The following is a 223,892-nucleotide window of genomic DNA, read 5'->3' on the forward strand; positions in this document are numbered from 1 at the left end:
TTCTGGATGCTGTTCGCAGCGTCAAAGGTCTTCGCATCGTCCTTCTCGACGTATACCGCAAGAATCCCTTTGTGCTGAATATGAAGCCAAACGGAGCCAGCCGTTCCATCGGACGAGGGCTTGCGGGGATCGAACCAACGCCGAATTTGCTCGTCAGCTATTCGGCGGAGGCGGGCGCCACTGCAAATGGCGTCGATTCCGATCACAGCCCCTATACCGAGGGCCTGCTGAAGTTCCTGGAGATGCCCAGGCTTGAGGTGAATTTTCTTTTCAGACGCGTCTCTGCCTATGTCCGAAATAAAACCGATGGCCAGCAGACACCGTTCGAATATTCCAGCTTGCCCGAGGAACCTGTCTATCTCAGCCCATCCTCCGCCACCAATTTGCCGGCTACCAAAGCTCAAATAGTTCTCTATGAGGAGAGAGTTGGAATGCCGGAGCCGACGGCATTGGCTGGCTCGGTGACTTGGTCAATCGATATGCGGACTGACGCCAAGGGCCACTCCGATCCAGTCGTGCGGGGCCACATGGAAATTCCGCAGCGTAACCTGACGGCTGTACTGACGCTGGAACGAAACACGGATCTATCGATCGCTGCGAGCCATCTCTTCGAACTATCGTTTCAGATCGCGGCAGGATTTGAAGGAGGCGGAATTAATAGTTGGACGAGCATGTCGATGAAGACCACGGAAGGCACTCGCGGCGACATGTTGATAGCCGTGGCCGGCAAGGTCACTGACACTCTCTATATGCTGGCGCTCAATGGTTTGCCTGATGCTCGCGCCAAAAACATCGAATTGCTTGGTAAACGCCGATGGATTGATTTGCCGATCTTTTATCAGAACGGCACACGAGCGCTGCTGACGCTTGAAAAGGGCGAGGATGGTGAGCGTGTGTTCAATCAGGCAATTCAGGCTTGGGCGTCAGATGATCTGGCCCGGACTGATGGCGGCAATGCTCAATAGAAAGATCGCGGCATCAATTGCCTCTCCTCCGCACCTACTTCAGCTACATTGGCGGGGCAAGAACGGTAATACTCCAGTGATGCGCCTCGGCCGCGCAAAGGGTGTGATCCGCTTCGAGAACATCCTCTATTCGAGGGACCGCCCCCGGGTATGTCGCAAATGTCACAGTCTAACCGGAGCCGCTTGATGGTCCCGGTTTTCGTGCTGCCTGAAAAACTTTATGAGAAGGCGATGTCGGCGGCGGGGCGGATTTCTACTGTCGCCTTGCCTGCGTCGAAACCGTCAACGTTTCATTGTGATGGGCGATGATCTCGGAGAAGGTGAGGGTTGCCGTATCGCCGGTCATGTGGCCATCGGCGACCAGCGTCACGTCATATCCGAGCGAGACGGCCCGCCTGACTGTCGTATCGACGCAGAATTGCGACATGCAGCCGCCGACGATGAGGTGGGTGATTGCGCGTTCGTCTAGGCGTTCGGCAAGATCGGTTTCGAAGAAGGAGTCGGCGCTTTTCTTGCGGACGACGATCTCGCCTTGTCCCGGCGCGATCTCCTCGCGCAGCGCCCAGCCTGGCGTGCCGACAGCCAATCGATGGCCGTCGCCGCCGTCATGCTGAACGAGCACGATCGGCACGCCCGCCGCCTGGCTTTTTCCTATAGCGCTGCCAACCGTGCGACGGTCTCGTCGAGCGCGGCATCGATACGAGGCTGCCGCTCCGGCGAGGCTTTTCCTGAGAGAATAGCATTCTGCACGTCGATGATCAGAAAGGCCTTGGTCATTTCGGGAGCGGTTTCCGTGGCTGGGTGGCGGGCTTCGGTAGTTGCTTTCACATGTCCGCAGAGAGGTCTGGTCACGCCCGCATTATAGAACGAAAGCCGCCTGACATGTGTTCAGGCGGCTTTCCAATCGAAGGTATCCGTCAGTCGGTCAGCCTCAGCCGAGCCGGCCTGCGGCGTGGGCGAGCATGGTGTAGACCTTGCCCGTATCCGAGGTGAGGTAGGACTGCGTCACCGTCCGGTTCGGGTCGGTGCGGGCGACGTCGGCGAGCAGCTTTTCAAAATCACCGATATAGCGGTCGACGGCGGTGCGGAACTCCGGTTCGCGGTCGTATTTGCGCTTGATCTCGTCGAAGGTCTGCTGGCCCTTCAGCGTGTAGAGGCGGCGGGTGAAGACGTCGCGCTCGCCGCGCTGGTAACGGCGCCAGAGATCGACCGAGGCGTCGTGATCGATGGCGCGGGCGATATCGACCGAGAGCGAGTTCAGCGATTCGACGACGTGGCGCGGATTGCGGCTGTCATTGCTGCGCGCCGCCGGTGCGGCAGTTTCCGCCGGGCGGGCGGGAACACGGGCGGCCGCGGCCTCGTCGGCGGCGTCCTCACGCGATGCGCCACGCAGCAGATCGCTAATCCAGCCGCCGCTTTCCGGACGAGCCGGCTCTTGGCGACCTGTTTCCGGGCGACCTGTTTCCTGGCGCCCTGTTTCCTGTCGATTGGGGGCAGGCTGCGGCGCGGCGCGCTGGGGGGCGGCAGCCGGCGCAGACGGTGCGATCGTTCCGCGCAGACCTGTCGCTTCGATCGGCGGCGGCGCTGCCGGCTGCGGCTGCTGGGCTGCGACCGGCTGGGCGGGACGCGGGGCCGGCTGCACCTGGACGAGCGTGCGGGCGACGGGCTCGGAGATCTCGAGCTGCTGGCTGGAGCGGCCGACGAGCTGGGAGATATCCTGCAGCGCCTTGATCTGCTCGGCGACGGCCCGGCGCATGGCCGAGGCGCTTTCCTTGGCTTCCTCGGGAAGGTCGAAGGCGCCGCGCTTCAGTTCGGCGCGGGTGGCGTCGAGCTCGCTGCGGATGTCGGCGGCGGAACGGCGGATATCCTCGGTGGCGCCGGAGAAGCGGCCGACGGCATCATCGATTGCCTCGCGCAGCGCTTCCCGCATGTGCTGGGCGGCCCCGTCGGAGGCGCGGCCGGCTTCGCCGAGCATGCGCTCGACTTCCGACAGCGAGGCGGTGAGCCCGCCGCGAATGCGATTGGAGAGATCGCCGGAACGGCGCTCGACATTGGCAAAGGTGCCGTCGATCGTCGTATTGGCCTCGTCGCCGGCGCGGGTGATCGCCTCGCGCATCGTCTCTGCCGCTTCCTGGGCGCGCTTCTCGGTTTCGGTGAGAATGCGGCCGATATCGGCGAAGGAGGACTGCACGCCCTGGCGCAAATTGCCGGTAACCTGGCTGGAGCGTTGCTCTGCCCGCTCGAACACGGTCTCGATCATGCTGCCGAGGCCTTGCATGGTCTTTTCGATCTCGGCCGAGCGCGAGACGAGGCCGACCGAGAGCGTCTGCAGCGCGCTCTCGCGTTCTTCGAGCGTCGAGGCGAGATTGGACTGGGCGGCGCCGAGAAGCTGCGAAGCCTGGGTCAAAACCTTGGAGTGTTCGTCGAAGCGGCCGATGATGCCGCCGACCTGTGCCAGCGTCTGGCCCGAAATGTCGGAGAGGCGGTCGACCTTGCCTTCGAGAAGCCTGGTCGAGGCGGAGACCATTTCAGCGGCCTTGGTGGCGGAGTCGGCAAAACGCGCGGTGGTATCGCCGAGACGGCCGTCGACGCTGGTCAGCTGCTCGGCGGCGCGGTTCATCATCATCGCCATCGCCGCACTGCTTTCCGACATGCGCTCGACGAGGCCGTTGACGTTGCCGACCAGGCTGTTTTCGATGGCGCTGACGGCATTGGCGACATTCTCGGTACGGGCGGCAACGGCGCTGGCGAGCGCTTCGTTTTCGGCGCGCAAACGGTCGGCGCTGAGGTTGGCCGCGGCGGTAATGCGAGCGGCGGCCTGCTCGCCGGCATCGGTGTAGCGGTCGATGATCGGGCGGGCCGTTTCGTCGAGGATGCGCGTCAATTCGACCGAACGGCCTGATAGCATCGAGTTGAGGTCGCGGGTACGCTCCTCAAGCGTCGAGCGGATCGAGTTGCCGCGCGCTTCGAGCGCCCGGTCGATCTCGGAGAACGTCGTATCGATCTCGCGGGCTCGTTCCTCGAGATTGGAGCGGATGGCGCTGCTGCGGGCTTCGAGCGCCCGGTCGACATCCGCCATGGTGGTGGAAATCTCGCTGCCGGCGCCCGACAGCGTCGAGCGGATGGCATTGCCGCGTGTCTCCAGAGACTGGCCGGCATCCGACAGCACCTTGGAGATGGCATTGACTTGCGTGCCGACGATGGTCTCGGCCTCGGCGACCTTGTTGACGATGGCGTTGCCGGCTTCCGAGAATGTCTGGGCGACGGCAGCGGCCTGGCTTGCCAGCCGGTTCTGCGCTTCGGCGACGCGGGTGACGATCTGCGACGAGCGCTCATCCATGGTGCGGGTGAATTCGTCGCTTTTCGTATTGAGATCCTCGGCGAATTGCTGGCCGGTCTTGCCAAGCAGTTCGGTGGTTCTCGTCGCTTCGCCTTCCATTCCCTGGGCTGCGTCGGCAACCGCGCTGCGCAGCGTCGAGGCGAGACCGGCGGCCTTGCCTTCGATGGTGCGGTTGACAGCCTCGAGACCGACGGTCAACGCACGGTCCATGGTGGAGAGGCGTTCCTCGATGCGTTCATTGCCGCGGTCAAGAGTTTCGCCGAGGCTCGCGGTGCGGCCGTCGATGGCGCCGGTCAGGCTGGTGGTGCGGCTGTCCAGCGTCTCGGCCAGATTGGCGGTGCGGCTGTCGATCGCCTGGGTGAGGTTTGCAGCACTGCCTTCGAGCGTCGCCGAGATGCGCTGCGTGGCGTCGTCGCTGAGCGCGCCGATACGGGAGACGCCGTCGGCAAGCACGCCGGACAGCTGGCCGCTGGCCGCTTCGACCTTTTCGGCAACGCCGCCGACGCCGTCGCGGATGCGGGTCTCGATCGCCGCAAGACTGGATTCCACGCGGGATCCGGTTTCTTCAAAACGGCCCGTCAGGCTTTCGACCGACCGATCGAGATGGGCGGAGAAATTCTGAGTGGAACTCGAAATCGCGTTTGCCGCCTCCTGGAAGCGGCCGGCGATCTGGCCGGCGCCGGCATGCATGCGATCTTCCAATGTCTGGGCGCCGGCATCGATCGCCTCGCGGATCGCAGCTTCACGGTGCTCCAGCGACAATTCGAGCATGCCAACACTCGTCGCGACCGAGGTGCCGATGCTGGTCGCCTGTTCGGCCAGCGTATCGCTGATCAGCGCATGGGCCTGGTTCAGCGATAGGTCGATGGCGTTGGCGCGGTCTTCGAGCGTCGTACGGATGCGCTCATGGGCAGAGGCGAGCCCGCCCTCGATACGAGCCGCGGCCTCGTCGGCGAGGCCCCCGAGCCGTGTATGTGCATCGGTCAGACGACCTTCGATGCGGCCGGTCAAGCCGCCGACGAGATCCTCGAAGCGGTTGCCGCCGGCATCGAGAACGCCCGAGAGGGCGGCGCTATGCTCGGAAAGCGCATTTTCGAGCCGCTGCTGATTGTCGGTGTAGGCGGTGCGGATCGCATCGGTCTTGTCTGAGAAGGCGCCGGCGACTCGTGCCTCGGCACCGGAGACGGCCTCCATGATGGCGTTGCTGCGGGCTTCGAGCACACTGTCGAAGCGGCTCTGGTTATCATCGAGCGAAATGGCGAGCGCCATGGTCTTTTCGTCGAGCGTATCGGTGAGCCGATCGTGGGTTGCCGTCACGGCGCCGATGATCGCGGCGGTGCGGTGGCCCAAGGCTTCCTCGAGGCGGGCCTGGCCTTCGCTCAGCGAGGCGGCGAGGGTGGCGGCCTTCTGGTCGAGTACACCGTTCAGGCCGTCATGCGTGCCGGAGACCGCATTGGTGATCGCATCGGCGCCTGTTGTCAGCGTCTCCTCGAGACGGCTCTGGCTCTCGTTCAGCGAGATGGCAAGCGCCATCGCCCGATCGTCGAGCGTCTCGGACAGGCGGTCGTGGGTGGCGGAGACTGCATTCAGGAAGGATTCCGAGCGGCTCTCCAGCGTATCCTGCAGGCGGCTCTGGCCCTCGTTCAGGGAGGCGGCGATCGCCGTCGCCTTTTCGTCGAGCGTTTCCGAAAGACGGTCGTGCGTGCCGGACACGGCCTTGAGGAAGGCTTCGGAGCGTGCTTCCAGCGTCTCTTCGATCCGCGACTGGCTCTCATTGAGCGAGATGGCGAGTGTCATCGCCTTCTCGTCCAGCGTCTCGGACAGACGGTCATGCGTGCCGGAGACCGCATTCAGCAGGGCCGCCGAGCGGGTTTCCAGGGTGTCTTCGATCCGCGTCTGGGTTTCGTTGAGCGAAATGGCGAGGGCCATCGCCTTTTCGTCCAGCGTCTCGGAGAGGCGATCATGGGTGCCGGAGACGGCGTTCAGCAGCGCTGCGGAGCGGGTTTCGAGCGTATTCTCGATACGGGTCTGGCCTTCGCTCAGCGAGGTGGCAAAAGCTGCCGCCTTGCCGTCCAGAGTCTCCGAGAGACGATCATGGGTGCCGGAGACGGCGTTCAGCAGGGCGGCGGAACGGGTTTCGAGCGTCTCCTCGATACGGGCATGGCTCTCGTTCAAGGACATGGCGAGCGCCATCGCCTTTTCGTCGAGCGTCTCGGCAAGACGGTCGCGCGTGCCGGATACAGTGTTCAGCAGTGCCTCGGCGCGCGTTCCAAGTGCATCCTCGATGCGGGCATGGCGCTCGTCGAGCGAGGTCGTAAGGGCCGCCGCCTTGCTGTCCAGCGTTTCCGACAGGCGATCATGCGTGCCAGACACAGCGTTGAGGAAGGCCTCGGAGCGCGTCTCGAGCGTATCTTCGATGCGGGCCTGGTTTTCGCTGAGCGAAATGGCGAGCGCCATCGCCTTCTCGTCGAGCGTCTCGGAGAGACGATCATGGGTGCCGGAGACGGCGTTCAACAGAGCTTCGGAGCGGGTCTCGAGCGTGTCCTCGATGCGGGCCTGGCTCTCGTTCAGAGAGATGGCCAGCGCCATCGCCTTTTCGTCGAGCGTCTCGGCAAGACGGTCATGGGTACCCGAGACGGCATTGATGATGGCGTCGGAGCGGGTCGTCAGCGCTTCCTCGAAGCGGCCGTGATGAGTGGTCAGCGCCTGGAGCAATGCGCCGCCGCGCTCTGCCATGACGCTGTCGATACGGCCATGGGCCGTGCCGAGCGCCTCGCTGATTTCGGTCGCACGGGCGGTAAGCACGCCGCTCAGTTCCTCGGCGCGACCGCCGAAGGCAGCGGTCACCTGCTCGGTGCCAGCGGCAACGGCAGTCGTCAGATCGGTGGTGGTGGTGCGCAGCGTGTCGCGGAATTCGGCCGAGCGTGTCTGAAGGTTGTTCTGCAGCTCGGAGGCGCCAGTCGCAAGCGTCAGCGCAATTTCCGAAGTGGCGCTCTGCAGCGCCGAGGTCAGTTCGCCGGTGCGGCTGGTGAGTGCCGCGGTGATTTCGTCCGCCCGATTGCCGAGCGTGCTTTCCAACACTTCGTGGCCGGTGGCGAGCGCGGTGGCGAGCGCCAGCGACTGGTCTGATATCGACGAACCGAGCCGGTCGATGCCGGAATTCAGAATGCCGTCGATCGAATCCGAGCCGCCGGTCAGCGTTTCGTTGATACGGGCGAGGCTCTCCATCAGCTTGGTGTCGAGCGAGCCGGTGCGTTTGTCGAAGGCGCTGGTGAATTCGGAGACGCGTTCGTCGAAGGCGGTCGACAGCTGGGCGACGGTCGTCTGCAGCCGCTCCTCGAAGAAGCCGGAGCGCACGTCGAGATCCATGACGGCGTCGTCGGCGGTGGTCTGCAGGCTCTGGCGGAAGCTTGCGCCCTTTTCGTCGAGCGCGCTGTTCAGCTTCGACAGCACGTCGTCGAGCGTGCCGCCGATCGTGCGTTCGCCTGACGTCAGGCTCTCATTGATCTCGCGGGTGCGGGCGATCAGGATCTCGTTGAGCTGGTGCGTACGCTCATTCAGCGCCGCATTCAGCTTTTCGGTGCTGCTGTCCATGGTCGAGGCGCGCGTCTCGAACTGGCTGAGCAGCCTTTCGCCATGGTCGTTGAGATTGACGGAGAGGGCTTCGAGGCGGTTGTCGAATTCGGTGGCCAGCGCAAAACCCGATGCGTTCAGGGTCTGCAGCAGGGTATCGGTCTTGGCTGCGAGCAGGCTGCCCATCGACTGCAGGGCGCTGTCCGATTTTTCCAGGATCGTCGCGGCGCGTGTATCGATCAGCGAGGCGAAGGCTTCGCCCGATGTGGCAAGCCGCACCGCGATCTCTTCGGTCGCAAGCGACAGCTCTTCCTTCAACTGGTCGTGGACGCTGCCGATCGAGGTGCGGATACGGTCGGCATGGTTGACGATCGCCTCGCGCTCGGAGCCGAGTTCGTGGACGAGACCGCGAACGCGCAACTCGTTGTCGGCATAAGAACGTTCAAGCGCATTGACTTCGGAATGGACGAGCGTTTCCAGCTCCGAGGCACGCGCGATGGTGCGCTCGATGCCTTCATTCATGGCCGAGACCTCACGGCGCACGGCCTGGCCGACGGTCATGATACGCTCGGAGGCGATGGTTTCCGGCTCTGCCAGGCGCAATGCCACCTCTGCCATGGAGCGGGCGGCGTTGCGCATGTCCTGGGCGCGGGAGATCATGATGGCGAAGGCATAGAACATCATCACAGGAATGATGATGCCGACGAGGCCGGCAATGACGCCGGGCAGGGCGACGAGATCGGCGAGCGAACGGATCTGCCAGATCTGCGGAGCATAAAGCAGCGACATCAGGCCGAGGCCGGCCATGACCCAAAGCACGGAAAACAGGGTGGCGGTGCGCACCGCCGAGCGGCTGGAGGCGCCGTCAAAGGATTTCAGGATCGAGGCGGGCGTATTGCGGCTGGCATCGTTGGCGGGCGCGAACGCCGGACCCCTGGAAGCCTGCTCGCCGGCGGCACCGCGGCGGCTGCGGCGCTGCGCTTCTTCCTGGGCCTGCTGGTTACGCGCATTTACTGGATCAGACACATTAGCCTCCGGGGCCTGGGGCGCGTCGCCGCGGCGAGACGGTACGTTATCCTTGCTGAAGTCGATCTGGAGCGCCTCGTCCAATGCCTTGAACGCCTTGTCCTCAATCGACTCGTTATATTTGTTGTTCGCCATTCGGTTATGCCTCGTTACTGTCAGCCAGTCCGACAGCGCTTCCTGGGCTTCCGCCTCACCCGGGAACAACTTTGCCGTTCCAGCCTTCCATCCCAACGAAGGACGGATAAGCATGTCATTTCAGAGTAGATAGCCGCTTTTTCAAACGGAAGGTATCAAAACACTACCATTATCCACTCGCTCGGCAAAGGCGCGTACCATAAACCCGCTCCACCAGTATCGTAGTGACACATCTGGGCTCTTCACACAATTAATGAAGGCTTGAGATTCACGGCACGTTAACCTGTTGTTAACACCTTTGAATCCCAGGCGCGGCTTAAAAGCCAATAGTTTAGGGATATTTAACGGATGTTAACCATATGGCGAGATTTCCGCCCTGACTGTGCCGGAATTTAACGTGATGGCCACCCTCCTGTCGCAGAACTGTTGCAACTGCGGACGACAGAGACGGGAGAATTGGCAATGGCAGCCCAGATGGCAGCATTGAACATCGTATTCGAGGCGCCGGATAATGCAAAGGGACCGTGTCCCTCGAAGGTCCGGCCGATCGATCTGGTCCATCTCGCAAAGCAGACGATGGGCGACAAGACGCTGGAACTCGAAGTCCTTCAGATGTTCGCGCGCCAGGCCCGTGCATGCCTGCAGGATATTGCCAGCGGCGAAACCATCCGTATCGGCGCAGCCGCGCATCGGCTGAAGGGCGCGGCAAGCTCGGTCGGCGCGTTCCGCGTGTCGCAGACAGCGGAAGCCGTCGAGGAAAACGGTGGTGATGCCGGCGCGACGGCAGCGCTCGGTGCCGCCGTCATCGACGCCGAGAATTTCATCCTGAAGCTCTGCCGCGGCTGATCTCCAAGTTTTATTCGGTAGATGTCGTTGTGCCAAAACCGCTGCGTACTTTTGGGCGACGTGCATAAGATACCGTTCGATCGAGGCCCGTTGTTCCATTGCGGAACCGCGGGTCTTTTTGCGACGTCTCTTATGACGCTTTGAAGACGGCGGGCGAAGGGCCGATCTGCGAGGCTGTCGCGGATTTCCCAATGTTGACTGATGCGTCGAATTGTCGGAAGAAAATCCGCCCACCCACCTGAAGACCGGAAATAGTCCTGATGCCAAAACTTACCATCGTCGCCTTCGACGGCACGCGCTTCGACCTCGACGTCGACCAAGGCTCCACCGTGATGGAGAATGCCGTGCGCAATTCGGTGCCCGGCATTGAGGCCGAATGCGGCGGCGCCTGCGCCTGCGCGACCTGTCATGTCTATGTCGACGAGGAGTGGACGGAGAAGGTCGGCCAGCCGGAAGCGATGGAAGAGGACATGCTCGACTTCGCCTTCGATGTGCGCCCGACCTCGCGACTGTCCTGTCAGATCCGGATGAAGGCTGTCTATGACGGGCTCGTGGTGCACGTGCCGGAACGCCAAGCCTGAAGCACGCTGCGCTTCAAACGTCGCCGAAAAATTCGATACCAAAAAAAGACGCCTCGCGCGCTAGAGCGAGCGAGGCGAGGCGGGCGCATTACCTACGGATGAGGGAGGAACATCCGCGGCTTCGGAACGCGCCAGGAGAACCCAGCGATGAAAGTGCAGATGCCGTACCTGAACTTTCGAATGTGTTCATATTAACGCGTTCCGGTTGAGTCTGCCAGGATGAAAAATGACCAGTGAATCGCTGGGGAGGGTGCAAGTTTCGCACAAGTTTCGTTATGCAGCTAAGGGTTTCCGCTCGCAATCAGACTGAAAAAGCCTTATTTTGCGCCGGCTCGACCATTGATTCGATTGTTCAGCAACCTCAGCATGCGCTTCTGGAAATTGACCGCCTCGACCCGGTCGAATCGCGCCTGCTGCCGGTCGTGCTCCTCTATACCGCGAGCTGATTCGCCGGAGACGAGTTCCTGCATGGCTTCGCAGCTGCGCTGCTGCGGCAGCGCCCGGATGGCGCGCTCCATGGCGCGGGCCTGGTCGCGGGCGATCTCGGCATGGCGCTCCTCGTGGCGCTTGATATCGCTCGACAGCGCGTCCCAGATCATCGACAGCTCCTTGCTGGCGCCCTTGCGGCTGCTCCAGCGCGGCAGGATGATCTGGGTGTGGACCGTGACCTTGACGTTGCCGACGCGGCAGCGCCCGTTATTCTGAATATAGGTTGCCTCGCCGCCGAAGCGGATCTTGGTAGCGCCGGGATGGCGTGCCGAGGAACCGCTCGCCGTCGGGCCGCGCCGGCTGAGTTCACGGTCGAGTTCATCCGCGGTTTTGCCGCTGATGCTGAAATAGGAATAGCTTTTCGATGCGATCACTTCTGCTGCCACCGGGCTGCAGACGGAAAGAGCAATGGAAAAGGCAATAGGAACGACCATATAACGCACTGCAAGCGGCATTCTGAACGCAACCCGTGTTGAAATCGACAGGAGCTTGGGGCATAGCCACCGCAAGCGCAATATCGGATGGCGCTTTTTTCGTCATCAATGGGATAAGTCTGGTGACAGGGCTCGAAGGCAGTATATGGCGTGTCGGCCATGGCCGGGAGATCGAACTCGGCCGTCGTTCGGTGATCATGGCGATCATCAACGTGACGCCGGACTCCTTCTCCGACGGCGGACGCTTTGAAACCGTCGATGCGGCGGTCGAACAGGCGTTGCGGGCGGTGAGCGAGGGTGCCGGCATTATCGATATCGGCGGCGAATCGACCCGGCCGAACGCAGCAACCGTCAGCCCTTCCGAGGAGCAGGCGCGCGTGCTGCCGGTCATCGAGGCACTGCGCGGGCGCACCCAGGCGCTGATCTCGATCGACACTTATCGCGCCGAGACGGCGCGGCTTGCGATCAGCGCTGGCGCCCACATCGTCAACGACGTCTTCGGGCTGCAGAAGGAGCCCGATATCGCCGATATTGCTGCGGTGACCGGAGCCGGGCTCTGCATCATGCATACCGGCCGCGACAGGGTAAAACTTGTCGATGTGATTGCCGACCAGGTGCATTTCCTCGAACGATCGCTTGATATCGCCGCTGCATCAGGCGTCAACCGTGACCGCATCGTGCTCGATCCGGGTTTCGGTTTCGCCAAGGAGACGGCGGAGGAGAACCTGGAGCTGATGGCGCGGTTTTCCGAACTTTCCCGTTTCGGCCTGCCGCTGCTCGCCGGCACGTCGCGCAAGCGCTTCCTCGGCACGGTGACGGGGCGGGAGGCCGAGGGGCGGGATGTGGCGACGGCTGCGACCAACGCGCTGCTCAGGCTTCAAGGAGCTGCGGTTTTCCGCGTGCACAATGTCGCAATCAACAGGGACGCGCTCGATATCGCCGATGCTATGCTCAATGCGCGCCAGGAATTCGAGAGGAAGCGGCCGACATGACTACCTACACGATCACGCTGCAGAACTGCGCCTTCTTTGCGCGCCACGGCGTGCATGACGAGGAGGAATTCCTCGGGCAGCGCTTCTTCGTCGATGCCGAGCTCGATGTCGTCGCCGGCGAGGCGCTGGAAAGCGATTCGATCAACGACACCGTCAATTACGGCATCGCCTTCACCGTGATCGAGCAGATCGTCACCGGCAAGCGGCGCTACCTGATCGAGTCCCTGGCGCTTGATATCGCCAAGGGGCTCTGCGAGACATTCCCGCAGATCCGGCGGGCGAAGATCACGGTGCGCAAACCGAACGCGCCGGTGCCCGGCGTGCTCGATTTCGTTCAGGTGAGCGTTGAACACTTTGCCTGAGGCCGCACTGCAATCCGCCACACTCGGCCTCGGCGGCAATATCGGCGACCCCGTGAAGGCGATGGCTGCGGCACTGCAGAAGCTGGACGGACGGGACGACTGCCGAGTTAGCGCGGTTTCGCGGCTCTATCGCACACCGCCCTGGGGCAAGACCGACCAATCGTTCTTCTTCAATGCCTGCGCTGCCGTCGAGACTAGGCTGGAGCCCGAGGCTTTGCTCGATGTCTGTCTGTCGATCGAACGGGAGATGAAACGCGAGCGCATCGAGCGCTGGGGTCCGCGCACGCTCGATATCGACGTGCTGACCTATGGCGACGTGATCCAGGACGCACCGCGGCTGGAACTGCCGCATCCGCGCATGACCGATCGCGGTTTCGTGCTGATGCCGCTTGCCGATATCGTGCCGGGTCTTCTGGTCAGGGGCAGGGCGGTCAGCGACTGGCTGTCGAATGCCGAGGTGACCGGCATCGAGATCGCCGACGACAGCCACGACTGGTGGCTGATCGCCTGAAGCACGGAACCTAAAACGGAAAACGGCGGGAAACCCGCCGCTTCAGGAAAATCCGCTTTGCGACTTGTCTACTGGATGGAACCGACGGCCATCTCGTCGACCTGGCGGGTTAGCGTCAGGCCGATCACCGGGATCATCTGGCTTTCGACCTTGACCGAAACGGTGACGTTCATCGTCTTGTCGTCGCGCACGCGGGCGATCATCGCACCATTCAGCTTGGCACGGTTGATGCCGACGACGACGGTATCCTCGCTGACGGCGCCGGAGACGACGTCAAGGCCCTTGCCGGCGGCGCCGTCGAGGAACTTGCCCTTGTAGCTCGAGCCCGACTGCGAGATCACGGCGGTCATCGGCTGCTTGAAGACGCCGACGCGGCAGGTGCCGTCGAGCTTGATGCCGGCGCTGCTGTCGCCGGTGGGCTCACCGATCAGGTTGCAGGTGAATTTCGTGCCCTTGTATTTGCCGGCGACGATTTCGCCGGGCCCCTTCCAGGAGCCGGCGACGGAATCGAAGAAGGCCTTGTCACGGGTTGCAGCGGTGGCTGCCGGTGCGACATCTGCGACGGGAGACAATGCCGCGGCGGCCAAGCCGCATACGATGAGAAACTTGCGCGAATACATGGATTTTCCTTGGCAAACACCACTCACGAACTGGCTGCAAGTTTTGCCGAAGAATGGTTAATCCTTCCTTTCGATTGTGCCGAAATGCAAGGCAACACAGAGCTTTCGCGCGGCATCGATTTTAGAAAATCGTAACTAAAGCATTGAATCTGCTGTAATTCCTTCGGCATTACGCAAGGGGAGGCGAAAACTGCGGATTCGCTGCTTCGTTCAAGGATTGTTGCCGCGCGGCGACATGGAGGGGGTGAGATCGCCGATGAAATCACCGATTCCCGGCCGCTTCAGGGCGTGGAAGGCAAGCGGGCGGCAGAGATCCATCGCCGCGATTCCAATGCGGGCGGTCATCAGGCCGTTGATGACACCTTCGCCCAGACGGGCCGAGAGTTTCGAGGCCAGCCCGTGGCCGAGTACCTGCTGGACCAGGCTGTCGCCAACAGCGATCGAGCCCGTGACGGCCAGATGCGCCAGCACGTCCCGCAACAGACGGAACATGCCGAGCGTGCCGGGGCGGCCGCCGTAAAGCTCGGCCATGGCACGGATGAGGCGCACTGCCTCATAGAGCACATAGAGCAGGTCGACGACGGCGCGTGGGCTGACGGCGGTGACGATCGAGACGCGCTTCGAGGCGTTGACGATGAGCGCCCGGGCCTTGCGGTCGAGCGGAGCGAGCAGTTCCCGTTCGGCGAGCGCGATCAGATGCGGGGGATCAATGACCTCGCCTTCGGTCGCCTTCAGCGTCGCGCGACCCTTCGATGTCTCAGGATTTGCCGACAGCAGCGTGGTCAGCTGGGCGACGACGGCGCGCGCCTTGCCCGGCCGAGTCTCGAGTATCGCCGCCTCGGCTTCGGCCTTGATCTTCTGGACGGCGGCAAGGCGCATCATGCCGACGGTTTCGCGGATGAAGAGGGCGAGCACGGCGAGAATGCCGACCGCCAGCACGGCAAGGGCCGCATAGCCCAGCCAGTCGGCGCGGGTGAAAAGATCGCGGATCAGGCTATCGGTCCAGAGGCCAATGGCCAGAGATAGCAGGATGCCGAAGGCGCCGGCGGCGATCTTGCCGAAGGAGGTCCGCCGCTTGCGCGGCGCTGCAACGGGGACCGCGCTCAGATCCTTGTCGGGATTGAAAGGATCGTCCTCATCAGGCGTCACGACGATATGCTCGGAGAAGCTTTCCGGCTTGCGCCGCTCACCTCCTTGCCGGCCGTTCTCTCGCCGCTCGGTGGCTTCGTCCTCATAAATGAAGGCGGCGGGCGCGCGGCGCGGCGGATCGGACGGGGGCTTGCTCACGCGAGACGGTCTCCGAACAGGAACTGCATGGCGCGGTCGAGGCGGATATGCGGTACTGACAGCTTGATGCCGCCGCCGGTTTCTTCGAGATGCGGCGGGCGGAACCTGACGACATTGACATCGGGCAGCTGCAGGCCGGTCTCGCCCGAGGCGATGCGGTCGAACAGGCTTTCCGGATCCTCCGGCAGGTCGCCGGGGAAAACCGCGGTCTTTCTCTCACCGTCGAAACGCTCGCCGGCGATGGTTTCGCCCTCCATCGGCGTGCCGACGATGACCGGCAATTCATGGCCGTCACGTTTGACCGTCGCTTCACGGGTGGCGCGCACGGACGCAAGCGCCATGACGTCGATGCCGGCGCCGGCCATGCCGATGCGGTCGATGGCGCGATCCACCAGGCGCCGGGTCAGAGCATCGAGCCGGTCGTGGCTTTCATGGTGAAGATGATCGGCCTTGGTGGCGGCGACCAGCACGCGGTCGATGCGGCGCCCGAGCAGGGAGGAGAGCAGCGAATTGGTGCCGGGGCGGAAACAGGCGAGCACGTCGGTCAGCGCGCGTTCCAGATCCTGCACGGCTTCAGGGCCGCGGTTCATCGCCTGCAGCGCATCGACCAGGACGATCTGGCGGTCGAGCCGGGCGAAATGCTCGCGGAAGAAAGGTTTGACGACGACCGATTTGTAGGCCTCGTAGCGCCGCTCCATCATCGTCCAGAGCGAGCCGCGGCCAGGACGCCCGTCCGGCGGCAGAGCCAGCGGCGCGAAGGTCAATGCCGGCGAGCCGTCGAGATCGCCGGGCAGGAGCAGGCGGCCAGGCGGCAGGGTGGAAAGCGAGCGTTCGTCGGCTTTGCAGGCTTTGAGATAGTCGGCAAAGGCGGTGGCGAGGTCGCGGGCGACCATCTCGTCGGCGCCGGCATGGATATCGGCGGCGCGCGTCAGCGCCAGCCATTGGCGCGACAGCTCGGAGCGGACGCCGGTTTCGGCAAGCGCGATCGTTTCCTCGCTGAACGTGCGATAATCCTTGCCGAGCAGCGGCAGGTCGAGCAGCCATTCGCCGGGATAATCGACGATATCGATCGACAAGCGGCCAGGCGAAAACAACCGGTTCCAGCCGCTGGCGCTCTGATAATCCAGCGTGATGCGCAGTTCTGATATGGCGCGGGTCGAATCCGGCCAGATACGGTCCTTCACCAGAGCGCGGATATGGTCCTCGTACTGGAAGCGCGGCACGGCATCATCCGGCTGCGGCTCCAGCCGCACCGCCGAGACGCGGCCGGATTGCACAGGCTCGAACAGCGGCAGGCGGCCGCCATGCAGCAGATTGTGAACCAGCGAGGAGATGAAGACCGTCTTGCCGGAGCGGGAGAGGCCGGTGACACCGAGCCGCACGGTCGGATTGACGAGGCCGCTCGCCCGGTCGGCGAGATTGTCGAAGGCGATGCGGGCGTCATCGGCAAAGGATGTCAGTCGTGGCGGCAAGGCGCAATTCCGGTTGGTGACTGACGGCAATATAGGAAGGGCGCGCCGCCCGCAAAAGAAGCGACGTTAGAGCATTTCCGTTTTTCTTCGAATCACGGAAATGCTCTATTTCCTTGTTTTCACGCAATTCCCGGCAAAAGCGCTTTGCCTGGCAAACCGCGGCACACTTTTGCTGGAATTGCTTTAGTCTTCAGACGACCACGAAATCGGTGAGGCGCCAGACGGCGGCGGAAGCGTCGTAATCGACAACGGCAAGGCCTGCCGTCGGGAAGCCGCCGGGAAGGGCGCTTACCATCGCCTCATGACCGATCAGCGCCTCCAGCGCCTGCTCCATGGTCGGATTGTGGCCGACCAGCATGACGGCCGCCTCATCCTGCGCATCGATGATCTCAAGATAGGTATCGACCGTGGCGTTGTAGAGTGCGTCGACATAACGAACCTCGAGCGTGAGGCCTATCGCCCGGTAGATCGCATCGGCGGTATCGCGGCAGCGCAGTGCAGTTGAACTGATCAGAAGATCGGGACGGTAGCCCTTGTCGGCGGCCTTATCGGCGATGATTTCGGCATCGCCAAAGCCCTTTTCGTTGAGCGGCCGGTCGAAATCGCGCTGTCCGGGTTCGGCCCAGGCGGCCTCGGCGTGGCGCAGGAGATAGATGCGGTTGGGCGGAGGCAGCGGTACGGTCATGGGCAAATCCAGGATCGGGCGGGTCTTTTCAGTAGCGGTTGCGATTGGTCGCCGTCAATCGCCAGCCAGGCCGCAACTGCCTAAAACGTGGCTGACAACACGGCGTTTTGAAGGCGAAGCAAAAAACGGCGGCCGGAATAACCATGACAAAATAGATCGTTAGCCGAAAATTGTAACAGATTTAAAAATCTGTTTACCTGTCGTATTTGGCTTGAATCGCGACTAGCGCTTGGGATATACACCCGGCCAGATGAGATGTTCTTCAGGAGAATCGCGTTGAGTGAGAAGATCGATCTTAGCAATTACGTTCCCTCGGAAGAGGAAGAGTTCATGAACGTAAACCAGCGCGCCTATTTCAGGGCCAAGCTGGTTGCATGGAGAAATGATATCCTTAGAGAAGCGCGTGAGACACTCGACCATCTGGCCGAGGAAAGCGCAAACCATCCCGACCTCGCCGACCGGGCGTCGTCGGAAACAGATCGGGCGATCGAACTTCGCGCCCGTGATCGGCAGAGAAAGCTGATTTCGAAGATCGACGCGGCAATGCAGCGCATCGACGACGGCACCTACGGCTATTGCGAGGAAACCGGCGAACCGATCGGCCTCAAGCGTCTCGACGCCCGCCCGATCGCGACATTGTCGATCGAAGCGCAGGAGCGTCACGAACGCCGCGAAAAGGTCTATCGCGACGAATGAGAGTTTTCATGCAGGCATGAGAGCAGAACAGGCGCCGCGATCCGATCGCGGCGCCTTTTACAATTACGGTGAGCTTCCGGTCGCCACAGACCTCCACCATTGCTCCCGGCCGGTCTCGGCGGCGAGGTCGACTGCAACCCTGGTGCCGTTCTTGATCCGCCGCCGCAAAATGTCGGCTCGATTCGAATCCGTCCGCAGCATGCCACCATCGTGAAGAGCCTGTAGCCGAGTGCGTGAAACTTGCAACTCGGACGCCAGCAGGCGGTCGAGGCGCGTGCTTGATGGAAAGGGGACCATCAGTTCGATTTCCAGTCTCGTCCAATTGGCAATGTCCTGCTGCATCTCTTTTGCGATTTCAAATTCGGCAAACTCGTCGACACGCTGCGACTTGCGCCTGAGAGCCTCGAGGTTGAACGCTTCTGCCCGGATCCAATCCGGATCGTTGGACTGCAACGCCTCGAGGACTGCCGGATCGACGTCGCGAACATTCCGACGCTCGAAGATCGGACGGTTCCACGTCTTTTCGCAGGTCGAGCATTTGTAGATAAGCCAGGCATCGAGCTTGCGGCCATTGGCGTTGAGCCGGATCTTGTCGCTGCATTGGAAAGCTCTGGGGCCCCCGCAGCCGCTGCATACAATCCAGGGCTGGGGCGCTGTTTTCGGCAGAATGGTCCATCGGACCCGAAGGGTATTGCACATATCGTGTTGGTCTTCCGTTCGGAAGTCCACCAGGATGGTGCGTGAGAAAGCCCTTGCGGGCGCGGTGTGGCGATGTTCTGGGCGGCGGAAGAGCTGAGACAGCGGAGCTGCACATGGCACATGTCAACAATGCCAAACCGGTCTCTCGCCACCACCCGATGAACATGTTCATACGCCGTCAGCGTGTCGCTGTCCGGCAGTACGGGTGAAACTGGAGTGAGACCGGTATTTACTTAGGCAAAGTATGACCTCGATGCGCCAACGCTCTTCAACCGGAGCGATAACAAATTATCAGCACAAGATGGAGTCCCTTGGCGCATCGGGAACTGAAAGTCGCCGCATTGCGGCTTTTATGCAACTTGGTGATGAAGGAAGGCCGGACGTGCGTTCCGCTCACTTGTCGCGCCCGGTCACTTGTCGCGTCCAGTCACTTGTCGCGGTTGACGCTCATCTCGCCGAAGATGCGGGCGACTTCCTTTTGCAGATCGGTATCGGCGCCGGTGATCGGGGCCATTTCCGGATCGCGGCGCGGCAGGTTTCCGGGTTGCGGCGCTCCGGGCCGGGGCGCCTGGTTTGCCGGCGCCGGCACGATGCGTTCGGCCGTCAGATTGTTCGACATTTCCTGTTCCAGCACCCGCTGGAAATCAAGACGGCTCGCTGCTGCCGACTGCGCAGCCGAATCGTCTTCGGCGCTACCTGGTGCGGCGCGTGCGGCCGCCGGCATGTCCTTGACAGGCGGGGCGGAGACCTCGGTTCGATGCGCTGCTGCGGCAGCACGCGCTGGCGGGCGGCATCGAGGATCTCGGCGGCACTTGAGGCATCGTGGAACGGTGCGGACTGCGCGGCCGGGGGAGCGGCGGGACGCTCCAGCGGACGCGGCTGGGGCGGGACGGCACGCAGAGGATTGTCGCGTTCGGCCGACAGCGGAGCTGTCACCGGCTCTGCTGGAAGAGGGCTCGTGACCACTGGCGGTGCAACGGCCGGCGGGGCCGGCGGTTGGGCCGACGGTTCTGGGCGCGGGCGCGGCTCTGGCGAAACCGGCGCAGAGAAAGTGGGCTCGGCGACCGGCTCGACACGGGCTGCGACCGGCGGGCGCGGTGGCGAGACCGGCGGTGTTTCCGGCCGCGCGACGGATATCGGACGCTGCTCGACAGGCTGCGGGCGGTTGGCGCTGTCCGGCTGCTCGGCCGCCGCGGGCAGGATGCGGCTTTCGATGACGATATCGCTCGGGCCGCCGATCATGATCAAGTGCTCGACATCGTCGCGGCGCACCAGCACCAGCCGGCGACGGGCATCGACGGCTGCGGCATCCAGCACTTGCAGGCGAGGCTGGCGGTTGCGGCCGCCGCGCACGAAGGGCGAGGGCGCCCGGCTGCGGATCACCCAGAGCACGAGGATGAGCAGGAGAAGCGCCAGGCCGACGCCACCGGCCGCAAGCAGGAAATGGCTGCCATAAGCTCCGACAACATCATCCAACATAGTCACTCACTCCATTTCGCATTCGGCACATATTGACGACTTTTCCGTTCCTTAGGCAAGGGCCGCCGGTGCTGTCCAGTCACGGGAGAACGCGATTTCGTGTTCCGCTGCTTGGCAGCCGGCGACCTTGCGCACGGGTGGCAGCGTTGGCTTCTGGGGCAGATGGCGCTGTTGCCTGTGAATTCAAGCAGTCTTGCCGGCTAGCGGTGTTTTTGCCGACGCGGCAAATTGCTAAGAAGGAAAGAGTGCCTGATTCCTGCTTCGTGTTCGTGCTACGAAGCGGGAGGGCTTATGTGAGGAATACATGACGAAATCGCGTCAGGCCGACGACTATAACGCACCGCTTGTGGATCGTGGGGGGCGTTCTGGCACGGTCTTGCGCATTCTTCTGCTGGCGCTCGTGCTGATCGCGGCGGCCGGCGCCTTCGTCTTCTTCAAAAAGTCGCTCGACAATGAGGTGGTGCTTGGCGGTCTCGGCGTGCTCGCCATGGTCGGCATCTTCTTCCTGGTGTCTTCGGTCATCGGCTTCATCGAGGTGATGCCGCAGCACCAGTCCGACAGCCTGGCGCGCGCCTTCCTCAACAGTCATCCCGACGGTACGCTGATCACCGACGAAAAAGGCCGGATCATCTATGCCAATGCCGCTTATGGCGCGCTGACCGGCGCGCGCAAAGCGACCGAGGTGCAGACGCTGGAAACGCTGCTGTCGCGCCATCGCGAATCCAACGAGGCGCTCTACAGGCTGGTTAACGGCCTGCGCGAAGGCAAGGAAGGCCGGGAGGAATTTCGCCTGCTGCGCGCCGTCGGGCCTGGCAGCAACAGCTCCGGCGCGCATTGGTACCGGCTGAAGGCGCGGCTGCTGCAGCCGGAGGAAAACGGCGGCAAGCCGCTGCAGATCTGGCAGATCACCGACATCACCACGGAGCGCGACGACCAGGAGCGCTTCTTCAAGGAATTGCAGAACGCGATCGACTATCTCGACCATGCGCCGGCCGGCTTCTTTTCCGCCGGCAGGAAGGGCGAGATCTTCTACCTGAATGCGACGCTTGCCGAATGGCTGGGCCTCGACCTCACCAAGTTTGTGCCGGGCTCGATGACGATCGGCGACGTCGTGGCGGGCGAGGGACTGGCGCTGATCCAGTCGGTGCAGGCCGAACCGGGCCTGAAGAAGACCGTGACGCTCGATCTCGACCTGCGCAAGAGCAACGGCCAGAGCCTGCCGGTGCAGATCATCCACAGCGTTACGTCGATGCGCGACGGCGCACCCGGCGAAAGCCGGACGATCGTGCTGGCGCGTGAAAAGAGCGATGCCGGCGGCCAGTCCGCTTCGGCCGCCGCCATGCGCTTCACCCGCTTCTTCAACAATACGCCGATGGCGATCGCCTCGGTCGACGGCAACGGGCGCATCCTGCGGACCAACGCGCCGTTCCTGAAGATGTTCTCCGGCGTCGTCTCGCGCGACGACCTCGAAAAGGCGCCGCATCTCGAAACCATCGTGCAGGAGAGCGACCGGCCACAGCTGGCCGCGGCGCTGGCGGCGGCCAAAGACCGCCAGGGCGACATCGCGCCCCTCGACACCCGCACACCGACCGACGAGGCGCGCTATTTCCGCTTCTATGTCAATGCCGTCATCGACCAGAGCGACGAGGCGCCAGAGGAGGCGGCGATCGTCTATGCCGTCGAGGTGACAGAGCAGAAGGCGCTGGAAGCGCAGATGGCGCAGACGCAGAAGATGAATGCCGTGGGAACGCTCGCCGGCGGCATCGCGCATGATTTCAACAACGTGCTGACGGCGATCCTGCTTTCCTCCGACCATCTGCTGCTGCAGGCGCGGCCGGCCGATGCCAGCTTCGCCGACCTGATAGAGATCAAGCGCAACGCCAACCGCGCCGCCGTGCTGGTGCGCCAGCTGCTCGCCTTCTCGCGCAAGCAGACGATGCGGCCCTCGGTGCTGAACCTCACCGATGTCGTCGGCGACCTGCGCATGCTGGTCGATCGGCTGCTTTCCGGCACCAATGTCAAGCTCGACGTGCAATATGGCCGCGACCTCTGGCCTGTGAAAACAGACCTTTCGCAGTTCGAGCAGGTGCTGATCAATCTCTGCGTCAATGCGCGCGACGCGATGCCCGAGGGTGGCACGCTGACATTGCGCACCCGCAATCTGACCGCTGCCGAGGTCTCTGCCTTCAATTACTCCTACATGCCGGCCGAGGACATGGTGCTGGTCGAAGTCGCCGATAACGGCACCGGTATCGCACCGGAGATCATGGACAAGATCTTCGAGCCGTTCTTCACTACCAAGGATGTCGGCAAGGGCACCGGTCTTGGCCTCGCCATGGTCTACGGCATCGTCAAACAGTCGGGCGGCTACATCCAGCCGGAATCCGAAGTCGGCAAGGGCACGACCTTCCGCGTCTTCCTGCCGCGCCACATTCCGGAGCCGGCGGTGGCCGCCGAAGCAGGTTCGATCGACGGCGCCATCGCCGGGGCCGAAGTGGTGCCGCTGCCGGTATCGCCGCAGCAGCCGGAGGACCTGACGGGATCGGCCGTCATCCTTCTCGTCGAGGACGAGGAGGCGGTGCGCCGCGGCGGCAAGCGCATGCTGGAAACGCGCGGCTACACCGTGCACGAGGCGGGCTCGGGCGTCGAGGCGCTGGCCATCTTGGAAGAACTCGACGGCAAGGTCGATATCGTCGTTTCCGACGTCGTGATGCCCGAAATGGACGGGCCGACGCTGTTGCGCGAGCTGCGCAAGACCTATCCCGACATGAAGTTCATCTTCGTCTCGGGTTATGCCGAAGATGCCTTTGCCCGCAACCTGCCGCCGGAGGCGAAGTTCGGCTTCCTGCCGAAGCCTTTCTCGCTGAAGCAGCTTGCTGTTGTGGTGAAGGAGACGTTGGACGGGTGAGGAGGTTTGACGGAGAGGTCGTGCCGTGTTGGCCCCCCTCTGCCCTGCCGGGCATCTCCCCCACAGGTGGGGAGATCACAAGGGGCGAACGCTTCCCATCACATCAACGCTTCACCGAGTTGAAAGGGACATTTGTTCAGAAAGCCGGTGGCTCCAGCCAATCTCCCCACCTGTGGGGGAGATGGCCGGCAGGCCAGAGGGGGCTTGCTCGGCATAACCGGCAGCCCGTAGCTCTCATTCACCCAGCGCCACCGCAATCTCAGCAGCAAGCCGCGCGTTGTTTTCGACGAGCGCGATGTTGGTCTTCAGGCTCTGGCCGTCCGTCAGGTCGAAGATGGTCGACAGAAGATAGGGTGTGACCGCCTTGCCGGTGACTTCGTCGCGTTCGGCGCTGTCGAGCGCCCGCTCGATATAGATTTCCATCTCTTCGCGCGCGATCTCGTCGGCCTCGGGCACGGGGTTGGCGACGAGCATGCCGCCGTCGATGCCGAGTTGTTCGCGCACCGTCTGGAAGTTGGCGATGGCGGCCGGGCTGTTCAGCGACAGCGGGCTGTGGATGCCCGAGGAGCGCGACCAGAAGGCGGGGAAATCCTCGCTCTCATAGGTGACGACAGGCACGCCGCGAGTTTCCAGCACTTCCAGCGTCTTCGGAATGTCGAGGATCGCCTTGGCGCCGGCGCAGACGACGATGACGCCGGTGCGAGCGAGTTCCTCGAGATCGGCTGATATATCGAAGCTTTCTTCGGCACCGCGATGCACGCCGCCGATGCCGCCTGTGGCAAAGACACGGATGCCGGCGCGCGCCGCCGCGATCATCGTGGCCGCGACCGTGGTGGCGCCGGTGCGGCGCTCGGCGATGGCGAAGGCGAGATCGGCGCGCGACACCTTCATCACTTCGGTCGCCTTGGCGAGTTGCTCCAGTTCCGCGGCTTCAAGACCAATATGCAGCGTGCCGTGAATGACGGCGATCGTTGCCGGCACTGCACCCTGTTCGCGGATGATCGCCTCGACGCTGCGGGCCATCTCGATATTGCCGGGATAGGGCATGCCGTGGGTGATAATGGTCGATTCCAGCGCCACCAGCGGTGCGCCGCGCTGCTTGGCGCTGGCGACTTCCTTCGAATAGGCGATCGGCAGAAGAGGGGAGATGGGCTTGGTCATGGTCTTGTCCTGTGATCGACAGAGCATGATGCCGAAGTGACGACATCATGCTCAACTATTTAATCAGCCGCTTCAATGCAGAATTCTGACCTGGGGAACAAGGGCAAGCGCCTCATTCAGCAGATCGGGCGTCAGATTTTCGTTGACGGCGTGCCGCGACTGCACGGTCAGTATGGCGGCCGCAGTGCCGTGGCGGACGGCCTCTTCGAGCGAAAGGCCTGATATCAATGCGGCGAGTGTGCCGGCCGCAAGAGAATCGCCGGCACCCGTAACATCGGCGACGGTGTCGGCGATCGGTGGCTGCAGCGTCATGGCGCGGCCCTCGCAAAGCGCGACGAGCTCGCGCCGGCCGCGGGTGACGACGGCATTCCTGATGCCAATTTCATTCAGCAACGGCGGCCAGCCCGCAGCCTCTTCCGGCCGCTCGCCGGTAAGAGCGGCAGCTTCAGCCTCATTCAGGAACAGGTAGTCGATATCCCCGATGCAGGGTTTCAGCCTGACGACCTTGGCCGGCGAGATGGCGATTGCCGCAACAGGCTTGGCGAGGGAATGCGCCTTTGCGACGATCGCCGCGATCGTCTCTTCCGGCAGGTTGGCATCGAAGAGGATGAAATCGTGGGCGGCGAAGGCCTCCCGCACCCAGCGGATGGACAGACGCCGCGGCACGAAGAAGCGGTAGAGATCCATGTCGGCAAGGGCGATCACCAGATTGCCGTCCTTCTCGATGATCGCCGTGTAGCTCGGCGTCTTGCGATCGAGGAAGACGAAGGGCCGGTCGTCGATGCCGGCGAAATCGGCAGCTTCTCCGACCGTCTCGCCCATCGGATCGCCGCCACGCGGCGAGATCATCGTCACCTGAAAACCGAGCCTTGCCAGGTTGCGCGCCGCATTGAAGCCACCGCCGCCCGGCTCCTCGAACCATGTGCCGGGATTGCTGGCGCCAGGCGCCGTCTCGCCCGAGATGCGGCCACGCCGGTCGATATGCGCACCGCCGAGAACAAGAATCTTTTTCTTCATCCGATCCGCTCTCCCGATGCCCGAAGGACGAATCGATACGGTGCGCCCTGACGCGGCGGAGTCGGCACTTTTGGCCTAAGCCGTTGCTTTTCATTGATAAAACAAATGCAGAACACGTGTCGTTTTACCTTTTTCTTTCAACTGTTTGATCGCCTATTGCGAGAATGGAACAAATAGGGTACAAACTCGACATTGCTTGAGCGGCTTCAATAACCTAAAGGTGGATCGGATGTCTCAGAATTCATTGCGGCTGGTAGAGGACAAATCGGTGGACAAAAGCAAGGCGCTTGAAGCGGCACTCTCACAGATAGAGCGGTCGTTCGGCAAGGGCTCGATCATGAAACTCGGCTCCAACGAGAATGTTGTCGAGATCGAGACGATCTCGACCGGCTCGCTTGGTCTCGATATTGCACTCGGCGTTGGTGGCCTGCCGAGGGGCCGCATCATCGAGATCTACGGGCCGGAAAGCTCCGGTAAGACCACGCTTGCATTGCAGACGATTGCCGAAGCGCAGAAGAAGGGCGGCATCTGCGCCTTCGTCGATGCCGAACATGCGCTCGATCCCGTCTATGCCCGCAAGCTTGGCGTCGACCTGCAGAACCTTCTGATCTCGCAGCCCGATACCGGCGAGCAGGCGCTTGAAATCACCGATACGCTGGTGCGCTCCGGCGCCGTCGACGTTCTCGTCGTCGACTCGGTCGCTGCCCTGACGCCGCGTGCCGAAATCGAAGGCGAGATGGGCGATAGCCTTCCCGGTCTTCAGGCGCGCCTGATGAGCCAGGCGCTGCGCAAGCTCACCGCTTCGATCTCGAAGTCGAACACCATGGTTATCTTCATCAACCAGATCCGCATGAAGATCGGCGTTATGTTCGGTTCGCCGGAAACGACGACGGGCGGCAATGCGCTGAAGTTCTATGCTTCCGTGCGCCTAGACATCCGCCGCATCGGCGCGGTCAAGGAGCGCGAAGAGGTGATCGGCAACCAGACCCGCGTCAAGGTCGTCAAGAACAAGATGGCGCCGCCCTTCAAGCAGGTCGAGTTCGACATCATGTATGGCGAGGGTGTTTCCAAGACCGGCGAACTGGTCGATCTCGGCGTCAAGGCCGGCATCGTCGAAAAGTCGGGCGCCTGGTTCTCCTATAACAGCCAGCGCCTCGGCCAGGGCCGTGAAAACGCCAAGACCTTCCTGCGCGACAATCCGGATCTCGCCCGCGAGATCGAACTGTCGCTGCGCCAGAATGCCGGCCTGATCGCCGACCGCTTCCTGCAGAACGGCGGACCGGACCCCGATGACGGCGATGGCGATGCCACTGCGGAAATGTAATTTTCGCGCCTAAACTCATCGGACAGTTCCAACCGGCCGCATTCCTGATGAGAATGCGGCCGGTTTTGTTTGTCTGCTGGACAGCGGCGGGGGTGAACGTTAAAAGCCGATGAATTTAAATTACCTGCCTCCGGCAGCATTGAAGGGCATAGCATGAGCGGTGTGAACGATATCCGGTCGACCTTCCTCGACTATTTCAAGAAGAACGGCCATGAGATCGTTCCGTCGAGCCCGCTCGTGCCGCGCAACGACCCGACGCTGATGTTCACCAATGCCGGCATGGTGCAGTTCAAGAACGTCTTCACCGGCCTCGAAAAGCGTCCCTATTCGACGGCGACGTCTTCGCAGAAATGCGTGCGAGCCGGCGGCAAGCACAACGACCTCGACAATGTCGGTTATACTGCACGCCACCTGACCTTCTTCGAGATGCTCGGCAACTTCTCCTTCGGCGACTATTTCAAGGAGAATGCGATCGAGCTTGCCTGGAAGCTCGTCACCGAAGGCTTCGACCTTCCGAAGAACCGCCTGCTGGTGACCGTCTATTCCGAGGACGAAGAAGCTGCGACGCTGTGGAAGAAGATCGCCGGCTTTTCCGACGACAAGATCATCCGCATCCCGACCTCAGACAATTTCTGGCAGATGGGCGATACCGGCCCCTGCGGCCCGTGCTCGGAAATCTTCATCGACCAGGGTGAGAATGTCTGGGGCGGCCCTCCGGGCTCGCCGGAGGAAGATGGCGACCGGTTCCTGGAATTCTGGAACCTCGTCTTCATGCAGTTCGAGCAGACTGCACCCGGCGAGCGCTCGCCGCTGCCGCGTCCGTCGATCGATACCGGCATGGGCCTGGAGCGCATGGCCGCCGTTCTGCAGGGCGTTCAGAGCGTATTCGACACCGATCTCTTCCGCACGCTGATCGGCACCATCGAGGACACGATGGGCGTCAAGGCGGAAGGCAGCGCCAGCCACCGCGTCATCGCCGACCATCTGCGCTCCTCGGCCTTCCTGATCGCTGACGGCGTGCTTCCGTCGAATGAGGGCCGCGGTTATGTGCTGCGCCGCATCATGCGCCGCGCCATGCGCCATGCACAGCTGCTCGGCGCCAAGGAACCGCTGGTCTACAAGTTGCTGCCGACGCTGGTGCAGCAGATGGGCCGCGCCTATCCGGAACTGGTGCGCGCCGAGGCGCTGATCTCGGAAACGCTGAAGCTGGAGGAAAACCGCTTCCGCAAGACGTTGGAACGAGGCCTGTCGCTTCTGTCGGACGCGACGACGGATCTTTCCAAGGGCGATATGCTGGATGGTGAGACCGCCTTCAAGCTCTACGACACCTACGGCTTCCCGCTCGATCTGACGCAGGATGCACTGCGTGCCCGTGAGATCGGTGTCGACATCTCCGGCTTCACCGATGCGATGCAGCGCCAGAAGGCCGAAGCCCGCTCGCACTGGGCGGGTTCCGGCGAGAAGGCAACGGAAACCGTCTGGTTCGAGCTTCGGGAAAAACACGGCGCCACCGAATTCCTCGGATACGATACCGAGACGGCCGAGGGTGTCGTGCAGGCAATCGTCAAGGACGGCGCTGTCGCTGCCGAGGCGTCGGCCGGCGACAAGGTGCAGATCGTCGTCAGCCAGACGCCGTTCTACGGCGAATCCGGCGGCCAGATGGGCGATACCGGCGTGATCTCGTCCGACCACGGCAAGATCGAGATTTCAGATACGCAGAAGAGGGGCGAAGGTCTGTTCGTGCATCAGGGTACCGTCGTCGACGGCGTGTTCAAGGATGGCGATGCGGTCGTGCTGACCGTCGATCATGCCCGCCGGTCGCGCCTGCGCGCCAACCATTCTGCGACCCACCTGCTGCATGAGGCGCTGCGCGAAGTGCTCGGCACCCATGTCGCCCAGAAAGGTTCGCTGGTGGCGCCCGAGCGCCTGCGTTTCGACGTTTCGCATCCGAAGCCGATGTCGGCCGAGGAGCTGAAGGTTGTCGAGGATATGGCGAACGAGATCGTGCTGCAGAATTCGCCGGTTACCACCAGGCTGATGAGCGTCGACGATGCGATCGCCGAAGGCGCGATGGCGCTGTTCGGCGAGAAATACGGCGATGAAGTCCGCGTCGTGGCGATGGGCGAGGGCGTGCGCGGTGCCAAGGCCGGCAAGCCTTATTCGATCGAACTCTGCGGCGGCACGCATGTCGGAGCCACTGGCCAGATCGGCCTGATCCGCGTTCTCGGTGAAAGCGCCGTCGGCGCAGGGGTTCGCCGTATCGAGGCCGTCACCGGTGAATCGGCGCGCGAATATCTCGCCGAACAGGACGAACGCGTAAAGACGCTTGCCGCCTCGCTGAAGGTGCAGCCGGCCGAAGTGCTGTCGCGTGTCGAAGCGCTGATGGACGAGCGCCGCAAGCTCGAAAAGGAACTGGCTGACGCCAAGCGCAAACTCGCCATGGGTGGCGGGCAGGGCAGCTCGGTCGATGCCGTGCGCGAAGTCGCCGGCGTCAAGTTCCTCGGCAAGGCGATTTCGGGCGTCGATCCCAAGGATTTGAAGGGGCTTGCCGATGACGGTAAGACCAGCATCGGGTCGGGCGTCGTTGCCCTCGTCGGCGTGTCCGACGACGGCAAGGCAAGTGCTGTGGTGGCGGTGACACCGGATCTCGTGCAGCGCTATAGCGCCGTCGATCTCGTCCGCATCGCATCTGCCGCCCTTGGCGGCAAGGGCGGCGGCGGCCGCCCCGATATGGCGCAGGCTGGCGGCCCCGACGGATCGAAGGCCGATGAAGCGATCGAGGCGGTTGCCGTAGCACTTGCCGGCTGAACTGCCGCCTGACAACAGTTTGAAATTCAAACCGGCTGCGAGATCATGGATTTCGCAGCCGGTTTTGTTTTCAGCGGCCGTGGTCCCTCGATGTTCAGTTTCGCGGCTGCAACGCCAGGCGGCAGGCGAGCCCGGTGAAGACCGTTGCCAGGATATATTGCGGCAACTTCGGGAAACGGCTCGCCGATTGGAGTTTCGAACGGATCGTGCTTCCGAGGAAGATCACGGCGCCATTCACGGCGAGTCCAATGCCGTTCAGGACGCTTGCTAGTATCAGCATCTGCATCGTCAGCGATCCGGCTGATGCATTCACGAATTGCGGAAAGAGCGCCATGACGAAGAGCGCCATCTTCGGATTGAGCAGATTGGTGGCGAGGCCCGCAAAGAAGATACGCCGGCCCGACAGCCGCTTGAGCGTCGATGCCGGCTGAAAAGCGGCGCCTTCCGAGCGGACCGTCTTGTAGGCGAGATAGAGAAGATAGCAACAGCCGGCCCAGCGTACTGTTTCATAGGCGGCAGGCACGGTCATGAAGAGCTGTGACAGCCCAAAGGCTGCGGCAAGGGCGTGGCAATAGGTCCCGAGCGCGATGCCGGCATAGGTCAGGAAACCGGCAGCGCGTCCCTGGCTGATGCTGCGGGAGGCGATCAGCAGCATGTCGGGGCCGGGCGTGGCCGTCAGCACCAGCGCTGCGGCGGCAAAGAGCATTAATGTTGAAAAATCCGGCATCTATCATTCCTTTTGGGTTCGAGCCGGAATTCCGGTCTACGCAGGATTCGCCGAAGGTTCAAGTCCGCAGGATTTGTCAAATCGGGTTATGGTTCTCTCAAGCCGATCGATTTGCACGAGGTTCCGACATGAATGGCGACACGGCATGGGCACTTTATGAAAACCGTCTGAGACGGGTTTCGGCCTATATTCACGACCACCTCGACGAGGACCTGGATATGGAGCGCCTTGCCGAGATCGCCTGCATGTCGAGCTATCACTGGCACAGGATCTACCGGGCGATTTACGGCGAGACGCTGGCGGCCACTGTTAAGCGGCTCAGGCTGCATCACGCGGCGGGCGAGATCGTCCGCACGGAACTTGCCGTCAGTGAAATTGCGAAGCGATCAGGCTATCCCAATCTCCAATCCTTCAATCGTATTTTCAAGTCGGTCTACGGCATGCCGCCGGCCCGCTACCGGAAAGAGGGAAGCCACACAGCCTATGAGCCCTCACCTAACGGAAAGACCAAAGTCATGTTAGACGTTACCATACGTGAGATCGCGCCGATCGAGCTGATCGGTGTTGCCCATACCGGTTCCTACATGCAGATCGACAAGGCCTTCGAGACGCTGTTCGGCACGCTTTACGCCCGCGGCCTCGCCAAGCCCGACATGCGGATGATTGGCGTCTATCTCGACGATCCCGACATTGTGCCGGAGGAGAAGCTGCGCTCGATCGCCTGCGTCACCGGCGCTTCCGACGTGCCGGCCAATGCGCCGTTCGAGCGGCGCACGATCGACGGCGGCGATTATGCCGTGCTGCGCCACAAGGGTCCCTATGCCAATATGCCGAAGTCCTATCAATGGCTCTTTGCCGAATGGCTGCCGAAATCCGGCCGGCAGTTGAAGGACAGGGTTATGTTCGAGGAATATCTCAACAATCCACGCGAGGTGCCGCCGACCGAGCTTCTGACGGATATTCACATGCCGCTCGTCTGACGCCGTCGATCGGGGGGCGCGTCGGATCCGCCGCGCCTTCGAGACTTAGGCGGCCTGCATGGTCTTGACGGCTTCGTCATCAAGGGCGTTGGCCCGTTTGTAGGCCTCACGCTCGCTGATGCGGCCGACATAATCGACGAAGGCCTGGCGTCTTTCGATGCCGCCAAATCCGAGGCCCCAGCCGACATGGGAGCCGACATAGACGTCGGCGGCGGTGAAGCGCTCGCCGGCGATGTAGGTCGAAGCGGAGACGGCTTTCTCGAGTGTGTTCATGACGTCGCCGAAACCGCCGCAACCGGCCATGCGCAGGCGCTCCTTCGGAATTTCGAAGCCGAGGGTCTTCATCGTCACCGCCGACTCGAGAGGACCGGCGGCAAAAAACATCCAGCGATAATAGCGGGCGCGCTCTTCCGGTCTCGGCGCCAGCGCCTTGTCAGGAAAGGTCTCGGCGAGATAGGCGCAGATCGCCGCGCATTCGGTGACGACGGTGTCGCCGTGGCGGATCGCCGGCACCTTGCCCATCGGGTTGACCGAGAGATATTCGGGCGCCTTCATCGTCTCGCCGAAGGTCAGGTATTCGGTGCGGTAGGGCTGGCCGATCTCCTCCAGCATCCAGCGCGCGATGCGGCCGCGCGACATCGGGTTCGTATAGAATACCAGTTCCTCGGTCATGAAATCCTCCTCGTGTTGCCGTTATTTGGTCCCACGGAATCAATAGCGCAGCGATGGCCGCCTGCAAGTCCCGACCGTTAGAGCGCCTTGCGATATTGGATGAAGCCGGAGCGCTCGGCGATCCTGTCGTAGAGCCGCCGCGCCGTTGCATTCGTTTCGTGCGTCATCCAATAGAGCCTGCCTGCGCCGTTGGCGCGGGCGAGGTCGGCGACTGCCTCGATCAAAGCGGCACCGGTACCCAGCCCGCGCTGGCTGTTTTCGACATAGAGATCCTGCAGATAGCAGGTCCATTGCGGCAGCCAGCAGGAGCGGTGAAAGACGGCATGGACGATGCCGACGAGACGGCCATCTTCGTCAAAGGCGCCGAGCGCGTGCATCGGTTCGTCAGGATCATGGAAGCGAGCCCAGGTGAGAGCCGTGGTTTCGGGCGGGATGACCACTTCGTAGAAGCGCTGATAGGCCTCCCATAGGCGTTCCCAAACGGCGCGGTCCGAGGGTTCAAGCGGTCGCAGGATGGCCGTCATCGGTTCATTCTCCCAAAATGAAAACGGCGGGGAAATCCCCGCCGTTTCGATGTTATCTTGGAAAGGCCGGCTTACGCCATGGCCTTCTGCAGGTTCTCGTCGATCTTGTCGAGGAAAGCTGTGGTGGAGAGCCACGGCTGATCGGGTCCGATCAACAGCGCCAGGTCCTTGGTCATGAAACCGGATTCGACGGTGTCGACGCAGACCTTTTCGAGCGTTGCGGCGAAGCGGGCAAGCTCGGCATTGTCGTCGAGCTTGGCGCGATGCGCCAGGCCGCGCGTCCAGGCGAAGATCGAGGCGATCGAGTTCGTCGAGGTTTCCTGACCCTTCTGATGTTGGCGGTAGTGGCGGGTGACCGTGCCGTGGGCGGCTTCGGCTTCGACTGTCTTGCCGTCGGGCGTGAGCAGAACCGAGGTCATCAGGCCGAGAGAGCCGAAGCCCTGGGCAACGGTATCGGACTGGACGTCGCCGTCATAGTTCTTGCAGGCCCAGACATAGCCGCCCGACCACTTCAGCGCCGAGGCGACCATGTCGTCAATCAGGCGGTGTTCGTAGGTGATGCCGACTTCCTTGAACTGATCCTTGAATTCGGTCTGGTACACCTCTTCGAAGATGTCCTTGAAGCGACCGTCATAGGCCTTGAGGATGGTGTTCTTGGTCGATAGGTAAACCGGCCACTTACGCATCAGGCCGTACATCATCGATGCGCGGGCGAATTCGCGGATCGACTCGTCGAGATTGTACATGGCCATGGCAACGCCCGAGCCGGGGGCATCGAAGACGTCCTTCTCGATAACCGTGCCGTCTTCGCCGACGAACTTGATCGTCAGCTTGCCCTTGCCGGGGAAGCGGAAGTCGGTAGCACGGTACTGGTCGCCGAAGGCATGACGGCCGACAACGATCGGCTTGGTCCAGCCGGGAACGAGGCGCGGCACGTTCTGGCAAATGATCGGCTCGCGGAAGATGACACCGCCGAGAATGTTGCGGATCGTGCCGTTCGGGCTCTTCCACATCTGCTTGAGATTGAATTCCTTGACGCGATCTTCGTCCGGCGTGATCGTCGCGCACTTGATGCCGACGCCGTACTTCTTGATGGCGTTGGCGGCGTCGACGGTGACCTTGTCGTTGGTGGCGTCGCGGTTTTCGACGGAGAGGTCGAAATAGTCGATGTCGAGGTCAAGATACGGATGGATCAGCTTGTCCTTGATGAGCTGCCAGATGATGCGCGTCATTTCATCGCCGTCGAGATCGGCGACGGGATTGGCGACCTTGATCTTGTTCATGTATCTGCCTCGTTCGAGCTTCAATGGGGACCGGCGTCCCGGGTGGGTGATGTGATGAGGAGCGCTATAGCATTGTGATCAGGGAACGCAAAGCTGCAAGGGGCTCGACAATGCGTTTTTGCCGCCATTGCCAAGTGCTGGAATTTAGCTAGTGTCCGCCTCGATCTGCCGCTCCGGACATTCGACCATGAAGATAATCGCCGTTGTTATCGCAAGCCTTATCGCCTTTTCGGGCACCAGCCATGCCGGCGACACCATCGCTCCCGTGAAGGAGATCATGGATGCGACCAGGAGCAATTGGGCCGACAATAACAGCGATTGGACCGACATTTTCGATGCGAGCCGGCTCGACCATCTCTACAGCCGGGATTTCGTCGCGAGATACCAGGCGGCGGCGCAGTTTCCCGCCGTCGACGACGACGGCATTTCGCCTTTCGACTACGATGTCATCGTCAACGGCCAGGATGCCTGCCCGCTGGAGGATCTGACGATGGCGGCAGCGCCTGTGGTCGACGGCGTGGCCGAGGTGACGGTGCGCTTCCGAAAATCCGCCTGCTCGGACGCGCCTGACGCCAAGGATTATACGACTGTTCGTTTCCTAGTGGTCGAAGAGGGCGGCAAAACCGTTATCGACGATATCGTTACCGAGAATATCGAAACGCAGGCGCGCTATTCCCTGAAGGCGACGATGGCGCTGATTGCCAAGGGCCAATAGGCGCGCGACATTCAAGAGCATCGGGATTCGATCTCGGGCGGTTTGATTTCCGCTCTTGCGGCGGTATCTGTCGATCTGGGCAGCATGAGGGGCTCTTGCACTTGTTTTCCGGTTTTCAGTTCCGCGACTGGCTGCTTGCCAACGATCCGGCGCTTTCGCGCCTGCGCATGGCTTCACGGGTGACGCTGACGATCGTCCTTTCCTTCGCCATCCTGTTCGCCATCCAGATGTTGATCGTGCCGCTGCCGACGGCGGCCTTCGGTCTCGGCATCGTGCTGTCGATCGAGGGCGGGGTGGCGGTGCGCGACAAGGGCAATTCGCGCCAGCTGGTGACGCGGCTTTTCGGCTGTGTCGCGAGCCTTGCCGTCGTCGCCATTGCGGCGGGGCTCGAGGATCGCCGTTTTCTCTCCGATCTCGTCTTCCTGGTGGTGATCGCGCTCGCATCGGTCGGGCGGGTGTTCGGGCCGCGCGGCTTTGCGATCGGCATGTTCGCCTTCACCTCCTATTTCATGGGGTCTTATTTCCGGCCTTCCCTTGCCGAGCTGCCGGCGGTGGCGATCGGCCCCGTCGTGGCGGTGCTGGTCGGCCATGCGGTGAGAGCCGTGCTCCTGCCGGACAACTGGCGGCGCGACCTGCTGCGCTCGCTCGAAAGCGTGCGCGGCCGGATCAACCAGATCCTCTTCAAGCTCGCCACCCTTGCCGGCAGCGGTCATATCGGCGAGGCCGACCGGCAGGAGCTGCGCCAGCTGGAAGACCGGCTGAAGGAAGTGGTGCTGATGGCCGAGACTTTCATTCCACGCCCGCCGGCCGGCGTCTTCGACGGTGCTTCCGATCCCGCCGCGGAATTGGCGATTCGGCTCTTCGATGCGCATCTCGCTGCCGAAAGCGCGATCGTGGTGAGCTTCCAGAGCCTGCCGCCCTTTGCGCTCGTCCATGCCGTGATCGAGGCCGACAAGGCGGAGCTCGCCACCTATGAGGGGATGGCCGAAGCCATCAAGGACGAGCCGCAAGGCGAAACCGTGCGGGCGCTGCTCTGGCTCGGCGAGGCGCGGCAGCAATTGACGCAGGCGATCGGCGAGGGGCAGGCTTCCGGCTTTGCCGGCATCGATGCCGTCAAGGACACGGCGCAGCCTGAGAGGATCGACTTTTCATTCGCCAATCCGCTGCTGCGCTCGGCGCTGCAGATCACGCTCGCCTCGGCGCTCGCCATGGGCTTCGGCCTGCTCTTGTCGCGCGAGCGCTGGTTCTGGGCGGTGCTTGCCGCCTTCCTTGTCTTCACCAACACCAATTCGCGCGGTGACACGGCGATGAAGGCGTTGTCGCGCTCGCTCGGCACGGTGTTCGGGATCGCCATCGGCCTCGTGCTGGCGACGCTGATTTCGGGTGAGCCTGTCATCGCCATTCCGGTCGCCGGCATCTGCATCTTCCTCGCCTTCTATTTCCTGCAGGTCTCCTATGCGACGATGACCTTCTTCATCTCGATCGTGCTCTGCCTGGTCTACGGCATGACCGGGGTGCTGACGCTTGATCTCCTGCAACTGCGCATCGGGGAGACCTTGATCGGCGCGGTGGCCGGAACGGCGGTTGCCTTCCTGGTCTTTCCGGCACGCACGCGCGGCGCGCTGGATGCGGCACTCGCCCGCTGGTTTCAGGCGCTGGACGAGTTGTTGAGCGCGATCGGCAAAGGCAAGAGCGGTTTTGTGCTGATTGCGCTGTCGCAAAAGATCGATGCCTGCTACCGCGACGTGACGGTGGCGGCGCGGCCGCTCGGCTCGTCCTGGTCGGTGGTGACGCGGCCCGGCCAGATCCGCCAGACGCTGGCGATCTTCCTCTCCTGCACCTACTGGGCGCGCATCCTGGCGAAGAGCTACGCAGCATCGGCCGAGGCCGACGAGCTGAAGAGGCTGATCGCGTCGGATCTGGCGCTGATGAAGGATGCGGCTCCGCGCGGCTCGACCTGTTTCTTCATCGAGCGCAAGGCGTCGCGGACGACAGGGCGGCACCTGCCGCTGTCGCGCGAGGGCGCCAGACTCGGGCTCGAAATGATCGGTTCGGCACTGGAAAGGCTCTATCCGCAGGCTGATGTCTTGCCGTTTGCGCCGGGCGAGGTTATTGCGCGCTCGAAACAGGGATAGAACGATGGCAGGCACGAACAGCGAGCGTCAACTTCTGGCCGAAGGGCCGGCCATCATTCTGGTCGAGCCGCAGATGGGCGAGAATATCGGCATGGTGGCGCGCGCCATGGCGAATTTCGGCCTTGCTGAATTGCGCCTCGTCAATCCGCGCGACGGCTGGCCGAACGAGAAAGCCCTGGCGACTGCCTCCAAGGCTGACCACGTGATCGAGGCGACCAAGGTCTACGACACGTTGGAACAGGCGGTCGCCGATCTTAATTTCGTCTATGCGACGACGGCGCGCGAGCGCGATGGCTATAAGCCGGTGCGCTCGCCGGTCATTGCCGCCGAAACGCTGCGGGCGAGGTTTCGCGCCGGCGAGGGCACCGGCATCCTCTTCGGGCGCGAGCGCTGGGGGCTGACCAACGAGGAGGTGGCGCTTGCCGACGAGATCGTCACCTTTCCCGTCAATCCGGCCTTTGCTTCGCTGAACATCGCCCAGGCAGTGCTGCTGATGTCATATGAGTGGATGAAATCCGGCATGGAGGATCTCGGCGCCGTGCCCTTCCAGGCGATGGGGCAAACGCCTTCGACCAAGGAACAGCTGTTCGGTCTGTTCGACCAGCTGGAAGACGCGCTCGATGCGCGCGGTTATTTCCATCCTGCCGGGAAAAAGCCGAAAATGGTCGACAATCTGCGCGCTGTTCTATCCCGCCGGGCTTTCACGGAGCAGGAAATCAGCGTGTTGCGCGGCGTCATCTCCTCCCTCGACCGTTTCTCACGCAAGAGCCCGCGCGGCGGCCGGTTCCCGACCGCGACCAAGGAAACACCGCCAGATGACAGCGCCGACGCATGAGCTGAAACCCGTCCTCGTCTTCGATTCCGGCATCGGCGGGCTGACCGTCTTGCGCGAGGCGCGCGTGCTGATGCCGGAACGCGGCTTCATCTATGTGGCCGACGATGCCGGCTTTCCCTATGGCGGCTGGGAGGAGCAGGCGCTGAAAGAGCGGGTGATCGGTCTCTTCGGCCGGCTGCTCGAGGAGCACGATCCCGAAGTCTGCATCATTGCCTGCAACACCGCCTTCACGCTGGTTGGCGCCGATCTGCGCGCCGCTTTTCCCCAGATGACCTTCGTCGGCACTGTGCCGGCGATCAAACCGGCGGCGGAGCGTACGCGCTCCGGCCTCGTCTCGGTGCTCGCGACGCCGGGCACAGTCAAGCGCGCCTATACGCGCGATCTCATCCAGTCCTTCGCGCAGCAATGCCATGTCCGCCTCGTCGGCTCGGAGAACCTTGCGCGCATGGCGGAGGCCTATATTCGCGGAGACGCCGTCTCCGACGACGCCGTGCTTGCCGAAATTGATCAATGCTTCGTCGAGAAGGACAGTCAGAGGACCGATATCGTCGTGCTCGCCTGCACGCATTATCCCTTCATGGCCAATCTATTCCGCAGACTGGCGCCTTGGCCGGTGGACTGGCTGGATCCGGCAGAAGCCATTGCCCGGCGGGCGCGCACACTCGTTCCGCAGATCGCCGATGCCGTTCATCCCGATAATTTCGACTTTGCCGTCTTTACATCCGGCAATCCCGATTTTGCGACGCGCCGACTGATGCAGGGTTTCGGTCTCAGCACGTGATAAGGCACTGCGCGCTTTATTTCACCGATGTCATCGCGCAACATCTCTGTGGGGAATCGCGGGCGGGTGTTTGCCGCTCAAGACATAAAGGGATGCGCCGTGCCGCTGCAAAGACTTGTCATGCTGATCTTCTTTCTGCAGCCGATTGCCTTTGGCGCCTGGTTGCCGCGCATTCCTGATATCCAGGCGAAGCTTGAACTCGGCACCGCCGATCTCGCCGTCGCACTTCTGGGATTGCCGATCGGCACGCTAATCACCCTGCCGTTTGCCGGCCGCCTCGTCTCGCGCATTGGCGGGCGCATGGCGATCATCTATGGTTTCATCTTCTTTCTTGCCGTGGTTTCGCTTCCAGCCTTCGCTCCCAGCGCCATGCTTCTATTCTTCGCCTTGATTGTCGTTGGGGTCGCGCTTTCGACGGTGGAACTCGGCATGAATGTCGAGGCCGATGTGACGGAGAAGGCGACGGGGCTGATCATCATGAGCCGCTGCCACGGCTTCTGGAGCTTCGGCATCATGGTCGGCAGCCTGATCGGCGTTGGTGCCATAGCCATCGGGCTTTCGCCGCACTGGTCGATCCTGATCACGGCGATCATCATCCTGCCGGCTGCGCTGATTGCCAGCCTGCGCCTGCCGAAATTGCCGGAAAGTCACCATGCGGAGAATTCGCAGGCAATAACCGGCTTCAAGCTGCCCAGTCTTGCTCTGCTCGGGATCTGCGCCTTCGTCTTCGGCGTGACGATGACTGAAGGTGCGATCGCCGATTGGTCGGCGGTCTACCTCCGCGATGTCATGAATGCAGAAGGTGCGCAAACCGGCCTCGGTTATTCGGTTTTCGCTTTCATGGTTGCGGCGGGGCGCTTCAGCGGTGATTACATGAAAAGCCGTTTCGGCGCGGTTGCCATTGCCCGTGGCTGCGGCATCGCCTCGCTTGCCGGCATGCTCGTCGTTCTCCTTGCACCGGCGACGCCGCTTGCGCTACTCGGCTTTGCCGCAGTCGGTGTCGGCGTCTCGGTCGGGTTTCCGCTTGCGGTGACGGCCGTCGCTTCGCTGACTGACCGCCCGCCCGCTTCAAGTGTTGCGACGCTCTCCTTCGCAGCCCTGACCGGTTTTCTCATCGGGCCGCCGATCATCGGCTTTCTGGGCGAACTCCTGGGCTTGCGCGCGGGGCTTGCGGTCTTGCTGGTACCGCTTTTCGTCAGCCTGCTCTGCACACGTTTGCTAATTCCGACGCAGAAGGACATGGCGGGGGACCTCGTCGAGCGCGAGGCGGTGTGAAGCCTTATTGCCCAGGGCTGGCTTTCCTGTGGGTTCTTAAAGGTTTGACGACAACGGTGCCTGCGAATCTGCTAGAGCATGATGCCGAAAAGTGTGCGTGGTTTTCGGACGACATCATGCTCTATTTCTTTGATGTAGATCAGGAAACAGATTTTAGGCCGACCGGGCCTAAAATCATCCTGATCTAGAGACGGGCCGGGAATTTGTAAGGGGAATTGGACGTGCAGGTTGGCATCGATATGGGACTGGCGTCCGGCGCTCCGGCGACGCTCGATATCGAGGAGCTGCTGGCGACACGTCTGCTCGTTCAGGGCAATTCCGGCTCCGGCAAATCGCATCTTCTCCGCCGCCTGCTCGAGCAATCGGCGCAATGGGTGCAGCAGGTCATCATCGATCCCGAGGGTGATTTCGTCACCCTCAGCGACAGGTTCGGCCACGTCGTCGTCGACGGTGAACGCACAGAGGCGGAGTTGGCGGGCATTGCCAACCGCATCCGCCAGCATCGCGTTTCCTGCGTGCTGACGCTCGAAGGCCTCGATCTCGAAGACCAGATGCGCGCCGCCGCCGCCTTTCTCAACGGCATGTTCGATGCCGATCGCGAATACTGGTATCCGGTTCTCGTCGTGGTCGACGAGGCGCAGATGTTTGCCCCGTCGGTCGGTGGCGATGTCTCGGAAGATGCGCGCAAGATGTCGCTCGGCGCGATGACCAACCTGATGTGCCGCGGCCGCAAGCGCGGTCTTGCCGGCGTGATCGCAACGCAGCGGCTTGCCAAGCTTGCAAAGAACGTGGCGGCCGAGGCCTCGAACTTCCTGATGGGCCGCACCTTTCTCGATATCGACATGGCGCGTGCTGCCGACCTGCTCGGCATGGACCGGCGCCAGGCCGAGATGTTCCGCGATCTGAAGCGCGGCAATTTCGTTGCTCTCGGACCGGCGCTGTCGCGTCGGCCGCTGCCGATCCAGATCGGCGCGGTGGAGACCTCGGCGCGCTCTTCCAGCCCGAAGCTGATGCCGCTGCCGGATGCGCCGCAAGATGTCGAAGACCTGATCTTCACGCCCGATCCGGAGGAATTCCAGCGCCCGCTGGTGCGCCGCGCCCCGCCGGCGCCGCGGCCGACGACCGATATTCTGGCCGAACTCTCGCGCTCGACGCCGGCGGCATCGGCCGTACCTGCCGAGACGAGGGCGAGCCAGATGGAAGTCTCCGCCGAGGAGCGGGAGGAGCGCCTTGCCGGCGTGCTTGCCGAAATCCTCGACGATCCCACCTCCGCCTTCCGTACCGATTCGGTGCTCTACCAGGATTTTCTCGTCCGGCTGCGCATGCGCCGGGTGCCGGGACCGCCGATCGCGCTGCCGGATTTCCGCCGGCGCGTGGCGATCTCGCGCTCCGGCGTCGATGCGGCAACGGCCGCGACCGATGCCTGGGCGACGGCGCTGTCGCTGTCTTCAGGTGTCACCGACGACCTGCAGGGCGTCTTCCTGATGCTCGCCAAGGCCGCCGTCTGCGGCGAGCCGTGTCCGTCGGACGCCCGCATCGCCCGCGCCTACGGCACCCATTCCGCCCGCCGCGCCCGCCGCCTGCTTGGCTATTTCGAGGAGCAGGGTATTATCGTCGTGCACGCCGATTTTTCTGGCAAGCGTATCGTCGCTTTCCCTGATATGGACTGCCAGACGGCGCCGGGCGACGCCAACGCACCCGACACGGGCGACCAACCGCTGGCGGCGGAATAGTGGCGCTTTCGGGGTTTGTCGCTGTTGACATTTTCATGACGGGCCTCTAAAGACCGCCGCAAGCACCGGGCAGCAATGCCCGGTGTTTCATTTGACATGTCCCGTGGATCGTTCCTGTTCGCTAACCGGAACATCCTGTCAGGTCTTGGAAGAGACCAGAGGAGGGCGTGTTTCCTTCGTGCGGTTTGGAAACAAACCGTCATAAACCTTTGAAAGGAAATGCGATGAGCAAGCGCGAATCGTCCAAATACAAAATTGACCGCCGTATGGGCGAAAACATCTGGGGCCGTCCGAAGTCCCCGGTGAACCGCCGCGAATACGGCCCGGGCCAGCACGGCCAGCGCCGCAAGGGCAAGCTTTCGGACTTCGGTGTGCAGCTGCGCGCCAAGCAGAAGCTCAAGGGCTACTACGGTGACCTGCGCGAAAAGCAGTTCCGCGCGATCTTCGCCGAAGCCGATCGCCGCAAGGGCGACACGTCTGAAAACCTGATCGGCCTCTTGGAATCGCGCCTCGACGCAATCGTCTATCGCGCCAAGTTCGTTCCGACGGTCTTTGCTGCCCGCCAGTTCGTCAACCATGGCCACGTCTCGGTCAACGGTGTGCGCGTCAACATCGGTTCCTATCGTTGCAAGGCCGGCGACGTCATCGAAGTTCGCGAAAAGTCGAAGCAGCTGGTGATCGTTCTGGAAGCCGTCAGCCTCGCAGAGCGTGACGTTCCCGACTATATCGAAGTCGATCATAACAAGATGGTCGCAACCTTCGGCCGCGTCCCGACGCTCAGCGACGTTCCGTTCCCGGTCGTCATGGAACCGCATCTGGTCGTCGAATTCTATTCGCGTTAATGCATTCGTCTCGCAGTCGAAACCGATTGCGAGACAACAGCATGCGTCGATATACGGAAAGCCGCTCTTTCGAGCGGCTTTTTTGCGATCTGGAGAGAAGCGATGGCAGATTTGCAGGCGACCCTCGATAGCATCTACGCCGATATCCAGCCGCGGATCGGTGAGGGCAAGGTCGCGGACTATATTCCGGAGCTCGCCAAGGTCGATCCGCAGCAGTTCGGCATGGCGATCGTCACCGTCGACGGCAAAGTCTATCGCGTCGGCAATGCCGATACCGCCTTCTCGATCCAGAGCATATCGAAAGTCTTCATGCTGACGCTGGCGCTCGGCAAGGTCGGCGAGGGGCTGTGGAAGCGGGTCGGGCGCGAACCCTCCGGATCGGCTTTCAACTCGATTGTCCAGCTAGAGCACGAGAGCGGCATTCCCCGCAACCCCTTCATCAATGCCGGCGCGATCGCCGTCAGCGACGTCGTCATGGCCGGCCATGCGCCGCGCGAGGCAATCGGCGAGCTGCTGCGTTTCGTGCGTTATCTCGCCGATGACGAGTCGATCACCATCGACGACAAGGTGGCGCGCTCGGAAACGCAGACGGGATACCGCAATTTCGCGCTTGCCAATTTCATGCGCGCCTATCGCAATCTGGATCATCCCGTCGACCATGTGCTCGGCGTCTATTTCCATCAATGCGCGCTGTCGATGACTTGCGAACAGCTCGCTCGCGCCGGGCTGTTCCTGGCGGCGCGCGGCAGCAATCCGACGACCGGCCATTCGGTGGTCTCGCCGAAGCGGGCGCGGCGCATCAATGCGCTGATGCTGACGTGCGGCCATTACGATGGCTCAGGCGACTTCGCCTATCATGTCGGCCTGCCCGGCAAGAGCGGCGTCGGCGGCGGCATCTTCGCGGTGGCGCCGGGCATCGCCTCGATCGCGGTGTGGTCGCCGGGGTTGAACAAGGTCGGCAATTCGCAGCTCGGCGCTGCGGCATTGGAGATGCTTGCGGCGCGCACCGGCTGGTCGGTTTTCGGCGATTGACGCTGTGTTGCCAGGCGGGTTTCTGCTAGAGCAAATGTGGAATTTCTGTAGGACAAAGCAATGAATATCGCAGCCAGTATCGCCGACGAGTTGGAGAGTAGCGAGGCCGACACCGGCGGCCATGCGCTGTTTGCCGATGCACCGCGTTCCGTCTCCTTCAACAAGCTGCGCAAGCGGCTGCTGCGGCAGGTGCGGCAGGCCTTCGACGATTTCGACATGCTGAAGGGCCAGAAGCGCTGGCTGGTCGGCCTTTCCGGCGGCAAGGACTCTTATGGGCTGTTGGCGCTGCTGCTGGATCTCAAATGGCGCGGCCTGCTGCCGGTCGAACTCATCGCCTGCAATCTCGACCAGGGACAGCCGAATTTTCCGAAGCACGTGCTGCCGGACTATCTCACCAAGATCGGCGTCCGCCACCGGATCGAGTATCGCGATACCTATTCGATCGTGAAGGAGAAGGTGCCTGAAGGCGCTACCTATTGTTCGCTCTGTTCGCGGCTGCGCCGCGGCAATCTCTACCGCGTCGCGCGGGAAGAGGGTTGCGATGCGCTGGTGCTCGGCCACCACCGCGAGGACATTCTCGAAACCTTTTTCATGAATTTCTTTCATGGCGGCCGGCTCGCCTCGATGCCGGCGAAGCTTCTGAATGACGAGGGCGACCTGATGGTGCTCCGGCCGCTTGCCTATGCCGCTGAGGACGACCTCGCAAAATTCGCCGCCGCCATGCAGTTTCCGATCATCCCCTGCGATCTCTGCGGCTCGCAGGATGGGCTGCAGCGCAATGCGATGAAGGACATGCTCGCCGATATCGAGCGGCGGATGCCGGGACGCAAGGATACGATGCTGCGGGCGCTTTCGCATGTGAACCCGTCGCATCTGCTCGACCCGAAACTCTTCGACTTTTCCACCCTTGGTGTCACCGATCCTTCATGAAAAGCCGGCTACTGCATAATTCCTTAAATCGGAATCGATTTAAGGAATTATGCAGCAATTTAAGGTGTTCCAGCGTCCTTTGCGCGTCTAAAAGACGCGCGGCGCTGTGGGCAGGCTGGCTATTGCATCAAGGCAGGATTTCGCATGACTATTTCAGACCAGGATATTCTCTTTCTCGGCGATTGCGTCCGAGAGGCGGCGCGCGCCGAGATCATGCCGCGTTTCCGCAATCTCGGCGCTGCCGATGTTTCGGAAAAGACTTCGGCAATCGATCTGGTGACGCAGGCGGACGTACTTGCCGAACACCGGATCACCGCGGCGCTGCGAGCGCGCTTTCCCGCAGCACTCGTCGTCGGCGAGGAGGCCTATGACGCCGACCGGTCTGTCGTACCGGCCCTTGCCGATGCCGAGCTCGCCTTCGTCATCGACCCTGTCGACGGGACGTTCAATTTTGCCGCCGGGCTGCCCGTCTTCGGGACGATGCTAGCGGTGACCGTCAGGGGCGAAACGGTCGCCGGCATCATTCATGATCCCGTTCTCGGCGACACGGTGACCGCGATCAAAGGGGCGGGCACCTTCCTGACGCGCCAGGACGGGCAATCGACAAAGCTGAAGGTGGCGGAGCCTGCTAGCCTGAACCAGATGGTCGGCGGCATGTCGTGGGGGCATATGGATGAACCGGATCGCTCGCGTATGTGCGCCAACATGGCAAAGATCCGGATGACCTTCGCCTTCAACTGCTCGGCCTACGAATATTGGATGGTTGCCTCCGGCAAGCTGCATTTCATCGGCCATACGAAACTGATGCCCTGGGATCACCTGGCCGGTGTACTCGCGCATCAGGAGGCCGGCGGCCATACGGCGAAATTCGACGGAACGCCCTATCGCCCCGGAGAGACTGTGGGCGGTATCATCTCCGCGCCCGACAAGGAGAGCTGGCAGCTCATCCGGCGCGAGATCGTCGGCATCTGATTCAAGATTCTCCTGAGAGACCTAAGCGTGAGGATTTGACATGACTTCGACTGTCGACGTGACCGTTCTTGCCGATCTGCTGCGCCGCGCAGCGAAGGCGGAAATCCTGCCGCGCTTTCGCCGGCTTGGTCATGACGACGTGCGCGCCAAGAGTGAGGCGACCGATCTCGTCACCGAGGCCGATGAGCAGGCGGAACGGATGATCAAGGCGGAAGCTGCGCAACTCTGGCCGAGCGCACTGTTCCTTGGCGAAGAATCGGTCGCGGGCGATCCTGATTTTCTCGGCAGCCTCGAACATGCCGATCTCGCGATCGTCGTCGATCCGGTCGACGGCACCTTCAATTTCGCCTCCGGCATCCCGGCCTTCGGCGTCATGGCATCCGTCATCTCCGGCGGCGAAACGATTGCCGGCATCATCTACGATCCAATGGGCGACGATTGGGTGATGGCCGAAAAGGGCGGTGGCGCCTGGCTGCGGCGGCCGGATGGTGGCGCCGAGCGGCTCTCGGTCGCAGCGCCCGTGGGCCTGGAGCATATGGTCGGCATGGCCTCGACCGGCTACCTGCCGAAGGAAAAGCGCGCCGAAGTGCTCGCCAATCTCGCCAAGGTGCGCTTCCTCACCAATTACCGCTGCGCCGCCCACGAATACCGCACCTTTGCCGGCGGCCATGTGCATTACCTCATGTACAACAAGCTGATGCCCTGGGATCACCTTGCCGGCACGCTGATCTCGCAGGAGGCCGGCGCCTACGCGGCTCGCTTCGACGGCTCGCCCTACCTGCCGCATCATCTCGATGGCGGGCTGCTGATTACCCCCGACAAGGCCTCGTGGGACGTGCTGCGGCGTGAGGTTTTCACGGTCTGAACAACTGCTCGACCTGCCGCATATTACTGGTAGAGCTTTTCCATGAGAAAGTTTTCCAGGCCTTGCCCACGCTTCTCGACGATTTGCTTCGTGATGACGCGGAACCCTTTGCGCTCAAAAAACGGTCGGGTCGTTCGGCTGGCTTCGGTATAGATTCGGCTAAACCCCAGTTTCAGGGCTTCGTCTTCGACTCTGCTCAATAGCCGGCTTGCTATTCCAAGCCCCTGAAACTCGGGGTGCACAAACATCATGTCCAGGCACCCGCCGCCGGTCAGATCGGAAAACCCGACAGGCCGTCCGTCAATTTCTGCGATCCAGGCAGGTCTGCTTATCCTTCGCTCTGCCCATAGACCGCGATCTTCCACCTTTGCCCAAGCCTGGATCTCAGCGGGTGAGTAGTCTTTCGACGCGACCTCTCGAATGGCGCGCAGAAAAATTTCAATCGTCATGTCCACATCGCCTGGAGCGTAGTGCCTGATCAGAATTCGGTCGTCCATTAGGATGCCTTTCGCGCACTGCCGCACCAATCCGATGAGGAGCCTTCGATCGAACGGCTGCAGCGCTCACGCTATAGCATCTCAAGAATATGTCCCCACGCGAGTTGTCCCAATTCGGCGTCGGCTTCGTCACTTCCACCATGCGCGTGCAGCGATGATCGGGAAGTGGTTTCGCTCGGGAGCAGAATGCGATGGCCCGCCTCTTTTCCCAACACAAGCGGGGTCTGTAAGCCCGAAGCTGCGCGCCGCCGAACAATTGATTCGGCAAATTTGTCTGACGGCCAAAGCGCGTCATCGCATCCTGCTACGAGCAGAATTTCGGCATTCGTCTTCTCCAAAGGGATAGCCGCTGCGTCGATCTCAGACTCGTGCATATCGAGACATCTTTCGAACAGATCCCTATAGGCGACCAGCCCGTCTCTGTATTCCCGCACCCATTCTGGGTCTGACGAAACAAAAGGAAGCGGTGTACCTCGCAATGTCCACGACGAGCGCTCGGGCCAGCTGATGCCATCAAGCCCCGGACCAATATTTCCCCAAACGACTGAAGAGGGGCTTATTGCCACGACCGCGCTGATGCGCGGATCGTATACCGCTGTGAGCAGCGCAGCTTCGGCGCCTTTCGATGTCCCCACCAGGACGATGCGTTTACAACCGAGTTCGATCAAGTAATCAGTGGCAGCGAAAAAGGTTTCCAGCGGCACTTCGCAAATGCCTGGTACCTGACCGTCGCCGCTGAACCAGCGAAGAGCGATTGCAGTTGTGCCTTGGCTCGCAAACAACCTGGCGCGGGCCACATCGACCCGGCCACTGGAGCCGCCGAGTACAACAACGCCAGTGCCGGTATCTGGTTTGACTTGAAATATCTCACCCTGCAATGGCGGAGGGAGACGTTGATATTCTGCATCCAAAACCAGGCTCCTTCTTCCAGGGGGCATCAAGATTTAGGAACGTGCCGAGTTTGCAATCTAATGCAATGCCGCCGGGGACCAACCGCTCCGGCAGATTTCCCATTTCAGAAGTGGGCAGCACCCGGATCGAGTTGCGGGCTGTCGCCGGGATGGGTGAACAGCTTGCCGTTTTCCGCCCAGAGGGTGGCTGCGATCGTCACCGCGCCGAAAAGCGCGAATCCGCCGAAGAGCGGCTGCACCGTGCCGTTGAACATCTGGCCGACCAGGCCGCCAAGTATAGCGCCGGCCGTCGTCGAGACGAAGCCGGTGATGGCGGTCGCCGTGCCGGCGAGATTGCCCATCGGCTCGAGGCTGATGGCGGTGAAATTGGTGGCGATCAGGGCAAACATCATCAGCACGATGGTGAAGATGCCGTAGGCGATGGCGAAATCCGGCTTGCCGGCCAGCGAATAGAAAAAGCCGACAGCCGAGAGGGCCGTGAAGATCAGAAGGGCAGCGTGCGAGATGCGGCGCATGCCGAATTTGCGGACGAAGAAGCCGTTGGCGAAATTGGCGACCGCGATGCCGCCAGCGGTGGCCGCAAAGGCGATCGGCAGCCAGTCGCCAAGGCCATAGACCTCGCCGAAGACCTGCTGCACCGAGATCACATAGGCACTGATGACGCCGGTGAACATGGTGAGGCCGATCATGTAGCCGCAGGTGATGCGGTTGGTGAGCACGGTCTTGAAACCATCCACGACAGAGCCGACCGACAGCGGCAGCCGTTCTTCCGGCGGCAGTGATTCCTTCAATCGGAGGAAAGCCCAGCCGAACAGGACGGTAGCGATGATGCCCAGCAGGATGAAGATCCAGTGCCAGTTGGCATAGAGGATGATGAGCTGGCCGACGGAGGGGGCAACGATCGGCACGATCATGAAGACGATCATCACATAGGACATCACACGGGCCATTTCGCGGCCACCGAAGCAGTCGCGTACCATGGCCATGGTGGTGATGCGCACCGCAGCACCGCCCACACCCTGAACGAAACGCATGACGAGCAGCATTTCGAAGCTGCCGGTCGCTGCGGCGGCAAACATTCCGACAATATAGCAGGCCAGGCCGCCGAGCAGGATGTTGCGGCGGCCGAACGTATCCGAAAGGCTGCCGAAGAAGATCTGCGAGACGCCGAAGCCTAAGAAGAACACGCCGATGATCAGCTGCGCGTCGTTGGTATTGGTGACGCCGAGGGAATGGCCGATATTGGGCAATGCCGGCAGCATGCTGTCGATCGCCATGGCGACGCTGGCGGTCATGATGGCGATGGTAACGACGAATTCGCCAAAGCCCATGCCGATGCGGCGGGAGCCCTGGTTTTCCTGGTGCGGTTTATGCGGCGGCGTCATGTGGTGAAATCCCGGATGCGAATGAGGCCAGCCGTTCAGACGGCTGGGTTCTGCGATTGGAAGAGGCGGCCCTTCTCGGCGATCAGCACGAAGACGAGCCCGATGATCGACACGACGAAGTAACCGGCGACCATCGGCAGCGCGGTGCCGTTGAAGGCCTGGCCGATGCCGGCGCCGATAATGGCGCCGCCGACCGTGCTCATGAATCCGAGGACGGAGGAGGCGGTGCCGGCGACGTGGCCGAGCGGCTCCATCGCGAGTGAATTGAAGTTCGAGCCGATCCAGCCGAATTGGAACATGGAAAGGCCGAAGAAGGAGATGAACAGAGCGAAGGGCATCGGCTCGGTGCTGGCCATCTGGACGATCAGCCAGATGGTGTTGATGGCGATGAAGCCGATGAGCGAGCCATGCGACAGGCGGCGCATACCGAGCTTGCCGACGAAGCGCGAATTGAAGAAGGACGACAGCGACATGAAGATCGCCACGCCGGCAAAGGCGAAGGGGAAATAGACGCCGAGGTCGTAAATGCCGACATAGACCTGCTGGGCCGAATTGATGAAGCCGAACAGCGCGCCGAAGATGAAGGTGCTGGCAATGGTGTAGCAGAGCGCGACGCGATTGGTCAGCACCAGCTTGAAGGCGCCGAAGATCGAGCGGGCGGTGAAGGGCCTGACATTGGCGGGATGCAGGGTTTCCGGCAGGCGTAGATAGGCCCAGACGGCAATCGCCGTCGCCATGGTGGCGATGAAGAGGAAGATCAAGTGCCAGTTACCGAAGAACATGACGATCTGGCCGGTGCCGGGCGCAATCACCGGCACGATCATGAAGACCATCATGATCAACGACATGACTTCGGCCATCTGCCGTCCGCCATAGATATCGCGGACGATGGAGATGGTGATGACGCGGGTGGCCGCCGAGCCGATGCCCTGGACGAAGCGCAGCACCAGCAGGCCGGCGAAGGAGGGAACGAAGACGATGCCGATGGCCGAAACGATATAAACGACGAGGCCGAACAACAGCGGCGTGCGGCGGCCGAAGCGATCGGAAAGCGGTCCGTAGAAAAGCTGGGCGCAGCCGAAGCCGAGCAGATAGGAGGAGACGACGAACTGGCGGTGGTTCTCGCTTTCGACGCCGAGGCTCGCGCCGATCTGCTGCAAGGCCGGGAGCATGATATCGATCGCCAGCGAGTTGATGGCCATCAGGAAGGCTGCGAGCGCGATGAATTCTCGCTTGCCCATGGGCAGGCGGCCCGCGGACACGGCTTGTGAAGAATCTGTCACAATGAAATTCCCATAAACAGGTCAAGGCGCTGCTGGCCGCAGCGCCTCGAACTCAAGAAACAGATTTGGAAACCGGGCGGACGTCCGGTGACCGGTCAGGAGGCGGCGCGCACCGCGATGCCATTTTCCTGGAGATGCTGCTGCAGTTCACCAGCCTGGAACATTTCCCGGACGATGTCACAGCCGCCGACGAACTCGCCCTTTACGTAGAGCTGCGGGATTGTCGGCCAGTTGGAATATTCCTTGATGCCCTGGCGGATTTCCGAATCGGCGAGCACGTTGACGCTCTTGTAGTCGACACCAATGTAATCAAGAATTTGCACGACCTGGCCGGAGAAACCGCACTGCGGAAACTGCGGCGTGCCCTTCATGAAGAGGACGACGTCGTTAGTCTTGATTTCGTTGTCGATGAATTCGTGAATGCCGCTCATGGGGACCTAATCCTTTCAACAGGCGGGTTAAAGGCCCACCGTTTCAATCGTTGCCTTTAGATAGCATGCGACAGCAAGAATTCCAGCCGCCCGAACCAAAAAAAGACCAGTTCGGGCAGGCCGCTGCCGGGTTGTTGCCGTCGCGTTACGGTCGACGGGCGAGATAGGTCTGAATCTGTTCGATTTCGACATCGGTGAAATGGCTGAAGTCCCATTGGGAAACCTCTGTCATCACGCCGAGATCGCGGCCGCCGACACCCTTGCCGGTGCGCAGCAGCGTCTTAAAATCGGCAGCCGAATAGGATTGTGCCAGTGGCTTAAGCGCCGGCGCCAGGAAGGCTTCCGACTGTTTTGCCGTATCGAGATTGTGGCAATGGCCGCAACCCGTCTTGAAGGCATATTCGCCGATATCGGCCGGGCGAGTGGCGGCAGGGGTGATGACAGCCGGCACCAGATCAGCTTCGAAAGGGATCTTGTCGAGCGCCAGGCCGATGCGTCCGAGCGGCCCCCATTGCGTCGTTCCGGCCACCGCATCGGGAAGCTGCTTCAAACTGCGCATCCAGGCAATGATCGCTGCCATATCATCATCGGTGATATTGGCGAAGTTGCTAGCCGGCATGATGAAGGCGCCGGTACCGTCCTTCTTGACGCCATGGCGGATGAGGCGAACGAGTTCCGCGTCGCTGTACATCGGCACGAAGCGGGTCATGTTCGGCGCGACGATCCGGCCGACGCCCGGCTCGTCGATGAGCACGTTGCCGGCATCGTGATGACAGCCGCCGCACATCAGCGTGCGGGCGCGGCGTTCGGCTTCCTCGGCAGGCAGCGTCGTTTTGACGGAGAAATCGGCGGCCGCAACGTCGTACGTCCTGGAAAGGCGTATCTCCGACAGGGCGTAGACGCCGGCGACGGCGATGAGACAGATCGCGACGACCGCCGCGAGAATGATTTTCACAATGCGTATCATCCGTTATGCCCTCAAGAGCGCCGCAGAATTCGTCCGAAAACCGCTCGCATTTTCATCGTGCCTTAGCTGCGACGCTGACGGCTGCGGCCCGCGGCGGTGCGGCGCTTGCTCACCTGTTTGCGGGCGGGCTTGGGCTTGGCCGCGGTCGCCTTGCGGGCAGCCGTCGTCGGCGCGGCGGGGCGTGTCTTACGCCTTTTGCGCTTCGTCGTGGCGCGGCCGGTGGTTTTCTTCAGGATCTCCTTCAGCACGGTGTCGACGACGCCTGATATCAATTCTTTGACTAGGTCGACCACAAAACCCCTCCGTTCGTGATGGAAACGACATGGCTGCTATTGAATTCCGGAAGAGTTCGGTTAGCAAGACGGCTTCGAGACCATAGCTGCTTTTTACCCATATCAGTGGCGCAGCAGCCGGATCGCAGCAACATGCCGGGCATTCGCCCGGCCGGAAGAGTGGAATGGAATTGATCGAGAAGCGGGTCGTCCTGCATTTCCCGGGCTTCGAGCCGCTTGACGGCGTTGCCCACAGGGCACGCTACGAGCGTTCGGCCAGGCAGAGTGCCGCCGTCTGGGGCTATGCGGTCGAGACGGGGCCAGTGGACGAGGGGAGCAATCCGGTCAGTTTCGAGGTCAGGACGGCTGAGAGGGTAGCGGCGCCCGAGGCAGGGACCGGTTCCCCCGGCTGGCAGACGAAGAGCCGGATCCATATGGTCGATCACGATAGGCTGGTGCGCCGGCTGCGCAGTGGCAACACGCTGAGCCAGATCATTGCAGGCTTCCGAAGCTGCGCCGAGATCATGCTGGAAGGCGGGATGCGGGGATATTTCCGCCATGCCTGGCGCTTCGGCCTGTTCTTCCTCTTCCCGTTCCTGCTGACGGCACTGGCGATCGCGCTGACGGTGCAGATCGCCATTCTGCCCTATGCTCTTAGCTTTTCGCCGTGGCACATGCTCTGGAGCGGACCGCTGGCGCTCTGTTTCTTCATCTTCGCCTTCCTGCCGTTTTCCGAACGCTTCCATACGCTGCATCTCTTTGCCGATTGGGAAATGGCCGTCGCCCTCGGCCGCATGGACCGGACAGATTTCAACGACTGGCTGGAAGCCCAAGCCATTGCCGTGCGCAAGGCGCTTGAGGAAGAGGCGGACGAATATGTGATCTCCTCGCACAGCATGGGATCGAGCGTCGCCGCCCATGTCATCGGCATATTGCTGGAAAGGGAGCCGCAGATATTCAGAGGAAAGCGCGTGGTGTTTGCCACACTCGGCAGCGCCATCCTGCAATGCGCGCTCATGTCATCGGCAACGCTGCTTCGCGCCCGCGTCGGGCTGATCGCCCGCTGTCCCGAGATTTCCTGGCTCGACGTACAGTGCCTGACGGATTCGATCAATTTCTACAAGGTGCCGGTCGTTGACGTATCCGGCCATGCGGATGCGCCTCAGGCAAAGATGATCCTGATCCGCGTCAAGCAGATGCTGACGCGCGAGCACTATCGCAAGATCCGTAAGGACCAGTTGCGCGTTCACCGGCAATATGTGCTTGGGCCTGATCTGCAGGCGCCCTTCGATTTCACGCTGCTGACATCCGGGCCGATGCCGGCCTCGGTCTTTGCCGATCCCGACGAAAAGAGAATGCCCGGCTGAGGGCCGGGCATCGTCATCCGGATTGCGTCGGGCTCTATTCCGGCGCGGAGGTCTGCAGGGCCAAAGCGTGCAGCACGCCGCCCATATTGCCCTTCAGCGCCTCGTAGACCATCTGGTGCTGCTGCACACGGCTCTTGCCGCGGAAGACTTCTGCGACGACTTCGGCGGCGTAGTGATCGCCGTCGCCTGCCAGATCGCGGATCGTCACCTTGGCACCGGGAATCCCAGCCTTGATCATGTCTTCGATATCGCCGGGTTTCATGGCCATGATCGTTACTCCTTGCGCATCATTCCGCAGCAAGTTCGCCGCGGCCTTCCATGAAATCAGGGAACCATGATTCATGGGCATCGCGCAATTGCTGAATCGGCAGCGAGATGAGATCGCCGACGACGAGCGCCGTTCCTTCGACCGTGCCGAGACGGCGGAAGGGAACGCCGCCACCTTCTGCATTGACGCAGACGAAATCGGCGACATCGGCAGGCAACGTCAACACGTAGCGCGCCTGATCCTCGCCGAAGAGCAGCGCATGCGGTTCACCCTTGCCTTCGCTCAGATCGATCGTCAGGCCTTTGCCCGAGGCCATCGCCATTTCGGCGAGCGCCACCGCTAGACCACCCGAGGAAATGTCGTGGCAGGCGGTCGCCTGGCCGTTGCGGATCACGGAGCGAACGAAATCGCCATTGCGTCTTTCGGCGAACAGATCCACCTCCGGCGCCGGACCTTCGCGGCTGGAAAGCACATCGCGGAGATAGACGGACTGGCCGAGATGGTTGCCGTCGACGCCGATCATGATCACCTTATCGCCGTCGTTGGCGCTGCCAATGCGGGCCATCTTGCGCCAATCCGGCAGCAGGCCGACGCCTGCGATCGTCGGGGTCGGCAGGATGGCGACGCCGTTGGTCTCGTTGTAGAGCGAGACGTTGCCGGAGACGATCGGGAAATCCAGCGCGCGGCAGGCTTCGCCGATGCCCTTCACCGCCTGAACGAACTGGCCCATGATCTCGGGCTTTTCGGGATTGCCGAAGTTCAGATTGTCGGTGGCGGCGAGCGGTTCGGCGCCTGTCGCGGTGATGTTGCGCCAGCATTCGGCGACCGCCTGCTTGCCGCCTTCGAAGGGGTCTGCCTCGACATAACGCGGAGTGACGTCGGAGGAGAAGGCGAGCGCCTTGGAGGCATGGCCGTCGACACGCACGACGCCGGCATCGCCGCCCGGAAGCTGCAGCGAATTGCCCTGGATCAGCGTGTCGTATTGCTCATAGACCCAACGGCGGCTCGATTGGTTGGCGGAGCCGACGAGTTGCAACAGCGCCTGGCGGTAATCCTGAGGAGCGGCAACGAGATTGGCGGGCAGGGGAGCGTGTTTGCCGGATTCGCGCCAGGGGCGATCATATTCCGGCGCCTGGTCGCCGAGATCCTTGATCGGCAGGTTGGCGACTTCCTCACCTTGGTGCATGACGCGGAAGCGCAGATCGTCGGTCGTCCAGCCGACGATGGCAAAGTCGAGGCCCCACTTGACGAAGATCGCCTTGGCTTCCTCTTCCTTCTCCGGCTGCAGCACCATGAGCATGCGCTCCTGGCTTTCCGACAGCATCATCTCATAGGCCGTCATTCTCTCTTCGCGGACCGGCACCTTGTCGAGCTCAAGCAGGATGCCGAGATCGCCCTTGGCGCCCATTTCGACGGCTGAGCAGGTGAGGCCGGCCGCACCCATATCCTGGATGGCGATGACGGCGCCGGTCTTCATCAGCTCGAGGCAGGCTTCCAGCAGGCATTTTTCAGTGAAGGGGTCGCCGACCTGAACGGTCGGGCGCTTCTCCTCGATCGACTCGTCGAATTCTGCCGATGCCATCGTCGCGCCGCCGACGCCGTCGCGGCCGGTCTTGGCGCCGAGATAGACGACCGGAAGGCCGACGCCCTTGGCTTCGGACAGGAAGATGGCGTTGGACTTCGCAATACCGGCGGCAAAGGCGTTGACCAGGATGTTGCCGTTGTAGCGAGCGTCGAACTCAACCTCACCGCCGACCGTCGGCACGCCGAAGGAATTGCCATAGCCGCCGACGCCGGAAACGACGCCGGAGACGAGATGGCGGGTCTTCGGATGATCCGGCTCGCCGAAGCGCAGCGCGTTCATCGCGGCGATCGGGCGCGCGCCCATGGTGAAGACGTCGCGCAGGATGCCGCCGACGCCGGTCGCAGCACCTTGATAAGGCTCGATATAGGAGGGGTGGTTGTGGCTCTCCATCTTGAAGACGACGCAATCGCCGTCATCGATATCGACCACGCCGGCATTTTCGCCCGGGCCCTGGATGACGCGCGGCCCCTTGGTCGGCAGCGTGCGCAGCCACTTCTTCGAGGATTTGTAGGAGCAGTGCTCGTTCCACATGGCAGAGAAGATGCCGAGCTCGGTAAACGTCGGTTCGCGGCCGATCAGATCCAGAATACGCTGGTACTCGTCGGGCTTCAGGCCATGGCTCGCGATGAGTTCCGGCGTGATCGGGATGGTGTTTGGAATGGTCATGAGCTCTCGGAAGTCCCTGCCGTTGCGCGTTTTCCGCTCTTTAACCTATGTAGGGACGGCGCGCGACAGGAAAATGCCCGCCGTCAACAGAGGGCGGGCGACTTCTTCGGCCCGTTACGGGCGGCCGCTTCTCAGAGTCTGTTTGACAACTTGCTTTTGATTCTCGATCGATAGCAATGGGCAAGGCTCCGGCCTCAGCTTTTGTGTGCCGCTGATGTTTCCTATAGGAAACTTTTCTTCTTGGTTGATGGTATCGAGATACAATGCCGGACATACAACAACAGGCAGACGAAAAGGTATTTTCCGGGCGCGCGCTTGTGGCTGGCTTCGCTACGGGGGCGATCGTATTCAGCGACACGGCCCTCAGCTTCTGGGGCGGCGTCGACTCCCGGACCGGAGAAGTCATCGACCGCCACCATCCCCTGTCGACACACGTCCTGACAGGAAAGATTCTCGCCATCCCCGGCGGACGCGGCTCGTGTACGGGCAGCAGCGTGCTCATGGAGCTGATCATGAACGGGCACGCTCCCGCCGGCATCGTGGTCTCGCGCCAGGAGGAAATACTGTCGCTCGGAGTGATCGTCGCTGACGAAGTGTTCGGCCGATCGATCCCCGTTGTCCAGCTCTCCGAAGACGACTTCGCCGAGCTGCACTCTATCCCTGAAGTCACCCTCATCGGCGACAAGGTCATCGCGAGCCGGATCGAAACCGCCCCCGGTTTCGATGCCGCCGATCGCACCTATGGAAATTCGATAGCGCTGACATCGAGGGATCGGTCCGCTTTGAACGGGGAAATGGGCAAGGCCGTGCAGGTGGCAATGAGGGCCACGACGCGCATGGCTGAAATTCAGGGAGCGACGGAACTTATCGATATCTCCCAGGTCCATATCGACGGCTGCATCTACACCGGGCCGACCAGCCTGGAATTCGCGAAACGCATGCGGGACTGGGAGGGTAGGGTTGTCGTTCCAACGACCCTGAACTCGATATCGGTGGACCAGATGCGTTGGCGGAAGCAGGGCGTGTCTCCCGGCGTCGCCGGACCCGCATCCGAATTGGGTGAGGCTTACGCCTCCATGGGAGCACGAAAGACGTTCACCTGCGCGCCCTATCAGCTGTCGTCCGCACCCAGGCAGGGTGAGCAGGTGGCTTGGGCGGAGTCGAACGCCGTCGTATTCGCGAACAGCGTTTTGGGTGCTTGCACAGCCAAGTATCCTGACTACCTGGATCTGTGCATCGCCCTCACCGGGCGCGCGCCGCTGACCGGGCCGCATATCGCCGACAACAGGCGCGCCAGCCTCGTAGTCAATGTGTCGGGCTTCGTGTCGCGGGATGACATGGTCTACCCCATTCTCGGCTACCACATCGGCAAGCTTGTCGGAGATGAAATTCCGGCCGTGATCGGTCTCGAGACGTGGAAGCCGAATCTGGACGACCTAAAGGCGTTCGGGGCGGGTTTTGCGACGACGTCAGGCTCTCCAATGTTCCATATCGTCGGTGTCACGCCGGAGGCCGACAGCCTTGGGAGCATTGTCGGAAGCAAGATCAAGGCGAGCTATGAAATCTGTCCCAAGGACGTCGTTGCGGACTGGAGGAAACTCAACGGCGGGTCGGTGGATGCCATCGAGTTCGTCGCACTGGGCAATCCCCATTTCTCTTTCGACGAATGCGAGCGGCTGGCCGCGCTCTGCGAAGGCCTGGCGAAACATCCTGACGTCAAGGTTCTGGTTACCTGCAACCGTGCGACGTTCGAAAGGGCTTCCGCTGCGAATCTCGTCGGCAAATTGTCGGACTTCGGCGTAGAATTCGTAACCGATGCGTGCTGGTGCACACTTGCGGAGCCTGTCATCCCAAAATCGGTCGATACAATTATCACCAATTCCGCGAAGTTCGCTCACTACGGTCCCGGATTGACGGGTAAGGCGCTTCGGTTTGGCAGTCTGGTGGACTGCGTCGCGGCGGCTTGTCAGGGCGAGTTGAAGCCTGTTCGTCCCACATGGGACTGAACGGTTTCCGCCTGCCGATGGTCGATCAGACGGCCGCAATGAGCAGTTCAATCATCCGTCGGCCAACCCCCTGAAATTGTCCAACGGACTCAGAACTTGTAGCCGACCTGCAAGCCGGCGCGCGTCATGCCGTCGTTCGGCCCGTCGCAGAGATTGGCATGCGAGGAATGGGCGATCTGGGCCATGACATTCCAGTGGGCGTTGAAACGATAGCCGGTGCCCAGATATTCGTGGAAGAGGACGCGACAGCCGAGTTCCGGGCCGTCATCATCGCCCTCGAGATCGCCGGTATGGATGACGCCGCCGAAGCCGGCTTCGGCAAAAAGCTTCTCGTTGAAATCGACCGTCCAGGTGAAACCGGTGAAGAATTGGCTGGCCTCGCCTGACGTGCCGATCGAGGTGCCGAGATGCACGCGAGGGTGCAGCAGCTGTTGCTGCCAGCCGACCGCCGTGTCGTAGCCGAAGGGATCGAAGAGAGCGGTAATCTCCGGAAAGACACCGTCTTCCCTGGAATGGCCCGACTGCACCGAGGTCGAGACGCCGAACCGCAATTCATCGAATATCTGCTCGCCGGCATTTGCCGAGCCTGCCAGCAAGAGACCGGCTGCCCCTGCCACTGATGCTATACTCAAAAAACGCAACCCGATCCTTCCGAAGTCGACCCTCATTTGCTGTCCTTTGATTCTCATCAGGCGGGAACAACAAAGAGGTAACACGGAGGTTGAGTCGCTGAAGCGCTCCGAATAGGCTCCGGCGTTTTTTCCGATTTATGACGTGTATTTGCAATATCTCATATTTCGCCGTCATAGGCGGAGCCGCCATTTTCCAACAGCCGGCGCAGGATCATCAGCCCCGAGGTCAGTTCCTGCCCCGTCTTCGGCGAAGACAAACCGATGCGAACGCGGTGATAGGCTTTCTCGCCGCGGGCCGCCTTGAACTCGTCCTCATCGTCGACGAGCACACCGTCGCGGTAGGCGGCGTTCTTGAAGGTGCCTGACATCCAGGGCTCCGGCAGTTTCAGCCAGAGGAAGGGCGCGTGGAGGTGCGATTCGAAATCGAAACCCTGCAAATGCTCGCGGGCGAGCTGGACGCGCCGGGAAAGTTCTCTGACGCTCGCTTTGCGGATCTCGTGCGCTGTGCCGCTTTCGACGAGGCGCGCACAGGTCTCCGCCAGGATGAAGGGCAGGCCGCCGGTGATCATCTTGTGCGTCACCCTGATGCGCTGGGCAAAATGCGGCGGGCAGGCGACCCAGCCGCCGCGCACGCCGGCGGCAACCGATTTCGACAGGCCGTTGACGAGGAAGGTGCGGTCGGGAGCGATCGAGGCGAGCAGCGGCGTATCGTCGTCGGCCATGCCGCCGTAGAGGTCGTCCTCGATCAGCCAGACACTGTGTTTCCGGGCAATTGCCGCGATTGCCGCGCGCCGCTCATAGGGCATGATCGCCAGTGTCGGATTGTGGACGGTCGGCATCAGGAAGGCGATCTTCGGATGCTGCTGCTGGCAGAGCCGCTCGAAATCCTCGGGGATCATGCCAAGCTTGTCGGAATCGACCGTCAGTGTGCGGCGGCCGAGAAGGCGGGCGCTGCGGCTGACCTGGGTGTAGGTGAGATCCTCGAAGACGATCTTGTCACCCGGCGCCGAGACGGCGGCGATAACGGCGATCGCCGCCGCATGGGCGCCGAGCGTCGGCACGATGTTTTCAACCTCCGGCGTCCAGCCGCTGCGGGCAAGCCACAGGCGGCCGGCCTCGAACCAGTTCTGCGGGAAACTCCGTGAATAGGAGGAGATTTCGGAAAGATGCTGCTCGCCGATCTCCGCGAGGATACCCGCTATGACCTTACCCTGGCCGAGATCGGGCGCGGCTGTCGTGTCAAAACGGATCTTGTTCGCCGGCGCATCCTGGATGCGGGTGCCGCCGAGCGAGACGGTCAGCGGATCGATCTGTTCCCCGGGCGGCGTCTCGGAGCGGTTTAGCACATAGGTGCCGCGCCCCACTTCGCCCGCGACCAGGCCGCGCTCATGCACCAGCGCATAGGCGCGGCCGATCGTGCCGATCGTCACGCCGATATCGTAGGCAAGGTTGCGCTGCGGCGGCAGCTTGCTGCCGGCGGGCAGGGCTCCGCTAGATATGGCGGATTCGATGCTGTCGGCGAGCCGGAGATAGACCGGCCCGGAACCGCGGGAAATATCGGGAAGCCAATTTGTCATGGTGACAATTGTATATATTGGCACATTGTACCCGTCAAGCGTATGAGTCAATTCCAACGGCAAACCGAGAGGATTCCTGGAATGTCTGCGTTGCCTGAGATCAAAATGCCGATTGTACCGATTGTCTCTTACGAGGACAGGAGGCAGATCATCCTCCCCGCCGCTCCCGCTGGGGTGACGACGCGCCTGGGCCGGATCTGGGCCTCCATTCTCCTCTGGCATCAGAAGCGGGAAGGCCGGCGCGCGCTGAGGGGCCTGACGGCGACCGAGCTCAAGGATATCGGAGTGTCACAGTCCGACGCGGCCCGCGAAGTCAGCAAGTCGTTCTTTTGGGACTGAAACGTGCCTTCGGAACTGACCGGGTCGATCAGCTGCAGGCCTTGTTGCCTGCCGACCAGCGATTGACGTCGGTGGTGATACGGCCGGCGACGGGCTCCTGCATCATCGGCCCGAAGGCCTGCAGGCGCGACGGGCTTCCCTCGGCCTGAACGACGAGCAGCGGCCGGCTTTCCGGGCTGCCCTTGTGGACCACCAGGATCCGCGGCCGGCCGGAGAAGGAATTGAGCTCCGGCGCGAGCTTGTAAGCAGCAAAGGCCGGATCACCCGATTTGAACCAGCAGGCATTGGCGCCGAGCGCCACGCGTTCCATCGTCGGCAGTGCGCCACGGTTCGGGCCTGCCGTCGGCGCCGGCGTCTGGCAGGCTGCGAGCATGGCTACGAGAGCGGTCAACAGGGCGGCGTTTGCGAGGCGAAGGCGCATCAATCTTGCTCCAGATCCGGACGGAAGGATTTTCGGGTGCATGCCGTTGCCCAAGACCGCCGCGCGGTTTTGGACGACGTGCAGGGCTCAGGCGGCGATGACGTCGAGCGCCGAGGCAAAGAGGCCGCGGCCGTCCGAACCGCCATGGGCGGCCTCGATCAGGTTCTCGGGATGCGGCATCATGCCGAGCACGTTGCCCTTTTCGTTCATGACGGCGGCGATATCATTGATCGAGCCGTTCGGGTTGGTGCCCTCGGCATAACGGAACACCACCTGGCCATTGCCTTCGATCGCAGCCAGCGTCGCTTCGTCGGCGAAATAATTGCCGTCATGATGGGCGACCGGGCAACGGATGACCTGGCCCTGCGCATAAGCGCGGGTGAAATCCGTCTCGGCATTGACGACTTCGAGCTTGATCTCGCGGCAGACGAATTTCAGCGAGGAATTGCGCATCAGCGCGCCGGGCAGCAGGCCGGCCTCGACGAGGATCTGGAAGCCGTTGCAGACGCCCAGGACTTTCACGCCCTTTGCAGCCTTGTCGATAATCGCTTGCATGACTGGCATGCGGGCGGCGATCGCGCCGCAGCGCAGATAGTCGCCATAGGAAAAGCCGCCGGGAATGACGATCAGGTCGACATCGGGGATCTCGGTTTCCGTCTGCCAGATCGTCACCGGCGGCTGGCCGGAGATCTTGGTCAAGGCGGCGATCATGTCGCGGTCGCGATTGAGGCCCGGAAGTTGAACGACGGCTGATTTCATGGGGTCCCTGCGTTTCGCGAAAGATATTGAACTGGAACGCTTTCGGCGAGCCATACTCCATTGTCGGAGACAAAGAAAGAATGACCCTTTGAAAACATGCGGGCCGCGTCTACACGTAGGATGAGATGTTCACCCTTGCGGCGCATTGCGACGATTTTCGCCGTTTCGACATCTGCTGACAGATGAACGTGGTGCCGTTTCATCTTCTTCAGGCCTTCGCGCTCGATCGACTGCCAGTTCGTCAGAGACGTGCCATGAAAAAGAGCGGCGGGCGGTTCAATCTGGCTCAATGCCAGATCGACGTCGACGCTATGACCTTGGTTTGCGCGAATTCTACTATCGGCGAGCGTGAAGCGCTTCTTTGGATTGTTTTCGACAATCTCGATGATCTCGGCGCGTGAAACGTCGTATTTCGACGCCAACGCTTTTTCGAGTTCATCGAACGACACCCAACCTTCGCTATCCAGCGTCAAGCCTGCAGATTCCGGCGCATGACGCAAAACATAGCTCATATATTTCGAGACTTCCGTCTCCAGCTTTGCTTTCATCATGACGCCAAATCCTCAAAGTCCGCCAGACGACGGGTCTGTGATCATCAGTCGATCGCGATTGCGTAGTTCTCGATCACCGTATTGGCGAGCAGTTTTTCGCACATGGCCTTGAGGTCGGCCTCAGCCTTGCCCTTGTCGGCGCCTTCCAGCTCCAGGTCGAAGACCTTGCCCTGTCTTATATGGCCGACGCCCGAGAAGCCGAGGGCGCCAAGCGCACCCTCGATAGCCTTGCCCTGCGGATCGAGAACGCCGTTTTTCAGCGTGACGGTGACACGAGCCTTGATCACTTTGTCTTTCCTGCCTTACTTGACGAGAACCGGGCCGGTGCCGCGCACGGGCTCGTTTTCATTGATGATGCCGAGACGGCGCGCAACTTCGGAATAGGCTTCGAGCAATCCGCCGAGGTCACGGCGGAAGCGGTCCTTGTCCATTTTCTCGTGAGTTTCGATATCCCAGAGCCGGCAGCTGTCCGGCGAGATTTCGTCGGCGAGGATGATGCGCATCATATCGCCTTCGAAGAGGCGGCCGCATTCGATCTTGAAATCGACGAGCTGGATGCCGACGCCGAGGAAGAGGCCGGTCATGAAGTCGTTGACGCGAATGGCAAGCGCCATGATGTCATCGAGTTCGGCGGGGTTTGCCCAGCCGAAGGCGGTGATGTGCTCTTCGGAGACCATCGGATCGTCGAGCGCGTCGGACTTGTAGTAGAATTCGATGATCGAGCGCGGCAGCACGACGCCTTCGTCGATGCCGAGGCGCTTGGCGAGAGAACCGGCCGCGACATTGCGCACGACGATCTCCAGCGGGATCATCTCTACTTCCTTGATCAACTGCTCGCGCATGTTGAGCCGGCGGATGAAATGAGTGGGGATGCCGATCTTGTTCAGATGGCTGAAGATATATTCGGAGATGCGGTTGTTGAGGACGCCCTTGCCATCGATGACTTCGTGTTTCTTCTTGTTGAAGGCAGTGGCATCGTCCTTGAAGAACTGGATCAAAGTGCCCGGTTCCGGGCCCTCATACAGAATCTTTGCCTTGCCCTCGTAGATACGGCGGCGACGGTTCATCGTGGTCATTCTCTATTGTTGGCGCTCTTGGGATAGCGCGAGTGGATCGATCTCGTGGCGTCCCCTTAAAGGAAAAGAGAGGGTTTCACAATCCGCCTGTCGCTCCTTCCCTGGTTTCCGGATTTCGCGGCCCGGTTTCCGATTTTACGGAATACCGCCAAGAGAATCGAATGAATTCGCAAGACGAGTTTAGCGCTTTTTCCTCTACGGTGGAATGAAGGCGAAATGGCGAGCCGCTTATGCAGGTTTTTATTTGGCGGCTCTGCTTCGCAGCGCGCGGCGAAGCTGCGCCTGCAAGGCGCGAGCGGCGATTTGCCCGTGGCGCCAGCTTCCGGAGCGGATGAAGGAGGGGATCTGCATGGCCGGCATCGGCCGGGCGAGCGCGAAGCCCTGCAGCGTGTCACAGTCGAGTTCTTCGAGAATGCGGATATGCTCCGCCGTCTCGACGCCTTCGGCGATGACGAGAATGTTCAGCGAGCGGCCGATATCGATGATCGAGCCGACCAGTTTGCGCTGCTCGGCCGATTGCGGCAGCATGCGGATCAGCTCGCGGTCGATCTTCAGCGTCTTCGGGCTCAGGCGCAGCAGGCTGACGATCGAGGCATGGCCGGTGCCGAAATCGTCGATCTGGATGTCGATGCCGAGCTTGCGCAGCTTTTTCAGGTTGGCGGCCACCGCCTCGTCGCAATCGTCGAGCGAGATCGATTCCAGCAGCTCGAAGGAGAAGGTGCCGGGCTCGATCTTCAAGGCGCGCAGCTTCTTGCCCAGATCGGGATCGGCGAGCCGCCTGGCGGAGACGTTGACCGATATCTTCGGGATCGGCAGCCCGTCCTTCAGCCACACCTTCCGGTCGGCAATGGCGCGCTCCAGGATCAGCGCGTCGATGGTCGATACGACGTCGAGATCCTCTGCGATGTCGAGGAAGCGGTCGGGCGTCAGCAGCCCGTGCACCGGGTGCTGCCAGCGGGCAAGTGTTTCGACGCCTGCGACATCGAGCGTGCGGGCATCGAACTGCAACTGATAGAAGGGCACGAATTCATTGCGTTCGAGGCCGATCAGGATCTCGTCGGCAAGGTGCTTGGCGGAGATGATGTCGCGGCGGGCAGCGGCTGAGAAGAACTCGAAGCGGTTGCGGCCCAGGCCCTTGGCACGATAAAGGGCGATATCGGCGTCGAGGAGCATCTGCTTGGCGTCGAGCTTCGGTCCGCTGTCGATGGCGATGCCGATGCTGGCGCCGAAACGGCAATCGTGCCCCTCATATCTGACGGGTTTGCGCAATTCGCGGATGACACGTTCGGCAAGGCTGGCGATCTTCTTCGATGCGGGATCGATAATGCAAAGGATGACGAATTCGTCGCCGCCGATGCGGGCCACGAAATCGACGGCGCGGACGGACGTTCTCAGCACGCTTGCGGCATGCTGCAGCATGGCGTCGCCGGCCCGGTGGCCGAGCGTGTCGTTGATCTGCTTGAAGCGGTCGAGATCGATATGCAGGATCGCCAGCGCCAGGCCCTTGGCCCGGCATTCGGCCGCACGCTCGTCCAGCATCTTGTCGAGATAGCGGCGGTTCGGCAGGCCGGTGAGGTAATCGTGCAGCGCCAGGTGCTCGATGCTCTCCTTGGCGGCTTCGAGCTCCCGGTTGCGCGCCTCGGCCAGATCCTTGGCGCGGCGCAGCTCGTTGCGCAGCGCGACTTCTTCGGTGACGTCCCAGTTGGCGCCGATCAGCTTGCGGTGGCCGTTGCCGTCGATGAAGAAGGCCGAGCGGGCGCGGATGACGCGTTCGGCGCCGTCGCCGCGGATGATGCGGTATTCCTGCTGGAAATCACTGCCGCTTTCGACGCTGCGGTCGGACAAGCCAAGCACGCGCTCGCGGTCGTCGGGATGCAGGCTTTTCGCCCAGACGTCGCCGCCGATCTGACGCGAGGCGCCCTGCAGCCCGTAAATGGCGATGAGGCGGTCGTCCCATTCGACGGTATCATGCTCGATATCGGCTTCGAAGACGCCGATGCGGGAAACCTCCAGCGCCAGATCGAGCCGGCGCGACAAACGCGACAGCGTCTCCTCGGCTTCCTTGCGGGCGGTGATATCCGTATCCGTGCCGATGATGCGCGTCGGCACGCCGTCTTCGTCCCATTCGACGCAGGCGCCGCGACACTCGATCCACACCCAGTGGCCGTCCTTGTGGCGCTCGCGATATTCGAAGACCTGGTAATTTGGATCGCCGGCGTTCTGCCGGTCGATTGCATGGACGACGAAATCGCGATCGTCGGGATGAACGAGCTGCAGCCAGGCCTCGTAATCGCCGTCGGCTTCCTCGTCGGGGGCCATGCCGCGGATGGTTTTCCACGTCGGCGAGTAATATTTCCGGTCGAGACGGTAGTTGTGATCCCATACGCCGAGGCCAGAGCCGACGAGCGCATAATTCCAGCGGCTCTCCCGCTCGGTGAGGTCGGAATCGTCGGTTGTCCCATTGCCAATGCCTGCCTCAACCGCTGCGGCATCGCCATGCGGATCACCGGCCTCTGTATGGGCTTTCTTCACGGGCATTCTCGCTTATGTCACCTCGGCGCAGTCTGCTGTCATTCCATTAAGAAAGACTTAGAAAGCACCTGCTCAACAAGCGAGGCGGCGTCTTTTCCGCAATCAGGCGGAGAGCCGGCCGAGGAACTGGGCAAAGACCATGGTGCCTTCGGGCCAGGGGCCGTGACCGGAATCGGCGTTGATGTGGCCGGCCTCGCCGGCATCGACGAGGAAGGAGCCCCAGCTGCTGGCGACATCGTCGGCATGCTCGTAGGTGCCGAACGGATCGTTGCGGCTGGCCACCGTGATCGACGGGAAGGGCAGCGGATCGCGCGGATAGGGGCCGAAGGTCATCAGGTGCTTCGGGCGGATGTCGGGATTGGCGACATCGGGCGGGGCGACGAGGAAAGCGCCCGCCACTCGGTTGCGGAAATGCGGGATGGCATGGATCACGGAGGGCACGCCCAGCGAATGGGCGACGAGGACGACCGGACGGGTCGAGGCGTTCACTTCCTCGGCGATGCGGGCGATCCAGTCCTCGCGGACCGGCTTCGTCCATTCGGCCTGTTCGACACGCCGCGCCGTGCTGAGCTTTGCCTCCCAGCGGCTCTGCCAGTGGCTCGGGCCGGAATTGGTGTAACCGGGGATGATGAGGATATCTGCGTCTGAGGCTTTCATGATGCCGCCGATGTGAGAAAGCTGGTCCAAGATGTCAAGAGGGGGATGTCAAGGGAGGGAGCGACACGGGCCCTGAAAGTTGCTATATTCCTCCAGTGCCGGTTGCGGAATTCGTATCGGCTTGCCCGCCGATGCTGTCCGCCGCCGATCAGGTCTCGGCTGAGGAGGAGAAAGCCATGGCGGCATTTCACGTCATGACGGGTGCAAGCGAAAGCTTAGCGCGGCCCGTCGTCAATCGCATCGGTATCGCCGACGTCTTCGACGCGCTGAAGCGCGGATACGACGATTTCATGGAGAAACCGTCCCACTATGTGTTCCTGTGCCTGATGTACCCGATCGCCGGCGTTTTCCTGACGCTGTGGACCTCGGGCGCCAACCTTTTGCCGATGGTCTTTCCGCTGATGGCGGGTTTCGTGCTGATCGGCCCGATCGCAGCGATTGGCCTCTACGAGATCAGCCGCCGGCGCGAGGCCGGCCTCGACACCTCATGGAAGCATGCACTCGAGGTGCGACATTCGCCGGCGCTGCCAGCGATCGTGGTGGTCGGGCTCATGCTCTGCGGCCTCTTCGTCGTCTGGCTGGTGACGGCACAGACGCTCTACAGCAATTTGCTCGGCGAGGTCTTTCCGCGCAGCATGGCGGATTTCTTCCGCCAGGTCTTCGGCACGTCAGAGGGCATGCAGCTGATCATCTGGGGCAATCTGATCGGCTTCGTCTTTGCGCTCGTCGTGCTGGCGATGACGGTCATCACCTTTCCGCTGCTGCTCGACCGCGATGTCGGGGCAGTCGCTGCCGTCACGGCGTCGATCCGCGCGCTGGTTCTCAATCCGGTGCCGGTGCTGCTCTGGGGCCTGATCGTCGCCGCGTTGCTCGTCATCGGCACGATCCCGGTCTTTGCCGGGCTTGCGCTGGTTATCCCGATCCTCGGCCATGCGACCTGGCATCTCTATCGCAAGCTGATTGCGCGGGAAGTCACAGCATAACCACGGCCCTGCCTGCGGGGAATCCCGGAGATCCCTCAGGAAATCTCGGATCCCTGGGGGAACCTCGATCCTGCCTCGGAGTTTGTTTTGCCGAGAGCATGATGTCTCGTCGACATCATGCTCCGGAGACGTCGAGGGAGGATTCCAGAGGTGACGATGAAGCATCTGTTCGCCCGCTTCGCAACAAAGGTATCAGAATGGGCGGGAAAACCCGTCATCTTCATCCTGGCACTGATCGCCGTCGTCATCTGGGCGGCACTCGGCCCCCTGTTCGATTATTCGGAAACCTGGCAGCTGGTCATCAATACCGGCACGACGATCGTCACTTTCCTGATGGTCTTCGTGCTGCAGAACGCCCAGACACGCGACACGCGGGCGATCCAGGCCAAGCTCAACGAAATCATCCTGACCAGCCATGCCGAAAACCGTTTCATCGGCATCGAGAATCTCGACGAGGAGGAGCTGAAACGTCTCGACGAGCTGGTCGCCAAGGCGGCAAAGGGCAGGGGCGAGACGGAGGCTTGCAGGACATCGGAACCAACCGAAGCAGCAAATGCGACACCGTCGAAAAAGGCGGAGGCGCGCAACCGACGGGTTTCAGCCAAGCCGGTGAAGCAGAGGTAGAGATCGGTCGACTATTTTTATTGGGCTTACCGACTGCCTGAGATCACAGTGCGGACATATTCTCCTTCTTGCTCTCCTGAGCTTGGGCATGTCCCCGGCAAGGAGAAGGGGGGCCGAACAAAGGAAATCCCGTGTCGCCGGGTCACGGGAGTCCTCACAGTATCGAAGTTTGGTTCTTGGGCAGGCGGCGTCATGAGATCACGATGCCGGCTACCATCGCAGCTGGACTATTCGACAACGGTGATATTCAGCACACCTTCATCGACATGGCCGTTTTTATCGGACGTGCGAACAACAATTCTGTCCTTGCCGACAAAGCCCTTGTCAGACGTGTAGTACCCTACCGTGGCAAGCACCTTCGTACCATTGCACTTCTTATAATCGCCCTTGCCATTGGGGAATGCGAGTTCGCGCAGGCTCTCCACCTTGCCATGCTTCGGGGCCTCGCGGATGCGGACCTCTGGTACTACTTTCGCGCTGCAGTCAGGATTGAGGCTGAAGGCGACACCAAGCTTGGTGCGCTCACCGCTTGCCGCGGTGACATTTTTTTGATGACGCGACAATCCATCCGGACCGGTCGTCGTGCAACTCGTCAACGCTGCACTGACGCACATCGTGGCAACCGACAGAATAAATGCTTTCTTCACTAGAACCTCTGTTGTCATTGTTGATCTCGTATTTTGGGCGCAGGCGTCACTGCGTCAGCGGCTGAATCTGGTCATAGCGAATCGTGAACTCGTCGGACAAGGCCTCATCGCTCCCGCATCGCTTCCGATACGATCTCGGCCAACGGCGAATAGAGTTAATCAAGGATACGCCGGCTGCCGGTCTTGACCTTGACGCTGACGGACAAAGCTACGGTATTGGCTTCAGATGCATTCCGTACGATAAAGTCTGTCGTTTCCCGTGTGAACAGCGATGTCGGGTCTGCCATGGTATATCTCCTTTGAAATTTAGCCGTTTTCAATTAAATAGATGACCAGAGCGGTCCAAGCTGAGCCAAGTACAAATACTACAGACCAGATACACATTAGCTGCTTTACTACACCATCCCTATTCCTCAAATAAATCAAGAATCCGGAAAGTATCATCAGCGGATAAACCTGTGGAGATATCAATATCATTTCTACTAAATGGCCATTAAACCGAACAATATCGGAAAGTTCTTCGTATGTGCTATCGTAATATGCTGACTGCCTGAAAAGGCAGTAAAAAACAATAAAATAAGCGAAAGACAATATTATCATTGATCTTCTTGCTATGTGAATTTTATTCACGCTTATTTCCCCGCAATAGATACGCTATTCGACAGTGGTTTGAGTAATCCGTTGCCGAAGCGAACGAAGGATTCGGAACATCGGACAAAAAGAAATGTGTCAGCCGCGAGTACAACCATTTCATTATGCAAATCAGGCGGGACATTGAAAGGTTGCGCAACCACGCAAAGAAGCAGGAACAAAAAGTGGAACGGCGATCTCGGTATTCTTCTCGAGCATAGGCAGGACCAATGAAGTCGGCAGCAGCGTCCCCGAGGAAGGATAAGCGACGTCGATCGAAGAAGGAATGCTTTTCAGATTGATCGCAGCGTCCTTTGCAGGGCTAAAGTCTTTTGCTTTGCGCCACTCCCGCCAAAAATAGTGACGATGCTATGGGACGTGCTGACTTACTTCTTTCCAAGCGGTCGGCCAGAACCACGCTTTTCTGATCTCCCGGTGGGCTTCAGCCAAAAGAGCCTGAGCATCCATGCCGAGAACGTTTCATCGCATCGAAAATCTCGACGAGGAAGAGCTGAAACGACTCGACGAGTTGGTCGCCAAGGCCGCCAAAGGCGGGGAGCGGAGGCAGCGAATGCGGAACCGTCGAAAAAGGCGGAGGCACGCAAGCGTCCTGTGGCTGCCAAAGCGCCGAAGCAAAAACAACGGCCGCTTGAGAAAAGCTAGACTATGAAATACAATCGGCAATTATATTGAGTTCATTAAATCCAACTCCGTAGGGGAAAATGAACGACTCCCTTCTTAGAGAGCCGCAGGTCGAGCTGTTCTTTCAGGCTTATTTCATAGGAATGGCGTTAGGTCATTTGCCATTTTTCTTCGACGATATCGGCTTTATCGCGTTTATTCCAAAGTTTATTGTTTCGCTGCCAATCGTTTTTATATTATTTATTTTTTATCGCGTTAAATACAGTGAAATAAATTCACGGCCAGTTCTTTGGTCATTTATCATTTTTATAGCAATTTTATTGCTGATCACGGCGGCTTTCTTGCTGTTGTCAGGTGGCAGCATTCAAAGGCTGACCTTATTAGCTTTTTTCTTAGTCATTTCCCTGCCTTCTGTCTTCGTCGCCTGCATGTACTTTACAGTTATGATCAGGCTGCGACTGAGGGGAAAAGCCGTCCGATAGATTCTCGATGGAGAGGTATGCCGGCAGAAAAACGGCGCCTGCAAGGGCGCCGCTATATCGTTGGCCGCTATATCGTTGATTGCAGATCGCTCAGGCGTTGCCGAAGACGCGGCGGAAGATCGTGTCGACGTGTTTGGTGTGGTAGCCGAGGTCGAATTTTTCGCGGATGTCCTCTTCCGACAGTGCGGCGCGGACTTCCGCATCAGCAAGCAACTCCTCCAGGAAATCCTTGCCCTGTTCCCAGACCTTCATAGCGTTGCGCTGGACGAGGCGGTAGGCGTCCTCGCGGGAGGTGCCGGCCTGGGTCAGTGCCAGCAGGACACGCTGCGAATGGACGAGGCCGCGGAATTTGTTGAGGTTCTTTTCCATGTTCTCGGGATAAACCAGCAGCTTCTCGATGACGCCGGCAAGCCGCGACAGGGCGAAATCGAGCGTCACGGTGGCATCGGGGCCGATCATGCGCTCGACCGAGGAGTGGGAGATATCGCGCTCGTGCCAGAGGGCGACGTTTTCCATGGCCGGCATGGCATAGGAGCGGACCATGCGGGCAAGACCGGTCAGGTTTTCGGTCAGAACCGGGTTGCGCTTGTGCGGCATGGCCGAGGAGCCTTTCTGGCCGGGCGAGAAATATTCCTCGGCTTCGAGCACCTCGGTGCGCTGCAGGTGGCGGATCTCGGTTGCCAGCCGCTCGATCGACGAGGCGACGACGCCGAGGGTGGCGAAATACATGGCGTGGCGGTCACGCGGGATGACCTGCGTCGAAACCGGCTCGGCCTTTAGGCCAAGGGCCTCGGCGACATGTTCCTCGACGCGCGGATCGATATTGGCGAAGGTGCCGACGGCGCCCGAGATGGCGCAGGTCGCGACTTCCTCGCGGGCGGCGACGAGGCGCTGGCGGCAGCGCTCGAATTCGGCATAGGCGAGCGCCAGCTTGACGCCGAAGGTGGTGGGCTCGGCATGGATGCCGTGCGAACGGCCGATGGTGACGGTGTCCTTGTGTTCGAAGGCGCGGGTTTTCAGCGCCTCGAGCAGGCGATCGATATCGGCAAGCAGGATGTCGGTGGCGCGGACCAGCTGGACGTTGAAGCAAGTGTCGAGCACGTCGGACGAGGTCATGCCCTGGTGGACGAAGCGCGCATCCGGGCCGACGATCTCGGCGAGGTGGGTGAGGAAGGCGATGACGTCATGTTTGGTGACGGCCTCGATCTCATCGATGCGGTCGACGTCAAAGGTGGCGGCGCCGCCTTTCTCCCAGATCGTCTTTGCCGCCGATTTCGGGATGACGCCGAGTTCGGCCAGCGCGTCGCAGGCATGCGCCTCGATCTCGAACCAGATGCGGAACTTGGTTTCGGGAGACCAGATGTCGACCATTTCGGGCCGGGAATAACGCGGGATCATGGGCGGCTGCCTTTCAAGAGGTTTGTTAGCGCCCCTGTAGCAAAGACGGGCGGCAATCTCAACGCATGCGTTTGGCAAGATGATAGCTGCTTGCGACAAGACAGACGAGGCCGAGCGGCAGGAAGAGGCGCAGGCCGATCACCAGGAACTGGTAGACGGCGCTGATACTGGTGAAGACGAACTGGAAAGCCCAGACGATACTGCCGAAGGGGGCGTGCCAGCGCGAATAGAACATCCGGTATTCCATGGCGAAGAGGAAAGCGGTCATCAGGATCGTGGCCGCTGTCAGCGTCACGAAAAAAGCGGCAAAACGCGTTTCCAGCGGCCTGTCAAAGGCGAGGAAGCGGGCGACCGGCAGGGCGAACGGCCAGGCAAACAGGCCGCCGGCGAAATAGAGTGCGGCGATCTCGGCAAGGCGGCTCGTCTGCAGGCCGTTGCGCAGGTAAAGGCCGAGCATGGCGGCGGCAAGCATCTGCATGCCCCAAAGGAACGCGCCGGCGATCAGATCGGGGTAGGGCGGCCGTGCAGCTCTTAGACGATCCATCCGGGGGCGATCCGTCCTCGGGCGATCCATGTTCAGGGATGAACCGGAACGGCGATCCAGCGTCCGTTCCTGTCGGCATCGAAGGCCAGGACGAGGGCGATGTGAACCTGGTTTCCGCCTTCCGGCTGATAGACCACGGCGCCGCCGATCCGGTATTCGACGGAACATACGCGCTCGGCCGGAACTGCGGTGGCCTGGCGCGCCGCCTGCCGGTTCGGAGCGCCTTCCTTCTCGATCATCTGCAGGCTGAAGCCGATGACCCGCTTGTCGACTGCAGCGCAATCCTTCGGCGTTGGTACCGGCATCTCGCCGAGCGAGAGCGTATAGGGCGATTTCGGCGGGCCGTCGGTCGCAAGTGTCGTGTAGCGGATCGTCTTCGAAGGGGAGCCGAGTTCGGTCGGCGGATTGAAGGCGGCGATCAGGCCGGGATTGGTCAGGAGATCGTATTTGTCCATCTGGCTGCGCGCCGCCGTCAGGTTCTGCCGCCGCGCCTTGGAAAGATTGGCATCCTTGTCGGTCAGCTCCGTGTGGAAGGGCGTGCCCTCGAGATAGTGGCCGTCTTCAGTATCGATGAAATAGGTGTTGGAGTAGGGAAGGTTGCCGCTCTCCTGGATGCCGAACTCCTGAAATCCGAAGACCTTGCCGTCGGCGGAAAAGCCGATCGGCTGGATATTGGCGATGTCGCCGGCAAGCGACAGGCCGGGCAGGCCGGCAAATGCGACGGCAAGCATGCCACCGATAATCAGACGTTTCTTCATGCTCGTGCCCCTTCGGCTGCCTGACGCAGATCGGCGACAGTCCGGCGATAATCCTCGACCGTATCGCCCTTGAAAATTGCCGAGCCGGCGACGAGAACGTTGCCGCCCGCCCGCGCGATATCAGGCGCCGTTTCCACCGTGACGCCGCCGTCGACCTCGAGCTCGATCGGCCGATCACCGATCAGTGACTTCGCCGCCGCGATCTTCTTCGCCATCGCCGGAATGAACTTCTGCCCACCGAAGCCGGGATTGACCGACATGATCAGGATGAGATCGACATCGTCGAGCACGTTCTCGATGGCGCTGAGCGGTGTCGCCGGATTGATCGTCACCCCGACCTTCTTGCCGAGATTGCGGATAGTCTGCAGCGAGCGGTGCAGATGCGGTCCGGCTTCGGCATGGACGGTGATACGGTCACAGCCGGCCTTGGCGAAGGCTTCGAGATAGTCGTCGACCGGGGAGATCATCAGGTGGCAGTCGAAGGTGGCTGACGTATAGGAGCGCAGCGACTTGATGACATCGGGGCCGAAGGAGATGTTCGGCACGAAATGGCCGTCCATCACGTCGAGATGGATCCAGTCGGCGCCGGCGGCCGTCACGTCGCGGACCTCCTCGCCGAGCCTGGCGAAATCCGCCGCGAGGATCGAGGGGGCAATGCGAATGGGCAGCGTCATCAAATCTTACTCCGTATGGGCCGCCATTTGAGCGCGGGGCCCGAATTCAAGGCTGGCGCGCCGCTCATTGCGTCGGCGCGGCAGGTGGAAAAAAGCCGTTGCCCCGCCATTCGAGCAGGCGGTAGGGATTTTGCGAAAGTTCATGCGCGCCGGTGAAGGCGATAGCGCCGACCGGCGTCTGGAATGTCGTGCCGAGAAGCGTCTCCTGGAGGGGCTTGCCCGCCGCAGCGGCGGCTTGTCCCGCCTGGCCGGCAATGAGGGCGGCGGCCAGCGACGGCAGGACATAACCTTCCGGCTCGATGCCTTTGGCGCGCAGCGCGTCGGCCGCAGCCGTGCCTTCCGGCAGGATGGCGGATTCGGGCAGGGCGACGGCGCGTACGCCTGAATCAAGCGGCAGCGGCTGGTCGGCAGCGCGCATGGCATCGCCGCCGAGGATGGAGAGCTGGATGTTCTCGGCCTTGGCGTCGCGGGCGATGACGGCGACGTCGTTGCGGTCGCCGCCGATGAAGACCCTGGTGGCGCCGGCCCGTTTCAGGCGGCGGACGAGGGCAATCTGCTGTTCCTGTCCCGGCCGGTAGGTATCGGTAAAGACTGGCTTCAGGCCGTTCTGCTCCAGCGCATTGCGCACCGCTTCCGTCAGTTCGCGGCCATGAATGGTGCCGTCCTCGATCAGGGCGATCGGATCGGCGGCCCAGTCCTTCAGGATCACCTCGATGACCTTTGCCGCCTCGGCACCGTCGGCGGGCGCCGCGCGGAAAAGCGGCCAGCCGTTCTTCAACGCATCCTCCATGAGGATGTGGGAGCGCACGGAGACGGTGATCGCGGGGATATTGGCATCCTTCAGCTTCGGCAGCGCGTCTTCCAGCGTCTCGCTGCAGAGAAAGCCGACCGCGACCTGCACCTTGGCATTGACAAGCGCATCGGCGACCGCGGCACCACTATTCTCCTCGCAGGTCTCGTTGATGGCGACGAGAGTATTTCCGGACTGCTGGATCTCGAAACCGGCGCCGGCGGCAATCTGGGCGCCGAGGAGGGCGAGCGGGCCGTTCTGAGGGGCGACGACGCCGATCGTCACGCCGGCCGCATGGCTTTCAGCCGCCGCTCCCAGCAGCGCCAGAAAGGCTGCTATGCCACGCAGGTTGATCATGAAAGGCGGAGATCCCTAGCCATCGTCCATGCCCTTTTATCCGCAAGGCCGCGATCGTCAAAGAAAAACAAGCGCAACACAGCGCTTTTCACCGGTCCTATTGTAGAAAAGGTAACCGATGCTCGCCATATTGGCGCGATAGCAAGTCGATCCAGACAGAGTAAGCGCGTATGGGAGAAGCAGGTGTTGAACAGGCAGCATATCGACCCCGGCCTTTATCGCGATGCCATGAGCCGTTATGCCGGCCATGTGCAGCTCGTGACGACGGCAATGGGCGAGCTGCGCCGCGGCGTCACCATCACCGCCGCCTGCTCGGTCTCGGACAATCCGGCCTCGGTGCTGATCTGCCTCAACAACACCAATCCGAAGAACGAGATCTTCTTTCGCAGCGGCATCTTCGCGCTGAACACGCTCGGCGCCCACCACCAGGGCGTTGCCGATGCCTTTTCCGGGCGCACGTCGCTTGCCAATGACGACCGTTTCGCCAGCGCCCGTTTCGATATGCTTGCCACCGGTGCGCCCGTGCTGGCCGACGCACTTGCCGCCTTCGATTGCCGGGTGATCGATATCAAGGAAATGCCGACGCACAATGTCATCTTCGGCGAGGTCGCGGCTGTCCGCTTCAGCGAAAAACACCCGGCGCTCATCTATATGAACCGGGATTATCACGCGCTGTAATTGGAGCGCCGTGCGTCCTTGCATTTCGAGGGAATAAAGAATGGACAATGCCGGGATCGAGGAAATGTTTCAGGGGCTTGGCCCCGTCACGGTCAAGCGCATGTTCGGCGGCAAAGGCATCTATCATCTCGGGCGCATCATTGCGCTCGAAGTGCGCGACGAGATGCTGCTGAAAGCCGACGAGACGAGCGCTCCGGAATTTGCCGCTGCCGGCGCCACGCAATGGACCTATGAGGGCAAGAAGGGCAAGCCGGTAAAAATGCCCTATTGGTCGATCCCCGACGAGGCCTACGACGATCCCGATCTGATGGCGAAGTGGGTGAGGCTTGCCTATGAGGCGTCGCTTCGCGCCGAATAGTCAGCCGCGTTCAGCGGGCGACAAGGCTGCTATCGCAGCCTTGGTGAAGGCCGACAGTGGCTCGGGTAGATCCGTCAGCGGAAACCAGCCGAAATCCGAAAGCTTGTCCGGTTCGGTCAGTTGCGGCTCGCCCTCGACGTCGCGGGCGAGATAGAGGATCGAGATCCAGTGTTGGCGGTCGGCATCGATGATCTGTTCGGTCACGCTGATTCGTTCGATGCGGCCGATCGTCAGGCCGGTTTCCTCCTCGGCCTCACGGCGCGCGGCAGTCTCTGCCGGCTCCATATGATCGACCTTGCCGCCGACGATATTCCAATAGCCGGCTTCAGGTGGTCGCATGCGTTTGTAAAGAAGGATCCTGGCGTCGCGCAGAATCACCAGACCGACGCCGAGACCCGGAAAATCAATGCCGGGCCTGCCCATAGTAATGCTTAGACCTTGGCGCTGCCGGCGATCAGCATGAAGGCGGGGATATCGTCGCCGAAGCCGACCGGGGTCGGGCCGTCGTCGTGGTCGCGATGGCGGCGGCGGTCGCGGCTGTCATCGTTTGCCGGGTAAGGCCGACTATTGCGCGCGTTGTTCTGCGGCTTCTGCTCTGCTTTGCGCTCGTTCTTCACGATGTCGGCCTTTACTGGTGCTGCTTCGATCACGTCTACGCCATTATCCTGTATGTCGTTATCAGATTTATGACTCGCAGCGGCGCGATTGCCGCGTCCGCGTCCACGATCTTTGTCGCCATTCTCTCTCGGCGCACGATCTCGGCCTGCACCATCTCTGGCGCCACGTTCGCGGCTGTTGCGACGCGGGCGTTCGCTGTCCCTGCTGTCTTCTGCCGGCGGCGGCAGCGACGTCAGGTCGCCGCTCAGCCATTCGACCTTCTGGCCGATCAGCTTCTCGATGGCATCGACGAATTTGGTGTCGCGCTTGGTAACGAGCGTGAAGGCGGCACCCGAGCGGCCGGCACGGCCGGTGCGGCCGATGCGGTGGACGTAATCCTCGGAATGGATCGGCACGTCGAAATTGAAGACGTGGCTGACATCAGGGATATCGAGGCCGCGGGCGGCGACGTCGGAAGCGACCAGAAGCTGGAGATTGCCATCGCGGAAGCTCTGCAGCGTCATCGTGCGGGAACGCTGGTCCATATCGCCATGCAGGGCGCCGACCGAGAAGCCGTGACGCTCGAGCGACCGGAAGAGATCGGCGACATCCTTCTTGCGGTTGCAGAAGACGATAGCGTTCTTGAGCTCGGTCTGGGCGCGGACGAGTTCGCGCAGAACCGCTCGCTTCTCGTAATCCTTGCCGTGCGAAGCGACGAAGCGCTGCGTCACGGTCTCGGCAGCGGAAGCCGGCTTTGCGACCTCGATGCGCTCTGGATTCTGCAGGAAGCGGTCCGCGAGCTTCTGAATCTCCGACGGCATGGTTGCCGAGAAGAACAGAGTCTGGCGGGTGAACGGGATCATCTTGGCGATGCGTTCGATATCGGGGATGAAACCCATGTCGAGCATACGGTCGGCCTCGTCGATGACGAGGATCTCGACGCCGCTCATCAGGAGCTTGCCGCGCTCGAAATGGTCGAGCAGGCGGCCGGGGGTGCAGATCAGCACATCGGCGCCGCGCTCGAGCTTGCGGTCCTGGTCCTCGAAGGAAACGCCGCCGATCAGAAGGGCGACGTTGAGCCGGTGGTTCTTACCGTATTTCTCGAAATTCTCGGCGACCTGAGCGGCGAGTTCGCGCGTCGGCTCGAGAATCAGCGTGCGGGGCATGCGCGCACGCGCACGGCCCTTCTCCAGAAGCGACAGCATCGGCAAAACAAAGGATGCCGTCTTGCCAGTGCCGGTCTGCGCGATGCCGCAAATATCGCGGCGCTCGAGCGCAAACGGGATGGCGCCCGCCTGAATAGGCGTTGGGATCGTGTAGCCCGCGTCCGTAACAGCGGATAGCACTTTTTGGCTTAGGCCAAGGTCAGCAAATGTCGTCAAAGGGAAAACTGTTTCCATTCCGTTCGGCCGAGCTCTGAACGAGTCGGCGGGATTGCATGCCGCAATGCAGCGCGACATAGCCCCGAATGGCCGGCAAGTCAAGAAATAGAGACGCCGCACCCATTGCAGAGTGAAGCGTTGGTTACCGGGCAGGAGTTACTTGATATAGGTGGCGAGTTTAAGGCCGGCATTCATGAAATATACTGGATCGACGGCATGACCGTCCTGGCGCACTTCATAATGCAGGTGCGTGCCGGTCGAGCGGCCGGTGCTGCCGGCAAGGCCGATCACGTCGTTGCGGTCGACCGTGTCGCCGACCTTGACCAGAACCTCCGACATATGCCCGTAACGCGTCGAGATGCCGTTGCCGTGATCGACCTCGACCATGTTGCCGTAGCCGCCGGTCCAGCCGGCCGAAATCACCTTGCCGGGCGCCGTCGGGCGGATCCTTTCGCCCGGCGAAAAGCGGAAGTCGATGCCGGAATGGAGCGCGAGGCGGCCGAGGAAGGGATCACGGCGATTGCCGAAGGGGCTGGTCACATCCTTGCCGATAGCGGGATTGCGGAAGGGCAGGGATTCGGCAGTGCTGCGCACGGCTTCGAGCCGGGTCAGCACGCCGTCGAGCGCTGCCAGCGAATTGTTGAAGCCGTCGTTGCTTTCAGGCTCGACATAGGGGCCGCCGACGGCATCGTCGTCGTCTTTCCTGGCAGCGGTCTCGGGAATCGGAATCTTGAAGCGGGTCAGCACAGTCTCGATGGCGTTGGCGGCATTGCCGGCATCGCTCGTCAGCTGTTCGACACGGCTGCGTTGATCCTGTTCGACATCTTTGAGCGACAGCGTCACCTTGGAGAAGATGCGGTCGGCACGGTCGCCGACCGTGTCGGTGGCCGGCACATAGGCAAGCGTCGAATTGTCGGGCGTCGCATCGGCGGGCGCGCCGCTCGCCAGCTGTTTCTCGATTGCCTCGATGCCGCTACCGGAGAGCGAAGCGCGCTTGTCCTTGACATCGGGTGCATAGGACTGAACGGGCGAAGACGGCGCAGGCGGGGCGCCGTCCTTTTCCGTCAGGCCGGAGCTTTCGGCCCGGTCGAGCAGATTGTCGAGTTTGCCATGGCGCGAGGTCAGCGCCATCTGCTGCTCCATCAGCTTGTCGACCTTGTCTTCGACCACCTGCTGGTCGAGAAGCTGGCGGGAGGTGATGCGGTCGACCTGCGCGCGGAGGGCGGCGATGCGGTCTTCATAGTCGTGCTGCATGCGGGCCTGGCGGGCCATGGTGGCGCCGATCAGATCGTCGCGCAGCACGAGATAGGACGTGGCCAGCAGGTAGCCGATAGAGAAAACCCCGATGAAGCAGAAGGCAAGTGCTGCCATCCATGGCCGGACCGTCATATGGCGGACCTTGTCGCCGCTTGCGAGGATGAGGATATGTTCCTGCGCCCGCCTGCCGAATACCCGGTGCTGATGTCCGCTGTTCACGCAGGCTCTCCCGATTGATGCTCTACGCCTCTTTCGGAAATTAGACACCGTTATGGTTAATGAATGCTTTCATTGTCGCCGTCGCGTCATAAATTTCAGTGACTTCAAGCGTGGCTGATCGATGCGAGCGATCGGTAGAAGGACGGCGTCAGCCCGGCCTCGGCGCGGGCAAGGTCGTTGAAGGGCGGCTTTAGCGGTCCGCGGAAATTGGCGCGCACCAGCTCCTGGAAGGCCTTTGCCGGATCGCGCTTCTCGCGGGCGCAGAGGAAGCGGAACCATTTGGCGCCGACGGCGACATGGCCTTTCTCGTCATTGTAGATGACGTCGAGCACCGCTGCACTTTCGAGATCGCCTGTCTGGCGCATCTTCGCCTGCAGCGATGGTGTGACGTCGAGGCCGCGGGCTTCCAGAATCAGCGGTACGACGGCGAGCCTTGCCGTCAGGTCGTTGCGCGTCGAATGGGCTGCTTGCCAGAGCCCGTCATGGGCGGGCAGATCGCCGTAATCGGCGCCGAGATCGTTGAGCCTGGCGCGCACCATGCGGAAATGTTTCGCCTCCTCGAAGGCGACCAGCATCCAGCCGTCGAAAAAAGAATTCGGCACCTGCTCGGTCGCGAATCGCGCGACGATATCCAGCGCCAGATCGACGGCGTTGAGTTCGATATGGGCGATGGCGTGCAGCAGGGCGATCCGCCCTCTGAGCGTATGCAGCGAGCGCTTCTCCACCTGGGTCGGCGGCGTCAGCACCGGTTTCTCAGGACGGCCGGGCCTGTCGGGCAGGGCGGCATCGAGCGGCGAGCGCAGCGACACCCGGCGGGCGAACCAGCGGGTGGCGCTTTCCTGCGCAAGTGCCGTCTTGCGGTCGAGATCGGCGGAAGAGATCGCATCGATGGCGCCGCCGCGCAGCGAGGTTATCGTGAGATCCCCTATCACGCTGCCAGGTTCCTCACGGCCTCGAGCACGGTTTCGGCATGGCCCTGCACCTTCACCTTCTGCCAGATGGTGGCGATCGTGCCGTCATGGCGGATGAGGAAAGTGGTACGCTCGACGCCCATGAAGTTGCGGCCGTACATGCTCTTTTCCTTCCAGACGCCATAGGCCTGCAGCGTCGTCTTTTCCTCGTCCGAGGCGAGCGCCACCGAGAGACGGTGCTTCTTGATGAATTTGTCATGGCAGGCGGCCGAATCGGGCGACATGCCGATGATGGCAGCACCGGCCGCTTCGAACTCGGCTGCTAACGCGGTGAAAGCCAGTGATTCGGCGGTGCAGCCCGTCGTGTCATCCTTGGGATAGAAGAACAACACGAGCGGCTTGCCGTGGAATTCGGCCAGCGAAACGCGGCCGCCGCCGTCGCGGGGAAGGTTGAAATCAGGGGCCGAGACGCCGATGCCGGGAACCGCCATTGGGAAAACCTTTCTTTTGCCGGGTTTGTGGATGACACTTTCTCTCCCCGAATTATATAGTGGACGGATACCCGTCCAGCATGGCCGGGTTCAATTCTTCACTTAAAGGGAGAGCCCGAGGGCGCATGTCAGCCATCCGCGGCGAAAAGGTCACGTTTCGCAAGAAGGATATCGTTGCGCTGGACCGCTTGCCGTCCGCCCAGGCCGAGGATCCGATCATCGTTCATTGCCCGCCGCCGCGTTCGCCGATGCGCCGCACGGCGAAGCTGACCTGCGGATTTCTGGGGCTGATCCTCGTTATTCTCGCTGGCATCGTTTTCACCGTCGAGAGCGGCATGTTCGACAAGCCGCTGTCGCAGCAGGCTCAGGCGGCGCTGAATGGCGTGGCCGGACCGCGCTACCGTGCCGAGGTCGGCTCCACCGTCATCCGCTTCACCTCGGATTTTCGGCTGGCGCTGGAAGCGCGCAACGTCAACATGATCGACCAGGAGAGCGGCCAGCACCTGTCGACGACGGGTTCGGTGCGCCTGGGGCTCGATCCGCTGCAGCTTTTCCGCGGCCGCATCGCCGTCGCGGATATCGAAGCGGAGGATATCGCGCTCGATACCGCGCTTCTGCCCTCCGGCAATGCCGTCAAGCTCGACGATCTGCGCATCGACGCCATGCCGGCGGCGATGGAGAAGATCTTCTCGCAGTTCGACATGTTCGACAGCATCGTGACGCGCGGCTCGACCAATTCGGTGCGCATCTCCGGCATCGACATCAAGCTTGCCGATACCGCCAACGGTCCGCTGTCGCTCGTCATCGACAATCTCGTCTTTGCCCATGCCGGCCCGTCCTCGCTGCAATTGACCGGCGAAGTCGCGCTCAACGGCGAAGTGGCGGAGCTCGACGTGCTGGCCGACAAGGAAGACGGCCACGTGTCCAAGGTCGTGGCGACGCTCAAGCATGCCGACCTCACGCCTTTCGCGCTGAAACGCAACGATCAGGGCATGATCCGGCAAGGACTGAGTGCCTTTGCCGATCTGACAGTGTCGGCCACCCGAGCGCGCGATGGCGTGCAGCCGGCGCTGGCGGCGACGATCGACATCAATCCTGGCCAGATCTATGCGGATGGCGATCCGCAGGAGTTGTCGGGCGGGCAAATCAATCTCGTCTATGATTTCACCAAGCAGACGCTCGAGATCGCCCGATCGAACGCCCGGTTCGGCGCGACCACGCTTCCCATCAACGGCGCGCTGATCGATCTCGACAAACTCGACCCGCAGGCCGGCAAAGGCTTCGGTATCGACCTGCTCGTCAGCGGCGGCACGGCAGCCCCCGGCGGCTCCGGCGAGCCGCCGCTTTCCTTCGACATCCAGGCGACAGGGCGCTACATGGTCGCCGGCCGCGAATTCCAGTTTCCCAACATGACCGTCTCCAGCTCGCTCGGCGCGCTCTACGGATCGCTGCACGTCAAGCTCGGCGACAAGTCCCCGGAAATCAGCTTCGCCGGCCAGTCGGCGCAGCTGCAGACGACAGCGATCAAGCAGCTCTGGCCGTTCTGGATGGCGCCCAAGGTGCGCACCTGGGTGCACGGCAATCTCTTTGGCGGCACCGTCACCAACGCTACCATATCCGTCTTCATTCCTTTCGGCAGGCTGGACGAGGCAGCCGGCGGCAAGGGCCTGAAGCTCGACGCCAACCAGATCCGCATCGGCTTCGACATTGCAGAGGCGCGGATGAACGTCGCCGGCGACATTCCGCCGATCCGCGACACGTCAGCACATTTCGACCTGACCGGTCCGGTTGCGACGATCGCGATCAAGAGCGGCACCTCCTATTTCCCCTCCGGCCGGTCCGTCGGTCTCGGGCAGGGGACGTTCATTCTGCCCGCCACCTACGATAAACCGCTGATGGCCGATATCGATCTCGCGGTCTCAGGGGCGGCGGACGCTGTCGGCGAGCTTCTGACCTACCGGCCGATCCGGGTGCTGCAGCGCGCCGGCTTTACGCCCGATGACCTCAAGGGCCGGATCGAGGCGCATGTGAAGGCTCATTTCGGCCTGCTCTCCTCGCAAAACCCGCCGCCTGCCGAATGGACGGCGGCAATGAAGCTCACCGATATCGATCTTGCCAAGCCGTTTTCCGGCAGGATGATCAGCAATCTCGACGGCACGCTGAACGGCAATCCGAAGCGGATCACGCTCGATGCCAAAGCCCAGATCGACGGTGTCCCGGCCGATATCGATCTTACCGAACCGGTCGAGGCATCCGACACAGCGGCCAAACAACGGGTGATCACCGCGACCCTTTCCGAGGACCAGCGCAACAAGCTGATACCCGGCCTTTCTGGCATCGTCGGCGGCAGCGTGAAGATGGTGCTGACGCGGATCGACGACGACCGGCAGGACGTCCAGCTCGACCTCACCAGGTCGCTGCTCGAACTGCCGTGGATCGGCTGGGCGAAGGGCAGCGGCATTGCCGCCACGGCCGAATTCGAAACATCAGGCCCGGCCGACAATACCCAGATCAAGAACTTTCGATTGAAGGGCGACGGTTTCGGCGCCAACGGATCGCTGAACATTGGCAAAGGCGGGCTGATCTCGGCCGATTTCGACAGCGTCAAGCTCTCCTCGCTCGACGATTTCGCCCTGTCGGTGAAACGCAGCAAAGGCAATTTCGACGTCTCGGTCTCCGGCGACAGCGCCGATGCGCGGCCGGTCATCCAGCGGTTGAAATCAGGCTCGGACGGTGATGGTGATGGGGATGCCGGCGACACCGGCGTATCGGTGCGCGCCAGGCTGAAAAACGTCATCGGCTTCAACGACGAGAAGGTCGGCAATTTTCAGGCGCAAATATCACTGCGCGGCGACAAGCTGCAGGCGCTTAATTTTTCCGCCGTTACCGACAGCGGCGAGGCCGTGGTCAGCCAGATGAAGGACGGCGGCGTCATCAACATCACCAGCGGCGATGCCGGCGCGGTTTCGCGTTTCGCCGATCTCTACCAGCACATGCAGGGCGGCCTGCTCAATCTGGCGATCCGGCTGGGGGCGGAGGGCGGCTGGGACGGCTCGCTCGACGTGCGCCGCTTCGCGATCGTCAACGAACAACGCCTGCGGTCGATCGTTTCGACGCCGGTCGGAAGTGAGCAGCGCAGCCTCAACGAAGCGGTCAAGCGCGACATCGATACCTCGTCGCAGCGCTTCCAGCGCGGCTTTGCCCGTGTCGTCTCGCGCAACGGCATGGTCGGCATCGAGAACGGCGTGCTGCGCGGCGACCAGATCGGCGCAACCTTCCAGGGCATCGTGCGCGACCGCAAGGGCAACATGGACATGACCGGCACCTTCATGCCGGCCTACGGCCTCAACCGCCTCTTCGCCGAACTGCCGCTGATCGGCGTCATCCTCGGCAATGGCAGCGACCGCGGCCTGATCGGCATTACCTTCAAGCTGACAGGCAAGTTCGACCAGCCGAACCTGCAGATCAATCCGCTGTCGATCATCGCGCCTGGTGTTTTCCGGCAGATCTTCGAATTCCAGTGAGGCGGGGGAAGCCGGGAGGTCGCAGATCCCGGCAGGTGCAAAAGGTTCCGACAAATCGTCCGGTGTGTGACTTGTTGCCGGATCGCAGCAGAGAAAAGCGCAGGTTCGTCCTCGGCAAGGCCAATTCCGACCTATCCTGACCAGTCCGACATTGATGCTTTGCCTATTTTAGGTAAACCTGATGTACTGTATTGTCCCGGCCAGCAAGCAACGGCTGGTGCAATGTCGGAGGATGCCATGCAGTGCGCCCGGACAGTTTCTTTCGCATCGGCCGCCGTGCTCGCAGTCACGATTGGCGACGCCTCGCTTTCTGCGGAAAAGAGCGTGCGGCTGAAATCGCAAGAGGCGGTCATCCGTTCCGACCACGTCCTGATGGTTCCTCTGGACGCAATGATGACGCCGCCGATCTTCTCGATCAGCTGGTGGTCGCGGGTGAAGCCCGCTTCTAGCGTTGATCCGCCGGGCTATCTTCTTAGGAGACCAGACGAGATGACGAAGAATACCGGCGGGGAGCTGAATGATCTTGCCCGCCGACCCGAATAGTGAGGCAAAGAAAAGCCGGCGCGGGCGCCGGCTTTGATATCGGTTCGGAATTGAAGTCCTTACGCCGCGCGGCGGATCAGGATGTGCTTCTTCTTGCCGAGCGAGAGCTTGATGACGCCGTCAGCGGTGATTTCGCCGCTGCCGATCATCTTGCGTTCGTCGCTGACCGCCTCGTCGTTGATGCGGACCGCGCCCCCCTGGACGTGACGGCGGGCTTCGCCGTTCGACGAGGCAAGGCCGGCACGAACGATCAGCGACAGCAGGCCGATGCCGCCGTCGAGTTCGGTGGCAGGGATATCGACCGAGGGCAGGTTCTCCGAGAGGCTGCCTTCCTCGAAGGTTTTGCGCGCGGTTTCAGCGGCCTGCTCGGCGGCCGTGCGGCCGTGCAGGATCGCGGTAACCTCAGTTGCCAGGAGCTTCTTGACCTCGTTCAGCTCCGAACCACCGATCGCCGACAGCCTTGTGATTTCATCCATGGGCAACGTGGTGAAAAGCTTGAGGAAGCGCGGCACATCAGCGTCCTCGGTATTGCGCCAATATTGCCAGAAGTCATAGACAGGCAGCAGATCGGCATTCAGCCAGACTGCACCGGAAGCCGATTTGCCCATCTTAGCGCCGGACGACGTCGTCAACAACGGCGATGTCAGCGCATAGAGCTGCTGTGTCCCCATGCGGTGACCGAGATCGATACCGTTGACGATATTGCCCCACTGGTCCGAACCGCCCATCTGCAGGCGGCAATCGTAGCGCTTGGCAAGCTCGACGAAATCGTAGGCCTGCAGGATCATGTAGTTGAATTCCAGGAAGGACAACGACTGTTCGCGGTCAAGGCGCGTCTTCACACTGTCAAAAGACAGCATGCGGTTAACCGAGAAATGGCGGCCGACATCGCGCAGGAACTCCAGATAATTCAATGAGCGCAGCCACTCGGCGTTGTTGATCATCAGCGCGGCGGTGGCAGGCCTCTCATAATCGAGGTAGTTCGAGAAGCAGGTTTTGATCGAGGCGATATTCTGCTCGATCGTCTCGATCGTCATCAGCTTACGCGCCTCCTCCTTGAAAGAGGGATCGCCGACCATACCGGTGCCGCCGCCCATCAGCGAAATCGGGCGGTGGCCCGTCGCCTGCAGCCAATGCAGCATCATGATCTGTGTCAGGTGGCCGACGTGAAGACTGGATGCCGTCGGGTCGTAGCCGATATAGGCCGTCACGGTTTCCTTGGCGAACAGGTCGTCGAGGCCGCTTTCATCGGAGATCTGATGAATGAAGCCGCGCTCTTTCAGCGTGCGGAGGAAATCGGACTTGAACTCGGACATAGGTTTCGTCTCTTGGTGTCTGCTCCGCACCCCATGGGGGCTTGGCGCAAGTTCGTTGTTGTTGATCTGTCGCGGCGCGTTTAGCACTGTTTTTATAAAAGTGCATCCGGGAATCGCATGGGAGGCAAGCCTCATGGATGTCATCAGGACCGCGATCGGGCTGATGAGCGGCACGTCGATGGACGGAATCGACGTCGCGTTGATCAGGACCGACGGCCGCGGCTTCATCGAGCGCGGGCCGTTCATGGGCGTGCCCTATGATCCGGATTTTCGCGGGCAGCTCAAACGGGCGCTGGAACTGTCGCGTCCACTGACCGACAGGAGCGAACGACCCGCTGAGCTTCGCGAGATCGAGCTTGAACTCACCTGGCGGCATGCAATTGCCGTTACGGCATTCATGGAGCGTTTCGGGCTTTCTGCCGATGCCGTCGATGTTCTCGGCTTCCATGGCCAGACGGTGCTTCATCACCCTGATGAGGGATTGACGATCCAGATTGGCGACGGCGGGGAACTGGCGAAGAGAACCGGCATATCGGTGGTCTACGACATGCGCGCCAACGATATGGTTCATGGCGGGCAGGGCGCGCCGCTGGTGCCGGCCTATCACGCAGCACTTGCGGGAAAATTCCAGCAGGCGGGACAGGCAGTGTGCTTCGTCAATATCGGCGGCATCTCCAATCTCACCTTTATCGGCACCGACGGACGGATATCGGCGTTCGACAGCGGTCCGGGCAATACGCTGATCGACCAGTGGGTGGAGATGCAGACCGGTAAAACCTATGACCCCAGCGGCGAGATCGGTGGGCGCGGAAAGGTCGTGGCCAGCCTGGCGGAACGCTATCTGCAAAGCCCGTTCTTCCGCGGCAATATTCGCCGGTCGCTGGACCGCGGCGATTTTGCACCGCTTCAGCCCGAGGAAGCGAGCCTTGAAGACGGCGCCCGGACGCTCGCGCATGTCGCCGCCGCCTCGATCATCAAATCCGCCAGTTTCCTGCCGGAGACCCCAGCGATCTATATCGTCTGCGGCGGCGGGCGGCTGAACGCCACTCTGATGGCAGAGTTCTCAGTCATGGCCGAAAGGCTGGGCTCGAGGGTGCTGACGGCGGAGGAGCCGGGCTTCGACGGCGATGCGATGGAAGCCGAGGCCTGGGCCTATCTCGCCGTCCGGTCGCTGGACGGACTGCCGCTGACATTCCCCGGCACGACGGGAGTCGACGCTCCCGTCAGCGGCGGGGTGCTGGCGACGCCATGAGAGAGCAGCGGGTCATGCTGAAGACGCCACGGCTTACCTTCGTCATGTGGGACGAAGGCGATGGGACCCTGGTGCAACAGCTGCATTCGACGATGGCGACGACCCGATATTTGTCCGGCAACGTGCCGTGGAGCCTCCAAAAGGCTGAGGAACGGCTGCGCGGCTGGTTCGAGGAACAGGCGCGCGACGGCACGACCAAATACAAGCTCCTCGCCGAGGACGGTCGATTTGTCGGCCGTGCGGGGATTTCAAAGTTCAGGAACGAGCAATTCGAACTCGGCTATTCCCTGCGCGAGGAGGCGTGGGGCAGGGGCCTGGCAACGGAAGCGGCGAGTGCGCTTGCCGACTGGTTCTTCGAAAGGAAGTTTGCATCGGGCTTCATCGCCTTCACGCATCCCGAAAACATCGCCTCGCAACGCGTCCTCAGAAAGATCGGCATGCGCGAACGCGCGCCGATCCTGATCGATGGAGTGCTGGACACGGTTTTCGGACTGACCGCCGATATGCGGCCGGCAAAGCTCTAACTCTTGACGGCGACCGGTCGGACATGGGATTCGCGCCCAGCCTGATTGCCATCCTCGACGCCCCTGACCTGGGCGATGAATGAGAATTTCTTGCGAAGGCCGAGGATCGGCTTCTCGATGAAATGCCAGGACAGCACCGCAACGGCGAGAGCCGATGGCAGGCCGACGAGATAGAGCGCCAGCGCACCATATTTCGGATAGAGAAAAACCGACGGGAACGAGCTGATCCAGATCTGTAAAAACGGGTCGTGATAAAGATAGACGCCGTAGGAATAGTCGCCTTTCCTGAAAAAGGCCGGGATGGGCACCTCGGACAGGCCGACGAAGACGGTGATGTAAACAAGAGAGGTGATGACCAAGGGCCGGTTGAGCACCGACTCCGTCGCTCGGCTGTCCAGGGTGAGGATGGCGACGATGCAGACCAGGCAGGCAGCGCCGAATATCCAGCGGGAATGCGGAATGACTGCCCTGAACTGAAAGGCGACGATGCCCATCATGAAGGCCGTTATCAGTTGGGAGCCTCGGCTCATGAACAGGAAGCGCGCGATCGGCTTGATCGAGCCCGGCAACAGGTAGGGCATCTTCTGCACGATAAGGCCGATGACGATGTAGGCGATCGTCACCGCCAGCAGCTTGTAGCGCGTTTTCACAATGGCGGTGATCATCAGGAACGACATGATGATGTAGCAGAAGATTTCCCAGGGAACCGTCCACAGAGCGCCGTTGACACGCTGGCTCGGATTATCCTGGAAAACGCCCGGAAGCTCGTAATGAATCCAGCCGACGATATTCAGGAAGTATTTGAAAAACCGCTGATCGGTAAAATATTCGGAATGATAGACGACCGTGATGATCGGTCCGATGATCAGCGAACAAACGACGATATCGACGGCAAGCGCTGGGACGATGCGCAAGCCTCGGTTGATCAGGAAATTCCGGAGGCTCAGGCGCTGTGCACTGCCGGCGATCAGAAATCCGCTCAAAGCGAAGAACATCGGAACAAGAGCGTATTCAGTGAACCAGAATACTGACCCCCTGATGAAGTCATTGTTGTCGGTTAACAAAAAGGAATGGGTCAATACGATGGAAAAGGCGAGCCCTATTCGAAGAAAATCGAACCCCGGACCAATTCCCCTATACTTATCGAGGACTTCCCCGAACGACTTGGTCATTGCGGACCTCGCTTTTGTTAGGATCGCGAGGACCCTACCGCACTGCAACATGGATTGCAACACGATAGGTGGTCTGTTCCGGCACAGCCGGCCCGGTTGTGTTCCGGACCGTCATGGCATCGATAAGGCTGAGATTTGTGGTGTCAGCGAATCCGCTTGGCGGCCGGTTCCGGCACCAGTTCGCCGTTGAGGCGGCGGTCGAGATAATCCTCGCATTCGCCCATCAGCGTTTCCACCTGACCGTTGAAGAAGTGGTTGGCGTTGGCGACGGTGCGATGGGTAATCAGGATGCCCTTCTGGGTCTTCAGCTTCTCCACAAGGCCGTTCACATCCTTCTCAGGCGCCACCTTGTCCGCCTCGCCGTTGATGATCAGGCCGGAGGAGGGGCAGGGCGCCAGGAAGGAGAAGTCGTAGGTGTTCGGCTGGGGCGAGATCGACATGAAGCCTTCGATTTCCGGCCGGCGCATCAGGAGCTGCATGCCGATCCAGGAGCCGAAGGAATAACCGGCGACCCAACAGGTCTTGGAATCAGGATGCAGGCTCTGCACCCAGTCGAGCGCCGAGGCGGCATCCGAGAGCTCGCCGGCGCCGTGGTCGAATTCGCCCTGGCTGCGGCCGATTCCCCGGAAATTGAAGCGCAGCGTCGTGAACCCGCGCTTCTGGAACATGTAGAAGAGCTGGTAGACGATCTGATTGTTCATCGTGCCGCCGAACTGCGGATGCGGATGCAGAATCAGGGCGATGGGCGCGCTTTTTTCCTTGGAGGGCTGGTAGCGGCCTTCAAGACGGCCGGCTGGGCCGTTGAAAATAACTTCGGGCATTGGTACTCCGGGTTTTATTTCGCGTTCGCGCTGCGTTGGATGACAACATGACTTGACTAGTGTTGTCAGCTTTTCTAAAACGCAGTTTAGAACAATTCGAAACTTGCATGGCGATCCACGCATCGTGGAATGTGTCATAAGGCAAGCCCGGCGGAAATTTCAAGAAAAATGAACCGCGGATGCTGAAGCAAGCTCGTCAAGCGCAGGACTGAAGATCATGGCGCCGCCACGCCTTTATCTCGACTGGAACGCCACAGCGCCGCTGCACCCCGCAGCACGCGCGGCGATCATGCGCGCCATCGACATTTTCGGCAATCCAAATTCCGTTCACGGCGAGGGCCGGGCCGCCCGCGCCGCCATCGAAGGCGCACGGCGCAAGGTGGCAGCACTTGCCGGCACCGATGCCGGCAATGTGGTCTTTACCAGCGGCGCGACCGAGGCCGCCAATCTGGTGCTGACGTCGGATTTCCGCATGGGCCGCACGCCGCTCCGCCTTGGCCATCTCTATTTCTCGGCGATCGAGCATCCGGCGGTGCGCGAAGGCGGCCGCTTCGCCAAAGAGAAGATGACGGAGATCCCGGTGACGGAAGCCGGCATCGTCGATCTCGATGCGCTCGGCCTGCTGCTCGATGCGCATGACAAGGCCGCCGGCCTGCCGATGGTCGCTATCATGCTCGTCAATAACGAGACGGGCATCGTCCAGCCGGTCGAGGCGGCGGCAAAGATCGTCCACGCCCATGGCGGGCTCTTCGTCGTCGACGCCGTGCAGGCGGCCGGCCGCATCGCGCTCGATATCGGCAAGATCGGCGCCGACTTCATGATCGTTTCCTCGCACAAGATCGGCGGGCCGAAGGGTGCCGGCGCGCTCATTGCGCAGGGCGAGGCGCTGATGCCCAGGCCGCTGATCCAAGGCGGCGGGCAGGAGCGGGGTCACCGCTCAGGGACACAGAATTCGCTGGCGCTGATCGGCTTCGGCGCGGCGGCAGAAGCCGCGGCAGACGAACTCGAGGCGCGTAATGCGGCGATCGGCGTGTTGCGCGAGCGGCTGGAAGCCGGCATGCGTGAGGTAGCAGCCGATGTGATGATCCACGGCGAGGGCGGCGAGCGCGTCGCCAATACGATCTTCTTCACCCTACCGGGGCTGAAGGCCGAGACTGGACAGATTGCTTTCGACCTCGAAGGCGTTGCCCTATCCGCAGGCTCTGCCTGCTCGTCCGGCCGGCTCGGCGAAAGCCATGTGCTGACGGCGATGGGCCGTGACGCCAAGCTCGGGGCGCTGCGCATCTCGCTCGGCTTTTCGACGACGGAAGAGGATATCGACAGGGCGATTGCGGCTTTCGCAAAGATCGCCAACCGGCGCAGGTCGGCTGGGGAGGCGGCGTGCCCGCTGTCAAAACTTGCGGAAACGCAAATTTCTGCTTGCCAATCGGGCTGAAAAGTCCCTTTTGGCCTCTTACATGAGGGGCAAGGTAATTGCCCAAACGCTACAAGCTGCCGGACCTTGTATCCGGCGAGATTGGAGAATGAGATGGCTGCGGTGCAGGAAACAATCGACCAGGTGCGCCTGATCGATGTGGACCAGTATAAATACGGTTTCGAGACCGTCATCGAGATGGACAAGGCGCCGAAAGGCCTGTCCGAAGATATCATCCGCTTCATTTCGGCGAAGAAGCAGGAGCCGGAGTGGATGCTGGAATGGCGTCTCGAGGCCTATCGTCGCTGGCTGACGCTGGAAGAGCCGACCTGGGCGCGCGTCAACTATCCGAAGATCGATTTCAACGACATCTATTATTACGCCGCGCCGAAGAGCACGCCGGGTCCAAAGTCGCTCGACGAGGTCGATCCGGAGCTGTTGAAGGTCTATGAGAAGCTCGGCATCCCGCTGCGTGAGCAGGAGATCCTTGCCGGCGTCGAGAAGCCGAAGATCGCCGTCGACGCTGTTTTCGACAGCGTTTCGGTCGTTACCACCTTCAAGGCAGAGCTGAAGAAGGCCGGCGTGATCTTCATGTCGATCTCAGAAGCCATCCGCGAGTATCCGGAACTGGTGCAGAAGTACCTCGGCTCCGTCGTTCCGACCAGCGACAACTACTATGCGACGCTCAATTCAGCGGTCTTTACCGACGGTTCCTTCGTCTTCGTGCCGAAGGGCGTTCGCTGCCCGATGGAGCTTTCGACCTATTTCCGCATCAACGAGAAGGGCACCGGCCAGTTCGAGCGCACGCTGATCATCGCGGAAGAGGGCGCTTACGTCTCCTATCTCGAAGGCTGCACGGCGCCGCAGCGCGACGAAAACCAGCTGCATGCGGCTGTCGTCGAACTCGTTGCGCTCGATGATGCCGAGATCAAATATTCGACCGTCCAGAACTGGTATCCGGGCGACAAGAACGGCAAGGGCGGCATCTACAACTTCGTCACCAAGCGCGGCGATTGCCGCGGCGACCGTTCGAAGATTTCGTGGACGCAGGTCGAAACCGGCTCGGCAATCACCTGGAAATATCCGTCCTGCATTCTGCGCGGCGACGACAGCCGCGGCGAGTTCTATTCGATCGCGGTATCGAACGGCCATCAGCAGATCGACAGCGGCACCAAGATGATCCATCTCGGCAAGAACACGTCGAGCCGCATCGTCTCCAAGGGCATCGCCGCCGGCGTGTCCAACAACACCTATCGCGGCCAGGTCTCGGCCCACCGCAAGGCTTCGAACGCGCGCAACTTCACCCAGTGCGATTCGCTGCTGATCGGCGACAAGTGCGGCGCCCATACCGTGCCTTATATCGAGGCGAAGAATTCGACGGCGCAGTTCGAGCATGAAGCCACGACCTCGAAGATCTCCGAGGACCAGCTGTTCTACTGCCTGCAGCGCGGCATCCCGACCGAAGCGGCGATCGCACTAATCGTCAACGGCTTCGTCAAGGAAGTCCTGCAGGAACTGCCGATGGAATTCGCCGTCGAGGCGCAGAAGCTGATCAGCATCTCGCTCGAGGGCAGCGTGGGCTGACATGAACGAGACGGACAAGAAACGCATTCTTGAACGTCTGGAAAACATGCGCGGGGAGATATTGGCGAAAATTCGCCCCCGCGAGCAGAGATATGAAACCGAGAAACCGCCGGAGCAGCCCTATGTGTTTCTCCAGCAGCGCATGGAAAAGCCGGGAAAGATCGTTCAGGGGATCCCGGAATTTCTCGAATGGCTTTGGCTCGTAACGGTCGCGGTTTTCCGTGTCATCCGTTTTTTTGGGCGATAGCACCGAGCCCCACATGATGATGTCCTTACAAATTACGCGAGGCTCCGACGAGCTACGCAGAGAAAACGCAGGAACCAAAGATGCTTGAAATCAGAAACCTTCATGCCCGCATCGCCGAAGACGGCACCGAGATCATCCGTGGCCTGAACCTGACGGTGAAGGCCGGCGAAGTTGCCGCGATCATGGGGCCGAACGGCTCCGGCAAGTCGACGCTCTCTTATGTGCTGTCCGGCCGCAGCGACTACGAAGTCACCGAGGGCGATATTCTCTACAATGGCGAAAGCATTCTCGAGCTCGATCCGGCCGAGCGCGCCGCCAAGGGCATTTTCCTCGCCTTCCAGTACCCGGTCGAAATTCCGGGCGTCGCCACCATGCAGTTCCTGAAGGTGGCGATGAACGAGCAGCGCAAGGCGCGCGGCGAGGACGAGTTGACGACGCCGGACTTCATGCGCCGCGTCAAGGATGCCGCCGGCAAGCTGCAGATCAATACCGAGATGCTGAAGCGGCCGCTGAACGTCGGCTTCTCCGGCGGCGAAAAGAAGCGGGCCGAGATCCTGCAGATGGCGCTGCTCGAACCGAAGCTGTGCGTGCTTGACGAAACCGATTCCGGCCTCGACATCGATGCGCTGAAGATCGTCGCCGACGGCGTCAACGCGCTGCGTTCGCCGGACCGCGCGGTCGTGGTCATCACCCACTACCAGCGCCTGCTCGACTATATCGTGCCGGATACCGTCCACGTGCTCTATAAGGGCCAGGTGATCAAGTCGGGCGACAAGACGCTGGCGCATGAGCTGGAAGCCAACGGCTATGCCGACATCATCGGCACGGCGGCCTGAGTTTCGGGTGGAAAGGACGACGTCCATGAACATGCAGACGACGAGCCGCCTGACTGCGGCCGAGACGGCGCTGATCGAGGCTTTCAACCAGCAGATCGGCGAGCTGCCGGGCAATGGCGCGGTGACGGCACTGCGCGACCGGCTTCTCGACGACCTGAAGAAGGCCGGCCTGCCGACGCGCCGCATCGAGGCCTGGCATTATACCGACCTCAAGAATCTGCTGCGCACCGTTCCGCAGCAGGCGGGCGATGCCGGCTCGGAGGCTTTGGAGCCGCTCGTTGCTGATGCCACGGTGCTGGCGGTGATCCAAGGCCATTCCAACCAGAAGGCTACGGTCGACGGTCTTGGCGTTTCGGCCTATTCCGAACGTCTGCTTGACGGCTCTGCCGCAGGCGGGCTCGATGCGCTCGGCAGCGACGACGCGGTCGGCCGCATCAATGGCAGCTTCGTGCGCGATGGCTATGTCATCGACGTGCCTGCCGAGACCGAGCTTGAAAACCCGCTCGAAATCCAGTTCATCCATGCGGGCGGGCAGACGCATACGCGCTTGCCTGTGTCCTTCGGCGCCGGTGTCAAGGCGACCGTCATCGAGCGTCACCGCACGGTGACCGGCGATGCTGCGCTGGTGTCCCATGTCACCGACATCACGGTTGGCGAAGGCACGGAACTGACCTGGATCATCCTGCAGCAGCAGGGGGCCGACGATACGCATCTCGGGCAGATCCGCATTGATCTCGGCGCTGACGCCAAGCTCCGGCTTTTTGTCATCAATGCCGGCGGCAAGCTGGTGCGCCAGGAGCTGCATATCAAGGTGACGGGCGAGGGCGCCGATCTGACGTTGCGCGGCATCAACCTGCTCGGGGCAGAAAGCCATACCGACGTGACGATGGTGCTCGGCCACGACGTGCCGAATACCGGCTCTACCGAAGTCATCCGCAACGTCGTCTTCGACCGCGCCAAGGGCGTCTTCCAGGGCATGATCCGGGTGGCGCCCGATGCGCAGAAAACCGATGCCAAGATGGCCTGCAACACGCTGTTGATGTCCGACGATGCCGAATTCTCGGTCAAGCCCGAGCTCGAAATCTTCGCCGACGACGTGCAGTGCGGCCACGGCGCCACGGTGACCGATATCGACGCCAACCATCTCTATTACATGATGGCGCGCGGCATTCCGGAGAACAAGGCGCGGGCGATGCTCGTCAACGCCTTCGTCGCCGAGATCGTCGAGGAACTTGATGATGAAGCCCTGGTCGAGGCGCTGGAAGGCGTGATTTCGGCCTGGCTCGAAAAGCACGCCTGATCGGATATATTAATGGACAAGATAGTGCCGGCCACGCAATACGACGTCGAAGCCATCCGCCGGGATTTCCCGATCCTGGCGGAAAAGGTGCATGGCAAGCCGCTGGTCTATCTCGACAACGGCGCATCGGCGCAGAAGCCGCAGGTGGTGATCGACGCCATCTCGCATGCCTATTCCCATGAATATGCCAATGTGCATCGTGGCCTGCACTATCTTTCCAACGCCGCGACGGATGCCTATGAGGGAGCGCGCGAGAAGGTCCGCCGCTTCCTCAACGCGCCTTCGGTGAACGACATCGTCTTCACCAAGAATTCGACGGAAGCGATCAATACCGTGGCCTATGGCTGGGGCATGCCGAAGATTGGCGAAGGCGACGAGATCGCCCTGACGATCATGGAGCACCATTCCAACATCGTGCCCTGGCACTTCATCCGCGAGCGGCAAGGGGCCAAACTCGTCTGGGTGCCTGTTGACGACGAGGGCGCCTTCCATATCGAGGATTTCGAAAAGAGCCTGACGGAGCGCACCAAGCTCGTCGCCATCACCCATATGTCGAATGCGCTCGGCACGATCGTTCCGGTCAAGGAAGTCTGCCGGATCGCGCATGAGCGCGGCATCCCAGTGCTGATCGACGGCAGCCAGGGCGCTGTGCATCTGCCTGTTGACGTGCAGGATATCGATTGCGACTGGTACGTCATGACCGGCCATAAGCTCTATGGCCCGTCCGGCATTGGCGTGCTCTACGGCAAGAAGGAGCGGCTTTTCGAGATGCGCCCCTTCCAGGGCGGCGGCGAGATGATCTTCGAAGTCGCCGAGGACGTGGTTACCTATAATGATCCGCCCCATCGCTTCGAGGCCGGCACGCCGCCGATCGTGCAGGCGATCGGGCTGGGTTACGCACTCGATTATATGGAGAAGATCGGCCGCGAGGCGATCGCCCGGCATGAGGCCGATCTTGCCGCCTATGCGGTCGAGCGACTGAAATCCGTCAACTCGCTGCGCGTCTTCGGGACGGCGCCCGACAAGGGCAGCATCTTTTCCTTCGAGCTTGCCGGCATTCATGCCCATGACGTCTCGATGGTGATCGACCGGCAGGGTGTTGCGGTCAGGGCCGGCACGCATTGCGCCATGCCGCTCTTGAAACGCTTCGGCGTCACCTCCACATGCCGTGCATCCTTCGGCATGTACAATACCCGCGCCGAGGTCGATGCCCTGGCCGATGCGCTTGATTATGCGCGCAAGTTCTTTGCTTGAGGAGTGTCCGTGATGAGCCTGGACGAAAGCGAACAGAAGATCGACGTGCGCGAAGGCATCGTGCATTCCAGCATTCCGGCCGATGAGCTGGCACGGCTGAGCGACGACGTCATCAGCGCGCTGAAGACGGTCTACGATCCGGAAATTCCCGCCGATATCTTCGAGCTCGGTCTGATCTACAAGATCGACATCGAGGACGACCGGATGGTGAAAATCATGATGACGCTGACTGCACCCGGCTGCCCGGTGGCCGGCGAGATGCCCGACTGGGTCGAAAACGCCGTCGGCGCCGTCGAGGGCGTGTCGGGCGTCGAGGTTGCCATGACCTTCGATCCGCCATGGACGCCGGACCGCATGTCGGAAGAGGCGCAGGTCGCCGTCGGCTGGTACTGATACAGTACCGTGGTATTGATCCGTTTACCTCGGAAGACTACATTTGAATCACGAAGCGCCGGATCTTGACCCCGGTTGCGGAAGGAGAATGAGCCGATGGGCTTTGCAATCATGAGCATGACGGACGGTGCTGCGGCTCGCGTCAAGGCGATCGTCGAGAACTCGGGACCGGATGCCAAGGGCGTGCGCGTCGGCATCAAGAAGGGCGGCTGCGCCGGGATGGAATATACCATCGACCTCGTGACCGAGCCCAATGCCAAGGACGACCTGATCGAGCGCGATGGTGCAAAGGTCTGGGTCGAGCCATCCGCGGCTCTTTACCTGCTCGGCACCGAGATGGGGTTTGAGATGACGACGCTCCGCTCCGGCTTCACCTTCACCAATCCGAACCAGACATCGGCCTGCGGCTGCGGCGAATCCGTCGAGCTGAAGCCTGCCGATCTCGCGGCCCTTGCCGCCCAGCGCCAGGGCGAGCCGGCGCATTCCTGACAGCTTCAGAGCGGCGGAAAATTCTCCGCCAGCAAGTCTCCGATGAAATCGGGCGTGTTCAGTCGCGCTTGATGCTCATCAGCATTTCCCACATGTCGGCGCCGGTCTCGAAGACCACGGCGTTCGCCTTGTAGTTCTGCTCGGCTTCGATCAGGTCGGTGAGTTCGGTGGCAGGATCGACATCTGATGCGGTCGGGCTGACGACGACCTGGACGCCGCCTGATGCAACGGAGGTGAGGCTGGTGTTCAGCCTTGCATAGCCCGGCGTGCTGCTGTTTGCGATGTTGTTGGCAATTGCGCCGACCCGCGTCGTCTGCGCCCGCATTCCCGAAAGAGCAGTGCTCGTAATGCCCGATATGCTCATCAGCCGTTTCCCCAGAACTGGATGAAATTCTTGTACATGCAAGGGCTTAGGGAATGTTGAAGGCGTTGCGTTAGCAAAGACCTATAGGTTCGCGCATCTTCGCATCCATCTGTTCCGGATTGGCACGGAACGGGGTCGGGGGCGCGGAGCCATGGCCAGGCTTCGCTATCGCGACGCCACCCAGTCGTGCCAATCGCTCTCGTTGCCGTTGAAGACGTTGAGGTCGATCTTGCCGTCGACGCCTTCGGAAAGGCCAGAGCCGGAATACTGCCAGAAGACCCACTTGCGGCCGGGATAGACCTTGGAGGGATGAGCGGCCACCGAGCGCAGCCAGAAGGGATAGTCGAGCAGTTGACCCTTCAAATTGTCGCGGTAGAAATCCGGCGCGGTATAGATGATCGGGCGCTGACCGTAATGGCGCTCCAGCTTATCCATGAAAACCTGCATCTTTTCCCGAACACGTGTGGGGGAGATGCGCCTCTTGCAGCTCGATTCGCCGTTCCATTCGACGTCGATGACGGGCGGAAGAGCGTTGGCTTCCCTTGGCACGTTGCGGATGAACCAGTCGGCCTGCTCACCGCCTGTCCGGCACCAGTAGAAGAAGTGATAGGCGCCGTGTTTCAGGCCGGCTTCCTTGGCCCGGCGCCAGTTCTTCCTGAACATCGGATCAAGGTGATCGCCGCCGTCGGTCGCCTTGATGTAGACGAAGTTGGCGCCTTGCCGCCGCAACGTCTGCCAGTCGATCTCGCCCTGCCAACGCGACACGTCGACGCCGTGCACGGCAAGCTTTCTCGGCGAGGTGGAGCCGAAGTTGATCGGCTTGGCATCGCGGAACCGGTGGCCGTAAATTTGTCCGCGTGTCGGCGATCTCGTGCCGACATCGGGCATTGCATTGCCGGCGGGATTGGCCGGCATCAGCAGCGCGACCGGCTTATCTGTCGGCAGCGGCATGCCGACCGGCCTGTCGGCGGGCACGAGCGCCTGCGGCTCGGGAACTTGTCCAGCCCAGCTCAACGCCTGTTGCGGCGGGCTTGCCTGCGGCGCTGAAACGCCCACCGCGGCGGCAGGAATCGGGCCGCTCGGCTGGGCGATGGCATTGGTCGTTTCCGGAGACGGCACGTTGCCCAGCACATCTTCGGCGCCAGAACTGGCAGCGCATCCCGAGAGGATCAGGGCGGCGAGGAGGATTGCTGGCACTGCCGATGGACGCATAAGAACCTGCACGCAAAACAAGGGATCGACGGTGATCCATATTGATGGAAGCCGCCTTTCTAAAAGGCTAACAGAGACTTGCTAAGAAAGGTTAAATTTGATCCTACTGCATAATTTCGCAATTATGTAGGATCCGCCACCCAGACGAGATCGCGACCTTTGAGCCGCAGCGAGCTGCTTTCGACACGGTCCTGCAAGTCTACGACGAGAATTAGCGTCCTGACGGCGCTGTCCGAATTCGTTCGAGAAAACCTCCGAAGATCGCTGCAAGTTCGGTCACGCCGCTATTCAAGGACATCGACAAACGCGGAACTCTCCTGCGCATCCTAAGGGAAGCAGACACTCCAGTGTCGACTTTCGACTGTGCCAGGAAATTCGCGTTGCAAACTTCGAGGTGACCGAGAATTCTCGGCGGCACTTCTGGCATCGGATCGGATAGCAGCGCTCGTGTCCGCAGTTGATGCAAACCGGGCGGCCCCCGTCTCCGGCTAACGGATCAGGCAGAAAGCCTTGAAGGTGTCGTCCTCGGATACCTCCCGAAGCTTCTTAAGGGTGAATGTCCGGCTTTCCGGCGACAACAGGTATCAATCTGAACATTCCTTAGACCTAGCAGATCCGCAGGAGCGCGCGTCGATCGGGCGTGCTTTGAATGGTAAATCGATTCTTCAAGAAGACTTTTCTGCGCGAGGCTCAAACTGGAATCGACTGACAAGTGTGGGCATTTACCGCGTATGTTACTGTAACGTACTTGCTATTTCACGGCATCGTGAAAGGGTTTCACATCGTCCGATTTGCAGACCCACTGGCTCAAAAATCTCATGAGGACAATCTTGTCCAAAAAGTATTCGCGGAGCAAGCTCGGGTGACGGGACATGTGCATCGCGCCATAGACACCCGGTAACGTGGTGTTGTCCGCGCCAATCCAAAGTCTTACTCAAGAAATGGAGGACAGCATGACACATATCGGAAGAAAGCTTTCATTTGTTGCAGTTTTTATCACCGCAACCGTCGTCAACGGCGGGAATCTAGCTTTCGGCCAGACGGCGGGCGAAATCCCACCGATCCTGGTTACCCCGGATAAAGTCGAGTCTCGCATTGGTACGCTCGAGTTCAAGGACGGTGCTCCCAGCCCAGAAACTGTCAAAAAGGTTTATGACACGCTTGATTTTACCCGCGCCCTTGACGTGTTCCTCAACAGCTATGGTGGCGCATCCGCCTATGCGATCCGCAAGGGTCTGCTCAGCATCGGCGCGGAGGACAACACGGTCACCCTTTACCCCGAGTTGATGGATTCTAAGTCGCTGTTCCTCACGGCCAATGCCGACACCGTCTACTATTTCAGCATTGTGGATTTGACTAAGGGGCCGATCGTGGTCGAGCAACCTCCTATGGGGGTAGGCACGATCAATGACATGTGGTTTGGCTGGATCATCGATGTCGGGTTCCCCGGCCCCGACCGCGGCGAAGGCGGAAGATACCTGCTGCTGCCACCCGGCTATGACGGTCCGGTTCCCGAAGGCGGTTTCTATGTAGCGCGGTCGAAGACGAACCGGGTCATCTATGCATCTCGCGGTTACCTCGTAGACAACGATCCGAAGCCGACTGTCGAGAACATCAAGAAGAATATGAAGATCTATCCCTACACGCCGGGCGGTGTCGGCACGAGCATCGCAACGGCGCTCGAAGGCAAAGTCAGGCTTGAATCGAACCCGCCGCTTCCTGAAACCAGGTTCCTCGAGGCGAGCGGCAAGGCGTTCAATACGATCCCCCCAAGCGACTATTCGTTCTTCGAGATGATCAACGCCAATGTTCAGGCAGAGCCGGCCGATTCCTACAATCCGGAACTTGCAGGCCAATTGGCAGCCATCGGTATCGTCAAGGGCAAGGAATTCAAACCGGACGACCGGATGAAGAAGATTCTGACCGACGCAGCAGCGGTGGGAAACGCGGCCAGCCGTGCGCTGAACTGGCGTTCCAGCGGCCCCCATCCTGATTGGTCGTACTATCCAGACTCAATGTGGGGAAACATGCTGTGGGAGGGTGGCGCAAATTTCGAAACCCCGCCGCCGATGATTACCAAAGAGGGTCTTTTCGCACCATTGCCGCCGACCGGTGCTCGAACCCTCGACTCGAAAACCGCGTTCTACTTCGGCTACACGCTCGACTCGCCCGGCATGATCATGCGGCTCCCCAAGGTCGGGTCGCAATATCTCATGGGTTTCCTGGACGCCAACAAGAACGACCTCGACGGCGGCAAGACCTACAAGGTGACGCTACCGAAGGACATTCCAGCGGCCGCGTTCTGGTCCTTTACCCTCTACGACAACCAGTCGCGCTCGATGCTCCAGACGCCGCAAGGCTACCCGCGCGCTGGCAGCCAGAGCTATCCATCGCCCGCCGCCGAAGCGGACGCGGATGGCGCGACGACGATCTATTTCGGCCCGACCCAACCCGAGGGCGTGAAACGGGGTAATTGGATCCAGACAATGCCCGGCAAGGGCTGGTTCACGCTCCTTCGCCTGTACAGCCCGCTGGAACCGTTCTTCACGAAGGAGTGGCGGTTGAGCGAAATCGAACTCGTTCCCTAATGTTGGGAATGTGGGAGCAATGCTGACCATCGCGCGGAAGTAGTCTCTTGCGACAGGCGTCCTTTGCTGAAAAGACGCGCGGCGCTGTAGTGCGCCCAAAGCGGGCAGCCCCTCCAAAGCGCGGGAGGGCCTGCCCGGATTGCTGTTATTCCGCGGCCTCCGCGTAGCTTTCCACTGGCGGGCAGGTGCAGATCAGGTTGCGGTCGCCATAGACATTGTCGACGCGGTTGACCGGCGACCAGTATTTGTCGACGCGGAAGGCGCCGGGCGGGAAGCAGGCCTGTTCCCGGCTGTAGGGGCGGTCCCATTCGCCGACGAGATCCTCGACGGTGTGAGGGGCGTTCTTCAGCGGATTGTTGGCCTTGTCCATGCGGCCGTCCTCGATGGCGCGGGCTTCCTCGCGGATCGCCAGCATCGCCTCGCAGAAACGGTCGAGTTCGGCCTTGGTCTCGCTTTCCGTCGGCTCGATCATCAGCGTGCCGGCGACCGGCCAGCTCATGGTCGGGGCATGGAAGCCGCAGTCGATCAGGCGCTTGGCGACGTCGTCGACGGTGACACCGGAGCTGTCGACCAGCGGGCGGGTGTCGATAATGCATTCATGCGCGACACGGCCGGCTTCCGATTTGTAGAGCACGTCATAAGCACCCTTCAGCCGGGTGGCGATATAGTTGGCGTTGAGGATCGCCACCTTGGTCGCCTGCGTCAGGCCTTCGCCGCCCATCATCAGGCAATAGCTCCAGGAGATCGGCAGGATCGAGGCGGAGCCGAAGGCGGCGGCCGAAACCGCACCCGAACGGCCGTCGGTCTCGGGATGGCCGGGCAGGTAGGGTGCCAGATGCGCTTTTACGCCGATCGGGCCCATGCCGGGGCCGCCGCCGCCATGCGGGATGCAGAAGGTCTTGTGCAGGTTCAGGTGGCTGACGTCGGAGCCGATGTCACCGGGGCGGGACAGGCCGACCATGGCGTTCATATTGGCGCCGTCGAGATAGACCTGGCCGCCATGCTCATGCACGAGATCGCAGATTTCCTTGACAGTCTCCTCGAAGACGCCGTGCGTCGAAGGGTAGGTGATCATGCAGCAGGAGAGGTTTGCCGCATGCTGCTCCGCCTTGGCGCGGAAATCGTCGAGATCGATATCGCCGTTTTCACGCACCTTGACGACCACCACCTTCATGCCGACCATCTGGGCCGAAGCCGGGTTGGTGCCGTGCGCCGAGGTTGGGATCAGGCAGACGTCGCGATGGCCGTCGCCATTGGCGATATGATAGTTGCGGATCGTCAGCAGGCCGGCATATTCGCCCTGCGCGCCGGAATTCGGCTGCATGGAGAAGGCGTCGTAGCCGGTGACGGCGCAGAGCTTTTCGATCAGGTCGTCGATCATCTCGCGGTAGCCGAGCGCCTGATCGGCTGGCACGAAGGGATGGATGTCGGAAAATTCCGGCCAGGTGATCGGCAGCATTTCCGCCGTGGCATTCAGCTTCATCGTGCAGGAGCCGAGCGGGATCATCGAGCGGTCGAGCGCCAGATCCCGGTCGGAAAGCCGGCGGATGTAACGCGTCATCTCGCTTTCGGCGCGGTTCATGTGGAAGATCGGATGGGTGAGGTAATCGCTGGTCCTGAGCAGGCCCTTCGGCAGGCGGTAGGAAGGCTCGAAATCGGCGATGGTGAAATTGCCGCCGAAGGCGCGCCAGACGGCTTCGAGCGTCGCCGGCCGGGTGCGTTCGTCGAGGCTCATGCCGATTTTGGTTTCGCCGACCTTGCGCAGATTGACGCCTTCGGCGACGGCTGCACGCAGGATGAGGCCCTGCATATGGCCGACATCGACGGTGATCGTGTCGAAGAAGGTCTCGGGTTCGACCTTGTAACCGAGCTTTTCCAGGCCCTTGGCCATCAGCACGGCCTTCTGGTGCACCTGCTGGGCGATCGCCTTGATGCCCTTCGGGCCGTGGAAGACGGCATACATCGAGGCCATGACGGCCAGCAGCACCTGGGCGGTGCAGATGTTCGACGTCGCCTTTTCGCGGCGGATATGCTGTTCGCGGGTCTGCAGCGACAGGCGATAGGCGCGGTTGCCACGGGCATCGACGGAAACGCCGACGAGGCGGCCAGGCATGGAGCGCTTGATGGCATCCTTGACCGACATATAGGCTGCGTGCGGGCCGCCATAGCCGACCGGGACGCCGAAGCGCTGCGAGGATCCGACGGCGATATCGGCGCCCATTTCGCCGGGGGATTTCAACAACGTCAACGCCAGGATATCGGCGGCGACGATTGCTATGGCGCCAGTCTGGTGCAGGCGCGAGATCAGGCCGGTAAAATCATGCACGTGACCGTGCGTGCCGGGATATTGGAAGATCGCGCCAAAGACGTCGACAGGATCGAGATCGGTGAAGGGGTTGCCGACGATGACGCTCCAGCCGAGCGGCTCGGCGCGGGTGCGGATCAGGGCAATAGTCTGCGGATGGCAGTCGGCATCGACGAAGAAGGCCTTCGCCTTCGACTTGGCGACGCGCTCGGCGATCGCCATGCCTTCGGCGGCGGCGGTCGCCTCGTCGAGGAGCGAGGCGTTGGCAACATCGAGACCCGTCAGATCACAGATCATCGTCTGGTAGTTCAGGAGCGCTTCCAGGCGGCCCTGGCTGATCTCCGGCTGGTAGGGCGTATAGGCAGTGTACCAGGCCGGGTTTTCCAGGATGTTGCGCTGGATGACCGGCGGCGTAATCGTGCCGTAATAACCCTGGCCGATCAGCGAGACCAGTACCTTGTTCTTGTTGGCGGTCTCGCGCAGCTTGTCGAGCGCCTCGCGCTCGGTCATCGGCGCGCCCCAGACGAGCGGCGCCTTTTGGCGGATCGAGGGCGGCAGCGTCGCGTCGATCAGGCCATCGAGGCTGTTGTAGCCGATCACCTTCAGCATATCGGTCATCTCGGCCGGCGAGGGTCCGATATGGCGGCGATTGGCGAAATCGTAGGGCTGATAGTCGGTGAACTGGAATTCTGTCGGCGTCGTCATTACGCAGTGAGCTCCTTGTAGGCCGCCTCGTCGAGCAGGCCATCGGCGTCCGCAGCATTTGCCAGCTTCAGCTTGAAGAACCAGCCGGCGCCCTGAGGATCGGAATTGACCAGCGACGGATCTGCAACGATGGCCGGATTGACCTCAGTGATCTCGCCATCAAGCGGACAATAGACATCGGAAGCAGCCTTGACCGATTCAACGGTCGCGGCATTGCCGTTCTTGGAGAAGGTCGCGCCGACTTCCGGCAATTCGACGAAAACCAGGTCGCCGAGCTGTTCGACGGCATAGGTGGTGATGCCGACCGTCGCAACGCCGCCTTCGATCTTCAGCCATTCGTGTTCTTCGGTAAATTTCAGCATTGTTCGTCCTCTCTGGAAAAGGTTTAGCGCTTGTAGGTCGGTGTGACGAAGGGCAGGGCGCTGACGGTGGTCGGCAGATATTTGCCGCGCACCTCGGCATAGACGAGCGTGCCTGCCGCAGCATGGGAGAGCGGCACGTAGCCCATGGCGACGGGGCCTTCGACGCTGGGGCCAAAGCCGCCCGAGGTGACTTCGCCGATTTCGACCTTGCCCTCGGCATCGGCATAGAGCTTGGCATGGCCGCGCACCGGCGCCTTGCCTTCCGGCTTCAGGCCGACGCGGCGGCGGGCAGCGCCGTTCTCGAGTTCGGACAGGATGCGGCCGGAGCCCGGGAAGCCGCCGGCACGCGCACCGTTGCCGCGCCTTGCCTTCTGCATGGCCCATTCCAGCGCCGCCTCGACCGGCGAGGTAGTCGTGTCGATATCGTTGCCGTAGAGGCAGAGGCCGGCTTCCAGGCGCAGCGAATCGCGGGCGCCGAGGCCGATCGCCTGGACATCGGGATGTTCGAGCAACCGCATGGTGACATCCACGGCCTTGTCTGATGGAATCGAGATCTCGAAGCCGTCCTCGCCGCTATAGCCGGAGCGGGAAACAAGACAGGAAACGTCGTGCAGGCGGCAGTGGCGCACGTCCATGAATTTCATCGCCGCGACGTCGGCCCAGAGCTCGGCAAGAACCGCAACCGCACGCGGCCCCTGCAGCGCGATCAAAGCGCGATCGAGAAGCGTGACGTCGCACTGGTCGCCGATATGGGCCTTGAGATGGGCGAGATCGGCTTCCTTGCAGGCGGCGTTGACGACGACGAAGAGGTGGTCGTCGAGATGGGCGATCATCAGGTCGTCGAGAATGCAGCCGGTGTCGTCGGTGAAAAAGCCGTAGCGCTGGCGGCCCTCGGCAAGGCCTAGGATGTCGACGGGCACGAGGCTTTCAAGCGCCAGCGCCGCATCCTCGTAGCTGCCCGATTTCGCCTTTACGATGACCTGGCCCATGTGGGAGACATCGAAGAGGCCGGCTTCGGCGCGGGTATGAAGATGCTCCTTCATCACGCCTGCGGGATATTGCACCGGCATGTCGTAACCGGCGAACGGCACCATGCGGGCGCCGAGCGAAAGATGCAGGGCATGCAGCGGGGTTTTCTTCAGGGCAGCAGTATCGTCCAAAAGACGCCTCCGGGGTTTGCGCCTTCTCGCGAAGGCGCGGGCTCAAATCTGAAGGCGCGGCTGCGCACTTCTCTCCTGAGCCCCCTCTGTCCCTTTGCCTGAGATTGTTATCCCTTCGGCGAGCGTTTCGAGAACGCTTCTCTCCAGAGTTCCGTCTGCCCCTTGCTGGTCCTTTTGCCTGAGAGTTTCCGGGGCGGTTGCTCCTTCGGCACCGGTGGCGAAAGCACCGGCTTCTCCCAACAAGGTTGGCGCAATTATCCGGCGGGTGCAGCACTTGGCAAGGCCAAATGTCGTGACCGGACAATTTTTTGTCGCCATATGCCGGCTGAGGCCTGATCAACGGCAAAACTACTTTTGCATTTCGCGGGGAAACCGGCTATCGCGACATGCTGTTGAAGGGGATCTCATGCGACAGACCGGACTGAAAGCGACGCTCTTTCTGCGCATGCTTTGCGCATTGAGCCTGCTTTTGCTCGGCTTCGCCCATCAGGCGCCGCAGGCAGTCGCCTCCGAAGGCTATGATGCCGCGGCCTATGTGCTGCCCGACGGCACGTTCGCCTCGCTCTGCATCACCGTGAAGGATGCCGACGGCAAGACCGTCGCCTTTAAACCGAATTGCGAAGCCTGCCGGCTGTCGGCCTCCGTCATCCTGCCGACGCCGGATGCGGGCTCGTGGCTCGAGCGCGAACTCGCTTCGCTGATCAATTCGCCGATCGAAACATCAGCCGTTTCAGGCGCAAGCGCCGTCTGGCGGCCGAATTCGCGCGCGCCTCCCATCCTCGTCTGATCTTCCTCCACCGCCTATGATTCAGCATGCCGGTCCGCCCGAGAAAATACCGCGGCCGGCGAGGAGATATCCGATGAAGACCATCAAGACATTTGGCAAAACGCTAGGGCTTGCCGCCGTTCTTTCCGTGACCGCCTTTGCCAGCGCCGAGGCGCATGTGACCTTCCTCGACAGAGAGGTGACGCAGGACAGCACCATTCTCGCTACGCTGCAGGTGCCGCATGGCTGCGACGGCAAGGCTACCACGGAAGTGCGGGTCAAGCTGCCGGAAGGCTTCGTCTTCGCCAAGCCGCAGCCGAAGGCAGGCTGGGAGCTCGAGGTGATCAAGGGTGACTACCAGAAGACCTACGACAATCACGGTGACAAGGTGAAAACCGGCGCGATCGAAGTGCGCTGGAAGAACGGCAATCTCTCCGACGATTTCTACGACACCTTCGTCATCCAGGGGAAGGTATCAGGCGTCGAGGCCGGCACCTCGCTCGCCTTTCCGGTGACGCAGATGTGCGGCGATACCGTCACGGCCTGGGACCAGGTGGCCAAGGAAGGCGGCGATGCGCATGGGCTGAAAAGCCCCGCGCCGCTGTTGAAGGTCGTTGCCGGTGAAGACCATGGTCACGATCATGACGATATGGCCGGCATGGATATGTCCGGTATGGCGGGCATGGGCGCCGCCGCACCGGCCGGCGAAACGGTCAAGGCCGGTGATCTCGAAATCTCCGGCGGCTTCGCCAAGGCAATGCTGCCCGGCCAGCCGGTCGGCGGCGGCTTTTTCACGGTGAAGAATAACGGCCAGACGGACGATCGCCTGTTGTCGGTCAGCTCGCCTGCAGCTGGCGAGGTTCAGATCCACGAGATGGTGACGAAGGACAATGTCATGCGGATGCGCCAGCTGAAAGACGGCATCGCCATCGCTGCCGGCGAGACGGTCAAGCTCGAGCCCGGCAACCTGCACCTGATGTTCCAGAAGGTGAAGACGCCGTTCAAGCAGGGGGATACGGTGCCGGTGACGCTGACCTTCGAAAAAGCCGGCAAGGTCGATCTGGTGCTGCAGGTGCTCTCCGCCCAGGGCAAATGAAAGTAAACTCATTAAACAGAAAAGCCCGCGACTGAAACGGCAGTCGCGGGCTTTCGTTTGGAAGGCGATGGCCTCAGAAGTCTTCGTAGGATCGCAGCGCCTGTTTCAGGCCGGCCTGCGGCTGGCGATTGCCCTTGGCCATCAGGTCGAGGGCCACTTCGGTCGACTGGATGATGCTGGAGGGCTCGTCTATTTCCTCAGTGCCTTCGGCCTTCAACTGCCGGTCGGCAATGCGGCGCGCATCGCGTGCGGCGGTGCTCGTCGCGACACGCTGCGGGATTCGGAGCGATTCGAAGGCAATGGCGGCAGTGGTGGCCGATATGGACAGAAGCTGGGTCATGCCGTTACCGTATCGGCACGACCTTGGCGCCATTATAAGAAAATCATCGGCATTTTACCGGATGGTAAGAATTCATTCCTTCCCGATTGGAATCGCTGCGGAGTTGCGATAAATCCGGCTGATGATCCAGGCTCTTCTCGTCGCCGTCGGCGGCGCTATCGGTTCCCTTCTCAGATATTATGTCGGCCAATGGGCGCTGAGACTCATGGGTCCGGCATTTCCCTGGGGCACGCTCGTCGTCAATGTCGTCGGCTGTTTCGTCATCGGCGTCTTCGCCGAGCTGATCGCGCGGAAGTTCAACGCTTCGGTGGAGCTGCGCCTGCTGCTGATCACCGGCTTCCTCGGCGGCTTCACAACCTTCTCGGCTTTCTCACTGGATGCGATCTCGCTATTCGAGCGCGGCGAGGCAGTCGCCGGCGGTATTTATATCGCTGCGAGCGTCGGATTTTCGATGGCGGCCGTCATCGCCGGCCTTGCCGTCATGCGCGCTTTGGCCTGATTTCTTTTCCGGTTTCCGTTTTGCGCGAAAATGCTCTAAAGGCTGCGGCAAGAACGCCGGCTCGGCCTGCGCTGCAATTTCCGAAAGATTTCTTATGGCTGGCATAGAACATATCAAGGTTGAACCCGATGAAGCCGGCATGCGGCTCGATCGCTGGTTCAAGGTGCACTTTCCGGGGCTCGGCTTCGGTCCGCTGCAGAAGCTCTTGCGCTCCGGCCAGGTGCGCGTCGACGGTGGGCGTGTCAAATCGGATGCGCGCGTGCAGCCCGGCCAGACGGTGCGCGTGCCGCCGATGGATGTCGATGCGAAGCTGAAATCCGGACCGATCGCCGGCAAGGATCTCAAACATTCGACGGATTTCCAACTCTTGTCGCGCATGGTGCTGCACGAGGACGAAAAGGTGATCATACTCAACAAGCCCCCCGGTCTTGCGGTCCAGGGCGGTTCCGGTGTGGCCAGGCATATCGACCAGATGCTCGACGCTTGGACCAGCCCGAAGGGTGAGAAGCCGCGGCTCGTCCATCGTCTCGATCGCGACACTTCAGGTGTTCTCGTCATCGCCCGCACCCGCGGCGCGGCGCAGAAGCTGACGGCGGCGTTCCGCGAGCGCGACACCAAAAAGACCTACTGGGCGCTGGTCAAGGGCGTGCCGCGCAAGCACGAGGACAAGATCTCGACCTGGCTGGTGAAGGAACCGACGGTCGACGGCGACCGCATGCGCATCGCCAAGCACGGCGAGGACGGCGCCGACCATGCGATTTCCTTCTACCGCGTGCTGGAGACGGCGGCACAGAACCTCGCCTGGCTGGAGATGGAGCCCTATACCGGCCGTACCCATCAGTTGCGCGTCCATGCCCTGCATATCGGCCACCCGATCATCGGCGATCCAAAATATTTCGACGACGATCCGAATTGGGATTTTCCAGGCGGCGTGCAGAAGAAGCTGCATCTGCACGCGCGTCACATCGACATCCCGCACCCCTCCGGCGGCCGCCTGCGCGTCAGCGCGCCGCTGCCGGCGCATATGGTGCAGACCTGGAACCTTCTCGGTCTCGACCTTGCCGGTGCTGAAAGGGACAGCGAATGAAACTTGCCCTTTTCGATTGCGACGGCACGCTGGTGGACAGTGCTGCGCTGATCCACGAAACCATGCGCAGGACTTTCGACAAGTTCGGCAAGTTGGAACCGCGACTCGAAGACACCAAGGCTATTATCGGCCTGTCCCTCGATATTGCGATCGCCCGCATGCAGGGCAGGCCGCATGTGGAGCAGGAAGATAGCGACATGACGGCGCATTACAAATCGCTGTTTTCGATCGTGCGTCAGGATCTTGACTATAAGGAGCCGCTGTTTGCGGGCATTCGCGAGATGATCGACGCGATCAGCGGACGCGATGACCTGCTGATCGGCGCGGTGACGGGCAAATCCAGGCGCGGGCTCAAGGTCGTGATGGAGACGCATGGCTTCGACAAGCATTTCATCGTCGCACGCACCGCCGACGATTGCCCCTCCAAACCACATCCGGCCATGGTGACGGAATGCTGCGATGAAACCGGCATGAATGCTGCCGACACCATTGTCATCGGCGATGCGGTTTACGATATGCAGATGGCAAAGGCTGCCGGGGCCAAGGCGATCGGCGTTGCCTGGGGCTATGCCAGCGTGGATGAGCTGATCGCCAACGGCGCTGATGTGATCGCCTACCATCCGAACGAGATATTGCGTCATTTTTCCTGAGGTGAGCCCATGCGCGATCTGCTGAACGACCTTTCCGAAGGCCTGAGCCATCCCGATCCCATCCGCCGCGCGCAGATCCAGATGAAGAAGCCGCTGCCGAAGCGTTTCTATACCGATGTCTCCGTTGCCGAGCACGAGGGTGGTTTTGCGATCACGCTCGACGGCAAGATGGTGCGTACGCCGGCGCGTCAAGTTCTCGCAGTACCGACCGAAGCGCTGGCGCGGCTTGTCGCCGCCGAATGGCAGGCGCAGGGCGAAGAGATCAACCCGGTGAGCATGCCGGTGACCCGGCTCGTCAACACCGCCCTCGACGGCGTTGCCGCCAACGCGCAGGCGATCTTCGAGGATATATTGCGTTTTTCATCCAGCGACCTCATCTGCTACCGCGCCGAGGAGCCGGAACTGCTGGTCGAGCGCCAGGCCGAGCACTGGGATCCCGTGATCGACTGGGCGGCGACCGATCTCGGCGCTCGCTTCATCCTCGTCGAAGGGGTGATGCCTCATGAGCAGCCGCGCGAGGCGATTGCCGCCTTCGCCGTCACGCTCGCGAGATATGATAGCCCGATGGCGCTGGCCGCCCTCCACACAGTCACCACGCTGACGGGCTCGGCGATCCTGGCGCTGGCCTTCGCCGAGAGCCGGGTAACGGTGGAGGAGGCTTGGTCGCTTGCCCATCTCGACGAGGACTGGACGATCGAGCATTGGGGCAGCGACGCGGAAGCCGAGGAGCGGCGGGCCAAGCGCTTTGCCGAGTTCAAAGCCGCAGCCGATGTTTTTTTCGCCCTAAGCGCCTGAAACATATTGCCTTCCAATGCATTATGACGAAGTCTGCGACTCCAACGGGGTGGTGCGGGATTTTGCAATGAATTGGCTGAGGTCGTGTTTTTGCCGGGCGACACTCGTCTGTGTCGCGCTCACGGCCTGCGGCAGCCTCTCGGCCACCAAGCCGGCGGCGCCGGTCTATGATGTGCGCAGCGCCGTCGTTCTCTCAGGTCCGAACATGCCGGCCGAGCTGCTTTCCGGTATCAACGACCGCGTCAACGCGGCGATCAACGCCACCGTGCGCGACACCGTGCTGCCGCGGGTGGTGCTGACGATCCGCGTGGTGTCCATCCAGAAGGGCCTCGGCTTCCAGAAAGATCGCAACGTCGCCAAGATCAGCATCGACGCAGCCTCGGTCGAGGACGGCTCGGTCATCGCCGTCAGCGCCTTCGACGTCACCAGCATCGCTGCCGATCCCAAGCTTGCCGACGAGATCCTGGCCGAGGATGCCGCCGCAAGGATACGCTCGGTTTTCTCACTCAGCGGGCGCGCTCGATAGCGCGACGCTCTAACCGCCGGATTGCCGCCGCAGCGGCGAGGGAGGTCGCATGAAGGAAATTCTCGAAGAACTGGAACGGCGCCGCGGCATCGCCCGCCTTGGCGGCGGCGAGGCGCGCATCGCCGCCCAGCACAAGCGCGGCAAGCTGACGGCGCGCGAGCGCATCGATCTCTTCCTCGACGAAGGTTCCTTCGAGGAATTCGACATGTTCGTCGAACACCGCTCCACCGATTTCGGTATGGACAAGAGCCGGATTGCCGGCGACGGCGTCGTCACCGGCTGGGGCACGGTCAATGGCCGCACTGTGTTCGTCTTCGCCAAGGACTTCACCGTCTTCGGCGGCTCGCTATCGGAAGCGCATGCCGAGAAGATCATGAAGGTGCAGGACATGGCGCTGAAGAACCGCGCGCCGATCGTCGGCATCTATGATGCGGGCGGCGCCCGTATCCAGGAGGGCGTGGCGGCTCTCGGCGGTTATGCCGAGGTATTCCAGCGCAATGTGCTCGCCTCCGGCGTCATTCCGCAGATCTCGGTGATCATGGGTCCCTGCGCCGGCGGCGACGTCTATTCGCCTGCGATGACCGATTTCATCTTCATGGTGCGGGATACTTCCTACATGTTCGTCACCGGGCCGGACGTGGTGAAAACCGTCACCAACGAGACGGTGACGGCAGAAGAACTCGGCGGCGCCGTGGTGCATACGGTGCGCTCGTCGATTGCCGACGGCGCCTATGAGAATGATGTCGAAACGCTGCTGCAGGTGCGCCGGCTGATCGATTTCCTGCCGCTTTCGAACACGGCGCCGCTACCGGAGATCGAATGTTACCAGTCGGTGACAGATGTCGATGCCTCGCTCGATACGCTGGTGCCGGCGAGTTCCAACAAACCTTACGACATCAAGGAGCTGATCCGGAAGGTGGCGGACGAGGGGGATTTCTTCGAGATCCAGGCGAGCTTTGCCAAAAACATCGTCTGCGGCTTCGGCCGCGTCGAAGGCTCGACCGTCGGTTTCGTCGCCAACCAGCCGATGGTGCTGGCCGGCGTGCTCGACAGCGACGCCTCGCGCAAGGCGGCCCGTTTCGTGCGCTTCTGCGACTGCTTCAACATTCCGATCGTCACCTTCGTCGACGTGCCGGGTTTCCTGCCGGGTACGGCGCAGGAATATGGCGGCCTCATCAAGCACGGCGCCAAGCTGCTCTTTGCCTATGCCGAGGCGACCGTGCCGAAGCTCACCGTCATCACCCGCAAGGCCTTCGGCGGTGCCTATGACGTGATGGCGTCGAAACATCTGCGCGGCGACCTCAACTATGCCTGGCCAACGGCGCAGATCGCCGTGATGGGCGCCAAGGGCGCTGTCGAGATCATCTTCCGCAAGGATATTGCCGATCCGGAGAAGATCGCCGCGCACACGAAAATGTACGAGGACCGGTTCCTCTCGCCCTTCGTCGCCGCCGAGCGCGGTTATGTCGACGAGGTGATCATGCCGCACTCGACGCGGCGGCGGCTGGCGCGCGGTTTGAAGATGCTGCGCAACAAGGATCTCGCCAATCCGTGGAAGAAACACGACAACATCCCGCTTTGACCATGGCGCGGGCGAATAAGACCGTCCATTCAGGCGTTTAGCTGCTGTCGAAAAAGTGAACGGATGTCAGCAATCCGTGTGTTCAATCCTTGGCGAGGACAGGTTAACGCTCGGCTGTGTCTTTTAAAGAGGGGTTTTAATGTCAACTTTCGACCGTCTTTCCGCCTATCAGCCCTATGGGCTGGCTGCGCTCAGAATCATCACCGCGCTGCTGTTCATCGAACACGGCACGATGAAGCTTTTCGGCTTCCCGGCTTCGCAGATGTCCGGCTCGCTGCCGCCGCTAATGCTGTTCGCCGCCCTTCTCGAGCTTATTGGCGGCATCCTCATTCTCGTCGGCCTGCTGACGCGCCCGGTCGCCTTCCTGCTGGCCGGTGAAATGGCGGTCGCCTATTTCATGGCGCATGCCCCGAGCAGCTTCTTCCCGGCCGTCAACCAGGGCGATGCGGCAATCCTGTTCTGCTTCGTCTTCCTCTATCTGGTCTTCTCCGGTCCCGGCGCTTTCGCCGTCGATAACCGCAAGACGGTTTGAACGACAGACCGAGGGGCGTCAGCGGCGCCCCTCGATCTCATATCAGGCGGTAAGCTTGAGACCGGCGATGCCGGCGACGATCAGCGTGATGCAGGCAAGGCGGGAGACACTTGCCTCATCGCCAAGCAGCCAGATTCCGAGGAATACGGTGCCGACCGTGCCGATGCCGGTCCAGACCGCATAGGCGGTGCCGATCGGCAGGTGCTTCACCGCCAGGCCGAGCAGCACGATGCTGATCACCATCGATATGACGGTCAGCGCCGTCGGCATCGGCCTTGTGAAGCCTTCGGTATACTTAAGGCCGATCGCCCAGCCACATTCAAAAAGACCGGCGAGAAAAAGCAGAAACCAGGCCATGCGACTCTCCTTGTTCAAGAGCGAGGCCGTCCCCGCGACAGTTGCATCCCAGAGGATGCCGCAGTCGTCTGCGATAACGCCTATATGCGTGAGGAAACGGCCGACTTCAAGTTAGGAATCGGCATGGCTGCCATGCCACCCGTTTCTTGCGAGCCTGTGCGAGCCACATCACGGCTGCCCGCCAGCCTCCGCGGCAAGGCTTTTAGCGCGGCGGCAGAGGCGATCGAAGGTTTCGAGGAAGCGTGAGCGGTCCTTCGGGCTGAAGGCGGCGTTGTAGCCCTTGCTCTCGCCGGTTTCGCGCAAATGCGCGCCGAGATCGCGCATGGCGCTCGCCATGCCGATATTGGTCTCGTCGAAGACGCGCCCGGTGGGGCCGCTGACGAAGGCGCCGGTCGCGACACAGCGCACGGCAAGTGGCACATCGGCGGTGACGACGACATCGCCCGCGCCGGCGCGTTCGGCGATCCAGTTGTCGGCGGCGTCGAAGGCGTTGGAGACGATGACGTTGTGGATCATCGGATCGCGCGAGGGGCGCAGGCCGGAATTGGCAACGAAGGTGACTTCGAGGCCGTGACGTTCGGCCACCTTCAGGACTTCCGGTTTCACCGGGCAGGCATCGGCGTCGACGTAGATCATGGCAATATCCTCATGCCGGTTGCGTGGCCCGCTGGCGGACCATATCGATATGGGGAATGCCGTCTTCCAGATATTCCTGTGACACCGCGATGAAACCGAAGGATTCATAGAACCGCTGCAGATGGGCCTGCGCCGACAAGGCGATGGCATTTGCCGGATAAAGCCGCTCACAGGCGGTGATCGTTTCGCTCATCAACGCATCGCCCAGACGCTTGCCGCGATGGGCAGGCGAGACGACCACGCGACCGATCTTCGACGCATCCTGCGGCTCATGCGGTTTCAGGATCCGCGCCGAGGCCAGCAGTTCGGCGCCCTCCAGCAGCCGGAGATGCAGGGCATCGATATCCTTGCCGTCGAGTTCCGGATAGGGGCAGTTCTGCTCGACGACGAAGACATCGACGCGCATTCTCAGGAGATCGTAGAGTTCCCGCGCGGAGAACTCGTCGAGACCCTTGATGTCGGTTGTGTAGGTAGTCGGAGCCATCAATGGAGAACCATGCTGGGAATGCTCTCGCCGGAATGCATGAGCTCAAGGTTTTCCGTATATGTACGACGGGACGGCTGACTTCAAGCGAGGAAATGGTTGCTCCTGTTTTGCTAATCTTCGCGAAGGTACTGATGAAAGTTCAAGCCGTACGCATGAGGAGCCTCTGTCGGAGGCTGCTGCGGTTCGGTCGAGTAAACATAGATTCGCCTGGACGCACTAAATCCCAAATCCCGACCAATCGTCACGATCATATCAACAGCTTGGTCATTGTCGGTCGCCCAAGCTTGTATGGTAAAGAAGGCTGCCGAGCCCGCCGTGGTACCGAAGTCTGGATTGGAGTTTATGATCTCTCCCTCTGCAATAACGGTAAAGTGGCGGAAAGCAGTTTTCAGCTTTCCGTATCGTAGTTTCAATTTCCAGTTCTTTAGCAAATCCATATACGATCAAAACAAGGTTTAGGCTGCGAATAGACATCCGGATTGCATCAGCTCACAGCCCCTGTTGATGTCATCCAGCGGTATGGGATGGTTGGTCATCGCGTCGATCGCGATTTGCTTTGTCACGGCCAATCTTCGCTAGGCGGTAGGCCGAGCGCGGAAGGTCTGGCCTGCCACTTTTGCCTCAGGCAAATTCCATGATCACGGCATCGACGGCCAGGCTTTCGCCGGCCGCGGCATTGATCTTCGAGACGACGAGATCGCGGTCGGCGCGCAGCACGTTTTCCATCTTCATCGCTTCGACGATCGCAAGCGTCTCGCCGGCCTTGACCTCCTGGCCCTCGGCCACCGCGATGGCGACGACGAGGCCGGGCATCGGGCAGAGCAGGAGCTTGGAAGTATCGGGCGGCAGCTTCACCGGCATCAGCCTGTCGAGCTCGGCATGACGCGGCGAAAAGACCTTGGTCGTCACTGAAAGCCCCTGCCAGTCGATACGCAAACCGTTCAGAACAGGGCGGATCTGCGCGGTGACGTCGCGACCGCCGACCTTGCCGCTCCAGACTGGGTCGCCCGGTCTCCAATCGGTGACAATATTCTGGCTCTCGCCCTCTATCGCCCCATCGATTGCGATATCCATGTCGAAGGGGATGGTGACGAGGCCGTCGAGCAATCTTGCCGCGACGTGGTTGTCGCCGATCTTGACCACCCAATCCTCGCGCAACGCGCCCGCTGCGGCGCGCAGACGATCGGCGAAACGTTCGCGGCGGTTCGTCTCGATCAGCGAGGCGGAAAGCGCGATGCCGGCAAGCACGGCCTCTTCCGCCCGGTCCGGTTTCATCGGCGCAAAGCCATCGGGATATTCCTCGGCGATGAAGCCTGTGGAAAGCCGGCCCTCGCGCCAGCGCGGATGTTTCATCAGCGCCGACAGGAAAGGAACATTGTGCTCGATGCCATCGACGACGAAGCCGTCGAGCGCCTGACCCATGGCCTCGATCGCTTCCAGCCGCGTCGGCGCCCAGGTGCAGAGCTTGGCGATCATCGGATCGTAATACATCGAGATCTCCGCACCTTCGAAGACGCCGGTATCGTTGCGGACGACCACATTGCCGGCCCTGCCTTCCGAAGGCGGCCGGTAGCGCGTCAGGCGGCCGATCGAGGGCAGGAAGTTGCGATAGGGATCCTCGGCATAGAGCCGGCTCTCGACCGCCCAGCCGTCAAGCCTGATATCCTCCTGGGAAAAGGGAAGGGGCTCTCCGGCTGCGACACGGATCATCTGCTCGACGAGGTCGATGCCGGTGACGAGTTCGGTCACGGGATGCTCGACCTGCAGGCGGGTGTTCATTTCGAGGAAATAGAAATTGCGGTCCCGGTCGACGATGAATTCGACGGTGCCGGCGCTCTGGTAATCGACGGCTCTCGCCAGCGCCACCGATTGTTCGCCCATCGCCTTGCGGGTCGCTTCATCGAGGAAGGGCGAGGGCGCCTCTTCCGCCACCTTCTGGTTCCGCCGCTGGATCGAGCATTCGCGCTCGCCGAGATAGACGGCGTTGCCATGCGCATCGGCGAGGACCTGGATCTCGATATGGCGTGGCTCGACGACGAACTTCTCGATGAAGACGCGGTCGTCGCCGAACGAGCTTTTCGCCTCCGAGCGGGCACGCTCGAAGCCGTCGCGCACTTCCGCCTCGTTCCAGGCAATGCGCATGCCCTTGCCGCCGCCGCCGGCCGAGGCCTTGATCATGACGGGATAACCGATCCCGCCCGATATCACTTCCGCATGGGCGGCATCCTCGATGATGCCGAGGTGGCCGGGCACGGTGGATACACCGGCTGCATTGGCGAATTTCTTCGATTCGATCTTGTCGCCCATCGCCATGATGGCTTTCGGCTTCGGGCCGATGAAGATGATGCCCTGTTTTTCCAGTTCAGCGCAGAAGGAGGCGCGTTCGGACAGGAAGCCGTAGCCGGGATGCACTGCCTCGGCGCCGGTTGCCTTGCAGGCGGCAATGATCTTTTCCGCAACCAGATAACTCTCCGATGCCGCGGCCGGGCCGATATGCACAGCCTCGTCGGCCATCTCGACATGCAGCGCGTCCCGATCCGCATCCGAATAGACCGCGACGGTCAAAATGCCCATGCGGCGCGCAGTCTTGATCACGCGGCAGGCGATTTCGCCGCGATTCGCGATCAGGATTTTCTTGAACATCGAGACTCCACCCAGAAATGCATCCCGGAGTTTTACGCACAAAACACCGGAACGCACAATCAGGCTTGCGGAGCGTCAGGCGACGGCAGCTTCTGCGACAGGTTCCTCGTCGACGATGCGCAGCCAGCGGCTGCGCCGCGGCTCGGCATAGTCGCGCAGCTCGACGGCAGCCATGATCCCCGCCCAGTGCGGATGATTGGCGCCGCGCAGCGTTGCCTGCTCGATCTGCTGGAGAACGCCGTATTCGACAGACGAGACCGGGATGGTGCCGCCTTCGGCGACGCTTCTGAAGATGCGCATCGCATAGTCGATGTCCTGACGGGTGATGCCCCTGCGATCGATGGCGCGCGACAGCTTGTAGCCACCGATATTGTCGGTGATCGCCAGGCGGAGCTGATCGAGGGCGAGCGCTCTCAACTCGACTGGGACATCGGCCGAAATCTCCATGACGTGGAGAATGAGCTCGAGCTCGAGCGCCGAGTTGACGACACCATCGGTCGTGAACATGCGCATGATCCAAGCGACGTTGATTTCATCCAGCGAGCCCTGCGGATAGGTGTAACGGACAATGAAACCGGCGAGCTGCTCCACGAAGAAAGCGTTCCAGTCGGCACATTTTTCAGGGCAGGAATTGTTGAGCGCCAACATCGCCACGACATCGTCGGATGTCCGGATACCCTCGGGAAAACTATGTTTGCGCAGCAGTACTATATCTTCGGCCGTCAGCCGATGCTTGCCGGCCACGACACAGGCCGGAAAAGCGAGACGAAATTCGCTCATGTTTTAACTCCAGGCTTCATCATGAAGCCGGAAACGGTTTTACCGCCTGCGAATTGACGATCCCTCAAGAAGAGGAGTTAACCCGATATTCCCCGGGTCAGGAAGATTTTAACGATTGCGCCTGCAGCCGCTCTCGCCAGATGATGAAGAGGCCAGAAGCAACGATGATGAAGATGCCGATCCATTTAGAAAAGCTCGGGAAATCGTTGAATAGCGCGTAGCCGAGAACGGTCGCCGAGATGATCTCGAAGTACTGGAACGGCGCAAGCAGCGACAGCGGCGCGAGGCGAAAAGCCCGGACGACGAGCATATGCGCATATCCCGAGATCGAGCCAAGGGCGAGAAGCAGAACAAGGCCGAGGCTGGAGGAGGGCAGAGAGACGGCAAAATCGGCATTGCCGGAACCGTTGCCGAGGAAAAGGGCGGCCGCCATGAACACTGTTCCGCCGATGCCGGCCATCGTCTGCATGGTCAGTGGCGAATCGGCCTCGCCAATGGCGCGGTTGAGGAAGAGATAGAGCGAGAACAGAAAGGCGCAGGCGACCGGCAGCAGCGCCTTCAGGCCGAAGATTTCGTAGCTCGGCTGAATGACAATCATCGCGCCGCCGAAACCGACGACGATCGCCACCCAGCGCCGCCAGCCGACCTTCTCTCCGAGAAACAGCGCCGACAGAGCGGCCAGCATGAAAGGCTCGACGAAATAGATGGCGAAGACATCGGCAAGCGGCATGTATTTGACGGCGACGAAGAACAGCAGGCTCGCACCACCATGCAGCGCACCGCGCAGCAGGTTCATCCAGGGCCGATTGGCCGAGAGTGCCTTCAGCCCGAAAAGGGCGAAAAGAATCGGCAGGGTGCAGGCGATCTGGAAGAAGAATCGGTAGAAGGTCACCTGACCCGGCGACATCGCTTCGAAGGTCGCCATGTATTTGGCGATGGCATCCATGATCGGCAGGATGAGCATGGCGCCGGACATGATGGCCATGCCCTGCAGGGAATTTTGATGGGGCTCTGACATGGCTGCTGATTCTTGCGAGGATGACGCCATCAACCATGAGAAGGCCGGGCAATCAAGCCGAGCAATCGCAAATGGCTTCGAGGTGAAAACGAAATCGTCGCTTAGAGAGCGTTTCCCTGAAGGGAAAATGGTGCGGTCGAGAAGACTCGAACTTCCACGGGTTGCCCCACAGCGACCTCAACGCTGCGCGTCTACCAATTCCGCCACGACCGCATCGTGGTAGGTGCCGATTTGCGTCGGCGGGGCAGCATGTAGCAAAAGCATCTGGGGTGCACAAGGGCGATATGACAGTTTTTTTGAAAACCGCTCACAGCATTTGAATTGGCCCCGAAACGGGTCCATATAGCTGTGCTGCCGCCCCTTTTTTCTGGCATTTCGGGAGAGCGGCAAGGAATGGCCATGCTTCGAACCGATCTCGAATTTTCCATGCTTCCCCAACTCGGAACCCGGCCGGTACGCTGGCGCCTCGCCGACGGTCTCGTTCCCTATGAGGAGGCGGTGGAGACGATGGAGCGCGAGGTGGCGATAATCGCCGATGGCGGTGATGAACTCGTCTGGCTCGTCGAACATCCGCCGCTCTATACCGCCGGCACCAGCGCCAATGCGAGGGACCTCGTCCAGCCGAACCGGTTTCCGGTCTTTGCGACCGGGCGTGGCGGTGAATACACCTATCATGGACCCGGCCAGCGCGTCGCTTATGTCATGCTCGATCTGAAGAGGCGGCGTCAGGACGTGCGCGCCTTCGTCGCCGCCCTCGAAGATGTCGTCATCCGCACGCTGGACATGATGAATGTGCGCGGGGAGCGACGTGAAGATCGCGTCGGCGTCTGGGTGCGCCGGCTGGAAAAGCCGTTGCTGGCCGATGGGACGATGGCCGAGGACAAGATCGCCGCCCTCGGCATAAGGCTGCGGAAATGGGTGACCTTCCACGGACTGTCGCTCAACGTCGACCCCGATCTCGATCATTTCGACGGCATCGTGCCCTGCGGGATATCAGCCTATGGCGTGACCAGCCTCGTCGATCTGGGCCTGCCTGTGATGATGGCTGATGTCGATATCCGGCTGCGCGCCGCCTTCGAAGCGGTTTTCGGCGAAACGACGGGCGAAACCTGACGCTTTAGGGAACCGCTCGCCGGGCATGTAGAGATGGATTGAAAAGAGAAGGGCCGATTTCCGGCCCTTTCTTTTATCGAATCCCGGTCTTTTATGGATCAATGCGTCGCGCGGCATGCTTCGGTGCGGGAGGCGCCGCTGTCTGCACCCTTGGTGTGGGAGCCCTTGGGGCCAATCATGCTGTGGCATGGGGGCAGGGAGTTGATGCTGGCCGTTGCGGTCTTGTCGACGACAGGAGACGCCATGGCGCTCGGGGCGAAGCCGTCGCTGTCGTTGGTGTAGTCGCTGGAATAGGCCGGGGCCTTGCGGCTGCTGTAGTGGACAGGAGCGGGCTTCGACATCGGGCTCGGGGCGAAGCCGTCGCTGTCGTTGGTGTAATCGCTGGAATAGGTCGGCTGTGCGAAGGCAGCGCCTGCAAGGCTGACGGCGAACAGGGACGCGGCAAGGGCAAATTTGATGCGCATGGGTCTATCTCCTCAATCTGCTGTTGAACTCGACAACATAAACTCACCCTCGGCACACACGAGTTCGCGCCCCAATTCAGGCAATTTTGTGATAATATGGCGACGCAGCCGCGACCATTTGTCCGAATGAAATCACAGTGTTGTCAACGGAATTGACGTTCTCGTGACAGAAGCCGCCTAACAGAAATTGGCAATTGGTCTCGTGAATAAGACAGTTGTTGCTACAATCGTAAATTGTTAACTTTTGGTAATGTTGAGAACGATCATCAACGGAAGGCGGCAGCCCTCCCGTTGATGATTTGCGCTGTGCGTAATGCGTTAGTCCTCGTTCGGGATATGCGCGTCAACACCGGTCAGCTGCAACTTGTTGCGGACATGATGGACGCCGTCGACCGAAAGCGCGCCGAGTTCGACCTTGCGGGCGATGCCGATCGTTTCCACCGATCCTTTCAGGGTGACGACGTGACCGTCTGCGTGAACCTCGATGCTGTCGATATCAACCTCGGGAATGTTTTCGAGATTGTCGTTCACCCGCGCTTCGAGGTCGTCGCTTTCACCGCGGTCGATTGTATCTGCGCGCAGCGAATCTTTCAGGCGGTTCTCGTTGCCGTCTTCATCCGTGCCATCTATCCGGAAGCCCTTGTTGGGATCGCTGTCGAAATTGGCCGTGGTCTCGCCGTAAGGACGATTATCCGGACCGCCGGTGTCTGCGCCGCTGCCATCGGCATAGGGCCAGCCTTCGTCGAGATTGCGCTCTTCGAGGTCGCGATAATCTTCCTCCCGGGAAAGCTCAGGCTTCTCCCGGGAAAACTGGGTCTTGTCACCGATCCTTGCCATTGCACTCGCTCCTTGTTTCTTTGCTGGAAACGCCGGCAGCGGCGAATGGTTCGGTGCAGACGGCGATTTGTCAGCCGTGATTGTCAGCCCTGTGCCTTCTCCCATTTCTTCACCAGACGGTCGCGCTTCAGCCGTGAGAGGCGCTGCAGCCAGAAAATGCCGTCGAGCTGGTCGACTTCGTGCTGGATGCAGATGGCGAGGAAATCTTCGGCACCGTCCTCGTGCACGGTGCCCTCGGCATCCTGATAGCGGAAGCGGATCGCCCGCGGGCGGGTGATCTCGTCTGTCGCGCCGGGCATCGAGACGCTACCTTCGGTATGGTTCATCATCTCCTTCGAAAACAAGGTGATATGAGGATTGACGTAAAGGCGCACGCCGTCGGCCTTGTCGAGCTCCAGCACCGTGACACGGCTGAAGACGCCGATATGGGCGGCGGTGATGCCGACGCCGGGGGCTGCGCGCATCGTCGCCAGCAGGTCCTCAGCAAGCGCTGTGAGCGAGGAATCGAAGACCGTCACCGGCGCGCAGACAGTCTTCAGGCCCGGATGCGGATAACGCAGAATCGGACGGATGGGCATGGGGCAGGCTTCCTCTGCTTGGACGGGTGAGGAAACTATCGCCGGCCGCGTGCATTGTCATCACGAAGCACGGTTTGCCGCTTTACGACACGGATGCTTTGGGCTAGCAGGGGCCAAGAATTCCGGCTGCGGGAGCCTCGCGCGGGATTCGCTTATCCGCTTGTTGACAATGTGTTTTCGGCCGACATTTGCGAATGCGGCGCGGCAGTCGTTGAAATTCGAACCAGATGCGAGGGCGGCAGATGACGACGACCGATGGGGAAGACCGCATTCGCAGGCGTCCCGATGACGAGGAAGCCGATATCTACGACGAGGACGGCAATGTCCGCGGCGATTTCCTGGCGCTCGTCGGTGCTGCGATCGCCGACCGCGACACGCTGTTCCTGCGCCAGAACGTTGCCCGCCTGCATGAATCGGAAATAGGCGACCTGCTGGAATCGATCCAGCCGGATCAGCGCCTGGCGCTGGTGCGCCTGCTCGGCGACGATTTCGATATGACGGCGCTGACCGAGGTCGACGAGGCGATCCGCCGCGAAATCGTCGACCAGATGCCGAACGCGCAGATCGCCGCCGCGATCGGTGAGCTCGATTCGGACGATGCCGTCTACATTCTCGAAGACCTCGACAAGGAAGACCGGGAAGAGATCCTCGCCCAGCTGCCGTTTACCGAGCGGGTGCGGCTGCGCCGGGCGCTCGACTATCCCGAAAGCTCGGCCGGGCGCCGCATGCAGACGGAATTCGTCGCCGTGCCGCCGTTCTGGACGGTCGGTCAGACGATCGACTACATGCGCGACGAGGAGGATCTGCCCTATTCCTTCTCGCAGATCTTCGTCATCGATCCGACCTTCAAGCTGCTCGGCGCCGTCGATCTGGACCAGATCCTGCGCACCAAGCGGCAGACGAAGATCGAGCAGATCATGCGTGAGACCAACCATCCGGTTCCGGCCGAGATGGACCAGGAGGAGGCGGCCCAGCTCTTCGAGCAGTACGACCTTCTCTCGGCCGCCGTCGTCGACGAAAACGGCCGGCTGGTCGGCGTGCTGACCATCGATGACGTCGTCGACGTCATCCACGAGGAGGCGGACGAGGACATCAAGCGCCTCGGCGGCGTCGGCGACGAAGAGCTGTCCGACAATGTGCTCTCGACGGTGCGTTCGCGCTTCCTGTGGCTTTTGATCAACCTCGGCACGGCGATGCTGTCGGCCAGCGTCATCGGGCTGTTCGACGGCTCGATCGAGAAGATGATCGCGCTTGCCGTGCTGATGCCGATCGTCGCCTCGATGGGCGGCAATGCCGGCACGCAGACGATGACGGTGACGGTGCGCGCGCTCGCCACCCGCGACCTCGACATCTACAATGCCGGCCGCATCATCCGCAGGGAGGCGGGCGTCGGCATCCTCAACGGCGTCGTCTTCGCGACGATCATGGGCGCGATCGCCGGGACCTGGTTCCACGACTACCAGCTCGGTGGGGTGATTGCGGCGGCGATGATGATTAATCTGATAGCGGCGGCCCTTGCCGGCATCCTGCTGCCGCTGCTGCTCGACAAGATGGGGGCCGACCCGGCGATCGCCTCTTCCGTCTTCGTCACGACGGTGACGGACTGTACCGGCTTCTTCGCCTTTCTTGGTATCGCCACATGGTGGTTCGGCATCTGAACCGCCCAAAAATTGACTATTACGTAAAAGTCAATATTATCGTCTGTCCGACGACGGGGAACACATGCCGGTGAACAAATATTATAGCATAACGGAACTGACGCGCGAATTCGGGGTCTCGACGCGCACGCTCCGCTTCTACGAGGACGAGGGACTGATCCATCCGGAGCGGCGCGGGCGCACGCGTCTGTTCCGGCAAGCCGACCGGCGGCTGATCGGCGAAATCCTGCGCGGCCGGCGCATCGGCTTCACCATCGCGGAGATCCGCGAGATCATCCAGGTTTACAAAGAACCGCCGGGCGAACTCGGCCAGTTGAAGCTCCTGATGAAGCGCGTCGACGAGAAGCGCGACGACCTGCGCCAGAAGCGCAAGGATATCGACGACACGCTGGCGGAACTCGACGCTATCGAAGAGACCTGCCTCGGCCGCCTCGCTGAAATCGGCGTCACCACCTGATCACGCGCCGTATTGTCGGTGAACTCATTCAGCCTCGGCGCTGCATTCGGCAGCGATCGTCTGGACCCGCTCGTCGTTCTGTATATCGATCGCGCCCTCCTGCAGCGGCGTGAACAGGGCTTGCGCCTGCAATTTCCCCAGCGTGCATTGGCAGAAGCTGTGGCAGAGCGCTTCGCCTTGCTGCATGACGCAAGAGGCGTTGCATTGCCTTAGGTAAGTTGCGACCGGATCCGGCGCCTGCGGCGGGACGACGAGCGAAATCCCATAGGCGATGGCGATCAATATCGGCTGATGGATCAGATAGAAGGCAAGGCTGTGGCGGCCGAGCCTTGCCGGCCACCAGGAGCCGGTGCCGACGGCGGTAAGCCGGTGCAGCAGCCTGGTTCTGAGGGCGATCGAGGCAATACTCAATCCGGCGAAGAAGGGCGTTGCCCAGGGAAACAGCGGCACATAGTCGTTGGACCGTTCCGGCGCCACGGCAAGGCCGATCCAGGCGAGATAGCGCGGATCGAAGAAGGATGAGCGAAGCAGGCCGGGTGGCCCGAAATTATCGGTGATCCAGGCGGCAAAGAGCGCGAGCGTGGCGATGAGCGTGAAGGCGAGCGGCAGTCTCAAGAAAACGACGCCGATGAGCGTGAGCACCGCGATACAATGCAGGATGCCGAAATAGATCCATTCGTTCGGCATCGCGATGCGCGTGGCGATCGAGATCACCGCGGCTGCCGCGGCGATCATGCCGAAGCGCTTCCAGAAGGAGGGCCAGCGAATCTCGGGCTTGCTCGACAGCACCAGGCTGATGCCGACGATGAAGAGAAAGGTCGTGGCGATCGCTCGGGCATAGATCTTCAGCCAGCCGGTCTCGGCCGTGCCTGGCGCGAGATAGCCCATGAACTCCATGTCCCAGCTGAAATGGTAGCTCGCCATGGAGATCAGCGCGACGCCGCGCGCCGTATCCAATAGACCGATGCGCGGCGGTTTTGCCGCCGCATCGGCTTCCCTTGCCGGCAATGTCATCAAAGTCCCTCGGACAAATCATTTCCGTCGCTCGACGGCCTATCGCGGCGAATAGCAGAAAGGTGGAGATTTGATGGCGGGCCGGTATCCATGATCGCCAGTCGCGCCTGCGAGAAAAATTGCCGGCGTGTCAGCACGAAGATGACGATCGCCGTCGTCAGCATGAAGACATAGGGGTTGATGAACCAGCCGAGATAGCCGATCGACAGGAAGATCGCCCTGAGGCCCTCGTTGAAATTGCTGCCGGCAATGACGTTCATGCGGATGACGCGTTCGGCGGCCCGCTCGGCGGCGATGACGTCGCGCTCGGTGTCGCGCATCATCGGGATCGAGCCGAAGAGGATGGTGCAGTAGTTGAACAGCCGGTAGGACCAGCCGAATTTGAAGAAGGCATAGCCGAAAAGCGCTGCCAGGCCGCCGACCTTCATCTCGAAGACGGCATGGCCGCCATGGAAGACGAAGGGCAGGTCGGCGAAGACGGCGTCGACCTTCTCCGTCGCGCCGAGCAAAGCAAAGCAGCTGCCGATCGCGAAGATCGAGGTCGAAGCAAAGAAGGCGGTGCCGTTCTGCAGGCCGGCCATGATCTGCGTGTCGATCATCTTCAGGTCGCGGCGCAGCGAATTGTAGATCCATTCCCGGCGCCGTTCGGTCATCGCATGGGTCAGGCTGGTGCGCCCGAAGAAGGTACGGCCATGCAGCAGCCAGGAATAGCCCATCCAGACAAAGGCAAAGAAAGCCAGAGCGATATAATCCGCCGTCGTCATCAGTGATTCAGTCTCCGCATGAACGCGGCCACTATGCCGCAAGTCGGATTATGCCGCATGGCCGAGTTCGGCGGCTTTACGCGGGCTTTCGGCCATGCGGCAGTTCGGCATAATCGAGCCGTCGGGAAACGACAAGGCTTGGTGGATAGCCGACCGGCATCTTCTGGAACGAACGACAGCAATGCGGTCATCCGTCAGCTTGCGGATTCGGGGCGGCGACCCAAAGAAAGGAAGGCGCTACCCCTCCAGCGCCTCAATCATCCCCACCCGCGTCGCATGCCGGCCGCCCTCGAAACGAGCGGTCAGGAACGCATCCACGATATCGAGTGCCAGCCCTTCGCCGACTACGCGCACGCCAATCGAAAGCATGTTGGAATCGTTGTGCTGGCGGATCATGCGGGCCGAGAAAGTGTCGACGCACACGCCGCAACGGATGCCCTTTACCTTGTTCGCCGCCATCATGATGCCCTGGCCGGTGCCGCATAGAATGATGCCAAACCGGCAATCGCCGGAGGCGACGAGCCGCGCCGCCGCTTCACCGTGCTGAGGATAGTGTGTGCTCTCCGGCGTTGTCGGTCCGATATCGACCGCTATCCAGCCTTGCGCCGCGATATGACCGGCAATGGCCTGCCGGAGCTGAATGGCGGCGTGGTCGCTGGAGAGGGCGATGCGGTTGGTGGCTGGCATGGAGAAGTGGTCCCGTTTTCCAAAGCAATTTTTCGTTCTGACGATGCACGCTGGCGCGAGGCCAGTCTAGAGGCGCACCAGCAGGGCGCCGCGTTAACCGCTTTTAAAGTCGTGATGGCCAATTCTTCAGGACTGAACCTGAACTCCGAATTCAAAAGTGACCCATGAGTCGGCCGGATTACATCCCGAGTCTTGATGGCCTGCGCGGTGTCGCTGCGCTTCTGGTCGTTGGAGCCCATGTTGGCCTTATTTTTCCGATCACAGCTCCGCATCTCGTGACGATGGGCGACGAAGCTGTCGGTTTGTTTTTTGCTCTCAGCGGCTTCCTGATGGCTCATCTCTACGGATCACGGCCGGTCACGAGAGAAAATGTGCTGGATTTTCTTGTGAGCCGCTTTGCCCGCATCTATCCGGTTTACCTGGTGGCCGTCGTTCTCGTAGCGATGCTGTCGAGCATGCAGAATCTGGATTTTGTTCAGCCGATCGCTGGCGGCACGGATTTTGTGCGCCATGTCTTTCTTCTCGGCTCGAGTGGTGTTTTCTGGTCGATACCACCCGAGATCCAATTCTATCTGCTCTTTCCCGTCCTGTGGCTCTGCCTGGCCCAGCCGCGCCGCTATAGCGGCATGATTGTCGGCCTCACGGTGGCCGTCGTCGTGGATGGCCTGGTTGAATTGCCAGGCCCGGGAATAGTGCTCGTCTCCAAGCTTCCTTACTTTCTTTTCGGCGCACTTGCCGGGATCATGCATTCCTACTGGAACAGCTGGATTCCATCTGCCCTCACAGGCATTTCAACGCTTTTCCTTCTGGCGGTGTTTTTCACTTACCGGCATATCTTGCCCGGCTTTTCCCCGGAATTTTGGAGCCTGCAAAGTGCCGTGGCCGCAGCCGTCATTGTCGGGCTCGTCGCTCGACAGCCTCCCATCACAACCCGTGTCCTGGCAGCTGCACCAGTACGGTTTTTCGGAAAGATCAGTTTTTCACTTTACCTTTTCCATGTCCCCACCATGTTCCTGGCGCGTTTGACCTTTGATGCCTTGATGCCCGAACCGGCGCTCATCGTGGTGACGCTTTGCGTTGCGGTCGTCGGGGCATGGTTCATCCATGAGACGATAGAGGTTCCAGGCCGGCGGTTGCTGGTCCTGATATGGCAGGATAATCGCTGGCGTCTGGTTTCGCGCGAAACTCCGGCCGACCAAATGGACCGCGCAATTCTCGACCTGCAGGAGATCGAAAAGCGCCTGCTGCGCGGGGCAACGTCAACCATGGACGATCAACGACAAATCTCGACGACGCCCGAACCCCGGGATGGCGCCGACGGCACGGTCATTCAAGATGAACGCGACGAGAAGCGTCGCGCATAGCTCAGCTAAGCTCTTGGGCGAGTCCGATGAGAAGCCCTCCAGGCCCGCGGATGTAGCAGAGCCGATAGGTGTCTTGATAGTCCACGACTTCGCCGACGAGCTGCGCGCCGCGCTTGCTGAGCCTCTCAAGCGTCTCGTCGATGTCATCAAGGGCGAACATGACGCGGAGGTAGCCTAGAGCGTTCACCGGGGCATTGCGGTGATCCGCAACGGCAGGCGGCCTGAGGAAGCGGGAGAGCTCGAGCCGGCTGTGGCCATCAGGCGTGCGCATCATGGCAATCTCGACGTGCTGATCGCCCAGTCCAGTGACACGTCCAGCCCATTCTCCTTCGATCATGGCCCGCCCTTCGAGCTCGAGGCCGAGGTCGCGAAAGAAATCAATCGTCTCTTCGAGGTCATCGACGACGATTCCCACGTTGTCCATCCGTTTGAGCGCCATGTGTCCAATCTCCCAATCTGCAAGGTGTCGTCTAGCATCGACGTCAGCAGGACATTGGGAGTCGGGGCAGACTGTCAAGATAAGGCTACCAGTTCTTCCGCCGCATAGGTTTCATTGAATGCAGCAATGAGTGGCAAGGCGGACCACTTGGTTTAGGGCATGACCCCGAAAATCGGATTCGATTTTCGGGAAGGATTATGCGCACACTCAAAGTGCCTGCGCGTCCTAGTGGACACGCGGCGCTCCAGTGTGCAGCCGGAATGTCGCACCGGCTCCATGCGATGTCGGTGTGCTGCACGGATTCGAAACCGACCTCGCTTAAGCTTGCATCCTCGTATTCAGAAGGCGCACCCATGTTTCTCTCGGTATTCGATGTCTTCAAGATTGGTGTCGGGCCGTCGAGCTCACACACGATGGGTCCGATGTCGGCGGCCAACCGGTTTCTCGAGCTGATCCTCTCGAACGAATGGCCGCGGCCGTCATCTGGCGCGCAGGTCACAGCCATCAAGGTCAGCCTGCACGGCTCACTCGCCCATACCGGTATCGGCCACGGCACGGGCAGGGCTGTCATTCTCGGGCTGATGGGCGAGGCGCCCGACAGCGTCGATCCCGACAAGATGGACGGCATCGTCGACACGGTGGAGCGCACCGGCCGCATCACGCCGGAGGGCCATCCCGCCTATCAATTCCAGCCGAAAATCGACCTGATCTTCGACAAGAAACAGCCGCTGCCCGGCCATGCCAACGGCATGGTCTTTTCCGCCTATGACAGGGACGGCCGGCTGCTCGTCAAGCGCATCTATTATTCGGTCGGCGGCGGCTTCGTCGTCACCGACACCGAGCTGGAGCAGATGCGGGCGAAGAAGAACGCGCCCGGCGGCACGCGTGTGCCCTATCCCTTCTCCACCGCCAAGCAGATGCTCGAGATGGCGGAGCGCTCGGGGTTGTCGATCGCCCAGATGAAACGGGCGAACGAGGAGAGCCAGCGCAGCCAAGAGGCACTCGACCAGGGGCTTGACCGCATCTGGGAGGCGATGCGCTCCTGCATCGAGCGCGGCCTCAAGGTCGAGGGCATCATGCCGGGAGGCCTCAACGTCAAGCGGCGCGCGCGCAGGATTCACGACAAGCTGGAAGAGGAATGGCGCAGCAACCGCATCAACCCGCTGCTCGCCAACGACTGGCTGAGCGTCTATGCGATGGCCGTCAACGAAGAGAATGCGGCCGGCGGGCGCGTCGTCACGGCGCCGACCAACGGGGCGGCCGGCGTCATTCCGGCGACGATCCGCTATTACGAGCATTTCCACGAGGACTGGGACCAGAACGGCATCCGCGACTATCTGCTGACGGCCGCCGCCATCGGCGGCATCATCAAGCACAATGCCTCGATCTCGGGCGCCGAGGTCGGCTGTCAGGGCGAAGTGGGGTCGGCGGCGGCGATGGCTGCCGCGGGCCTTGCCGCGGTCATGGGCGGGACGCCGGAGCAGATCGAGAACGCCGCCGAAATCGCACTCGAACATCATCTCGGCATGACCTGCGATCCGATCGCGGGCCTCGTGCAGGTTCCCTGCATCGAGCGCAATGCGCTCGGCGCCGTCAAGGCCGTCACGGCGGCCTCGCTCGCCATCAAGGGCGACGGCCAGCATTTCGTGCCGCTCGATGCCTGTATCGAGACCATGCGCCAGACCGGGCATGATATGAGCGAGAAATACAAGGAAACCTCGACCGGGGGACTCGCCGTCAACGTCGTCGAATGCTGAGTTTGTGGATGCCGGATGCTTGGTGCTTGACGCTCGCTGCCAAAAGGATTTCAACGGCAGCATGGCATTGCATCTCATCAAACTCTGTGTCGGCGCCGACTCGATAGACGACCTGCGCGAATGGGTGGCGGAACGCTCGTTGCGCGCCATCGCCGCCGGGCTCGAGCCGCATTCGGTGCATACGACGCGCATGGCGCCGAAGCGTATGGAGGAACTGCTTGACGGCGGCTCGCTCTACTGGGTGATCAAGGGGCAGGTGCAGGCCCGGCAGAAGCTGCTCGACATCGAGACCTTCACCGACGGCGAGGGGATTTCGCGCTGCCGCCTGATGCTCGGCCCGGAGGTCATAGAGACGGCCGTACAGCCGAAACGTCCCTTCCAGGGCTGGCGTTATTACACTGAGGACGACGTGCCGCGCGACCTGACAAGCCTCGGCGCCGGCATTGCCGAAATGCCCGCGGATCTCCGCCGCGAGCTTACGGACCTTGGTCTGCTCTAATCCCCGAAAATCGGAGCCGATTTCCGGAAAGGTTCATGCGTGGATTGAACGTCCTCCGCGCGGCCTTTCGGGCGCGCGGTCCTGTGCAGTTCAGCGCAGGCGCAACTGCACCGGCGCGCTGCCGTCCGGCGAGGTCACATGCAGATGGATGCGGGCTTCAGGCTGGGAATAGCGCCAGGCGCGTGCACCATGGCACAGCAGCAGATTGATGAGATCCCGGGTCTTCGGAGACTTCGCCTTCGGCCGTTGCAGGCCGATCTCGGCGAGGCGCAAAGCCGCCTCGTGCAGCGGATGCAGAGATGAGCGCCCCTTGGCCGCCATGCGACGGTCTGAAGGCATTCCCGGAACATTCTCATTGATCGCCATTGTTTTCCCCGTACGCAATACTGATCGAGTTCAAGAACGGTGGCCGGAAACGCAAACACCGATTCCGGCCGTCACCGATGCCGCCGGCCATCTTGCAGGCAGCATCGAATAGCTCATTGGGCAGCCGCCCAGCACTTGATGCCGGCCTTCTTCAAGGCCTTGCAGGCGTTGACGGCATCGCGCTGATCGTCGAAGCCGCCGAAGCGGGCGCGGTAAAGCTGGTCACCACCAGCGGCGTAGGCGACCGCGAAAGGTTTTGCCGAGGCCAATGCCTTGCCGCCCTTGCTCTTGGCGCCCTCCAGGAGGTCCATGGCCATCTGCCGGCTCGGCGAGACGCCGACTTGCACCACCCAGCCGGTCGGACCGTTGCTGGTTGAAGCAGCACGAGTCGGGGAGGGAGTGGTCGACGCAGTGGTGAGGTTATCGACCGACGTCTCGCCCTGTTCCGTCGGCATAGATGCGGGCGTCGGCTTTGGTGCGGCGACCGCTGCCTGCTGCTTGAAGGTCATGGTCTTGACCTTGGTCGGCGCCGGCATCGGCTGGGCTACCAGCGGATTGTCGGAATTCGGCGCAGCGGTCTCGGCATAGGCGACCTCGGTCTCGGCGACCTGATAGCGCGCATCCGGCAGCGGGCCTTTGTGCGGCAGGCTGAGATCGGCAGCGGCTGCCGAAACCGGCGGCTGGGCTGCGGTGATGGTCTTCGCCATTTGCTGAGCCTTCTTGGGCTGGACCGGAGCTGGCGTCACGATCATCGCCGGGGCAGGGGCTGCCTGGGCGATCAGCGCCGACGATCCGCCACGGCTCGATGCCTTCGGCAGATAGGTGGCGATCAGATTGCGCATCTGGGCATCGCGGGCAGGCGTCGAGGCGCCACCCATCACGACGCCGACGATCGTTTTGCCATCGACCTGCACCGAGCTTACCAGATTGAAACCGGCAGCCCGCGTGTAACCGGTCTTGATGCCGTCGACGCCGCGCACTGAACCGACCAGGCGGTTGTGGCTGCGGATCGTCCGGCTGCCGAACTTGAAGGCACGGGTAGAGAAATAGCCGTAATATTGCGGGAAATGCTGGCGAAGGGCGATGCCGAGGCGGGCCTGGTCGCGCGCTGTCGTCATCTGCGCCGTATTCGGCAGGCCGTTGGCATTGCGATAGGTGGTGCGCGTCATGCCGAGCGCATGCGCCTTGGCGGTCATCAATTGGGCGAAGCGATCCTCGCTGCCGCCGCCCAGCATCTCGCCGAGCGCCGTTGCCGCATCATTGGCCGACAGGGTGACGAGACCGAGAATGCCCTGCTCGACGGTGATCGTACCGCCGGCGCGGACGCCGAGCTTGGTCGGCGCCTGGGCTGACGCATGGGCGGAGAAGGGAACCGGCGTATCGAGACGGATGCGACCCTGCTCCAATGCCTCGAAGGTCATGTAGAGGGTCATCATCTTGGTCAGGGAGGCGGGGTATTGCAGCCGGTCGGCGTTCTCACTGTAGAGAACGTTGCCGGTCTTGGCGTCGACGACGATGCCTGCATATTTCGGATTTGCTGCTTCCGCGTCGGCATTCACCGAATCGACCACAACGATCGTGATGGCCACCGAAAGGACCGCCAGCAGCCTTGCGAAAAAACTGCCGGATCGGGACGATGATACGGAGGAGACTGACCTTGACACTATTCCACTCTTCGCTTGCATTTCAGATATTTGGCACTTCAGTTTTTGGCAGGAACCGCACACCTCCCGCCGCACAGCTCGTCTTCTAAAATTACCGGTTGGGCGTTACCAATCCGTTTATGATGAATCCTTTATTTCGCTGTCCGGAGAGCATTTTAGGGACTTGTCGCAGAACGGTTCACAAGACGCGCGTCTACAAAGGTGCGGATAGCGGCATCAATATGTTCCCAGTCGTCGAGATGGCTGCTTGAGAAGCGGTAGAGAACGCTGAGATCTCGACCGACTTTGATATCGCGCTGACAATCTCCGCCCGCTGCCTTATCCGGGGCTGACGGCAATATGCAGCGCACGACGTAATCCGGCCCGCCCTTGACGGGCGCCGTCAGCAGCACCTCGTCGCCGTAACCCGCATCGGCGCGAAGACGGTGCAGCGTCAGCCCGTCGCGGAAGGGCTCCGCAGGTCCTTCGAGCAGATGCGAATAGATCGGCTCCAGCCGCCCGGACATGTCGCGCGACATGGTGCTCTGGGTGATCTGCAGGAAGATCAGTCCGGAGGATTGAGCGATATCGTCGAATCGAAGGTGATTTTCCTTGCCGTAACCCTGCATTTCCGGCCAGGCGAGGTAGAGATCGACGCGCTCGGCGGCGCCTTCATGCCTTTGACTCGGGAAACGGATGACATTCTCGGGGAATTTCACGGTGTCGCGGCCGATGGCCAGCTGGATTTCCACCGTGCTGTCGGTGTTGCCGGCAAGCGAGATATGCCGGCCGAACCAACGTCCGCCGATGCTGATGGCAACAGTCAGGACCGCCATGACTGAGATCACCGCCATCGTGCGGAGGAGAAACCCCATGGAAAGAAGCGGCTGCTCGTCGGGTGCGCTGTGCGCGGCATGGCTCATGGCGGTTCTTCGCGTTTCGGTCCGCCGCAGGAAGAACATGAGCCGCCGGTGCCGATGATGATTCTCATCGCAATGATCTGACCGGCAGGGTTAATAATTCGCTAAGATGCTGGTGGGCTAAGCCCCGAAAGGGGGCGAGCCGTTCCCGGGACAGCGGGAACGGCTCTTGGGCACCGGTCGGGGACGGGATGCGGGGACTGACCGGGCCGCAGGCAGCAACCGGCAATGGCCGGCAGGCTGTTCTTACTTGACGCTACCGACCGCGACAGCGCGGCCATCCTGAAGCTTCGACCAGCGGGCCGGATCGTCGGCGGACTGGCGCTTCAGATAGGTGTATTCGGTGTCCGACCACAGCAGCACCTTGTTGCGCATGTTGTCGAGGATGAAGTCGCCATGATCGGTACGAACAGTCAGCACGGCATGGCCTTCGCCATTCGGCTGCAGCACGACTGTTATCAGCGTGTCGGACGGCGAGAAACCGTCGTCGATCAGCATCTTGCGCTTCAGCAGGGCGTAATCCTCGCAGTCGCCTACGGTGCGCGGATAGGCCCAGCGCTCCTCGACCCCGTAGATCTGCTCATCCGTCATCGGCTGGATCGTCGAATTGACAGTGTAGTTGACCTTGAGAATTTCCTTCCAGCGATCCTCTGTGAGAATGGCCGGTCCGGCATCGCCGCCGACTTCGACACATTCCGTCGGATTCGCCTTGCAGAATTCGTAGTGTCCGATCGGCGGGCTGGCATTGCCTGCCAGGGCCATGCTGGCGGGCATCGCCTGTCCCGAACCCGCCATTGCCATCATGATGGCACCGGCCAGAATGCCGCCTTTCAGGATGTTCGCAGTTGTCATTGCCGTCTCCCCGTAAGTTGAGGTGACAATGGCACAGACGTTTTTATCTCACGCAAAATTACGTAATAGAATTAGAGGCTTAGTTGATTCAAATGCCGGGAAAACTCGACTAAAAACAGATTCGAATGCGCATAAAATTTGACGCGGATTTGTCTTGAAATCGATTAAAATTGTAATCGACGCAACAAGGCTTTCGCCCGCGAAAACGCTGCGTTGCCGTCCTGATGTTAAGGATTTTCGTTGAGCCGGGTAAATCTCAGCAGTGTGCTGGCGATCTGCGGCAGCGCGTAGCCGACCGGCGATGCCGCCGGAATGGGCCGATTCGGCTGGTTCAAAAGCAGAATATCGCTTAGATCGCCGATCCGGGCGGGAAAATTTATTTTTGAGGAAAGTCGCGAAATCGATCGGTGGCAGCCACAATCGCCGCGCTCATATCGGGATTTGCGGTGGAATGGGCAGCATGCGGAAGGATGGTGAGCTCGCTTTGCGGCCAGGCGCGGGCCAGTTCCCAGGCGGTGACGAGCGGCGCCTCGATGTCGAGCCTTCCCTGCAGCAGGATACCGGGAATGCCGATGAGCCGAGCGGCGTTCTTCAAGAGCTGGCCGTCCTCCAGCCAGGCGCCATTGCTGAAGTAATGGGTGATGATGCGGGCGCGCGTGAGCATATAGGCCGGATCGGCCCAGCGGCGTGGCAGGCCTTGGGGATCGGCAAGCAGAATCGAGGCCGCCTCCCAATCATGCCAGTCACGCGCCGCCTTGAAGCGCGTTTCCGGATCCGGATCGTTGAGAAGACGATGATAGGCGGCGACGATGTCCTCGTCTCGTCCCTGGCTGTCTGCGGGAATCACCTGGCGGAAACGGTGCCATTCCTCCGGAAAGAGTGGCGCCATGCCGCGACAGAGCCAGTCGATTTCCGAACGCCGGGTGGTGGTCACGCCTGACAGGACGATCGCTGCGACACGCTCCGGATGGGTTTCGGCATAGGCCAGCGCCAGTGTCGAACCCCAGGAATTGCCGAAAAGGAGCCAGCTGTCGATGCCGAGATGGGCCCGCAGCCGCTCGATATCCGCAACGAGATGCCAGGTGGTATTGACGGAGAGATCGGTTTTAGGATCGGCAGCACTCGGCAGGCTGCGGCCGCAATTGCGCTGATCGAACAGAATGATTCGGTAGGCGTCGGGATCGAAATAGCTCCGCGCCGCGGTCGAGCAGCCGGAGCCCGGCCCGCCATGCAGCACCAGCGCCGGCCTGCCCGCCGGATTGCCGCAGACCTCCCAATAGATCAGATTGCCGTCGCCCGTATCGAGCTGACCATGATCATGGGGTTCGATTTCGGGATAAAGAGCTGACATGGACGCGCCTCTCGAATTAAGGCGGGCCTTATCCGTCATATCCGTGACGAATGGATGACGACGGGCGAGGGCAGGGCATTCCCGGACGCAAAATCACTGCACAATTTTGCGCAACCTTATTGCGTGCCGATCGGTGTCGCAGCTTGTTCCACTCATAATGTTGTCTAACGACTGGGTGGAACGACTTGCGACAGGATTTCGCGGCTTCTTTCCAAAGCCAGATTCGTTGCCGCTTGCAAATCTCCTGCCGTGAAGGGCGGGCGTTTTCAACGCGACCTGACCGGGTGCGCACCGGAGGGCAGCGTCATTTCAGCAGCTGTTAAAGGAATTCGCGCAGCGTCTCGCGGGACTGGATCGACAGGAATTCGATCGCCACGCCTTCGACGAAGTGGCGCACGACGCGACCACGCATATTGCCGAGGCGCACGGCCGTTCCGATCGAAGGACGCATCTCGACGTCGACGGCAGCGCCCGACAGCGAAAGGTCCATGATGCGGCAGGAATAACGCGTGCCGTCCTCGAGCGTCAGCTCGGTCTTCGTGTCGCGTGGCGTCAGACGGTCGTGGCGGCGATCCTCGGGCAGGCCGAGTTCGTGCTTGTTGGCAAGCCAGGTGAGCTGGGCCGCGAGCTTCTCGCGCTTCCGGTCGGTGGCATTGATCGACATGGTGAAACCGCGGCCATCGATCGTCTGGACATAGCCTTCGACGCGGCCGAGATGGTCAATATAGGCGACAACGCGTTCGTTGGCGCGCGGCCGGCCGAGGCAGGTGACGTACATATCGCCAGGCGACATGTCGATCACCATGCATTCGAATTCCTCGTAGTTCGCAAGCATCAGCCGGCCCTGCATGTTGATGGGCACGCGCTGAAAAACGCCCTGTTCAGGGCGCGGCGCAGGTCGTTGCGTCTGAGCTGGCTGGAACGAGTGCATCAAAGGGCTTCTTCATGAAAATCGCAGAGACCGATCTTTACCCACAATCCATTAACAGAAGGTTGTTTTGCCCGATCCCCATATAGCGGAAAACGAGTATGCCGGATGTGCCGAAATGGGATTGTCAGCGCGCCTCCGCGCTCAGCAGCTGCGACACCATGCGGCGCATGACCTGGCCGAAATGGATGCTTTTGCCAGCGACGATCCTGTTGATGGGGCGCGGTTCGGTCGGTGCTGCCTTGTCGAATTTTTCGGGCAGCAGGCGGCTGCGGTCGAGCGCCAGGAATTCGAGCGGCACGATCTCCAGCCAGCTCGCGGCCGCTGCCGGCGCGATCGCGCCGAGCAGCCGGTCGCAGGCGCCGTCCGGCGAACGCAGCGGCATCATGATAATCTCGAAGGAGGCCTGATGACCGACAGTGCTGTAGCCGGTGGCGTTGAACAGGGCCGGCATGGCATGGTCCATGACGCCCATCGCCGTGCGTTCGATGTCCGCGAGCTGACCATTTGCCCAGAGAGACGAAAAACGTTCGCCGCGCAGGTCACGCCCAAAGAGATCACAGATGCGGGTGCCGGCGAGCCGGAAACCGATGTCTCCGCCCTCGCGCTTCTCAAGAATGAACAGACTTTGGAGCAGGTGGGGGACGGCGGAGGGTTCGACCTGTGATTTCAGCGGCGCATCGGCAGCGCCGCGGATACGGTTCCAGTAGTCAAAAATTTCGATGGTCGTTTGCACACGCATTTCACACCAACCTGTCCCATTCCGGAGCATTTTCGGGCAGTCATTGCCCTTACAGGCTCTACCTTGCGGATTTCATGCCAGATCGCGGCGGTTAAGGTTAAGAGATGGTTTCGGTTGAGATGCAGTGCCCGTCGTGACACTGTCCTGCCATCGCTTCGACTTTCGAAGTTCAGCACAACCTGCCCGGGCCGAGGTCTTTCCTGGAGCTCCCGGTACGCCGTCCGGCCCTTCGGACGGCTTTTTTTTTGACAGTCGCTCCTGTATGGCTGTGGCCTCAACGAGGCAAAACACAGATGAATGAGCAGACGGCCGAGCCGCATAAGGCGCCCGAACCTCCCGAGGTCCAGCCGCCGGCACGGCCACCGCGCGAACCGGTCTTCAACCTTCCGCCGGCGCTGTTCTTCAGCCTTTGCCTGCTTGGTGTCATCTATGCGGTGCAGGAACTCCTGCTCTCCGACGATGCGATGAACTGGCTGTTCTTCACCTTCGGCTTCGTTCCCGCCCGCTATGTAATTCCGCTGTCGCAGCAGGGGCCGGAACTGTTCTGGACGCCCGTCACCTATTCGCTGCTGCACGGCAGCGTCCAGCATATCCTCTTCAACGCCTTCTGGCTGATGGCCTTCGGCGCGCCGGTCGTGCGCCGCATCGGGACGCTGCGTTTCGTGCTCTTCTGGGTTTTTTCCGCCGTCGCATCCGCCATTCTGCACGCGGCCCTGAACTGGGGAGACGTGTCGCTGCTGATCGGTGCGTCGGGCGTCATCTCCGGGCTGATGGGGGCCGCCTGCCGATTCGCCTTTCCGGCCGAACGGCGGCCGATGCTGCCAGCGCATCTCAATCCCCGGCTTTCCATCGTCGAGGCGCTGAAGAGCCGCACCGTCATCATCTTCATGCTGCTCTGGCTGGTCGGCAATGCGTTAATCGCTGTCGGCATCCCGCTCGTCGGCGACAGCGACCAGGCGATTGCCTGGGACGCGCATATCGGCGGCTTCGTCTTCGGCTTCCTGCTGTTTTCGCTGTTCGACCGGGCGCCGCGCCCGCCGGTGATGGAACCTGACGGAACCGAGAAGGATGTGTTGCAATCCTGAGCCGGGCAGTGCACCATCGACCTATATCCGTGCCGGGGGGAGAAACCGCCGCGGATGCCTGTGACAAGTGTTTCACGGACATAGGAGGTTCGAATGACCAGTTCAGTCAAAGCAATCCTCGACCTGAAGGGCAGGGACGTCGTCACCGCCGGGCCGAACGCCACCGTCGCCGAGGCGGCCGCCATCCTCAGCAAAAAGAAGATCGGCGCCATCGTCGTCGTCGGCATGGAGAACCGGATTTCGGGCATGTTCACCGAGCGCGATCTCGTGCATGCGATCGCCAAACACGGCAAGGAAGGCCTCGACCAACCGCTGGCTCAGGTCATGACCGCAAAGGTCTACCGCTGCCATGAGGAGACGACCGTCAACGAGTTGATGGAACTGATGACCAGCCGACGTTTCCGTCACGTGCCGGTGGAAAGCAACGGCAAGCTTGCCGGCATCATCTCGATCGGGGACGTGGTGAAATCGCGTATCGCCGAAGTGGAGCGTGAGGCCGAGGAAATCAAGGCCTATATCGCCGGCTGAGGTTTTCGCGTGCTTCGCTAGACTAGTCTCGTCGTCCCAAACCGCCACGCGCTTTTGGACGACGTGCATCAGGGGTTGCTTGCGTAGACTTCCTGCATGCGCTTGATCTCGGGGAGCCGGGCTCTGGCCTCCTCGTAGCCGCGTTCGATCGCCTCGCCGGCCCGGTGGAATTCGGAAAGGCCGATATAGCTGAGACGCGGCTGCAGCGAAATATCCGGCGGGTCGCCGGCAAGGCGGGCCCGGGCGATCCTGTCCTGGATGATGTTGAAGGCCTGCACCATGACGCCGGTCATGCCGAGGCGCGCATAGGGCGCCTCTTCCTGTTTCTGCACTTCCTGCGGCGAGAGGCTGGCATTGTGCCGGACGACGGCCGAGCGGCCGTAGAGATCGTAATTGAGATTGACGGCGACGACGAGCGGCTGTTCGTAGGCGCGGCAGACGGAGACGGGGACGGGATTGACCAGTGCGCCGTCGACCAGCGTGCGGTGATTGCTGCGCACCGGCTCGAAAATGCCGGGCAGGGCATAGGAGGCGCGCAGCGCCGTGATCAGCGAACCATTGGCGATCCAGACCTCATGACCGGTATTGACCTCGGCCGCGACCGCGACGAACGGCCGGTCGAGATCCTCGACGTTCAGGCCTTCGAGATGTTCCTGCATACGCTTGGTCAGCCGCATGCCGCCGAACAGGCCGCTGCCGCCGATGGTGAGATCGAGGAGACTTGCGATGCGGCGCATCGTCAGCGAGCGCGCGAAGCTTTCGAGTTCATCGAGCTTGCCGGCAAGATAGCAGCCGCCGACCAGCGCGCCGATCGAGGTGCCGGCAATCATGCCGATCTCGACCTTTGCCTCGTCGAGGGCGCGCAGCACGCCGATATGGGCCCAGCCGCGGGCAGCGCCGCCGCCGAGTGCCAGCGCGATCTTGATTTTCTTTTGAGGCGCAGGAGGCGGGAGCATATCGAGCGTGGTCGACATGCCGGAATCGGAACCCTCGCCTTCAGAGCTTTGACGATGCAGACTCCAGCTCAGCATGGCGCTCTCCCCTCCCAGCAGAACACTTGATTCTCGATAGTGTGCCCGATCAGTTTCCAAATGGTATAGAGATGCGGTTTCTGGCGCAATAAGGAGCAAATGCCAGGAATTTCAGGCTATTTTCCGTAGACATCCTGCGGATCGAAATGAAGCTCGTCGTCAACGATATCAAGCATCGGCTTTCCGTCTCGAAGCGTGATCGTCCGGTAGAAGCAGGAGCGGCGGCCGGTGTGACAGGTAGCGTCGTGGCCGGCGACCTCGACCTTCAGCCAGATGGCGTCCTGATCGCAATCGGTGCGGATTTCCTTCACCGTCTGGAGATTGCCCGAGGTTTCGCCTTTCTTCCAGAGCTTGCCGCGCGAACGGCTGAAATAGTGCGCCGTGCCGGTCTGGATGGTCAGCGCCAGCGCCTGGGCATTCATATGCGCCACCATCAGCAGCTCACCGTCGCCGGCATCGGTGACGATCGCGGTGATCAGGCCGCGGTCGTCGAAACGCGGCGTGAAATCGCCGGCGTCTTCCAACGCCGACTTGTCCTCGGATGGTTGATTGAAGATCAGTTGACTCATCGCGGCCCTCCTGAGGGAGCCGGTATCAGCGGCTCCGCACCATGGTCATGAAACGGGCCTGATCGGCCGGCTCAGTCTTGAACGTTCCCGTAAACGTCGTCGTCAACGTGGTCGAGCCCTGCTTCTGAACGCCGCGCATCGCCATGCACATATGTTCGGCCTCGATCAACACCGCGACACCGCGCGGATTAAGCGTATCGTCGATGGCCCGGGCGATCTGCGCGGTCATCGTTTCCTGCGTCTGCAGGCGGCGGCCATAGATCTCGACGACACGGGCAATCTTCGACAGGCCGAGCACGCGCCCGTCCGGCATGTAGGCGACGTGGGCCTTGCCGATGATCGGAACCATGTGGTGTTCGCAATGCGAGTAGAACGGAATATCCTTGACGAGAACCATGTCATCGTAACCGGCGACTTCTTCGAAGGTGCGACCGAGCACGTCTTCCGCCGCCATGTCGTAACCGGAAAAAAGCTCGCGGTACGATTTGACGACGCGGGCCGGCGTTTCGAGCAGGCCTTCACGCGTCGGGTCGTCACCGGCCCAGCGCAGCAGAACGCGAACGGCTTCCTCAGCCTCCTGCTGGGAGGGGCGATCCGAGTCGCGGTTCGTCTGCGGAAAGTTCTTTACGATGGCGTCCATGAACAATGGTCTCCTGGCCCGCACCGCGGACCCATCTATCGGAATCGCCACTGGTCAATCCCATGCGGGAATTCATGCACCTTTGGCAGGCTCCGGGGCTTTCAGGGCAAGTTTAGCCCGTCCGGCACGGTTTCCCAATCAAACTTACACCAGGCCATTGCATTTTCATGGCCTTCGAACGACATACATATAGGAAGACGGCCATCGTATGTAAGTATCCTCACACGACACGGTGTGTTTTTTGTTTTGACGACAATAACGCCCCCACAGAGGCCGATCCGCAGCGATTTTGGAGCGGAAATCCAGCATGGACGATATCTACAACAGCAAAATCCTCGAATTCGCCGGCAATATTCCGCTGACCGGCACGCTTGATGATGCCGATGCGAGCGCCCAGGCCCATTCCAAGCTCTGCGGCTCGAAGGTGCGGATCTGGCTGAAGATGGATGGCGACACCGTGACCGGTTTTGCTCATGACGTGAAGGCCTGCGCGCTCGGCCAGGCCTCGTCCTCGATCATGGCCCGCCATGTCGTCGGCGCCACATCGGACGAATTGCGCCAGGCCCGCCAGGACATGCTCGCGATGTTGAAGGCGGACGGGGCGGGGCCTCATGGACGATTCGAAGACATGCGCTATCTGCTGCCGGTGCGGGACTACAAGGCCCGCCATGCCTCGACGATGCTGACCTTCGATGCCGTCGTCGATGCGATCGGGCAGATCGAGGCGAAACGGGCGGAAGTTGTCGAGGCGTAACTGACATGTGCGAGTTCTGCGTTCGGCAGGCCGATGATGAGGACGACGGCGGTGCCGCCGGATCAGCAAAGCCGCGCGCAAAGGCAGCACGCACTTCCCGCAACTATACCGGTCCGTTCCGCAAGACGCCCGACCGCCTGCTCGGCATGGGGCTTATCCGCCTCTACCAGCTGACGCTTTCCGGCTTTGTCGGCAATTCCTGCCGCCATATCCCGACCTGCTCCGAATATGGCTACGAGTCGATCGCCCGCCACGGTCTTTGGGCCGGCGGCTGGATGACGCTGTTTCGCGTCGGCCGCTGCGGCCCGGGCGGCACCAGCGGCCTCGACCAGGTGCCGGAGATGCTCGGCGACAGCTTGCGCTGGTGGACGCCGTGGCGTTATCTCGCCCTCGGGCGGAAGAAAGGGTGAGCGCCATGAGCACCTTCATTGCCCTTCTGCACAGCATTGTCCTGACGCCCGACCGCCGCGTCATCATGCAGGATTTGCGCGCACTTGCCGAAGAGCTCGGTTATCGCGAGCCGCGCACGCTGGTTTCTACAGGCAATCTTGTCTTCGAGGCGGACGAGATGCGGCCGCACGAAGTCGAGACCCATCTGGAAGAGGGCTTTGAAGAAAAGTTCGGCAAACATGTCGATATCATCGTGCGCAGCGACTGCACCTGGATGGCGCTTTGCAGCACCAATCCCTTCAAGGACGGCAATGGCGACCAGGTCATCGTCCGGGTGATGCGTCTGCCGGTCGATCCCAAGAAGGTAGAGGCGCTGAAACCGCTTATGACGGAGGGACAGCGCATCGCTGTCGTCGGCGGCGATCTCTGGATCGATTTCGCCGGCAAGCCGAGCCAATCCAAGCTGCTTTCGGCGCTGACGACCAAGCGACTCGGCGTCGGTACGATGCGCAACTGGAACACCGTGCGCGGGCTGACTGAAATGATTATATAACCCCGCTTTTTCTTTACTCAGACAGGAAATCTGGCTATCAGGCGGCTGCGCATTCAGCTCCGCGGAGGCGCTTTCATGTCAACCACCCGCATTCGTTGGCGGGACTGGACAAGGAGAATTTCGATGTCCCAAGCTATTTCCCTGACATTTCCCGATGGTTCCGTGCGCGGCTATGATGCCGGCGCAACCGGCCGGGATGTCGCCGAATCCATTTCCAAGTCGCTCGCCAAGAAGGCGGTCGCCGTTGCGATCGACGGCACCGTGCGCGACCTTTCCGATGCCGTGACGACAGGCAAGATCGAGATCATCACCCGCAATGACGACCGCGCGCTGGAACTCATCCGCCATGACGCGGCGCATGTCATGGCCGAAGCGGTGCAGGAGATCTGGCCCGGCACCCAGGTGACGATCGGCCCGGTCATCGAAAACGGCTTCTATTACGACTTCGCCAAGAACGAGCCCTTCACACTCGACGATCTGCCGAAGATCGAAAAGAAGATGAAGGAGATCATCGCCCGCAACGCCGCCTTCACCAAGCAGGTCTGGTCGCGCGAGAAGGCGAAACAGGTCTTCGCCGACAAGGGCGAGCAGTACAAGGTCGAACTCGTCGATGCGATCCCGGAAGGGCAGGATCTCAAGATCTATTATCAGGGCGACTGGTTCGACCTCTGCCGCGGTCCGCACATGGCCTCGACCGGCCAGATCGGCAGCGCCTTCAAGCTCTTGAAGGTGGCCGGCGCCTATTGGCGCGGCGACAGCAACAATCCGATGCTGAGCCGCATCTACGGCACGGCCTTCGCCGAGCAGTCGGAACTCGACAACTACCTGCATATGCTTGCCGAAGCCGAAAAGCGCGATCATCGCCGGCTCGGCCGCGAGATGGATCTCTTTCATTTCCAGGAAGAGGGTCCGGGCGTCGTCTTCTGGCACGGCAAGGGCTGGCGCGTATTCCAGACGCTGGTTGCCTATATGCGCCGTCGGCTTGCCGGCGACTATCAGGAAGTCAACGCGCCGCAGGTGCTCGACAAGTCGCTCTGGGAAACCTCCGGTCACTGGGGCTGGTATCGCGACAACATGTTCAAGGTAACGGTTGCCGGCGACGACACCGATGACGACCGCGTCTTCGCGCTGAAGCCGATGAACTGCCCCGGCCATATCCAGATCTTCAAGCACGGGCTGAAATCCTACCGCGAGCTGCCGATCCGGCTTGCCGAATTCGGCAATGTCCACCGCTACGAGCCGTCGGGCGCGCTGCACGGGCTGATGCGCGTGCGCGGCTTCACGCAGGACGATGCCCATATCTTCTGCACCGACGAGCAGATGGCCGCCGAATGCCTGAAGATCAACGACCTGATCCTTTCGGTCTATAAGGATTTCGGCTTCGATGAAGTCACGATCAAGCTCTCCACCCGGCCGGACAAGCGCGTCGGTTCGGACGAGCTCTGGGACCGCGCCGAAAGCGTGATGATGGGCGTGCTGGAGACGATCCAGCAGCAGTCCAACAATATCAAGACCGGCATCCTGCCGGGCGAGGGCGCCTTCTACGGTCCGAAGTTCGAATATACGCTCAAGGATGCGATCGGCCGCGAATGGCAGTGCGGGACGACGCAGGTCGACTTCAACCTGCCGGAACGGTTCGGTGCCTTCTACATCGACAGCAACTCGGAAAAGACGCAGCCGGTGATGATCCATCGCGCCATCTGCGGCTCGATGGAGCGTTTCCTCGGCATCCTGATCGAGAACTTCGCGGGCCATATGCCGCTCTGGGTATCGCCGCTGCAGGTGGTGGTCGCAACGATCACCTCGGAAGCCGATGCCTACGGGCTTGAGGTGGCCGAGGCGCTGCGTGAGGCCGGCCTCAACGTCGAGACCGACTTCCGCAACGAGAAGATCAACTACAAGATCCGCGAGCATTCGGTCACCAAGGTTCCTGTCATCATCGTCTGCGGCAGGAAAGAGGCCGAGGAGCGCACGGTCAACATCCGCCGCCTCGGCAGCCAGGACCAGGTTTCGATGGGGCTAGACGCCGCCGTCGAGAGCCTTGCCCTCGAAGCGACACCGCCCGACATTCGTCGCAAGGCCGAAGCAAAGAAAGCCAAGGCCGCGTGAAATAGCCGGAATCCGACAGCGCCAGGCTTTGGCGCTGTCGGAAGTCTGATCTAGAGCCCGCAATGTTGCCGCCGCCATGATCAGAGAACGGATCACGCCGAGCTGCAATGCTTCAGAAAATTCCCGATACCAATGATGGAACGCGCGTCTGAAGCGTTCTCGATCTGCGCGTCTTCTCCAAACATCTCGGCTGAGCCGAAACCGCTCACGGAAAAATCAATCGAGGCTGGTGTCGTCGCCGCCCTGCGGCACGAGCTGTTCGTAGGACGGCAGCGGCGCAACCGGGGCCGGCTGGACACCCGGCGGTGTCGGTGTGCCCACAGGCACCTGCTGTACCGTGCGGGCCGCGTCGCTCACCGGCGGCTGCGGCTGCTGGTCCTTCATCAGAACCTCGACATCGGTGTTCCTGCCGGCGACGACGGTGAAATCGCGCTGGTAGATCTTGTCCTTGTTGCGGGCGACGGCGGAATATCCGCCTTCGGCGAGAACCATAGTCGGGAAGGCGCTGACGCTTTCGCCGACACTGTCGCCGGCTGCCGTCAGGATCGACCATGCCGTATCGGCGATCGCCTCGCCGCCGGTATCGGAGACCAGCTTGAAGGTGATCTGCGCGGCACGATGCTGGATCGTCGCCTCGGTCAGTTTGCCGGCATCGACCTGGATGTCGGCGCGGATCACGGCATTGACGCTGCCATATTCGGAAACGATGTGATAGGTGCCGGCATTGAGACGGACGACGGTATTCGGCGAGACATCGGCCACCACGAGGCCGCGCTCGCCATCGTCGCGCACTTCCGAGGAATAGATCGAGAAGCTCAACTGGTCGGGGCGAATGCGGGCGTCGGCGCCGGAGACGGCATTGAGCAGCAGGCCGCCGGCATCGAGCACCATCACCTGCTTGTCTACCTCGCCTTCAGCGGGCACGGTCAGTTTCTTGGTGACCCCGGCGCGGCCGAAGGAGACGTTGACGAAATAATCGCCGGGGGCGAGCTGGAAGGCGGCGGGGCCGCCCTTGGCGCTGGCGATCAGCGGCAGCTTGCCATCGGTTCCGGCGATCGGGCTGAAGACGTACCAGGAAAGGCCCTCTTCAACCGGCGTGCCGTCGGCCGTCAGCTTGGCTTCCATCGGGACGTCGCGCAGCTTGACCCCTTCGGGCACCGTGCCGGGCGCGATAAAGGCATCGAGCTTCGGCATCTTCGGTGTCGATTCAAGCTGTTTGAATTCCTTGAAGGCATCCTGAGCGCCGGCGCCGAGGGGCATCAATACCATCAGGGCAATGGCAAGGCCGATGCGTGCAAAAGGCAAAATGCCAAACATCTGTTTCGTGAACCGATTGACTTCTGAAATCGCAAAGGTCACTTCAAGACCAACGCGATGGCAAATTCAAGACCCACCCTTTGCAGCAGCATAAAAATGAGAGCTTCTCCCGTATGAAATCCGATATCAAGCTGATCGACTACCTCGCCGTGCGCCGCTCCATCCCCGCTTTCCAGATGTGCGAACCAGGCCCCGAGAAAGCTGAGATCGAGGAGATCCTGCGTCTTGCCTCGCGTGTTCCCGATCACGGCAAGATCGCGCCCTGGCGCTTCATCGTCTATCGCGGAGAGCAGCGCGTGCGTCTCGGCGAGGAACTTCTGACGCTGGCGCTTCAGACAAAGCCCGACCTTTCCGAAGAGATGATCCAGGTCGAGCGCAGCCGTTTCACCCGTGCGCCGGTGGTGGTCGCCATCGTCAGCAAGGCGGGGCCGCATATCAAGATCCCGGAATGGGAGCAAATGATGTCGGCAGGCGCGCTTTGCTTCAACGTCATCCTCGCCGCCAATGCCAGCGGTTATGTCGCCAACTGGCTGACGGAGTGGTTCGCCTATGACGAGCGCGCCTATCCGCTGCTCGGCGTCGGGTCTGATGAAAAGGTGGCGGGCTTCATCCATATCGGCTCGACGACATTTCCGGCGATCGAGCGGCCGCGGCCGGAACTTGCCGATACCGTGACCTGGGTCGGCGGAGACGACTGATGTTCTACACCACCGACAGCAATCGGCACGGGCTCGCGCATGATCCGTTCAAGGCGATCGTGTCGCCGCGCCCGATCGGCTGGATCGGCAGCAAGGGCAGGGATGGTTCGATCAATCTGGCGCCCTATTCCTTCTTCAATGCCGTTGCCGACCGGCCAAAACTGGTGATGTTTTCTTCGGCCGGGCGCAAGCACAGCCAGCGCAATGCCGCCGAGACCGGCGTCTTCACCTGCAATTTCGTCAGCCGCGATCTCGCCGAGAAGATGAACCTCTCCTCCGCGGCGCTGCCCTACGGCGACAGCGAATTCGACTTCGCCGGCCTGACACCTAGGCAAGCCGAACTGATCGACGCGCCCTATGTCGGCGAGGCTTTCGCGGTGCTCGAATGCAGGGTGACCGAGATCATCGAACCGAAGACGCTGTCGGGCGAACCGTCCGAAAACGTTCTCGTCTTCGGCGAAGTGGTCGGTATCCGCATCGATGAGGCGATCGTCAGGGACGGACGCCTCGACATGTCGATCGCCCGACCTTTGGCCCGCATGGGTTACATGGATTACAGCGAAGGCAGCGATGTTTTCGAGATGATCCGGCCGAAGACGCGGCAAGGCTGAGCCGAACCGGCAAAGCGTCCAAAGGCTTAAGAAACATGGTGAACCAATCTTAAACCTTTTGCCACTACGGTCGCAGTATTGAATGGAGCGCGAGGGAATCGCGTTCAAATGCTGGGGCGTCGCGTGATCGTAGAAGCTTTCCTTCGCTGGATCGAAACGGCCAAGACCGGTGACCGGGCCCGGGCCGCAAACGCCCTCGGGCGCGCCTATCTGCAGTCCGAAATGTCCGCGGACGAGCGGGCGGCGGCCGAAATGGCGATGACTTTTCTTCTCGACGATCCGTCGCCGCGCGTGCGGCTTGCGCTTGCCGAGGCGATCGCCTGGTCGCCCGATGCGCCGCGCAACCTTATCCTTTCGCTTGCCGAAGACCAGCCCGAGGTCGCCTGCCACGCGGTGACCTGCTCGCCGCTTTTGAGCGACGCCGATCTCGTCGACCTTGCCGCGCGCGGCAACGGCGCCACCCGCATGCTGATCGCCGCCAGAGCGCATGTGACACGCCCAGTCTCCGCCGCCCTCGCGGAGGTCGGCGACGAGGAAGAACTGCTCTGCCTGCTCGAGAATGACGGCGCGGTGATCTCCAGCCTATCGTTGAAACGCATCGCCGAACGGCTCGGCGACAGCTGCGATATTCGCAACCTGCTTCTCGACCGCAGCGATCTTCCCGCCGATGCCCGCCAATTGCTGACCCAGCATGTCAGCAATGCGCTGGTCGGCCTGCCGCTGGCGCAGGCGGCGATCGGCCTGCAGCGGCTTCAGCGCATCAGCCGCGAGGCGACCGAGGCTGCTATCGTTTCGATCGCCGGCGATATCGCGCCGCGCGAAATACCTGACCTCGTCCAGCATCTGCGCCTCAACGGCCGGCTGACGCCGTCCTTCCTGATGCATGCGCTCTGTGCCGGCAAGGTGGATTTTTTCGCCGGCGCCATTGTCGATCTGACCGCGTGCAGCGAGCGCCGCGTGCGTTCGATCCTGGCAACAGGGCGCATGCATGCCGTGCGCGCGCTCTATGAGTCCGCCGGCCTGCCGAGAGATATCAGCGTCATCTTCGTCGAGGCGACGATGCTGTGGCGCGACGCCGCCAGAAAAGCGCCGAGCAGCATGCTCGGCAATGTCTGCGGCCATCTTCTCGAAAAATTCCGTGACCCTAACGGCGCCCACGGCGCGGTTGGCGAACTGCTCGACATGGTGGAAAAGCTTGGTGTCGCCGAACAGCGACAATCGGCCCGCGTCTACGCAGCGCTTGCGGCGGCCTGAAGCCATCCGGGGAACTGCTTGGCAGTTTCTCTGGGTTTGCTCCGGGTATGTTGAGATTCACCGAGAATTTATGACGGCGGCGCAAGCGTAGAGCATTGCTACTGCCATGCAGAACCGGAGCACTGCGGCGCGGGAGGTGATCTATTGAAACACATTGGTGATCCAGGGTACGACAATGGCGAAGCTGAAAATTGGCGATATCGTCGAGATCAATACCGCGAAAGGAGTGGCCTACGCACAGTACGCGCATAAACATAAGCAATATGGCGCGTTGTTGCGCGTTTTTAGAAGAATCTTTGATTCTCAGCCAGATAACTTCACTGATTTGGTAAGCACTCAACCAGTGTTTATGTGCTTCTTCCCCTTAAATGCAGCGGTTGGACGACGTATTGTGTCAATCGTTGACAATGTGGCACTGCCGTCTGATGCCAAGAAATTCCCTACGTTCCGTACTGGTATTGTAGACCCGGCTACGCAAAGGGTGGGTGTGTGGTGGCTATGGGATGGTGAGAAAGAATGGCGAATCGGACAGCTAACTGCTGAACAGCGTCACCTCTCGATTCGCGGAGTATGGAACGATACGTTGTTGATTGAGCGAATTGAATCTGGTTGGACGCCGGAAACAGACCCGACGTAGCGTGGTAGGCGGGCACATGTAGGCCCAACATACACCAACAAGATCGGCGACAATCGGTGACATCCGGACAGTGCGAAAGATCATTGAAATGATGGGGTGATTAATGGATACCGTTTCAAGGCTTTGTGCCTGGTTTGAGCGTCAATGCGTAGGCGAATGGCATGAGGACCGTGGGGTCAAAATCGACACCATAGACAATCCAGGCTGGTCGATGAAAGTTGACCTCACGGGAACCGCCCTTCAAGACAAGGACTTTCAGGAGATCCGAGTTGAAAGATCGGATCGTGATTGGTTTGTTGCTCGCAGAAATGATCAAGCCTTTGAGGCATTTGGCGGGTCAATTAGTCTTAATGAAATGATTGAAAATTTTCTCGCTTGGGCTGAATAGTTCCCGCGAAGAGTGTAGACGCGCGGCGTCGGCTTGTAGAAGCGCCTTGAGTTTCGAGAAGGCGTGTTGGGTACGTCTTCTCAGACACGCGACGCTCTAATCGGCCAGCCGCGTCACCACCCAGGAATAGCTGGCGGAGACGAAGTGCACGGGTTTGGTCAGTGTGTCCTTGACGCTTCTGCCCGAGGGCAGATGGGCGCGGACCTGCCCGGCGATGCCTTCAGCAAAACCGGCAATCCTTCCTGGGGGTTGGGGCGCTGCGACAGCGACCTCGGGCGCGGCGGCAGGCACGGGCGCCGGTTTCGGCGGCTCGGCGGCGGCGACGGCTTTCGGTGCCTCGCACACCGCGATCACCGAGGGATAGTTGACATTCACATAGGTCTTCAGCCGTCGTTCGGCTTCGGCATCGCAGGCGGCAACGGTTTCCCAGCGTTTATCGACCGTCGCGACATAATTGCACTGGCTGATGGAATCGTCGCAGCCGAGAATGGTCATCGCGATCAGCACCGCTTGCATGTTCTGCTTCCTTGATTATTGAGCACCTCATCGCCTTAGAGGGCGCAATTCCAACCGAATGAAGGCAAGGACATTAACTCTTCGTCATATCGGGGAAAATTTTGTCACGCGCCGGCAGAGGGAGCCAGCATGTCCGTCACCATCGCTCTTGAACCGCCACGCCAAGAGGGCGTCATCCGGCTTCTCGATCTCTCCGATGCCTATGCGCAATCGCTCTATCCGGCTGAAAGCAACCATCTGGTCGACCTTTCGGTGCTGGAAAAGCCTTCGGTGAGCTTTCTGGTCGCGCGCAATGGCGATGCGATCGTCGGCTGCTGCGCGCTGGTCGAGGCCGGGGACGGCACGGCGGAGATCAAGCGCATGTTCGTCGACCCCGAGGCGAGGGGGCTGAGGATCGCCAGCGGCCTGATGAATGCGCTCGAAGCGATCGCCGGGGAAAAGGGTCTAACGGCGATCCGGCTTGAAACCGGCATCTACCAGCCCGAGGCGATCGCTCTCTACCGCAAATACGGATATCGGGAAATCGAGCCATTCGGCAGCTATCTGCCGGATCCGCTCAGCCTGTTCATGGAAAAGCGGCTGGGGTAGCCGGTCTGCGAAGCCATGTTCAGCCTTCGGCGACGCGCGGCATGGTTTTCGGCGAACCGGGGACCGGCGGCGGGGCCTGTTCGTCGATGATGATCTGCGGTCCGGTCTCGCTCTTGTCGGCGTTGCGGGCCTCGTGGATCCATTCGCGCCAGATGGCGACGATCAGCGCCATCAGCACCGGGCCGATGAAGAGGCCGAGGAAACCCATCGTCTTGACGCCGCCGACGAGGCCGAAGAAGGTCGGCAGGAAGGGCAGCTTGATCGGACCGCCGACGAGCTTCGGCCGCAGCGTCTTGTCGACGATGAATAGCTCGACCGTCCCCCAGACGAAGAGACTGATGCCGGCGACATGCGAGCCGCTCGCCAGCAGATAGATGGAGACCAGCGTGAAGGAGAGCGGCGCACCGCCAGGTATCAGCGCCATCACGCCCGTCAATACGCCGAGCGTCACCGGCGAGGGCACGCCGGCAATCCAGTAGGCAAGGCCGAGCACGATGCCTTCGCCGATCGCGATCAGCGTCATGCCCATGACGGTGGAGCTGATCGTCGCCGGCACGACGCGAGAAATTCGCTCCCAGCGGTTGGGCAGGATGCGCTCACCCAGCATGTCGATCTGCTTGGAGAAGGAGAAGCCGTCGCGATAAACGAAGAACAGCGCGATCAGCATGAAAAGCAGCGTCAGCAGCAGATGGAAGGCGCCGCCGCCGGCCGCCAGCACGGCACGGTATATGTTGCCGATATTGGCGCCGCTGACCGCCTGGATGACCTCGCCGAGCGCGCCGGGACTGCCGATATATTTTGTCCAGACTTCATCGAGATAGGCGCCGGCCCAAGGCAGCGCGACGATCCAGTTTGGCGTCGGGGCACCGGCGCGGTTGGCATGGATGGCCCAGGCGACCCAGGTACGCACTTCGCCGGTCGTATAGGTGACTGCAAGCCCGATCGGGATGACCAGGAAGGTGATGATCAGGATGATGGCGATGGTCGCGGCGATCGTCGTATTGCCGCCGACGCGGGCAAGAAGCTTGCGGTAGAGCGGCCAGCTGGCAAAGCCGATGACGAGGGCTGCGAGCACCGGCACGAGGAAGCCGTAGAAGAAATAGACGCCGGCAGCGACGACTAGGACCAGCAGCCAGCGCGCCGCCGAAATGGAGGGAATCAGCGGCGTACGCGTCTGAGCCGACGATCCGAGCCATCGCGGTTCATGATTGCTTTTCTGACGGTCGAACACACCCACGCGCGCCTCTTCTTTTTCTTGTACTCTGGTTATGGGCCATCAACCCGGTGGTTTCAAGGTCCGCACCGTGAAAGCGTATACAAAGCGTGCCTATTCGACCCTCAGATCCGGACGTCTTACTGCTGCGGGCGGTTGAGAACCTTGAAGGCATAGAATTGCGTCTTCTGGCCGGCCGAGAAATTATTGTCGGAGCCGAGAATGAGAACATCGGTGCCGTCCTTGGCCTTGCCGAGCGACATGGCCTCGATATTGTCGGGAACGAGGCCGATCGCCCTCAAATCGAGGACCTGGCTTTTGCGGACGGGGACGACGCGCTGGTCGTTTTTGGCGAGGGACGCGATGACGGATACATCGGTGGCATCAGTCAGATCCATCATCATGATCTTGATGGTGTTGCCGAAGCCCTGGGCATAGCTGCGTTCGACGGCGAGCAGGCGGTGATCGTCGAGGGCAAGAATCTCGGACATGCCGTTGTCATTGCCGCCGTCGGCCTTGGTGGCGGCCTGCGGGATCGGCGAGACGGGGTAGACGTACTCAGCCTTCGGCTCGCCGGTGGCGCCGTCATAGCGGACGATGCGCGACAGGCTGCCCGACGTCAGCGAGGGGTTCGGACCATCCTGGTAAAGGGCCGCTTCAACACCGACGAAAACGTCGCCGGAGGGCGCGATGGCAAGATCCTCGAAGGCAAGATTGTCCCGGATGCCGGTCGACTTGTCCGCGGTCGGCGCAAAGCCCTCCGGCAGCATGAATTCGCGGACGAAGGAACCGTCCGGCGAAGCAACGCGGACGAAGGGTGCCAGCAGCGCCTTGCCGTCGCCTTCGCTGCCCCAATAGATGCCGTCCTTGCCGAGGCGGATCGATTCCGGATCGACGGTCCGGGCAGCGAAGGGCTCGCCATTCTTGTCCTTCAGGGTCACCTGCTTGACGACCGAAACGCCCTTGAGGCCCGACGCGTCGAGATTGACTTCGAGTTCATAGAAACGGGCAGGGCCTCTTTCCGAACGGTCGTCGCTGATGGCGATATAGTGGCCGGTGGCGGCATCGAAATCGAGGCCGGAAATACCGCCGAATTCGACGCCGTTTTCCATGTGGCCTGTGGGGATGACGAATTCACCGAGATAGGAGAGCGAGATGCCAGCGGCGCAATCGCCGAAGGGGCAGGCGGTCTCAAAAGTGGTGCCGATATCGGTGGCGCTGACGGTGCTGGACAGGAGAACGAAAGCGGCAGCCGCGAGGAAACGCTTGGTCATGACAAATATCCGGCAAGGGGTTTGAAAACGGTTCGACCGGCGCAAATGCTCCCTGGGGGAGGCACGCCGACCGTTTAATGCGCCGGTTGTTTGACGGAGTTGTTACGGTTCTTCGTCAGTTCCGTGAAATCGTGAATGCTAAAATGCGGCGCGCCGAACCCGTGTCTATCCGACCGTTTGGCGCGCTCGACCTAATACCCTAGATATCGAGGTTTTCAGCGAAAGCCGCACGGTCCTGGATGAAGCGGAAGCGGGCTTCCGGCTTGGTGCCCATCAGATCGTCGACGGCGGCGCGCGTGCCTTCGAAATCCACCTCGTCGATCAGCACCTTGAGCAGAGTGCGCTTGGACGGATCCATGGTGGTTTCCTTGAGCTGGGCGGGCATCATTTCGCCGAGACCTTTGAAGCGGCTGATCTCGACCTTGACCTTGCCCTTAAACTCCGTCTGCATCAGCTCGGCGCGATGATTGTCGTCGCGGGCATAGGCGGATTTCGCCCCTTGGGTGATTTTGTAAAGCGGCGGCACGGCAAGGAAGAGATGGCCGCCGCGCACCAGCTCCGGCATCTCCTGATAGAAGAAGGTGATGAGCAGCGATGCGATATGGGCGCCGTCGACGTCGGCATCGGTCATGACGATGATGCGCTCGTAGCGCAGGTCTTCGTCGCGATATTTCGAGCGCGTGCCGCAGCCGAGAGCCTGGACGAGATCGGCGAGCTGCTGGTTGGCGCCAAGTTTTTCGCGGCCGGCGCTGGCAACGTTGAGGATCTTGCCACGCAGCGGCAGAATTGCCTGATTGGCGCGGTTGCGCGCCTGCTTGGCCGAACCGCCTGCCGAATCACCCTCGACGATGAAGAGTTCGGCGCCTTCGGCGGTGTTCTGCGAGCAATCGGCGAGCTTGCCGGGCAGGCGCAATTTGCGCACCGCACTCTTGCGGTTGACTTCCTTTTCCTTCCGGCGGCGCAGGCGCTCCTCGGCGCGCTCGATCACCCAGTCAAGCAGCTTGGCCGACTCATTCGGATTGTCGGCAAGGTAATGGTCGAAGGGATCGCGGAGCGCGTTCTCGACGATGCGCTGCGCCTCGACGGTCGCAAGCCTGTCCTTGGTCTGGCCGACGAATTCCGGCTCGCGAATGAAGACCGACAGCATGCCGACCGCCGAGATCATCACGTCGTCGGTGGTGATCTGCGCGGCGCGCTTGTTCTGCGTCAGCTCGGCATAGGCCTTCAGGCCCTTGGTCAGCGCAATGCGCAGCCCCGCCTCATGCGTGCCGCCTTCGGTCGTCGGGATGGTGTTGCAATAGGAATGCACCTGAGGATCGCCGCCATACCAGGTGATCGCCCATTCCATCGAGCCGTGGCCGCTCACCTTCTCCGTCTTGCCGGCAAAGATCTCGCGGGTGACGGTGAACTCCTTGCCCATCGTCGCCTGGAGATAGTCCTTCAGGCCGCCGGGGAAGTGGAAGACGGCCTTGTCAGGGACCTCGGAGCCTTCGGGCAGCACGCCCGCCTCACAGCTCCAGCGGATTTCGACGCCGCCGAACAGATAGGCTTTCGAGCGCGCCATGCGGAAGACGCGGGCGGCATCGAACTTCATGTGATCCCCAAAGATCTGGGGGTCGGGATGGAAGCGCACGCGGGTGCCGCGGCGGTTGTGAACGTCGCCCAACTCTTCGAGACCGCCCTGCGGCAGGCCGCGGGAGAAGCGTTGGCGGTAGAGTTTGCGGTTTCGCGCCACCTCGACCTCGAGGTCGTCGGAAAGCGCGTTGACGACCGAGACGCCGACGCCGTGCAGGCCGCCTGAAGTTTCGTAAGCCTTGCCGTCGAATTTACCGCCGGCATGCAGCTTGGTCATGATGACTTCGAGCGTCGACTTGCCCGGCACCTGCGGATGGTTCTCGACCGGGATGCCGCGGCCATTGTCGGAGACGGTGAGATAACCCTCGAGGTCGAGATAGACCTCGATGAAATTGGCATGCCCGGCGACCGCCTCGTCCATCGCATTGTCGATGACTTCGGCAAAGAGGTGGTGCAGCGCCTTTTCATCGGTGCCGCCGATATACATGCCCGGGCGCATGCGCACCGGCTCGAGGCCTTCGAGGACGCGGATCGACGAGGCGCCGTAATCATCGGAGTTCGAGGCGGCGGGCGCCGGGCGTGCAGAGGCTCCGGCAGCCGGGGGTGCTGCCGCTGCGGCGGGCGCAGCCGTCACCGGCGGCCGTTCGGCGGGCGCCGCAGGCTTCTGCGCCTCCTCGCGTTTTTCAGAGAGGGGCATTCCGGAAAAGAGGTCGTTGCTATCGTCCATGGAGCCGTTCAGATCTTCATCCTGTCTTAGGTCTGGCCTGGGCGGGCATCCGCCGCCGACCCAAAATCACCGCATTTCATGCCACGTTTGCGAATCAGGCAGATTTTGCCAGAAAGCACCTCTATACGCGACACCGCCGGTTTGCGCGGGCTTTTCCCAAATGATTTGCGTTGCCGGGCGCAGAATGGCAAGCGGCGGCAGGCTTCAGGAACCATCCGAATGCGAATGTCCACAAGTCATTGCACCATCATCACCGCAATTGCGGCCTTTTTCTTGTCCGCGGCCATTCTGTCCGCTGTTGGTCCGGCAGAGGCGGCCGACGCTTTGCCGCCTTTCAAGGACGACCTGTTTTCCAAGCAGACCGTGCTGCAGACAGACGACGGCGGCGCCTTCGAGGTCATCGACTATGACGAGATGCGCGATATCAACGGCCGCGACCAGATCCCGCAAAAGCGGGTGCAGCAGAAATATGTGGCGCTCGGCATCCGCAAGGCGCAAGCGGACGAGACGCTGTCTCTCGACGGCATCAAGCTCGATGTCACCAGGGTGGGACCGGCCGGGAATGCCGCCTTTACGGTGATTTTCATCCATGGGCGCGACGGCGACCGCCGGCTCGGCGCCAACGACTACAGCTTCGGCGGGAATTTCAACCGGCTGAAGAACCTCGTCGCCGGCAATGGCGGCGCTTATTATTCGCCGACGGTCAAAAGCTTCGACAGCAGCGGCGTTGCGGCGATCGCCGGCCTCATCCGCTATGCCAGCGCGCAATCGCCCGGCCGGCCGATCATCCTTTCCTGCGCCTCGATGGGCAGCCAGGTCTGCTGGGGCATTGCGCGCGATGGTGACAGCGTCAAGCGGCTGAAGGGCATGCTGATCCTGAGCGGGGTGACCGATCCCGATTTCACCAGGAGCGCCTTCTACAAGGCGAAGCTGCCGCTCTGGTTGGCCCATGGCAGCCGCGACCCGGTCTATGCAGCCACAGACCAGCAGGCGCTGTTCGAAAGCCTGCATAAGGCAAAGTATCCGGCGCGTTTCACGCTGTTTCAGACCGGCAATCACGGGACGCCGATCCGGATGATCGACTGGCGTAAGGTGTTGAACTGGATTCTGGCTGGCTAAAGCATGTCGCACAAAAGTGTGCGGCGGTTTTTGCGATAACGACATGCGTAAAAATACCGAAAGGGCGGTTTTCGGCAGAAATATGCGCGGGATCGACGAGATTCCCCTTACGTCAGGGGCATGATGCTTTTCTTTGCCACAAGCTTTTGATATTGCCCAAGGCATATGCAGATTGTGGAAGGCCAGCATGACCCCTGACGTGCGCCCGCTTGTGGCGGGAAACTGGAAAATGAATGGCATGCGTGCCTCCCTGGATCAGATCAAGGCGATCGCCGAGGGTGTTCGCCCGCCGCTGGCCGACAAGCTCGAAGCGCTGATCTGCCCGCCGGCGACGCTGCTCTATGTGGCGACGGCGCTGTGCACCGACAGCCCGCTGGCGATCGGGGCTCAAGACTGCCATCAGAACCCGTCCGGTGCGCATACCGGTGACATCTCGGCCGAGATGATTGCCGATTGTTTCGGCACCTATGTCATCGTCGGCCATTCCGAGCGGCGCACCGACCATGCCGAAACCGACCATCTAGTGCGCGCCAAGGCGGAGGCCGCCTTCGCCGCAGGGCTGACAGCGATCATCTGCATCGGCGAGACCGCGGATGAACGCCGGACAGGCCAGGCGCTCGACGTCATCAAGCGCCAGCTTTCCGCCTCGGTTCCGGACGGCGCCACCGCTGAGAGCACAGTCATCGCCTACGAGCCGATCTGGGCGATCGGCACCGGCGTGACGCCGACAACAGGTGATGTCGAAAAGGCGCATGCCTTCATGCGGGCAGAGCTCGTGGCCCGCTTCGGCGACGAAGGCCGCAAGATGCGTCTTCTCTATGGCGGCTCGGTCAAGCCGGCCAATGCCCATGAGCTGATGGGCATTGCCAATGTCGACGGCGCGCTGATCGGCGGAGCGAGCTTGAAAGCGGCCGACTTCCTCGCCATCTACCGGGCCTATGAGGCGCTGCTCGCCTGAGGCATTTTTTATTCCTGGGTTTATTCCTGGCCGAAGGGCTTGGAATAGATGAAAGCCTCATGTAAAGAGCCGCCAGAATTCTTACTTATGTCCGTCTCCAGGCGGGCAGGACTGGACCCATGCAGACCGTATTGATTGTCATCCATCTCATGATCGTGCTCGCCCTTGTCGGCGTCGTGCTCATCCAGCGCTCGGAAGGCGGCGGCCTTGGCATCGGCGGCGGTTCCGGCTTCATGTCGGCCCGCGGCACGGCCAATGCGCTGACGCGCACGACCGCGATCCTTGCGACCCTGTTTTTCCTGACCTCGCTCGGCCTCGGCATCCTGACGCGTTACGAGGGCCGTCCGAGCGACATTCTCGACCGCATTCCGGCAACAGGCGGCCAGGGCAACGGTATTCTCGATTCGCTCGGCGGCGCGCAGGCTCCGGCAACCCCGCCGGCCGGCAACGGCGTTCCGAGCAGCGGCGCGGCAGCACCCGCACCGCAGGCTCCCGCCGCTCCAGCGACTGGGGCGCCGGCAACTGGCACTCCGGCCCCGGCGGCCACCGCGCCTTCAACGACTGCTCCGGCAACGCCCGCAGCTCCGGCCGCGCCGGCACCGGCTCAGCCCTCCGGCGTCCCGACGGGACAGTAAACCGGTCTTCGACATAAACCGCCGGCAGGCCCTCGGGTCTGCCGGTTTTCTTTTGTTCAGATTCCTGCGCCACGCATCGAAAGTTCTGGAAAAGAATTTTTGGGCTGGTGGAATCGTTTTTGAAAAGGTATCCGGTGAATCCCATGGCGCGATACGTATTCATCACTGGCGGCGTGGTTTCCTCTCTCGGAAAAGGAATTGCGGCCGCGGCTCTCGGAGCGTTGCTGCAGGCCCGTGGATATCGGGTTCGGCTTCGCAAGCTCGACCCCTATCTGAACGTGGACCCGGGCACGATGAGCCCGACCCAGCACGGCGAGGTCTTCGTCACCGACGACGGCGCGGAAACCGATCTCGATCTCGGTCACTACGAACGCTTTACGGGGCGTTCGGCGACCAAGACCGACAACATCACCACCGGCCGCATCTACAAGAACATCATCGACAAGGAACGGCGCGGCGACTATCTCGGCGCGACCGTGCAGGTCATCCCGCACGTCACCAACGAGATCAAGGATTTCGTCATCGAGGGCAATGACGACTACGATTTCGTCATCTGCGAGATCGGCGGCACGGTCGGCGACATCGAAGCGATGCCGTTCATGGAAGCGATCCGCCAGCTCGGCAACGACCTGCCGCGCGGTACCGCCGTCTACGTTCACCTGACGCTGATGCCCTATATTCCGGCGGCCGGCGAACTCAAGACCAAGCCGACGCAGCATTCGGTGAAGGAACTGCAGGCACTCGGCATTCATCCCGATATCCTGCTGGTGCGCGCCGACCGGGAAATTCCGGAAGCCGAACGCCGCAAGCTCTCGTTGTTCTGCAACGTTCGCCCGTCCGCCGTCATTCAGGCGCTCGACGTCGCCAACATCTACGATGTGCCGATCGCCTACCACAAGGAAGGCCTCGACGACGAAGTGCTCGCGGCCTTCGGTATCGAGCCGGCGCCGAAGCCGCGGCTCGACCCGTGGGAAGAGGTCTGCAACCGCATCCGCACGCCGGAGGGCGAGGTGACGATCGCGATCGTCGGCAAATATACCGGCCTCAAGGATGCCTATAAGTCGCTGATCGAGGCGCTGCATCACGGCGGCATCGCCAATCGCGTCAAGGTCAACCTCGAATGGATCGAGTCCGAGGTCTTCGAAAAGGAAGATCCGGCGCCCTATCTGGAAAAGGTGCACGGCATCCTCGTGCCCGGCGGCTTCGGTGAACGCGGTTCGGAAGGCAAGATCCACGCTGCCCGCTTTGCCCGCGAGCGCAAGGTGCCGTATTTCGGGATCTGCTTCGGCATGCAGATGGCGGTCATCGAGGCGGCGCGCAATCTCGCCGACGTGTCCGGTGCCTCCTCGACCGAATTCGGCCCGACGAAAGAGCCGGTAGTGGGCCTGATGACCGAATGGGTCAAGGGCAACGAGTTGCAGAAGCGCACGGCAGCCGGGGATCTCGGCGGCACGATGCGCCTCGGCGCCTACAAGGCGGCGCTGAAGAAGGGCACGAAGATCTCGGATATCTACGGTTCCACCGATATTTCCGAGCGTCATCGCCACCGCTACGAGGTCAATATCGACTACAAGGATCGGCTCGAAAACTGCGGCCTGGTCTTTTCCGGCATGTCGCCGGACGGCGTTCTGCCGGAGACGATCGAATATCCGGATCATCCCTGGTTCATCGGCGTGCAGTACCACCCGGAACTGAAGAGCCGGCCGCTCGACCCGCATCCGCTATTTGCCAGCTTCATAGAAGCGGCGACGGAACAGAGCCGTCTCGTCTGATGCATGCAAACCAGATCGCGTTGTTTCAGGCGCGATCTGGATAACATCCATGCCTGCTCTAACTTGCCGGCATGACCCCTTCACGCAGCACGACCGTCTCACGCTTCATCGCAGCGCCGCGCGAGCGCATCTACCGCGCCTTCCTCGATGCCGATGCGGTCGCCACCTGGCTTCCGCCTGATACGATGAAGGGCATCGTCCATGCCTTCGAGGGCAGGGAAGGCGGCGCCTTCAGCATGTCGCTCGTCTATCCCGACGACGAGGCATCGCAACCGGGCAAGACCTCCGACAAGACGGACAGGTTCGAAGGGCGCTTTGCCAAGCTCGTGCCGGATGAAAACATCGTCTGGGCTACGGTCTTCGATTCCGAGGACGAGGGCTTTTCCGGCGAGATGACCGTCAGCACGATGTTGTCGACTGCGGATGGAGGCACCAATGTGACGATGGTCAGTGACAATATTCCGTCCGGGATCCGCCTCGAAGACAATGAGGAAGGGTGCCGCTCGACGCTCGACAAGCTGGCTGCTTTCGTCGGCGGTTGAGGATCGGCGGCAGGACATGCTGCCGCCGAATTCACTTTCAGGCAGCGGCGGGCAGCGGCCCGATATAGACCGAACGTGGACGGATCAGCCGGCCGTCGAGCGCCTGTTCGCGGGCATGGGCCAGCCATCCGACGGTGCGGCCGATCGCGAAGACGCCGGTGAAGGCCTCGCGGGGAAAGCCGAGCGCTTCGAGCAGCAGCGCGGTATAAAACTCGACATTGACGTCGAGCGGCCGGTTCGGCTTGCGTGCCTTCAGGATCGCCAATGCAGCGACCTCCACGGCTTCCGCCAGAGCGCCGCGGGCGCTGTTTACCTGTCCGGTTGATATCAGCGGCTTCAGCGCGCTCTTCAGCGCATCGGCGCGCGGATCGCGGACGCGATAGATGCGGTGGCCGAAGCCCATCAGCCTTTCGCCGCGGTCGAGCGCTTCGCCGAGCCACGAGTAAGCATTCTCCGCCGTTCCGATCGCATCCAGCATGTCGAGCACGGGACCGGGCGCGCCGCCATGCAGCGGCCCTTTCAGCGCGCTCACCGCCGCGAGTACGGAAGAGGTGAGGCCGGCCTGCGTCGAGGCAATGACGCGCGATGCGAAGGTCGAGGCATTGAGGCCATGGTCCGAAATCGTCACGAGATAGGTGTCGAGTGCCGCTGTCTGCTCCCTGGTCGGCAATTTTCCGGTCAGCATACGCAGGATATCGGCCGCCTGCGGCAGCGAGGCGTTGGGCGCGATCGCTCTTTTGCCGCTTTGCATGCGAAGGATCGCCGGCAGGAAAACTGCGGGCGCAGCGAGAAGGCTGAGAGCGGTATCGAAATCCTCGCCGTCGGGCAGGCGGGCGATCAGCGCCCGCATCGCATCAACAGGAGGCAGAGCGAGCAGGGCGGTATCGGCGGCCTTGATATGGCCGAAAATCCTCGTTCGCGCCTGCGCCAACCAGTCGCGCAATTCCGCTTCGTCGAAGCCTTTTTCCATCAGCCCATCGAGCAATAGGGCGGCGACGCCTTCATAGGTGCCGTCTGCAACCAGGTGATCCAGCGATACGCCGCGGATGATCAGTCGTCCCGCTTCGCCATCGACATCCGAAAGCTGCGTTTCGGCAGCAATGACATCTTCCAAGCCGTTTTTCATGTTGTTTCTCCTTTACGGTCCGGATGATCCGACCTAGTTTCATTGACGTCAATCTTGACGCAATTGATCAATATGAGGTTCCGATGTCTTGGCTGACCGCCGAGGAGGCGCTGCAGGCGCTGAAGACCAAGCCGCAGACGCTTTACGCCAATGTCAGCCGCGGGCGCATCCGCGCCAAGGCGGATCCCGCCGACTCGCGCCGCAGCCTCTACCAGGCCACCGACGTACAGCGGCTTGCCGAACGCCATGCCGGCCGCCGCAAGACCGAAACGGTCGCCGCCGAGGCGATCCGCTGGGGCGATCCGGTTCTGTCGTCGGCAATCTCCACCATCATCGGCGGGCGGCTTTTCTATCGCGGAAAGGATGCTGCCGGTTTCGCTGAAGTCGCGACGCTGGAGCAGACGGCGGCACTGCTCTGGAGCGGCGCGGAGCCACTCTCCTCCGGCAGCGGGACCGGACATGCCTCTCCGTCGCTTCAGGCGGCATTCCTGGCGCTGGCAGGGCGGGTGACATCGGATCTGCCGTCGCTCGGCCGCTCGCAGTCAGCACTTCGCCGTGAAGCAAGCGGGGTTCTCTACACGGTCGCCAATGCGCTGGCGCCTGGGCCTTTCGACCAGCCGCTGCATTTGCGGCTTGCGGCAAGCTGGCAGCGGCCGGATGCTGCCGATTGTCTACGCCGCGCGCTGGTGCTGCTTGCCGATCACGAACTCAACGCTTCAACCTTTGCGGCGCGGGTCACGGCATCGGCGGGTGCAGCCCTTTCGGCCACCGTGCTGTCCGGGCTGGCGACGCTGACAGGGCCGCTGCATGGTGCCGCCTGGCAAGGCGTCGACGCCTTGATCGAGACCGCTTCCGCGCTTGGGGCGGAGCAGGCGATTTGCCGTACGCTTGCCCAGGGCAATCGCCTGTCGGCCTTCGGCCATCCGCTCTATCCCGATGGCGATGTCAGAGCCTTGGCGCTGCTGTCGCACTTCCCTCTGCCGCCGCAGTTTGCCGAAGTCCGGGAAGTGGGCGAGGAGATGGTCGGCGAGAAGGTCAACGTCGATTTTGCGCTTGCCGCAATGGCCGCCGCCTTCGATCTCCCAAGGGAGGCGCCGATCATCATTTTCTCGCTTGCCCGTTCAGTCGGTTGGCTTGCCCATGCAATGGAACAGATCCACAGCGGCGAATTGATCCGGCCGCGGGCGCGTTATACCGGACCGGCGCCTGAAACGGATAATAGAACGTAATAATTCCGCCGGCGATTGCGATGATTTGCTTTTTTGGTCTAGGGAAATATTTGAATTCGGCTATCATGCTTCATATTAGAAGACGGTTGGGAAGAAGACGGTTGGCGGGCGCTTTCCAAAAGAGCTGTTCCGCACGGTCAAGGGGACTTTCCATGAATACGACGTTTCGCAGCCTGCTTGCCGCCGCACTCGCTGCCGGCCTCATTCCGCATGGGGCGGCCTTTGCGCAGTCTGCCGGCTGCACGGTATCGCGTGATGCCGGCGCCCGCCAGGTGCTCAGTTGTCCCGGCGGCGTCACGGTGACGGCGGAGGCCGGCGCGGCCTACAGCCTCGTCGACCGCAACCGTGACGGCAGCCCCGATTCGGCATCGCTGCGCCGCAAGGCCATTCTCGTCGATGTCGATAATGCCCAGCACGCCGGTGGTTTCCAGGTCGTGACACCGCAGGCGATCGCGGCCGTGCGCGGCACCCAATGGGCTGTCGATGTCGCAGGCGGCCAGACCTCGGTGCTGGTCGTCAGAGGCAGCGTCGCGGTCCGCCGGCCGTCCGGCGAGCCGGTGGTGCTGTCGCCGGGCGAGGGCGTCGACGTTACCGCCGGAACCGAACCCCTCGTCGTGCGTCGCTGGCCGGCGCCGCGCGCCGCTGCCCTTCTTGCCCGTCTCGGCCAATAAGTCCCATGAACCATCGCCTGCTGACCGTGATCGCGCTGCTGCTCGCCGGTCTTTGGGGGGCTGCGCTCGGCTATGTCAATCTCCATGCCGGAAGTGGCCTTCTCGACCGGATGGAGGCCTCGCTTGCCGATATCCGCAGTGCCATCGTCGGGGCGAAGACACCGCCTCCCGTCGTCTCGATCGTCGCGATCGACGACCGTACCGCTAAGGCACACGGCTATCCGCTCGATCGGGCGACACTTGCGCGCCTCGCCAACGCGATCACCGCGTTGAAGCCGAAGGCTCTGGCGATCGACATTCTGCTCGTCGATCCGGGGCCGGAGGCAGGTGATGCGGCGCTGACTGCCGCCCTTCGCCAGGGGCCAAGCGTGATTGCGGCCGCGGCCACTTTTGCGCAAAGCCGCCAGCGGGTCACCGATGTGGCCGGGGATCCGCTTGCCGCCATCCCGGAGGCAAACCAGCTGCTGTTGCCGCTTTCCCGCTTTGCCGAGGCCGCCGCGGTCGGCATCGTCAATGTCGCGACCGACCAGACCGGCACGCCGCGCTTCATCCCGCTGATCTCGCGTGCCGCAGACCGGCTGGATCCGGCTTTTCCGCTGCGTGCCGCGTCGGTGGCGCTCGGCGTCGATCCCACCATCGAACGCGACGCTATCATGCTCGGAAAGCTGCGTATTCCCACAGATATCGGCCAGCGTCTGCCGGTGACCTTCTATGGCGGGCACGGCAGCATAGCCACCTTCAGCGCCGCCGATGCGCTGGATGGCAAGCTTTCGCCGGATGCGGTCGCAGGCCGCATCGTCGTCATCGGTTCGACTGTCACCGGCGGCGGCGACGTCTTCCCGACGCCGTTCGATCCCGTCATGCCCGGCGTCGAGGTGATGTCGACGGCGATCACCCATCTTGTTACCGGTGACGGCATGGTGCGCGACCGAAGGATGCGGCTGATCGATGCCGCCACCGCCATCGGACTGCCGATCGTGCTCGTGTCGCTGGTCGCCTGGCGCCGGAGTGCGGCAGGCTATGTCATCATCGTGCTGACGCTGATCGTCTGGGCGATGCTCAATCTGTCGGCCTTCGCACATGGCTACTGGCTGAGTGCGGCGCTGCCGATCGCCGCAGCGCTGCCGCCGGCGCTGGCTTATGGCGCGGCCGAACTTTGGCTTGACCGCGGCCGCGCCCGTCATTTCGCCGAGCAGAGCGCGCTCCTGCAGCGCATCGAGGCGCCCGGGCTCGGCGAGTGGCTGGCGCGCGATCCGAATTTCCTTGCCGCGCCGGTGCGCCAGAACGCCGCCGTCATCTTCATCGATCTCTCGGGCTTCACGGGCCTCAGCGAAAATGTCGGGCCGGTGGCGGTGAGCGAGATGCTGAGCGGCTTCTTCGAACTGGTCGACGAGGAGGCGCGCGCCCATGGTGGCGCCATCACCAGCTTCATGGGAGACGGGGCGATGATCCTGTTTGGCCTGCCGGAGCCTGCCGATGACGACGCCGCCCGCGCCGCTGCGTGCGCGGTCAGACTCTGCGAGCGCACAAGGGCCTGGCTTCAAGCGCATGCGGGCTTTGCCCAGAAGAAGATTGGCTTCAAGGTCGGCGCCCATTGCGGCCCGATCGTCGCCTCGCGGTTGGGCACCGGCGACCGGCAGCAGATCACGGCGGCAGGCGATACCATCAATGTCGGCAGCCGGCTGATGGAGGTGGCCGCCCGCCACGGCGTCGAGCTGGCGCTGAGCGCCGAAATCGTCCGCGCCGCCGGTCCCGATAGCGTGCTCACGCAGTCCGGCCGGATGGAGGGACCGTTGGAAACGGCGCTGCGCGGCCGGGCAAGCCGCATCGACGCCTGGCTGTGGCGTAGCCGCACGCTTTGACAATCGCCGCGGGAGCGGCTAGGAACGGCGCAAATACCCCGCCGGCTGGCTCCGGCCATGGCGCAGCAACGCGCCTGACAGCTCCGAAAGATCGAACTCATGACAGAATTTAACGGCGTCGTTCCGGCGATCGCCAAGGCGTTGCAGAAGCGTGGTTACGCCGAACTCACCCCGGTGCAGAAGGCGATGCTCGATCCGGCGCTTGCCGCTTCCGACGCGCTGGTCTCGGCCCAGACCGGCTCCGGCAAAACCGTCGCCTTCGGCCTGGCGCTGGCGCCGACGCTGCTCGAAGGCAGGGAGCGCTTCGGCAATGCCGGCGCGCCGCTCGCACTCGTCATTGCCCCGACGCGCGAGCTTGCCCTGCAGGTGAAGCGCGAGCTCGAATGGCTCTTTGAGATGACCGGCGCTGTGATCGTCAGCTGCGTCGGCGGCATGGACATCCGCAGCGAGCGCCGTTCGCTCGAACGCGGCGCCCATATCGTCGTCGGCACGCCCGGCCGGCTTTGCGACCATATCCGCCGCAGGGCGCTCGACATGTCGGAACTGAAGGCCGCCGTACTCGACGAGGCCGACGAGATGCTCGATCTCGGCTTCCGCGAGGACCTCGAATTCATCCTCGATGCGGCGCCGGACGAACGCCGGACGCTGATGTTTTCGGCAACGGTGCCGGCGGCGATTGCCAAGCTTGCCAAGAGCTACCAGCGCGATGCCGTGCGCATCAGCACCGCGGCCGAGGAAAAGCAGCATATCGACATCGAATATCGCGCACTGATGGTCGCCCCGAGCGACCGCGAGAATGCGATCATCAACGTGCTGCGCTATTACGAGGCGACCAATGCCATCGTCTTCTGCTCGACGCGCGCGGCCGTCAATCATCTGACCGCACGCTTCAACAACCGCAATTTCGCCGTCGTGGCGCTTTCCGGCGAGCTGACGCAGAACGAGCGCACCCACGCGCTACAGGCGATGCGCGACGGGCGCGCCCGTGTCTGCATCGCGACCGACGTTGCCGCCCGCGGCATCGACCTGCCGGGGCTCGATCTCGTCATCCATGCCGACCTGCCGACCAATCCGGACACGCTGCTGCACCGCAGCGGCCGAACCGGCCGGGCCGGACGCAAGGGCATCAGCGCCATGATCGTGCCACTGAATGCACGGCGCAAGGCAGAGCGCCTGCTTGAGAATGCCGGAATTTCGGCTGCCTGGGCGCGACCGCCTTCGGCCGAGGAAGTAAGCGAGCGCGACGACGAGCGGCTGCTCGCCGATCCGATCTTCAACGAAACGCCGCAGGAGGAAGAGCAGGGGCTGGTACAGCAGCTTCTCGCCAGCCACGGCGCCGAAAAGCTTGCCGCCGCTTTCTTACGTCTTTACCGCACCAATCATTCGGCGCCGGAGGATCTGATCGAGGTCACCGTGCAGGACGACCGCAGCCGCAAGCGCCGCGACAATGCCGAGCCCTACGAGCCGGCGCAGAAGGGACCGCGCGAAGATTTCGGCGCCAGCGTCTGGTTTTCCGTCTCGGTCGGGCGCAAGCAGAATGCCGAGCCGCGCTGGCTGATCCCGATGCTCTGCCGCAACGGCAATGTGACGAAGCGCGAGATCGGCGCGATCAAGATGCAGCCCGAGGAAACTTTCGTGGAGATCGCCGCGGCGAGTGCCGAAAGCTTCCTGGCGGCGATCGGACCGAACAAGGCGCTCGAACGCGGCATCCGTGTGACCAAGCTTTCCGGCACGCCGGATTTCAGCCGGGCGCCTGCGCCGAAGCCTTATGCCGGCAAGCCATCTCGCGACGAGCGGCCCGATGATTCGTTCCGCAGCGAGCGGCCGAAGAACAAGTTCGGCAAGGGTCCGGGCGGCGGATATGCCGCGGCCGACAATAGCGGCGGGGACAAACGGGATAGCAAGCCCTGGAGCAAGAAGCCGGGCAAACCCCCTTTCGATGGCCCGAAGTCCGACAAGCCGAAATTCGACAAGCCGAAATTCGAAGGTGCTAGGTCCGAAGGCCCCAAATATGAGGGCAAGGGCGGCGCCGCACCGAAGAATAAGTTTTCAAAGAAGAAGCCCGGCTGATTTTACCGGCAGCCCTTCGCTGGTCCAGCGGAGGGCTTTGGGCCGTATCCCTGAGGGAGGCAAGGATGGTGATGGAAACGGCGATCCTCAGCGTCCCGGTTTTCAGTACGCTCTGCAATGAGGCCTTCCGGCTGCGGCGCGCTATTTTCGTCCATGAGCAGAAGGTTCCCGAAGCCGAGGAATTCGATGCCGACGATCTCAACGCCCATCATCTTGTCGCCGTCACGGCGGGCGAAGTCTCCGGCACCCTGCGGGTGATTTATGCCGAGGAAGATGTGAAGATCGGCCGGGTTGCGGTTGCCGGCCAATGGCGCGGCCAAGGCATTGCAGCCGCAATGATCGGGCCAGCGATAGACCTGCATCGCGCTGCCCGCGACAACCGATTCTATCTCACAGCACAGGCGGACAAGCTGCCGCTCTACGAGCGTTTCGGCTTCGTCGCCTATGGCGCGGAATTTCTTGACGGCGGGATACCACATCTTGCGATGAAGAATTACTGAGCATCTGCAAAGCGTCGTTTCAGGCCTGGGATTTCACGTCAAAGGCAAGCGAACTTGAAAGGTCCCGGTAGGCATCGATCTGTTGCTGCAACAGCGCGATTTTCTGTTCCACCATGCCAACAGCATCGGCTCCGGCGATGAACCGGCGAGGTAGCTCCGGATGGTTGACCAGGGTGATCAGCGCTTGGGCGAGTTTTGCGGGATCGCCGCTCTGCTGGCCGCTGGCGGATTTCCAGAATGCCAGGTGTTGGGAGCGTCTTTCGTCGTAGTCGCTGACAGATGACGGAGCATATTGGGTTGATTCGTCAGTCAGCAATTCCGTGCGGAAGAAGCCCGGATTGACGATCATCGTTTCGATCCCAAACGGCGCCACTTCGGGTTGCAGCGATTCCATCCAACCATCGAGGGCAAACTTCGCGGCAGAGTAAGCGCTGCAAAACTCAAAGCCAAGCAGGCTGGCCGTCGATGAGATCGAGATGATCTTGCCGGACCCCTGCCGGCGCATCACCGGCAGGACGGCGCGGGTGACGCTCATGGGGCCGAGGAGACTACTAGCCAGTTGCAGATTGATCTGAGGCGGCGTCAGCTCCTCAAAATAGCCTGAGTAGAAGTTTGCGGCATTGTTGACCAATACGTCGATGCGACCAAAGCGTTCGAGTGCGGCCTTGACGGCAGAGTCGGCGTCGGTCGGCTTGGTTACATCCAACGTGACGACGAGCAGATTTTCCGACTGGCCGATCGCCTTGGCAACGCGCTCCGGATTGCGGCCGGTTGCAACGAGTTTGTCGTCAGCAGCCAGAACCGCCTTTGCGAAATCCAGGCCCATGCCGCGCCCGGCTCCTGTGATCAACCAAACCTTACTCATCGAATTTTCCTTCATGCGAGATTGGGTGCCGATGCTCTATGCGGTGGCCTTCTGCCGCTGCGCTTCGTGATCATCGTTGATGTTGAACCAGCCGGTGGCCGCCTCGATGACGCCCCAGAGTTTGGCTGGAAGGGCAATTTCCGGGATTGTCGTGGTCCTGATCTGGTTCTCGATCAGCTTCTCATTGCCACTGCGTGAAAGTTCGACCCACTCTGGGTTTATCACCAGCCCTTGGCCGACAGCCACAAGCGAAAGGCCCAGATGAAGGGCGCTTTCCGCCTGTCGGGGTGACTTGATCTGGCCAGCGGCGATAACCGGAACGCGCCCTGCTACCCTGGCGGCGATCAGTTCAGCGATAGGACGATCGGCGATGGCTTCGAGTGGTTGGGCCTCGAGTACGTTCGTCAGCGAAGCATGGATGTAGTCGACGCCGCCGTCGATCAGATGCTCGATGAGTTCGTAGGTGTCTTCAATACGAAGGCCGCCTTCTTCAGGTTCTTCGGGCGAGACCCGGTATCCCAGAAGAAACGGGCGCGTCGCGTGTGTGCCTATCACCCGCCTCACGTTGCGGATCACGGCGAGCGGAAACCGCATCCGGTTTTCCGGCGTGCCTCCCCATTCGTCGTCGCGATAATTGTGGAGCGGCGAGTAAAAGTTCTGGATCAGGAAGCCGTGGGCCGCATGCAGTTCGACCCCATCGAAGCCGGCTTCGATAGCGCGGCGGGTTGCTTCGCCGAAAGCAGAAATCACATCAAGGATTTCGTCGTGGCTCAGTGCGCGCGTCGTGCCGCCGCCTGGATTGAAAGGACCGGCTGAAACTTGCAGCGAGCTGGCGCTGACAACGTCTCCGTCCGGGATAAGCGCCGGCACGGCCTTGCTGCCGGCGTGAAAAATTTGAAGAATCGCTGGCGCACCGCCGCTTTTGGCCGCCTCGGCCAGACGCCGGAGGCTTGGTGTGAAGCTGTCATCATAAGAAGCGAATTCGCCCGTGAACCCGATGCCATTGGGCAAGACATGCGTGCAACCCGTTAGAACGAGGCCAACGCCGTTCACCCTGCGTCGATAGTAGGACACTTCCTCATCCGAGACTGTTCCGTCGTCATTGGCTGACCACGTCGTCATCGGAGCCATGACGACCCGGTTTCGAAGCGTGATCCCATTGGCGAAAACGAAGGGTTCAAATAGTGCGGGGGTGGCTTCCATCATCATTCGTCTCTCTTGCATGCCGTTCAAGCGGTTTGTGAAATGACAGGTAGCAATGAAGACAAACTTTGATTAGTTGGTATAATCTGCATGAAGTTAGAAATGAGAGAGATAAATGAGGCACGGTGATTTCAGCGAGCTTGCAGCCTTCATCGCCGTCGCCGAAGCCGGAAGTTTCACGCGAGCCTCCGCCAAGCTGGGACTTTCCCAGTCTGCCGTCAGTTACTCAGTCAGGATGCTGGAGCAGAGGCTGGGGGTGCGGCTAATCTCACGCACCACGCGAAGCTTGTCGCTGACCGATGCCGGAGAGCGTATGCTTCGGAGCCTCCGCCCTGCCTTCGAACACATCGAAAGCGAGATCGCAGCCGTCAGCGCACTTCGTGACAAGCCGGCGGGCACTATCCGCATCACGACGTTTCGATATGCCGCCATGAGCGTGCTTTGGCCTGTCATGACAACATTCTTGGCGGAATACCCGGATATTGAAATGGAGGTCACTCTTGACGAGGGCCTGACGGATATCGTGGCCGGCCGGTTCGACGCCGGTATTCGCATTGGAGAACAGGTTCAAAAAGACATGGTTGCCGTCAGAATCGGCCCTGACCTTCGCATGGCGGTCGTGGGATCGCCGTCCTACTTCCAGAACCGCACAATCCCGATGACGCCCCGCGATCTCGGCGACCACCGGGGTATTAGCTACCGGCAAACCACAGGAGGTGGATTGTATGCCTGGGAGTTCGAGCGCGACAGCGAGGAGCTTGTGGTCAGAATGAACGGGCCGCTCATCATCAACGATAGTTTGATGCTGGAAGCCGCTGCTTTGGATGGGCTCGGGCTTGCCTACACTTTCGAAAGTCAGGTTTCACAATACATTGCAGACGGGCGACTGATCCGAGTCCTCGACGATTGGTGTCAGCCGTTCCCTGGCTATCACCTGTATTACCCAAGCAGACGTCAGCATACGGCCGCGTTTGCGCTCCTCGTCGAGGCGCTTCGTTTCAAAGGCTGACGCTCCTGCCAGGGCTGTCCGGAAGATGGTCGCGATGGGTTGGGGACTGATCTCAATTGCGCGATTGCCGATAGATGTGAGGTCCTGCCTGCCCTGATTGCTGAGCCGCGCTGTCATCGCTGACCGCAGTCATAGCGCCATTATTGTCAAGACGCCACGCAACAGGAACATCGCGGCCCTGTGCGGCCCGCTGCATTCAGCGGCACACAGGACCGGGGCAGGCTCTCGTCCGAGCCAGGTTCTAAGCGAGGTTGAAAGGCATCTGTCGGACTGGCTTGCCCGTCAAGCGCGAGATGGCATTGGCAAATGCCGGCGCCAAAGGCGGCAGGCCGGGTTCGCCCATGCCTGTCGGCGCATCCGCGCTTGGTACGATGTTGACGTCGAACTCCGGCACATCCGTGATCCTTGCCACGGTGAATTCGCTGAAGTTGCCTTGCTCCACAACACCGTCCTTGAGCGTGATTTCTGAGCCGGCAAGGCATGTCGACAAGCCCATGATCGCCGCGCCCTGGACCTGCGCTTCCACGGTCCGAGGGTTGACGGCCAGATTACAGTGCACCCCCGCCGTAACCCGATGCAGCTTAGGCTGCCCGTCGACTACGGAGGCTTCCACCACGTAGGCCACCACGGATGAAAAGGATTCGTGCACGGCCACACCCCAGGCCCGGCCTTCTGCCAATGCCCTACTGCCGTAACCGCTCTTGTCTACGGCGAGCTGCAGTGCATCGCGATGACGAGGATGCTCGTTGCCAAACATCTTCATGCGATATGCGACCGGGTCTTGGTCGGTGGCTCGCGCTATATCGTCAAGCAAGGTCTCCATCACGAAAGCCGTATGGGTGGAGCCAACGCTGCGCCACCACAGAACCGGCACGTTGGCAACAGGATGATGCACTGTCAGGCGCATGGGAAGCGGATAGGGGCTTCGCATCCCCTCGGTCGTGGCGGCATCGATGCCGTCCTTCACCTGGAACTTCTCGAACACGGTTCCCGTCAGTATGGACTGGCCGACGATGGTGTGGTCCCAGGCCAGCACATTGCCCTCTTTGTCGAAGCCGATGCGAGCGCGGTGAAGATGCGTTGGACGGTAGTAGCCGCCCCTCATATCGTCCTCGCGGCTCCAGAGCGTTCGCACTGGCGCGTTCAGCCCCGCCGCCCTGGCGGCTTTGGCTATCTGGCAGGCCTCCATTGCCGTGTCGCTGCTGCTGGAAAAGCGCCGGCCGAAGCCACCACCCGATGTTTGCACGTTCACCACGACCTGTTCCGGCTTGAGGCCGAGCACGTTTGCTGCAACGCCGGCATCGAGCCCTGCACTTTGGCTCCCCATCCAGATCTCGGCACGATCGTCGGAAAGCCGAACCGTACAGTTCAGCGGTTCCATCGCCGCGTGGGCGAGATACGGGAACACAAACTCGGCTTCCAGACTCAAGGGTGCGGCTTCCAATGGCGCCATGTCGGCATCGAACTGGCGCGGGCCGGGGCGATTGGCGATCTCGCGAAACTGGGCAAGTTGCTTTTCACTATCGACCTTTTCGACAGCCGATGTGTCCCACTCCACCTTAAGGGCGTTGCGACCCTGAGACGCCTGCCAATATCCGTCGGCCACCACGGCCACACCCTCAGCACCGCGATCCAGCGGTACACGCAAAACAGCTTTCACGCCCTTTACTGAACGTGCTGCGCTGTCGTCCAGGGAGGCTATCTTGGCTCCGAAGACCGGAGGGCGAGCCACCACGGCTGTCAATTGTCCCGGCAGCTTGAAGTCGATGCCAAAACTCTGTTGGCCGCTGCTCTTGGCTTGTGCGTCCAGACGCTGGGTGGGCTGGCCGATGATGCGGAAATCCTTCGGGTCCTTCAACGCTATTTTCTGAGGCACGGGCAGGGCCATGGCCGCTTCGGAAAGTTCTCCATAACCGAGCTTGCGGCCATCGGGAGCCAGAACCACTCCGGCCTCGGTTCTCAGCGCGGAAACATCGACGTTCCAGCGGTCCGCCGCGGCCGCAAGTAGCATGGCGCGGACGCGGGCACCCAGCTCGCGATACTGCGTAAAGCTGTTCTTGATGGTGTTCGAACCGCCGGTAAGGTGCATGCCGAAGAGCGGATCAACATAAGCCATGTCATTGGTGCCGAGCTGGCTGCGTACTAAATTCCAGTCCGCGTCGAGTTCTTCGGCAAGGATCATCGGCAATGCCGTTTGGACGCCTTGACCGAACTCCAGGCGGTTGATTGTGACCATAACCTCGCCATTTGGCGCAATTTGAACAAATGCGGAAGGCTGCTCGGTCGGCTTCAGAGCGATGGGCGCCTCACCCGCGTCGGTGGACTGGGCGGCGGCCAGATGGGGGAAAATGCCGACAGCCAAACCGAGGGTCCCCGTCAGCTTTAGAAAGCTGCGGCGTGGCAACGCCTGGACCGATGTTGAACGGCCTCGTTCCAGCATGTGCTGCAGCGCACGCGGTAATTCGCTATAATCCATGTTCGGCAACATATGGCGTCTCCTTCAGACAAGATTGCTGGCAGCATCGGCTATGGCGGCGCGGATACGGGTATAAGTTCCGCAACGACAAATATTGCCTTCCATTGCCGTATCTATCTCCGAGGCGGTCGGCTGCGAGCCGGAGGGCAGGGATGCCAGGAACGCCGTGGCGCTCATGATCTGACCGCTCTGACAATAACCGCACTGCGCTACATCGTGCTTGACCCAAGCTGCGCTTACAGCGGCGCCGACGCGGTCGCTGCCGTCGGTCGCTTTTTCAATGGTGGTGATATTCAGGCCCTCGGCAGCGGAAAGAGGGGTGCTGCAGGAACGGACGGCCTCACCATCCAGATGTATCGTGCACGCGCCGCAAAGCGCGGCGCCGCAGCCGAACTTGGTCCCGGTCATGCCGAGCGTGTCGCGCAGGACCCAAAGGATGGGTGTCTCCGGGTCGGCATCGACCTCGTGCTGATTACCGTTGATATTCAGTGTGATCATGACTGGTCGGTTCTCCGATGTTTCATAATGTATGTGCTCGTTGCCGATCTCTAAGGAGAGCGACGGCGACGGGAGTGCCGCCAGCAACCTCCAGGATGATGAGACGCCGTCGACCAAGAGCCTGCTCTCCGCGGCAACGTTAGCTCGTCCGGCGGCGCCAAATTAGTTGGCAAAACCTGCACGACGTTAGAAAGGCGGCTTCTGAATACGAGGCAAAAGCACGAGCAGACCCGTCAACCCAAGACCGGTCAGCGATGATCAGCCGCGTTGGGTGCCCATCAATCGCCGGCTTGCTCAGCCAAGAGGTTCGCCGCTATTCCGACAGGGACTTCAGGTAAGCGATGATGTTTAGCCGATCCTCAGGCTTGGGTACGCCCACGGTCATCGTGGTGGTCGGTACAACTTCGCGAGGCGCTGCTAGAAATCGGTCCAACGTCGCCTCGTCCCATACCAATCCCGATGCCTTCATGGCCGCCGAATAGCGGACGCCTTCCGCAGCGCCGGCCGCGCGCCCGACAACGCCACCGAGCCCCGGCCCAACCTTTTTCTGATCCGTGGTCGAATGACAGGCGGAACAGCGCTGAAACGCTTTTTGTCCCAAGGCGACATCTCCCTCCGCTGCCGCAGGAGCCGTCGCCGACACAAGGATCAAGGTGGAGACCACAACAGAAGCGAAAATTTTTGTCATGCGTGTTCTTCCCGAATACAGGCTGTCGAAGCCCTGAAAGGACAGTGGAGTAGCGCGCGCCAGCACCGTGCTGGCAGGCCGCGCTAAAGACCTAGACCCAAGACACGCCTCATCTTCGCCGGACATGGCATCGCACTGGAGACGGCGGTCGGTTGGGGACGTTACCTCGCCTCTGCATGGAGCATTAGGCGGTACTATCTGCATGATGTTAGAAATGAGGTTCATAAATGCCCGAGAGCCAACGATCGTCGACGAAGGGTGTCTGCCGCAGCATGCAATCAGTGAAGCTTAAGCTTCCCTCGGAGAGGTTCTGAAGACATCGGTTGCAGCGCGGAAGTTCGCCTATTTAGAAACGGCATTCATAACTTCATGCGAGCTACGACGGCTAATCGTGCCGTTCGGTCTCCGCTATCGCTCTTCACTGCCCATAGTGGAGTCTTCCACCCAGAAACCGAGGCTCGCAAGACGGTCTCGCTTCAACGGCCTGTGTTGCGTTCTTGAATGGCATATGGCACGCCTCATCACGAATAGCGGCTCAGTTCCTTGCGAAAAGCCTGGCTCGTCTTCATTATTTCACCTAAATCGTGGCGTGCATAAATGGCGGGGAATTCCACAACGGCGGCCTGCTCTTGCTATTAAAAACGATACGCCGTTACAGCGCCGGCAGGAGCAGACGACGATGAAACGCCCCGGCATGTCGCAACCCGATCCGGCCGCCTTCATCAAGGCCAACCTGCCGATATCACCTGTTCCCTCCATCCCCGAGATCCGGCTTCATACGGCAGGACCTGCGAGCGGGCTCTGGCGGCTTGCCGGCCGCGGAGAGGCCGATCCGCCGCCTTACTGGGCCTATCCCTGGGCCGGCGGCGCGGTGCTTGCCCGCCATCTGCTCGACCAGCCGGAAACGGTCGCCGGCCGCCGTGTCCTCGATCTCGGCGCCGGCTCCGGGCTCGTCGCCATCGCGGCGGCGAAGGCCGGAGCAGCCAAGGTGACGGCGGTCGACATCGATGCCAATGCAATTGCCGCGATCGGGCTCAACGCAGCGATCAACGGTGTGAACATCGTGGCCTGGGCCGCCGATATCATCGAGGCGCCGCCACCCGCGACCGACCTTCTCGTGGTCGGCGATCTGTTCTACGATCCCTCGCTTGCCCTGCGAGTAATGGCCTTCCTCCGGCGTTGCCAGGCGTGCGGCATCGAGGTGCTGATCGGCGATCCCGAGCGGGCCTACCTGCCGGAGGGAGAACTCAACCGAATCGCCACCCATGCGGTTGCGGATTTCGGCGGAGGCAGCGGCGGCGGGGCGGTGCCGGCGGGCGTCTTTGCGCTCTTCGGCTACGGCTGAAAGGCTGAGATTATGCCAAGAGATCCGGCCGCAACAGCATGACCGGGCAGGGCGCTCCGGCCGGCAATTCCCCCGCATGCGGCGGGCGGATGACGAGGCAGTCGGCTGCAGCGAAGACCTTCATCATCGAGGAATCCTGCTTGCCGAAGGGTTCGGCGAGCCAGTGGCCGGCAGCGGATTTCGAAAGTTTCGCCCGGATATAGTCCTGCCGGTGGTCATTGGCGCGCAGTGTGACGGCCGCCTCCACCGTTACCTCGCGCTGCACCGGCGGCAGGGAGGCAAGCTTGCGGATCAGCGGCTCCAGGAAGAGCAGCGAACAGACGAGGCTGGAGACCGGATTGCCGGGCAGGCCGAGTACATGCGTCTCGCCGAAGCTGCCGACCATCAGCGGTTTGCCAGGGCGCATGGCGATGCGCCAGAAATCGAGCTGCATGCCGGCCTCGATCAGCGTGGCCTGCACCAGATCATGGTCGCCGACCGAAGCGCCGCCGAGCGTGACGATCACATCGACCTTGGCGTCCCGCGCTGTGTCGATCGCCGCGCTGATCTTGGCCTGATCGTCAGGCACGATGCCGAGATCGAGCACATCGGCGCCGGCTTTGCGGGCAAGGGCTGCAATACCGAACGTATTGGATGCGATGATCTGCGAAGGGCCGGGCGTGCTTCCGGGCGGCAGCAGTTCGTCGCCTGTTGCGAGGATGGCGATCAGCGGGCGACGCAGCACCTCGACATCAGGCCGGTTCATGCCGGCAGCAACCGTCAGCCGCGAGAAATCGAGCACGGTGCCAGCAGACAGCACGGCTTCGCCTTCCGCGAAATCCTGGCCGCGCGGACGCACATGCTGGCCATGCCGGACAGGGAAATTGGTTCTGATGCCGCCCTCGATCTTCTCGGCATCCTCCTGCAGCAGGACGCTATCGGCGCCTGGCGGAACCGGCGCGCCGGTGAAAATACGGACGGCTTCACCCTGGCCGACGCTTCCCTCGAAGCCGTGGCCGGCGGATGACATGCCGATGACCTTCAGCTCGGCGCCCGGTTCCGGCGCGTCTTCGCGGCGTAACGCATAGCCATCCATGGCGGAAGCATTGAAGGGCGGCTGGGTCAGGCCGGCGGTCAGATCGACGGCCAGGACGCGGCCCTCGGCCTCGGCAAGCGGCAGCGTCTCGGACGCAGCAATGGGCTTTGCGCGGGAGAGCAAGCGGTTCAGGGCCTCGGCGACCGGGAGAAGGTTCATCTTGCCTCCGGATGACGGAAATCGCCGGATTTTCCGCCGGACTTTTCAAGGAGCCGGATGCCACCGATCTCCATTGCCTTATCGGCCGCCTTGGCCATGTCGTAAATGGTCAGACAAGCGACCGAGACGGCAGTCAGCGCCTCCATCTCCACACCGGTCTTGCCGGTCAGCTTGGCGGTCGCCGTAACGCGCAGGCCGGGCAGGGCGGCATCTTCCTCAATCTCGACCGTGACCTTCGTCAGCATCAGAGGATGGCAGAGCGGAATGAGATCGGCGGTGCGTTTTGCCGCCATGATGCCGGCTAGGCGCGCCGTGCCGATCACATCGCCCTTCTTGGCATTGCCTTGGCGGATGAGAGCGAGCGTTTCCGGCGCCATCTTCACATGGCCCTCGGCAGTGGCGATGCGCACCGTCTCGGCCTTGTCGGAGACATCGACCATATGCGCCTCGCCGGAGACACCGATATGCGTGAGGCCTGGCTTTTGGCCGCTCATATCATTCGGCCGCGATGGCGGCTTCGCCAAAGAGCAGCGCGCGGGTGGCGGCGACGACGTCCTCCTTGCGCATCAGGCTTTCGCCGACAAGGAAGGTATTGATGTCGACGGCCTGCAGGCGCTTGCAATCGGCATGGGTGAAGATGCCGCTTTCGCCAACCAGGAGCCGGTCATCAGGCACCATAGGGGCGAGCGCCTCACTGACGGTGAGGCTGACCTCGAAGGTGCGCAGATTGCGGTTGTTGATGCCGATGAGCGGCGAGGAGAGTTTTAGCGCCCGCTCCATCTCCTCGGCGTCGTGGACTTCGACCAGAACGTCCATGCCGAGGGCGAAGGCCTCGTCCTGCAGGCGTTCGGCCTCGTCGTCGGACAGCGAGGCCATGATCAGCAGGATGCAGTCGGCGCCCCAGGCGCGGGCCTCGTGCACCTGATAGGTCTCGAACATGAAATCCTTGCGCAGCGCCGGCAGCGTGCAGGCAGCGCGGGCGGCGGTCAGAAATTCCGGCGCCCCCTGGAAGCTCGGCCTGTCAGTCAGCACCGAAAGGCAGGCGGCACCGCCGGCCTCATAGGCGCTCGCCAGCGACGGCGGATCGAAATCCGGGCGAATGAGGCCCTTCGAGGGGCTCGCCTTCTTGATTTCGGCAATCAGGCCGAAGCGGCCGGCATCACGCTTGGCAATGAGCGCCTTGTGGAAGCCGCGCGGGTCGGACTGACCGGCCTGCATCGCCTTCAGATCGGCAAGCGACACGGCCGCCTTGGCAGCGGCGATCTCCTCGCGCTTGTAGAGTTCGATCTTCTTCAGGATATCGGTCATCGAACAATCCTAGTCGATATCGTTGGAAACGGCGATGAGTTTGTCGAGGGCGAGCGCGGTCGCACCGCTATCCAGCGACTGCGTGGCCAGCGTCATGCCGTCGCGGATCGTCTCGACCTTGCCGGCGATGACGAGCGAGGCGGCGGCATTGGCGAGCGAGACATCGCGATAGGCATTCCTGGCGCCGCCGAGCACTTCGCGAAGCGCTGCGGCGTTGGCGACACCATCACCGCCCTTGATGTCGGCGAGCACGCAAGGGCTGACGCCGAAATCGGCGGGCGAGAGCTCGAAGGTACGGATCTTGCCGTCCTCGAGTGCCGCGACTTTTGTGATGCCGGTGGTGGTGATCTCGTCGAGGCCATCGCCATGGACCACCCAGACGCATTCGGAGCCAAGATCGCGCATGACTTCGGCAAGCGGCACCAGCCATTGCGGCGAGAAGACGCCGAGCAGCTGGCGACGGACACCGGCCGGACTGGAGAGCGGCCCAAGAAGGTTGAAGATCGTCCGCGTGCCGAGCTCGACCCTGGAGGGGCCGACATGGCGCATGGCGGAATGATGCAGCTGCGCGAACATGAAGCCGACGCCGGCTTCGGCGATGCAGCGGGAAATGATCTCGGGTCCGACATCGAGCTTGACGCCGAGTGCCGCCAGATTGTCGGCCGCGCCCGATTTGGAACTCAGCGCCCGGTTGCCGTGTTTGGCAACGGGGACCCCGGCGCCGGCGACGATCAGCGCCGCCAGCGTCGAGATATTGTAGGTGCCGCTGGCATCGCCGCCGGTGCCGACGATGTCGATCGCATCGGCCGGCGCCTCGACGGTCAGCATCTTCGAGCGCATCGCGGTGACCGCGCCGACGATCTCATCGACGGTTTCGCCGCGCACGCGCAGCGCCATCAGGAAGCCGCCGATCTGCGAGGGCGTCGCCTGGCCCGACATCAGGATGTCGAAGGCGGCGCGCGCCTCGTCACGCGTCAGCGGCTCGCGGCTTGCGGCCTTGGCCAGGAACGGCTTCAGATCGGTCATAAAATCTCCTAGCGGACCGTCGCCTTTTCAGCGAGCGTCTGGTTGATCTGAGCGCCATACTGCGTCTGCAGCAGGTTGACCATCTGATCGAGAATATCGTCGCCGGCGGCATTGGCCATGGCAGTGATCTGGGCATCGCGATTGTTCAGCACGTCGCCGGTCGGCTGGGTGTTGACCTCGGTGACCTTCAGCAGGATCTGCGTCGAGGGATCGGCGCCGACAGCGCTGGCGACCGTGTCGACCGGGCCGGAGAAGGCGGCGGTGACGCCAGCGCGGCCGAGGACCGCATCATCGGTGGCGCGGGTGACACCGCTCTTGCTTTCGACGGCAATACCGAGCGGCGTCGCGATATCGGCAAGGGCCGTGCCTTTCTTCGCCTCGGCCTTCAATGCGTCGGCCTTCTTGGCGAGCTCGGCCTTCTGCTGTTCCGCCGTCCAGTCCTCGACGGCCTTTTCGCGCACTTCGGCGACCGGGCGGTCGCGGTCCGGCGTGATTTCGCGGACGTTGAACCAGACATAGCCGTCATTGCCGATCGGCAGCGGCGGCGCATCGACGCCGACCTCGGTCTTGAAGGCTTCGCCGAGCAGCTGCTGCTTGGCTGGGATATCCTTGACCTCTTTGCCGTCCTTGTCGGCGCCGGTCATATCGACGGCATCGACGGCCACGGCGGTGAGCTTCAGCTGGCCGGCAATATCCTCGAGCGTCGAACCGCCCGCGCGCAGATCCTCGATGCGATCGTGAACGTTGATCACTTCCTGAGAGGCGTTGGAGAGCGCCAGCTGCTTGCGGATATCCTCCTTCACCTCGTCGAAATTCTTCGTCGTTTCCGGCTTGATGTTGGTGACGCGCAGGATGACGGGGCCGAAGGAGCCATCGACGACAGGCGTCGTGCCGCCATCGCGCGAAACCGTAAAGGCCGCATCGGCAACGGCCTGGTCGGGAACCTTGTCCTTGGTGAACTCACCGAGAAGCACATCGCTTGCCGTCTTGCCCTGGTCGGAGACCAGCTGATCGAAGCTGGTGCCGCTCTTCAGCGCCGTTTCGGCGGCAGCGGCGAGATCCTTGCTGGCGAAGGTCAGCTGTTCGATGGTGCGGCTTTCCGGCGTGCGATAAGTATCCTTGCTCTTGTCGAAGGCTTCGTGGATCTGGTCGTCGGTGACGGTCGCGGCATCGGCAATATCGCCAGGCTGCAGCTTGAGATAGACGAGCTTGCGGTATTCGGGTGCCCGGTAGCGCTGCTTGACACCTTCGAACCACGTCGCCAGCACGTCGTCGGCAGGCGCCTTGATCGGCTCGATATTGGCATTGGTGAGCAGCAGGTATTCGACGCTTCGGCTTTCGTCACCATAGAGCTTCAGGGCGTCGACCAGCGTCTTCGGTGCGGTGAAGCCGTTGGAGATGGCATCGACCACCTGGCTGCGGACAGCAACCTTGCTGCGCTCCTTGATGTAATCGTCCTGGCGGATACCGGCATTTTGCAGGCGCGAGATGAAGAGCTCGCGGTCGAACCGGCCATTGACGGCCTTGAAAGCCGGATCGTCAGCGATAAGCTGGGCAAGGCGATCTTCGGAAAGGCCGAGGTTCATGTCTTCGGCGAGCTGGTCGAGCGAGGCGCCGGCGACGAGTTGGGCGAGCACCTGCTGCTCGACGCCGAAGGCGCGGGCCTGCTCGGGGGTGAGGCGCGTGCCGAACTGCTGGCTGAGGCTTGCCACCTGGCGTTGATAGGCGAGGTGGAATTCGTTGACGTCCACATGCTGATCGCCGACGGTCACGACCGTGGTGCTGTTGCCGCCTGACAGCAGCTCATGCGACACGCCCCAGACGCCGAAGGACGCGACGAGCAGAAGCAGGAGGAGCTTGGCAACCCAGGTCTGAGCAGCTCTTCTCAGGATATGGAACATAGAAACGCAAACCTCGCAGTATCATTGACCCGCGCGCGGGCGGACATTCGACGTTCCTTAAAACAAACCCGACAGGAAATGAAGGGTTTGTCGCGCGAAAAGCTGCACAAGGCGGCCGCTCGGCCGCGGCGGCTTTGCGGCGAACAAAAGATCGGTTGCGGCGGAACCTTTCGGGCCGCCATTTCGTTGAAGCGGCATCCCATGAAACAGGAGCAGACCATGGCAGAATTGAAAACCGCTTCCGCCGAATCCACCGCTGCGCGCGTCAAGGCTGATATAGCAGCAGACGATCTGTCGGCGCAGGTCGCAGCCCTTCGCAACGATCTCTCCCGGCTGACGGAAAGCGTGGTCGCGCTGGGGCAGGGGGCGAAGTCGGCGGTGACCGACGAGGCTTCGGTGATGACGGAAAGACTGCGCGACAAGGTGCGCGAAGAACCGCTCGTGGCACTCGCCGTGACGGCAGGCATTGCCTACGTGTTCGGCCTGCTCAGCCGCCGCTGAACGGTAATTCAGAGTGAAGAAAAGCCGGGCGCCATGAACGCCCGGCTTTTAGTGTTTGCATCCGCCAAAAGTAACCGGGCCAGTTGACGCGACCGGGCTCAGCTGGCGCGACCAAGTCAACGGCGGATGACGCGCCCGATCGCGATCAAGATGCAGGCACCGACGAAACCGGTGATCAGATAGCCCAGCCAACCGGCGAGCGGCTGGATGTGCAACAGACCCAGGATCCAGTTGGCGACAATAGCGCCGATGATGCCGAGCAATATGTTCATGAGCAGGCTCATGCTGCTGCGCATTGCCTTTTCCGCCAGCCATCCGGCGACACCGCCGATAATGATGGCTGCAATCCAACCCACGCCTGCGCTTTCCATGGTTATCTCCCTCCTGGCAAAACGAGTCACAGAATGCACGAAACGAAACGAAGTTCCACTCCCAGTTACTGAGATCGCGTGCGCGTTCAGCAACTTATGTGACTCACAGCTGCAGCAGGGTGACCGGAGAGTGCAACGCGTGGGCGACAATCTGGAACAGCAGGCCGGCAATGGCGAGCAATGCGAAGCCAATAGGCATAATCAGACTTTTGCTAAACATCATCCCTCTCCCCTTTTGCGTAAAGCATAAGCGGAAGGGGACGGAGCGCAATAATATTGTTAACAGATAGTTAAGCCTAGCAATTAGCTAAAATTAATTACATCGAGGATCGTAGAAATACTTTCGGATGTCGAAAGCTTTATTTTGCACCTTTCCCGTGTTGTTGACGGATGGTCTGCGATCTATGCGCTTCAGACCTTCCGATCTACGCGTTGTCGTCGGGGCAGCAACTGGTGCCGCTACCTCTCCGGATCGCAAACAATGAGGCCGCGCTTAACGACTTCGGGCACTGGGTTCCAGTGATCGCGCGCCTTAGGGCCAATCCGTTTGCCGCGGGCCAGTCAGGTCCGGTGGACGATCAGCATGAAGACGAGGAAGGACGCTGTTGCGACCGTGGCGGCGAAGGCAATCTGGTAGTCCATGTCGTTAACCCCAGTTGGATGGCTCCCGTAAACGCCTGTGACGTCACCGAGTTCCATGTCGCGCGTTCGCGCTCATCGCCTGCGGATTGATTTTGGCGAAGAATGCGTCATCTTCCCTTGATCGCCATTCAATCCGGGGAAACACCTGATGCCTAAAGTTGCAATCGCCATCGCCTGCATCTGCCTGCTGACACTTTCCGGCTGCGGCAATACCGCATACGGGCTGAAGAAGGATGGCCAGGAAGCGAGCCACGCCATGGACAATGCGACACATCGGGTGCTTTCGGCCGGCGCCAAGAAGTGATGCAGGCGATGGAATAAAAAAGCCCGCCTGGGGTGAGGCGGGCTTAGGATTAACAGGGAGAATGGACGGATAGACTCCGCCTCAACTAATAAAGCATTTTCTTAAGCGCATGACTTTACGTCATTCGACGTAGCGGCGACCGGTAACGAGCGATGCGGCCATGATTCGCAATCGAATCAGAGATATCCGGATCGAATCAGAAGTTGCCCCAGTTCTGAGCGCGGGCACGAGCGCGAATAATCCGGTATTCGCGACCGCCATAGAGCGAGCCGATTGTCAGCAGAAGCGTCAGAACGTCCCAGATGATATGCATGTTATCCTCTTAGGTTGGACGGCACTGCCGTCGATCGGTGAAGATACAATAGCAATCTTTCGAACGTGCTTATATGACAAGAAATCGGGATGAGCGGGAAAGCCGGCAGGGCCCTTCCGCAGAAGAGAGGCGGCATTGCCGTCTTGGAGCAGCAAAGTGAACAGTTTCGGCGGTGGCTTATGACGATTTTCTCCGTCCGCCACATCACGTCCTATCGTTACGTCAGGGATGTCGACTTCGGTGAGCATCGCTTGATGTTCCGGCCGCGCGACAGTTTCGACCAGCGGCTGATCGAAGCGTCGTTGACGATCTATCCTGAGGAAAGTCATGTGCGCTGGATCCACGATGTTTTCGGCAATTGCGTGGCGCTCGTCGATTTTTCGAGGCCGGCGTCCGAACTTCGTTTCGAAACCTGGATCACGCTCGATCACACGCCGCAGGTCGCCCTGGATCTCAAGGTCGACGACGCGGCCCTGACCTATCCATTCTCCTACGACAAGGACGAGATCGCCGATCTGACGCCGGCGATGCAGCGCCATTATGCCGACCCGAACGACGAGGTCGGACGCTGGGCGCGCCAGTTCGTGCGCCAGGGGCGTCCGACGGAGACCGGGCATCTGCTGATGACGCTCTGTTACGCCATCCGCGAAAGCTTCGTCTATGCGCGGCGCCATGAACATGGAACGCAGTCGCCGGTGCAAACCTTGCAGCTTCGCTCCGGCACCTGCCGAGATTTTGCGCTTCTGATGATGGAGGCGGCACGCATCCTCGGCCTCGCAGCACGATTCGTCACAGGCTATGTCTATGTTCCAGACCGGGACGGTTCCACCGTGCTCGGCGGCGGTTCCACGCATGCGTGGTGCCAGATCTATCTTCCAGGCGCCGGTTGGACGGAGTTCGATCCGACCAACGGCATCGTCGGCAACCGCGATCTCATTCGTGTCGCGGTTGCCCGCGATCCGCGCCAAGCAGTCCCGTTGAGCGGCAGCTATGACGGGGACGGGAAGGATTTCGACAGCATGACTGTGCAGGTCAACGTCACCACGAGGTAATTCGATTACCTCCGAAGTAATCTGGGACTGCCACGAGTTGGCCGCGCAGTGACAGTCCCGCGGCTACGGAACCGGGTAGCGCGATCGACGTTCCATACTCACCTCCACCGATGCGGAGACGCGACAAGGAAGCGACAATGAAGATACGCGCCGGGTTTCATCTGGGCTATGAATGCACGCAGCCGACGCCGATGCTGCTCGTCCTCAACATCCATCCCTCCCGTCGCGCCGATCTTCTCAGCGATCAGATCCTGACTTTCGACCGGCCGATCGAGGCCTGGGGCTATACCGATGTGTTCGGCAATGCCTGCAGCCGGATCGTCGCTCCGTCGGGGCTGACGACGATCTCCACGGAGTTCGAGATCTACGACAGCGGCCAACCCGACATCGTTCCCGACGATGCCGTCCAGCACGCGATCAATGACCTGCCGGACGATGTGCTGGTCTTCCTGCTCGGCAGCCGCTATTGCGACACCGACAGGCTTGCAGATTTCGCCTGGGCGACGTTTTCATCGACGCCGCTCGGCTGGGCGCGCGTCCAGGCGATCTGCGATTTCGTCCATGACCACATCACCTTCGACTACCTGAAGGCCGACGTGCTCAGGACCGCGCATGGCGGCTTCATCGACAAGGCGGGCGTCTGCCGCGACTTTGCCCATCTCGCCATCGCGCTTTGCCGATGCATGAATATCCCGGCACGATATTGCACCGGCTATCTCGGCGATATCGGCGTTCCGATCGATCCCAATCCGATGGATTTCAGCGCCTGGTTCGAGGTCTTTCTCGGCGGCCACTGGCATACGGTCGACGCCCGCCACAACACGCCGCGTATCGGCCGGATCCTGATGGGAACCGGCCGCGACGCCACCGACGTCGCCATGTCGACGGCCTTCGGTCCGGCAACGCTCTCCCGCTTCGAGGTGATCACCGAGGAAGTGCCGCAGGAGGCGGTGAAAGCCGATTGATCAGCGGAGCAGGCCTTACGATGCGTCAACAACCAGCATCGCGGGCGATGCTGATCCTATGCCTTCTTCAAAAACTCGGTTTTCAGCACGAGGCCTTTGACCTGCTTGGTGCTGCACTCGATCTCGCCAGGATTGTCCGTCAGGCGAATGCCCTTGACCAGCGTTCCACGCTTCAGCGTCTCCGAGGTTCCCTTGACCTTGAGGTCCTTGATCAGCGTCACGGAATCGCCGTCGTGAAGCTGGCTTCCGTTGCTGTCCTTTACAATGATGTCGGTCATAATGTCCCCGCTTGGTGATCCCGGACGGGAAATCATGGCGACGCAGGATAGTCAATACGAACGGCTCAGTTGGCCTGACCTCTGATCCTACGCGGCCCTTCAATCAGCTCGCGCGCAGGCGTCGCGAACGCAGCCGCGCAGCCAGCGATGCGCCGGATCGGCATCCATCCTGGGGTGCCAGAGCAATGACACCGTGATCTCAGGCGTCGGGACGGGGAGGGGAAAACTATGCATTCCCGCGCGCAAGGCTCCGGTGTGCCGTTCGGGCACGCTGGCGATCAGATCGCAGTTCCGGGCGAGCGCCAGTGCCGTGGAAAAGCCGCTGACGATGGTGGCGATCTGCCGTTCCAACCCGAGCGCGTTCAAGGCTTCATCGATCGGTCCCTTGTCGAGCCCGCGCCGCGAGACGTAGATGTGCTGGCCGCCGGCATAAAGGGAGGGAGTCATCTCGCGCCCACAAAGCGGATGCCCCAAGCGCACGACGCCGATGAAACGATCGCGGAACAAGGCCTGCGCCCGCACCTCCGGCCCGGTCGTCCCGCCGACGACGCCGGTTTCCAGATCGACGGTCCCATCGCGAAGCGGGGCGCTGTCCTTGTCCGGCTTCTGCACGAAGCGCAGCCGCACGCCGGGCGCTTGCCGACCGAGGCAGGCGATGAGATCAGGTCCGAAGCTCTCGGCAAAGCCTTCGCTGGTGCGCAGCGTGAACGTCCGGACCAAGCGTTGAAGGTCAAGCGCCTCGGCAGGACGCAGGATCGCCTGCGCGTCCTCGACAATCCGGCCGACCCGCTCGCGCAGTTCGAGCGCGCGCGGCGTGGGGACGAGGCCACGGCCGGCGCGCACCAGCAGCGGATCGCCCGTCGTTTCACGCAATCGCGCTAAGGCCCGGCTCATCGCCGACGGGCTGAGCCGCAGCCGTTGCGCCGCACGCGCAACGCTGCCCTCGGCAAGCAGCACATCGAGGGTGACTAGCAAGTTGAGATCAGGTGTCGACATCCATCAGCTATAACACGGCTTCAACTTGATGTGGCGTCAAACGCATGAATAAAGTGCAAATCGTGCGCCTTCCGCCATATTAAGCAAAGGACTAGGTTTTCACCAGTTCCATTCGGGGAACTAAGAGAAAACGGAGTTCACGGGGTGAAATCGATCATTGCAGAGCGAAGCGAGGCCATCGCCGAACAGGCACCATCCATACGATGGGCGCTTGCCAGTCTTTCCCTCTCGATGTTGCTGCCGTCACTCGGCACCAGCATCGCCAATGTGGGCCTGCCGAGCCTGGCGCAGGCGTTCGATGCCGCCTTCCAGGATGCGCAGTGGATCGTTCTCGCCTATCTCCTTGCCATCACCACCCTGATCGTCAGCGTCGGACGGCTCGGCGACATCACCGGCCGACGTCGGCTGCTGCTCATCGGCATCCTGCTCTTCACGCTGGCCTCGATCCTCTGCGGCGTCGCGCCGACGCTATGGCTGATGATTGCCGCGCGCGCTGTGCAGGGCCTGGGTGCGGCCATCATGATGGCGCTCACCATGGCCTTTGTCGGCGAAACGGTGCCGAAGGAAAGAACCGGGAGCGCCATGGGGCTGCTCGGAACGATGTCGGCAATCGGTACCGCTCTTGGGCCCTCGCTCGGCGGCCTGCTGATCGCCGGGCTCGGCTGGCCGGCAATCTTCCTCGTCAACGTGCCGCTCGGCGTTCTGACCTTCGTTCTCGCCTATCGCCATCTGCCCGCCGATATCAGCAAGGGGAAGACGGGTCGGAAGGGCTTCGACATCGCAGGCACTTTGCTGCTTGCGCTGACGCTGTCGGTCTACGCGCTGGCGATGACGATCGGGCACGGCCGATTTGGCCTATTGAACATCGCTCTGCTCTCGGTCGCCGTCTTCGGCGCCGGTTTGTTCGTCTTCGCCGAGGCGAGAGCGGCATCGCCGCTGATCCAGTTGACGGTGTTCCGCAATCGCGTGCTCACCGCCAGCCTGGCGATGAACGTGCTGGTTTCGACTGTGATGATGGCGACGCTGGTAGTCGCGCCGTTCTACCTCTCCCATGCGCTCGGGCTCAATCAAGCTCTCGTCGGCATCGTCATGTCGATCGGCCCCGTCATCTCCATCTTGAGCGGCGTCCCGGCCGGCCGTCTGGTGGACCGTCTGGACGCGCCATTCGTGGTGGTCGCAGGGCTCGTCGCCATGGCGGCAGGCTGCATCGCCATGGCCGTGCTTCCCGGGATACCAGGCTACATCGCCGCCATTGCCATGCTGACACCCGGCTATCAGCTGTTTCAGGCGGCCAACAACACCGCCATCATGGCGGATGTCCGCCCGGACCAGCGGGGCGTCATCTCGGGCATGCTCAACCTTTCGCGCAATCTCGGGCTGATTACCGGCGCATCAGTGATGGGCGCCGTCTTCGCGTTCTCTTCGGGAACACCCGATATCACAGCGGCGCATCCCGAGGCCATTGCCTCAGGCATGCGGATGACCTTCGCCGTTGCGGCAGCACTGGTTGTTGTCGCGCTCGCTATTGCGGTCAGGACTTACCGCCGCCGAGCGCTCGGGGAGAGTTGAGCCCGGCACTTATCGGCAGCGCGAGCGAAACCCAGACCAAGGTCCGATCCATCCTGGACTTCGTGCCCATAGGAACTTTCCGTCGATGCAATAGGTAGCTTCGACATGCGTGGAGGTGTTCGGAGTTTTGCTGTGACTAAAATGTTCGTTGCGGGGATGATACTGACGCCTCTTATCTTCTGGGGTTCTGTCGGCGTCCTGATATATTCGTACTTCTCGTGAGGGCTGTCCGGCGAAACATCGACTTCGCCGAGCCCGTATTTTCGAAACATTTCCGCGCCTTGACGATACCGGCCTCGATGGCGCCGAAGAGATACCGGGCTACCGCCCGGCCGCCGACATATCGGGATCAGTTCGAGTGACCACGGAAGATCGCAACGGCCGCAGTGACCAGCGCGGCATTGTCGTTGGCAATCGTCCCATCCGGGAGGTGCTTACCATCTTCCAGGCCGATACGGGTGGAGTAGCGCCGCTCGCGCGCCAACCTGACGAAGGGCCAGACGGTGTCGTCGAAACCATGCAGAAGAATGGGCCGCTTGACCCGGCCATCCCCGAGCGCCTTGATAATGCCGTCCGCGATATCGCATGCGCGCTGCAAATCCTGTTCGTTATCGAGCTCGATGAGCACGCGAAAGACCCGCTCATGATCATCGAGGCCGATGTAGCGCTCCGCATCGGCGACCGATGCCAGCCCGACTTCGATGCCGATACCCTTCTGCTGCAGCAACTGCATGACACCAGGGCCATCGTCTTCCGAGAGGTTCACCGAGGCATAATCCGACAGAACGGACCAACGGCGGATGGCTTCCCGCGTTTTCTCCCGATCGCCTTCGATCCAGGCGCCCGTGGACACACCGATCAGCGTTCCCGGACAGACACGGCGGATCGCGCCGACAGTGTCGTCGACGGCGGCAAGGGCCTCCTTGCCATCGGCTCCGCGCGGATGAACGTGGAGCTCCGCAGCGCCGGCAGCGACCGAAGCCGTGGCATCACGCACCATGGCATCAATCGTCAGCGGAAGGAGCGGATGGAAATCGCTCGGCCGCGCGCCGTTGATGCAAGCTTGAACGATCATAAAGGAGCCTCGCGCTTGTTGGGCCGCTTAAGACGCCGGGTATACCAAATTGGAAACCTGAAGACTTAGGGGCGCTGCTGACAAAGTCATTTCCCTTGCCGTTACAGCCCCAATAATATCAAAACAGTCGAGATAGGCGACTGCTGCTCTCGTGCAGGGTCAAGCTGTGCGGACGCCGACTAGAGGACGGCCACGTGATCTCGTGGCAGCGACGTGACGTCAATCTGCCGCCCGACCCCATTCTTAAGTTAATGGCGGTCGCGTCCTGTTGCTGCCTGTACATCATCTCATCGTCGACGCAAAGGAGGAGGGTGAAACTCATCTGTTGCCCTCAGGGAAGGCCAACCTTCCTGAGGTACAAAACCGCAACTTTCGGAAAACGACGGATGGCGGAAGGGTCGCGAACTCTACGACATCGAAATTCTTAGCTCAGCTCACGGCAGGCAGCGGCGAACAGTCGTTGACCCGGCCATCGAACCCATCACCGGCTGATCATGACCTGCCACATTCAGAACCGCATCAAGATACGCGAGAAACAGGGCGGCCGCTGCTGCTACTGCCTCCAGCCTATGGTTCTGAGTGACAAACCGCCACATAAGCAGCCGCGGAATGCCGAAACCCTTGAGCACCCGGGTGCCGCTCTGATGGCGGCCGCAACAATCGAGACAACATCGCTTTGGCGTGCAAGCGTTGCAACGAAGAGCGCCGCGGCATGGACTGGCTCCTGTACACGAGCTACCGCCGCGGAGAGATTTGGGAACTAATCGAATGCGCGCCGCCCTGTGCGCATCGGCGTGGGTCGTAGACCTGCGCTAGCCAGCTGCCGAGCCGCATCGACGGCGGGACCAACACCATAGGCCGGCGCGATCACCATCCGCGACCACACCAGCGGCACGCAGGCCGGTGTTTTCTGGGATGCTCGCACCGTTCATCGGAGGTTAATGCTTATTAACCCAGAATCGCAGCCTGAAAGGATGCGCCGATGAAGATGCTCTTTACCTCACTTGCAGCCATGATCTTGTCTGCATCTTTCGCCCTGCCGCTGAACGCCGCGCCGATCGTCGTGCCGAACGCAGTACATATGCATACCTCCGACGTCGAGCAGGTCAAACACCGTCGCCACGGTAATGGACATGCGTATGGCCACCGGAAGAAACACCGGTACGCTTACCGCGACTGTCGGTATTACGGCTCGTGCTATCGTCCGCGGTATTACGGCAGTCGCGACTATTACGGCTATCGCGACCGTTACCCCTATCGTCGTCGGTCAGGTGTGACCGTGTATTTCGATTTTTAGCCGGCAGCGCCACTGAAACCAACCTTGGTGCTCAACAAATGCGCCGCCAGCCTCACCAGCTGGCGGTTTTCATACCAGAAGCGGGTTTATGACAAGCGTGCAATTCTCGCGCGGAAAGCGGAAATTGTGCAATAAAATCAATATAAGATGGCGGAAGAGGTGGGATTCGAACCCACGGTACGGTTTCCCGCACGCCGGTTTTCAAGACCGGTTCCTTAAACCACTCGGACACTCTTCCATCTGATTGAAAAGGTTGAGACATCAACATGCTGTTGATTTCTACGAACCGGTCATTGCTACCGATTTGCGACCCAATCACTCGATGGCTGGCTTTTTAGCAGCTTTGGTAGCAGCGTCAACGTGCTCTGCAGCATTTGCCAGCATCTTCGCCACGACGTGCGACTAGCTCGAGAGAGCCGACCTTCAGCTGTTCTTCAGCCTGCGCGAGCCGGTAGAGGTTCCGGCGCAAGGACGCTGGAGGTCAACCCGACGCTGCTGAACAACTCAACCCTGTTGCGACCCTTGTTTTTGGCAATGTAGAGCGCCTGATCTGCACGCTTCTGGACGTCTTGTTCGGTTAGACCCGCTTCCCAAAGTGCCACACCTGCACTGACGGAAGGTGTGACCTGATTTCCTTCGAAGACAAGGCTCAGGGCGTTGACAGCCTCGCGTATCCGCTCAGCGAGCGCAAAAGCGGAGGCTGCCGTTTGGCCGCGAAAAAAGAGGCTGAACTCCTCGCCGCCCAACCGACCTAGCACGCAGGAAGTGGGGGCACTCTGAGCAATCGTCCGAGCAACATTTATGAGAACGACATCACCTTTGTCGTGTCCGTACATATCGTTAACACGCTTGAAAAAGTCGATATCGATGAGGACGAAGGCGTCCCCGGGGCTGAGGCTTTTCGGAAGGGAATTGAAGAAATGCTGCCGGTTGGGAATGCCGGTCAGCATATCGGTGTTTGCAAGTCTGATAAGCTTTTCTTCGGCTCTTTCCTGCACGAGGACGAGCACGAACAGAGCCACTGCGAAATGACAGATGATCAGCAGAAAGAATGCGTAGCGCGGGGGAAGAGGCGCATCGTTCGGAAAGACGAAGCCAATGACGACCAAAGCCGAGAGAGACGTCGCCACCCATATGGATGCGGAAAGCCCGAGCCGCGCGGTAAGACGCTCATGGAAGAAGTCGCGGGCGATCACGAAACCTGACAAGGCAAGCAGGATGGCGGCGTTGCCATTGAACACCGATGCTCTCAATCCATTGTTTAAATACCATGGCGTGATCGCCGCACTCAGCATCAGGACGACGGGCAGGAGCAATGGCCACCAATCTCGTATAGAATTTTGACGCCGGCTGAGGCCGAAAAGACCAACCGCCATCAGCCCGTAACCATTGGCGCCCAGCGCAAAACTCCAGAACGTCCTGGCATTATCGGACATGTGAAGGCTCTCGTCCCACCCAGCCAGCGTTGAGGCGATCGCGAGCAAAGTAAAACCAACTGCAAGTACGCCGAGCCCCGGCGTCGCTCCGGAACGCCATCTCACATAGAAGAAGCAGATCGCTCCGACAATGAAGGAAGACTTGTGTAGAAGAAGGACTGTCGCAAGATCCATTGCCGGAACCCGATGTGAGAGAAGCGGGGTCCGAATAACGGCTAAAATCTACTTTTCGATGAACGCCGCGCGACCTTCTGACGGCGGAACTCGCTGCTCTTCCGGAGACTGCCGACCGAGATCGTTGGGACCCCGTCCATATATTGGAAATGACTCGCGTTCTCCCCGGCTTGAGCGTTAACTGTGTTGTTCTGGCGGAGGAAACAAACCATGGCCATGTATCTCACGCGCTTCAGCTACACGCCCGAGACCTGGGCGCGGATGATCGAAAATCCCGAGGATCGCCGAGAGGCGGCACGCAGTTACATTGAATCCGTGGGCGGAAAGCTGCATGGCTTCTGGTACGCCTTCGGCGAGCATGATGGTTGGAATCTGTGGGAGGCGCCCGATAACGTATCGATGGCGGCCGTCGCACTTGCGATCGGTGCAGGAGGTGCACTCAGCTCCATGGAGACCACTGTCCTCCTCAGCGTCGAGGATACGATCGCAGCCTTGGAAAAGGCGAAGTCGGTACGCTATCGTCCACCGGCAGCATAGGCGGCGGCCCACGGCTTCCCATCCACGTCGAAGATCAGCGCTTTGCGCTTCTCGTTCCGGCGCAAACTTTCTGTGAATTGCGCCGGAGACATGACAGACTTAGCTTCCGTCAGATCCAAGGCCCTTCGGACCGTTGAGCTGGTTCATATCCTCGCCGAGAGATCGAACCGCCTCCATCGTCACGGCGAGGGCCGACATCAGGATTGCGATGTCGTTGTCTTTATCCGGCTGGGAAAGCGCGCGAGATCGAGCGTGCAACTGCCGGCTGACCGTGTCGAGCTGCGTCAGGGTTTCATCGTTCATGGTGATCCTCCAAAGGTCTAAACCTTCAAAGCTCGCGGCGGACAATTCGTTCCCATACAGAATGAAGCGCCACCCCGCTGCGGCGCATCAAATCGGGCGGTGTTTCAATATGGAGCTTTGGGGGCGTCCGGAAGCGCCCGGATGTTCACCATATGCCCCGCATCGGCACGTTGATTTCTGGCCTCATTGCGGCGATGGAATGGCAGGCGGGAGGGCTCGCGTTAGTGATTTATAAACCATAACCCTCAGAATTGTCGCTATCGCTGCGAAATTGTTCGTAAAATTGCCACGAACTTAGCAAGATTAAAGCCTCGTTAGGCGGGCGGGAATAAGGCGCTATTGCCCCAAGATGGGGCAGGGTTCCTTAACCATAACGATCTTTGAGCGGCGTGGGGCACATGAAACTGGATTACGGGGCGGCGTCTTTCGCAACGACAGCACGGTGGCTGGCGATCTCGGCGATGTGTGCGACGGTTGCGGCTTGCGGCACGACGCAGGCGGTGCCGAAGAAAAAAGCCCACGGCAAAGAGTATTTCTCCGAATCCGAATATGGCGTGAAGGCGAGCCCGCGGGTCGCCACCGGCAACAATATCCCGAAGGGCGGCGGCCGCTACATCGTCGGCAACGCTTACGAGGTGAAGGGCAAGTGGTATTATCCGAAGGAAGATTTCGCCTATAACAAGGTCGGCGTCGCCTCCTGGTATGGCTCGGCCTTTCACGGGCGCCTGACGGCGAACGGCGAAGTCTACGACCAGATGCATCTTTCCGCCGCACATCCGACCTTCCCGCTGCCGAGCTATGCGCGCGTCACCAATCTCGAAAGTGGTTCTTCCGTCATCGTGCGCGTCAACGATCGCGGCCCCTATCACGAAGGCCGTATCATCGACCTTTCCAACAAGACGGCCGACATGCTGGATCTGCAGCACAGCGGCACCGGCAAGGTGCGCGTGCAATATGTCGGCCGCGCCCGCATGGACGGCCACGACATGCCCTATCTGATGGCCTCCTACGCGCCGAAGGGCAGCCGCATTCCCGGCGTCAATCCGGAAGGGCAGATCGCAAGCGGCGTGATGGTCGCCTCCAACAGCCGAAAGATCACCCGCGACCAGCTGCAGAGTTCGGAAAACTACGAGACGCCGGCCAACGTGCCGGTGCCGAGGTCGGCCACCTCCTATGCCGGCTCGACGCCGAGCGCCCGCAACAATGCGGCAGCCGCCGCCGCACCCGCTCTGGCCCCGGCTGCCCATGTTCTGGTCGCGCCATCGGCACCGTCCTTCAACAATGGCGCGCAGGCCATGGACCAGATGGTCGTGCTGCCGGAGATCGGTCCGATGCCCTACGAGCGGCCCCAGAATTCGCTGGCGCTCGGCTACCAGAGCGAAGAGGTGAAGACGGTGACCGTCGATCTCGCCTTCGACGCGGTGATGGTGCGCAATGACGGGCTGACGCAAGAGTCCATCCTTGCCTCGGCCAAGCGCCATCAGGCAAAGTTCGCCCAGCGCTGAACTGGCAATTGCATCGGATTTCCTCGCGTTCTAACCTCCTGAAATACGCCGCTCGATCAATGGAAATTGCGATGCTGAAGCCCGCGCTTCGCCTGCTTGCATGCCTGATGCCGTTCGCCTCCGGAGCCTTTGCAGCCGATGGCGGTGCCGCCGGCTTCGCCACCAAGGCGGCGCAGGCCTATATGATCGAGGCTACCACCGGCACGGTGCTTCTCGCCAAGAACGAGGATCAGGGCTTTTCGCCGGCTTCGCTCGCCAAGCTGATGACGATGGATCTCGTTTTCGAGGCGCTGACCAAGGGCCAGATCACGCTCGATACCGAATATCCCGTTTCCGAATATGCCTGGCGGACAGGCGGCGCGCCATCGCGGACGGCAACGATGTTTGCCAGCCTCAAATCGCGCGTGCGCGTCGAGGACCTGATCAAGGGCGTCGCCATCCAGGGCGCCAATGACAGCTGCATCATCCTCGCCGAGGGCATGGCCGGAAGCGAACAGCAATTTGCCGTGTCGATGACGCGCCGCGCCCGCGAGCTCGGCATGGAGAAGGCCGAGTTCGGCAATTCCACCGGCCTTCCCGACGGCAAGAGCAAGGTGACCGCACGCGAGATGGTGACGCTTGCCGCCGCCCTTCAGCAGACCTATCCGAACCTTTACCCCTATTTCGCGCAGCCGGATTTCGAGTGGAACAAGATCTTCCAGCGCAACCGCAACCCGCTGCTCGGGCTCGATCTCGGCGCCGATGGGCTGGCGACCGGCTTTACCGAGGGCGAGGGCTATTCGATCGTTGCTTCGGTCCAGCGCGACGGCCGGCGGCTGTTTGTGGCTCTTGCCGGCATCGCTTCCGACAAGGAGCGGACGGAGGAAGCTAAGCGCGTGCTCGAGTGGGGACTGACGGCCTTTGAGAACCGGCAGATCTTCGCCGACAAGGAAGTGATTGGCGCCGCCAGCGTCTACGGCGGCACGTCGCGCACGGTCGACCTCGTCGCCAAGGCGCCGGTCAGCGTCTATATCCCGATCAGCAATCCCGACCGGTTGTCGGCGCGCATCATCTATCGCTGGCCGCTGACGGCGCCGGTCAAGCCGGATACCCAGGCAGGCACGCTGAGGATTTTCGCCGGCAGCCGGCTGCTCAGGGAAGTGCCGCTCTATACCGTGCACGCGGTCGGCGAAGGCTCACTCAGCAGCCGGGCGATCGACGCCATGCTGGAACTCGGCGAATCGCTGTTCTTCTCCTGGCTCTGGGACAAGCCCGCGCCCGTCTGACGAGCTGTTTCCAATGCAATTTGCCGGGAAAGGTGAATATGTCGCCGCGGCGAAAGGTTTTCCTCCCTGATATCTTCGGATAGATAGAAGGAGCGGGGCGCGTGCGGCGCCTGGAATGCGGGAAGTTGTCATTGTCATCCGGTACGGGATTGTTCGTTACGTTTGAAGGCGGGGAAGGCGCTGGGAAATCCACGCAGATCCGCCGCCTCGCCGAGGCGCTGAAGGGCGAAGGTCACGACGTGCTGATGACGCGCGAACCAGGCGGATCGCCGGGCGCCGAAGCCGTGCGCCACGTGCTGCTGTCGGGGGCTGCCGAAGCCTTCGGCACGCGGATGGAGGCAATCCTCTTTGCCGCGGCCCGCAACGACCATGTCGAAGAGGTGATCCGGCCGGCCCTGGCCGCAGGCAAGGTCGTGCTCTGCGACCGCTTCATGGATTCCTCCCGCGTCTACCAGGGTATTACCGGTAATCTCGAGCCCGATTTCATCGAGACGCTGCAGCGCATCGCCATCAACGGCGTGATGCCGGATTGCACCGTGATCCTCGACATCCCCGCCAAGGTCGGGCTGGAGCGGGCGCAGAAGCGCGCCGCGACCGATGCTCCCGATCGCTTCGAGAAGGAGCGGCTGGAAACGCACGAGAAACGGCGCGAGGCCTTTCTCGATATCGCTGCCCGCGAGCCGGAGCGCTGCCACGTCGTCAACGCCATGCAGACAGAGGAGGCGATCGCCGCCGAGATCCTGGCGATCATCCAACAACTGCTGTCGCCGGCAGGCCGTGCGCGAATGCCGGAAGCCGCCCATCATGAGTGAAGCCCATTATGAGTGAGGAAAGGCCCGGACTGCTCGACGGCGCCATCTGGCCGGGGGAAAATACCAGGCTGTTCGGGCATGCGGAGGCGGAAGCCTTCCTTGCGCAGTCCTACCGGTCCGGCAAGGGCCACCATGCCGTCCTGATCGAAGGGCCGGAAGGCATCGGCAAGGCGACGCTCGCCTTCCGCTTCGCCAATCACGTGCTCTCACATCCCGATCCCGAGACAGCGCCGGAGACGATCGGCGATCCGGATCCTGCCTCTCCCGTCAGCCGGCAGATCGCGTCTGGCGCCTCGCACAATCTGCTGCACCTTGCCCGGCCGATGGACGAAAAGACCGGCAAGGTGAAATCGGCGATAACAGTCGACGAGGTGCGCCGCGCCGGCAAATTCTTCTCGCAGACATCCGGCACCGGCAACTGGCGGATCGTCATCATCGATCCGGCCGACGACATGAACCGCAATGCTGCCAACGCCATCCTGAAGATCCTGGAAGAACCGCCGAAGCGGGCGCTGTTCCTGGTGCTGTCGCATGCGCCGGGACGGCTGCTGCCGACAATCCGCTCACGCTGCCTGCCGCTGAAGCTGGCGCCGCTTGCCGATGATGAACTCGTCGCGGCCCTTGCCCATCTCGGCATATCAGGCGAAGGCGCGGCGGTGCTTGCCGCCGCCAAGGGCAGCGTCGGCGAGGCGCTGAAACTCATGAACTACGGCGGCGGCGAGATCATCGCTGCCTATGACGAGATGCTTGCCGCCGAGGGACCGACAGCCCGCAAGGCAATGCATCGGCTGGCCGACGCGCTTTCGGGTCGGGAGAGCGACACGATCTTCGATTTCTTCGTCAGCCATGTCGGCGACGACATCATGAACCGCGCGCGCGCGGCAGCCGGCGAGGGGCGGATCGCGGCGGCGGAGCGGCTGGCGCGGCTCTATTCCGAAATCACCGAGCGGCTGACCATTTCCGATGGTTACAACCTCGACCGCAAGCAGACGATCATCAGCATTCTCGCCGATATCAAGCAGCCGGGCCTTTAAAGCGCGTCACCGCTGACACTTTCGGCACCGTGCTCTGATCAGCCGGTCAGCAGCTTGACTGCGACAACAGCAAGCGTGGCGGCAAGGACGATGCGGATGGTGCGTTCGTGCAGCTTCGGCGCCAGAAGGCTGCCGATGATGATGCCGGGGATAGAGCCGATCAGCAGGGCAAACAGCATCGGCCAGTCGATCTCGCCGATCAGCCAATAGCCCGTGCCGCCGATCAACGTGAGCGGTACTGCATGAACGATATCGGAACCGACGATCTCGCGCACATCGAGCCTGGGATAAAGGACCAGCAGGATCGTCACACCCAGCGCGCCGGCACCGACCGAGGTCAAGGTGACGAGGACGCCGAGAACGAATCCGAGAATGACGGTGAGGGCGAGGATGGTCGTCGGCTTCGGCGGTGTGCGATCGCCGATGGCGCGGCGCGCCAGTTCGAGGATCGGGCCACGGAAGACCAGCATGATCGCGGTCATGACCAGAAGCCAGCCGAGCGCCGTGGTGATCGTATTGGTCACGCCGATGCTTTTGCGATCGACGCCGGCCAGCAGCCACAGCATCAGCAGGGCGGCCGGCAGGCTGCCGGCCGCGAGGCTGCCGACGATCTTCCAGTTGACCCGCCCATGCATGCCGTGAACGGCGGTACCGGCCGTCTTGGTGATCGCCGCGTAGAGAAGATCGGTGCCGACGGCGGTGGCGGGATGGACGCCGAAGAGCAGCACCAACAGCGGCGTCATCAGCGAACCGCCGCCAACGCCGGTGATGCCGACGAGCGCGCCGACGAACAGGCCGGAAAGCGAATAGAGCGGTTCGAATGTCAAACAAGCGCCCCTGACGGCGCGCGGCCACGACAAATCCGATAGATGAAAACTCGCACTTCGTTCTTGTCCCGCCCTCTTTCCCAAGACGGGTAGATTGGGCGAGAAGCTGAGTCAAGTTCACGCCCCCATCGTCCCGGAAATCATCGACGACTGGAAAGTTGAGGTTTCGCTTGACGGTGACATGCGCTAAGAGCGGCTGACCATTTTTATAGAGTTAGCCGGACATTGGCCGCCATGACAGACAAGACACCCTTCTACATCACCACCGCGATTTCCTACCCTAACGGCAAGCCGCATATCGGCCATGCCTATGAGCTGATCGCGACCGATGCGATGGCGCGTTATCAGCGCCTGGATGGCAAGGATGTCTTCTTCCTGACCGGCACCGACGAACACGGCCAGAAGATGCAGCAGACGGCCCGCGCCGAGGGCATCACCGCGCAGGCGCTCGCCGACCGAAACTCCGGCGAATTCCAGGCGATGGCGACGCTGCTCAACGCCTCGAATGATGATTTCATCCGCACCACGCAGGAGCGTCATCACGAGACGTCGCGCAACATCTGGAAGCTGATGGCCGACAATGGCGACATCTACAGGGACAGCTATGCCGGCTGGTATTCGGTGCGCGACGAGGCCTACTACCAGGAAAACGAGACGGAGCTGCGCGCCGACGGCGTGCGCTACGGGCCGCAGGGCACACCCGTCGAGTGGGTGGAAGAGGCAAGCTATTTCTTCAAGCTCTCCGAATACCAGGAGAAGCTGCTTGCGCATTATGAGGCGAACCCCGACTTCATCGGTCCGGCCGAGCGCCGCAACGAGGTGATCTCCTTCGTCAAGTCGGGACTCAAGGACCTCTCGGTCTCGCGCACGACCTTCGACTGGGGCATCAAGGTGCCGGACGATCCGGCCCACGTGATGTATGTCTGGGTCGATGCGCTGACCAATTACATCACCGCGACAGGCTATATCGAGGACCGGAACGGCCCGCGGGCGAAATACTGGCCGGCTGACGTGCACATCATCGGCAAGGACATCATCCGCTTCCACGCCGTCTACTGGCCGGCCTTCCTGATGTCGGCGAAGCTGCCGCTGCCGAAGCGCGTCTTTGCCCACGGCTTCCTGCTCAACAAGGGCGAGAAGATGTCGAAGTCGCTCGGCAATGTCGTCGATCCGGTCAATCTGGTGAACCATTTCGGCCTCGACCAGGTGCGCTACTTCTTTCTGCGTGAAGTGTCCTTCGGCCAGGACGGCAGCTACAGCGAAGAGGCGATCGGCACTCGCATCAACTCCGACCTCGCCAACGGCATCGGCAATCTCGCCAGCCGCTCGCTATCGATGATCGTCAAGAATTGCGACGGCAAGATCCCGGAATGCGGCGCGCTCAGCGACGAGGACAAGGCGATGCTGGCTGAGGTCGATGCGCTGCATGCCTCGACCCGCGAGGATATGGGCAAGCAGCAGATCCACCGGGCGCTCGCCTCGATCATTTCGGTCGTTTCCGAGACTGACCGTTATTTCGCCGGTCAGGCGCCGTGGGCGCTGAAGAAGACCGATCCGGAGCGGATGGGCACCGTGCTTTACGTGACTGCCGAAGTCGTGCGCCAGATTGCCATCCTGCTGCAGCCCTTCATGCCGGACTCATCGGCCAAGCTGCTCGATCTGGTCGCAGCACCCGAAGACAAGCGCGACTTTGCTGCCCTCGGCGAAGCCGGCCGTCTCATTGCCGGAACGACGCTCGAAGCGCCGACGCCGGTCTTCCCGCGCTACGTGGCTCCGGAGGCTTGAGGCCGTGCTGATCGACACGCATTGCCATCTTGATTTCGCCGACTTCGAGGCCGAGCGGGACGAGATCGTCGCGCGCGCCCATCAAGCTGGCGTCGCGCAGATGGTGACGATCTCGACGCGGGTGCGCAAGCTCGGCGCGTTGCTTGCTATCACAGAGAAGTATCCCTCGGTATTCTGCTCGGTCGGCACGCATCCGAACAATGCCGACGAAGAGCTGGAGATCCAGACGGAAGAGCTGGTGCGTCTCGCCAATGCCCATGAGAAGGTGGTCGCGATCGGCGAGGCCGGTCTCGACTATTTCTACGATACGCAAAAGCCTGAGGACCAGCAGACCGGCTTCCGCCGCCATATCGCCGCGGCGCGCGAGACCCGGCTGCCGCTCGTCATCCACAGCCGCAGCGCGGACGAGGACATGGCTGACATACTAACCGAGGAAACCGGGAAGGGGGCCTTCCCCTTCATTCTCCATTGTTTCTCGGCAGGCCCGGAGCTTGCCAAGACTGGCGTCGCGCTTGGCGGCTACATTTCCTTCTCGGGCATCCTGACCTTCCCGAAGTCGGAAGAGCTGCGGGAGATCGCCAAGACGATCCCGCAGGATCGGCTGCTTGTGGAAACGGACGCGCCCTATCTGGCGCCGAAGCGCTGGCGCGGTAAGCGCAATGAGCCGTCCTATGTCGTCAACACGGCCGAAGTGCTCGCCGAGACGATCGGCCTTGCTACCGAAGAGGTCGCACGGATCACGACAGAGAACGCTTTCCGGCTGTTCTCGAAGATGCCGAGGATCTAGCGGCGTGCTCTACCGGCGGCGTTTCACCATTCTCGGCTGTTCGTCGTCACCGGGCGTGCCGCGCATCACCGGCGACTGGGGTGCCTGCAATCCCGACAATCCGAAGAACCGGCGCACGCGCGCTGCCTTCATGGTGCAGCAATTCGCACCCGATGGCGGTGTCACGACCGTCGTCATCGATACCGGGCCGGACTTCCGCGAGCAGATGATCAGGGCAGGGGCCGACCATGTCGATGCCGTGCTCTACAGCCATCCGCATGCCGATCATATTCATGGCATCGACGATCTGCGCGGCTATTTTCACAATACGCGCCGCCGGGTGCCGATCTTTGCCGACCAATTTACGATGGACAGGTTGCGGGAAGCCTTCGGCTATTGCCTGGAAACGCCGCCGGGCAGCAACTACCCGCCGATCGTGCTGCCTGTTGTCATCGAAAACCTCGACGCGCCCGTGGAAATCCATGGTCCCGGCGGAACGATCGCCTTCCATCCGCATATCCAGCAGCATGGGGATATCCACTCGCTCGGCTTCCGCATCGGCGATGTGGCTTATTGCAGCGATATTAGCGATTTCCCGCCGCAGACCGTCGAAAAGCTTCAGAACCTCGACATGCTGATTATCGACGCGCTGCAATATACCTACCATCCGAGCCACCTGTCGCTGGAACAGTCGCTCGACTGGATCGGCCGGCTGAAGCCGAAACAGGCGATCCTCACCCATATGCACACGCCGCTCGATTACGACGTGGTGATGGCTGAGACGCCGGACCATGTGGTGCCGGCGTATGACCAGATGAGCTTCGAGACCGAGGTCAGGCTCTAAAGCTTTAACCCGCTCGCTTGCACGTACGGCCACAGTTCGACGCCACCGCGGTGGATCATGTCGAGCGAGACGTAGAGGATGATCAGCAGGCCGACATAGGCGATCCAGCGATGGTTGGTGAGCAACCGGGCGATAAAGTTTGCGGCAATACCCATTAGCGCGATCGACAGGGCAAGACCGATGACTAGCACGCTCGGATGTTCGCGCGCAGCACCGGCAACGGCCAGCACGTTGTCGAGGGACATCGAGACGTCAGCAATGACGATTTGGGTCGCCGCCTGGAAGAAGGTCTTTCTCGGCGCGCCTTCGGCACCCACCGCTCCGTGATTCTCGCCATGGCCGGCGCGAAGCTCGCGCCACATCTTCCAGCAGACCCAGAGCAGCAACAGGCCGCCGGCCAGCAGCAGGCCGACGATCGCCAGCAGATAGACTGCGACGCTGGCAAAGAGAATACGCAGAACGGTCGCGGCCACAATGCCGACGATGATCGCCTTGCGGCGCTGCGTCGCCTCGAGGCCGGCAGCAGCAAGACCGATAACCACGGCGTTGTCGCCGGCGAGAACGAGGTCGATAGCAATGACCTGCAGCAAAGCCGTCATACCGGCTGCCGTAAACATGTCCATATGAATTATCCCCAATGCGTCAAAGCCGTGCTAGCGTCTCGAAGGTTTGACGTCAACCGCTGAGAGATTTCGCAAGCGGCGTATTTGCGAGTCTGCGCGCCGAAATGGCAGGCGGCAATGAAACAGCAAGCGATGCAGTGGAGCATCGCCATTCCCCTGGAACATTCAACTCAGCCGACGGTTCTTCAAGTCAGGAAACCAGACACCGGTCAATCATCGGCCAAACTTCGCATTGGCGGCTGGATCTGCACATCGAGAGGAGAGTCCCATGGGCAGCATTTACAACGATACCAACCCGACTTTTTCAGGCCCGACAGGCGGCAGCAGCCTTGCCGCATTTTTTGACAACCGATCGGACGCCGAATCCGCCGTCTCCCGTCTTGAGGACGCAGGCGTGCCGGTTGCGAGAATAAGGCTGATGCCCGGATATGAGGCGGGCGCAAAAAATACCGGCGCAATGAGCGAAGACCGCAGCGGCTTCTTCGACGCGCTGGCCGACTTCTTCCTCCCAGACGAGGATCGCGCGGTCTACGCAGAAGGGCTGCGGCGAGGTGGATTCCTCGTCCAGGTCAATGATATCGATGACGCGCTCTACGAGACCGTCCACGATATTCTGGACGACGAGGGCAGCATCGACATGGATGAGCGGGCGGATCTCTGGTCGTTGGAAGACAGACAGCAAGGCGCGTCCAATACCGGTTTTGCCGGATCGGCCCAGGGCGGCAAAGCCTCGGAAAACCTCGCCGTGTCCGAGAGTGCATTTGACGATGCGCGCCCGGTGGCAATGCGGGACACCGCGCATGGAAGCGCCAAGGTGCGTGCCTATACCTTCCCCGAGCCTGGCACCACGTCATCGGACGAAACCAATCGCCAATCCCAAGGCCAGTCCCAAACCCAATCGCAAGGCGGATCTCACCAGAGCCAGGGTTTCCGGCGCGACCATTAATATTATGAGGCCCGGCCGCAATGCCGGGCCTCATTTCCTCTCGCTCAACCTATTCGAGGACATGTCGATGCAATCATCCATCAACCGCCACGGCCTTCCCCCAGATCCCGACGAACTGATCGCAGAAGGTGAGCCGCCTTTTGCCGATGCCGCGGAGCAGACGGCGCGTGAAAAGGCCGACGAAAGCCTGAATGCCCTGCAACATGAGGTCAGACTGCTGAATGCCCGCATGGGCGTGCTGCGCGAGGATGCGGAAGCAGCGCTGAAAGCCAAGGCCACATCGGTCGATGCGAGTGCCCATGTGCAGCTCGGCGATTACCCCTGGCTGAAACTTGCCGCGGCAATCGGCGCAACCTTCATTGCAGCCAGACTGGTTCGGCGTCTTCCGCTCGGTGTGCTGCTTGCGGGATTTGCCGGCCATATCCACGAAGTGAGACGGCAATGACGGTTTGAGCGTGCTCCTGGCATAGGCGCCGCTTGACCCTGTCGCGCAGGTTAGCCTGCTGCGGCACGTCGGCGGCCGGCGTGATTTGGCACCGCCGCTGTTAGCCACTCGCATGATCCTTGGAGGCACTCCGTAGCGCTACGATCGCATTCGGCGCCTCGATATAAGAGAGGCAGCAAGCTCGTCCCCGTTTTACGCCGAAGTCAGATGCTGCCCGAAAAAGTCGCTGAGCTTCGCGATTGCAGGCCCGACGAATTGCGGCTTGTCATAGAGGTCGACGTGGGTCGCACCATCCACAACGAAGAGTTCCTTAGGCTCCCTGGCCTTTTCATAGACCTGGTCGCTCCAGAATTTTGTCTCGGCTTTGGAACCCGCGATCACCAGAAGAGGCCGAGGCGAAATTGTCTCGATCATCTCGAACGGGTAGAATGCCATCTGCTGAGGCAAGCTCGAGAATATATAGCGATTAACGGAATTCGGATGCTGACCGCGAGCCGTGCGGTAGTATTCATAACCCTCCCTGTACATGACGGGAGTCGCTGGCGTGAAGTCGTCGGGAGAATTGGCCACAACAGGCACAAGGCGAACTGGTTCGCCACGCGCTTCACGGCTGCGCTGCTCGCCGGCATCCTTCAGCCGCTTGACGCGCTCTTCATAGGAGATGGAGTTCGAAAGTCCCTCGCGACGACCCTGGCCAATATCGAAAGTGCTCACGGCTGCGACGGCCCTTACGCGGTGCTCGTGCTGTGCGTGGTTCAACGCGTAGCTGCCGCCGATGCAAATTCCCAATGAGCCGATCCGCACCGGATCGACCTGCGGATGCTGAACCAGGAAATCAATGGCGCAACTGATATCATCCACGCGCTGTGCCGGCACTTCCATAAGACGCGGCTCGCCGCCACTTTCGCCTTGATAGGATGCATCATAGGCCAGGCCGATAAATCCCGCTTCGGCAAGGCGCTGGGCATAGAGACCGGAGGACTGTTCCTTTACGGCGCCGAACGGATGGGTCACCACAACTGCCGCATACTTCCTGCTGCTGTCGAAATTGGCGGGCTTAAACAAGTTAGCGACAATGTTCGTGCCCATGTTCCGTGCAGGGTAGGTGACACGTTCAATCGTCACGCCTTTGTCGTTCGGGTAGTTGACAACAGCGGGTCCTTTGACCTTAGCAGATTGACCCGACGCCGCGGCGTTTCCAGCCAGTACTGAGCCGGCGACGGCAGCGCCAGACAAGACAAGCGCAGACGTTCCGAGAAACTGCCGCCGCTTCTCATCGATAAATTCATTGTCCATTGTAAAACTCCCTTGCTAGCGATCTGATTTGGAAGGATCAACGCGCTCATTTGGCGGTGATCTTTGTTCTTCTTGGTGCCAAGAATCGAATTCAACTTGTCGATCTCTCCTTGGTGAATGAGCCGCGGGAATTAGGTTCAGTCCCGCCTTGTGAAGGCGATCTCCCTGAACGGGCATTCCCCCGACAGTAAAGATGATGTGCTGCTTGAGCCGGACCTCAGATATTGATACGGCACTCCGGCGGCTCCGCTCCTTCAACGTTTTCATGCGCGACGATCTTTGGAATGACCCTATACGGCTGTGTCTGGGGCCTTAGCGCGCTCCAGGTCCGCGAGAAACTGCCGCATTAAGGGGGAATCTCCAAACCGGCGATAGTCGCGTTCCGATTTTAGCGAAAACTCGGGATTTTCCCTGACAAGGTCGGCCATTGTCGTTTGGGCATCGCCCAGATCGTCCCTCGCAGCCTGCAGCGCGGTTTGGATTAACAAGCAATTTGCGTCTTGCGGCGACCGGATCAGGCATTCGCGGATGACATTTGCTGCCTCGTCGCGGCGACCGGCCGCGTAGAGAGCCTGCCCATGCACGTAAGCATAATATTCGGGGGCAATTGGATGAAGGCGGCGCGCGCGTCGGCATTCGAAACAGCAGCCGCATAGTCTCCAAATCGAACTTGTGCCTTGGCTAGCGCCATTAGGCTATCTGGGGCGTTCGGGTTGAGCTCCACGGATCGTTTCGCGGCCTGTAGCGCGCCGGGATAGTCGCCGGCGGCGGACAGGCCGAAGCTGAGCACCTGGTAACCGATCGCCAGATTTGGGTCGAGGCGGATAGACTGGCGCGCCTCGCTCAAACCGATTTCCACGTCTCTTTCCGTCGCCCGACCGGTGACCCGTTGCGTCATGTCGAAGATGTACGTCATACCGAGGCTGGCGCGCGCGACCGCATAGGACGGGTCCAGTTCCAGCGCCTTCTGGTAAAGTCCGCGTGCGGCCAGGAGTCCCTCGATATCCTTCGCGTCGTGCTTGAACCGATTTCGGGCCTGCAGGACAACATCGTAGGCCTGCAGGTTCTTCGTCGGGCGCCGGATCGCCACTTCTTGCTCCGTTCTGCCGACATAAGACACGAGACTGGCGACGATCTGGGATGTCAGTTCGCTTTCAACGGAGAAAATATCCTCGACATTCCGGTCATAACTTTGTGTCCAGAGATGTGCTCCGCTTTTCACGTCGATCAGCTGCGCGGCGATACGAAGCTGATCACCGACACGACGCGCGCTTCCATCGACTACATAGGCAACATTCAAGCGGTCACCAATCGTTCGAATGTTACCCGCATCATCCCGCACTGCAGATGTAGAGTCCGGGTCGATCACCTGGAGATCAGGATTGCGCCCAAGCTGGGTCGTAATGTCCTCGGTAAGGCCATCGGCAAAGTAGGCCTGCGCGGGGTCGCCACTCATATTGTCGAAAGGCATCACCGCTACGGACGGTCGCGGATCGATTCTTTCCGCGTTCGCTAGCATGGTAAAGTCGGACGGTATCCCGGCGATCATCGCAGACAGTGGAATTGGCTGAAGCGAAAGCCCGATCCCGAGCGAAATTGCCCCGACCCCATAGGCGAGCCGAACGCCCACGTGGGGCACGAAGGAACGCACGCGGCTCCAACGTCGATTTCGCCGGCTCGGTCGTTTGACGGCGTAGACGTCGAGGCGTTCGGGAATGTTCTTCGCCGTTCGGCGCCCAATATGGGAAAAGCTCTTGCCGCGGCTGCGGTCGGCGCTCAGCACCACCGCGTTACTGACAAAAATGCTACCCGGGTCGGCCATGGCTTCGAGCCGGGAAGCCACGTTGACGCCGTCGCCATAAATGTCGCCATTGTCCTCAATGACATCGCCGAGATTGACGCCGATCCGGAACTCGAATCGTTGGTTCTCGAAGCCGTTCTGGATCTTTACTGCCGCATCCAGCGCGTCGTTGACACTGGGGAAGGTTGCGAGAAAACCGTCGCCAGTGCTTTTGAACGTTCGTCCGCCATGTTGGCTGACAGTCGGTTCGATCAGGTCGTCGAATACAGAGCGGAGCTCTGCGTAAGTTGTCGCCTCGTTTTCAGCCATGAGACGACTGTAGCCAACAATGTCTCCGGCCATGATCGCCGCAAGCTTACGTTCCATCGCCACGGCGGCCGCGCCAGTTAACGCCAGAGCCGCCGAGCAGGTGTCTCCTGTTCAAGTCAACACAGCGGTCCGGCATGTTCGTAATCCTCTAGGGTCGATGCGGAAAAAGGGGCATCCTTGTTTAAAATGGTCGTCCTGTTCAGGCGTCGATCATGCGGAGGGCACCCTCGTGGAGCCGCTGGCCTTGGATGGAAATCCGGGACAACGCTTCCTCGATGGCCTGCAGGTCGATTGGGGTTAGCACGACCTCAGTGGCTCCGAGACTTTCTTTGAGACGGTGTAGTTTCGTGGTGCCGGGGATCGGCGCGATCCAGGGCTTCTGAACGAGAAGCCATGCGAGGGCGAGTTGGGCAGGCGTCGCCCCCTTGCCATCGGCGATCCGCTTTAAGACATCCACCAAAGCCATGTTGGCGGCACGAGCCTCTGGCGAAAAGCGGGGTCCGTTGGCACGGAAATCGGTCGGGGCGATCTTGGTCTCGGCGGTGATCGCACCGGTAAGGAAACCTGCACCGAGAGGGCTCCACGGCACAAATCCGATGCCCAGTTCCTCGCAGGCGGTTAGAATGCCATTCTGCTCGACATCCCTTGTCCAAAGCGAGTACTCGCTCTGCATGGCGGCGAGCGCCTGTACGGTGTGGGCACGGCGGATTGTCGACGCATTGGCTTCCGAAAGACCCCAATGTTTGACCTTGCCCTCTGCGATAAGCCGTCCCACCTCGCCGGCGACATCTTCGATCGGCACGGTGGGATCGACGCGGTGCTGGTAGAGAAGGTCGATCGCGTCCACCTTCAGGCGGGACAGCGAGCCGTCGACAGACTTTCGAATTGTCTTCGGGCGGCTGTCCAGGCCAGTGCGTCCACCGTCAGGGTTCAGGCCGAAACCGAACTTGGTGGCGATGATCACTTGGTCCCGGAAGGGAGCAAGGGCGTCGCCGACCAATTTTTCGTTGATGTAGGGGCCGTAGACTTCGGCGGTGTCGAAAAAGGTAATGCCACTTTCGACGGCCGCGTGGATCATCCGAACGCCATCGACGTGATTGAGCGGCTGACCATAGGTGGTGTTCAACCCCATGCAGCCGAAACCGAGTGCGGAAACCTTTAGTTTCCCGAGGTTGCGCTTTTCCATTGAACTCTCCGATCGCCGTTTCGGACGGATTAAGCCGCCCGCAAATCCTTGCCGCCATTTTGGCAGCAGAACCTTTTGTGCTGAGATGAAGATAGGCCAATGGCTGATTGTTGATTAGTCGCTATAATCGGAATGAGCCTATGTCAGGAGTGGATAAATGCGGCGGCAGGATTTTGGAGAACTGAATGCCTTCATGGTGGTTGCGGAAGAGCGCAGTTTCACACGGGCGGCGGCGAAGCTGGGCACGTCCCAGTCCACGCTCAGCCAGACGATACGGCGCCTAGAGACGCGCCTCGGCCTTAGATTGCTGACTCGCTCGACCCGAAGCGTTGCGCCGACCGAGGCGGGAGAGCGTCTTCTCGAAACGTTGCGCCCCGCCTTCGACGATATCGACGACAGGCTCGCGGCACTGACCGAGTTCCGCGAGAAACCCGCTGGAACGGTTCGAATCAACGCCACTGACCAGGTTGCCGAATCCCTTCTCTGGCCCGCGTTAAAGCGGTTGCTGGCAGATTATCCCGACATTCAGATCGAGCTGACCGCCGAGTCCGGGCTCACCGATATCGTGGCTGGTCGTTACGACGCAGGCGTTCGTCTGGGCGAACTCGTCGATAAGGACATGATCGCCGTGCGCATCGGACCGGAAATGCGCATGGTGGCTGTCGCTTCACCCGCATATTTCGCCCGCAATCCGACACCGCTGACCCCACACGATCTCGCGAAACATGAGTGCATCAACCTGCGCCTGCCTTCCCTTGGCGGGCTATACGCCTGGGAATTCGAGAAGGACGGGCATGAGCTGCGTGTCCGGGTAGAAGGGTCGTTGGCATTTAATAGTGGTAGATTGATCATTGCCGCGGCCCTTGATGGCTTTGGCATAGGCTACGTGACAAGTGATTACGCCGACAAGCCAGTCAAAGACGGACGATTGATGAGCGTGCTGGAGGACTGGTCGCCCCCGTTTGCAGGCTACCATCTCTACTATCCCAGCCGCCGACAGCTAACGCCCGCGTTTGCGCTCGTCGTGGACGCGCTCCGCTATCGCCGTGTCTAGGCCAGTTCGATAGAGTATTTATTCATTTCAGCTCATGCTTGCCGGATTTGCTGGTCATCTCTCGGAGGTGAGACGGCAGTGATGATCGTTGATGGGGCTGCCTATGCGGACGAATATCGTTCCACGAACCGAAGGCAAATCGCTTGATAGGTCGCCTTCTGCTTGAGAATGGAGCCGGTGATCGATATGCGAACAAGCGCTCATGCTAGCAGCAGGCCAGCAATTCCGGCCAAAGTCGCGACACCGCCGGCGATCGCGAAACGAACCGCATAGGCGATGCTCCCCATACTTGCAGCAAGAACGGCTTTTGCAAGAAAGTTGGCGAAAGCGGCGACCGCTATGGCGCGAGCGGCCGCATCCGCGGGCACCTGGATGGATGGCAATTTCGCCACGGCAAGCGTTATCGCATCGAGATCGCCCAGTCCTGTGATGAACGCAAGCGCGATCAGCGACTGAGTTCCAAAGACGGTCAAGGTCATTCGCGTTAGGACTGTCACGACGGCGAGAACGAGTGCGAAGCGCAGCACGACCATCACCTCGAGCGGGTTTCGGGGTGAAAAATCGGTGCTATCATCCGGGCGTTGCAGCAATGCGGCGAAGCCGCCAGCTATGGCGAGGATAGCGGCAGCCGGAGCGAGGGATAGAGCAAGATCCCTGAAAATGGCTGGTGCAATGACGCTGCAAATCAAAAGCACGCGGGCGAGAGAAACGGCTCCCGCCAGCATTGCGCCCGCCGAGAGGAGTGGCGAGAGGGCAGGCATCTGCTTCGATTGACGGGCAAAGGAAAGCGTCAGGGCCGTCGAGGAGACGATGCCACCGCTGGTCCCGGTCAGCAATATTCCGGCTCGGGCGCCGCTCAGCTTGATCAGGATATAACCGGCAAAGGAAACGGCTCCCACGAGGATCGTCATCATCCAAAGCTCGAAAGGATTGATTGCCTGCCAAGGATCAATCGGCCTGTTGGGAAGGATCGGGAGGATGACGATGGTCATCGTCAAGAGGATCAGGGCGGCCCTGAGCTCAAGCCAGGTCAATCGGCGAAGAAATCCATGCAACGGTTCCCGCGCTGCAAGAAGGGCGGTTATTGCCACAGCGCTTGCGGCCGTTACCGTCATATCCGCCACAACCGCACCAAAGCCCAGCGCAAAGACCGCCAGGGCCGCAATGGTGCCGGTGGCGCTGTAATCCTCTTCTTGTGCCGCCTGCATGCGGCTGAAGAGGAGAACCGTGATGCAAAAGAATATAAAGATAGCTGTCGGCAGAATCGGTCCTGTCACAGGCTGCAGGAAACCGCAGAAACCGCCAAGGAAACTTGACAGGCCATAGGTGCGGATACCGGCTACTCTTTTGCCTGGCGCAGCCTCACGATCCCGCCAGCCGCGCTCAATGCCGACAAGGATGCCGATTGCAAGCGCCAGGCTGAGGCGCTGGAATGCTTCCGTCGTTACCAATGATGTCATCATCCGATGGGTCCAAGCGCGCCAGCTGATTCATCGAAGGCAGTTGCGCCGTATATGCCATTGCTGTTCATCCGCAAGCTGCTGCTCGGCGGCGTCCGGACGGGTTTGCGCCGCGAAGTGCTGATATTCAATCGCGCTTCGCATTTCATCGCTTAACATAGATCGTTGCCGCTTCGCCCAACGAATTCCGCTTGCTTCCTGATGAGGACGGTCAATATCACGCTCGCGCTTTCGCGGTGGAGCGACCTTGATCTTCGTCAAAGCGCGGGAGACACCTCTGCGCTATGATACCTCCAATCATCGGGAGGACATCAGCCGTGAAAGCACAATTCCATTTACCGCTGGCCACCTATCCAGACGCAAGCTCCTTCTCGCTCCTTCAGAACGCTGTCGCTGTTTCCCTTCACCAGAAGGCCGGGTTGACGGCAAGTATACCGCTGGTCAGGATCGAACCCTTTCAGCCGCGATTTCCATCACTCCTTGACGTAGACAAAATGCGTGCGGAGGCGGAGCGATTGAGTAAAGACAATGGAACCGTTCTCGGGCAGACGCTCCATGATTATGCGAAAAAAGCCGAGGTCGAGGTCGAGATCCAGCCATTCGATGCGAGGGAGCCATTTGTCGCACAAACTCTTGCCGAGTTGTCGCGCGTATACGATCTTTCCATTTTGGAAGCATCTGTGCTGATGAGGCCGCTGATCGAGAGCGTGCTGTTTGAAAGCGGGAGACCGCTCCTGCTTTTCCCCCCGGATAATTTCTGCGGCCGGATCGATGCTGTCGCCGTCGCCTGGGATGGAGGAGCCACCGTCGCGCGGGCACTGGCGGGTGCCAGGTTCTTGCTGGAACGGGTATCGCGTGTCGTCCTGATTTCCGTCACCGATGATAAGCAGATTGACGAGCGCAGCCGAGATCACCTTGCGGCTGCGCTTCGGAAGGCTGGTCTTGCCGTCGATGTCGCAGCCGTGCAAGCGAAGGGAGATTCGCCAGCCAGCGTCATTCAAGCTGCCGCCCTGGAACACAAGGCAGATTTGCTCGTCGCCGGCGCATTCGGTCATTCGAGACTACGCGAATTCCTCTTGGGAGGGGTGACACGGTCGCTGTTGACCCACCTCGAAATGCCCACTCTCCTTTGTCACTAATTCAGAGTGCGCGCGGCGCGTCGCCGATAGCAGCAATATCGCCATCACCGAAAGTCTGATGCCACAACCAACGCTTTGGAAGGAATCAATGAACCTGCGCGACGTCTGAAGGCATCGGCTTGGCAAGCTCCTTGACGATCGCTTCAAGCGCATCGGCCGTCGTCCGCAGGCCGGATGACCGCGCAATTTTCAGTGCCGCTTTGCAATGAGCGGACAATTCGTCTTGCTCCCCGTGATCATTCGTCGGGAAGACGATGCCCGCATATTGCGACGGGTTTCCGGCTTCATCCCTGAAGCAGCGGCCCAAGGCCGCGACGCCGACTATTTGCCCGCTTCGATCAAATACCCGATAATCACAGCGATACGGATTTCCTGTGATCACCGATTCTGAAATTGCCTTGGCCACGGATGGCTTGTCGTCCGGATGAATCCGGTCGAGGTATCTGATGACCGGCAGCCCCGTGAGAGTCTCTTCGGGATCAAGCCCAAAGAGGTTTGCCAGCGCCGAATCCGCATAAACCTTGTCGGTCGCCAAGTCCCAGGTGAAAATGCCAGGCTCTTCGGTAAAAGAAAATTCGGACGTTCCCAAAGCTCTGTTGACAAGACTCATTCCGCATCCCCGGTCTGCACGCCAATGCTGCCGGGTGGCTAGGTCACCTGGCTCTTGAAAGAATACGACGCGCTCGATCAGCGACAGGGCGGTCGACCATTTCACCCCCGATTTTAGCCACGTTTCCATCGGACGCAACTGCAAGGACAATCCACGGGCCTGCGACCACCAGACACGCTCGTTGCGCGCAACCAGCGGCGTCGTTTTCTTGACGGGAACGGCGAAGATGTGCTCCACCTCGGCTTCGACTTTCCAGAATGCGACGAAGCTGACAAGACCGGCGCGAAGGGTTGACGGAAATCATGACGAAAATCGATCTCAATTCTGATCTGGGGGAGGCGTTTGGACCCTGGCGCATGGGCGACGACAAGGCGATCCTTGACGTCGTTACCAGTGCGAACATCGCATGCGGCGGGCACGCCGGAGATCCCGCGACCATGGTGGAGACGCTCGCGCTCGCAAGCGAACGGGGTGTCGTCGCCGGAGCCCATCCGGGCTTTGCAGATCGCGAGGGCTTCGGGCGACGTCTGATCCCCTTGAGCATCCGGGAAGTGGAGCAGCTTGTGGCGACGCAGACAGGCGCGCTGATGGGAGCTGCGGCTCTGGCGGGCGCCCGCGTCCGCTACGTCAAACCACACGGCGCACTCGCCAATTGGGCGGCCGACGAACGGCCGGTCGCCGACGCCATCATACGCGCAACCCGAGCGGTTTCGCCGGAACTTGCCATACTGGCGATCTCCGGGACAGAGCTGGAGCATGCGGCCCGCGATGCCGGGATGACCGTCTTCAGCGAGATTTTTGCCGACCGCGGCTACCTCTCCACGGGTCGGCTCGTTCCGCGCAACTTGCCGGGAGCGATGATCGATGATCCCGCGGAGGCGGCTTCGAGATTGATCGGGTACCTGTCCAGCGGCCTCATGCCGACGGTCGACGGCGTTCCGATCCCTCTCGATGTGCATTCGATCTGCGTTCACGGGGACAGCCCAGGAGCGCTCGCCATGGCCGTCCACGTGCGCCAGGAACTGCAAAAGGCAGGCATCGAGGTGGCACCATTCCTCCAGCCGACACAGGAAAACAGGTGATGGCCAAAGGCTATCTTATCGCCCAGGTTACCGTCACCGATCCGGAAGCCTACGGGACCTGCGCGCGGGCAGCGGATGCGGATTTCATTCTGATCGAAGGCGCCGACTGAGGTGCCACAGGACCCGTCCGCATCGCCCGGCAGCGTTCCGACCTACCGCCCGGTGGGCGGGCACGCGGTGCTCGTCGAATTCGGCGCGACCATCGATAAATGGATCCACGATCAGGTCGTCAAGCTGGATGCCGCCTTGAAGGCGGCACCCTTTGAAGGATTCGTCGAAGCCGTTCCGGCCTATGCCAGCATTCTCGTATGCTTCGATCCGCTCGTGGCCGATCACCGGACAACGGAGGCGGCCATTGAGGAGCTTCTGGGGGCTGAGGTTCCAGAGACGATCGGAGCGATGCGCGAAGTCGAAGTCTGCTACGATCCTGATCTTGCGCCCGATCTTGCCGCCGTCGCCGAGGCAAGCGGATTATCGCCGGAAGACGTTATATCCGCCCATCTCTCCGGCGACTACAGCGTCTTCATGTACGGCTTCGCTCCAGGATACGCTTACCTCGCAGGCGTGCCCAAAGCCATTCAGCAGCCGAGGAAGCCGGCGCCTATTCGCGGCATCGCCGCCGGAAGCGTGCTGATCGCCGGTCCGCAATGCCTGGTGAGCACGCTCACCATGCCGACCGGCTGGTGGATCATCGGCCGCTCGCCGACGAAGATCCTCGACGCCGCGTCCAACGACCGTCCGTTCCTCTTCGACGTCGGCGACGCGGTGCGTTTCCGCCGCATATCGAGGGCCGAATTCGACGCGAGGTGCCTCGCATGAGCGAAGCGGTCCTTGCAATCAACTTCGCAGGCCCTCACGTCGCTGTCCAGGACGGAGGACGTCGCGGATTGATGCGTTACGGCGTCCCGGCCTCCGGTCCCATGGACAGGACCTCGTTTGCCGCCGCCAACGTCGCCGTCGGCAATCCTGCCTGTCAGCCCGCAATCGAAGTCTCTATGGGCGGCCTGGTTCTCGACTGCGTGTCGGGGGAGGTTACGTTCGCCGTCGCGGGAGGGGGATTCATCGTAGAGCATGCCGGCGACAAGCGCGGCGCATGGATGGTCGCCACCTTGAGGGCCGGCGAGCGACTGGCAGTTCGTCCGGGACACTGGGGAAGCTGGACGTATCTGGCCTTCGCCGGTCATATCGAGGCGAAGACCTGGCTGGGCAGCATGTCGACGCACAGTCTCTCCGGCCTCGGCGGCGGGCGCCTTGCAGCCGGGCAGACCATCACCGTCGCCGACCCGGAAGTGCGAGACGATCGACATGGTCCGATTACATGTCCGGTCATCGCAAGACCGCGATCCGAGCTGCGTGTGGTGGTCGGTCCACAGGATCGGTTCTTCTCGAAAGGAACCTTGTCGAATTTCCTTTCGTCGCCCTTCCGCCTGAGCGACGCCTATGACCGCATGGGTGTACGTCTTCAAGGTCCGTCGCTTGCACCAAGCGTCGCGTTGGACATGCCGTCGGAAGCGATCGTGCGGGGCTCGGTGCAGGTCGCCGGAGACGGTGTTCCCACCATTCTGCTGGCCGACCACCAGACGACCGGAGGATATCCCAAGATCGCCACGGTGGTGGATTCGGATCTGGACGCCTTCGTCCAGCTACGCCCACGCGACCATATCGGTTTCCTGGCCGTGACACCGCAGCAGGCGATCGAACACATTCGGCTTCGGGCTTCGACGGTGTCCCGTTACCTCGCGGCGCTGTAGAGGACCTCGCCAGGTTTTTCATGCGCGAAAAGCTTGGCAAGACTGTCAGGCTGGTGGTAATCTTTACCACCACAAGAGTCTGGAGGTGCCACATGGCCAATGTTGAAAAGATCAGCGTCTCAATGACGCCGCAGCAGGCGGACCTGCTTCGCGACGCGGTCAAGAGCGGTGCCTATGCCAGCAGCAGCGAAGTAATCCGCGAAGCCATGCGTGACTGGTCAGCCAAATGGGAAACCCGCAAGGGCGACATCCAGCGTCTGCGGACCCTGTGGTCCGAAGGCAAGGCGAGTGGCACGGCCATCCCGGCCGACTTTGATGATGCGCTTGAAGAGGCGCGCCAGGAAGCCAAGTCTACCGCCTCGCATGCCCGCTAAGCTGATCTGGACACCCGCCGCCCGTGCCGGCGCGAAGAAAATTTACGTCGACATCGCCCGCGAGCAGCCCCAGGCGGCCGAGCGGTATTTCCAGCGGTTCCGTATCAAGGCCACGTCGCTGATCGAGCAGCCGCGCCTGGGCCAGCGTCATCCGGAGATCCATCCGGCCGCCCGCATGCTGGTCGAGGCGCCCTATGTGATCCTCTATCAAACTCATCCCAACACGGATGACGGTCCCATCGAGATCGTGGAGATCGTTCACGTCGTCGATGGCCGGCGTGATTTGGCAGCGCTCTACTAGCCAAGCGGCACGATTAGAAGGGCACTCTTTCCCTTGGCCAATGTCGCGGGCGTAGTCAGCGCCGCCGACGCCCGCGATACCGCCACCGTATACGCTTGGAGCTGCCGTTAGCTCGAAGTAGTGTTCAGGAAAATCCAGATTCAATTCGGGGGCACCATGGATTTTCTGAACGTCGCGGCTATCGTTTTCTTCCTTCTCGTCTGGGTGGCGGTCGAGCCTTTGATGGCAGCGGGATGGCCGAGAAGGAACGATAGCCTTTCCGTCGATATGGTGCGCATTCGCACAGCCTGGATGCGCGAGGTTCTGACGCGTGACAACAACTTCATCGGCGACGCCGCGATCCTCGGGCACACGATCAATTCGGCATCCTTCTTCGGCTCCGCCAATCTCATCGTCATCGTTGGCCTGAGCGGCGCGCTGTTCATGGAGCCGAACTATGGGTCGGGTGGCGGGCTGATCGCAATGTTTGCGGCTCAGGACCCAGCGTGGTTTTTCCAGTGCAAAGTCCTCCTGATCATGGCGACGCTGCTGCGGGGACTATCCGATTTCATCTGGGCGGTCCGGCAGATCAACTACTGTCTGGCGGCGATCGGGGCCAGCCCATCCCGGGATGAAGACAGGGACATCGCCGGTTGGACAAACGCCCTGACTCTCGTTTTGAACCCTGCGCTTCGATCGTTCAGCGTCGGTGTCCGATCTTACTACTTCACCTTTGCAGCCGCTTTCTGGTTTCTCGGGCCGATCCCCTTCGCTGTTGCCACCATCCTCAGCGTCGGCATTTTGATCTGGCGTCAATCCTGGTCGGATGCTGCAAAAGGGATCATGGCCATACGGAAGCTGCTTGACTAGAACAGGATGATTTTAGGCCAGGTCGGCCTAAAAACTGAATCCTGTTATAAATTTAAGAGTTAGAGCCGAGCCTTAGGCCGGGCTGAACAGAAGCGGTATCTTACTGGCGGTGTCCGATGGATCGTCTCGAAGCGATGCGCATATTGCTGGCGGTCGTCGACGCCGGGAGCATCTCGGCCGGCAGCAGGAAGCTCAACGCGCCGCTACCCAGCGTCAGCCGCAAGGTGGCCGAACTTGAGCGACATCTTGGGGCAAACCTCATCGTCCGCACCAGCCGCAATCTGCAGCTGACCGATGCCGGACGCGACTATGTCGATGCCGCCCGAAAGATCATGGCGGATCTCGATGAGGCCGAACGAAGGGCGTCCGGGGAATACCAGACGCCCAGAGGCGTGCTGACGATCACGATACCGATCGAATACGGCAGCCGCTACGTGCTGCCCGTTGCGCTGAGCTTCATGGACAAATACCGGGAGGTGTCGCTGAACCTTCTGTCGCTCGACCGCACGGTCGATCTCGTGTCCGAGCAGGTGGATATCGCGATCCGTCTCGGCGAGCTCGCCGACAGCGCCCTCCATGCCGTCAAGATCGGTGAATTCCGCCTGCTGACCTGTGCGAGCCCTGCCTATCTCAAGCGGCATGGCATGCCGGAGCGTCCCGGCGACCTCATCGATCGCGACGGAATCATCTTCAACAAGCGAACATTCTTCTGGACCTTCGACGTCGACGGCACGCCGATTGAGGCGGTGCCCCGCAACCGGCTGGAGGTGAATACGGCGGCGAATTGTGTTGCGGCGGCGGTCGGCGGGGCGGGGATCGCGCGGCTGTTCGATTATCAGGTTCCCGACGAGCTGGCGTCTGGCGCGCTCGTTCCCATCCTTCGCGATTTTGACGGGCCACCTCAGCCGATACATATCGTCTACGCGCGACAGGGGCTTCTTGCGTTGAAGGTACGGGCTTTCGTCGACTGGGCATTGCCGCGGCTGCGGGCGCGTCATCACGAAGATAATCAAACATTATCTGAATGATGTGCGGATCTCTTCGACCATTTGTTTCGGATTATGAAGATGCGGGAAGTGGCCGATACCTGAGAGGATATCGACTTTTGCACCGATCTTGGCGGCGAACTCGATGCCCATCTCTCTTGTGATATAGATGTCTTTCTCGCCCCAGATCACCTTCACGGGCGTCTTCAGCCAGGTGAGGTTGGCCTCGAGATAATGCTGATCGCCGGTGAAATTCGCGTAGTAGTGGGCGAAGGCATCCGCTGAAGTCATTCCGTCAAGGCTCCACGAACGGGTCATGTCCTGCTGGACGTCAGCCGGCAGATCGAATTGCTCATCGGGCGAGAGGCCGCGCCTGTGCACGTTCTGAAGGATCTCGTCGCTTGTCTTGTTCATGTAGGCACGGGTCGGCGAGGCGGTCGGCTCGGCTTTGAGGTTCTGCAGGTTCTCCCACATGTATTGCGGCCGGTCGAACGGCGCGAAGTCTCCGACGATGATCTGCCTGGCGATCGTCGGCTCGTCGAGAGCAAGCAGCAGGACGGGCAGGGCACCGATGTCAGTCGCGTAGATCACGAGCTTCGACCGGTCGATGCCTGCCCGGTCGATATAGGCCTTCAACACCTGGGCGTACGCCCTCGGCGCATAGGAAAACCGTTCCGAAGCCGGGCGCGACGATTGCCCGTAGCCCGGCCAATCGAAGGCATGGACGTCGTAGTCGTGAGCAAGCGTTGTCGCGATGCCGTTCCACACCGTCAGTGTTTCCGGAAACCCATGGAGGAAAAGCACGGTGCCTTTTGGCGCGGGGGCGCGGATTGCCATCCTCCTCAGCGTCAGGACTTCGTCGATCTCGATGAAGCCGACGGCGTCGTGCGCGGCTTGCGTACAAGCGAAGGCTTCAGACGACTGGGAAGCGGGAGTTGCCGCGACTGATGCAGCATTTACGGTTTTGTCCTTAGACATAGGATGTCCTTTCTGAACGGCGGTCAGCCAAAGCCCAAAAGCCGGCTGTCTGCACAAATAATTGAGCATGGCGTCAGCTCGCGGTAGCCGGAGAAAGTGAGAGGAACCCTCTCTACGGCGGCAGCGCGGCAACCCGGCTGCCCAAGGCTGACAGCTGAACGAGAGGGTGCCTCTCAATTTCCCGAGGTGCCGGCCGGCCGTCGACCCGCCCAAATATCCACCAGCCGCCGATTTGCGACAGCTCGTTGGCGTTTGCGTGCGGAAGGCAGAGCGTCGACCACGACAATATAAGGAAGAACTGATATGAACGATATTACCCAAAGCAGACAGGTTGCGGCCGCCCCCGACAAGGTCCGCAGCCTCCCGGGCCACGCCACTGTCGGCACCAATGATCTGAATGCCGCGTCGGTATTCTACGACAAGCTTCTGGCCGTGTTCGGGATCGGACGAGTCCTCGTCCAGCCCAACCGGGCCATCTACTACGGTCATCGCACGCTCGAATTCGGCATCATCAAGCCGTTCGATGGCCGCCCTGCCACCGTCGGCAACGGTGGAATGATTGCTTTCGAAGCTCCGTCCCGTTCAAAGGTTGACGAAGCCCATGCAACGGCATTGGCGGCGGGTGGCTCGGACGAAGGAGCTCCTGGTCCGCGTGGCGAGAACGGTACGGGTCCTTACTGCGCCTATTTTCGCGATCCCGAAGGCAACAAGTTTCTGGTCTTTCGTTCCGGAGCGGACGAGGCCTGACATTTTCGGCATTGAAGCGGGCAGGGCATCTTTTCCTCTCCTCGACATCACGAAAGGACACGGCATCATGGCAATGCTGAACGTTTTGAAACACCGCGACGTATCGCGCCGTTCGCTGCTATCAGGCTTTGCCGCGGCCGGCATAACCGCCGTTCTCCTTCCGCGCACGTCCAGCGCCGCTGATGTTGTCGGCGTCGCGTCCGAGGAGATTCAACCGTTCAAGGTTGAGGTCTCCGAGGCGGCGCTCGCGGACCTCAGGCGGCGTCTTGCCGAGACCCGATGGCCCGACGGCGAAACCGTTGTGGATCGCTCGCAGGGTGTGCAGCCCGACAGGCTGAAGGAACTGGTGAGCTACTGGCAGTCGTCCTATGACTGGCGGAAGGCGGAGAGCAGGCTGAATGCATTTCCGCAGTTTCTCACCAATATCGACGGACTGGACATCCATTTTGTCCATGTCCGTTCCCGCCACGAAAACGCGCTGCCGCTGATCATGACCCATGGCTGGCCAGGGTCAGTCTTCGAACTGCTTGATGTCATCGGGCCGCTCACGGATCCGACGGCGCATGGCGGCATGGCTGATGATGCCTTCCATCTGGTGATCCCTTCGATTCCAGGATTTGGCTTTTCCGGGAAACCGCCAGCAACGGGTTGGAACCCCCAGCGGATAGCGGCTGCCTGGGACGTCCTGATGAAGCGGCTTGGCTATGACCGCTATGTCTCGCAAGGCGGCGACTGGGGCGCGATCATCAGCGACGCCTTGGGTCGCCAGGCGCCCGATGGGCTGCTCGCGATCCACGTCAACAGGGTCGAGCGTGCCACGACCTTCCCAGCGGACGCAGCGCAGGCTCTTAAAAATGGAGAGCCGGCTCCTGATAGCTTGTCTCCGGATGAGAAGGTCGTCTTCGACGAGGCCCGGGACTTCCTCAACAACGGCTTCGGTTTCGCAGCGATCATGAGCACGCGGCCGGAGACGGTCGGCTATGGTATTGCGGATTCTCCGGTCGGCTTGGCTGCCTGGCTTTACGACAAGATCGCCGACTGGGTGTATACACGCGGCGATCCCGAACAGGCTCTTGGCAAAGATGCCATCCTCGACAACATCACGCTGTACTGGCTGACGAACACTGGCCCTTCGAGTGGTCGCATCTATTGGGAGAATGCCATGTCGGGCGCAAAACTCACGCCCGTCAAAGTCCCGGTCGCCGTCACGGTGTTTCCCGGAGAGGTTTACAAGCCGCCAAAGCACTGGCTGTCGAAGGCCTATCCGAAGCTCGTCTACTACAACCGCGTCTCCAAGGGCGGTCACTTCGCAGCCTGGGAGGAGCCAGAACTTTTCAGCCAGGAGATCAGGGATGCCTTCAGAAGCTTGCGGTCTTGACGCCGTCTGGCCTTCGGTTCGCAGTCTGCGTCCCCGAGACTGGTTCGTCGATTGACGTTGGTCGTGCAACGCTTCACAAAGTCCGAAGTTTCGACCAACCCAGCTAAAGCGACGACACCGTCGCGGGGGCCACGGCTACATGCGCATCAACGACGACCGTCATCCCCGCCGCAGAGTGTGCGCATTCCTGACGCTGGTATTTTCAACGCTTCTGCTGGCGAGCACAAACCCCGCCTCGGCGGCTGAGCCGACTAATTCCTCGGCGCCGATCCGGGTTATTATCGAATTGCCGAATGATGATTCCGGACGAGCGCTGGTCGATCGGATCGTCCCCCGCAATCAGGAACCGGCGCAGCCGGTTGCAGTCTCGCAAGAGGCGGCACCGCCGTCGATTGCCACGTCACTACAGGATTTGCGCCAGAGGTTGCTCACACTCGTCGATGCCGTTCCAACCCTTCCCGGGCAGATCCAGTCGGCGATCCGGGTCTTCCAGACGGATGATCGTATCGAGCCTGTCGGGCTGATCTTGGCGGTCATACTCTTCGTAGCAGGCGGGTTCGTTGCGCAGCGCCTTGCCTGGTGGTCGGGGCGAGGGCTTCTCCATTTTGTGCTGAATGCGCCTGCCGACACCGTCCGGCAGCGGATCAAGCTCCACGCCGCCCGGCTTTCAATGGGTCTTCTCGCATTGGTCGGTTACCTGATCGGAAGTCTCGGTGCCTTTATCCTCTTTCCATGGCCCGCCGTGTTTCGCGATATCGCACTCATCCTGCTATCGGCCGCGCTCATGGTGCGCCTTGGCGTGCTTGTGGGCCGTATTGTCATCGCGCCAGGCGCCCGTCTACCGCATATGCGGCTTCTGACGCTTGTCACCTCGCTTGCCTGGTTCTGGTACTACTGGCTCCTCGGAATCGCCGCAGTGCTGGCGGCTGGCTGGGCGACCATTGCAGTGATCAGGACGATCGGGGCTTCACCGATCTTGGTCGACCTCTTTACCGCAGCATGGCTCGGTGTCGTTTCAATCGCTCTGATCGTTATGATCTGGCTGCGGCACTTTCGTTCTGAAGGGCCGCCGGTGAGCCGGCTGGTCTGTGTCGGCTTCAGCGCGAGCATCCTGTTATCGTGGCTGTTATGGGTGTCCGGTCTCCACGGGGCATTCTGGACCGTGATCATCATTACGCTTCTGCCTCTTACCGTTTCGGTGGCTCGTGATATTATTCGTCGCATTATTCAATCCGGGGAGGGGCAGGCGGTCGAAGATCCGGCCATCGTCGGTTGGTCCGCTGTCATCATGCAAACGCTGCGGAACGGCCTCATTGTGGTCGCTGCGCTGCTCATTGCCCGCGCCTGGAATGTCAATCTCAGTGACCTCGCCGCAGCCGAAACGGTGACCACGCGTCTGATCCGCGCAGGAATCCGCATTGTTATCGTGCTGCTGGTGACCGACGTTATCTGGAAGCTCGCAAGCACTCTGATCGACAGCCAGATGGCGGTGGCGTCGCGAAGCGTGCAGGCAGGGCATCAGGAC

The 223,892-nt window shown here is 61.4% G+C and carries 218 protein-coding genes, 2 tRNA genes, 5 pseudogenes and 1 riboswitch (2 of these 226 cut by a window edge); of the genes and pseudogenes, 113 read left to right on the forward strand and 112 right to left on the reverse strand.

Annotated features, from left to right (window positions below):
• Window positions 1-965: the 3' portion of a caspase family protein gene (locus FFM53_RS00250; protein ID WP_138389051.1), read on the forward strand. The gene continues 397 nt to the left of window position 1, outside the view; 965 of the gene's 1,362 nt are visible here — the last part of the coding sequence; its start codon lies off the left edge, out of view; it ends in the stop codon at window positions 963-965.
• Window positions 966-1,183: 218 nt separating this feature from the next.
• Here the strand turns inward: FFM53_RS00250 and FFM53_RS00255 are convergent.
• Both FFM53_RS00255 and FFM53_RS00260 read right to left on the reverse strand, forming a co-directional pair.
• Window positions 1,184-1,742, reverse strand: a pseudogene (locus FFM53_RS00255) (cysteine hydrolase family protein).
• A 154-nt stretch (window positions 1,743-1,896) separates the two neighbouring features.
• A complete protein-coding gene (locus FFM53_RS00260; RefSeq protein ID WP_138389052.1) occupies window positions 1,897-9,039 on the reverse strand; it encodes an apolipoprotein A-IV repeat region-like domain-containing protein in 7,143 nt (2,380 codons plus the stop codon).
• A 462-nt stretch (window positions 9,040-9,501) separates the two neighbouring features.
• Here FFM53_RS00260 and FFM53_RS00265 point away from each other — a divergent pair, with 462 nt between their 5' ends.
• Window positions 9,502-9,885 carry an Hpt domain-containing protein gene (locus FFM53_RS00265; RefSeq protein ID WP_003540152.1) on the forward strand — a complete coding sequence of 128 codons (384 nt, stop codon included), beginning with the start codon at window positions 9,502-9,504 and terminating at the stop codon, window positions 9,883-9,885.
• 260 nt (window positions 9,886-10,145) lie between these two features.
• Window positions 10,146-10,466 (forward strand): 2Fe-2S iron-sulfur cluster-binding protein, encoded by a 321-nt coding sequence (locus FFM53_RS00270; RefSeq protein WP_003540151.1) that lies wholly within the window; start codon window positions 10,146-10,148, stop codon window positions 10,464-10,466.
• A gap of 317 nt (window positions 10,467-10,783) precedes the next feature.
• Here the strand turns inward: FFM53_RS00270 and FFM53_RS00275 are convergent, their stop codons facing one another.
• Window positions 10,784-11,410: a DUF922 domain-containing Zn-dependent protease gene (locus FFM53_RS00275; protein ID WP_138329287.1), complete on the reverse strand. Its 627-nt coding sequence runs from the start codon at window positions 11,408-11,410 to the stop codon at window positions 10,784-10,786.
• A 101-nt stretch (window positions 11,411-11,511) separates the two neighbouring features.
• Here FFM53_RS00275 and folP point away from each other — a divergent pair, with 101 nt between their 5' ends.
• The 3 genes from folP to folK are packed head-to-tail and all read left to right on the forward strand — an operon-like array spanning window position 11,512 to window position 13,254.
• Window positions 11,512-12,381, forward strand: a complete 870-nt coding sequence (gene folP / locus FFM53_RS00280) for a dihydropteroate synthase (RefSeq protein WP_138389053.1) — start codon at window positions 11,512-11,514, stop codon at window positions 12,379-12,381.
• Window positions 12,378-12,743, forward strand: a complete 366-nt coding sequence (folB, locus tag FFM53_RS00285) for a dihydroneopterin aldolase (RefSeq protein ID WP_003540148.1) — start codon at window positions 12,378-12,380, stop codon at window positions 12,741-12,743. Before folP ends, folB begins: the two co-directional genes overlap by 4 nt.
• On the forward strand, window positions 12,736-13,254 hold the full coding sequence (folK, locus tag FFM53_RS00290; protein ID WP_138389294.1) for a 2-amino-4-hydroxy-6-hydroxymethyldihydropteridine diphosphokinase: 519 nt from the start codon (window positions 12,736-12,738) through the stop codon (window positions 13,252-13,254). Before folB ends, folK begins: the two co-directional genes overlap by 8 nt.
• Before the next feature lie 68 nt (window positions 13,255-13,322).
• Here folK and FFM53_RS00295 read toward each other — a convergent pair whose 3' ends face one another.
• The gene (locus tag FFM53_RS00295) at window positions 13,323-13,874 is read right to left on the reverse strand and encodes a hypothetical protein (protein ID WP_003540146.1); all 552 of its coding nucleotides are present in this window, start codon (window positions 13,872-13,874) and stop codon (window positions 13,323-13,325) included.
• 9 nt (window positions 13,875-13,883) lie between these two features.
• Here FFM53_RS00295 and FFM53_RS36785 point away from each other — a divergent pair, with 9 nt between their 5' ends.
• Window positions 13,884-14,009 (forward strand): hypothetical protein, encoded by a 126-nt coding sequence (locus FFM53_RS36785; RefSeq protein WP_281385509.1) that lies wholly within the window; start codon window positions 13,884-13,886, stop codon window positions 14,007-14,009.
• A gap of 75 nt (window positions 14,010-14,084) precedes the next feature.
• Here FFM53_RS36785 and FFM53_RS00300 read toward each other — a convergent pair whose 3' ends face one another.
• The 3 genes from FFM53_RS00300 to FFM53_RS00310 form a co-directional block, all read right to left on the reverse strand.
• Window positions 14,085-15,161, reverse strand: coding sequence for a YcjF family protein (locus tag FFM53_RS00300; protein ID WP_138389054.1), 1,077 nt, complete (start codon window positions 15,159-15,161; stop codon window positions 14,085-14,087).
• Entirely contained in the window at window positions 15,158-16,633 is a 1,476-nt protein-coding gene (locus FFM53_RS00305; protein WP_138389055.1) for a YcjX family GTP-binding protein, read from the reverse strand. Before FFM53_RS00305 ends, FFM53_RS00300 begins: the two co-directional genes overlap by 4 nt.
• A 190-nt stretch (window positions 16,634-16,823) precedes the next feature.
• Window positions 16,824-17,318 carry a SixA phosphatase family protein gene (locus FFM53_RS00310; RefSeq protein WP_138389056.1) on the reverse strand — a complete coding sequence of 165 codons (495 nt, stop codon included), beginning with the start codon at window positions 17,316-17,318 and terminating at the stop codon, window positions 16,824-16,826.
• 276 nt (window positions 17,319-17,594) lie between these two features.
• On the opposite strand from FFM53_RS00310, the gene dksA reads away from it, so the two are divergent.
• Window positions 17,595-18,014, forward strand: coding sequence for an RNA polymerase-binding protein DksA (dksA, locus tag FFM53_RS00315; protein ID WP_003559816.1), 420 nt, complete (start codon window positions 17,595-17,597; stop codon window positions 18,012-18,014).
• A gap of 63 nt (window positions 18,015-18,077) precedes the next feature.
• Here the strand turns inward: dksA and FFM53_RS00320 are convergent, their stop codons facing one another.
• Window positions 18,078-18,713: a DUF1062 domain-containing protein gene (locus tag FFM53_RS00320; RefSeq protein WP_173883518.1), complete on the reverse strand. Its 636-nt coding sequence runs from the start codon at window positions 18,711-18,713 to the stop codon at window positions 18,078-18,080.
• A 427-nt stretch (window positions 18,714-19,140) separates the two neighbouring features.
• Window positions 19,141-20,192, reverse strand: a pseudogene (locus FFM53_RS00325) (flagellar biosynthetic protein FliO).
• Window positions 20,193-20,496: 304 nt separating this feature from the next.
• On the opposite strand from FFM53_RS00325, the gene cckA reads away from it, so the two are divergent.
• Window positions 20,497-23,100, forward strand: coding sequence for a cell cycle histidine kinase CckA (gene cckA, locus FFM53_RS00330; protein WP_138329294.1), 2,604 nt, complete (start codon window positions 20,497-20,499; stop codon window positions 23,098-23,100).
• A gap of 234 nt (window positions 23,101-23,334) precedes the next feature.
• On the opposite strand, the gene FFM53_RS00335 is transcribed toward cckA, so the two are convergent.
• Window positions 23,335-24,261 (reverse strand): pseudouridine-5'-phosphate glycosidase, encoded by a 927-nt coding sequence (locus FFM53_RS00335; protein WP_138329296.1) that lies wholly within the window; start codon window positions 24,259-24,261, stop codon window positions 23,335-23,337.
• Window positions 24,262-24,333: 72 nt separating this feature from the next.
• Window positions 24,334-25,278 carry a carbohydrate kinase family protein gene (locus FFM53_RS00340; RefSeq protein ID WP_138389059.1) on the reverse strand — a complete coding sequence of 315 codons (945 nt, stop codon included), beginning with the start codon at window positions 25,276-25,278 and terminating at the stop codon, window positions 24,334-24,336.
• A 229-nt stretch (window positions 25,279-25,507) separates the two neighbouring features.
• On the opposite strand from FFM53_RS00340, the gene recA reads away from it, so the two are divergent.
• Window positions 25,508-26,602 carry a recombinase RecA gene (gene recA, locus FFM53_RS00345; protein WP_003540131.1) on the forward strand — a complete coding sequence of 365 codons (1,095 nt, stop codon included), beginning with the start codon at window positions 25,508-25,510 and terminating at the stop codon, window positions 26,600-26,602.
• Between the two features lie 153 nt (window positions 26,603-26,755).
• Window positions 26,756-29,410, forward strand: coding sequence for an alanine--tRNA ligase (gene alaS, locus FFM53_RS00350; protein WP_138389061.1), 2,655 nt, complete (start codon window positions 26,756-26,758; stop codon window positions 29,408-29,410).
• Between the two features lie 94 nt (window positions 29,411-29,504).
• Here alaS and FFM53_RS00355 read toward each other — a convergent pair whose 3' ends face one another.
• A complete protein-coding gene (locus FFM53_RS00355) occupies window positions 29,505-30,137 on the reverse strand; it encodes a LysE family translocator (protein ID WP_138329299.1) in 633 nt (210 codons plus the stop codon).
• A 128-nt stretch (window positions 30,138-30,265) separates the two neighbouring features.
• Between FFM53_RS00355 and FFM53_RS00360 the strand changes: the two genes are divergently transcribed.
• Window positions 30,266-31,117 carry an AraC family transcriptional regulator gene (locus tag FFM53_RS00360; RefSeq protein ID WP_138389062.1) on the forward strand — a complete coding sequence of 284 codons (852 nt, stop codon included), beginning with the start codon at window positions 30,266-30,268 and terminating at the stop codon, window positions 31,115-31,117.
• Between the two features lie 45 nt (window positions 31,118-31,162).
• On the opposite strand, the gene FFM53_RS00365 is transcribed toward FFM53_RS00360, so the two are convergent.
• The 3 genes from FFM53_RS00365 to FFM53_RS00375 all read right to left on the reverse strand — a co-directional run bounded on the left by FFM53_RS00365 (window position 31,163) and on the right by FFM53_RS00375 (window position 33,596).
• Window positions 31,163-31,789: a glutathione S-transferase family protein gene (locus tag FFM53_RS00365; RefSeq protein ID WP_138329301.1), complete on the reverse strand. Its 627-nt coding sequence runs from the start codon at window positions 31,787-31,789 to the stop codon at window positions 31,163-31,165.
• A gap of 77 nt (window positions 31,790-31,866) precedes the next feature.
• Complete coding sequence (locus FFM53_RS00370; RefSeq protein ID WP_138389063.1) at window positions 31,867-32,313, reverse strand: GNAT family N-acetyltransferase; 447 nt, start codon at window positions 32,311-32,313, stop codon at window positions 31,867-31,869.
• Window positions 32,314-32,384: 71 nt separating this feature from the next.
• Window positions 32,385-33,596, reverse strand: coding sequence for an NADP-dependent isocitrate dehydrogenase (locus tag FFM53_RS00375; RefSeq protein WP_138389064.1), 1,212 nt, complete (start codon window positions 33,594-33,596; stop codon window positions 32,385-32,387).
• 187 nt (window positions 33,597-33,783) lie between these two features.
• Between FFM53_RS00375 and FFM53_RS00380 the strand changes: the two genes are divergently transcribed.
• The 11 genes from FFM53_RS00380 (at window position 33,784) to FFM53_RS00430 (ending at window position 45,711) form a co-directional block, all read left to right on the forward strand.
• A complete protein-coding gene (locus FFM53_RS00380) occupies window positions 33,784-34,311 on the forward strand; it encodes a hypothetical protein (protein WP_138389065.1) in 528 nt (175 codons plus the stop codon).
• A gap of 95 nt (window positions 34,312-34,406) precedes the next feature.
• Complete coding sequence (locus FFM53_RS00385) at window positions 34,407-36,446, forward strand: FUSC family protein (protein WP_138389066.1); 2,040 nt, start codon at window positions 34,407-34,409, stop codon at window positions 36,444-36,446.
• Between the two features lie 4 nt (window positions 36,447-36,450).
• Window positions 36,451-37,281: an RNA methyltransferase gene (locus FFM53_RS00390; RefSeq protein WP_138389067.1), complete on the forward strand. Its 831-nt coding sequence runs from the start codon at window positions 36,451-36,453 to the stop codon at window positions 37,279-37,281.
• Window positions 37,262-38,062, forward strand: coding sequence for a glutamate racemase (murI, locus tag FFM53_RS00395; protein ID WP_138389068.1), 801 nt, complete (start codon window positions 37,262-37,264; stop codon window positions 38,060-38,062). The genes FFM53_RS00390 and murI overlap by 20 nt, the downstream gene beginning before the upstream one ends.
• A gap of 27 nt (window positions 38,063-38,089) precedes the next feature.
• Window positions 38,090-39,337: an MFS transporter gene (locus tag FFM53_RS00400; RefSeq protein ID WP_173883519.1), complete on the forward strand. Its 1,248-nt coding sequence runs from the start codon at window positions 38,090-38,092 to the stop codon at window positions 39,335-39,337.
• 221 nt (window positions 39,338-39,558) lie between these two features.
• Complete coding sequence (locus tag FFM53_RS00405) at window positions 39,559-41,070, forward strand: helicase HerA domain-containing protein (RefSeq protein ID WP_138389071.1); 1,512 nt, start codon at window positions 39,559-39,561, stop codon at window positions 41,068-41,070.
• A 224-nt stretch (window positions 41,071-41,294) separates the two neighbouring features.
• Entirely contained in the window at window positions 41,295-41,912 is a 618-nt protein-coding gene (gene rpsD, locus FFM53_RS00410) for a 30S ribosomal protein S4 (RefSeq protein WP_003540107.1), read from the forward strand.
• A 102-nt stretch (window positions 41,913-42,014) separates the two neighbouring features.
• Window positions 42,015-42,944, forward strand: a complete 930-nt coding sequence (locus FFM53_RS00415; protein WP_138329310.1) for a glutaminase — start codon at window positions 42,015-42,017, stop codon at window positions 42,942-42,944.
• Window positions 42,945-43,004: 60 nt separating this feature from the next.
• Window positions 43,005-43,874, forward strand: coding sequence for a tRNA 2-thiocytidine(32) synthetase TtcA (ttcA, locus tag FFM53_RS00420; RefSeq protein WP_138329311.1), 870 nt, complete (start codon window positions 43,005-43,007; stop codon window positions 43,872-43,874).
• Window positions 43,875-44,018: 144 nt separating this feature from the next.
• Window positions 44,019-44,846: an inositol monophosphatase family protein gene (locus FFM53_RS00425; protein ID WP_138389072.1), complete on the forward strand. Its 828-nt coding sequence runs from the start codon at window positions 44,019-44,021 to the stop codon at window positions 44,844-44,846.
• Window positions 44,847-44,886: 40 nt separating this feature from the next.
• Window positions 44,887-45,711: an inositol monophosphatase family protein gene (locus tag FFM53_RS00430; RefSeq protein ID WP_138329313.1), complete on the forward strand. Its 825-nt coding sequence runs from the start codon at window positions 44,887-44,889 to the stop codon at window positions 45,709-45,711.
• Between the two features lie 23 nt (window positions 45,712-45,734).
• Here the strand turns inward: FFM53_RS00430 and FFM53_RS00435 are convergent, their stop codons facing one another.
• The 7 genes from FFM53_RS00435 to FFM53_RS00465 form a co-directional block, all read right to left on the reverse strand.
• Window positions 45,735-46,208 (reverse strand): GNAT family N-acetyltransferase, encoded by a 474-nt coding sequence (locus FFM53_RS00435; RefSeq protein ID WP_138389073.1) that lies wholly within the window; start codon window positions 46,206-46,208, stop codon window positions 45,735-45,737.
• Between the two features lie 71 nt (window positions 46,209-46,279).
• Window positions 46,280-47,146, reverse strand: a complete 867-nt coding sequence (locus FFM53_RS00440; RefSeq protein ID WP_138389074.1) for an alpha/beta hydrolase — start codon at window positions 47,144-47,146, stop codon at window positions 46,280-46,282.
• Window positions 47,147-47,223: 77 nt separating this feature from the next.
• A complete protein-coding gene (locus tag FFM53_RS00445; RefSeq protein WP_138329315.1) occupies window positions 47,224-48,504 on the reverse strand; it encodes a multidrug effflux MFS transporter in 1,281 nt (426 codons plus the stop codon).
• 35 nt (window positions 48,505-48,539) lie between these two features.
• Window positions 48,540-49,745, reverse strand: a complete 1,206-nt coding sequence (locus FFM53_RS00450; RefSeq protein ID WP_138329316.1) for a multidrug effflux MFS transporter — start codon at window positions 49,743-49,745, stop codon at window positions 48,540-48,542.
• Between the two features lie 137 nt (window positions 49,746-49,882).
• Window positions 49,883-50,218, reverse strand: a complete 336-nt coding sequence (gene grxD / locus FFM53_RS00455) for a Grx4 family monothiol glutaredoxin (RefSeq protein ID WP_138329317.1) — start codon at window positions 50,216-50,218, stop codon at window positions 49,883-49,885.
• A gap of 145 nt (window positions 50,219-50,363) precedes the next feature.
• Complete coding sequence (locus tag FFM53_RS00460; protein WP_138329318.1) at window positions 50,364-51,185, reverse strand: c-type cytochrome; 822 nt, start codon at window positions 51,183-51,185, stop codon at window positions 50,364-50,366.
• A 62-nt stretch (window positions 51,186-51,247) separates the two neighbouring features.
• On the reverse strand, window positions 51,248-51,478 hold the full coding sequence (locus tag FFM53_RS00465; RefSeq protein WP_138389075.1) for a hypothetical protein: 231 nt from the start codon (window positions 51,476-51,478) through the stop codon (window positions 51,248-51,250).
• A gap of 164 nt (window positions 51,479-51,642) precedes the next feature.
• On the opposite strand from FFM53_RS00465, the gene FFM53_RS00470 reads away from it, so the two are divergent.
• Entirely contained in the window at window positions 51,643-52,824 is a 1,182-nt protein-coding gene (locus tag FFM53_RS00470) for a hypothetical protein (protein ID WP_138389076.1), read from the forward strand.
• A gap of 34 nt (window positions 52,825-52,858) precedes the next feature.
• On the opposite strand, the gene FFM53_RS00475 is transcribed toward FFM53_RS00470, so the two are convergent.
• Window positions 52,859-53,092 carry a BolA/IbaG family iron-sulfur metabolism protein gene (locus FFM53_RS00475; RefSeq protein ID WP_003586236.1) on the reverse strand — a complete coding sequence of 78 codons (234 nt, stop codon included), beginning with the start codon at window positions 53,090-53,092 and terminating at the stop codon, window positions 52,859-52,861.
• 19 nt (window positions 53,093-53,111) lie between these two features.
• The gene (gene purL, locus FFM53_RS00480; RefSeq protein ID WP_138389077.1) at window positions 53,112-55,343 is read right to left on the reverse strand and encodes a phosphoribosylformylglycinamidine synthase subunit PurL; all 2,232 of its coding nucleotides are present in this window, start codon (window positions 55,341-55,343) and stop codon (window positions 53,112-53,114) included.
• A gap of 263 nt (window positions 55,344-55,606) precedes the next feature.
• On the opposite strand from purL, the gene lhpI reads away from it, so the two are divergent.
• Complete coding sequence (lhpI, locus tag FFM53_RS00485) at window positions 55,607-57,349, forward strand: cis-3-hydroxy-L-proline dehydratase (RefSeq protein WP_138389078.1); 1,743 nt, start codon at window positions 55,607-55,609, stop codon at window positions 57,347-57,349.
• Between the two features lie 89 nt (window positions 57,350-57,438).
• Here the strand turns inward: lhpI and FFM53_RS00490 are convergent, their stop codons facing one another.
• Window positions 57,439-58,017, reverse strand: a complete 579-nt coding sequence (locus FFM53_RS00490) for an acyloxyacyl hydrolase (RefSeq protein ID WP_138389079.1) — start codon at window positions 58,015-58,017, stop codon at window positions 57,439-57,441.
• Between the two features lie 122 nt (window positions 58,018-58,139).
• Entirely contained in the window at window positions 58,140-59,558 is a 1,419-nt protein-coding gene (locus tag FFM53_RS00495) for an aminotransferase-like domain-containing protein (protein ID WP_138389080.1), read from the reverse strand.
• Window positions 59,559-59,639: 81 nt separating this feature from the next.
• On the opposite strand from FFM53_RS00495, the gene FFM53_RS00500 reads away from it, so the two are divergent.
• Window positions 59,640-59,897, forward strand: a complete 258-nt coding sequence (locus FFM53_RS00500) for a DUF1127 domain-containing protein (protein ID WP_138389081.1) — start codon at window positions 59,640-59,642, stop codon at window positions 59,895-59,897.
• Window positions 59,898-59,925: 28 nt separating this feature from the next.
• On the opposite strand, the gene FFM53_RS00505 is transcribed toward FFM53_RS00500, so the two are convergent.
• The 7 genes from FFM53_RS00505 to FFM53_RS00535 all read right to left on the reverse strand — a co-directional run bounded on the left by FFM53_RS00505 (window position 59,926) and on the right by FFM53_RS00535 (window position 65,893).
• The gene (locus FFM53_RS00505) at window positions 59,926-60,318 is read right to left on the reverse strand and encodes a hypothetical protein (RefSeq protein ID WP_138389082.1); all 393 of its coding nucleotides are present in this window, start codon (window positions 60,316-60,318) and stop codon (window positions 59,926-59,928) included.
• Window positions 60,319-60,405: 87 nt separating this feature from the next.
• A complete protein-coding gene (gene purQ / locus FFM53_RS00510) occupies window positions 60,406-61,077 on the reverse strand; it encodes a phosphoribosylformylglycinamidine synthase subunit PurQ (protein WP_105006267.1) in 672 nt (223 codons plus the stop codon).
• On the reverse strand, window positions 61,074-61,628 hold the full coding sequence (locus tag FFM53_RS00515; protein ID WP_138389083.1) for an RNA 2'-phosphotransferase: 555 nt from the start codon (window positions 61,626-61,628) through the stop codon (window positions 61,074-61,076). Before FFM53_RS00515 ends, purQ begins: the two co-directional genes overlap by 4 nt.
• Before the next feature lie 44 nt (window positions 61,629-61,672).
• Complete coding sequence (purS, locus tag FFM53_RS00520) at window positions 61,673-61,915, reverse strand: phosphoribosylformylglycinamidine synthase subunit PurS (protein WP_018072257.1); 243 nt, start codon at window positions 61,913-61,915, stop codon at window positions 61,673-61,675.
• 15 nt (window positions 61,916-61,930) lie between these two features.
• Window positions 61,931-62,695, reverse strand: coding sequence for a phosphoribosylaminoimidazolesuccinocarboxamide synthase (purC, locus tag FFM53_RS00525; protein ID WP_018242191.1), 765 nt, complete (start codon window positions 62,693-62,695; stop codon window positions 61,931-61,933).
• A 249-nt stretch (window positions 62,696-62,944) separates the two neighbouring features.
• Complete coding sequence (locus FFM53_RS00530; protein ID WP_138389084.1) at window positions 62,945-65,242, reverse strand: bifunctional diguanylate cyclase/phosphodiesterase; 2,298 nt, start codon at window positions 65,240-65,242, stop codon at window positions 62,945-62,947.
• 96 nt (window positions 65,243-65,338) lie between these two features.
• A complete protein-coding gene (locus FFM53_RS00535) occupies window positions 65,339-65,893 on the reverse strand; it encodes an RBBP9/YdeN family alpha/beta hydrolase (protein WP_130825528.1) in 555 nt (184 codons plus the stop codon).
• Window positions 65,894-66,069: 176 nt separating this feature from the next.
• Between FFM53_RS00535 and FFM53_RS00540 the strand changes: the two genes are divergently transcribed.
• Both FFM53_RS00540 and FFM53_RS00545 read left to right on the forward strand, forming a co-directional pair.
• Window positions 66,070-66,876: a DUF2189 domain-containing protein gene (locus tag FFM53_RS00540; RefSeq protein WP_138389085.1), complete on the forward strand. Its 807-nt coding sequence runs from the start codon at window positions 66,070-66,072 to the stop codon at window positions 66,874-66,876.
• A gap of 156 nt (window positions 66,877-67,032) precedes the next feature.
• Window positions 67,033-67,500: a low affinity iron permease family protein gene (locus FFM53_RS00545; protein WP_138389086.1), complete on the forward strand. Its 468-nt coding sequence runs from the start codon at window positions 67,033-67,035 to the stop codon at window positions 67,498-67,500.
• 227 nt (window positions 67,501-67,727) lie between these two features.
• Here FFM53_RS00545 and FFM53_RS00550 read toward each other — a convergent pair whose 3' ends face one another.
• Window positions 67,728-68,165, reverse strand: a complete 438-nt coding sequence (locus FFM53_RS00550; RefSeq protein ID WP_210258849.1) for a hypothetical protein — start codon at window positions 68,163-68,165, stop codon at window positions 67,728-67,730.
• Between the two features lie 137 nt (window positions 68,166-68,302).
• A complete protein-coding gene (locus FFM53_RS36790) occupies window positions 68,303-68,434 on the reverse strand; it encodes a hypothetical protein (RefSeq protein WP_281385515.1) in 132 nt (43 codons plus the stop codon).
• A gap of 799 nt (window positions 68,435-69,233) precedes the next feature.
• On the opposite strand from FFM53_RS36790, the pseudogene FFM53_RS36195 reads away from it, so the two are divergent.
• Both FFM53_RS36195 and FFM53_RS00555 read left to right on the forward strand, forming a co-directional pair.
• Window positions 69,234-69,440 (forward strand): annotated as a pseudogene (locus tag FFM53_RS36195) (low affinity iron permease family protein); the annotation flags it as partial.
• 59 nt (window positions 69,441-69,499) lie between these two features.
• A complete protein-coding gene (locus tag FFM53_RS00555) occupies window positions 69,500-69,901 on the forward strand; it encodes a hypothetical protein (RefSeq protein ID WP_138389087.1) in 402 nt (133 codons plus the stop codon).
• A gap of 90 nt (window positions 69,902-69,991) precedes the next feature.
• Here the strand turns inward: FFM53_RS00555 and purB are convergent, their stop codons facing one another.
• From purB to FFM53_RS00580, 5 genes are all read right to left on the reverse strand, one after another.
• Entirely contained in the window at window positions 69,992-71,299 is a 1,308-nt protein-coding gene (gene purB, locus FFM53_RS00560) for an adenylosuccinate lyase (RefSeq protein WP_138389088.1), read from the reverse strand.
• A gap of 58 nt (window positions 71,300-71,357) precedes the next feature.
• Window positions 71,358-71,843, reverse strand: coding sequence for a hypothetical protein (locus FFM53_RS00565; protein ID WP_138389089.1), 486 nt, complete (start codon window positions 71,841-71,843; stop codon window positions 71,358-71,360).
• Window positions 71,844-71,875: 32 nt separating this feature from the next.
• Window positions 71,876-72,601 (reverse strand): DUF2259 domain-containing protein, encoded by a 726-nt coding sequence (locus tag FFM53_RS00570; RefSeq protein WP_138389090.1) that lies wholly within the window; start codon window positions 72,599-72,601, stop codon window positions 71,876-71,878.
• The gene (rpe, locus tag FFM53_RS00575; protein ID WP_003559730.1) at window positions 72,598-73,275 is read right to left on the reverse strand and encodes a ribulose-phosphate 3-epimerase; all 678 of its coding nucleotides are present in this window, start codon (window positions 73,273-73,275) and stop codon (window positions 72,598-72,600) included. The genes FFM53_RS00570 and rpe overlap by 4 nt, the downstream gene beginning before the upstream one ends.
• 64 nt (window positions 73,276-73,339) lie before the next feature.
• The gene (locus FFM53_RS00580) at window positions 73,340-74,422 is read right to left on the reverse strand and encodes an ABC transporter substrate-binding protein (RefSeq protein ID WP_138389091.1); all 1,083 of its coding nucleotides are present in this window, start codon (window positions 74,420-74,422) and stop codon (window positions 73,340-73,342) included.
• A gap of 183 nt (window positions 74,423-74,605) precedes the next feature.
• Between FFM53_RS00580 and FFM53_RS00585 the strand changes: the two genes are divergently transcribed.
• Together FFM53_RS00585 and FFM53_RS00590 are read left to right on the forward strand one after the other, a co-directional pair.
• Window positions 74,606-75,100 carry a flavin reductase gene (locus FFM53_RS00585; RefSeq protein WP_029874227.1) on the forward strand — a complete coding sequence of 165 codons (495 nt, stop codon included), beginning with the start codon at window positions 74,606-74,608 and terminating at the stop codon, window positions 75,098-75,100.
• 40 nt (window positions 75,101-75,140) lie between these two features.
• Window positions 75,141-75,458: a TfoX/Sxy family protein gene (locus FFM53_RS00590; RefSeq protein WP_003540033.1), complete on the forward strand. Its 318-nt coding sequence runs from the start codon at window positions 75,141-75,143 to the stop codon at window positions 75,456-75,458.
• On the opposite strand, the gene FFM53_RS00595 is transcribed toward FFM53_RS00590, so the two are convergent.
• The 5 genes from FFM53_RS00595 to FFM53_RS00615 form a co-directional block, all read right to left on the reverse strand.
• The gene (locus FFM53_RS00595; protein WP_138329331.1) at window positions 75,459-75,881 is read right to left on the reverse strand and encodes an NUDIX domain-containing protein; all 423 of its coding nucleotides are present in this window, start codon (window positions 75,879-75,881) and stop codon (window positions 75,459-75,461) included.
• An 8-nt stretch (window positions 75,882-75,889) separates the two neighbouring features.
• The gene (locus FFM53_RS00600) at window positions 75,890-77,455 is read right to left on the reverse strand and encodes a DEAD/DEAH box helicase (protein WP_171598740.1); all 1,566 of its coding nucleotides are present in this window, start codon (window positions 77,453-77,455) and stop codon (window positions 75,890-75,892) included.
• A gap of 138 nt (window positions 77,456-77,593) precedes the next feature.
• Window positions 77,594-78,913 carry a peptidoglycan DD-metalloendopeptidase family protein gene (locus tag FFM53_RS00605; protein WP_138329333.1) on the reverse strand — a complete coding sequence of 440 codons (1,320 nt, stop codon included), beginning with the start codon at window positions 78,911-78,913 and terminating at the stop codon, window positions 77,594-77,596.
• Window positions 78,914-79,017: 104 nt separating this feature from the next.
• On the reverse strand, window positions 79,018-79,845 hold the full coding sequence (locus FFM53_RS00610; protein ID WP_138389093.1) for a ferritin-like domain-containing protein: 828 nt from the start codon (window positions 79,843-79,845) through the stop codon (window positions 79,018-79,020).
• Window positions 79,842-80,315 carry a peroxiredoxin gene (locus FFM53_RS00615; protein ID WP_138329335.1) on the reverse strand — a complete coding sequence of 158 codons (474 nt, stop codon included), beginning with the start codon at window positions 80,313-80,315 and terminating at the stop codon, window positions 79,842-79,844. The genes FFM53_RS00610 and FFM53_RS00615 overlap by 4 nt, the downstream gene beginning before the upstream one ends.
• Window positions 80,316-80,440: 125 nt before the next feature.
• Between FFM53_RS00615 and FFM53_RS00620 the strand changes: the two genes are divergently transcribed.
• Window positions 80,441-83,839 carry a YhdP family protein gene (locus tag FFM53_RS00620; RefSeq protein ID WP_138389094.1) on the forward strand — a complete coding sequence of 1,133 codons (3,399 nt, stop codon included), beginning with the start codon at window positions 80,441-80,443 and terminating at the stop codon, window positions 83,837-83,839.
• A 222-nt stretch (window positions 83,840-84,061) separates the two neighbouring features.
• On the forward strand, window positions 84,062-84,382 hold the full coding sequence (locus FFM53_RS00625; RefSeq protein WP_138330039.1) for a hypothetical protein: 321 nt from the start codon (window positions 84,062-84,064) through the stop codon (window positions 84,380-84,382).
• Window positions 84,383-84,441: 59 nt separating this feature from the next.
• Here the strand turns inward: FFM53_RS00625 and tyrS are convergent, their stop codons facing one another.
• Window positions 84,442-85,698, reverse strand: coding sequence for a tyrosine--tRNA ligase (tyrS, locus tag FFM53_RS00630; protein WP_138329337.1), 1,257 nt, complete (start codon window positions 85,696-85,698; stop codon window positions 84,442-84,444).
• Between the two features lie 133 nt (window positions 85,699-85,831).
• Here tyrS and FFM53_RS00635 point away from each other — a divergent pair, with 133 nt between their 5' ends.
• Window positions 85,832-86,950 carry an anhydro-N-acetylmuramic acid kinase gene (locus FFM53_RS00635; RefSeq protein ID WP_138389095.1) on the forward strand — a complete coding sequence of 373 codons (1,119 nt, stop codon included), beginning with the start codon at window positions 85,832-85,834 and terminating at the stop codon, window positions 86,948-86,950.
• Window positions 86,947-87,474, forward strand: a complete 528-nt coding sequence (locus tag FFM53_RS00640) for a GNAT family N-acetyltransferase (RefSeq protein WP_138389096.1) — start codon at window positions 86,947-86,949, stop codon at window positions 87,472-87,474. Before FFM53_RS00635 ends, FFM53_RS00640 begins: the two co-directional genes overlap by 4 nt.
• Here the strand turns inward: FFM53_RS00640 and FFM53_RS00645 are convergent.
• Window positions 87,471-88,646: an acyltransferase family protein gene (locus FFM53_RS00645; protein ID WP_017988451.1), complete on the reverse strand. Its 1,176-nt coding sequence runs from the start codon at window positions 88,644-88,646 to the stop codon at window positions 87,471-87,473. The two genes, FFM53_RS00640 and FFM53_RS00645, sit on opposite strands and share 4 nt — an antisense overlap.
• Before the next feature lie 143 nt (window positions 88,647-88,789).
• The gene (locus FFM53_RS00650) at window positions 88,790-89,467 is read right to left on the reverse strand and encodes an alpha/beta hydrolase (protein WP_003540001.1); all 678 of its coding nucleotides are present in this window, start codon (window positions 89,465-89,467) and stop codon (window positions 88,790-88,792) included.
• Window positions 89,468-89,684: 217 nt separating this feature from the next.
• Between FFM53_RS00650 and FFM53_RS00655 the strand changes: the two genes are divergently transcribed.
• From FFM53_RS00655 to sufA, 8 genes are all read left to right on the forward strand, one after another.
• Window positions 89,685-90,902, forward strand: coding sequence for a cysteine desulfurase family protein (locus FFM53_RS00655; protein ID WP_138389097.1), 1,218 nt, complete (start codon window positions 89,685-89,687; stop codon window positions 90,900-90,902).
• Window positions 90,903-90,995: 93 nt separating this feature from the next.
• Window positions 90,996-92,465 carry a Fe-S cluster assembly protein SufB gene (gene sufB / locus FFM53_RS00660; RefSeq protein WP_138389098.1) on the forward strand — a complete coding sequence of 490 codons (1,470 nt, stop codon included), beginning with the start codon at window positions 90,996-90,998 and terminating at the stop codon, window positions 92,463-92,465.
• A gap of 1 nt (window position 92,466) precedes the next feature.
• The gene (locus FFM53_RS00665; RefSeq protein ID WP_138329343.1) at window positions 92,467-92,712 is read left to right on the forward strand and encodes a hypothetical protein; all 246 of its coding nucleotides are present in this window, start codon (window positions 92,467-92,469) and stop codon (window positions 92,710-92,712) included.
• An 80-nt stretch (window positions 92,713-92,792) separates the two neighbouring features.
• Window positions 92,793-93,548: a Fe-S cluster assembly ATPase SufC gene (gene sufC, locus FFM53_RS00670; protein WP_018445225.1), complete on the forward strand. Its 756-nt coding sequence runs from the start codon at window positions 92,793-92,795 to the stop codon at window positions 93,546-93,548.
• Window positions 93,549-93,573: 25 nt separating this feature from the next.
• Window positions 93,574-94,848 carry a Fe-S cluster assembly protein SufD gene (gene sufD / locus FFM53_RS00675; RefSeq protein ID WP_138389099.1) on the forward strand — a complete coding sequence of 425 codons (1,275 nt, stop codon included), beginning with the start codon at window positions 93,574-93,576 and terminating at the stop codon, window positions 94,846-94,848.
• A 12-nt stretch (window positions 94,849-94,860) separates the two neighbouring features.
• Window positions 94,861-96,102, forward strand: coding sequence for a cysteine desulfurase (locus tag FFM53_RS00680; protein ID WP_138389100.1), 1,242 nt, complete (start codon window positions 94,861-94,863; stop codon window positions 96,100-96,102).
• Window positions 96,103-96,114: 12 nt separating this feature from the next.
• Window positions 96,115-96,495: an SUF system Fe-S cluster assembly protein gene (locus FFM53_RS00685; protein WP_138389101.1), complete on the forward strand. Its 381-nt coding sequence runs from the start codon at window positions 96,115-96,117 to the stop codon at window positions 96,493-96,495.
• A gap of 96 nt (window positions 96,496-96,591) precedes the next feature.
• Complete coding sequence (gene sufA / locus FFM53_RS00690) at window positions 96,592-96,984, forward strand: Fe-S cluster assembly scaffold SufA (protein WP_138389102.1); 393 nt, start codon at window positions 96,592-96,594, stop codon at window positions 96,982-96,984.
• Window positions 96,985-97,042: 58 nt separating this feature from the next.
• Here the strand turns inward: sufA and FFM53_RS00695 are convergent, their stop codons facing one another.
• Together FFM53_RS00695 and FFM53_RS00700 are read right to left on the reverse strand one after the other, a co-directional pair.
• Window positions 97,043-97,348: a flagellar basal body rod protein FlgC gene (locus FFM53_RS00695; protein ID WP_138389103.1), complete on the reverse strand. Its 306-nt coding sequence runs from the start codon at window positions 97,346-97,348 to the stop codon at window positions 97,043-97,045.
• A 165-nt stretch (window positions 97,349-97,513) separates the two neighbouring features.
• Complete coding sequence (locus FFM53_RS00700; protein WP_138389104.1) at window positions 97,514-98,560, reverse strand: glycoside hydrolase family 25 protein; 1,047 nt, start codon at window positions 98,558-98,560, stop codon at window positions 97,514-97,516.
• 953 nt (window positions 98,561-99,513) lie between these two features.
• Here FFM53_RS00700 and FFM53_RS00705 point away from each other — a divergent pair.
• Window positions 99,514-101,148, forward strand: coding sequence for a DUF1254 domain-containing protein (locus tag FFM53_RS00705; protein WP_173883520.1), 1,635 nt, complete (start codon window positions 99,514-99,516; stop codon window positions 101,146-101,148).
• A 145-nt stretch (window positions 101,149-101,293) separates the two neighbouring features.
• On the opposite strand, the gene gcvP is transcribed toward FFM53_RS00705, so the two are convergent.
• The 3 genes from gcvP to gcvT are packed head-to-tail and all read right to left on the reverse strand — an operon-like array spanning window position 101,294 to window position 105,680.
• Entirely contained in the window at window positions 101,294-104,158 is a 2,865-nt protein-coding gene (gene gcvP, locus FFM53_RS00710; RefSeq protein ID WP_173883521.1) for an aminomethyl-transferring glycine dehydrogenase, read from the reverse strand.
• Entirely contained in the window at window positions 104,158-104,520 is a 363-nt protein-coding gene (gcvH, locus tag FFM53_RS00715) for a glycine cleavage system protein GcvH (protein WP_003539971.1), read from the reverse strand. Before gcvH ends, gcvP begins: the two co-directional genes overlap by 1 nt.
• 23 nt (window positions 104,521-104,543) lie before the next feature.
• On the reverse strand, window positions 104,544-105,680 hold the full coding sequence (gcvT, locus tag FFM53_RS00720) for a glycine cleavage system aminomethyltransferase GcvT (RefSeq protein WP_138389107.1): 1,137 nt from the start codon (window positions 105,678-105,680) through the stop codon (window positions 104,544-104,546).
• 156 nt (window positions 105,681-105,836) lie between these two features.
• Window positions 105,837-105,929: riboswitch (glycine riboswitch) on the reverse strand.
• A 157-nt stretch (window positions 105,930-106,086) separates the two neighbouring features.
• Between gcvT and FFM53_RS00725 the strand changes: the two genes are divergently transcribed.
• Window positions 106,087-106,467: a hypothetical protein gene (locus FFM53_RS00725; protein WP_138389108.1), complete on the forward strand. Its 381-nt coding sequence runs from the start codon at window positions 106,087-106,089 to the stop codon at window positions 106,465-106,467.
• A gap of 73 nt (window positions 106,468-106,540) precedes the next feature.
• Window positions 106,541-107,542: a copper chaperone PCu(A)C domain-containing protein gene (locus FFM53_RS00730; protein WP_138389109.1), complete on the forward strand. Its 1,002-nt coding sequence runs from the start codon at window positions 106,541-106,543 to the stop codon at window positions 107,540-107,542.
• A gap of 73 nt (window positions 107,543-107,615) precedes the next feature.
• On the opposite strand, the gene FFM53_RS00735 is transcribed toward FFM53_RS00730, so the two are convergent.
• The gene (locus FFM53_RS00735; RefSeq protein ID WP_138389110.1) at window positions 107,616-107,882 is read right to left on the reverse strand and encodes a hypothetical protein; all 267 of its coding nucleotides are present in this window, start codon (window positions 107,880-107,882) and stop codon (window positions 107,616-107,618) included.
• Window positions 107,883-108,003: 121 nt separating this feature from the next.
• On the opposite strand from FFM53_RS00735, the gene crcB reads away from it, so the two are divergent.
• The 7 genes from crcB to FFM53_RS00770 all read left to right on the forward strand — a co-directional run bounded on the left by crcB (window position 108,004) and on the right by FFM53_RS00770 (window position 113,553).
• Complete coding sequence (gene crcB, locus FFM53_RS00740; protein WP_138389111.1) at window positions 108,004-108,381, forward strand: fluoride efflux transporter CrcB; 378 nt, start codon at window positions 108,004-108,006, stop codon at window positions 108,379-108,381.
• 94 nt (window positions 108,382-108,475) lie between these two features.
• The gene (locus FFM53_RS00745; RefSeq protein ID WP_138389112.1) at window positions 108,476-109,468 is read left to right on the forward strand and encodes an RluA family pseudouridine synthase; all 993 of its coding nucleotides are present in this window, start codon (window positions 108,476-108,478) and stop codon (window positions 109,466-109,468) included.
• Window positions 109,465-110,118, forward strand: coding sequence for an HAD-IA family hydrolase (locus tag FFM53_RS00750; RefSeq protein WP_138389113.1), 654 nt, complete (start codon window positions 109,465-109,467; stop codon window positions 110,116-110,118). The genes FFM53_RS00745 and FFM53_RS00750 overlap by 4 nt, the downstream gene beginning before the upstream one ends.
• Window positions 110,119-110,127: 9 nt before the next feature.
• Window positions 110,128-110,913: an ATP12 family chaperone protein gene (locus FFM53_RS00755; RefSeq protein ID WP_138389114.1), complete on the forward strand. Its 786-nt coding sequence runs from the start codon at window positions 110,128-110,130 to the stop codon at window positions 110,911-110,913.
• Window positions 110,914-110,980: 67 nt separating this feature from the next.
• Window positions 110,981-111,439, forward strand: a complete 459-nt coding sequence (locus FFM53_RS00760) for a calponin homology domain-containing protein (RefSeq protein WP_138389115.1) — start codon at window positions 110,981-110,983, stop codon at window positions 111,437-111,439.
• 49 nt (window positions 111,440-111,488) lie between these two features.
• On the forward strand, window positions 111,489-113,021 hold the full coding sequence (locus tag FFM53_RS00765; RefSeq protein WP_138389116.1) for an acyl-CoA carboxylase subunit beta: 1,533 nt from the start codon (window positions 111,489-111,491) through the stop codon (window positions 113,019-113,021).
• Window positions 113,022-113,160: 139 nt separating this feature from the next.
• A complete protein-coding gene (locus tag FFM53_RS00770) occupies window positions 113,161-113,553 on the forward strand; it encodes a DoxX family protein (protein ID WP_138389117.1) in 393 nt (130 codons plus the stop codon).
• Between the two features lie 42 nt (window positions 113,554-113,595).
• Here the strand turns inward: FFM53_RS00770 and sugE are convergent, their stop codons facing one another.
• From sugE to FFM53_RS00810, 8 genes are all read right to left on the reverse strand, one after another.
• Window positions 113,596-113,910, reverse strand: a complete 315-nt coding sequence (gene sugE, locus FFM53_RS00775) for a quaternary ammonium compound efflux SMR transporter SugE (protein ID WP_027667501.1) — start codon at window positions 113,908-113,910, stop codon at window positions 113,596-113,598.
• Between the two features lie 168 nt (window positions 113,911-114,078).
• Window positions 114,079-114,546, reverse strand: a complete 468-nt coding sequence (locus FFM53_RS00780; protein WP_003539940.1) for a YaiI/YqxD family protein — start codon at window positions 114,544-114,546, stop codon at window positions 114,079-114,081.
• A 10-nt stretch (window positions 114,547-114,556) separates the two neighbouring features.
• The gene (locus FFM53_RS00785) at window positions 114,557-115,030 is read right to left on the reverse strand and encodes a GNAT family N-acetyltransferase (protein WP_138389118.1); all 474 of its coding nucleotides are present in this window, start codon (window positions 115,028-115,030) and stop codon (window positions 114,557-114,559) included.
• Between the two features lie 113 nt (window positions 115,031-115,143).
• A complete protein-coding gene (locus FFM53_RS00790) occupies window positions 115,144-115,470 on the reverse strand; it encodes a hypothetical protein (protein ID WP_138389119.1) in 327 nt (108 codons plus the stop codon).
• A gap of 184 nt (window positions 115,471-115,654) precedes the next feature.
• Window positions 115,655-117,676 (reverse strand): acetyl-CoA carboxylase biotin carboxylase subunit, encoded by a 2,022-nt coding sequence (locus tag FFM53_RS00795; protein ID WP_138389120.1) that lies wholly within the window; start codon window positions 117,674-117,676, stop codon window positions 115,655-115,657.
• Between the two features lie 75 nt (window positions 117,677-117,751).
• Window positions 117,752-118,456, reverse strand: a complete 705-nt coding sequence (locus FFM53_RS00800; protein WP_138389121.1) for a hypothetical protein — start codon at window positions 118,454-118,456, stop codon at window positions 117,752-117,754.
• A 97-nt stretch (window positions 118,457-118,553) separates the two neighbouring features.
• On the reverse strand, window positions 118,554-119,504 hold the full coding sequence (locus tag FFM53_RS00805; protein ID WP_173883522.1) for a DMT family transporter: 951 nt from the start codon (window positions 119,502-119,504) through the stop codon (window positions 118,554-118,556).
• A gap of 98 nt (window positions 119,505-119,602) precedes the next feature.
• A tRNA-Leu gene (locus FFM53_RS00810) sits at window positions 119,603-119,687 on the reverse strand.
• Between the two features lie 180 nt (window positions 119,688-119,867).
• On the opposite strand from FFM53_RS00810, the gene lipB reads away from it, so the two are divergent.
• Window positions 119,868-120,587: a lipoyl(octanoyl) transferase LipB gene (gene lipB / locus FFM53_RS00815; protein ID WP_138389123.1), complete on the forward strand. Its 720-nt coding sequence runs from the start codon at window positions 119,868-119,870 to the stop codon at window positions 120,585-120,587.
• A gap of 98 nt (window positions 120,588-120,685) precedes the next feature.
• Here lipB and FFM53_RS00820 read toward each other — a convergent pair whose 3' ends face one another.
• From FFM53_RS00820 to FFM53_RS00830, 3 genes are all read right to left on the reverse strand, one after another.
• The gene (locus FFM53_RS00820; protein WP_138329362.1) at window positions 120,686-121,051 is read right to left on the reverse strand and encodes a hypothetical protein; all 366 of its coding nucleotides are present in this window, start codon (window positions 121,049-121,051) and stop codon (window positions 120,686-120,688) included.
• Window positions 121,052-121,369: 318 nt separating this feature from the next.
• Window positions 121,370-121,888: a BON domain-containing protein gene (locus FFM53_RS00825; protein WP_138329363.1), complete on the reverse strand. Its 519-nt coding sequence runs from the start codon at window positions 121,886-121,888 to the stop codon at window positions 121,370-121,372.
• 83 nt (window positions 121,889-121,971) lie between these two features.
• Window positions 121,972-122,466 carry a peptide deformylase gene (locus FFM53_RS00830; protein WP_138389124.1) on the reverse strand — a complete coding sequence of 165 codons (495 nt, stop codon included), beginning with the start codon at window positions 122,464-122,466 and terminating at the stop codon, window positions 121,972-121,974.
• Window positions 122,467-122,708: 242 nt separating this feature from the next.
• Here FFM53_RS00830 and mgtE point away from each other — a divergent pair, with 242 nt between their 5' ends.
• Together mgtE and FFM53_RS00840 are read left to right on the forward strand one after the other, a co-directional pair.
• Complete coding sequence (mgtE, locus tag FFM53_RS00835) at window positions 122,709-124,124, forward strand: magnesium transporter (RefSeq protein ID WP_138329365.1); 1,416 nt, start codon at window positions 122,709-122,711, stop codon at window positions 124,122-124,124.
• Between the two features lie 64 nt (window positions 124,125-124,188).
• Window positions 124,189-124,581: a MerR family transcriptional regulator gene (locus FFM53_RS00840; protein WP_011652104.1), complete on the forward strand. Its 393-nt coding sequence runs from the start codon at window positions 124,189-124,191 to the stop codon at window positions 124,579-124,581.
• Between the two features lie 24 nt (window positions 124,582-124,605).
• Here the strand turns inward: FFM53_RS00840 and FFM53_RS00845 are convergent, their stop codons facing one another.
• The 3 genes from FFM53_RS00845 to rpiB all read right to left on the reverse strand — a co-directional run bounded on the left by FFM53_RS00845 (window position 124,606) and on the right by rpiB (window position 127,046).
• Window positions 124,606-125,595 carry a heparan-alpha-glucosaminide N-acetyltransferase gene (locus FFM53_RS00845; protein WP_138389125.1) on the reverse strand — a complete coding sequence of 330 codons (990 nt, stop codon included), beginning with the start codon at window positions 125,593-125,595 and terminating at the stop codon, window positions 124,606-124,608.
• A complete protein-coding gene (locus FFM53_RS00850; RefSeq protein ID WP_028741294.1) occupies window positions 125,595-126,359 on the reverse strand; it encodes a DUF599 domain-containing protein in 765 nt (254 codons plus the stop codon). Before FFM53_RS00850 ends, FFM53_RS00845 begins: the two co-directional genes overlap by 1 nt.
• Window positions 126,360-126,596: 237 nt before the next feature.
• Complete coding sequence (rpiB, locus tag FFM53_RS00855; protein WP_138389126.1) at window positions 126,597-127,046, reverse strand: ribose 5-phosphate isomerase B; 450 nt, start codon at window positions 127,044-127,046, stop codon at window positions 126,597-126,599.
• Between the two features lie 164 nt (window positions 127,047-127,210).
• Here rpiB and FFM53_RS00860 point away from each other — a divergent pair, with 164 nt between their 5' ends.
• The gene (locus FFM53_RS00860; RefSeq protein ID WP_138389127.1) at window positions 127,211-128,410 is read left to right on the forward strand and encodes an acyltransferase family protein; all 1,200 of its coding nucleotides are present in this window, start codon (window positions 127,211-127,213) and stop codon (window positions 128,408-128,410) included.
• A gap of 1 nt (window position 128,411) precedes the next feature.
• On the opposite strand, the gene FFM53_RS00865 is transcribed toward FFM53_RS00860, so the two are convergent.
• Window positions 128,412-128,849: a VOC family protein gene (locus tag FFM53_RS00865; protein WP_105006097.1), complete on the reverse strand. Its 438-nt coding sequence runs from the start codon at window positions 128,847-128,849 to the stop codon at window positions 128,412-128,414.
• A 353-nt stretch (window positions 128,850-129,202) separates the two neighbouring features.
• Here FFM53_RS00865 and FFM53_RS00870 point away from each other — a divergent pair, with 353 nt between their 5' ends.
• A complete protein-coding gene (locus FFM53_RS00870) occupies window positions 129,203-130,606 on the forward strand; it encodes an L-serine ammonia-lyase (RefSeq protein ID WP_138389128.1) in 1,404 nt (467 codons plus the stop codon).
• A gap of 61 nt (window positions 130,607-130,667) precedes the next feature.
• Window positions 130,668-131,105, forward strand: coding sequence for a DUF1489 family protein (locus FFM53_RS00875; protein WP_003559632.1), 438 nt, complete (start codon window positions 130,668-130,670; stop codon window positions 131,103-131,105).
• Window positions 131,106-131,195: 90 nt separating this feature from the next.
• Here FFM53_RS00875 and FFM53_RS00880 read toward each other — a convergent pair whose 3' ends face one another.
• The 7 genes from FFM53_RS00880 to FFM53_RS00910 all read right to left on the reverse strand — a co-directional run bounded on the left by FFM53_RS00880 (window position 131,196) and on the right by FFM53_RS00910 (window position 137,937).
• On the reverse strand, window positions 131,196-131,471 hold the full coding sequence (locus tag FFM53_RS00880) for a hypothetical protein (protein WP_003539905.1): 276 nt from the start codon (window positions 131,469-131,471) through the stop codon (window positions 131,196-131,198).
• A 113-nt stretch (window positions 131,472-131,584) separates the two neighbouring features.
• Complete coding sequence (locus FFM53_RS00885) at window positions 131,585-133,156, reverse strand: serine hydrolase (protein ID WP_138389129.1); 1,572 nt, start codon at window positions 133,154-133,156, stop codon at window positions 131,585-131,587.
• A 134-nt stretch (window positions 133,157-133,290) separates the two neighbouring features.
• Window positions 133,291-134,076, reverse strand: a complete 786-nt coding sequence (locus FFM53_RS00890; RefSeq protein ID WP_138389130.1) for a hypothetical protein — start codon at window positions 134,074-134,076, stop codon at window positions 133,291-133,293.
• Window positions 134,077-134,280: 204 nt separating this feature from the next.
• Window positions 134,281-134,886: a transglutaminase-like cysteine peptidase gene (locus tag FFM53_RS00895; RefSeq protein WP_138389131.1), complete on the reverse strand. Its 606-nt coding sequence runs from the start codon at window positions 134,884-134,886 to the stop codon at window positions 134,281-134,283.
• A gap of 376 nt (window positions 134,887-135,262) precedes the next feature.
• On the reverse strand, window positions 135,263-136,237 hold the full coding sequence (gene pip / locus FFM53_RS00900; RefSeq protein WP_138389132.1) for a prolyl aminopeptidase: 975 nt from the start codon (window positions 136,235-136,237) through the stop codon (window positions 135,263-135,265).
• 319 nt (window positions 136,238-136,556) lie between these two features.
• Entirely contained in the window at window positions 136,557-137,168 is a 612-nt protein-coding gene (locus FFM53_RS00905; RefSeq protein WP_003539887.1) for a PilZ domain-containing protein, read from the reverse strand.
• Between the two features lie 124 nt (window positions 137,169-137,292).
• Window positions 137,293-137,937, reverse strand: a complete 645-nt coding sequence (locus tag FFM53_RS00910) for a PAS domain-containing protein (RefSeq protein ID WP_138329372.1) — start codon at window positions 137,935-137,937, stop codon at window positions 137,293-137,295.
• Window positions 137,938-138,200: 263 nt separating this feature from the next.
• Between FFM53_RS00910 and FFM53_RS00915 the strand changes: the two genes are divergently transcribed.
• Entirely contained in the window at window positions 138,201-138,992 is a 792-nt protein-coding gene (locus FFM53_RS00915) for a rhomboid family intramembrane serine protease (RefSeq protein ID WP_138329373.1), read from the forward strand.
• A 93-nt stretch (window positions 138,993-139,085) separates the two neighbouring features.
• On the forward strand, window positions 139,086-139,520 hold the full coding sequence (locus FFM53_RS00920; RefSeq protein WP_025394659.1) for a CBS domain-containing protein: 435 nt from the start codon (window positions 139,086-139,088) through the stop codon (window positions 139,518-139,520).
• Between the two features lie 68 nt (window positions 139,521-139,588).
• On the opposite strand, the gene FFM53_RS00925 is transcribed toward FFM53_RS00920, so the two are convergent.
• The 3 genes from FFM53_RS00925 to folE form a co-directional block, all read right to left on the reverse strand.
• Window positions 139,589-140,551, reverse strand: a complete 963-nt coding sequence (locus FFM53_RS00925) for a patatin-like phospholipase family protein (RefSeq protein WP_062944308.1) — start codon at window positions 140,549-140,551, stop codon at window positions 139,589-139,591.
• A 116-nt stretch (window positions 140,552-140,667) separates the two neighbouring features.
• Entirely contained in the window at window positions 140,668-141,120 is a 453-nt protein-coding gene (hisI, locus tag FFM53_RS00930) for a phosphoribosyl-AMP cyclohydrolase (RefSeq protein ID WP_017964406.1), read from the reverse strand.
• 25 nt (window positions 141,121-141,145) lie between these two features.
• Window positions 141,146-141,760, reverse strand: coding sequence for a GTP cyclohydrolase I FolE (folE, locus tag FFM53_RS00935; protein ID WP_017960561.1), 615 nt, complete (start codon window positions 141,758-141,760; stop codon window positions 141,146-141,148).
• 307 nt (window positions 141,761-142,067) lie between these two features.
• On the opposite strand from folE, the gene FFM53_RS00940 reads away from it, so the two are divergent.
• From FFM53_RS00940 to thrS, 4 genes are all read left to right on the forward strand, one after another.
• The gene (locus FFM53_RS00940) at window positions 142,068-142,514 is read left to right on the forward strand and encodes an iron-sulfur cluster assembly scaffold protein (RefSeq protein WP_017960560.1); all 447 of its coding nucleotides are present in this window, start codon (window positions 142,068-142,070) and stop codon (window positions 142,512-142,514) included.
• A gap of 5 nt (window positions 142,515-142,519) precedes the next feature.
• The gene (yidD, locus tag FFM53_RS00945; RefSeq protein ID WP_138329374.1) at window positions 142,520-142,924 is read left to right on the forward strand and encodes a membrane protein insertion efficiency factor YidD; all 405 of its coding nucleotides are present in this window, start codon (window positions 142,520-142,522) and stop codon (window positions 142,922-142,924) included.
• A gap of 5 nt (window positions 142,925-142,929) precedes the next feature.
• Window positions 142,930-143,457 carry a DUF1697 domain-containing protein gene (locus FFM53_RS00950; RefSeq protein ID WP_062944392.1) on the forward strand — a complete coding sequence of 176 codons (528 nt, stop codon included), beginning with the start codon at window positions 142,930-142,932 and terminating at the stop codon, window positions 143,455-143,457.
• Window positions 143,458-143,580: 123 nt separating this feature from the next.
• A complete protein-coding gene (gene thrS, locus FFM53_RS00955) occupies window positions 143,581-145,566 on the forward strand; it encodes a threonine--tRNA ligase (protein ID WP_138329375.1) in 1,986 nt (661 codons plus the stop codon).
• Window positions 145,567-145,782: 216 nt separating this feature from the next.
• On the opposite strand, the gene FFM53_RS00960 is transcribed toward thrS, so the two are convergent.
• The gene (locus FFM53_RS00960) at window positions 145,783-146,883 is read right to left on the reverse strand and encodes a hypothetical protein (RefSeq protein ID WP_138329376.1); all 1,101 of its coding nucleotides are present in this window, start codon (window positions 146,881-146,883) and stop codon (window positions 145,783-145,785) included.
• 113 nt (window positions 146,884-146,996) lie between these two features.
• On the opposite strand from FFM53_RS00960, the gene FFM53_RS00965 reads away from it, so the two are divergent.
• From FFM53_RS00965 to FFM53_RS00985, 5 genes are all read left to right on the forward strand, one after another.
• A complete protein-coding gene (locus FFM53_RS00965; RefSeq protein WP_138329377.1) occupies window positions 146,997-147,581 on the forward strand; it encodes a nitroreductase family protein in 585 nt (194 codons plus the stop codon).
• On the forward strand, window positions 147,581-148,192 hold the full coding sequence (locus FFM53_RS00970; protein ID WP_138329378.1) for a flavin reductase family protein: 612 nt from the start codon (window positions 147,581-147,583) through the stop codon (window positions 148,190-148,192). Before FFM53_RS00965 ends, FFM53_RS00970 begins: the two co-directional genes overlap by 1 nt.
• A gap of 108 nt (window positions 148,193-148,300) precedes the next feature.
• Window positions 148,301-149,446, forward strand: coding sequence for a DUF2336 domain-containing protein (locus FFM53_RS00975; protein ID WP_138329379.1), 1,146 nt, complete (start codon window positions 148,301-148,303; stop codon window positions 149,444-149,446).
• A 175-nt stretch (window positions 149,447-149,621) separates the two neighbouring features.
• Window positions 149,622-150,083 (forward strand): hypothetical protein, encoded by a 462-nt coding sequence (locus tag FFM53_RS00980; RefSeq protein WP_138329380.1) that lies wholly within the window; start codon window positions 149,622-149,624, stop codon window positions 150,081-150,083.
• 103 nt (window positions 150,084-150,186) lie between these two features.
• Entirely contained in the window at window positions 150,187-150,471 is a 285-nt protein-coding gene (locus FFM53_RS00985) for an immunity 53 family protein (RefSeq protein WP_138329381.1), read from the forward strand.
• 96 nt (window positions 150,472-150,567) lie between these two features.
• Here the strand turns inward: FFM53_RS00985 and FFM53_RS00990 are convergent, their stop codons facing one another.
• Window positions 150,568-150,987, reverse strand: coding sequence for a hypothetical protein (locus tag FFM53_RS00990; RefSeq protein WP_138329382.1), 420 nt, complete (start codon window positions 150,985-150,987; stop codon window positions 150,568-150,570).
• A 129-nt stretch (window positions 150,988-151,116) separates the two neighbouring features.
• Between FFM53_RS00990 and FFM53_RS00995 the strand changes: the two genes are divergently transcribed.
• Window positions 151,117-151,575, forward strand: coding sequence for a GNAT family N-acetyltransferase (locus FFM53_RS00995; RefSeq protein ID WP_130787059.1), 459 nt, complete (start codon window positions 151,117-151,119; stop codon window positions 151,573-151,575).
• A gap of 19 nt (window positions 151,576-151,594) precedes the next feature.
• On the opposite strand, the gene FFM53_RS01000 is transcribed toward FFM53_RS00995, so the two are convergent.
• The 3 genes from FFM53_RS01000 to parE all read right to left on the reverse strand — a co-directional run bounded on the left by FFM53_RS01000 (window position 151,595) and on the right by parE (window position 156,364).
• The gene (locus tag FFM53_RS01000; protein ID WP_017960548.1) at window positions 151,595-152,812 is read right to left on the reverse strand and encodes an AI-2E family transporter; all 1,218 of its coding nucleotides are present in this window, start codon (window positions 152,810-152,812) and stop codon (window positions 151,595-151,597) included.
• A 116-nt stretch (window positions 152,813-152,928) separates the two neighbouring features.
• Window positions 152,929-154,062 carry an esterase-like activity of phytase family protein gene (locus tag FFM53_RS01005; RefSeq protein ID WP_138389133.1) on the reverse strand — a complete coding sequence of 378 codons (1,134 nt, stop codon included), beginning with the start codon at window positions 154,060-154,062 and terminating at the stop codon, window positions 152,929-152,931.
• A 199-nt stretch (window positions 154,063-154,261) separates the two neighbouring features.
• Window positions 154,262-156,364, reverse strand: a complete 2,103-nt coding sequence (gene parE, locus FFM53_RS01010) for a DNA topoisomerase IV subunit B (protein ID WP_138329385.1) — start codon at window positions 156,362-156,364, stop codon at window positions 154,262-154,264.
• A gap of 219 nt (window positions 156,365-156,583) precedes the next feature.
• Here parE and FFM53_RS01015 point away from each other — a divergent pair, with 219 nt between their 5' ends.
• The 5 genes from FFM53_RS01015 to FFM53_RS01035 all read left to right on the forward strand — a co-directional run bounded on the left by FFM53_RS01015 (window position 156,584) and on the right by FFM53_RS01035 (window position 161,390).
• Window positions 156,584-157,483: an alpha/beta hydrolase gene (locus FFM53_RS01015; RefSeq protein ID WP_138329386.1), complete on the forward strand. Its 900-nt coding sequence runs from the start codon at window positions 156,584-156,586 to the stop codon at window positions 157,481-157,483.
• 187 nt (window positions 157,484-157,670) lie between these two features.
• Entirely contained in the window at window positions 157,671-158,441 is a 771-nt protein-coding gene (gene tpiA / locus FFM53_RS01020) for a triose-phosphate isomerase (protein WP_138389134.1), read from the forward strand.
• A gap of 119 nt (window positions 158,442-158,560) precedes the next feature.
• Complete coding sequence (secG, locus tag FFM53_RS01025) at window positions 158,561-159,076, forward strand: preprotein translocase subunit SecG (protein WP_138329388.1); 516 nt, start codon at window positions 158,561-158,563, stop codon at window positions 159,074-159,076.
• Window positions 159,077-159,219: 143 nt separating this feature from the next.
• A complete protein-coding gene (gene pyrG, locus FFM53_RS01030) occupies window positions 159,220-160,848 on the forward strand; it encodes a CTP synthase (RefSeq protein WP_012757532.1) in 1,629 nt (542 codons plus the stop codon).
• 71 nt (window positions 160,849-160,919) lie between these two features.
• A complete protein-coding gene (locus tag FFM53_RS01035) occupies window positions 160,920-161,390 on the forward strand; it encodes an SRPBCC family protein (RefSeq protein ID WP_138329389.1) in 471 nt (156 codons plus the stop codon).
• A 37-nt stretch (window positions 161,391-161,427) separates the two neighbouring features.
• Here FFM53_RS01035 and FFM53_RS01040 read toward each other — a convergent pair whose 3' ends face one another.
• Window positions 161,428-162,516 (reverse strand): citrate synthase/methylcitrate synthase, encoded by a 1,089-nt coding sequence (locus FFM53_RS01040; RefSeq protein ID WP_138329390.1) that lies wholly within the window; start codon window positions 162,514-162,516, stop codon window positions 161,428-161,430.
• Between the two features lie 83 nt (window positions 162,517-162,599).
• Between FFM53_RS01040 and FFM53_RS01045 the strand changes: the two genes are divergently transcribed.
• The 5 genes from FFM53_RS01045 (at window position 162,600) to FFM53_RS01065 (ending at window position 168,848) form a co-directional block, all read left to right on the forward strand.
• On the forward strand, window positions 162,600-163,745 hold the full coding sequence (locus FFM53_RS01045; RefSeq protein WP_138329391.1) for a citrate synthase: 1,146 nt from the start codon (window positions 162,600-162,602) through the stop codon (window positions 163,743-163,745).
• A 152-nt stretch (window positions 163,746-163,897) separates the two neighbouring features.
• Entirely contained in the window at window positions 163,898-164,416 is a 519-nt protein-coding gene (locus FFM53_RS01050; protein WP_138329392.1) for a FecR domain-containing protein, read from the forward strand.
• A 5-nt stretch (window positions 164,417-164,421) separates the two neighbouring features.
• The gene (locus FFM53_RS01055; protein WP_138389135.1) at window positions 164,422-166,278 is read left to right on the forward strand and encodes a CHASE2 domain-containing protein; all 1,857 of its coding nucleotides are present in this window, start codon (window positions 164,422-164,424) and stop codon (window positions 166,276-166,278) included.
• Window positions 166,279-166,377: 99 nt separating this feature from the next.
• Window positions 166,378-168,348, forward strand: coding sequence for a DEAD/DEAH box helicase (locus tag FFM53_RS01060; RefSeq protein WP_138389136.1), 1,971 nt, complete (start codon window positions 166,378-166,380; stop codon window positions 168,346-168,348).
• Window positions 168,349-168,413: 65 nt separating this feature from the next.
• A complete protein-coding gene (locus FFM53_RS01065) occupies window positions 168,414-168,848 on the forward strand; it encodes a GNAT family N-acetyltransferase (protein WP_138329395.1) in 435 nt (144 codons plus the stop codon).
• 19 nt (window positions 168,849-168,867) lie between these two features.
• Here FFM53_RS01065 and FFM53_RS01070 read toward each other — a convergent pair whose 3' ends face one another.
• Window positions 168,868-169,713: an SDR family oxidoreductase gene (locus FFM53_RS01070; protein WP_138389137.1), complete on the reverse strand. Its 846-nt coding sequence runs from the start codon at window positions 169,711-169,713 to the stop codon at window positions 168,868-168,870.
• A 36-nt stretch (window positions 169,714-169,749) separates the two neighbouring features.
• Window positions 169,750-170,922: an NADH-dependent flavin oxidoreductase gene (locus FFM53_RS01075; protein ID WP_138329397.1), complete on the reverse strand. Its 1,173-nt coding sequence runs from the start codon at window positions 170,920-170,922 to the stop codon at window positions 169,750-169,752.
• Between the two features lie 109 nt (window positions 170,923-171,031).
• Between FFM53_RS01075 and FFM53_RS01080 the strand changes: the two genes are divergently transcribed.
• Complete coding sequence (locus tag FFM53_RS01080; RefSeq protein ID WP_138389138.1) at window positions 171,032-171,925, forward strand: LysR family transcriptional regulator; 894 nt, start codon at window positions 171,032-171,034, stop codon at window positions 171,923-171,925.
• A gap of 241 nt (window positions 171,926-172,166) precedes the next feature.
• On the opposite strand, the gene FFM53_RS01085 is transcribed toward FFM53_RS01080, so the two are convergent.
• The 3 genes from FFM53_RS01085 to FFM53_RS01095 form a co-directional block, all read right to left on the reverse strand.
• Window positions 172,167-174,413: a xanthine dehydrogenase family protein molybdopterin-binding subunit gene (locus FFM53_RS01085; RefSeq protein ID WP_138389139.1), complete on the reverse strand. Its 2,247-nt coding sequence runs from the start codon at window positions 174,411-174,413 to the stop codon at window positions 172,167-172,169.
• Between the two features lie 12 nt (window positions 174,414-174,425).
• Entirely contained in the window at window positions 174,426-174,899 is a 474-nt protein-coding gene (locus FFM53_RS01090) for a (2Fe-2S)-binding protein (RefSeq protein ID WP_138330041.1), read from the reverse strand.
• A gap of 313 nt (window positions 174,900-175,212) precedes the next feature.
• Complete coding sequence (locus FFM53_RS01095; protein WP_138389140.1) at window positions 175,213-175,587, reverse strand: c-type cytochrome; 375 nt, start codon at window positions 175,585-175,587, stop codon at window positions 175,213-175,215.
• A gap of 679 nt (window positions 175,588-176,266) precedes the next feature.
• Here FFM53_RS01095 and FFM53_RS01100 point away from each other — a divergent pair.
• A complete protein-coding gene (locus tag FFM53_RS01100) occupies window positions 176,267-176,932 on the forward strand; it encodes a class I SAM-dependent methyltransferase (RefSeq protein ID WP_138389141.1) in 666 nt (221 codons plus the stop codon).
• Between the two features lie 10 nt (window positions 176,933-176,942).
• On the opposite strand, the gene FFM53_RS01105 is transcribed toward FFM53_RS01100, so the two are convergent.
• Genes FFM53_RS01105 through FFM53_RS01125 form a run of 5 tightly spaced genes read right to left on the reverse strand, consistent with a single transcriptional unit; the run spans window position 176,943 to window position 182,401 of the window.
• Window positions 176,943-178,166, reverse strand: coding sequence for a molybdopterin molybdotransferase MoeA (locus tag FFM53_RS01105; protein WP_138389142.1), 1,224 nt, complete (start codon window positions 178,164-178,166; stop codon window positions 176,943-176,945).
• Complete coding sequence (gene moaC / locus FFM53_RS01110) at window positions 178,163-178,660, reverse strand: cyclic pyranopterin monophosphate synthase MoaC (protein ID WP_138389143.1); 498 nt, start codon at window positions 178,658-178,660, stop codon at window positions 178,163-178,165. The genes FFM53_RS01105 and moaC overlap by 4 nt, the downstream gene beginning before the upstream one ends.
• 1 nt (window position 178,661) lies before the next feature.
• Window positions 178,662-179,474 (reverse strand): indole-3-glycerol phosphate synthase TrpC, encoded by an 813-nt coding sequence (gene trpC / locus FFM53_RS01115; RefSeq protein ID WP_138389144.1) that lies wholly within the window; start codon window positions 179,472-179,474, stop codon window positions 178,662-178,664.
• Window positions 179,475-179,483: 9 nt separating this feature from the next.
• On the reverse strand, window positions 179,484-180,500 hold the full coding sequence (trpD, locus tag FFM53_RS01120; RefSeq protein WP_138389145.1) for an anthranilate phosphoribosyltransferase: 1,017 nt from the start codon (window positions 180,498-180,500) through the stop codon (window positions 179,484-179,486).
• 8 nt (window positions 180,501-180,508) lie between these two features.
• Window positions 180,509-182,401 carry a peptidylprolyl isomerase gene (locus FFM53_RS01125; protein ID WP_138389146.1) on the reverse strand — a complete coding sequence of 631 codons (1,893 nt, stop codon included), beginning with the start codon at window positions 182,399-182,401 and terminating at the stop codon, window positions 180,509-180,511.
• Between the two features lie 219 nt (window positions 182,402-182,620).
• Between FFM53_RS01125 and FFM53_RS01130 the strand changes: the two genes are divergently transcribed.
• Window positions 182,621-182,902, forward strand: coding sequence for a hypothetical protein (locus FFM53_RS01130; protein ID WP_003539806.1), 282 nt, complete (start codon window positions 182,621-182,623; stop codon window positions 182,900-182,902).
• 116 nt (window positions 182,903-183,018) lie between these two features.
• On the opposite strand, the gene FFM53_RS01135 is transcribed toward FFM53_RS01130, so the two are convergent.
• The gene (locus tag FFM53_RS01135; protein ID WP_003539804.1) at window positions 183,019-183,273 is read right to left on the reverse strand and encodes a GlsB/YeaQ/YmgE family stress response membrane protein; all 255 of its coding nucleotides are present in this window, start codon (window positions 183,271-183,273) and stop codon (window positions 183,019-183,021) included.
• 561 nt (window positions 183,274-183,834) lie between these two features.
• On the reverse strand, window positions 183,835-183,972 hold the full coding sequence (locus FFM53_RS01140; protein WP_171598757.1) for a hypothetical protein: 138 nt from the start codon (window positions 183,970-183,972) through the stop codon (window positions 183,835-183,837).
• Between the two features lie 91 nt (window positions 183,973-184,063).
• Between FFM53_RS01140 and FFM53_RS01145 the strand changes: the two genes are divergently transcribed.
• From FFM53_RS01145 to FFM53_RS01155, 3 genes are all read left to right on the forward strand, one after another.
• Window positions 184,064-184,219, forward strand: coding sequence for an entericidin (locus tag FFM53_RS01145; RefSeq protein WP_138329407.1), 156 nt, complete (start codon window positions 184,064-184,066; stop codon window positions 184,217-184,219).
• A 492-nt stretch (window positions 184,220-184,711) separates the two neighbouring features.
• Entirely contained in the window at window positions 184,712-185,584 is an 873-nt protein-coding gene (locus tag FFM53_RS01150; protein WP_138389147.1) for a transglutaminase family protein, read from the forward strand.
• 137 nt (window positions 185,585-185,721) lie between these two features.
• Complete coding sequence (locus tag FFM53_RS01155; protein ID WP_138389148.1) at window positions 185,722-186,549, forward strand: transglutaminase-like domain-containing protein; 828 nt, start codon at window positions 185,722-185,724, stop codon at window positions 186,547-186,549.
• 56 nt (window positions 186,550-186,605) lie between these two features.
• Here the strand turns inward: FFM53_RS01155 and FFM53_RS01160 are convergent, their stop codons facing one another.
• Together FFM53_RS01160 and FFM53_RS01165 are read right to left on the reverse strand one after the other, a co-directional pair.
• Window positions 186,606-186,827 carry an alkylphosphonate utilization protein gene (locus FFM53_RS01160; RefSeq protein ID WP_020050017.1) on the reverse strand — a complete coding sequence of 74 codons (222 nt, stop codon included), beginning with the start codon at window positions 186,825-186,827 and terminating at the stop codon, window positions 186,606-186,608.
• A 99-nt stretch (window positions 186,828-186,926) separates the two neighbouring features.
• Window positions 186,927-187,823, reverse strand: coding sequence for a LysR family transcriptional regulator (locus tag FFM53_RS01165; RefSeq protein ID WP_138329409.1), 897 nt, complete (start codon window positions 187,821-187,823; stop codon window positions 186,927-186,929).
• 144 nt (window positions 187,824-187,967) lie between these two features.
• On the opposite strand from FFM53_RS01165, the gene FFM53_RS01170 reads away from it, so the two are divergent.
• Window positions 187,968-189,392 (forward strand): MFS transporter, encoded by a 1,425-nt coding sequence (locus tag FFM53_RS01170; RefSeq protein WP_138389149.1) that lies wholly within the window; start codon window positions 187,968-187,970, stop codon window positions 189,390-189,392.
• Window positions 189,393-189,741: 349 nt separating this feature from the next.
• Here the strand turns inward: FFM53_RS01170 and FFM53_RS01175 are convergent, their stop codons facing one another.
• Window positions 189,742-190,467 carry a 3-keto-5-aminohexanoate cleavage protein gene (locus tag FFM53_RS01175; RefSeq protein WP_138389150.1) on the reverse strand — a complete coding sequence of 242 codons (726 nt, stop codon included), beginning with the start codon at window positions 190,465-190,467 and terminating at the stop codon, window positions 189,742-189,744.
• Between the two features lie 667 nt (window positions 190,468-191,134).
• On the opposite strand from FFM53_RS01175, the pseudogene FFM53_RS36985 reads away from it, so the two are divergent.
• Together FFM53_RS36985 and FFM53_RS01185 are read left to right on the forward strand one after the other, a co-directional pair.
• A pseudogene (locus FFM53_RS36985) lies at window positions 191,135-191,272 on the forward strand (hypothetical protein); the annotation flags it as partial.
• 177 nt (window positions 191,273-191,449) lie between these two features.
• Window positions 191,450-191,764, forward strand: a complete 315-nt coding sequence (locus FFM53_RS01185; protein ID WP_138329414.1) for a hypothetical protein — start codon at window positions 191,450-191,452, stop codon at window positions 191,762-191,764.
• Between the two features lie 148 nt (window positions 191,765-191,912).
• On the opposite strand, the gene FFM53_RS01190 is transcribed toward FFM53_RS01185, so the two are convergent.
• Window positions 191,913-192,002, reverse strand: a tRNA-Ser gene (locus FFM53_RS01190).
• 196 nt (window positions 192,003-192,198) lie between these two features.
• On the reverse strand, window positions 192,199-193,374 hold the full coding sequence (locus FFM53_RS01195) for a GGDEF domain-containing protein (RefSeq protein ID WP_138389151.1): 1,176 nt from the start codon (window positions 193,372-193,374) through the stop codon (window positions 192,199-192,201).
• 210 nt (window positions 193,375-193,584) lie between these two features.
• Here FFM53_RS01195 and FFM53_RS01200 point away from each other — a divergent pair, with 210 nt between their 5' ends.
• A complete protein-coding gene (locus FFM53_RS01200) occupies window positions 193,585-193,911 on the forward strand; it encodes a GYD domain-containing protein (RefSeq protein WP_029874139.1) in 327 nt (108 codons plus the stop codon).
• Window positions 193,912-194,010: 99 nt separating this feature from the next.
• On the opposite strand, the gene FFM53_RS01205 is transcribed toward FFM53_RS01200, so the two are convergent.
• Window positions 194,011-194,214, reverse strand: coding sequence for a hypothetical protein (locus FFM53_RS01205; RefSeq protein ID WP_138389152.1), 204 nt, complete (start codon window positions 194,212-194,214; stop codon window positions 194,011-194,013).
• 398 nt (window positions 194,215-194,612) lie between these two features.
• Here FFM53_RS01205 and FFM53_RS01210 point away from each other — a divergent pair, with 398 nt between their 5' ends.
• The 4 genes from FFM53_RS01210 to FFM53_RS01225 all read left to right on the forward strand — a co-directional run bounded on the left by FFM53_RS01210 (window position 194,613) and on the right by FFM53_RS01225 (window position 198,830).
• A complete protein-coding gene (locus FFM53_RS01210; RefSeq protein WP_138389153.1) occupies window positions 194,613-195,719 on the forward strand; it encodes a septal ring lytic transglycosylase RlpA family protein in 1,107 nt (368 codons plus the stop codon).
• Window positions 195,720-195,790: 71 nt separating this feature from the next.
• Complete coding sequence (locus FFM53_RS01215) at window positions 195,791-196,984, forward strand: D-alanyl-D-alanine carboxypeptidase family protein (RefSeq protein ID WP_138389154.1); 1,194 nt, start codon at window positions 195,791-195,793, stop codon at window positions 196,982-196,984.
• Between the two features lie 131 nt (window positions 196,985-197,115).
• Entirely contained in the window at window positions 197,116-197,796 is a 681-nt protein-coding gene (tmk, locus tag FFM53_RS01220) for a dTMP kinase (protein ID WP_138389155.1), read from the forward strand.
• Between the two features lie 8 nt (window positions 197,797-197,804).
• Window positions 197,805-198,830 (forward strand): DNA polymerase III subunit delta', encoded by a 1,026-nt coding sequence (locus FFM53_RS01225; protein ID WP_138389156.1) that lies wholly within the window; start codon window positions 197,805-197,807, stop codon window positions 198,828-198,830.
• Between the two features lie 38 nt (window positions 198,831-198,868).
• On the opposite strand, the gene FFM53_RS01230 is transcribed toward FFM53_RS01225, so the two are convergent.
• Complete coding sequence (locus FFM53_RS01230; protein ID WP_138329421.1) at window positions 198,869-199,657, reverse strand: sulfite exporter TauE/SafE family protein; 789 nt, start codon at window positions 199,655-199,657, stop codon at window positions 198,869-198,871.
• Between the two features lie 234 nt (window positions 199,658-199,891).
• On the opposite strand from FFM53_RS01230, the gene metG reads away from it, so the two are divergent.
• Genes metG through FFM53_RS01245 form a run of 3 tightly spaced genes read left to right on the forward strand, consistent with a single transcriptional unit; the run spans window position 199,892 to window position 203,052 of the window.
• Window positions 199,892-201,442 carry a methionine--tRNA ligase gene (gene metG / locus FFM53_RS01235; RefSeq protein WP_138329422.1) on the forward strand — a complete coding sequence of 517 codons (1,551 nt, stop codon included), beginning with the start codon at window positions 199,892-199,894 and terminating at the stop codon, window positions 201,440-201,442.
• A gap of 4 nt (window positions 201,443-201,446) precedes the next feature.
• Window positions 201,447-202,229, forward strand: coding sequence for a TatD family hydrolase (locus tag FFM53_RS01240; RefSeq protein ID WP_138329423.1), 783 nt, complete (start codon window positions 201,447-201,449; stop codon window positions 202,227-202,229).
• A gap of 4 nt (window positions 202,230-202,233) precedes the next feature.
• Window positions 202,234-203,052 carry an MBL fold metallo-hydrolase gene (locus tag FFM53_RS01245; protein ID WP_138329424.1) on the forward strand — a complete coding sequence of 273 codons (819 nt, stop codon included), beginning with the start codon at window positions 202,234-202,236 and terminating at the stop codon, window positions 203,050-203,052.
• On the opposite strand, the gene FFM53_RS01250 is transcribed toward FFM53_RS01245, so the two are convergent.
• A complete protein-coding gene (locus FFM53_RS01250; RefSeq protein WP_138329425.1) occupies window positions 203,049-203,675 on the reverse strand; it encodes a TerC family protein in 627 nt (208 codons plus the stop codon). The two genes, FFM53_RS01245 and FFM53_RS01250, sit on opposite strands and share 4 nt — an antisense overlap.
• Window positions 203,676-203,943: 268 nt before the next feature.
• Here FFM53_RS01250 and FFM53_RS01255 point away from each other — a divergent pair, with 268 nt between their 5' ends.
• Window positions 203,944-204,621: a hypothetical protein gene (locus tag FFM53_RS01255; protein ID WP_138389157.1), complete on the forward strand. Its 678-nt coding sequence runs from the start codon at window positions 203,944-203,946 to the stop codon at window positions 204,619-204,621.
• A 67-nt stretch (window positions 204,622-204,688) separates the two neighbouring features.
• Window positions 204,689-205,066: a hypothetical protein gene (locus FFM53_RS01260; protein ID WP_138329427.1), complete on the forward strand. Its 378-nt coding sequence runs from the start codon at window positions 204,689-204,691 to the stop codon at window positions 205,064-205,066.
• A 192-nt stretch (window positions 205,067-205,258) separates the two neighbouring features.
• Here the strand turns inward: FFM53_RS01260 and FFM53_RS01265 are convergent, their stop codons facing one another.
• From FFM53_RS01265 to FFM53_RS01275, 3 genes and pseudogenes are all read right to left on the reverse strand, one after another.
• The gene (locus FFM53_RS01265) at window positions 205,259-206,362 is read right to left on the reverse strand and encodes an alpha/beta hydrolase (protein ID WP_138329428.1); all 1,104 of its coding nucleotides are present in this window, start codon (window positions 206,360-206,362) and stop codon (window positions 205,259-205,261) included.
• Between the two features lie 290 nt (window positions 206,363-206,652).
• Window positions 206,653-208,529: pseudogene (locus FFM53_RS01270) on the reverse strand (adenylate/guanylate cyclase domain-containing protein).
• Window positions 208,530-208,671: 142 nt separating this feature from the next.
• Window positions 208,672-209,658 carry an aldo/keto reductase gene (locus FFM53_RS01275; protein ID WP_138389158.1) on the reverse strand — a complete coding sequence of 329 codons (987 nt, stop codon included), beginning with the start codon at window positions 209,656-209,658 and terminating at the stop codon, window positions 208,672-208,674.
• A gap of 157 nt (window positions 209,659-209,815) precedes the next feature.
• On the opposite strand from FFM53_RS01275, the gene FFM53_RS01280 reads away from it, so the two are divergent.
• Window positions 209,816-210,712: a LysR family transcriptional regulator gene (locus tag FFM53_RS01280; protein WP_138329430.1), complete on the forward strand. Its 897-nt coding sequence runs from the start codon at window positions 209,816-209,818 to the stop codon at window positions 210,710-210,712.
• Window positions 210,713-210,912: 200 nt separating this feature from the next.
• On the opposite strand, the gene FFM53_RS01285 is transcribed toward FFM53_RS01280, so the two are convergent.
• The gene (locus FFM53_RS01285) at window positions 210,913-212,175 is read right to left on the reverse strand and encodes an MgtC/SapB family protein (RefSeq protein ID WP_138329431.1); all 1,263 of its coding nucleotides are present in this window, start codon (window positions 212,173-212,175) and stop codon (window positions 210,913-210,915) included.
• Between the two features lie 27 nt (window positions 212,176-212,202).
• Window positions 212,203-212,433, reverse strand: a complete 231-nt coding sequence (locus FFM53_RS01290; RefSeq protein WP_173883523.1) for a hypothetical protein — start codon at window positions 212,431-212,433, stop codon at window positions 212,203-212,205.
• 56 nt (window positions 212,434-212,489) lie between these two features.
• Between FFM53_RS01290 and FFM53_RS01295 the strand changes: the two genes are divergently transcribed.
• The gene (locus tag FFM53_RS01295; RefSeq protein ID WP_138329432.1) at window positions 212,490-213,311 is read left to right on the forward strand and encodes a universal stress protein; all 822 of its coding nucleotides are present in this window, start codon (window positions 212,490-212,492) and stop codon (window positions 213,309-213,311) included.
• 85 nt (window positions 213,312-213,396) lie between these two features.
• Here the strand turns inward: FFM53_RS01295 and FFM53_RS01300 are convergent, their stop codons facing one another.
• Window positions 213,397-213,921, reverse strand: coding sequence for a PAS domain-containing protein (locus FFM53_RS01300; RefSeq protein WP_138330047.1), 525 nt, complete (start codon window positions 213,919-213,921; stop codon window positions 213,397-213,399).
• Window positions 213,922-214,223: 302 nt separating this feature from the next.
• Between FFM53_RS01300 and FFM53_RS01305 the strand changes: the two genes are divergently transcribed.
• The 7 genes from FFM53_RS01305 to FFM53_RS01335 all read left to right on the forward strand — a co-directional run bounded on the left by FFM53_RS01305 (window position 214,224) and on the right by FFM53_RS01335 (window position 219,306).
• On the forward strand, window positions 214,224-215,003 hold the full coding sequence (locus tag FFM53_RS01305) for a LamB/YcsF family protein (protein ID WP_138389159.1): 780 nt from the start codon (window positions 214,224-214,226) through the stop codon (window positions 215,001-215,003).
• A gap of 111 nt (window positions 215,004-215,114) precedes the next feature.
• Window positions 215,115-215,822, forward strand: coding sequence for a 5-oxoprolinase subunit B family protein (locus FFM53_RS01310; protein WP_173883524.1), 708 nt, complete (start codon window positions 215,115-215,117; stop codon window positions 215,820-215,822).
• Window positions 215,810-216,754, forward strand: coding sequence for a 5-oxoprolinase subunit C family protein (locus FFM53_RS01315; protein ID WP_138389160.1), 945 nt, complete (start codon window positions 215,810-215,812; stop codon window positions 216,752-216,754). The genes FFM53_RS01310 and FFM53_RS01315 overlap by 13 nt, the downstream gene beginning before the upstream one ends.
• A gap of 92 nt (window positions 216,755-216,846) precedes the next feature.
• Window positions 216,847-217,128, forward strand: coding sequence for a ribbon-helix-helix domain-containing protein (locus tag FFM53_RS01320; RefSeq protein ID WP_138329435.1), 282 nt, complete (start codon window positions 216,847-216,849; stop codon window positions 217,126-217,128).
• Window positions 217,118-217,429 carry a type II toxin-antitoxin system RelE/ParE family toxin gene (locus FFM53_RS01325; protein ID WP_138389161.1) on the forward strand — a complete coding sequence of 104 codons (312 nt, stop codon included), beginning with the start codon at window positions 217,118-217,120 and terminating at the stop codon, window positions 217,427-217,429. The genes FFM53_RS01320 and FFM53_RS01325 overlap by 11 nt, the downstream gene beginning before the upstream one ends.
• Before the next feature lie 156 nt (window positions 217,430-217,585).
• Window positions 217,586-218,278: a DUF599 domain-containing protein gene (locus FFM53_RS01330; RefSeq protein WP_130818071.1), complete on the forward strand. Its 693-nt coding sequence runs from the start codon at window positions 217,586-217,588 to the stop codon at window positions 218,276-218,278.
• A gap of 116 nt (window positions 218,279-218,394) precedes the next feature.
• Window positions 218,395-219,306, forward strand: a complete 912-nt coding sequence (locus tag FFM53_RS01335) for a LysR family transcriptional regulator (protein ID WP_138389162.1) — start codon at window positions 218,395-218,397, stop codon at window positions 219,304-219,306.
• On the opposite strand, the gene FFM53_RS01340 is transcribed toward FFM53_RS01335, so the two are convergent.
• The gene (locus tag FFM53_RS01340; protein WP_138389163.1) at window positions 219,295-220,242 is read right to left on the reverse strand and encodes an alpha/beta fold hydrolase; all 948 of its coding nucleotides are present in this window, start codon (window positions 220,240-220,242) and stop codon (window positions 219,295-219,297) included. The two genes, FFM53_RS01335 and FFM53_RS01340, sit on opposite strands and share 12 nt — an antisense overlap.
• A gap of 303 nt (window positions 220,243-220,545) precedes the next feature.
• On the opposite strand from FFM53_RS01340, the gene FFM53_RS01345 reads away from it, so the two are divergent.
• From FFM53_RS01345 to FFM53_RS01355, 3 genes are all read left to right on the forward strand, one after another.
• On the forward strand, window positions 220,546-220,989 hold the full coding sequence (locus FFM53_RS01345; RefSeq protein WP_138329440.1) for a VOC family protein: 444 nt from the start codon (window positions 220,546-220,548) through the stop codon (window positions 220,987-220,989).
• Window positions 220,990-221,056: 67 nt separating this feature from the next.
• On the forward strand, window positions 221,057-222,367 hold the full coding sequence (locus FFM53_RS01350) for an epoxide hydrolase family protein (RefSeq protein WP_138389164.1): 1,311 nt from the start codon (window positions 221,057-221,059) through the stop codon (window positions 222,365-222,367).
• Between the two features lie 139 nt (window positions 222,368-222,506).
• A protein-coding gene (locus FFM53_RS01355; RefSeq protein ID WP_138389165.1) for a mechanosensitive ion channel domain-containing protein crosses the window boundary here: on the forward strand, window positions 222,507-223,892 show its 5' portion. Its footprint extends 765 nt past the window's final position; the window shows 1,386 of its 2,151 coding nt (coding positions 1-1,386); its start codon is at window positions 222,507-222,509; its stop codon lies beyond the right edge, outside the window.

It is taken from the genome of Rhizobium indicum (assembly GCF_005862305.2).
Classification (GTDB): Bacteria; Pseudomonadota; Alphaproteobacteria; order Rhizobiales; family Rhizobiaceae; genus Rhizobium; species Rhizobium indicum.

What these genes read in the sequence shown, in the direction of transcription:
- FFM53_RS00260 (WP_138389052.1), bottom strand. Translation starts at nt 9,039, where the DNA reads ATGGCGAACAACAAATATAACGAGTCGATTGAGGACAAGGCGTTCAAG.
- FFM53_RS00265 (WP_003540152.1), top strand. Translation starts at nt 9,502, where the DNA reads ATGGCAGCCCAGATGGCAGCATTGAACATCGTATTCGAGGCGCCGGAT.
- FFM53_RS00270 (WP_003540151.1), top strand. Translation starts at nt 10,146, where the DNA reads ATGCCAAAACTTACCATCGTCGCCTTCGACGGCACGCGCTTCGACCTC.
- FFM53_RS00275 (WP_138329287.1), bottom strand. Translation starts at nt 11,410, where the DNA reads ATGCCGCTTGCAGTGCGTTATATGGTCGTTCCTATTGCCTTTTCCATT.
- folB (WP_003540148.1), top strand. Translation starts at nt 12,378, where the DNA reads ATGACTACCTACACGATCACGCTGCAGAACTGCGCCTTCTTTGCGCGC.
- FFM53_RS00295 (WP_003540146.1), bottom strand. Translation starts at nt 13,874, where the DNA reads ATGTATTCGCGCAAGTTTCTCATCGTATGCGGCTTGGCCGCCGCGGCA.
- FFM53_RS00310 (WP_138389056.1), bottom strand. Translation starts at nt 17,318, where the DNA reads ATGACCGTACCGCTGCCTCCGCCCAACCGCATCTATCTCCTGCGCCAC.
- FFM53_RS00320 (WP_173883518.1), bottom strand. Translation starts at nt 18,713, where the DNA reads ATGTGCAATACCCTTCGGGTCCGATGGACCATTCTGCCGAAAACAGCG.
- cckA (WP_138329294.1), top strand. Translation starts at nt 20,497, where the DNA reads ATGACGAAATCGCGTCAGGCCGACGACTATAACGCACCGCTTGTGGAT.
- FFM53_RS00335 (WP_138329296.1), bottom strand. Translation starts at nt 24,261, where the DNA reads ATGACCAAGCCCATCTCCCCTCTTCTGCCGATCGCCTATTCGAAGGAA.
- FFM53_RS00340 (WP_138389059.1), bottom strand. Translation starts at nt 25,278, where the DNA reads ATGAAGAAAAAGATTCTTGTTCTCGGCGGTGCGCATATCGACCGGCGT.
- recA (WP_003540131.1), top strand. Translation starts at nt 25,508, where the DNA reads ATGTCTCAGAATTCATTGCGGCTGGTAGAGGACAAATCGGTGGACAAA.
- alaS (WP_138389061.1), top strand. Translation starts at nt 26,756, where the DNA reads ATGAGCGGTGTGAACGATATCCGGTCGACCTTCCTCGACTATTTCAAG.
- FFM53_RS00355 (WP_138329299.1), bottom strand. Translation starts at nt 30,137, where the DNA reads ATGCCGGATTTTTCAACATTAATGCTCTTTGCCGCCGCAGCGCTGGTG.
- FFM53_RS00360 (WP_138389062.1), top strand. Translation starts at nt 30,266, where the DNA reads ATGAATGGCGACACGGCATGGGCACTTTATGAAAACCGTCTGAGACGG.
- FFM53_RS00365 (WP_138329301.1), bottom strand. Translation starts at nt 31,789, where the DNA reads ATGACCGAGGAACTGGTATTCTATACGAACCCGATGTCGCGCGGCCGC.
- FFM53_RS00370 (WP_138389063.1), bottom strand. Translation starts at nt 32,313, where the DNA reads ATGACGGCCATCCTGCGACCGCTTGAACCCTCGGACCGCGCCGTTTGG.
- FFM53_RS00375 (WP_138389064.1), bottom strand. Translation starts at nt 33,596, where the DNA reads ATGAACAAGATCAAGGTCGCCAATCCCGTCGCCGATCTCGACGGCGAT.
- FFM53_RS00380 (WP_138389065.1), top strand. Translation starts at nt 33,784, where the DNA reads ATGAAGATAATCGCCGTTGTTATCGCAAGCCTTATCGCCTTTTCGGGC.
- FFM53_RS00390 (WP_138389067.1), top strand. Translation starts at nt 36,451, where the DNA reads ATGGCAGGCACGAACAGCGAGCGTCAACTTCTGGCCGAAGGGCCGGCC.
- murI (WP_138389068.1), top strand. Translation starts at nt 37,262, where the DNA reads ATGACAGCGCCGACGCATGAGCTGAAACCCGTCCTCGTCTTCGATTCC.
- FFM53_RS00400 (WP_173883519.1), top strand. Translation starts at nt 38,090, where the DNA reads ATGTCATCGCGCAACATCTCTGTGGGGAATCGCGGGCGGGTGTTTGCC.
- rpsD (WP_003540107.1), top strand. Translation starts at nt 41,295, where the DNA reads ATGAGCAAGCGCGAATCGTCCAAATACAAAATTGACCGCCGTATGGGC.
- FFM53_RS00415 (WP_138329310.1), top strand. Translation starts at nt 42,015, where the DNA reads ATGGCAGATTTGCAGGCGACCCTCGATAGCATCTACGCCGATATCCAG.
- ttcA (WP_138329311.1), top strand. Translation starts at nt 43,005, where the DNA reads ATGAATATCGCAGCCAGTATCGCCGACGAGTTGGAGAGTAGCGAGGCC.
- FFM53_RS00425 (WP_138389072.1), top strand. Translation starts at nt 44,019, where the DNA reads ATGACTATTTCAGACCAGGATATTCTCTTTCTCGGCGATTGCGTCCGA.
- FFM53_RS00430 (WP_138329313.1), top strand. Translation starts at nt 44,887, where the DNA reads ATGACTTCGACTGTCGACGTGACCGTTCTTGCCGATCTGCTGCGCCGC.
- FFM53_RS00435 (WP_138389073.1), bottom strand. Translation starts at nt 46,208, where the DNA reads ATGGACGACCGAATTCTGATCAGGCACTACGCTCCAGGCGATGTGGAC.
- FFM53_RS00440 (WP_138389074.1), bottom strand. Translation starts at nt 47,146, where the DNA reads ATGCCCCCTGGAAGAAGGAGCCTGGTTTTGGATGCAGAATATCAACGT.
- FFM53_RS00445 (WP_138329315.1), bottom strand. Translation starts at nt 48,504, where the DNA reads ATGACGCCGCCGCATAAACCGCACCAGGAAAACCAGGGCTCCCGCCGC.
- FFM53_RS00450 (WP_138329316.1), bottom strand. Translation starts at nt 49,745, where the DNA reads ATGGGCAAGCGAGAATTCATCGCGCTCGCAGCCTTCCTGATGGCCATC.
- grxD (WP_138329317.1), bottom strand. Translation starts at nt 50,218, where the DNA reads ATGAGCGGCATTCACGAATTCATCGACAACGAAATCAAGACTAACGAC.
- FFM53_RS00460 (WP_138329318.1), bottom strand. Translation starts at nt 51,185, where the DNA reads ATGATACGCATTGTGAAAATCATTCTCGCGGCGGTCGTCGCGATCTGT.
- FFM53_RS00470 (WP_138389076.1), top strand. Translation starts at nt 51,643, where the DNA reads ATGGAATTGATCGAGAAGCGGGTCGTCCTGCATTTCCCGGGCTTCGAG.
- FFM53_RS00475 (WP_003586236.1), bottom strand. Translation starts at nt 53,092, where the DNA reads ATGGCCATGAAACCCGGCGATATCGAAGACATGATCAAGGCTGGGATT.
- purL (WP_138389077.1), bottom strand. Translation starts at nt 55,343, where the DNA reads ATGACCATTCCAAACACCATCCCGATCACGCCGGAACTCATCGCGAGC.
- lhpI (WP_138389078.1), top strand. Translation starts at nt 55,607, where the DNA reads ATGCCGGACATACAACAACAGGCAGACGAAAAGGTATTTTCCGGGCGC.
- FFM53_RS00490 (WP_138389079.1), bottom strand. Translation starts at nt 58,017, where the DNA reads ATGAGGGTCGACTTCGGAAGGATCGGGTTGCGTTTTTTGAGTATAGCA.
- FFM53_RS00495 (WP_138389080.1), bottom strand. Translation starts at nt 59,558, where the DNA reads ATGACAAATTGGCTTCCCGATATTTCCCGCGGTTCCGGGCCGGTCTAT.
- FFM53_RS00500 (WP_138389081.1), top strand. Translation starts at nt 59,640, where the DNA reads ATGTCTGCGTTGCCTGAGATCAAAATGCCGATTGTACCGATTGTCTCT.
- FFM53_RS00505 (WP_138389082.1), bottom strand. Translation starts at nt 60,318, where the DNA reads ATGCGCCTTCGCCTCGCAAACGCCGCCCTGTTGACCGCTCTCGTAGCC.
- purQ (WP_105006267.1), bottom strand. Translation starts at nt 61,077, where the DNA reads ATGAAATCAGCCGTCGTTCAACTTCCGGGCCTCAATCGCGACCGCGAC.
- FFM53_RS00515 (WP_138389083.1), bottom strand. Translation starts at nt 61,628, where the DNA reads ATGATGAAAGCAAAGCTGGAGACGGAAGTCTCGAAATATATGAGCTAT.
- purC (WP_018242191.1), bottom strand. Translation starts at nt 62,695, where the DNA reads ATGAACCGTCGCCGCCGTATCTACGAGGGCAAGGCAAAGATTCTGTAT.
- FFM53_RS00530 (WP_138389084.1), bottom strand. Translation starts at nt 65,242, where the DNA reads ATGCCCGTGAAGAAAGCCCATACAGAGGCCGGTGATCCGCATGGCGAT.
- FFM53_RS00535 (WP_130825528.1), bottom strand. Translation starts at nt 65,893, where the DNA reads ATGAAAGCCTCAGACGCAGATATCCTCATCATCCCCGGTTACACCAAT.
- FFM53_RS00540 (WP_138389085.1), top strand. Translation starts at nt 66,070, where the DNA reads ATGGCGGCATTTCACGTCATGACGGGTGCAAGCGAAAGCTTAGCGCGG.
- FFM53_RS00545 (WP_138389086.1), top strand. Translation starts at nt 67,033, where the DNA reads ATGAAGCATCTGTTCGCCCGCTTCGCAACAAAGGTATCAGAATGGGCG.
- FFM53_RS00550 (WP_210258849.1), bottom strand. Translation starts at nt 68,165, where the DNA reads ATGACAACAGAGGTTCTAGTGAAGAAAGCATTTATTCTGTCGGTTGCC.
- FFM53_RS36790 (WP_281385515.1), bottom strand. Translation starts at nt 68,434, where the DNA reads ATGGCAGACCCGACATCGCTGTTCACACGGGAAACGACAGACTTTATC.
- FFM53_RS00555 (WP_138389087.1), top strand. Translation starts at nt 69,500, where the DNA reads ATGAACGACTCCCTTCTTAGAGAGCCGCAGGTCGAGCTGTTCTTTCAG.
- purB (WP_138389088.1), bottom strand. Translation starts at nt 71,299, where the DNA reads ATGATCCCGCGTTATTCCCGGCCCGAAATGGTCGACATCTGGTCTCCC.
- FFM53_RS00565 (WP_138389089.1), bottom strand. Translation starts at nt 71,843, where the DNA reads ATGGATCGTCTAAGAGCTGCACGGCCGCCCTACCCCGATCTGATCGCC.
- FFM53_RS00570 (WP_138389090.1), bottom strand. Translation starts at nt 72,601, where the DNA reads ATGAAGAAACGTCTGATTATCGGTGGCATGCTTGCCGTCGCATTTGCC.
- rpe (WP_003559730.1), bottom strand. Translation starts at nt 73,275, where the DNA reads ATGACGCTGCCCATTCGCATTGCCCCCTCGATCCTCGCGGCGGATTTC.
- FFM53_RS00580 (WP_138389091.1), bottom strand. Translation starts at nt 74,422, where the DNA reads ATGATCAACCTGCGTGGCATAGCAGCCTTTCTGGCGCTGCTGGGAGCG.
- FFM53_RS00590 (WP_003540033.1), top strand. Translation starts at nt 75,141, where the DNA reads ATGGACAATGCCGGGATCGAGGAAATGTTTCAGGGGCTTGGCCCCGTC.
- FFM53_RS00595 (WP_138329331.1), bottom strand. Translation starts at nt 75,881, where the DNA reads ATGGGCAGGCCCGGCATTGATTTTCCGGGTCTCGGCGTCGGTCTGGTG.
- FFM53_RS00600 (WP_171598740.1), bottom strand. Translation starts at nt 77,455, where the DNA reads ATGGAAACAGTTTTCCCTTTGACGACATTTGCTGACCTTGGCCTAAGC.
- FFM53_RS00615 (WP_138329335.1), bottom strand. Translation starts at nt 80,315, where the DNA reads ATGGCGGTTCCCGGCATCGGCGTCTCGGCCCCTGATTTCAACCTTCCC.
- FFM53_RS00620 (WP_138389094.1), top strand. Translation starts at nt 80,441, where the DNA reads ATGTCAGCCATCCGCGGCGAAAAGGTCACGTTTCGCAAGAAGGATATC.
- FFM53_RS00625 (WP_138330039.1), top strand. Translation starts at nt 84,062, where the DNA reads ATGTCGGAGGATGCCATGCAGTGCGCCCGGACAGTTTCTTTCGCATCG.
- tyrS (WP_138329337.1), bottom strand. Translation starts at nt 85,698, where the DNA reads ATGTCCGAGTTCAAGTCCGATTTCCTCCGCACGCTGAAAGAGCGCGGC.
- FFM53_RS00635 (WP_138389095.1), top strand. Translation starts at nt 85,832, where the DNA reads ATGGATGTCATCAGGACCGCGATCGGGCTGATGAGCGGCACGTCGATG.
- FFM53_RS00640 (WP_138389096.1), top strand. Translation starts at nt 86,947, where the DNA reads ATGAGAGAGCAGCGGGTCATGCTGAAGACGCCACGGCTTACCTTCGTC.
- FFM53_RS00645 (WP_017988451.1), bottom strand. Translation starts at nt 88,646, where the DNA reads ATGACCAAGTCGTTCGGGGAAGTCCTCGATAAGTATAGGGGAATTGGT.
- FFM53_RS00650 (WP_003540001.1), bottom strand. Translation starts at nt 89,467, where the DNA reads ATGCCCGAAGTTATTTTCAACGGCCCAGCCGGCCGTCTTGAAGGCCGC.
- FFM53_RS00655 (WP_138389097.1), top strand. Translation starts at nt 89,685, where the DNA reads ATGGCGCCGCCACGCCTTTATCTCGACTGGAACGCCACAGCGCCGCTG.
- sufB (WP_138389098.1), top strand. Translation starts at nt 90,996, where the DNA reads ATGGCTGCGGTGCAGGAAACAATCGACCAGGTGCGCCTGATCGATGTG.
- FFM53_RS00665 (WP_138329343.1), top strand. Translation starts at nt 92,467, where the DNA reads ATGAACGAGACGGACAAGAAACGCATTCTTGAACGTCTGGAAAACATG.
- sufC (WP_018445225.1), top strand. Translation starts at nt 92,793, where the DNA reads ATGCTTGAAATCAGAAACCTTCATGCCCGCATCGCCGAAGACGGCACC.
- sufD (WP_138389099.1), top strand. Translation starts at nt 93,574, where the DNA reads ATGAACATGCAGACGACGAGCCGCCTGACTGCGGCCGAGACGGCGCTG.
- FFM53_RS00680 (WP_138389100.1), top strand. Translation starts at nt 94,861, where the DNA reads ATGGACAAGATAGTGCCGGCCACGCAATACGACGTCGAAGCCATCCGC.
- FFM53_RS00685 (WP_138389101.1), top strand. Translation starts at nt 96,115, where the DNA reads ATGAGCCTGGACGAAAGCGAACAGAAGATCGACGTGCGCGAAGGCATC.
- sufA (WP_138389102.1), top strand. Translation starts at nt 96,592, where the DNA reads ATGGGCTTTGCAATCATGAGCATGACGGACGGTGCTGCGGCTCGCGTC.
- FFM53_RS00695 (WP_138389103.1), bottom strand. Translation starts at nt 97,348, where the DNA reads ATGAGCATATCGGGCATTACGAGCACTGCTCTTTCGGGAATGCGGGCG.
- FFM53_RS00700 (WP_138389104.1), bottom strand. Translation starts at nt 98,560, where the DNA reads ATGCGTCCATCGGCAGTGCCAGCAATCCTCCTCGCCGCCCTGATCCTC.
- FFM53_RS00705 (WP_173883520.1), top strand. Translation starts at nt 99,514, where the DNA reads ATGACACATATCGGAAGAAAGCTTTCATTTGTTGCAGTTTTTATCACC.
- gcvP (WP_173883521.1), bottom strand. Translation starts at nt 104,158, where the DNA reads ATGACGACGCCGACAGAATTCCAGTTCACCGACTATCAGCCCTACGAT.
- gcvH (WP_003539971.1), bottom strand. Translation starts at nt 104,520, where the DNA reads ATGCTGAAATTTACCGAAGAACACGAATGGCTGAAGATCGAAGGCGGC.
- FFM53_RS00725 (WP_138389108.1), top strand. Translation starts at nt 106,087, where the DNA reads ATGCGACAGACCGGACTGAAAGCGACGCTCTTTCTGCGCATGCTTTGC.
- FFM53_RS00730 (WP_138389109.1), top strand. Translation starts at nt 106,541, where the DNA reads ATGAAGACCATCAAGACATTTGGCAAAACGCTAGGGCTTGCCGCCGTT.
- FFM53_RS00735 (WP_138389110.1), bottom strand. Translation starts at nt 107,882, where the DNA reads ATGACCCAGCTTCTGTCCATATCGGCCACCACTGCCGCCATTGCCTTC.
- crcB (WP_138389111.1), top strand. Translation starts at nt 108,004, where the DNA reads ATGATCCAGGCTCTTCTCGTCGCCGTCGGCGGCGCTATCGGTTCCCTT.
- FFM53_RS00745 (WP_138389112.1), top strand. Translation starts at nt 108,476, where the DNA reads ATGGCTGGCATAGAACATATCAAGGTTGAACCCGATGAAGCCGGCATG.
- FFM53_RS00750 (WP_138389113.1), top strand. Translation starts at nt 109,465, where the DNA reads ATGAAACTTGCCCTTTTCGATTGCGACGGCACGCTGGTGGACAGTGCT.
- FFM53_RS00755 (WP_138389114.1), top strand. Translation starts at nt 110,128, where the DNA reads ATGCGCGATCTGCTGAACGACCTTTCCGAAGGCCTGAGCCATCCCGAT.
- FFM53_RS00760 (WP_138389115.1), top strand. Translation starts at nt 110,981, where the DNA reads ATGAATTGGCTGAGGTCGTGTTTTTGCCGGGCGACACTCGTCTGTGTC.
- FFM53_RS00765 (WP_138389116.1), top strand. Translation starts at nt 111,489, where the DNA reads ATGAAGGAAATTCTCGAAGAACTGGAACGGCGCCGCGGCATCGCCCGC.
- FFM53_RS00770 (WP_138389117.1), top strand. Translation starts at nt 113,161, where the DNA reads ATGTCAACTTTCGACCGTCTTTCCGCCTATCAGCCCTATGGGCTGGCT.
- sugE (WP_027667501.1), bottom strand. Translation starts at nt 113,910, where the DNA reads ATGGCCTGGTTTCTGCTTTTTCTCGCCGGTCTTTTTGAATGTGGCTGG.
- FFM53_RS00780 (WP_003539940.1), bottom strand. Translation starts at nt 114,546, where the DNA reads ATGATCTACGTCGACGCCGATGCCTGCCCGGTGAAACCGGAAGTCCTG.
- FFM53_RS00785 (WP_138389118.1), bottom strand. Translation starts at nt 115,030, where the DNA reads ATGGCTCCGACTACCTACACAACCGACATCAAGGGTCTCGACGAGTTC.
- FFM53_RS00790 (WP_138389119.1), bottom strand. Translation starts at nt 115,470, where the DNA reads ATGGATTTGCTAAAGAACTGGAAATTGAAACTACGATACGGAAAGCTG.
- FFM53_RS00795 (WP_138389120.1), bottom strand. Translation starts at nt 117,676, where the DNA reads ATGTTCAAGAAAATCCTGATCGCGAATCGCGGCGAAATCGCCTGCCGC.
- FFM53_RS00800 (WP_138389121.1), bottom strand. Translation starts at nt 118,456, where the DNA reads ATGAGCGAATTTCGTCTCGCTTTTCCGGCCTGTGTCGTGGCCGGCAAG.
- FFM53_RS00805 (WP_173883522.1), bottom strand. Translation starts at nt 119,504, where the DNA reads ATGGCGTCATCCTCGCAAGAATCAGCAGCCATGTCAGAGCCCCATCAA.
- lipB (WP_138389123.1), top strand. Translation starts at nt 119,868, where the DNA reads ATGGCCATGCTTCGAACCGATCTCGAATTTTCCATGCTTCCCCAACTC.
- FFM53_RS00820 (WP_138329362.1), bottom strand. Translation starts at nt 121,051, where the DNA reads ATGCGCATCAAATTTGCCCTTGCCGCGTCCCTGTTCGCCGTCAGCCTT.
- FFM53_RS00825 (WP_138329363.1), bottom strand. Translation starts at nt 121,888, where the DNA reads ATGGCAAGGATCGGTGACAAGACCCAGTTTTCCCGGGAGAAGCCTGAG.
- FFM53_RS00830 (WP_138389124.1), bottom strand. Translation starts at nt 122,466, where the DNA reads ATGCCCATCCGTCCGATTCTGCGTTATCCGCATCCGGGCCTGAAGACT.
- mgtE (WP_138329365.1), top strand. Translation starts at nt 122,709, where the DNA reads ATGACGACGACCGATGGGGAAGACCGCATTCGCAGGCGTCCCGATGAC.
- FFM53_RS00840 (WP_011652104.1), top strand. Translation starts at nt 124,189, where the DNA reads ATGCCGGTGAACAAATATTATAGCATAACGGAACTGACGCGCGAATTC.
- FFM53_RS00845 (WP_138389125.1), bottom strand. Translation starts at nt 125,595, where the DNA reads ATGACATTGCCGGCAAGGGAAGCCGATGCGGCGGCAAAACCGCCGCGC.
- FFM53_RS00850 (WP_028741294.1), bottom strand. Translation starts at nt 126,359, where the DNA reads ATGACGACGGCGGATTATATCGCTCTGGCTTTCTTTGCCTTTGTCTGG.
- rpiB (WP_138389126.1), bottom strand. Translation starts at nt 127,046, where the DNA reads ATGCCAGCCACCAACCGCATCGCCCTCTCCAGCGACCACGCCGCCATT.
- FFM53_RS00860 (WP_138389127.1), top strand. Translation starts at nt 127,211, where the DNA reads ATGAGTCGGCCGGATTACATCCCGAGTCTTGATGGCCTGCGCGGTGTC.
- FFM53_RS00865 (WP_105006097.1), bottom strand. Translation starts at nt 128,849, where the DNA reads ATGGCGCTCAAACGGATGGACAACGTGGGAATCGTCGTCGATGACCTC.
- FFM53_RS00870 (WP_138389128.1), top strand. Translation starts at nt 129,203, where the DNA reads ATGTTTCTCTCGGTATTCGATGTCTTCAAGATTGGTGTCGGGCCGTCG.
- FFM53_RS00875 (WP_003559632.1), top strand. Translation starts at nt 130,668, where the DNA reads ATGGCATTGCATCTCATCAAACTCTGTGTCGGCGCCGACTCGATAGAC.
- FFM53_RS00880 (WP_003539905.1), bottom strand. Translation starts at nt 131,471, where the DNA reads ATGGCGATCAATGAGAATGTTCCGGGAATGCCTTCAGACCGTCGCATG.
- FFM53_RS00885 (WP_138389129.1), bottom strand. Translation starts at nt 133,156, where the DNA reads ATGCAAGCGAAGAGTGGAATAGTGTCAAGGTCAGTCTCCTCCGTATCA.
- FFM53_RS00890 (WP_138389130.1), bottom strand. Translation starts at nt 134,076, where the DNA reads ATGTTCTTCCTGCGGCGGACCGAAACGCGAAGAACCGCCATGAGCCAT.
- FFM53_RS00895 (WP_138389131.1), bottom strand. Translation starts at nt 134,886, where the DNA reads ATGACAACTGCGAACATCCTGAAAGGCGGCATTCTGGCCGGTGCCATC.
- pip (WP_138389132.1), bottom strand. Translation starts at nt 136,237, where the DNA reads ATGTCAGCTCTTTATCCCGAAATCGAACCCCATGATCATGGTCAGCTC.
- FFM53_RS00905 (WP_003539887.1), bottom strand. Translation starts at nt 137,168, where the DNA reads ATGCACTCGTTCCAGCCAGCTCAGACGCAACGACCTGCGCCGCGCCCT.
- FFM53_RS00910 (WP_138329372.1), bottom strand. Translation starts at nt 137,937, where the DNA reads ATGCTCCGGAATGGGACAGGTTGGTGTGAAATGCGTGTGCAAACGACC.
- FFM53_RS00915 (WP_138329373.1), top strand. Translation starts at nt 138,201, where the DNA reads ATGAATGAGCAGACGGCCGAGCCGCATAAGGCGCCCGAACCTCCCGAG.
- FFM53_RS00920 (WP_025394659.1), top strand. Translation starts at nt 139,086, where the DNA reads ATGACCAGTTCAGTCAAAGCAATCCTCGACCTGAAGGGCAGGGACGTC.
- FFM53_RS00925 (WP_062944308.1), bottom strand. Translation starts at nt 140,551, where the DNA reads ATGCTGAGCTGGAGTCTGCATCGTCAAAGCTCTGAAGGCGAGGGTTCC.
- hisI (WP_017964406.1), bottom strand. Translation starts at nt 141,120, where the DNA reads ATGAGTCAACTGATCTTCAATCAACCATCCGAGGACAAGTCGGCGTTG.
- folE (WP_017960561.1), bottom strand. Translation starts at nt 141,760, where the DNA reads ATGGACGCCATCGTAAAGAACTTTCCGCAGACGAACCGCGACTCGGAT.
- FFM53_RS00940 (WP_017960560.1), top strand. Translation starts at nt 142,068, where the DNA reads ATGGACGATATCTACAACAGCAAAATCCTCGAATTCGCCGGCAATATT.
- yidD (WP_138329374.1), top strand. Translation starts at nt 142,520, where the DNA reads ATGTGCGAGTTCTGCGTTCGGCAGGCCGATGATGAGGACGACGGCGGT.
- FFM53_RS00950 (WP_062944392.1), top strand. Translation starts at nt 142,930, where the DNA reads ATGAGCACCTTCATTGCCCTTCTGCACAGCATTGTCCTGACGCCCGAC.
- thrS (WP_138329375.1), top strand. Translation starts at nt 143,581, where the DNA reads ATGTCCCAAGCTATTTCCCTGACATTTCCCGATGGTTCCGTGCGCGGC.
- FFM53_RS00960 (WP_138329376.1), bottom strand. Translation starts at nt 146,883, where the DNA reads ATGTTTGGCATTTTGCCTTTTGCACGCATCGGCCTTGCCATTGCCCTG.
- FFM53_RS00965 (WP_138329377.1), top strand. Translation starts at nt 146,997, where the DNA reads ATGAAATCCGATATCAAGCTGATCGACTACCTCGCCGTGCGCCGCTCC.
- FFM53_RS00970 (WP_138329378.1), top strand. Translation starts at nt 147,581, where the DNA reads ATGTTCTACACCACCGACAGCAATCGGCACGGGCTCGCGCATGATCCG.
- FFM53_RS00975 (WP_138329379.1), top strand. Translation starts at nt 148,301, where the DNA reads ATGCTGGGGCGTCGCGTGATCGTAGAAGCTTTCCTTCGCTGGATCGAA.
- FFM53_RS00980 (WP_138329380.1), top strand. Translation starts at nt 149,622, where the DNA reads ATGGCGAAGCTGAAAATTGGCGATATCGTCGAGATCAATACCGCGAAA.
- FFM53_RS00985 (WP_138329381.1), top strand. Translation starts at nt 150,187, where the DNA reads ATGGATACCGTTTCAAGGCTTTGTGCCTGGTTTGAGCGTCAATGCGTA.
- FFM53_RS00990 (WP_138329382.1), bottom strand. Translation starts at nt 150,987, where the DNA reads ATGCAAGCGGTGCTGATCGCGATGACCATTCTCGGCTGCGACGATTCC.
- FFM53_RS00995 (WP_130787059.1), top strand. Translation starts at nt 151,117, where the DNA reads ATGTCCGTCACCATCGCTCTTGAACCGCCACGCCAAGAGGGCGTCATC.
- FFM53_RS01005 (WP_138389133.1), bottom strand. Translation starts at nt 154,062, where the DNA reads ATGACCAAGCGTTTCCTCGCGGCTGCCGCTTTCGTTCTCCTGTCCAGC.
- parE (WP_138329385.1), bottom strand. Translation starts at nt 156,364, where the DNA reads ATGGACGATAGCAACGACCTCTTTTCCGGAATGCCCCTCTCTGAAAAA.
- FFM53_RS01015 (WP_138329386.1), top strand. Translation starts at nt 156,584, where the DNA reads ATGCGAATGTCCACAAGTCATTGCACCATCATCACCGCAATTGCGGCC.
- tpiA (WP_138389134.1), top strand. Translation starts at nt 157,671, where the DNA reads ATGACCCCTGACGTGCGCCCGCTTGTGGCGGGAAACTGGAAAATGAAT.
- secG (WP_138329388.1), top strand. Translation starts at nt 158,561, where the DNA reads ATGCAGACCGTATTGATTGTCATCCATCTCATGATCGTGCTCGCCCTT.
- pyrG (WP_012757532.1), top strand. Translation starts at nt 159,220, where the DNA reads ATGGCGCGATACGTATTCATCACTGGCGGCGTGGTTTCCTCTCTCGGA.
- FFM53_RS01035 (WP_138329389.1), top strand. Translation starts at nt 160,920, where the DNA reads ATGACCCCTTCACGCAGCACGACCGTCTCACGCTTCATCGCAGCGCCG.
- FFM53_RS01040 (WP_138329390.1), bottom strand. Translation starts at nt 162,516, where the DNA reads ATGAAAAACGGCTTGGAAGATGTCATTGCTGCCGAAACGCAGCTTTCG.
- FFM53_RS01045 (WP_138329391.1), top strand. Translation starts at nt 162,600, where the DNA reads ATGTCTTGGCTGACCGCCGAGGAGGCGCTGCAGGCGCTGAAGACCAAG.
- FFM53_RS01050 (WP_138329392.1), top strand. Translation starts at nt 163,898, where the DNA reads ATGAATACGACGTTTCGCAGCCTGCTTGCCGCCGCACTCGCTGCCGGC.
- FFM53_RS01055 (WP_138389135.1), top strand. Translation starts at nt 164,422, where the DNA reads ATGAACCATCGCCTGCTGACCGTGATCGCGCTGCTGCTCGCCGGTCTT.
- FFM53_RS01060 (WP_138389136.1), top strand. Translation starts at nt 166,378, where the DNA reads ATGACAGAATTTAACGGCGTCGTTCCGGCGATCGCCAAGGCGTTGCAG.
- FFM53_RS01065 (WP_138329395.1), top strand. Translation starts at nt 168,414, where the DNA reads ATGGTGATGGAAACGGCGATCCTCAGCGTCCCGGTTTTCAGTACGCTC.
- FFM53_RS01070 (WP_138389137.1), bottom strand. Translation starts at nt 169,713, where the DNA reads ATGAGTAAGGTTTGGTTGATCACAGGAGCCGGGCGCGGCATGGGCCTG.
- FFM53_RS01075 (WP_138329397.1), bottom strand. Translation starts at nt 170,922, where the DNA reads ATGATGATGGAAGCCACCCCCGCACTATTTGAACCCTTCGTTTTCGCC.
- FFM53_RS01080 (WP_138389138.1), top strand. Translation starts at nt 171,032, where the DNA reads ATGAGGCACGGTGATTTCAGCGAGCTTGCAGCCTTCATCGCCGTCGCC.
- FFM53_RS01085 (WP_138389139.1), bottom strand. Translation starts at nt 174,413, where the DNA reads ATGTTGCCGAACATGGATTATAGCGAATTACCGCGTGCGCTGCAGCAC.
- FFM53_RS01090 (WP_138330041.1), bottom strand. Translation starts at nt 174,899, where the DNA reads ATGATCACACTGAATATCAACGGTAATCAGCACGAGGTCGATGCCGAC.
- FFM53_RS01095 (WP_138389140.1), bottom strand. Translation starts at nt 175,587, where the DNA reads ATGACAAAAATTTTCGCTTCTGTTGTGGTCTCCACCTTGATCCTTGTG.
- FFM53_RS01100 (WP_138389141.1), top strand. Translation starts at nt 176,267, where the DNA reads ATGAAACGCCCCGGCATGTCGCAACCCGATCCGGCCGCCTTCATCAAG.
- FFM53_RS01105 (WP_138389142.1), bottom strand. Translation starts at nt 178,166, where the DNA reads ATGAACCTTCTCCCGGTCGCCGAGGCCCTGAACCGCTTGCTCTCCCGC.
- moaC (WP_138389143.1), bottom strand. Translation starts at nt 178,660, where the DNA reads ATGAGCGGCCAAAAGCCAGGCCTCACGCATATCGGTGTCTCCGGCGAG.
- trpC (WP_138389144.1), bottom strand. Translation starts at nt 179,474, where the DNA reads ATGACCGATATCCTGAAGAAGATCGAACTCTACAAGCGCGAGGAGATC.
- trpD (WP_138389145.1), bottom strand. Translation starts at nt 180,500, where the DNA reads ATGACCGATCTGAAGCCGTTCCTGGCCAAGGCCGCAAGCCGCGAGCCG.
- FFM53_RS01125 (WP_138389146.1), bottom strand. Translation starts at nt 182,401, where the DNA reads ATGTTCCATATCCTGAGAAGAGCTGCTCAGACCTGGGTTGCCAAGCTC.
- FFM53_RS01130 (WP_003539806.1), top strand. Translation starts at nt 182,621, where the DNA reads ATGGCAGAATTGAAAACCGCTTCCGCCGAATCCACCGCTGCGCGCGTC.
- FFM53_RS01135 (WP_003539804.1), bottom strand. Translation starts at nt 183,273, where the DNA reads ATGGAAAGCGCAGGCGTGGGTTGGATTGCAGCCATCATTATCGGCGGT.
- FFM53_RS01140 (WP_171598757.1), bottom strand. Translation starts at nt 183,972, where the DNA reads ATGGAACTCGGTGACGTCACAGGCGTTTACGGGAGCCATCCAACTGGG.
- FFM53_RS01145 (WP_138329407.1), top strand. Translation starts at nt 184,064, where the DNA reads ATGCCTAAAGTTGCAATCGCCATCGCCTGCATCTGCCTGCTGACACTT.
- FFM53_RS01150 (WP_138389147.1), top strand. Translation starts at nt 184,712, where the DNA reads ATGACGATTTTCTCCGTCCGCCACATCACGTCCTATCGTTACGTCAGG.
- FFM53_RS01155 (WP_138389148.1), top strand. Translation starts at nt 185,722, where the DNA reads ATGAAGATACGCGCCGGGTTTCATCTGGGCTATGAATGCACGCAGCCG.
- FFM53_RS01160 (WP_020050017.1), bottom strand. Translation starts at nt 186,827, where the DNA reads ATGACCGACATCATTGTAAAGGACAGCAACGGAAGCCAGCTTCACGAC.
- FFM53_RS01165 (WP_138329409.1), bottom strand. Translation starts at nt 187,823, where the DNA reads ATGTCGACACCTGATCTCAACTTGCTAGTCACCCTCGATGTGCTGCTT.
- FFM53_RS01175 (WP_138389150.1), bottom strand. Translation starts at nt 190,467, where the DNA reads ATGATCGTTCAAGCTTGCATCAACGGCGCGCGGCCGAGCGATTTCCAT.
- FFM53_RS01185 (WP_138329414.1), top strand. Translation starts at nt 191,450, where the DNA reads ATGAAGATGCTCTTTACCTCACTTGCAGCCATGATCTTGTCTGCATCT.
- FFM53_RS01195 (WP_138389151.1), bottom strand. Translation starts at nt 193,374, where the DNA reads ATGGATCTTGCGACAGTCCTTCTTCTACACAAGTCTTCCTTCATTGTC.
- FFM53_RS01200 (WP_029874139.1), top strand. Translation starts at nt 193,585, where the DNA reads ATGGCCATGTATCTCACGCGCTTCAGCTACACGCCCGAGACCTGGGCG.
- FFM53_RS01205 (WP_138389152.1), bottom strand. Translation starts at nt 194,214, where the DNA reads ATGAACGATGAAACCCTGACGCAGCTCGACACGGTCAGCCGGCAGTTG.
- FFM53_RS01210 (WP_138389153.1), top strand. Translation starts at nt 194,613, where the DNA reads ATGAAACTGGATTACGGGGCGGCGTCTTTCGCAACGACAGCACGGTGG.
- FFM53_RS01215 (WP_138389154.1), top strand. Translation starts at nt 195,791, where the DNA reads ATGCTGAAGCCCGCGCTTCGCCTGCTTGCATGCCTGATGCCGTTCGCC.
- FFM53_RS01225 (WP_138389156.1), top strand. Translation starts at nt 197,805, where the DNA reads ATGAGTGAGGAAAGGCCCGGACTGCTCGACGGCGCCATCTGGCCGGGG.
- metG (WP_138329422.1), top strand. Translation starts at nt 199,892, where the DNA reads ATGACAGACAAGACACCCTTCTACATCACCACCGCGATTTCCTACCCT.
- FFM53_RS01250 (WP_138329425.1), bottom strand. Translation starts at nt 203,675, where the DNA reads ATGGACATGTTTACGGCAGCCGGTATGACGGCTTTGCTGCAGGTCATT.
- FFM53_RS01255 (WP_138389157.1), top strand. Translation starts at nt 203,944, where the DNA reads ATGGGCAGCATTTACAACGATACCAACCCGACTTTTTCAGGCCCGACA.
- FFM53_RS01260 (WP_138329427.1), top strand. Translation starts at nt 204,689, where the DNA reads ATGCAATCATCCATCAACCGCCACGGCCTTCCCCCAGATCCCGACGAA.
- FFM53_RS01265 (WP_138329428.1), bottom strand. Translation starts at nt 206,362, where the DNA reads ATGGACAATGAATTTATCGATGAGAAGCGGCGGCAGTTTCTCGGAACG.
- FFM53_RS01275 (WP_138389158.1), bottom strand. Translation starts at nt 209,658, where the DNA reads ATGGAAAAGCGCAACCTCGGGAAACTAAAGGTTTCCGCACTCGGTTTC.
- FFM53_RS01280 (WP_138329430.1), top strand. Translation starts at nt 209,816, where the DNA reads ATGCGGCGGCAGGATTTTGGAGAACTGAATGCCTTCATGGTGGTTGCG.
- FFM53_RS01285 (WP_138329431.1), bottom strand. Translation starts at nt 212,175, where the DNA reads ATGATGACATCATTGGTAACGACGGAAGCATTCCAGCGCCTCAGCCTG.
- FFM53_RS01300 (WP_138330047.1), bottom strand. Translation starts at nt 213,921, where the DNA reads ATGAGTCTTGTCAACAGAGCTTTGGGAACGTCCGAATTTTCTTTTACC.
- FFM53_RS01305 (WP_138389159.1), top strand. Translation starts at nt 214,224, where the DNA reads ATGACGAAAATCGATCTCAATTCTGATCTGGGGGAGGCGTTTGGACCC.
- FFM53_RS01320 (WP_138329435.1), top strand. Translation starts at nt 216,847, where the DNA reads ATGGCCAATGTTGAAAAGATCAGCGTCTCAATGACGCCGCAGCAGGCG.
- FFM53_RS01325 (WP_138389161.1), top strand. Translation starts at nt 217,118, where the DNA reads ATGCCCGCTAAGCTGATCTGGACACCCGCCGCCCGTGCCGGCGCGAAG.
- FFM53_RS01330 (WP_130818071.1), top strand. Translation starts at nt 217,586, where the DNA reads ATGGATTTTCTGAACGTCGCGGCTATCGTTTTCTTCCTTCTCGTCTGG.
- FFM53_RS01335 (WP_138389162.1), top strand. Translation starts at nt 218,395, where the DNA reads ATGGATCGTCTCGAAGCGATGCGCATATTGCTGGCGGTCGTCGACGCC.
- FFM53_RS01340 (WP_138389163.1), bottom strand. Translation starts at nt 220,242, where the DNA reads ATGTCTAAGGACAAAACCGTAAATGCTGCATCAGTCGCGGCAACTCCC.
- FFM53_RS01345 (WP_138329440.1), top strand. Translation starts at nt 220,546, where the DNA reads ATGAACGATATTACCCAAAGCAGACAGGTTGCGGCCGCCCCCGACAAG.
- FFM53_RS01350 (WP_138389164.1), top strand. Translation starts at nt 221,057, where the DNA reads ATGGCAATGCTGAACGTTTTGAAACACCGCGACGTATCGCGCCGTTCG.